Genomic DNA, 223,234 nt, shown 5'->3' with positions numbered 1-223,234 from the left:
GCCGCGCCGGATCTCGGCGCCGAGTTCGAGCGCGCGCTCGCCCAGCAGCCGTTCGGTGACCGGCTGGGGCGTGGCGAGGCCGTACGGGTGAGCCGTGTCCAACCGGTCCGGCCACGGCTTCATGATGCCGCCGAAGAGGCCACCGACCTGGAACTTCTCACTCACCGCGAGGAACCGGTCCAGCAGGCCGCGCTGGTCCATCACCTCGACGCTGCGCGCGTGCAGGCCCTGCCCGCGCGATTCCCGCGTCGGCTCGGTCAGCCTCTCCAGCACGACCACGCCCACACCGTGCAGCCGCAGCTCGGCGGCCAGCATCAGTCCGGTCGGTCCACCGCCGGCAATGATCACGTCAATCATCACAACAAACCCCGTATAAGTGCGCAGTCCTCGCTTCGAATGGCGATTCTGCGGCACGACCGGGGCCTTGCGGCAAGCCCCCCGGCGCGCTATACCTTGAGAGTGGCAAGGAGTGCGTAACTCCTTGCCTTTCCTTTTTTCGGTCGGGCGCGGGCTTCCAGGCGCGGCCTCCGGGCGCCGGCCTCCGGGCGGGGCCGCCGATAATCGCGTGCCGTGCCGTCGGTGGAGATGCAGACTCGCTCCATGGCGGACATGCGAGCGTTCCAGGACGAGATCAAGCACCGGGCGGCCGCCGGGCCCGGCGGGCCCATCGGGCCGATGAGCGACCTGGCCGAGCGGCTGGGGGTGCGGACGGCGGTACTGCTGGAAGGGCCCAGCGACTTCGCGGCCGTTGAGGCGCTGGCCGCCCGGCGCGGCCGGGACCTGGCCGCCGAGGGGGTGTGCGTGGTGCCGATGGGCGGGGCGATGAGCATCGCCCGCTACGCCGGCCTCCTCGGTCCCCCCGGCCTCGGCCTGCGCCTGGTGGGGCTGTGCGACGAGGGCGAGCGGCCCTTCTTCGACCGCGGTCTGGAGCGGGCGGGGGCGCCGCTCCGGGATGTCTTCGTGTGCGTGTCGGATCTGGAGGACGAGCTCATCCGCGCGCTGGGCACGGCGCGGGTGGAAGAGATCATCCGGACCGAGGGCGACCACCGTGCCTGGCAGACCTTCGTACGTCAGCCCGCACAGCACGGCCGCCCACGGCACCGGCAGTTGCGGCGCTTCCTCGGCACGAAGAAGGGCCGCAAGATCCGCTACGGCCACCTCCTCGTCGAGGCCCTCGACGGCGAGCAGGCTCCGGCCCCCCTCGACGACCTCTTCGCGAGCCTGTGACCTGTGACCGACGCGCCGCCGGGTCTTCGGGGCTTCGGCGGCGGTCAGGCGCCGGTCAGGCGGCGCTCCAGCCGCCGTCCAGGGGGATCGATGCGCCCGTGACGTAGCCGGTGTGCGGGCCGCACAGCCACAGGACGGCGGCGGCGACCTCTTGCGGCTCTATCAGCCGCTTGACCGCGGAGCGGGTGAGCAGGACGTCGGCGACCACCTGATCGGCCGCGATCCCGTGCGCGGCCGCCTGGGCCGAGATCTGCCGTTCCACGAGCGGTGTGCGGACGTAGCCGGGATTGACGCAGTTGCTGGTGACGCCGTGCGGGGCGCCTTCGATGGCCGCGACCTTGCTCAGGCCTTCGAGGGCGTGCTTCGCGGTCACATAGCCGGCCTTGAACGCGCTCGCGCGCCGGCCGTGCACGCTGGAGATGTTGACGATGCGGCCCCAGCCCTGTGCGCACATGTACGGCAGGGTCTGGCGGAGCAGGAGGAAGGGGGCGTGGACCATGACCCGCTGGAGGAGTTCGAACCGCTCCGGCGGGAACTCGGCCAGCGGGGCGACGTGCTGGAGTCCGGCGTTGTTGACGAGGATGTCGATGGCGGTGGGGAGCTCCCCGATGGGCTCCGCCTGCGCCAGGTCCACCACGTGGGCGCGGCCGCCGATCGCCTCGGCGACGGACCGGACCGCGGCGCCGTCCACGTCCACCACGTGTACGTGCGCCCCGGCGGCGGCGAGCGCGACGGCGCAGGCCCGCCCGATGCCGCTGCCGGCGCCGGTCACCAGGGCGGTACGGCCCGCCAGGTCGGTGCCGGTGCCCGCGGCGGCTGCTGTCCCGTGGGACGAGGAAGGGAATCCGCTTGTCATGGCGGGAAGCATGCGGGACGCCCACGGCCCATTCCCATGTGCGTACCCGCCATAGTCACACCGGGGGTTGTGTGGCCCCGCCCAGGGCCGGGCCGACGTGGACGGCGGCCGACGCCGGTCGGGCCGGACTCCGCGCCGGCCAGCGTATGCCGGTGGTCCGTCAGGTGATCGGGTGGAGACGGGACGGGACGGCCGGTGAGGTCTCCGGGGCCGCGTCGACGGCGTTCAGGGCACTGCCCGCCAGCCAGCTCCGCCAGTCCACGTTCCAGTCGCCGAAGCCGTTGGTGAAGGGGTCCATCCTGGCCCCTCCGCTGTTGACCACCTCCACGATGTCGCCTTCGCGGACCGTGTCGAAGAACCAGGCCGCGTCCTCGGTGCTCATGCCGGTACAGCCGTGGCTGACGTTCTCCTCGCCCTGCGCCTCGACCGACCAGGGCGCGGCGTGGATGTACTCGCCGCTCCAGGTCACGCGGGTCGCGTAGAGCACCGGCAGGTCGTAGAACTCCTTGGTGCCGCGCTTGATGCCGACGGAGTCCCCCCGCATCCGGACCTTGGGCTCCTTGCGCAGGACGACCTTGATGCCGCTGCGGGTCCTGAACCCCGCCTTGCCGGTGGTGACGGGGATCGTCCTGATGACCCGTCCGTTGCGGCGTACGGTCATCAGGTGGGCGGCGGAGTCCGTGACGGCCTCGATCCGGTCCCCGATGGTGAACTGCAGGTCGTCGGAGGGGCCGCCGTAGTCGTGGTCCCCGAGCTCCACCCCGTCGAGACCGCTGCGGACGCGGACCACGGTGTGGGCGGGCCAGTACGTGCGCGGCCTGAAGTGCAGGGTGGAGTCGTCGACCCAGTGCCAGGCGCCTTCGACGTGGGGCTCGGAGGTCACCTGGAGTGCCTGCTCCAGCCGGGCGCGGGCCGGGAGGTCGTCGGCGGGCACCGGCCGGCTGAGGGCGGCCGTCACGATCTCCCCCGCACCGTACGTACCGGGGCCGGGCCCGAACTCGACCGTCAGCCTGCCCCCGTCCGCGGGCGGCGCGGTCCGGAACGCCATCGTCACACCGACCGGCGTCCCTGCCGCGTCCTGGGCGCCGACCTGCACGGTGTACGTCTCCCCCGCCCGCAGGGGCTCGGTGTTCAGCCAGCGTTCGCTGTGCGCGGCCAGTTCACCGGACAGGTGGCGCCCGTGCGCGTCGCGTACGGTCACGTCGGTCAGGCGCCCCGGCTCCCCGAGGGTGATCTGCAACGGCCCGTCCGCGTCCGTGGGACGCTCCTCCTCCCGCGCCGCGTCCGCCGCGTCGCCGAGGGACGGCTCCTTCAGTACGGATCCCACGCCGCGCGCGGTGGCCCGTACGCGCTGCTCATGCCAGGCGCTGCACAGGCCGGGCCGGAACATGCGCGTCGCGCACCTCCCGCCGACCCCCTCGTGGCGCCCGCCGCCCTCGGCGTCCTGGTCCAGCATTCTCCCGACCAGGAGGGTGACCGCCGCCTCCCGCGGCGGGCCTCCCGGGGTCCGCTCGAAGGCGTCCGCATCGGGCACCCGGCCCGGCGCCGCGGCGACGACCAGCATGGCCCCCGTCACCGCGGCCACGGCACCCCACGCCTTGGTCGGTCGTGTCCGTCGCTTGTGTGGCATAGCGGCATTAAAACGATGGGGGGCCAACATGATGATCATGTACGCGGCACTGCGGCCGAAAGGGCGGCCCAAGTGAACTCGGACGGAGCAGAGGACCGCCCGTTCAAGGCGAGTCGGTACCCGCCCTCCTTCGCCGAACGCGAACCGCCTGGCTCCGTGCGCCACCCCTGTGTTGGGGTGGGGAGATGAACCTTCTGATATTGGGCGGGACCGCCTGGCTGGGCCGGGAGATCGCGCGTCAGGCGCGGGCGCGCGGGCACGAGGTGACCTGTCTGGCGCGCGGCGAGAGCGGTGACGTCGCCCCCGGCGCACGCCTGGTGGCCGCGGACCGGGCGGAGGAGTCCGCCTACGCCGGCCTTCTGGACCGCGACTGGGATGCCGTCGTGGAGGTGTCGTGGCAGCCCGCCTTCGTCCGCGGGGCGCTCGCCGCCCTGGCGGGACGGGCCCGGCACTGGACTTACGTCTCGTCCGTCAGCGCCTACGCCGACCACGCGGCGGTCGGCGCCGACGAGTCGGCCGCACTGCTGCCGGCGACCGACCGGCCGTACGTGGAGCGCGACGCGTACGGCGAGGCCAAGGCCGCCTGCGAAGCGGCCGCGCGCGCGGCGGTGGGAGACCGGCTGCTCGTCGCCCGCGCCGGCCTGATCGGCGGGCCGGGCGACCACAGCGGGCGTTCGGGGTACTGGGTGGCGCGCGCCGCCCGTGAGGTCGACCAGCCCATGCTGGTGCCGCGCTCGCCCGGCCTGCCGACTCAGGTGGTCGACGTACGGGACCTCGCGGGCTGGCTGCTGGACCTCGCGGGGCGGCGCACCACCGGGACCTTCGACGCCGTGGGGCCCGTCGTCCCCTTCGAGGAGTGGGTGGACCTGTCACGGCGGGTGGGCGGCCACACCGGACGGGTCGCGACCGCCGAACCGCAGTGGCTCCTCGATCAGGGCGTCGGCCCGTTCATGGGTCCCGAGTCGATGGCGATGTGGATGCCGGACCCCCGGTACGCGGGCTTCTCCGCGCGCGACGGAGCCGCGGCGCTCGCGGCCGGGCTGCGTCATCGCCCCCGCGCGCAGCTGCTGGAGGACACCCTGCGGTGGGAGCGCGCCGAGGGGCTGGAGCGCCCCCGCCGGGCCGGCCTGAGCACCGCGCGCGAGCGGGAGCTGCTCACGGCGCTCGGCGGCTGACCGGGTCAGGTGCGGGGCCTGGTCGCGAGGGCGGCCCGTACGGGAACGGTCCGGGCGTAGCTGCCCCGCGGGTCGTGGTCCAGCAGGGCTCGGCGCAGCTCGGAGACGAAGGCGTCCTTCCGGTCACCGAGCCGGGCCGGGCTGGAGCGGGGGAAGGAGAACTGGAGGCCGACGAGCTGGTCCACGGTGTAGCGGACGGGCTGCTCCCACGCGATGGTCTCGACGCGGGAGAACGGCGACTTCGCGAGGTGGTCGTACATGTCGTCCGCGTCCCCTTCGTCGTCGACATCGTCCACGTCGTCCACGTCGTCCGCGTCCTCCGGCGCTCCGCCCGCGCCCGGTGCGGACCGCGCACCGTGCCCCGGCCCGAGGAAGCGCGCGCGCACCTCCTCGACGAGGGCGCACCAGAGCGGGCGCGGGCCGTCCTCGCCGGCCGGGGACGTGATGACGACGAGCCCTCCCCGCGGCGCCAGCGCCGTGTCCAGGTCGGCCAGTACCCGGGCCCGGTCCATCCGGTGGAAGGCCCTGCCGATCACGCACAGGTCGATCCGCGGGAGGCACAGCCGGGGGATGCACGCGGCGTCGCCGGTCAGCCAGGAGATGTTACGACGGCCGCGCTCCCCGGCGAGCCTGCACCCCTCGGCGAGCATGGCCGGTTCCGTGTCGACCGCGTACACCTGGTCGACCAGCGGTGCCAGGGCCAGCGCGAGCGTGCCCGGCCCGGCACCGAGGTCCAGTACGGTCTGGGAGCCGTCGAGCGCGAAGCGGTCCGCGAGCAGCTCGTAGAGCTCCGCCGGGTACGGCGGCCGGTAGCGGGCGTAGTACGGGGCGGTGGACGCGATCGGCGTGCTCATGGGGTCCTCCCTGGCCGGGGTTGCATCCGCCGATCCTGGATCACGGCCCGCCGCGCCGGGGCGACTGGCACACCGAATCCCCCGTTCGGATGGCCGCCACGCGCGTCCGTCACGTGGCCGGGGTCAGCCGCTCCCACAGGAAGCTGTGGACCAGCGCCTCGTTGAAGGCGGTCTGCCCGTGGTCGGTGGCGCCCGCGTGACCGCCGCCCAGGTGCTCGTGGAAGAGCACCGGATGCCCGAACTCGCGCAGTCGGGCGGCCATCTTGCGGGCGTGGCCCGGGTGGACCCGGTCGTCACGGGTCGAGGTGAGCAGGAGCAGGGGCGGATACGGGGGCCCGTCCGCCCGGATCCGGTGGTAGGGGGAGATCTCCTCCAGGTGGGGCCGGTCGGCGGGGTCGTCGGGATCCCCGTACTCGGCGATCCAGCTGGCGCCGGCCAGCAGTTTGTGGAAGCGGAGCATGTCCAGCAGCGGCACGTGGGCGACGACCGCGCCGAACAGTTCCGGTTCCCGGGTGAGCATCGCACCCATCAGGAGGCCGCCGTTGCTGCCGCCCTCGATGCCCAGCTGGGCGGGGGTGGTGATGTCCCGGGCCACGAGGTCGCGGGCGACGGCGGCGAAGTCCTCGTAGGCGCGGACCCGGTTCGCGCCGAGGGCCGCCTTGTGCCAGCCCGGCCCGTACTCGTGCCCGCCCCGGATGCCCGCGACGACGTAGGTGCCGCCGCGCGCGAGCCACGCGCGGCCGGTGACCGCGCTGTAGTGCGGCACCATGGAGATCTCGAAGCCGCCGTACCCGTACAGGAGGGTGGGTCCGGGGCCCGGACGGTCCTCGGGCCCGACGACGAAGTACGGGACCTTCGTGCCGTCCGCGGAGGTCGCGAAGTGCTGGCGGACGGCGAGACCGGCGGTGTCGAACAGGGCCGGGCTCTGCTTGACGCTCTCGCCCTCGCCGTCCCCGCCGGCCGTCCCCCGGTAGAGGGTGGACGGCTGGAGGAAGCCGGAGACGTGGTGGAAGTACTCGTCGCTCACGTCCGGGTCGGTGCAGGTGACCGAGGCGGTGGACAGGGGCGGCACCCCCGGCAGCGGTGCGCGGCGCCAGCCGTCCGGGCCGGGGGTGAGGAGCTCCATGCGGGAGGAGACGTCGGCGTTGGTGCTGAGGATGAGGTGGTTGCGGGTCCAGCTGTAGCCGGCGAGCGCGGTGCGCTCGTCCGGGGCGAACAGCACCTCGGCCGTCCGGTCCCCCGCCAGGAAGGCGTCGAAGTCGAAGGCGAGGAGGGTGCCCGAGGGGTGGCCCAGCCACGGAGACTTGGTGGTGACGGTCAGCCAGTTGCGAAAGACGTGGGCGCTCGCGTCGCCCGGCACGTCGATCTTCAGCGGCGGGGCGGCTTCGCCGGTTTCGCCTTGCCGGAGGAGGAAGAGTTCCTGGTTCCAGAAGTCGATCTGCCGGTGGACGAAGTCCCGCTCGAAGCCGGGGGTGTCGTCGTGCCAGCCGGAGGCGGACAGGTCCGTCGGCCGGGCCTCGTAGACCAGCTCCGCGTCCCCGACCGGCGTGCCGCGCCGCCAGCGGCGCACCTGGAGCGGGTAGCCCGACCCGGACATCGAGCCGGCGCCGAAGTCCGTACCGATCCAGACGCGGTCGGCGTCGATCCATCCGATCCGGGTCTTGGCCTCCGCGACCGTGAACCCGTCCGCCACGAACTCCAGGGTCTCCAGGTCGAATTCGCGCACCACGCAGGCGTCCGCGCCGTCCCGCGACAGCAGGACCAGGGCGCGGCGGTGCTCGGGGGCCAGGACGCGGCTGCCCGCCCAGGCCCACTTCTCCCCCTCGGCCTCCGCCAGCGCGTCGAGGTCCAGGAGCACCTCCCAGGCCGGCCGGTCCGTGCGGTACTCGTCGAGCGTGGTCCTGCGCCACACCCCGCGCACGCGGTCGGCGTCCTGCCAGAAGTTGTAGAGGTGGCGTCCCCGGCGGGTGACGTACGGGACCCTGCCGTCGTCGTCCAGGACCTCGCGCACCTCCTGCTCGATCGCCTTGAACCGGGGCGCACCGGTCAGCGCGGCCACGGTCTCGGCATTGCGCTCCCGGACCCAGGTGAGGGCGCTCTCGCCGGTGACGTCTTCCAGCCAGAGGTAGGGGTCTTCATCGCTCATCCGAAGATTGTGCAGGATGGCGGGCCCCTCGCAGGGCCGTGTGGACCGACCAGGTCACCGAGACGAGGGGGACCGCGACCACCGCGCCGACCATTCCGGCGGCGATGGCGCCCGCGACCACCGAGATCGCCACCACCAGAGGGTGCAGGCGAACCGCCCGGCTCATCACCAGCGGATGCAGCAGATGGCCCTCGATCTGGCCGATGACCACGATCAGCGCGACCACCACGGCCGCGACGAACGGCCCCTTCCCGGCGAGCGCGACCACGGCGGCGACGCCCAGCGCGACCGGCGATCCGATGAGCGGGACGAAGGCCGCGCAGAACTCCAGCAGCGCCAGGGGCACGGCCAGCGGGACCCCCAGGAGGTACAGCGCCACCCCCACGAGGACCGCGTTCGTCGCCGCGACCAGGACGATCCCGTGGGTGTAGCCGGTGAAGGTGCGCCAGGCCGCCCGCCCGCCGATCGCCACCCGGGCGCGTGCCGTTTCGGGCAGCTGCGCGCAGAACCACGCCCACTGCCGGTCGCCGCCGTGTAGGAAGAGGACGGAGCAGAACAGCGCGAGCGCCAGGACGGTGAGCACGTGGACCAGGCGCCCGGCCCCGCTGACCGCCTCGCTGAGCAGGGTGGAGCGGTGGCTGGACAGGTACGCGCCGACCCGGGACTGGACGTCGGAGAGTGCCTGCGGGTTCAGCCGGAAGGGCGGCCGTTCCAGCCACGCCTCGATGCTGTCCAGCCCCCGGCGGAACTCCCGCACCAAGGTGGTGCTCTCCCCGGCCACCGCCTCGCCGACCAGCGTCAGCACGCCCAGCAGCAGCGCCGCGCTGCCGATGAGGCACACGGCGACCGCGAGCGTCCGGGGCAGTACGCGCGCCAGCCGCCGGGTGGGCGGGCCCAGCAGCGCCGCGACGACGAGGCCGAGGAAGAGTGCCACGGCGATCTCGTGGAAGCGGCCGAGCAGGGCGAAGACCGCGTAGACGGCGGCGGCGACGACCAGCAGGCGCCAGGCGTACGACGCGGCCGTACGCAAGGACGGGGACACCGGCGGCATGACCCATGACTGCCACTGCGGGGCCGGGCTTCCACGCCCCGGGCCGCGGATTCGTCCGTCCGGGGCGGCGTCGGGTGCGTGCCGGTGGACGGGGCCGGCGGGCGGGGCGCGACGCCGGTGGCAGCGAAAATCCGTTGCCGAGGCGGGGGTGAGAACCGAGGATGGCCCCTCGTGAGCACCTCCCGATGGGCCGCCGTCCTGCCCGATCTCGCCCCCTGGCGGTCCAGCCGCGACTTCCGGCTGCTGTTCTACCAGGGGACGGTGACGTACTTCGGCTCGTTCATGGCGATGATCGCGCTGCCGCTCCAGATCAAGCACCTGACCGACTCGCCCCTCGCCGTCGGCGCGATGGGCGCCGTGGAGCTGGTCCCGCTGGTGGTCTTCGGCCTGTACGGAGGTGCGCTGGCCGATGCGGTCGACCGGCGGCGCATGATCCTGCTGACCGAAGCCGGGCTCGGGGTGCTCGCCCTCGTCCTGCTGGTGAACGCCCTGCTGCCGAGCCCGCTGCTGTGGCCGCTGTACGTGGTGGCCGCCGGGGTGTCCGCGCTGTCCGGGCTCCAGCGGCCGGCGCTGGACTCGCTGATGGCGCGGATCGTGCCGCACGACCAGCTGACCGCGGCCGCCGCGCTCAACGGGCTGCGCTACCAGGCCGGAGCGATCGCGGGTCCCGCGCTGGCCGGTCTGGTCGTGGCGTTCGCCGGCCACGCATCGGCCTACTCCGTCACGGTCGTCGGCTTCCTCGTCTCCGTGCTGCTGTGCCTGCGGCTCAGTCCGGCGCCGCCCGTGAAGGGCGCGGAGCGCCCGTCGCTGCGCGGGATCGCCGAGGGCGCGCGCTACGCGTGGAGCCGCCCGGTGCTGCTCGGTACGTACGCCGTCGACCTGGCGGCGATGCTCTTCGCCTTCCCGAACGCGATCTTCCCCTTCCTCGCGGACGAGCTGGACGCGGTGTGGGCACTGGGATTGATGTACGCGGCGGGCGCGGTGGGCTCACTGGTGCTGGGGCTGACCAGCGGCTGGGTGTCCCGGGTACGGCGGCACGGGCTGCTCGTGGTGTCCGGGGCCGCGGTGTGGGGCCTGGCGATCGCGGGCGCCGGCGCGACCACGGGCATCTGGCTCGTGCTGCTGTGCCTCGCGGTGGCGGGAGCGGGTGACATGCTGAGCGGGCTGGGCCGCGCCACGATCTGGAACCAGACGATCCCCGAGGAGCTGCGCGGCCGGCTCGCGGGCATCGAGGTGCTCTCGTACAGCGTCGGCCCGCAGCTCGGCCAGGTCCGTGCGGGCACCATGGCCGGCTGGACCGGTACCCGGCCGGCGTTCTGGAGCGGCGGTCTCGCCTGTGTGGCCTCGGTCGCGGTGCTGGCGGCGCTCCTGCCGAAGCTGATCTCCTACGACGCGGACACCGACGAGGACGCACGGCGCCGCCGGGCCGCCCGGGAGGCGGAGCCGAGCCCGGCCTGACGAGGGGACGGCCGCTCAGGTGTCGTTCTCGGCGAGGATGCGGTCGGCGGCGTAGTGCGGGCAGGTGGGGATGTGCCAGGTCACCGAGAGGGAGCGGGTACCGGTCCGCAGGGTGCGCACTGTGCCGTCCGCCGCGCTGGCTTTGCAGAAGGGACACACGACCGTCTCGGGGCGCAGTAGATCGAACATGCCGTGTCCTTCCCGCAGCATTCTCACACCGGACCAGTCCAGAACTATCAAATCCGGCGCCATTCGGCCGCAGTACCCGCAAGTACGGGTAGTTATTCACGACCGCGGCGGGGCGGGACGGCCGGGAAGGGGGGACCGGGCGACACCCTGGGGCGGCGGCCGCGCCGCCCAGAACCCGGGCGGTGGCCGCGATCCGGCGCCGGTGCGGGCGGAGGCGGTCCGGTCCCGCCGTCACTGCGGGGAGGACGCTACGTCGTACGGGTTGCGCGCGGCCGCCGCGATGACGGGTCGCCCGGGGGCGCCGTTTTCGCCGGTGCGCCGGGTCGGGCCCACGGTTACTCGCGAGGAAACCCGGCCTTTGGCTAAGGTGAGCGCCCTCGGTCGAGTTTCCCTTCGGATCCCAAGATCAAAGACGGATCCGCTGCGGCGATCGAAGGACGTCCCGCCACTCCGGGACAGGAACATGTAGCGCGGAGCAACGTGTGTCGGCAACACCGCCCGACGTCGGCTCGGCATGAGCCGGCCTGCCCCCGTCCTGTCATCCAGGACCGGAGGGCGGCGGCCCTCTCACTCACCTACCTCGCGAAGGCAAGGCAGAGATGGCACGCGATCCCCGTCAGTCCACCCGTCACTCCTCCCCCCAGGCTTCCCCCCTGGCTTCCCCCCGGTCCTCCCGCCGTTCATCCCACCGGGAGACGCACCCGGTCGACGAACTGCTCCCGCTCCCGCGGCTCGCCCTCTACGGCTTCCAGCACGTCCTCGCGTTCTACGCGGCGGCGGTCATCGTCCCGGTCCTGCTCGGCAACGCGCTCGGCCTGTCCCGCCAGGAGCTCGTCCACCTCATCAACGCGGACCTCCTGACCTGCGGCGTCGCCTCGATCATCCAGGCCCTCGGCGTCTGGAAGGTCGGCGCCCGGCTGCCCCTGGTCCAAGGCGTCACCTTCACCGCCGTCTCGCCCATGATCGCCATAGGCACCGGGGCGGGCGGCGGCACCGCCGGCCTCCTCGTCGTCTACGGGGCCGTGATCACGGCGGGCATCGCCACGTTCCTCTTCGCCCCGCTCTTCAGCAGACTGGTGAAGTACTTCCCGCCGGTGGTCATCGGCACGATCCTCACGATCATCGGCATCACGCTGATCCCGGTGGCCCTCCAGGACGCCGCGGGCGGTGCGCACCTGCTCGGCACCCCCGCGTACGGGGATCCCCGGAACCTCGCCTACGCGCTGGGCACCCTGCTCTTCATCCTGACCCTGGCGCGGATCGGCAAGCCGTTCCTCAGCAGCCTCGCCGTCCTGCTCGGGCTCGTCGTCGGCACGGCGGTCGCCTGGCTCCTCGGCGACGCCGATTTCACCGCCGTGCGGGAGACCGGCTGGTTCGGGATCACCACGCCGTTCCACTTCGGCACGCCGCGCTTCGAGCTGCTGCCGATCCTCGCCATGCTCGTCGTCATCCTGATCAACATGGTGGAGACCACTGGCGACGTCTACGCGATCGGCGAGATCACCCGCAAGGAGGTCGACGCCGACACGGTCGCCAGGGCTCTGCGCGCCGACGGGGTGGCGACGGTACTCGGCGGCGTCCTCAACTCCTTCCCGTACGTGGCCTTCGCCGAGAACATCGGGCTCGTGCGCATGTCCAAGGTGATGAGCCGGTACGTGGTCGTCGCGGCCGGCGTGTTCATGGTCGTGCTGGGCCTGCTGCCGAAGGCGGGCAGCCTCGTCGCCTCGGTCCCGCACCCGGTGCTGGGCGGGGCGGCGATCGCCATGTTCGGGATCGTCGCCGCGGTCGGCATCCAGATCCTGGGGAAGGCCGATCTGCGCGAGGAACGCAACACCCTGATCCTGGCGGTCAGTCTGGGCGCCGCCCTGCTGCCGAGCACGGTCGCCCCGTTCTTCGACCGGATGCCGGACGACCTGCGGGCGGTGCTCGACAGCGGGATCACGCTGGGCGCCGTCACGGCGATCACGCTGAACCTGCTCTTCAACGTGTTCACCAGCCGCACCACTATGGAGATCGACTGGGACGAGATGGGAGAAGACGGCCCGGGAGAACCCCAGTTCGGAGAGGTCCCCCGCTGAGGCGGACGGCGGCGGGGTGGGTCGTCAGCGTCCGCCCAGGGGGAAGGGCGAGGCCTCCCCCTCCTCCCCGATCAACTCCCAGAAGTGGTCGACGAGTCGGCGCAGATACGCGGCCCGCTCCGCCGCGACCTCCTTGAGCCGGGCGTCGTCGTTGCGTGCGACCAGGTGTCCCATGTACCGCTGCGAGAACTGCGAGAACTCCCCGTGCATCGTGCGCAGCGCGTCACCCACGCTGGTCGCGTCCACCACGACGATCTCCGCGACCGGGCCCACGAACGCCTTCCACCGCCCGTCCACGGCCGATCGCAGGTGGTCCGCCAGCTCGTCCACGCGGCCCATGATGCCGATGAGTTCGCGCAGGGACAGCCCCAGCGCCTCCACGAGCGCCCTGGTCTGCCAGGAGTCCCCGTGCCATTGCCGCGTCGCTTCGGCCTCGCGGTACTCGGTCGGGTCCATGCCGATGCGGTACGAGAGCCGCTCCACGGTGAGCTTGCGGGCCAGCCTGTGCTCGGCGAGGGTCCGCGGTGCGATGCCCATCAGAGCCGTCGCCTCGCACCACAGGACGTCGGCCAGGGCGAACAGCTCCCGGTCGCAGGGCGCCTGGGCGCCCTGCTCCCAGGCCAGGACCAGGTGGGGAGGCACGGGGGTGCCGCAGGCGGCCATGGAGTGCGCCACCTGGTCCGCGCTCAAGCCCATACGGGCTCGCGCGGATCTGGCCTCGGCGGGGGAGAACGGAGTGCTGTGCACGTACGGGACACCTCGCAGCCCCCTCGGGCGCAGGGCGTTGCGAGGGGAGGACGGATTGATGGAGGAACACCAAGCGCGGGCACAGTAACAGATGTTCACCGGGGTGTAACCGCCTATATCCCTACGATTCAAAGGCCCTGGAGGCCAGACCACCCCCTAGTTCGGGCAGCCCGAGTCCTGCGCGGGACGACTGCCCGTGGTCAGGAACTCGGTGACGGCGCGGTTGCCGCACGCGTTCCCGTTGCCGACGTACATCCCGTGACCGCCCTGCTCGACGGTGACCAGGCGGGCGCGGTCCCCCAGCGCCTCGCGCATCTTCAGGCCCCCGAACAGCGGGGTCGCCGGATCCCGCCGGCTCTGGATCATGAGGATGTTGGACGGCCCGTCGTCGGTGATGCGGGTCGGCTTCTGCGTCGGCCCGCTCTTCCAGAAGGCACAGGGCAGGACGTTCACCGGCATGCCGGCCGTGAGGGGGTAGCGGGCCCGGTCCGCCTCGACGGCGCGCTCGTACGAGGCCGTGGGCGTGCGCGGCCACGCCACGTCGTTGCAGATGACCGCGACCATGAGCGCGGCGTCCTCGTCGCGGATGGGCTGCGCGAGCTCCGGCGGGAGTACGGGGGTCGCCGCCGGGTCCTGGACCGCCCGCAGCAGCCGGGCGAAGGAGGGGAAGGCGAGGTCGCTGGTGAGGGCGTTCTGCAGGGCCTGGCGCAGACCGTTGCCGGTCAGCGCCGTGCCCGGGGTCGTCGACTGCCTCGGCGCGCGGTCCAGTTGCGCGGCGAGGGAGAGGACGAGCGGCCGTACCTCCTCCGCGCGCCCGGCCACGCGCAGGCCGTCCCGGTCCCGGTCGGGGTGGGACGCCCACTGCGCGAAGTCGGGGAAGCGTTCCTCCACGCCCGGCGCCATGTTCGCCAGCCAGCCGCGGGCCACGCGCCGCGGGTCGGGGTCGCCGCTGCTGTCCAGCACCCAGCGGTCGGTGCGCTGGGGGTACTTCTGCGCGTACAGGGCCCCCACGTACGTCCCGTAGGAGATGCCCCAGGCGGAGATCTTCGTCTCGCCGAGCGCCTCGCGGAAGCGGTCCATGTCGCGGACCTGGTTGGCGGTGGTGAAACTGCGCAGCTCGGGTCCGCCGTTGCGGGCGCACGCCTCGGCGATGCGCCGGGAGCGGGCCACGTTCTCGGTGATCTCGCCGTCCGGGCCCGGCCAGGACCGCAGGCTGGTCAGGTAACGGTCCTGCGGATCGAGGGCGCAGCGGGCCGTGGTGCTGGCGCCCACTCCGCGCGGATCGAGGGCGACGAGGTCGTACGCGCCGGCCAGTTCCCGCTGCAGGGCCGCGCCCTTCTGGCTCAGGCGCTGCACTCCGGAGCCGCCCGGGCCGCCCGGGATCACGACGAGCGTGCCGCGCCGGGCCTCGGGGCGGTCGCTGCGGATGCGGGAGACGGCCACGGTGAGCTGGCGGCCGTCGGGGTGCTCGTAGTCCAGCGGTACGGGCAGCTCGGCGCACTCCTGGGCGGCGGGCCCGTCCGGCTTGGCGCAGGGATGCCACGTGAGCTGCGGCGCGGACCTCGTCGGCCCGGCGAACGCCGGTGCGGCCGCCGCGGTCAGGCCGGTGGCCACGGTGGCCGTGGCGAGAGCGAGGAGGAGGGCCTTCTTCGAGTAAGTCGTCATGGCGCAAGCCTCGTTGACCGCGCCCCGGGCCCCCATCCAGCGGGCCGGTCAGCCCGCGGTGGGGATAACCCCCGCCCTCCCAAGGCCGGCGGTCAGGGCAGCGGGACTCCCCGGGCCGTGATCCACAGCTGGTACCACTCCTCGTGCGTGAGGTCGGGTTCGCGCAGGGCGGCGTCACGGCAGGCGCGGATCCGGTCGGGGCGGGCCGTGCCGATGACCGGCGCGATGGCGGCGGGGTGGCGCATCAGCCACCACAGCAGGACCGTCTCGGGGGTCGTGTCCTTGCTCCGGGCGAGCCGTACCAGCAGTTCCGCGGTGGCCTGTTCGGCCGGGGTCTGCTGGCGCCCGGTGAACCGGCCCTGCGCCAGCGCGCCCCAGGCCTGGAGCCGGATCCCGTGGTCGCGGCAGTGTTCCAGCGTGCCGAAGGGGAACCCGCCCCGCCCGAATTCGGGCGTGTTGACCAGCACCCCCGCCTCGACCCAGTCGCGGCTGTACAGGCTCATCTCCAGCTGGTTCGCCACCAGCGGTACGTCGAGCCGGGCCTGGAGGTGGGCGATCTGCGGCGCGCCCATGTTGGACACGCCGAAGCTCCGTACGAGCCCTTCGCGGTGCAGGGAGGTCAGCGCCGACGCGATGGAATCCACGTCGGCGAGGGGATCGGGACGGTGCAGCAGGAGCACGTCGATGACATCGGTCCGCAGCCGGGTCAGGCTCTCCTCCACGCGCCGCCTGATGCTCGGCCCCCGCAGGTCGTACATCCCCGGGAGGGTCCCGTCGCCCAGCCGGATCCCGCACTTGGTCTGGAGCGTGATGCGCGTGCGCAGTCCCGGGGTCCGGGCCAGCACCTCTCCGAACACCGCCTCGGCCTTGCCGTGCCGGTAGATGTCGGCGTGGTCGAAGGCGGTGATCCCGCTGTCGAGGGCGGCGCTGACGGCCGCCTCGGCGGCGTCGATGTCGGCGGTCCCGTACGGCTCGGGCCCCCAGCTCCCGCCCAGCCCCATGCACCCGTACAGCACTCGCTCACCCGTACCCGCGTTCGTCGTCACGGCCCCACCCTAGTTGCGCTCGTCTCCAGCAAGAACCCTCCTCGGGGCGGCCCTGAGTGGCCCCGGGGAGGCCCTCGGGGAGGGCTGGGACGGCCGTCCACCGCGGGCGCGGGGAAGGTGGGCCACCGCCCGGCTCCCGCGCCCGCAAAGGGCTTCCCAGACCTACCAGACACCGGCCCTGACCTGGGCTTTTATGGTGCACGGCCATAGAATTGGAGCCTCGGGAAAGGGGACTTGATGCAGCAGAACGTGGACCGGAGCATCCGTACGACGGAGGACGTACTGAGCCTCCTGGACGGCCTGTTCGCGCCGCAGGCCGACCGCTGGACGGCCGGTGGGGCCGACTGGTGGGACGGCTTCTACGCCGACCGGTCGAAGCCGGTGCCCTTCTTCGTGGCGAAGCCGGACGAGTCCCTGGACTCCTACCTCGAACGGGGCCTGATCTCCCCGGGCCGCGCCCTCGACCTCGGTTGCGGACCGGGCCGCAACGCCCTGCACCTGGCCTCCCTGGGCTTCGAGGTGGACGCCGTGGACCTGTCACCGGCGGCGATCGCGTGGGCCGGTGAACGCGCGCGGGAGGCGGGGGCCGACGTCCGCTTCCACTGCGGGGACGTCTTCGCCCTCACCTCGACCGCGCTGAGCGGTCCGTACGACCTGGTCCTCGACTCGGGCTGCTTCCACCATCTCCCGCCGCACCGCCGCGTCAGCTACCTCGCGCTCCTCGACCGGGTCCTCGCGCCGGGCGGCCATCTGGCCCTCACCTGCTTCGCGGCCGGCGCGATGGGCTCCGAGCTGCCCGACGCGGACTTCTACCGCGAGTCGGGCCTCCAGGGCGGTCTGGCCTACACCCCGGAGTCGTTGCGCCACGTCTTCTCCGACCTCACGGAGGTCGAGCTGCGCCGGATGCGCGACGAGCCGTCGGACTCCCCGCTGTTCGGCGAGCCCTTCCTCTGGGCGGCCCTGTTCCGCCGCCCCACGGAGTGAGGCCTACGGCGCGATCGGCAGCTGCCGCTTGTGCTCCGTGAGCCGGTAGCGGCGGGCGATGATCTCGAAGGCGCGCTCGTCCACCGGCTTGCCCTCCAGGAAGTCGTCGATGTCGTCGTACGTGACGCCGAGCGCGTCCTCGTCGGCCTTGCCCGGGTCGAGGGTCTCCAGGTCGGCGGTCGGGGTCTTCCACACCAGTTCGGCGGGGGCTCCCAGGGCGTCCGCGACCGCCCGCACCCGGCGCTTGGTCAGGCCGGTCAGCGGGACGAGGTCGGCGGCGCCGTCGCCGAACTTGGTGAAGAAGCCGGAGACCGCCTCGGCGGCGTGGTCGGTGCCGACGACCAGGCCGTCGTGCGCGCCGGCGACCGCGTACTGCGCGATCATGCGCTGGCGGGCCTTGATGTTGCCCTGGACGAAGTCCTGGTGGTGTGCGTCGCGGAAGGCCACGCCGGCGGCGACGGCGGCAGCGAGGGCGGCGTCGCTCGCCGGCTTCACGTCGACGGTCAGGACGTGGTCGGCGCGGATGAAGGACAGGGCGAGCTGGGCGTCGTGCTCGTCGGCCTGGACGCCGTAGGGCAGGCGCATGGCGTAGAAGACGGCCTCGTGCCCCGCGGCACGGGCCCGTTCTACGGCGAGCTGGCACAGGCGTCCGGCGGTGGTGGAGTCGACGCCGCCGCTGATGCCGAGGACCAGGGAGCGCAGGCCGGTCGAGGTGAGCCGCTCGGTGAGGAAGGCCACCCGGCGCTCGATCTCGCGCTCCGCGTCGAAGGTCTCGCTCACCAGGAGGTCCCGGGCGATCTCCTGCTGCAGTGCGGTGGGCGCCGGCTCGGTCACGGCTTCTCCTCGGGGTCGCGCGTACGGTACGCGGGGTGCTGTCACGAAGACCCTAGTCGACGCCGCGCGGGGCCCGCGCGGGAGCCCTCGGGCGGGCCCGGGTGGAGCCGTGACCGGTCCCGATTGCCGTTCTGACCGGCGCATACTCAATGATGTCGGGATGCAGAAGCACACAGGGGCCGGGCGCAGGTCGCTCCGTCGCCGGTTCGGCCGCACGGCGGCGACGCTGAGTCTGTTGACCTCGGTGGCGTGTACGTCGACGCAGGCGCCCGCCACGCTCTCGGACGCCGCGAACCCGGACGAGGTCACCGTCGCGACCTGGAACATGTGCGGGGTCCGGCAGTGGAGCTGCGAGGGAACCGGTAGCCCGAAGGACAAGTTCGAGCAGCTGCGCACCCTGGCCGGGGAGTTCGGCGTACGCGTCCTGCTCCTCCAGGAGGTGTGCTCGGACGACCTGCTGTCCTCGGCCCGGCGCCTGGGCACGGAGTGGCACAGCGTCTTCGAGCCGTACGCCGACGTGGACGCGGCAGGGCGCGGCACGCCCGTCGACTGCACGGGGCAGGGAAAGGGCCGGGCCGGCTACGGCCTGCTGGCCGCCTCCCGGCTCACCGACGTGGAGCTGGTCCCGACCGAGCAGCCGACGGTGGGCCTGCACCGCGGGATCCTGTGCGCCCGGGTCCCGGCCCAGGGGCTGCGGGTGTGCAACGCGCACATCTCGCTGCGGGAGAGCGACGACAAGCACCCCGAGTGGGACTTCCGGGACGACCAGCTGAGCTCGCTGGTCGCCTCGGCGGCGACGGACGCCCGTACGGTCTTCGGCGGCGACTTCAACGCGCCGCCGCCGGTGGGCACCGGGAACACGTCCGCGTGGATCTGGCCGGCGGAGGCGTACACGACGTACCGCGAGTGCGACCAGAAGGGCGATTCCCGGGTGGGGCACCCCACCCACCAGGACGGCTCGAAGATCGACTACCTGTTCACGCTGCTGCCCCGCACCGCCTGCAAGGTGGTGGACACCAAGGCGTCCGACCACCGGCCGCTGGTGATGCGGGTGAACCGTCCCGCGGCCGGGCCGACGGCCCCTGCGCCCGGCGTCAGTACCTCTGGTTGAGATAACCGCCCTGCGTGGGCACGTGGTAGGCGTTCACCAGGGTGAAGGGGACGGCCACCCACGGGGACGCGTTGCCGACCGCGTCCACGGCGATGGCCTCGACGAAGTGGTCGCCCTCGTTCCAGGCCCAGCCCGGCTCCCACACCCAGGCGCCGTCGGCCCGCACCTCGCACGTCCCCAGGCTCACGCCGCCCTCCTGGAAGTCCACGCGGGCGGCGCCGGGCGCGTAGCCCGCGAAGCCCACGCCGGGGCCCGGCACCTGCTGGTGGGCGGCGGGAGCGGTCACCGAGAGCACGATGCGCGGGGCCGGTGCCGGCACCGGGGCCGGAATCAGCGGCTGCACCGGCTGCGCGGCGAGCCCGGCCACGGATTCCTCGTCCACGGCGGTGAAGACCACTTCGGTGCGCTCGGACTGGTAGTTGTGGGCGTCCGCCGCGAACAGCCTGATGACGTGCCGCCCCTTGCCCCAGGGCCGTTCGCGGTCCCAGACCCAGCTGCCGTCGGGGGCCACGGGCGCGGCGCCCTGGTACTTGCCGTCCTCCCAGAAGCTGACGCGCACCGCGTTCACGGGTGCGGTCCCGGTGAAACGGACGGCGTTGCCCGGTATCCGATCGCCCGAAGTCGGCGTCAGGACCGCCGGCCTGGGGAACGAGTCGCCCCTCACCTGCGAGGTCTCCTGCAGGTAGCCGTCAATGCCCGACGTGTCGCGGCTCGGCTGTTCATAGCCGAAACGGACTGCGCCCATCCGCGGAACGACTCCCTCGACGAGGATGTTGAGCAATCCCATGATAGTGGGGAGATTGCGCGGCACCACGTTGCTGTGTGTGGTGACGAGGGAAGAGTCGTTGAACAGGAAGTTGAAATTCTCGTACCCCTGGAACAGCCCCAGGAACGGCTCGACTTGGGTGGGGTACTGGTCATCTTGAGGCGATGAGATCAAATAGATGTTGGCCGAGCGATTCGCCCCGCTGCGCACCAGATCGGGGAGGACCGCATCGAGGATGCGTACCTTTTGCTCCGTCACTTCGCCCATCATCAGATGGGCGGCACCCGGGATGCCGTCCGTTACGTACGATCCGATGAGGAACTGCGGCACGCTGGTCACGATGTTCCTGCAGCCGTACTTCAACCCGAAGAAAAGGGCCGCGCTCCCACCCTTGGAACTGCCGATCATGGTGCAGTCGTCCGGTGTGAGGGACAGAGCGTTCAGAACTCGCGCGATCAGTCCCGCTACGGACCTTTCGATGGAGAAGTCCATCCCCTTGCACAGGTAGTAGCTGTTCGCACCGTCAAAGAGATCGCGGATCCACAGGATGTTCGACCGGACCTTGTCCAGGACTCCGTTGGACATCCCGTATTCGCCCGGCGCGGTGAAATTGGCGAAGACCACGACGAGATGCCGGTTCCCGTTCTTGGCGTGAGCGAACCGGTACTCAATGGGCACCTCCCCCGAAGAGTCGACGCCCGTGAAGATGCGGCGCGCGCCCTGCGCAGCCTTAGACATGTTCGGAATCCATTCGTCTCACCGGCTGTCGCGGCATCTGATCAAGGGTGTGTCCGTGCCAGGAGCCATCCTGGCTCACGGCACGGCGACCGGCCGCGCCGACGGACGGTGCCTGCGCCCGCGCGGGGTCGAGGTCTCCTCCGGCGATCAGGATGCGGTCGGCCAGCCGGGCCGCGGCGTAACCGTCGTCGAGATCGCAGAACTCCTGCTGGAACCAGCGGTAGCGCGCCGCGTAGGCCTGCTGGATCCCGTCGATGGTGCGGATCGCCGCGATCAGCTCGGGAGAGTTGGACAGCAGCGGGCCCGGCGCGGACCGCTCGAAGTCGAAGTAGAAGCCGCGCAGGGTGTCGCGGTAGTGGTCCAGGTCGTACGTGAAGAAGAGGATCGGCCGTCCGGTGTTGACGAAGTCGAACATCAGGGAGGAGTAATCCGTGATCATCACATCGGTGATCAGCGCGAGGTCCGCCATGTCCGGGTAGTCGGACACGTCGAAGACGAAGCCGTCGCCGGCGCCGGGCACGGGGTCCACCACGTTGGGGTGGCGCCGCACGAGCAGGACGTGGTCGTGCCGCAGCTGCGCCCGGGCGTCGTCGAGGTCGATGCGGAAGTCGAGCTTGTACTTGCCGGGTGCGTAGAACTGGTCGTCGCGCCAGGTCGGCGCGTACAGGATGACCTTCTTGCCCTGCGGGAGGCCGATGCGGCGGCGTACTTCCGCCGCCCGCCGCCCGTCCGCCCGGCGCAGGACGTCGTTGCGCGGGTAGCCGCTCTCGACCATCTCGCCGGGGAAACGGAAGGCCCGCTTGAGGATCGGGGTGCTGAAGCTGTTCGGAGACACCAGCATGTCCCAGTTCTGCACCTCCTTGTCCACGCGCTCCAGGTACCGCTTGTCCGCGAAGTGCACGGCTTCGATGTCGTGGCCGATCTTCTTGAGCGGGGTGCCGTGCCAGGTCTGCACGACGACCTGCCCGTCCCGCTTCTCGAACCAGTCGGGCAGGTGGTTGTTGGCGACGACGTACCGGGCCCGGGCCAGGGACTCGTACCAGTCGGGCGACCACATGCGGACCGGGCGGGCCGTGGGCGGCACCGCGACCTGGTCGTCGCGCACCACCCACAGGTGTTCGAGGTCCACGCCCCGGCGGACCATCTCCTCATGCAGGGCGCGCGGGCTGTCGGAGTACTGGGTGCCCTTGAAGGCGTCGAACAGCACCGCCGGCTTCAGCGACTTGCGACGGGCGGCCGGGTAGGTCTTCGTCCGCATCAGCTTCTGCCGGTACGGGCCGCGGGCCTCGTCCGGCATCGCCGAGTGGACCAGCAGCGACAGCCGGTCGTACGCCTCCGACTGGAGCTCGTAGCGCCGCTCATGGGCGGTCATGTCCCTGGGGAGCGTGGGGATCAGGTCCTGCGTCATCTTGACCATGAGGTCGTTGGGCCGGTCTTCAGCGGCGACGGCGGACGGATCGTAGCGGCGCAGGAAGAAGTCCCAGCGGCCGGCCGCCAGCGGTATGTCTCCGGCCAGGGTGCGCACCGCCGCGGGAGTGAGGACGAAGCGGAACTGCTCTCCTTGCCAGGTGATCGGGACGACACGTTCCGCGCCGTGGGCGCGGGAGCGTACGACGATGTGCGCCGCGGCGAAGGCGGCCGCGTCGAGCAAGTCCTGCGCCGCGTAGGCGACGGACACTTCCAGGGAGCCGTCCTCGCGCCATGTGGCGGAGGTGGCCATGGGCAGGGTGTCCCGCTCGAACAGCACGACGTAGCCGGAACCGTTGCGGTGCACGAAGACCTCACGGTCCCTGGTCGCGGTCTGCAGCCCCGCCGGAACCCGGTAGTGGCCGTCGGCGGCGTCCTCGGCCATGACCGGGTAGATGGCTGCCTTGCGGCCCTCGACGTGGAGGGTGGTCTTCCAGCCGTTGGCGCCGGTGTTCCAGATCTGTGGCACGCCGTCCGGGGAGTTGGTGCGATGCCCGGGCACCAGCGCCTTGACCGGGATGCGGGTGACGAAGGTGAACCACCCCTCGCCGCCCGGCTTGAAGTGGACCCAGGAGTCGTGGCGGCCGGCACCCGTCATGCTGGTCACCCGGAACTTCCCCCATTCGGGCAGCCGGGGGCCCAGGTAGATACCACCGAGTTCGAGGTGATCATCTACGATCCGGTGCCGGGTGATGCGGCACCGCACCCTCTCGACCCGGAGTTTGAGGACTCCGTGGCTGAAGAGCGGCACGACGCGCGTGTTCTTCTCCACGTACCGGTAGGGCGGATTCGCCGCGCTGCCCGCACCGCCCCGGGCTATGCCCTTGTAGCGGAACAGCCCGCGGCTGAGGACCCCGGCCGCCACGTCCCAGGTGCCCTCGACCCACTCCCCCTTGCGCATGAGACGGGCGGGGTCGAAGCGGACCTGGAATCCGGACCAGTCGTAGCAGTAGCGGTTCTGCTGGGAGTATTCGGTGGCCTGCGGGTAGTAGGTGGTCTTCGCCTTGGCGACGACCACCCGGCCCTGCTTCTTGTTCCGCAGCGCGATCGCCTTCATCGACATGTGCCGTTTGTGCACATTGATGAAGCGGACGTACGCGGACCCTTCGAGGGTCAGTTGACCGGAGTCGTCCCAGCGTGCGCCGGACAGCGAGCCGTGCAGCGAGAGTTCCTTGTCCAGCCGGTAGGCGCTCTTGTCGAGCCCGATGGAACGGTCGCCAAGATAGGGGTAGTTGAGGTAGCGGTGGAAACGCCGCTGGACGGGCATGGGCCCGCCCTTGCGCTCGAACTCGACGACGTCGAGGAGCTCCTTCAGCCGGCCCTCGCGCACCAGCAGCCATTTGACGCGGGCGTCGGCCGGCAGCTCCTGGATGATGTCCTCGTCGGCCTCGTCCAGGAACTCGTTCGCCCACCGCATGAAGGCCTCGCGGTATTCCTCGTCGGCGTCCGGGAGCACCTTCAGGTGCAGCATCAGGTCCGACTTCAGGCAGGCGAGGTCGTACTTGCGCTTGTGGTCGGAGTAGGACCTGGCGCGGTGTCCGGCGAGGAACCGGCTGACCGACTGGACGGCGGCCACCCGGTCCCGGAGGTTGCTGAACTCGGTGTGCCGCTGGGTGATGGAGGGCGCGGCGCCGCCCTCGCGCCGACGCCAGAAGTAGACGATGTCCGTGAGGATGTCGACCTTGGCGGCGCGGAAGTGGGCGAACATGTTGACCCAGGAGTCCTCGTACATGACCCCCTCGGGGAACGCGATGTAGTGGTAGTCCCAGAAGGACCGCCGGAACACCTTGTTCCACACCGTTCGGTCATAGATGAGGTCGGGCAGCTTGGTGATGTGGGTGCCGCGCTTGCTGCTGCGCATGGGGGCCTTGTGCAGCGGGGACTGCCACCTCTTGGTGGAGTTCATCATCTGCACGTTGCCGGACACGAAGTCGGAACCGGAGGCTTCGAGGGTCTGTACGAGCAACTCGTAGGCGTACTCGGGGATGACGTCGTCGCCGTCGACGAACGCGAGGAACTCAGCCTGGGGATGAGCCGCGCGGATGCCGACGTTCCTGGCGTGGCCCGGCCCCATCGGCTCCTGGCGCAGGAGCCGGAAACGCGGGTCCCGGTGGGCGAAGTCCGCGGCGATGGCGGTCGAGGAGTCGGTCGAGCCGTCGTCGACCATGATGACTTCGAGGTCCCGGAACGTCTGCCTGGCGATGGACTCCAGGCACTCCTGGAGGTACATCTCGACGTCCTGGAAAGGCACCACAACGCTCAGGCGGGGCATACCTGCCACTCAGAAAACTCCTCGATCGTCACATTTCTGCCGGAGCGCGGGGAATTGCCACAGCACGCCGCCGGACCCGCCCCCTGTTCCGGACACCTGCCGCACCCCGCCCACTCGTTCAGCCCCGCCCACCCACGACCCTGCACACTTATGCGACCTTCACAGGATCTGCGCAGCGTAGGCCAAATGCTCGACGGCGAGCAACTATTCACAGCCCCTTCACGCCCTCAAAGCTTCACGTATGCGAATGAATGGGGACGCCCGCAACGGGCCGGTCGCGCCAACTCCCCGACCATGCGGGGTGCCCTGCGCGGCGGCGGACCTTCACCCGCCGGAACACCCGCGAGTCCAGTGACCTACGTCACCCCACATGACGCCAGGGCTCGAAGGCGAGGCCCGCGTCCATGAGGTCCTGACGGGCGATCCGCAGCCCGCCGTCCGTGTCGAGCATCGCGATCGTGACCGAGCCGCGGGCGTCGAGGGCGATGGCCGGCAGCCCGGCGCACCGTTCGCCGACGGGGGCCCACCAGGCGCCGTACTGCTCACCGTGCGTGGGGTAGGCGGCGATTTCCGGATGCCCCTCGGCGCCCCGCTGCAACAGGACGGTGCAGTCGTAGCCGTTGATGCGCGTACGGGCCACGCCCACCGGGCCGACGCCACCCGCCCCGCCCAACGGCATGAGGGCGGGCGGCGCCCCGGCGGGGGCCTGCGGGCGGTAGGCGATGACACCGCCGTCCGCCGGATGGCGCCAGAAGTAGGTACCGGTGCCGGGGCCCGTCTCGTAGGAGCTGTACGACCCTTCGACGGCGTCGGCCTCCATGCGCCCGAGCCACCTGAAGCCGCCTCCCGGCCCGTCCTGGCTCCAGTACGAGGCCCCGCCCCGGAAGGGGGCGAGGAACTCGGCCCGGCCGTGGGCCGTCACCAGGGGGACGACGGCGCCGCGCACCCATTGGCCCTGGTAGTCCGTCCAGCCGCCCCACACGCCCTTCGCGTCCCGGGTCCGGCCGCGGACGCCCGCCCCGAACCGGGTGGCGACGACGTGGAGCGCACCCGCGCCGTCGGGGAGCACCACGGGGTCTCCCTCCGGAGCCGGGGAGGGGGCCGCCCCGGCCTCCCGGGCGGGCTCCGGGAAGGGCTGGCCCACCGCACGCCAGTCGCCGAGCGGGCGGCCGGTCTGGTACTGGGCGGCGACGATCAGCTCGCGGCCGCCGGGAGCCCCCTCCCGGTGCCGGGTTCCGGCGAACCAGACGAACCCGTCGGCATCCTGGGTCAGCGTGAACCGGCCCGCCCATCCCTGCACCGGGAACAGGTCCGGTCCCCGCCATACGTCCGAGCCGGGCGCCGACTCCGTCCAGCGCACCAGCCCTTCGGCGCAGGACGCGTAGGCGGTCAGCCGGCCGTCCCGGCCCAGGCGGAGCCAACCGGGGGCCGCGTGACCGGCGTCGGCCGCCGCGGCTATCTCGCAGGCCGGGACCGCGGGCGCGGCGGAGGTGTCGTCCCGACCCGCTTCCGCCCGTCCGCGTCGCGCCATGTCCTGCCCACTCCTGTCCGCATCCGCCCTTTTTGCCCGCCCGGCCCGGCGGGTCGTGGGCCAATGTACGGCAGTGCGGCGATCGGCCGCCGACGGGGGCGGAGTCCTTCTCTCCGCTCCCTCGCGGGCCCCCTCAGGCCCCTTGGACCCAGACTCCTCGGACCTCAGGCTCCTCGGACCTCAGGCGGCGCCGCGCCCGAAGTCGGCCGCCAGGCGGGCGAGGGTGGTGCGCATGCCGGCCCGGTTCACCTCGATGCGGCGCTCCGGCTTGGTACCGGTGAACACCGAGCCGAGGAGGCCGGCCAGGCGGGCGCTGCGGCCGGTGCGCAGGTCGCGCCAGCCCTCCGTGACACGGGTGCCCTCGCCGGCCGGCTCGAAGCGGTATCCCCAGCGGGCGATGGGGAGCCCGAACACGGCGACGTCGAAGGTGAACTCACCGGACCCGTCGGGCGAAGCGGCCGGGGCGCGCAGGGCCGTGACCCGGCACACCGTGAACCAGACGAAGAGTCCGCTGCGGTTGAACCCGACGAAGCGGCTTCCCGTGCGGACCGGCGGCCGGGGCACCCAGACCCGTCGGCACTCCGGACTCCAGCGGCCCATGTTCCGCACGTCCGACACCACCCGGTGGACCTCCTCGGGCGCGGCGTCCACCTCTATGTGCTCTTCCAGGCTCCACTGGGACTCGCTCACTTCGCTCCCCCTCCAGGCGACCGTTCGCACGGGGAAGTCTAGTCAGGGCGTCCGCGGGCCCGGGCCCCCGGGCTCAGGGGAGGTCGTCGGTGGGCGGGTCCGCCTCGTAGACGTGCGAGGGGTCCGAGTCCCACTCCACCAGCCCGGCGCCGCCGAGGACCACGTCGTCGGGGTCCGGCATGCCGGCCCGCCGCAGGAACTCGATCACGTCCTCGTCCGAGCGGGCCAGGCCGAGGGACTCCTCCGTGTTGGCGGTCCGCAGGGTGACCTGGCGGCCCCCCGACGGGAGGATCCGATGCACGACAACCGGGGCATGATGCATGCCTCCAGCCTCGCCCGGCCGGCCCGGCCCGGCACCCCGGGGGGTCAGGGCGTACGGCCGACGGTGGCGGCACCCTCGGCCGTCGCCGGGACGCGGAACGTGGCGGGGTCGGGGTACGTCGCCCGCTCGGCCCGTACGACGTCCTCGATCTCGGCCCTGAAGCCGGGCTCGAAGAGGTCGACGGCCAGCAGCAGCCGCAGCCCCCGCAGGGTCGGGTCGAGCAGCGGGCGGCCCATCCGGGCCCCGCCGCCGGTGATGCCGGTGAAACCGGCCCGGGCCGCCGCCCACCGCGCGGCCACGCGGTCCTCGAAGCCGGCGCTCGCGTAGCCGACGATCAGCGCCAGTTCGGCGAGGAACTTGCGGGTCCCGAGGGCCATCTCCTCCGCGCCCTGCAAGGTCTGGACGGGGCCGCCGGCCACCTTGAAGTCGTCGCTGCTCCGCCTGGGGCCGCGCGCCTCGTACACGGCGAGCGCCTCCTCGAAGAGCCGCCCCGCCCCCTCGACCGCGTGCATCGCCTTCACCAGTCGGTCGATGTCGATGTCGGTCTCGCGCTTCACTCTGCCTCCTGGGCCGCAACGGTGCTGGACAGACCGTAGGAGGCGGAGCCCGCGCTGCGGAACACCCGTGCGGGGGTCAGATCTTCGAGTCTTCGGCGCCGCCCGGGGCCCCTCCCCGGGTGACGGCCCCAACCGGGCAGGCCCTCTTGTGACTTGGGGCTCGGGTCCCAACAATGCTCATGACAACCGGAGGATCTTCGGTTGCATGGTCATCAGAGGGGAACCCCCACATGAACAAGCCTCTCGTCGGCGCCTTACTCTCCCTGCTCCTCACGGGAGCGGCCGTCACCCCCGCCCTCGCCGCACCCACGGCGCCCACCGGGTCCACCACGCCCACGGCCTCCACCCCGTCCACGGCACCCGCCGCATCCGACGCCACGGCCACCACCGCCACCCCCGCCACCACCGCCGCGGTCAACTTCGCGGGCACCGTCGCCCTCAGCAACTGCTCCGGCTCGGTGGTCCGCGCGCCCGGCTCCCAGCCGGACGACCTCGCCCTCGTCCTGTCCAACGGGCACTGCCTGGAGTCGGGCTTCCCTGCGCCCGGAGAGGTCGTCAAGGACCAGCGGTCCAGCCGCTCGTTCTCCCTGCTCAACTCGGCCGGCTCCAAGGTCGCGACGCTGCGGGCCAGCAAAATCTCGTACGCGACGATGACCGACACCGACATCTCGATCTACCAGCTGACGAAGACCTACGCCCAGATCCAGAGCCAGTACGGCATCAACCCGCTGACCCTGAACGACGTGCGCCCGACGCAGGGTTCGGCGATCAGCGTGGTCTCCGGATACTGGAAGCGGATCTACAACTGCAACATCGACGGGTTCGCCTACCTCCTCAAGGAGGGCGACTGGACCTGGAAGGACTCGGTCCGCTACACCTCGTCCTGCAACACCATCGGCGGCACCTCCGGCTCGCCGGTCGTCGACGCGGTCACCGGCAAGGTCGTCGCCGTCAACAACACCGGCAACGAGGACGGCGCGCGCTGCACCGTGAACAACCCGTGCGAGGTCGACCAGAGCGGCAACGTGACGGTCCGCCAGGGCATCAACTACGCCCAGGAGACGTACATCATCGTCCCCTGCATAGGCCCCAAGAACGTGATCGACCTGAACCGCCCCGGCTGCACCCTGCCCAAGCCGTAGGACTCCCGCTGTCCCCGCCCGACCCGAAAAGCCACACGGCCGGGCCTCGGGCGGGGATACTCGGACGCGTGGAACTGCACATCGATCACCGCTGGCTGCTGGAGCGGCAGGAGGCGCTGTTCAAGGACGTGGAGGTGACCGACCACTCCGCCCTGGTCGCCGCCGTCGCCCGGCACCGGGTGAACACGCCCAGCCTCGAAGTGGACACCCCCGACGCCTACTGGCGTGCGGCCGCGCTGCTCGACGCCATCGTCCTGCTCCGGCCGCTCCCCGAGTCGAACGAATACTTCGCCTACGGGGTGGCCGTGGCCTACATCGAGGCCTCGGGCCAGGCGGTGGACGGCTCCTACGAGCAGTGGCGCGACCTCATCACCGACATCCGCATGCTCCGCGTCACGGTCTACGACGTGGCCGCGCGGCTCCGCTCCTGGCAGCCCGCCTGAGAGGCGCCCGGGGCGGGGAGGGCCTGAGGGTCGAGGGTCAGCGCCTGCGCTGGGCGGGAGTGCCCACGAGGAGCGCGTCCGAGACGAGCCGCGCACCGCGCGACAGGCGCCCCAGCTGCTCCAGCTCCACGGCGTACATCCGGATCGAGTTCTCGATCACCGACTCCGCTATGCCCATCATGGGCAGCTCGGCCCGGCTGGTCTGCAGGGCCGCCCGTACGGCGCGCATCTCGTGCTGGAGCTGGAGCTGTACGTGCCGGGCCAGGAGCGCGTGGTGGCGGGTCAGCGTCAGGTAGCCGCCGTAGCGGGCCGGGAGCAGGTCGCGCAGCCAGCGGGTGGCCGTGCGCTCCCAGTCGTGAGTCCCGGGGGCCTTGACCTGCATGGGCCAGTCCGGGCTGCGCGTGATGGTGGCCGTCTGGGGCATTCTCGTCACTTCCGAGGGTGTCGAAGCTCTGATCGAGACGTTCCTGGGGGGCGGCCTCGGCCCAGGGGTTGACCGAGGCCGCCATGGGCGCTCTGCGGGATCCGAGGGCCTGGACTCGGCACCCGGTCGCGGCGTGAGGAGGTTCGCCGTACCGGGCGTCCGTTCAGGAAGACGTGGGGTCCTCCTTGGCATCTGGTGGATCCGGAGCGCCGTCGCCAGTAAACATATATACCGTCGAGTACGCAAGAGTATGAAAAATTTCATGCACCTCGATGGCTGAATATCCCCTGGTGGAGGCGGGCGCCGCGCGCCTACAAGAAGAAGCCGTGTTGGTCGGCGACGTGCTCGTAATCCTCCAGGCGGGCCTGGGTCCGCTCCGGGTCCGCGTCGGCCATCGCCTGGAGCAGGGCCGCGGACAGCATCCCGGGCGCCGCGTACGAGTCGAACACCAACCGGGACCCGGTCCCCGCCGTCAGCGCCACGTCCGCCTCGTCCACCAGCGGCCCCAGGGTGGGATCGGTGATCAGGACCACGCGCAGCCCCGTACTGCGGGCGGCCCGAATGGCCGAAAGCGTCTCCTTGGCGTGCCGCGGCATGGCGAAGGCCAGCACCCAGGTCCCGCCGGCGGCCCGGGACTGGAGCAGGGCGTCGAAGGCCACGCTGCCGCCGCGGGTCACCAGGCGCACGTCGGGGTGGATCCGCCGGGCCGCGTACGCGAAGTACTCCGCCAGGGAGACCGAGATGCGCAGTCCGAGCACGGTCAACGGCACCGAGGCGGCCAGCTCGCGGCCGATGTCCAGCACCTGGTTGGTGTCGGCGAGCAGCCGGCGTACGTTCTCCAGGTTCTGGATCTCCGCGTCGACGGCGGCCTGGAGCTCGTTGCGGCGGATCTGCTCGCGGGTGTCCGTGGCGCCGGCCACGGCGCTCAGCGCGATCGGCTGGAGCACGTCGCGCAGGGCGGGGTAGCCGCTGAATCCGAGGGAGGCGGCGAAGCGGGTCACGGAGGGCTGGCTCACGCCGACCCGTTCGGCGAGCTCGGTGATCGAGAGGAACGCGGCCTCGGTGAGGTGGTCGATCAGGTACTGGGCGATCCGGCGCTGACCCGGTGACAGGCGGCGGCCGTCGAAGAGCGCGAGGAGCCGGTCGGCCGGAGGACGGACCTCCTGGGGCGACTGGCCGCTCGGCTTGATCGCAGCCGCCTGCGCGCGTGCCTGCTGGCCCGATGACACCGGTGTCTCCTTACTCATGTCACTCGCGCTCAAACATAGCTCACGCATAGCTCACGCCCTGTGGCCGATGATGATCAGTCCTGGGCCCGCGCGGTCACCGGCGCATCGGTGCGGTCGCCCAGGAACTCGTACCAGCGGCGCTGCAGGCACAGGTAGCGGGTGTCCGCCTCGGCGAGGTCGAGGAAGGAGCCGATCGTCGAGCCCAGCCGCTCGGACAGGCCCCGGTCGGCGAGGGTGCCGTCGTCGGCGAAGGCGTGGTGGGCGCCCGCCAGGCTGAACATGTCGGGGTAGACGCGGGCACCGAGGTGTTCCAGCGGGACGCGCAGGGCCCAGAGCCCGCGGTTGCCGCCCACCATCGAGGGCGAGGCCGAGAGCAGCAGGCTCTGCTTGTCCTTGAAGGGCTGGGGCCGGTAGCGGGAGACCCAGTCGATGGCGTTCTTCAGTACGCCCGGCACGGAGGCGTTGTACTCGGGCGAGGCGATGACCAGCGCCTGCGCGGCCCCGATCCGCTCGCACAGGGCGAGGGCCCCCTTCGGCAGGCCGTCGTCGGCCTCCGCGTCGCCGTCGTACGGGGGCATGGGGAAGTCGGCGATCGTCGCGGCGTCCGCGACGGCGCCGGCCCGGGACACCAGGGCGGCGGCCAGGGACGCGAGCCGGGCGTTGACCGAGCCGGTGCGGGAGGACCCGGACAGGACGAGGACGCGCAGGGAGCTCCGGGCGTGGGGGACGTCGTGCGGGCGGGCCGGATCAGCCGGGAAGAGGTCGGTGTCGCTCGGGTTCATGGGTCTCCTGCTCTCTGCGTCTCTCGGGGCTGGGCGGCCACGTGCGGCGGGACCCGCACACGCCGGTGTGCGGGTCCCGTCCGGGCCGCCGGGTCACTTCGCGCCGGGGTGCTCCCAGCGGTAGAACTCGTGGGCCATCGCGTCCTTCGGGCTGCGCCAGGTGTCCGGGTTGTGCGGGCTGATGTAGGCGGTGAGCCGGTCGCTGAGGTCGCGGAACTCCGGGTGGTCGGTGACCTGTGCGATGGCGGGGCCGGGTGGCCGGTCCGACTCGATCAGGTGCATGTAGACGTCGCCGAACTGGAACAGGCTGCGGCTCGTGACCCCGACCAGCTGCGGCAGTTCACCCGCGTCCGAGCTCGCGAAGAGCTCGGCGATGTCGGGAGCCGATCCCGGCGCCATGCGGGCCACGATGAGAGCGCGGTGCATCCTTTGCTGCCTTTCGTTTCAGAGACGGCTGACGGCGGGAGTGCGGCTCTCGCGCTCGCGCTGCTCGATCTTGTCCCGGATGAGGGCCATCTGGATCGGGGAGTTGCGGTTGATGTTGTCGGTCATCCACGCGTCGTCCACGGGCGCGTCCGGCTTCATCGCGAAGTCCTGGGTCCACTTCATCCGGGTGCCACCGGGCACCTTGAAGTACTGCCAGTGGATGTCCATGTGCGCGAACGGGCCCGTCTCCACCCGCCGGGCGCGGACCGAGAGACCCGCGCGGTCGACGGTGCGCTCCGAGACCCAGCTCCACACCTTGCCGTTCTCGTCGGGGTGCATGGTCAGGCGGAACCGGGTGGTGTCGCCCTTCTGTTCGAGGATCTCCAGCGACGCGTACTCGCTGAAGAGGTCCGGCCAGCTCGGGAGGTCGTTGGTCATCTCCCACACGAGGTCCACGGGCGCGTTGACGGTGATCTCGTTCTCGGTGTGTCCAGGCATGTCAGGCTCCGGTCATCAGGCTGTCGTTGACGAGGTCGAGGAATTCTGCGGGGGTCTTGCAGCGGTCGGCGTCGGCGGGCAGGGCCCGTCCGTGCGTTCGCTCCAGCTCACCGACGATGCCGAGCAGGCCCAGCGAATCGAGGCCGTACTCGTCGAAGGCGCGGTCCGGGCGCTGCGCCAGTTCGGTGGGGTCGACGGTGATGCCGGCGGTCTTCATCAGTACCGCCAGCTCCTCCAAGGTCAGTCGGTCGGACACGACGGTTTCTCCCTTCCTGTCGGTTCCTGCGAAGGGACCGCACGGTCCCGTCGCACCACGGCCCTACGCGGTCCTCGCCGAGGAGCCCTTGCGCAGGACCAGCGCGGAGTTCGATCCCATCCGGCCGCGGCTCAGTACGAGCGCGGTGCGCAGCTCCGCGGGGCGGGCGCCGCCGGTCACGACGTCGAGGTCGTGGCACACCTCGAAGACGTTCGGGGTCGGCGGGATGACGCCGTGCTCCAGCGCCAGTACCGCGGCCGCGGTGTCGAGCGCCGACGCCGCGCAGTAGGCCCTGCCGGTACCGGACTTGGGCGCCGTGACCGGCACCTTGCGTGCGTGGTCGCCGAGGGCGTCGGCGAGGGCGGCCGCCTCGGCGGCGTCCGCCTGCACGGTCCCGAGGGCGTCGGCGAAGACCACGTCGATCTCCTCGGGGGCGCAGCCGGCTTCCCGCAGCGCCCCGCGGATGGCGTGGGCCAGGCCTTCGCCGGACTCGTCGGGGCGCCGGGTGCCGGTGAAGGTCGCGGCGTGGCCGGCGAGTACGGCGCGTACGGTGGCGCCGCGGCGGCCGGCCTGGGCCTCGTCCTCCACGACGAACATCGCGCCGCCCTCGGCGGGGACGTACCCGCAGGCCTTGTCGGTGAAGGGCCGGTAGGCGCGCTCCGGGTCCTCACTGGTGCTCAGTCCCTCGTACTCCAGCTGGCAGACGATGGAGTACGGCGCGAGGGGTGCCTCCGTGGCCCCGGCCAGCATCGCCCGGCTGCCCTGGCGGATCGCCCGGGCGGCGTGGGCGAAGGCGTCCAGCCCGCCCGCCTCGTCACTGGCCACCACCCCGCAGGGGCCCTTCAGCCCCCGCCGGATGGAGATCTGGCCGGTGCTCGCGGCGTAGAACCAGGCGATCGACTGGTAGGGGCCCACGAAGCGGGGGCCCTGCTCCCAGAGGTGCTGGAGCTCGCGCTGGCCGAACTCGCCGCCGCCGGAGCCGGCCGCGGTGACGACGCCCACGGAGAAGGGATCGCCCTCGTAGTCGGCCCGGCCGAGCCGGGCGTCCTCCAGGGCGAGGTCGGCCGCGGCGAGGGCGTGGTGGGTGAAGCGGTCGGTCTGGACGAGGAAGCGGTCCTCGACCCTGGCGCCCGGGTCGAAGCCCCGGACCTCCCCGGCGACGCGCAGCGGCAGATGCTCGCACCCCGCTCGGGTGACGCGGTCCAGCACGCTGAGGCCGGACTGGGTCGCCTTCCAGAAGGCGTCGGCGCCGACGCCGTTGGGCGCGACGACCCCGATGCCCGTGATGACCGGACGGCTGGTCACGCGACCGCCTCCTTCGGCATGGTCATGACGACGGCGGACTGGAAGCCGCCGAACCCGCTGCCCACCGAGAGCACGCTGCGCAGCTTGCGGGGCCGGGCTACGCGCGGGACGTAGTCCAGGTCGCACTCGGGGTCCGGCGTCTCGTAGTTCGCGGTCGGCGGGACCACCTGGTGCGTCATGGCGAGTACGCAGGCCGCCAGTTCGATCGCCCCGATGGCGCCGAGGGAGTGCCCCACCATGGATTTGATGGAGGTCATCGGCGTCTTGTAGGCGTGGTCGCCCAGGACCCGCTTGACCGCCGCTGTCTCGTGGCGGTCGTTCTGCTTGGTGCCGGAGCCGTGCGCGTTGACGTAGTCGATCTCGTCGGCGGCGATCCCGGCCTGGGCGAGCGCGGTTTCGATCGCGCGGGCCATCTCCAGGCCCTCGGCGGTCAGCCCGGTCATGTGGTGGGCGTTGCCGAAGGTGGCGTAGCCGCCGATCTCGCAGTAGACGGTCGCACCGCGGGCGCGGGCGTGTTCCAGCTCTTCGAGCACGAGGACGGCGCCGCCCTCGCCAAGGACGAAACCGTCCCGGTCGGCGTCGAACGGCCGGGAGGCGTGGGCCGGGTCGTCGTTGTTGGGCGAGGTCGCCTTGATGGCGTCGAAGCAGGCCACCGTGATCGGCGATATGGGTGAGTCGGAGGCGCCCGCGATGCACACGTCCATCCGGCCCTCCGCGATGGAGTGGACGGCGTACCCGATGGCGTCGAGTCCCGAGGTGCAGCCGGTGGAGACGGTCTGGACCGGTCCGCGCGCTCCCGTCTGCTCCGCGACGGCGGAGGCGAGGGTGGCGGGCGTGAACGCCCGGTGCAGGTGCGGGCCCGCAAGTTTGTGGTCCACGTCCCACCAGGCGCCGGACTGGCTCACGGCCACGTAGTCGTGCTCCAGACGGGTGGTGCCGCCGACGGCCGTGCCGAGGGAGACGCCGGTCCGCCAGGCCTCGTCCGTGGTGAGGTCGAGTCCGGAGTCGCGCACGGCTTCGCGGGCGGCGACCAGGGCGAACTGGATGTACCGGTCCGCCCGGGCCACCTCGTCCTCGCCGAGGCCGTGCGCGGCGGGGTCGAAGTCGACCTCCGCGGCTATCCGGGAGCGGAATCCCGCCGGGTCGAACAGGCTGATGCCGCGTGTCGCCGTACGGCCGTTGGAGAGCAGGTCCCAGAAGTCGCGGACGCCGATCCCGCCGGGCGCGACGACGCCGACTCCGGTGACGGCCACCCGCCGGGGGGTCACGAGACCGCTCCGGTTCGGTCCGGGGGCTGCTCCCAGGCGGTGCTCTCCGGGTGCGGGGCCTGCTCGGTGTCGACGTGGCCGAGCTCGGGTCGCGGGGCGAGCGGGCCGAGGTGGAAGACCATGCGGGCTTCGGTGTCGCCGACGTTGCGGAACCGGTGGCGCGTGTTGAGCGGGACCAGGAGGCCCTGGTCCGTGCGCAGCGGGTGGGCCTCACCGTCGAGATCGACCTCCAGCCGGCCGGCGACCACGTACACGAACTCCTCGGAGTACGGGTGGTAGTGCTCGGCGATCGACTCCCCCGGGGCCATGATCGCCAGGCCCATGAAACCGCTGGTGGAACCCACCGAGGTCGGGGTGAGGACGGCCCTCAGGTCGCCGCCGCGCCGGCGGTTGGGCGGCGTCTCGCTGAGGTCCACGATGCGTGGGCGCTGTCTGGTCATGGCGGGTTCCTCCTGGCGTGTGGGGAGCCTGGACGTGGATGGGGCCCAGGGTGGAGCTCGGGGTGGACCGGGGAGGATCAGGACTGCGCGGGGGCCCGGCGGTCGGTGATCAGGGTCATGGTGTGGTGTGCGGCGCGGGCCTGCCCGCCGGGACCGGCCGTCAGCCGGGCGAGCACCGCCGCCGCGCGGGGGCCGAAGGCGCCGGAGCTGATCTCGGGCTCGGCGTCCAGCGGGCCCCGCACGTCGATGAGGCGGACGACGATGTCGTCCCGCTGGAAGATGCTGCTGCTGCGGACGGGGTTCTCCCCGCGGTGTGCGGCGGCCGCCTCGTCCCGGCGGGCCAGGAACCTCGCGAGGGCCGGGCCGCAGCCGGCCTTGGCCGGGTAGAACAGCGCGTGGCGCTGCACGTCGGCGGACTCCGGCTCCGGTGCGGCGATGTGGTGGACCGCCGGGAGCGCGGCCCGCATGAAGAACATCCGGGCCGACTCGGGGTCGTTCAGGTTCCGGTCCTGTTCGAGGTAGGGGTTGATCGCCTCCTCCACCGCGCGTACTTCGGGCTGCTCCGAGACGTGGCGCAGGGCCGTCACCAGGTCGCCTTGGACCTCCACCGTCCGTACGACCCGGTTGCCGTGCATGAAGAGCGAGGTGCGGCACAGGCGGGTGCGGGCGTCGACCCGGGCGGCCGGGGAGGCGTAGCTGGACAGGATGGCCGCCACGTCGCGCTCGCTGCCCGGCTTGACCGTGAAGGTGAGGGCGTGGCGCACGATGCCCGCGCCCAGCCGGGGGGTGGTCTGCAGGCGCGCCGTGGTCGGACGGGCCGCCTGGTCGTAGCCGCGGCCGGTCTCCCGCAGGACGGTGAACTTGAGCGGGCGCATGTTGCGCGCGCACCTGCCCAGCGGTTTGACCTGTTCGGCGTGGTGCTCGCTGTTGACCCATGCGAGGTACTGCGGCGCGCTCTCCCACTCACTGGTGATGAGCCATTGCGAGGGGTCCTCGAAGGACTGGCACAGCTGGTCGCTGATGTGGCCCGGGACCGACGCGATGTCGTGGCGGAGCTGTTCGTACGCCTCGAAGAACTGCTGCTGGGTCCCCTCGTGGAGGTCCATCAGAAGGACGACCCGGAGCATGGAGCCGTCGAAGGCTGACTGCGACACCCGTTCGGACAGGGTGGTTGTCATCTACTCACTCCTTCATGAGGGGGTGGAGATCCATCGCGTACGGACCCCTCGTCCGTCACCGGTGGCGTCCGCCCGGGCCGGCGGCCGCCTCGCTCGGAACGGCAGGCCGGCGCGTCTGACGGAGGCGCCGCTGTCGCTCATCGTCATCCGGGTGGAGACGTACCGCTACATGTCCGGATCAAGCGGGTGACAACCGGCGAATCAACTGGGCCTGATCTCCGATCGCGGGCATAAAGAGTCCACTCCCCCACACAGAAATCAGGAGCCCGCAGCTGATGGAAGACAACGCCGATGTTCGCGTACCGGTTCTCGTCGTGGGCGGCTCCCTCGTGGGTCTGTCCACCTCGCTTTTCCTGAGCCGCCACGGAGTGAGGCACCTGTTGGTCGAGAAGCACTCCGGTACTTCCGCGCACCCGCGCGGCCGCGGCATCAACGCCCGGACGATGGAGCTGTTCCGCACCGCAGGGGCGGAGCGCGCGATCCGCCGGGCGGCTTCCGTGCTGGAGGGCAACCAGGGCATTCTGCAGGCCAGGTCATTGACCGACGGCGATCACAACTGGCTGATCAAGTCGGTCGACCCGTCCGGGGCGCTGGCCCGTTTCAGCCCGACCGGCTGGTGTCTGTGCAGCCAGAACAACATCGAGCCGGTCCTGGCCGAGCAGAGCCGCGCGCAGGGCGCCGATGTCCGGTTCTCCACCGAGCTGATGAGCTTCGACCAGGACGCGACCGGGGTGAGCGCCGTGGTGAAGGACCGGGAGAGCGGCGAGCACTCCACGGTGCGCGCCGACTTCCTGATCGCGGCGGACGGACCGCGCAGCCCCGTCAGGGAGCAGCTGCGGATCCCCCAGTCGGGTAACGGGGAGCTGTTCCACAACGTGAGCATCACCTTCCGCTCGCAGCGGCTGGTCCAGGTGCTGGGCGACCTGCGGTTCATCGTCTGCTACCTGATGCGCCCGGGCGCGGACGGGGCGCTGCTGCCGGTGGACAACGAGACGCAGTGGGTCTTCCACGCCCCCTGGCACCCGGACCGGGGCGAGACCCTGGAGGACTTCACCGACGAGCGGTGCGTGGACCAGATCCGCGAGGCGATCGGCGTACCCGACCTGGACGTGGAGGTCGGCGGCAAAGCTCCGTGGCATGCCGCCGAACGGGTGGCGCAGCGGTACGGGTCAGGCCGGGTGTTCCTCGCGGGGGACGCGGCCCACGAGATGTCCCCCACCGGGGCCTTCGGCTCGAACACGGGCATCCAGGACGCGCACAACCTGGCGTGGAAGATCGCCGCGGTACTGGACGGGTCGGCCGGCATCGGACTGCTCGACACCTACGAGGCGGAGCGGCTGCCGGTGGCCAGGGCCACGAGCGAGCGGGCTTCGGCCCGTTCGGCCGAGCACAGCCACCCGGGGTACGCGCCGCCGCCCACCCTGGGCGGCGGACCGGGCAGCGGGGTCCTCACCACGGCCATGGGCTACTGCTACCCGCAGGGTGCGCTGGTGGGCGGCGACCCGCAGCGGCCCGTCATCCCCCAGACGCTGCGGCTGACGGGCGACACCGGCACCCGGGCCCCGCACATGTGGCTGACCAGGGCCGGCGAGCGGATCTCGACCCTGGACCTCTACGAGCGCTCCTTCGTGCTGCTCAGCGGCGCGGGGACACCGTGGCGGGCGGCCGCCCAGCGGGCGGCGGAGCGGCTGTCGGTACGGCTGGACGCCTACGTCATCGGATCGGGCCCGGGCGCGGACCTGATCCAGACCGGCGGCCCCGACTGGAGCGAGGTGCACGCGATGAGCCCCGAAGGCGCCGTCCTCGTACGGCCGGACGGGTTCGTGGCCTGGCGCTCGGAGGGCGCCGTGGCGGATCCCGCCTCGGCCCTCCACGAGGTCCTCTCGACGGTGCTGCGCCGCGGATGACCACGTCTCCGCCCCTTCCGCCGGCCGCGTGCGCGGCCGGCGGAAGGGGTTCAGCGGCAGGCCCAGCAGCCCGCCCAGCATCCGGCGTCCGGCCGGACGGCACGGCGCCGGCCGGCCCCGGCTCCGGCCCGCGCGTCGGCGCCGCGTTCGCCCTCGCGGTCTCCGGACGTCCGGTGCGCCGCGTAACACGCGATGACGACCGCGAGCGCGGCCAGTTCCTCGGGGGCGGCATGGCCCCTCTCTACACGCAGCAGGCTCGCTATCGGGGCATCGTTCGACATCGGCACGGCCTCTCTCACGGGGGCTGCGCGTGCGCCCGGTCGCCTCGCGAGGGGCGCACCGGCTCGGCGTCGGCGCGGGCGGCACACGTGCGGCTCGGCGCGCTGGCGGGACGTTTTCCGCATCCGCGAACCGGCCTGCGAAGTCCTGTCGGGTCACCAGGACTCCTGACGTCAATGACGCTACAAGCGCGCGGCGTACCCGCCACTCGGACGAAGACCGGTGCGCGCCGCGGCCCCCTCGCCGCGGATCCGTCGGCGGGGCGGCCGTGAGCGCCCACCGGGCCCTGCTCTGCCGGGGCTGCGCGGGCAATCTGTACGTCGTCTGCACCATCGGCCGGGGCCCCGGCGGGGAGGCGGTCGGCGAGTGGGAGGTCGACCACGAGATCCCCGTACCGTGCCCGCTCTCGGGGCTGCTGCCCTTGACCGGGAAGGCGGCGTCCGTCCACGACCTGCCCGGCGCGCGGGAGGTCCTCGGTCCGCCCGATGGGGCTCCGCGCGATTGAGCTCCGCGCGTTGGGCCCAACGGGTGAGGTGCGGCCTGCCCCTCGGTGCGGCCTCAGGCCGCGTCGAGCGTTCAACGAATGAACCTCCTTGACCCGCAAGCACCTTGCCGGTTCGAAGTCTTGACGCCCGTGGGGCCGGGGAGCACAGTGTCCAGCGCAGCCGCTTGAGAGCGCTCTCAAGCGGTGAGTTCCGCCAGCTCTTCCCCCCGCAACGCGCCTCACGGCGCCTCAGAGAGGGCACCCATGCGTCAGACATCCGGTAGGAAACGACCGTCCGTCCGGCAGGCCGTCCTGGCCGCCTTCAGCACCGTCGCCCTGGTCGCGGCCGCCTCGGCGGCCGTCACCCTGCCCGCGGGCGCCACGGCTCCCCCTACCCCGGCCGGCTGGTCCCAGGTGTTCCTGGACGAGTTCAACGGCCCAGCGGGCTCCGGCGTGAACACCGCCGACTGGCAGTACACGACCGGTACGAGCTATCCCGGCGGACCGGACCGTTTCGGCACCGGCGAGATCGAGACGATGACCGCCGACCCCGCCAACGTCTCCCTCGACGGGTCGGGCAACCTGCGCATCACCCCGCGCCGGGACGCGGCCGGCCAGTGGACCTCGGGCCGCGTGGAAACCCGGCGGTCGGACTTCCAGCCGGCGCCGGGCGGGAAGCTGCGCACCGAGGCCCGTATCCAGATGCCGAACGTCACGGGCCCCGCGGCCAAGGGCTACTGGCCGGCGTTCTGGATGCTCGGGGCCCCCTACCGGGGCAACTGGTGGAACTGGCCCGGTATCGGTGAGCTCGACATCCTGGAGAACGTCCAGGGCATCAACAACGTCTGGGCGACGATGCACTGCGGCACGACTCCGGGTGGCCCCTGCAACGAGACCTCCGGCATAGGCGGCCAGCAGGTCTGCCCCGGCACCAGCTGCCAGGGCGGCTTCCACACCTACGCCGTGGAGTGGGACAGGTCGACCGCCGTCGAGCAGATGCGCTTCTACGTCGACGGGATCAACTTCCATACGGTACGGGCCGATCAGGTGGACGCCACCACCTGGACCAACGCGACGAACCACGGCTACTTCATCATCCTGAACGTCGCCATGGGCGGCGGCTTCCCGGACGCCTTCGGCGGCGGGCCTGACGCGGGGACCGAGCCCGGCCATCCCATGGTGGTCGACTACGTGTCCGTCCTGACGGCTGGCGGCACGACCCCGCCGCCCACCACGCCCCCGCCCACCACGCCGCCGGCGGGCCACCGCGACGCGTACGCGGCGATCCAGGCGGAGTCGTACGACTCCCAGGCCGGGGTGACGAAGGAGACCACCGCGGACACCGGCGGCGGCCAGGACCTCACCGCGCTCGGTAACGGCGACTGGGCCCTGTTCCGGGGCGTCGACTTCGGCGGGACGGCCGCCAGGCAGTTCTACGGGCGCGTCGCCTCCGGGGCCGCGGGCGGGGTGAGCGGTCTGGTCGAGGTACGCCTCGACAGCCGGACCTCCGCGCCGGTCGGCAGCTTCTCCGTGGCGAACACGGGGGGCTGGCAGAGCTGGCGGACGGTACCGGCCAACATCACCCCCGTGACCGGAACCCATGACGTGTACCTCACCTTCACCAGCGGCCAGGGCGCCGACTTCGTGAACGTCAACTGGTTCGACTTCGGTCACTGACCAGTCCTGGCCGGCGCCGCGGACCCGAAACCGGGCGCCGGCCGTACGGGGGCCCTGCCGCCGGCCGGACGGGTGCCCGTGCCGCCGGGAGCGCCCTCGTGCTCCCGGCGGCACGCGTTACCCTGCTGACCGGCGCGGCGCCAGCCGCCCGCCCCGGACACCCAGGAGGAGCAGCCGTGCCCGAACAGCGCCCCGGGGACCGCCCCACGCTGGAAGCGGTGGCGGCGCGAGCCGGCGTTTCGCGGGCCACCGCCTCCCGCGTGGTCAACGGCGGCGACGGGGTGCGCCCGCACCTGGTGGACAAGGTGCGCACGGCCGTCAGGGAGCTGGCCTACGTGCCCAATCCCGCGGCCCGGGCGCTGGTCACCCGGCGCACCGGCGCCGTCGCGGTGATCATCGCCGAGCCGGAGACCCGGATCTTCTCCGACCCCTTCTTCTCCCGGCAGGTGCGCGGCATCAGCAAGGAACTGACCGCTCACGACATGCAGTTGGTGCTCCTGCTGGTCGAGGACCGGGGCGACTACGAGCGGATCGAGCGGTATCTGGCGGGCGGCCACGTCGACGGGGCGCTCGCCTTCTCCCTGCACACCGACGATCCGCTGCCGGCCATCACCCGCCGGATCGGCCTGCCCACGGTCTACGGCGGCCGGCCGGGCTGGACCACCGGGCCCGGCGGGGAGCCGGACGAGACGGTGGCGTACGTGGACGCCGACAACCGCGGCGGCGCACGCGAGGCCGTACGGTACCTGCTGGCCCAGGGGCGCGCACGGATCGCACACATCGCCGGGCCGCTCGACCAGACCTCCGCCGCCGACCGGCTGAGCGGGTACCGGGACGCACTGGCGGACACCCATCCCGCGCTCGTCGCCCTGGGTGACTTCACCGTGGCGGGCGGGGCCCGTGCGATGGCCGAACTGCTGGACCGGCACGGCGGGAGCGGCGGCCGGACGCGCGGCGGGGCCGGCTCCGGGATCGACGCCGTCTTCGCGGCGAACGACCTGATGGCGACGGGCGCGCTGCGGGTGCTGCGCGAGCGCGGCCACTCGGTTCCCGCAGAGGTGGCCGTGGTCGGCTTCGACGACGCCGACCCGGTCGCGCAGGCCGCTGACCCGCCGCTGACGACGGTGCGCCAGGACATCGAGGGCATGGGGCGGTTGATGGCGCGGCTGCTGCTGGCCACCCTGGACGGGGGTGGCGGGGCACAGCGGAAGCGCGCCGCTCCGGACCCGGTGATCACCACCACGTCCTTGGTGCGGCGCGCCTCGGCCTGATGCCGGATCGGCCGGGAACGGCTGCGATCAGCGGCCCGGGCACTGCTTCCAGGAGAAGTGGTACACGCTGTTGATGCTGCCGTCGGTCGAGTCCAGCGCCATGAAGCTGGTTTGGGACGGGTCGGAGGTTCCGACCTCGGCGCGCAGCTCGGTGTTGATGTTGAAGTAGCGCTGCTCGCCGCAGGGCGCCCAGGCCAGGGCCTCGACGCCCGTGGTGTCGGTGGCCTGCCAGTTGTCTTCGAGCGCACCGTTGAACTTGTGGGTGCGGTACGCGGTCTGGCTCATGCCCTGGAAGTAGTAGCTGGCCTTCTGCGTGCCGATCGCGCCCTCCTGCAAGCTGCCGAAGCCGCGGTAGTCGACCTTGGCGACGGCGTAGGTGTAGCCCTGCGGGACGTGGACGTTGAGGGAGAGCTGACAGTTCTTGCGGCCTTCGACGGCGGGGGCTCCGCCGCCGGCCTGGGCCAGGTACTCGCTGTAGGTGACGGTGAAGGCCGAGTTGTCCGGTGCGACGGCGACGGCGGCGCTGCCCGGACGGCAGCCCGATCCGTTGACGGAGGCGACGTCCACGGTCACCTGGTCGTTGGGGGCCTTGGCTGCGGGGGCCGGGGCGAAGGCCACGGCCGAGGGGGTGAGCGCGACGAGAGCCGCGGTCACGGCGGCTGCGGTGAATCCGGTACGGAGCGACTTGATCACGTCGACAGGGATAGCGCCCAGTGGCGGCTGCAGGCGGGCGGCGCGCGGGTGGAGGTGGCGCGCTCTCACCTCTATGGCCGCAGCGATTCACCCGAGAAAAGGTCCGCTTTCTCATAATATCGGCGGAAATTGCCCCGCCCTTCAGCCGAGGAGTTCCATGTCCCGCGCCCGCCGGTCCGCCGCAGTGTCGGCATGGGTGATCACCTCCGTCCTCGCCCTCACGGCGGCGGCGCCCGCACCGCAGCCGCGGCCCGACGAGGCCGCCGTGCTGGGCGAGGAGCACGCCCGGGCGCACGCGCGGCTGCGGCAGGCGGCCCAGGGCACCCAGGGGTATCCGCAGGCGAAGCGCACGGCGGGCCTGGCCTCGCTGGAGCAGTCCCAGCGCACGGCCAACTCCCGTTTGGACGCAGCAGAGTTCGGCAGGTTCACGCAGTTCTTCCCCTCGCCGGACTTCGGTGTCCACGTGGCCCTGCTGCCCACGGGCAAGGTGCTGCTCTTCTCCTTCGAGCGCGTGCAGGCCGATCCCACCAAGGAGACCGGTCCCACGAACACGGTCGGCCGGACGAACGCGGGCCGCGCCTCCCTCTGGGACCCGGCCCGGGGGACCGGGGCGGCGGCCTTCAAGAACGTGCCGCCGCCGGTGGTGCTGATGCCCGACGGAACCTACGCGCCGCGCCCGGCGCCGTTCTTCTGCGCCGGGCACTCCTACCTCCCCAACGGCATGGTGGGGGTGTTCGGCGGCAATGTCGGCGGGAAGGGCGGAAGCGGCGCCAAGCTGTCGTTCGTGTTCGACCCGTGGACCGAGACCTGGTTCCGCAACCGTGACATGTCCGTGGGCCGCTGGTACCCCTCGGTCGTGACCGGGGCGGACGGCCGCCAGATCATCATGTCCGGCCAGTCCGAGCGCGGGACGGGCACGCCCACCCCGGTGGTGGAGCGCTTCCCCGCGCTCGGACGACCCGTGCCCTGGCGGCCGTACGACATCCCGCTGGACGTCGCCCCGGAGCGGCTCCGGTCGCAGGCCCCCTTCCGCAACGACTATCCGCACCTGTTCTCGCTGCGGGACGGGAAGATCTACGGGCTGGGCCGCGACGCCGACCAGCAGTGGCTGTTCGACCCCGTCAAGGACGTGCGCACCGATCTGCCCCGGCGGCCCGCCGACTTCCGGGGGTACGGTTCGGCCGTGCCGCTCCCGGCCGGCCTCCGCGGCCCGGACTCCGTCCTGGTGCTCGGCGGCGATCCGCGCGACCCGCTCACCTACCGGCTGTCCGGTGGCCGCTGGAGCATCGAGGAGCCCAGGGCCTTCGGCCGCACCCAGGACGACACCCTGATCCTGCCGGACGGCACGCTGCTCACCGTGAACGGCGCCCTGGACACCCGGGACTACGGCCACGGGCCGTTCAACCCGAAGGCCGACCTGAAGTACCGGCAGATCGAGCTGCGCGACGCGCGCGGTCACTGGAAGCTGGGGCCGGCCCAGCGGCTGCCCCGCGGCTACCACTCGAACGCCCTGGTCCTGCCCGACGGCCGGATGATGGTCACCGGCGACGAGCTCCAGCAGATCGCCAACGACCCCGACATCGGCGACGGGATGGACGGCAGCATCGAGCTCTACGAGCCCGCCTACCTGCACCGGGGCGCCCGGCCGGCGCTCGACCGGGCGCCGGCGGGCGAGCTGCGCTACGACGCGGACTTCGAGGTGGCGAGCTCGACGCCGGCTGACGTGAAGCGCGCCGTGCTGTTGGCGCCGACGACCGTCACGCATTCGGTGAACACCACCCAGCGCCATCTGGAGCTCCGGCTGACGGGGATCCACGGCTCCGCGATCGGGCTGCGCACTCCCCCGGGCGCGGCCGACGCCCCGCCCGGGTACTACATGCTCTTCCTGCTCAACGCGAAGGGCGTGCCCAGCGCGGCGAAGTGGGTGAAGCTGGGCGTCCGCTGACCCCTACACCAGGCGTACGACGGCCGCGCGCCCGTCGGTCCGGACCAGACCCGCGAAGGGGCCCGTCGCCAGGACCGCGTCGTAGGCGTCCAGGGCGAGGGGCGGGCCGTGCGGCGGTTCGAGCACGGCCGGTCCGTCGAGGGCGACGACCAGCAAGGTCTCGCCGGGCGGTGCGGTGAGGCCGACCCGGCCCCGTACGACGGCGGTCTGCGCCGTAGCGGCGCCCCGGCGGTACATGACGTTGAAGTTCACGACGGGACCCGAGAGGAGCCGGCAGTCGGTCGGCTCGTCACCCGGGAAGTCCTGGGGTGCGAACCGCTCGTCGACCAGGCGCCGTACGCCGCCCACCGTGAGCTCCATGCCCGCGCCTTCCGCGAGGGTGAGGGTGCGGTCGATGCCCGGGAAGGCGGAGAACGGCCCGTCGGCCGCCACCTCGGCGAGGCTCACCCGCCAGTGGAACGCGTCCGGGCCGGCGCCCTCGGGGTGGGCCGCGATCTCCCGGGTCACTCCCCCGCCGTTCTTCCAGGCGGCGGCGCGGCGCTCGGCCGCCCGCAGGATCCGGATCCCGCCGCTCACGCCCTCACCCCTCACGCCTTCGCCCCGGTCAGCCGCTCGCGCAGCTCCTCGTCATCGGCGAGGAACCAGGTCTGGCGTCCGCGGTTGCACTCGCGGACGAAGTCCCGCAGCGCCGGACTGTCCGCCGTGTGCCGGGAGACGTCCCCGAGGACGACGAGGCCCACCCGGTACTGGGCGAACTTCTGGATGATTTCGCCGGCCACCCGGCTGCTCAGACGGAAGAACCCCTCGTCGAAGCGCGCGACGGGGATGACGACCCAGTGGGCGCCCTGGTAGGAGGCGTCGCCGATGCAGTCCAGGGCCTCGCGTTCGCCCGCGATCACCTCGCCCTCGGCCTCGCACATCAGCACGGGTATGTCATTGATCGTCTGAAGGGTGCTCATGCAGCCCGAGGCTAGTGCTTCTCCATCGAAGGGCGCAGCCGGGCCAGCAGGGCGTAGAGCGTGGCGCTCTCGGTCTCGTCGAGCGTGTCCAGTGCGCCCTGCATCGCCTGCATCTCCTGCCGTACGCGGCGGATGACCTCACGGCCGGCGTCCGTGGCCACGACGTTCTTGACGCGGCGGTCGGCGGGGGCGGGCTCGCGTCGCACCAGTTCCCTGGCCTCCAGGCGGTCGACGATGCCGGTCACGTTCGAGGCGTCGCAGACGAGCAGGGTGGCGAGGCCGCGCATGGGCACGGGGCCGTCGAGCTGGGCCAGGACCCTGGCCTGGGTGGAGGTGAGCCCGTACTGGGCGGCGGCCGCCGCGAACTCGCGCCATTGGGCGGTGCCGATGGCGGCGAGGAGCTCCAGGAGCTGGAGTTTGGTGGGGGCGGGCGTGGCGGTGTCGCTCATACCGGGAGCGTACTCAGCTTGCTTCATATTATCAATTGTTTACTTGACCATCTTAACTATTGAGGTCTACCGTCGACGGAGTTACTTGATGACTTCAAACATCTGCGTTAGGTCCCGCCACCCATGAGCACCCCCTCCTCCGCCGCAGCCCCGGCCTCCGGGCACAGGAACGAGACGGTCATCGTCTTCGCCCTGAGCCTGGCCGCCATGGTCGTGTCGATGATGCAGACCCTCCCGGTCCCGATCCTCGGCCTCATCCGCGACGACCTCGGCACCTCGACCGCGAATGTGAGCTGGGTGACCACCGCCACGCTCCTGTCGGCGGCCGTCTTCACCCCGCTCCTCGGCCGCTTCGGTGACCAGCACGGCAAGAAGCCCACCCTGGTCGCCGTCCTCGGCGTGATGGTCGCCGGCTCGGTCATCGCCGCGCTGGCCTCGTCGCTTCCGCTGCTGATCCTGGGCCGGGTGCTCCAGGGAGCCGCCACGGCGATCTTCCCGCTGGCCCTCTCGGTCCTGCGCGAAGAGGTCCGGCCGCAGAAGCTTCCGGGCGCGATGGCGCTGGTCAGCGGCACGCTCGCATTCGGCAGCGGCCTCGCGCTGGTCGCGACCGGGCTGCTCACCTCCGGGTCCGGCGCGGACTACCGCAACGCGTTCTGGATGGCGACCGGCTTCGCGGCCCTCGCCCTGCTCGCCGTGGTCTTCCTGGTCCCCGCGACCCGCCACAAGACGGGCGGCCGCACCGACTTCCTCGGCGCGCTGACCCTCGGCATCGCCCTGCTGCTGCTCCTGCTGCCGATCTCCCAGGGCCACGAGTGGGGCTGGACCTCCGGCCGCACCCTGGGCAGCTTCGCCGGCGCCGCCGTCATGACCGCCGTCTGGGTGCTGACCGAGCTCAAGGTCCGCGAGCCCCTCGTCGACATGCGGATGTTCGTCCACCGGCCGGTGCTCATGGCCAACCTGGCCGGCATCCTCGTCGGCTTCGGCATGTTCGCGAACTTCCTGGGCGTCTCGTACCTCGTCCAGATGCCCGAGGCGCTCACCGGCTACGGCTTCGACGCGTCGATCCTGCGCGCCTCCGTGCAGTTCCTGCTGCCCGGCGCCATCGTCTCGCTGCTCGCCTCCCCCATCGGCGGCCAGATCGTGCGTCACCGCGGTCCGCGCGTCGCACTGGGCCTGGCCGCCGCGCTCGGCGCGGTCGGCTTCGGCTGGCTCGTCCTGGACCACCAGCACAGCATCTCGGTGATCGGCGCGGGGCTGGTCGTCGGCGCGGCCGTCAGCTTCGGCTACGCCGCCATGCCGGCCGTCATCATGGCCAGCGTCCCGCACCACCAGAGCGGCATCGCCAACGGCATCAACTCGATCTCCCGCTCGACGGGCAGTGCGATCGGCAGCGCCATCGTCACCACGATCCTCGCCTCCCGGACCATCGAGCACCTGCCGGCGGGAGTCCCCCCGCTGCCTGCGGAGTCCGGGTTCACCCTCACCTTCGGGATCGGGGCCGTGGCCTTCGCGCTGGTCGCGGTGATCAGCTGGATCGGGCTGCGGGGCGGACACGGCACCGTGACGGCGGCGTCCGCTCCCGCCGGGGCCGCGCACGGAGCCACACAGGCCGAGAAAGCGGACGAGGCCGAGAAGGCGGACGAGGCCCCCAAGGCCGACACGACCGTGACGGCCGACGCCGGCCGCTGAGCCGCCCGGCTCCCCCGGCACCGCTCCCCGCCACCGCTTCCTCCGCCCGCCCGCCGCGTGTCTCGCGGCGGGCGGGGCGCCCGGCCTTGCATGGTGGGTGCATGAAGGCTACGGACGTCATCTCCGACGGGTTCGGACGCATCGCGGAGGCCGTGCACGAGGTCGTGGACGGCCTCCCGGCGGATCGGCTGAACGCGCGCACCGATCCGGGCGCGAATTCGATCACCTGGCTGATCTGGCACCTGACCCGGATCCAGGACGACCACATCGCCGACGCGGGCGGCCTCGAACAGGTGTGGCGGTCCGGGGGCTGGGCGGACCGGTTCGCCCTGCCGCTGCCGGCCGAGGCCACCGGGTACGGGCACTCGGCGCGGGAAGTCGCCGCCGTCCGCGTCGACTCGGGCGAGCTGCTGCTGGGGTACTTCGACGCCGTGCACGAACAGACCATGGGGTTCGTCCGGTCGCTGGCCGCCGCCGACCTGGACCGGGTGGTCGACGAGCGCTGGGACCCGCCCGTCACCCTCGGCGTACGGCTCGTCAGCGTGCTGGCCGACGACCTCCAGCACGCCGGACAGGCGGCTTTCCTGCGCGGTGTGCTGGAGCGGGGCCAGGGCTCCTGAGCCCCAGCCCCGCTCCCCCAAGCTTCGTACGCGGGCCCGAGCCCTACGCGCCGCTCGCCTCCAGCATGTCCTCGCGCTCGACGATCTTCACGCGCTCGCGGCCCTGGGGCTCGCCCAGGGCCTTCTCGGCCGCGTCCAGCCGGTGCCAGCCCTCCCACGTCGTGTAACGGACGCCGCGCTCGCCGAGGAAGGCCTCGACCGCCTCGGGCGCCGGAGCGTCGGGCGTGCTCAGGCGGCCGTCCGCGTGGTCGGCCAGCAGGTTCGCGACGGTCTCGTTCGCGTCACCCTTGGTGTGGCCGATCAGGCCGACCGGTCCGCGCCGGATCCAGCCGGTCACGTACGTCGACTGCAGGTGGGCACCGGCTTCCATCACGCGGCCGCCCTCGTCCGGAACCGTGCCCGAGGCCACGTCCCAGGGGAGCTTCGGCAGCTCGTCCGAGAGGTAACCCACCGCCCGGTAGACGGACTGAACGTCCCAGTCGGTGAACTGGCCGGTGCCCTTGACGTTGCCGGTGCCGTCGAGCTCGGTGCGCTCGGTGCGCAGACCGACCACCTTGCCGTCCTCGCCGAGCACCTCGACGGGCGACTCGAAGAAGTGCAGGAACAGCTTGTGCGGCCGCTCGCCGATGTCCCGGATCGCCCAGTTCTCCAGGGTCTTGGCGACCATGTCGGCCTGCTTGTTGGAGCGGCGCGTGGCTATGGAACCCTCGTCGTAGTCGATGTCCTCGGGGTTGACGATGACCTCGATGTTGGGCGAGTGGTCCAGTTCGCGCAGCTCCATGGGGCTGAACTTGGCCTGGGCCGGACCGCGGCGCCCGAAGACGTGCACCTCCAGGGCCTTGTTGGCCTTGAGACCCTCGTAGACGTTCGGCGGGATCTCGGTCGTCAGCAGCTCGTCGGCCGTCTTCGCGAGGATGCGGGCGACGTCGAGCGCCACGTTGCCGACGCCGAGCACGGCGACCTTCTCGGCCTCCAGCGGCCAGGTGCGCGGGACGTCCGGGTGCCCGTCGTACCAGGACACGAAGTCGGCGGCGCCGTAGGATCCGTCCAGCTCGACGCCGGGGATGGTGAGCGCGCGGTCGGCCGTGGCCCCCGTGGAGAAGATCACGGCGTCGTAGAAGGAGTGCAGCTCGTCGAGGCTGATGTCGTTCGGGTAGTCGACGTTGCCGAAGAGGCGGACCTGCGGCTTGTCGAGCACCTGGTGCAGGGCGGTGATGATGCCCTTGATCCGCGGGTGGTCGGGGGCGACGCCGTACCGGATCAGCCCGAAGGGTGCGGGCATCCGCTCGAAGAGGTCGATGGAGACACCGGGCTCGGCGGCGGCCTCGGACTTCAGCAGCGCGTCGGCGGCATAGATACCGGCGGGGCCGGCACCGACGATTGCTACCCGGAGAGGGCGAGGCATGGCAGGGTTTCCCTTCGAGCGACGGCAGGACGGATCAAGGGAACCCTAAACGAAGGTAAGCCTAACCCGGCACCCGGTTTCACCTTATGACGTCATAATCAAAGCTTATGACCTCTCAAAGCCCTCCTTGGGACGCCCGGGAACGCGCTGGTCAGCAGCGACGTCACCTGACAGACTGAAACGGCTTGATCACCCCAGGAGGACAAATGGCTGACGAAACAGACACCCCGCAGGACGAATCCCCGGCCGACGCGGCCAAGCGCAAGTTCCGGGAGGCGCTCGAGCGCAACGCCGCGAACGCGCAGTCCCAGCAGTCGCACCAGAGCCGGGCGAAGGTCCAGGGCTCCAGCAGCGGCCCCGGCGGCAAGAACAAGAAGGTCCGCCGCAAGACCGGCTGACCCACGGGACTTCCGGCACACCGCGAGAGCGCTTCGCAGTACGAGCAGACTCGGTCTCGCCGCCGCGGCGGCGGGACCGCGGCATTGAGCCACCCGGGTGACGGAGGATAACCCCTCGCACTGTCAGCAGTTGATCAGCGCGTCCCGCCGAGGGCAGCCATCCCATGCGACAGTGCGACAGAAGGATCCTCCACATGTTCAAGAAGTTCATGGCCACCGCCGCCGTCACCGCCTCCATGCTCGGTGCCGGCGCCGCAGTTGCCACCCCGGCGATGGCGATCGGCAACGACAACGGCGTCAACACCGTCAACGGGAACGGCGCCGCGCAGATCTACGGCAACCAGGAGACCGAGGGCAACATGAGCCCTCAGCTCAGCGCCGTCCAGGGCTCCCTCAACAAGCTCTGCATCGGCCTGCCGGCCAAGGTGAACGCCCAGTCGCTGTTCGCGGTCATCGCCAACATCGGCGTCCAGGACGTCAACGTGCTGGCCAACCCGCAGAACCAGCAGTGCGCCGAGAACTCCACCCAGGCGAAGGGCGACGACTCCCTCTCGCACATCGCCAGCAACATCCCGATCCTCTCGGGCAACCTCTCCCAGGGCAGCTGACCGGCTCGACTGCGCCCCGGTGCCACGCGTCAGGCGTGGCACGGGGGCTTTTCCTTTGGTCTAGACCTTGACAGGTCCAGACCATTTTCGCTTCAGTGGGCAGCGTTGCCCCCACGGCAACTCCCCCCACTGAAGGAGTAGTTACGTGATACGTGCACTTCGCCGCCGCGCCCTCCCCCTGGTGGCCGCCGCGGCCCTCACGGCCGGCCTCGCCATCGCCCTCCCCTCCTCCCCCGCCGCGGCGGCCGCCTGCGCGGGCCCCTGGGCCTCGTCGGCCGTCTACACGAACGGCATGAACGCCTCGTACGGCGGACACAACTGGCAGGCCAAGTGGTGGACCCAGGGCGAGACGCCCGGCACCACGGGGCAGTGGGGCGTCTGGTCGGACCAGGGCGCCTGCGGGGGCGGGGGCCAGGAACCGGACCCCGGCCCCGTCGACCCCTCCGGTTTTGTGGTCTCCGAAGCCCAGTTCGACCGGATGTTCCCGAACCGGAACCCCTTCTACACCTACAACGGCCTGGTGTCGGCGCTGTCCGCCTACCCCGCCTTCGCCAAGACCGGCGACGACACCGTGCGGCGGCGCGAGGCCGCCGCCTTCCTCGCGAACGTCTCCCACGAGACGGGCGGCCTCGTGCACATCGTCGAGCAGAACACCGCCAACTACCCGCACTACTGCGACGCGGCCCAGCCCTACGGCTGCCCCGCGGGCCAGGCCGCGTACTACGGGCGCGGCCCCATCCAGCTGAGCTGGAACTTCAACTACAAGGCGGCCGGTGACGCCCTCGGCATCAACCTCCTCGCCGACCCCTACCTGGTCGAGCGGGATCCGGCCGTCGCCATGAAGACGGCCCTGTGGTACTGGAACACCCAGAACGGCCCGGGCACCATGACCGCCCACGCCGCCATGGTGAACGGCGCGGGCTTCGGCGAGACCATCCGCTCCATCAACGGGGCCCTGGAGTGCAACGGCGGGAACCCCGCCCAGGTCCAGAGCCGGATCTCGGCCTATCAGAGCTTCACGCAGCTGCTGGGCGTGACCCCGGGGAACAACCTCGGCTGCTGAACCGGCGGACGGCGGGCGGAGGTTCAGCGGCCGGACAGCCGGTGTCAGCCGGCGTCAGCGGGCGTTGAGCGCGGCGGCCAGCTGGGCCCGTGAGCGTACGTCCAGCTTCTGGTAGATCCGGGTCAGCCGCGCCTCCACCGTCTTGACGCTGAGGAACAGCTTCGCCGCGGCCTCCTGGTTGCTGGCGCCCCGGCTGACCAGCAGCGCCAGGCGGGTCTCGGCCTCGGTCAGGGTCGAGGCCGCGGACACCTGAGGTCCGCCCGTGGCGACGCCCGCCTCTCCCTGAGCCGGTTCCCTGGCGAGCTCCGCCCAGGGGACGGCTCCGGCCCGGCCGAACACCTCGGCCGCCGCTCGGAGCGCGTCGCGGGCGGGTGCGCGGCGCCGGCGGCGGCGCTCCACCCGGGCGAGGGCGAGCAGCGTACGGCCGCGTTCCAGCGGCAGCTGGAGGGCGTCGAAACGCTGCGCCGTGGTCTCGAGCAGGTGGACGGCCGCGTCGGCGTCGCCCCGCGCGGACAGGCACAGTCCGCGGGCCCGGTCGAGCGCCGCGACCACCCCGGTGCGGCCGAGGCCGACGGCCACCCGACGGACGGAGTCGATCAGTTCGCTGGCTTCGCCCGGTTCGTCCGCGGCGACCAGGGCCTCGGCGAGCTCCCCGTGCCAGCGCAGGATCGAGGGGTCCACCACCTTCTGGGCGGCCTCCAGCTCGGCGACGCGGCGCAGGGTGGCGACGGCCTTCGTCGCCTCTCCCGTAGCCAGTTCCACGAGGCCGAGGGCGTGCAGGCTACGGGACAGGAAGACCTGGTCGTGTTCTTCCTGCGAGGCCTGGATCCCGCGCCGGGCGTAGCCGGCGGCGCGCGCGAAGCTGCCGCCCATGGCCTCCGCCATCGCGGCGACGTACCAGGCGGGGCCCGGTGAGAGGCCCGCCTCGATCGTCAGCTCCAGGGCGCGGCGGGCGCGGGCGGAGGCCGCCTCGCAGCGGCCGCTGCGCAGTTCCACCTCGGTGAGGCTGCGCAGGACCTCGAAGACGTCCTCGGCGGAGCCGGTGCTCTGGACGGCGGGCAGCAGGACCATCAGCTGCCGGCGGGCGTCCTCCAGGCTGTCGTCGAAGAGGGCGTGCCGGACCGCGAGGTACTGGGGCGCGTTGCGCATGCCGAGCGGCACCTCGGGGGCGGGCAGGGCGAGGGCCTCGGCGAGGATGGCCTCGGCGCCGGGGTCACCGAGGATGCGGCCCATGCGGGCCCGTACCGTCAGGGCCATGGCCTCGGCGACCTGGTCGCCTCCGAGGGCGGCGAGGGCCCCCGCCCGGGCCGCGGCGTCCCGGGAGCGGACGGGGTCGCCGTCGCTGAGGTTGTGCTTGGTGGCGATCCGCAGCTGGACGGCGGCCTGGAGCGCGGGGTCCCCGGCGGCCTCGGCCATGGCGCAGGCGAAGGTCTCGTCGAGCGCGCCGAGGGCCTGTCCGGCCGCGTCGATCACGGCGAGACGGACCCGCACCCGGTCGGCGGGCGAGGCGTCGCGGGCCAGTACGGCGCTGGCGGCGCGGCGCGCGAGGTCGGCGCGGCCGGCCCAGCCGGCGTCCTCGGCGGCCGTGACCAGGCGGGCGAGTTCCTCGCCGGCCAGCCAGGACGGCGTACGTTCGGCGGCGAGCAGCCCCAGTTCGGCGGCCAGCGCCCGCTGGCCGCGGCGGCGGCAGACCTCGGCGGCCTCGGTGATCTCCGCGGCGAGCCACTGGTCGGGGGTGTCCACGGCGAGCGCGCGGTGGCGTACGGCCTGGACCTGGTCGTCGACGGCTTCGGCCAGGGCCGCGTGCCCGGCGGCGCGTTCCGGCCAGCCGGCGTCGGCGGCCAGCGCCGTGGGCAGGGCGCCCGCGGTGAACTCCACCCGGCCGTCCTCCCCGACCCTGACCAGCGCCGCTCGTTCCGCCTCGGCCAGCTCCGCCTCGGCGTCGGGGCGGCCGGCCCGGCGCAGCAGGGAGATGGTGGGGCGGGCCGCGAGGGCGGCGAGCAGCAGGGTGCGGCGGCACGGCGCGGAGGCCCCGGCGAGGAGCCGGCGGGCGACCTCGCGGGCCTGGCCGGAGACGGGCAGGGGGTCGGCGTGGTGGGCGCTGCAGTCACGGGCCTCGGCGGCTTCGGCCAGGGAGTGGCCGAGCGCCAGGGCGAGGCGCGGATTGCCGCCGCTGGCTTGGTGGATGCGGCCGGCGAGGCGGGCGGGCAGGCCGTGGCGGACGAGGAGTTCGGCGACCTCGTCGGCGCCGAGCGGGGGCACTCGTACGACCGGGACGCCGGGGCCGCAGAGGGGCTCGCCCACCGGGCCTCCGCCCTGGACGCATTCGGCGACCAGGACCCGTACGTGGGGCGGGGTCAGACGCAGGGCGAAGCGGAGCAGGTCGGTGCTCTCGGCGTCGAGCCACTGGGCGTTGTCCAGGACGAGCAGGACGGGCTGGCGGGCGGCGAGCGACCGCAGTACCTCGACGACGGCGAGGCGCAGCGCGATGTGGTCGCGGCCGGCGCGGGGGGCGTCGGCCTCGCGGCGCAGCAGGGCGATGGCGGTGCGCTGGGGGCCGGAGAGCTCCTCCAGGGCGGCGCTGGGCACGGAGGCGAGGAGGGCCGCGGCGGAGGCCTCGGGTATCCACTGGTCGGCCGCCTCCGGGGCGAGGCGCAGCACGGCCTCGCGGCGGGATTCGGCCGCTGCCGCGACGGCTCGGACCACCTCGGTCTTGCCCGCTCCGGCGGGTCCGGTGAGCAGGGCCCGGCCGTGCGCGGTCAGCGCGCGGTCGACCGCCTTGATGAGTTCACCGTGTCCGACACTTGCGACACTTGTGTCAGCGTGCCCCGTCGCCGCCACCACGCACAGCCACCAGCCTCTCGGTCCCCAGCTCCTGTGCCTTTCCTGTGAGAGGCGACAATACGAGGTCGGATGGCGGGCGGACCCTGATTGTGACGCAGAAATCAGTCACGTGACCGGAAAACCCGCCGGGCCTGCCGATACGCGGTGTATCGGCAGGTCCGACGGGCTGGTTGGTCCGTACTATCGCCCCGTCAGGCCGGCGTGGCGGCCGGACCGGGGGCCGGCTCCCGAGCGCTGACTAGAAGGTCAGGTTCCAGGAGTCGATCTTGCCGGTGTCGCCGCCGGCGTTGTCGTTCACGCGCAGCTTCCAGGTGCCGTTGGCGACCTCGGTGGAGGCGTCGACGGTGTAGACCTGGCTGATGTTGTCGGCGCTGCCGCCCGAGCGGTTGTGCACGGTGTAGACGGTGCCGTCCGGGGCGACCAGGTCGACCTTGAGGTCACCGATGTAGGTGTGCACGATGTTCACGCCCACCTTGAGGGTGGCCGGGGCGTTGCCGGTCACCCCGCTGACGGTGATCGGGCTCTCCACGGTGGTGTTGTCACCGATGGCGAAGTCCGTGGTGTTCTCGAAACCCGCGGTGGGCGGGGTGGAGGTCACCGCGGCGACGGTCGCGGCGGCGTCGGCGAGACCGGTGCCGCAGCCGCCGGTGCAGGTGCCGGCCAGCGGGCGGGCGTTGTCCTTGATCGCGGACTCGATCTGCGCCGGGGTCAGCGCGGAGTTCGCCGACTTCAGCAGGGCGGCGAGGCCCGCGACGTGCGGGGCGGCCATGCTGGTGCCCTGGTAGGGCTTGTAGAGCTCGGCGCCCGGGGTGGTGGTGCCGGCGTTCAGCGTGGAGAGGATCGCGTTCTCGGGGGTGGTGACGGTGCCGGGCGTGTCGGTGGCGCGGCGGGTCTCACCGCCCGGGGCGGCGACGTCGATGATCGCGCCGTAGTTGGAGTAGTACGAGCGGTCGCCGGCGCGGTTGCTGGCGGCGACGTTGATCACGTTGTTGCAGCTGGCGGGCGAGAAGCCGGCCGCGTCGGAGTTGCTGTTGCCGGCGGCGACCACGACGGTCGTCCCGCGGGCCACGGCGGCGTTGATGGCGTTCTGGTAGGTCGCGGTGCAGGCACCCGCGCCGCCGAGGCTCATGTTGATGACCTTGGCCGGGGTGGCGTTGGCCGGGACGCCGGTGACGGTGCCGCCCGAGGCCCAGGTGATGGCGTCGACGATGTCCGAGGTGGCACCGCCGCACTTGCCGAGCACGCGGACGGGCTGGATCTTCGCGCCGTACGCGATGCCGGCGACGCCCTTGGCGTTGTTGGTGGCGGCGGCGATGGTGCCGGCCACGTGGGTGCCGTGCCAGGAGGAGTTGCTGGCGGTGGAGCCGGTGCCGCACTCGCCGGCGGCGCTCCAGTCGCCCTGGTCGGCGGGGTTGTTGTCGCGGCCGTTGCCGTCACGGGCGGCGGTGGAGCTGGCGATGAAGTCGTAGCCCGCGACGATGTTCGCGGCGAGGTCCGAGTGGGCGACGTAGCCGGTGTCGATCACGGCGACGGTGACGCCGGAGCCGGTGGTCTTGTCCCAGGCGGCGGGGACGTTCATGCCGGCGGTGGGCTCGAAGAGGTCCCACTGCTTGGCGTACTCGGTGTCGTTCGGGGTGATGGCCGTGGGGTAGGCGCGGGAGTCCGGCTCGACGTAGGCGACGTCCGGGTCGGCACGGAACTGGGCCATCACGTCGGCCGCGTCGGCGGGGGCGACGGTGCCGCCGAGGCTGACCAGGGCGGCTCCGGTGCCGAGGCGGCGGTCGAACTTCGCCTTCTTGCCGGCCTTCTTGCCCTTGGCGCTGGCGTCGTCGGCGGCCGCGCTGTTGGAGCTCGCCTCGGAGGCCGAGGACTTGTATCCGACGATGAGGTTCTCGACCGGGGCGGTGGGGGCGACCGTGGCGGCGGGGGCCGCGGCGGGGGTCTCGGTGGCCAGGGCCACGGAGGCGGTCGCGGAACCGGCGAGCAGGGTGACCGACATGGCCACCACGGATATGAGCCTACGTCTGGATGCGTGCACGGTGTTCCCTTTCGCGGGCCGTTTCCGGGCAGGCCGGAGCGGCCGGTCGGTGCAGTGTGGGAGGTACCGGCGGCTGCGGGGCCGGGAGCGAGCTGGTCGAACTCGTCCCGGCCGCCGCCGCGCGCCACGTTGCCCCGGCCTCGACGGCGGGGCAGGGCAACGGCGGTCCCGGCGGTCCTCCGGGCGGTTCGGCACTCACGCCATGTGGGGTTGGCGTGTGGTCCGTTCAGCCGGGGAAAGATCGCCGGTGGGCAGACAGTAGGCAACACGCGGATGAACTGGATACGGGGAAAACCCTTGTCGGCCCCCTGCGGCTCCCCCGGGGGTCCTGCGGCGCCCGGGCACCGTGGCCGGCGCGGGCCGGGCGACGCAGTCGCCCACACGGCCGGCGACGACACCGGTGTCCGGGCCAGCTGGGGCTGTTCGGGGTCCCCCGGCCGGTCCACCACGCGCTGCCCGCGGCCGCCACTGCCGGACCTGAGCCCCGTGTGACCCAGGTCACATGAACCGTTCCCGGCCCGTGGGCGTGTTCCGACCGCACCACGTAAGCGTGGAAGACGGAGAGGGACGGAGAGGGTGAGATGGCCGGACCACTGTGGCCCCGCGCTCGGCGGGGCTCGACCGATGAGGCGCTGATCAAGTCGGTCCACGAGGAGCACGGTCACGCCCTGCTCGCGTACGCCACCCGGCTGACCGGGGACCGGGCCGCCGCCGAGGACGTCGTCCAGGAGACCCTCATCCGGGCCTGGCGGCATTCGGAGGTCCTGGTCAACGGGAAGGGCTCGGTGCGCGGCTGGCTGCTCACCGTGGCCCGCAACATCATCACCGACCGGTACCGGGCCAGGGCCGCCCGGCCGCCGGAGGTCTCCGGGGCCTCGGCCCCGCCGCCGGTGGAGGAGGACCACGCCGACTCCGTGGTGGACACCATGACGGTCCTGGGCGCCCTCGACCGGCTGTCCCAGGAACACCGTGACGTCCTCAAGGAGTTGTACTACCGCCAGCTCAGCGTCGCGGAAGCGGCCGACAGCCTCGGCATTCCCGCGGGTACCGTCAAATCGCGTTCGCACTACGCGCTCAAGGCCCTGCGGGACGTTTTCAAGGACGACGGTTTCAGGGACAGCCTGTCCAGAGAAGGCAAACGACCGGGCAGGCCGCCCCAGCAGCCCGCCGGACTGCGCGAGGTGGTGGCATGAACCGGCAGCGGCACGAGGAGGAACTGCTCGGCCCGTACGTGCTCGGCGTCCTGACCGACGAGGAGGTCCGCCGGGTCGAGGAGCACGTGAACGGATGCGTGCGGTGCCGGGAGGAGCTGGGCGCGTTGCGCGAGATGGAAGCGGCGTTGGGCGAGGTGCCCGAGGAGGCGTTCCTCGACGGACCGCCGCCGGGCGGCGACCTGATGCTCCAGCGGACCCTGCGGCAGATGCGCGGGGAGCTGGCCGGTGCCAGGCGCCGGCGCGCGGGGCTCGCGGGGCTGGCCATCGCGGCCTCGCTCGCGGCGGTGTTCTGGGCGGGCACGCGGCTGGGCACGGATGACGCGGGGGCCGTCGCCCTGCCGCCGCCGTCCCCGACGGCTTCGGCGCAGCCTTCGCCGCCGGCCGAGGGGACCAAGCTGCTCTCCGCCGCCGATGTGGCCACGGGCACGCGGATGACCGTACAGATGACGCCGGCGACGAAGTGGGTGCGGCTCCACGCGGCGGTCACCGGCCTGCCGGCCGGCGAGCGGTGCCGGCTGGTCGTCCTGTCCAAGGACGGTACGCGCACCACCGCGGGCAGCTGGGTCGTCGGCCAGGAGAACGGCAAGGGCAAGGGCGCGGCGCTGGACGGTTCGGCGGCCGTGGACCAGGCGGACGTCAAGGCGATCCTCGTCGAGAACGAGGCGGGCAGGACGTTCGTGTCCGTACCGGTCTGACCGCAGGCCGCGGCTGTGACCTGAGGCCGCGGCGCCGGGCGAGACGGGAGCGGCACGTGACGGAGCCCGGGAGCATATCCAGCTCCCGGGCTCCTGTGTGCCACCCAATTGCGCACACCGGCACGTTGAAGAGTCGCGGATCATTCTGAGATCGACGTGTTCTACCTTTGAACTACCGCGCCACGAGAAGAGGCGCAGAGGGGACTTGAACCCCCATCCATCGATGATCGTCCACGCTCGGTCGATCCGGTGTTCGGCGGCGAATACTGAGACTGGAGCGAGAATCTGAGATTGAGGGGCCGCCTCTACCGGCTTGGGCCACCCCGGCACGCTGTGCCGGGGGAGGGATTCGAACCCCCAACTGACACCCCTGTTCAGCTTCAACATCAGTTTCAGCTTGCGCTCTCGCGCACCCCCTGCAGACATACAGGGGGAGTCGTCGGGGCTACCTGAACAGGTAGCCGAACACCGCGTCGCCGACCCGCTGGTCGGTGACCTCGGTGCTGTTGGCCTCCTCGCGGGCGAACTTGACGGCCTGCTGGAGCTTCTCCACGCGGTCGAGGAGCTCGTTGACCCGCCGGGCGGGCAGCGCGCCGGAGAACTTCACGGTGGTCCAGTAGCCGACCGGAACGTCCTCGTAGTAGACCTCGACCTGCGCCGGGTGCTTGTCGGTGGCCTCGGCCTTGACGTGGTTGCGCGGCACCTTCTTGGTGCGGATCGTGCGCACCGGGTCCGTCTTCCAGGAGTCCGTGGACGGGTCCAGGTTCCAGGATTCGGAGGCGTCGAGCACCGGCAGCTTCCGGACGAAGGTGTGCATGTCCGTGAGCTGCTTCTCCAGGAAGAGGAGGTAGGGCACGGGCACCTGCGCCAGCAGGACCGTTCCCTCCACCACGACGTCGGCGGCCGCGGTGCGGTTCGCCCAGTCCTTGGTGGCCGTCACGTCGAACAGTCGCGTCAGCGTCCCCGCCGTCGCCCGCAGCACGTCCTCGGCCTTGATCTGCACCCGCGTGGACTCGGGCGGCAGTTGCTCGCCCTCCTCGTCCTTGGGCTGGTAGGTCCGGGAGATACCGGCCAGCAGGGCGGGCTTCTGGACGTCGTGGTGAGCCTGCGTGAGCTCCTGGAGGGACTTGGACTTGACGCCCTTTTCCACTGCGATGATCTGATTCAGCTTCGGCACGGGCTGAACCTAGCAGCCCCCACCCCCGTTCACATCCGGGTTTCTTCGGACGCGATCCGAACAGGCGGACCGATCATCACATTGCGGTCCATGCCATCCTGTGACGTCACAACTCGCCGGACGGAATCGGCGGACGTCCGGGGAATATGGGGAAGGTCCATGAAGCTCTGCTTCCTGGTGGAGGAGCACTACCGCCACGACGGCATGCCGAACGAGGTGATCGGGCAGCTGACCGCGTGGGGACACCAGGTGGACGTGGTGCACCCGGGCGGTTCGTTGCTGCGCATGACCGAGGCCGTCGACGCGGGCGCGCACGACGCATGGGTGCTCAAGACGGTCTCCGGCGGTCCGGGCCTGACCCTGCTCGAGGCCGCGGCCTCGGCCGGGATGACCACGGTCAACGACGCCCGGTCCATCCGCGGCGTACGGGACAAGGCGCTGGCCGCCGCCATCGGCCGCAGCCGGGGGCTGCCCCTGCCGCCGACGTACGCGGTGGCCCGCCCCGAGTTGCTCAGGGAGATACCGGCGGCGCAGTACCCGCTCGTCGTCAAGCCCGCCGACGGCAGCTCGGGACGGGCCGTGCACCTGGTGCCCGCGCCGGAGCGGCTGGAGGCGCTGCTCCCCGTGCTCGCCGGCGAGGGCATGCTCATCGCCCAGCCCTACGTGCCCAACTCGGGCACCGACATCAAGGTGTACGCGGTCGGCGGGGAGCTGTTCGCCACCGAGCGCTGCTCCCCCCTGCACCCGGACCCCTCGGTACGGGAGCGCCGCGTACCGCTGTCGGCCGAGGTGGCGGCGATCGCCGCGCAGGTCGGGGCGGTGTACGGGCTGGACCTGTACGGGGTGGACGTACTGCTGGGCCCCGACGGGCCGGTGGTCGTCGACGTGAACGACTTCCCGAGCTTCCGTCAGGTACCGGACGCGGCGGCGCGGGTGGCCCGGGCGGTGCTGGGGCTGGCGAAGGCGGGGGCGGGGGCCGGCCCGGCCGCGCCACCGGTGCCCGCGGCGCGCCCGTTCGCGCTGCCCGTGTCGATCCCGGCGCAGGCCTCGGCTCCGGCGCAGGCCTCGGCTCCGGCGCAGGCTTCGGCCGGGACGGGTGAGAGCGCATGAGGATCGGCCTGATCACCCCGGAGCCCGGTCATCCGGTGCTGGCGGCCACCACCGCGCTGCTGGCCGCGGAGCACGTCGTCGAAGCGGTCGACCCGGCCGCGCCCGGGGACGCCTGCCTACGGCCGGCCGATGTGTACCTGCTGAAGGCCCGGACCCCGCAGGCGCTGGACCTCGCGCGGGAACTGGAGCGGCGGGGCGTGCCCGTGGTGAACTCCGCGGCGGCCACCGCACTGTGCCAGGACCGCACCGAGATGGCCGCGCTCGCCCTGCGGGCCGGGCTGCCCTTCGCCGCCACGCGGACGTACGCCTCGCTCTCGGCCTACGCCCGCGGGGCCTCGGTCCCCTCCCCCGTCGTCGTCAAGAGCCGGCGCAGCCACCGCGGCGACCTGGTCGCCCGCGCCGACGACGCACAGGCGGTGCGGGAGCTGGCGCTGGCCTGGCCGCAGGAGCCGGTGGTGGTGCAGGAGTACGCGCCGAACAGCGGCTGGGACCACAAGCTGTGGGCGATCGGCGACCGGGTCTTCTCGGCACTGCGCCGCTCCGAGCTGGCGCCCGAGGGGTGCGGCCCCACCCGGCCGCCGGCCCTCGGTGAACTGCCCTCCGGCTGGGCCGCTCTGGTGCGCGAGGTGGGCGTGGTGTTCGCGCTGGACGTCTACGGCGTGGACGTCATCGACACCGTCGGCGGCACCCCCCTGATCGTGGACATCAACGCCTTCCCCGGCATCCGCGGCCAGAGCGGTGCCCCCGAGGCCCTGGCGGAGCTCGCCCTGCGCCGGGCCGCGGGACGGACGCGGGCCGCGTCCTGAGGGGGGCGCAGGGGGTCGGGCAGGCCCGGTACGCCCCTCCGCGCGGCCGGACGGGGGAATGCGGCGGGTGCGACGGCCGCGGCCCGGTGTCGTGGCGCGGACGGGCGGCGGGCACGGTGAGGATCGCGGCATGGGCGTCGCCTTGCCGGTCCTCTTCGCACTGTTCGCCGCGTTCAGCAACGCGCTCGCCACCGTGCTCCAGCGGCGGGCCGCCCTCACCGTGCCGCAGAGCGGCGGATTCCGCTTCAGCCTGGTCCTCGACCTGCTGCGGCGGCCGCTGTGGCTGGGCGGGATCCTGGCCGTGATCGCGGCCGGGGCGGGACAGGCCGCGGCGCTGGCCACGGGCGCGCTGGCCCTCGTACAGCCGCTGTTCGTACTGGAGCTGCCGCTCGCCCTGCTCATCGCCTCGCTGCTGGCGCGGCAGCGGCTGCCGGGGGCGTTGTGGCTCGCCGTGGCCGCGGTGGTGGCGGGGCTCGGGATCGCGCTGGTGGCCGCCTCGCCCGTGGGCAACCGTACGGACGTGCCGCCCGCCCGGTGGGGGGTGGCCCTGGCCGCGTGTGCGGTGGCCGTCGCCGCCTTGGCCGCGGCCGGGCTGCGCCGTCCCCCCGGCCGCTCGCGGGCCGGCTGCCTCGGCGCCGCCACCGCCGTCTGCTACGCGCTCACCGCCGCCCTGATGAAGTCCGCCGTGCACGTCCTCGACGACGAGGGCCTCGGCGGCTTCCTGACGACGTGGGAGACGTACGCCTTCGGCGCGAGCGGCATCTGCGCCCTGCTGCTGCTCGAACACGCCATGCAGGGCGGCCCCTTGGTCGCCTCGCAGCCCGCGCTGACCCTCGGCGACGCCGGTGTCAGCATCGCGCTGGGCGTGATCCTCTACGAGGAACACCTGCGCTCGGACTGGTGGTTGCTGCCCCAGCTGCTGGGCGTCGCCCTGATCTGCGCGGGGGTGCTGGCCCTCGCCCGGGCAGGGGAGGGCGCACCGTAGAGAGGGTCGGGCACCGCCCCTACGGGGTGGGCGAGAGGCCCGTGACGTCCTGGACGTGGCGCAGGCTGGGCTCCAGCAGGACGGCGTGGAGCTGCTGGAAGACCTGGCGGGCCGCGACCGCGTTCCAGTCCGCCGGGAGCAGTTCGGTCGGCAGGCCCGGGTCCAGGTACGGCAGGCGGCGCCACTGGGTGAGCATCGGCACGTAGTGGCGGAACGCCTCCGCCGGGTCGAGGGCCGACTGCGCCGCCATGCGGGCCGCGACGGGCGCGTAGGCGTCGGTGAAGACCGCGTACTGCGCCTGGATCGCCGGGAAGTCCCACCACGAGCTCACCGTCTCGGGCAGGTCGCTGAACGCGGCGTAGTCGGCGGCGAACAGGTGGACGTAGTCGCTGAGCCCGAGCCGGACCAGCATGCCGCGCGCGTCGTCGAGCAACCGGCCCGGGGCGAGCCACACGCCGGGGGCGATGTTGCCGAAGCCGAGCCAGGTCAGGCGGGTACGCAGCTGGTAGCGGTGGGAACGCTCGGACTCCGGCACGGAGAAGACCGCCATGGCCCAGCCGTCCGCGAGGTCGGCGGGCTCCAGGCTGGCGAAGATGCGCCGGTCGCCCTCGTCGAAGACGGGGTGGACGGCGGGGCTGAGCCGGTAGCCGGTGGCGCCGCGGCGCTCCGGTTCGAGGACGCCGCGCTTCTTGAGGCGTGAGATCGCCGAGCGCACCGCCGGGCCGTCGACGTCCAGCTCCCCCATCAGCGTGATCAGGTCCGCGATGGAGATCCAGCCTCCGACACGGCGGAGGAACGCCCCGTAGACCGTGTTGATCAACGAGCTGGGCCTGAGGGGGCTGTCGGACATGATCGCCTTCCGTTGTACGCGGTCGCGATCATATCGAGCCCCCTCCCGGGCGGTTCAGGGCCGGTCCGCTCCCCGTGCGGGCGCTCGGCGGTCCTCTTCAGGCCTCGGGGATGCACACCCGGACCGACGTGCCGGACGCGTGGGCGACGACCGAGAGTTCGCCGCCCAGCTCGGCCGCCAGCAGCTGCACGAGCAGCAGTCCGCGCCCCGCCTCGGAGTCCGGGTCCACCTCCGCGCGGGGACGGGGCGGCCGCGGTGGGCCGGCGCCCCGGTCTGCGACCTCCAGCCGGAGCCAGCCGCCGCCGGCGGCCACGCCGACGCGCATCCGGCCGCCGCCCGCGTGCCGCACGACGTTGCCGACGAGCTCGCTGACGGCCAGCAGGAGGACGTCCGCCGCGTCGACGGGGACTCCCCACGCGTCGAGCGTGCGGCGCACACGGGCCCTGACCTGGGGAACGCTCGCGGCGATGGGGTCGGCGACCCAGTGGACGAAGCTGCGGACCGCGGGAATCGCGGGACTGCCGGTGGTAGTGAGCATGACGTGCTCCCGGAGAGGGAAGGCGGCGCGACCGCTGGGGTGGCTCGTGTAGCCGATGCGAAAGCCGAACCGATCCTGGGGTTGTGGTCAGCGGAAATGCATCGCTAGAGTCGTGATTACACGTGTAACACGCTACGCCGCCGCCTCAGGCGACTCGCGCAAGCATTCCGGACAAACGACCCGAAGCCCGCCCCAAGCCGACCCCGTGCCCCCTGGACCCCATCCGCCCACCCGCAGAATTGGAAGGGCCGCAATGACGCAATCTCCTCCGGCCGCATTCGACATCGCCGACATGACGTGGCCGCCCCCGCCGTACCAGTCCCCCGTACCCCCCGTGACGGACACCGACGGCGTGCGCCGCTTCGACGGCGTCACCTACGCCACCACGCCCGGCTACCGCCCCCGCCTGCTCGACGTCCGGACACCGGCGGGCGACGGGCCCTTCCCCGCGGTCGTCTGGATCCACGGCGGCGGCTGGCTGGAGGGCGACCGCCGCTACCCGCCGCCGACCGTGCCCGCCGCGCTGCTCCACGGGGCGGTACTGGCCGCCGGGCTCGCCCTCGTCTCCATCGACTACCGGCACAGTCTCGAAGCGCCCTTCCCCGCCCAGCTGCACGACGTCAAGGCCGCGATCCGCTACGTCCGCAGGTTCGCCGACGTGTTCGGCGTCGACCCCGACCGGATCGGCGTCTGGGGCGAGTCCGCGGGCGGGCACCTGGCCGCGCTCGCCGGGCTCGTCGGCCCCGGCAGCCGGGACGGCGCGGCCCTGGAGGGCACGCAGGGGGTCGGCTCCGGCGACACCGGGGTCCTGGCGGTCGTCGACTGGTACGGCATCTCCGACGTGGTCGCCGCCGCCGAGCACCCCATGCCGCAGATGCCCGGCGGCGCGGACTTCCCCAACCCGTACGAGGCCCTGCTCGGCGCCGACGCGGCCGAACGCCCGGACCTGGCGCGGGCCGCGAGCCCGGTGACCTACACGGAAGGCTCGAATCCGCCGCCGTTCCTGCTGGTCCACGGCACCCGGGACGGCCTCGTCCCGTACAGCCAGAGCGAGATCCTGGCCACGGCCCTGAGCGGCGCCGGGGGCGAGGTCACCCTGCGGCCCGTGGTGGACGCGGACCACATCTTCCTCGGCGCCCCGGAGATCGTGCCGATCGTCGAGGAGAGCGTCGCCTTCCTGGCCCGGCACCTCGGCGCGCAGGCCTGACCTCCCGTCCCCCGGTGCTCGTTCCGTCCCGGGGGCGCGGCCAGGCCGCGCCCCCGCGTTCCCTTCTCAGCACACGGCTGCGGGCAGTGAACGGGAAGGGCCGAGAGGCCCGGCCGTCAGGTGGTCTCGCGCTCGACCAGGACCGGTTCCACCGACGGCACCGGCGCGGCCTTGCCGGTCTCGATCAGCTCGTGCAGGGCCTGCGCGATCTGCGCGGCCGACGGCATGTCCAGCCGGACCGTGGTGAGCGGGGGCTGCTGGAGAGCGGCGAGGACGAGGTCGTCGCAGCCGACGAGGGCGACCTCGTCCGGTACGGCGATACCCTCCGCCTGGAGCGCGTGGAGCAGGAGAGCGGCGTACTCGTCGTTGTAGGTGAAGACGGCGTCCAGGCCGAGGCTCCGCCAGCGCCGCGCGAGAGCGGTCGCGGACTCGCGCGTATAGGCCAGTTCCACGGGGGTGACGGTCGCCATGTGCCGGGCCGCGACCGACTCGGCGCCGGCGAGGCGGGGCCGGGCGAGGGTACCGAGGCCCCGCTCCTGCGGGATGACCACGCCGATGCGGGTCCGGCCGCGTGCGATGAGGTGCTCGGCCGCGGTGGCGCCGATCCGGGCGTGGTCGAAGCCGACCGTGTACACGCCCTCGACCGGGTGCGCCGCGAAGGCGAGCAGGCCGCGCACCCCGGCGCGGCCCAGCACGTCGGCCGCCTGGGCGGTGAAGCGGTCGCCGTCCAGGGCGATGACGGCCACGGGGCGCAGTTCGGCCCAGGCCCGGGCGGCGTCGAGGGGGTCTGCGAAGCGGCCCGCGTGGAGTACGGCCGTGTAGCCGAGCTGGTCGAGCTCGCTGTGCAGGTCGTCCGTCCAGTCGCTGACGAGGCGGCCGATCGCGGAGACCGACGCGGGCATCAGGACGAGGTTGCTGCGGCCGGCGCGCAGGGACCGGGCCGCGGCGTGCGGTACGTAACCGAGCTGTTTGGCCGCGTCGAGCACCCGGGCCCGGGTGCCCGCACTGACCCGGTGGCCCTGCGTGTCGTTCAGGACGAAGGACACCGTGGCGCGCGAAACCCCGGCGAGGCGGGCCACGTCGGCGCTGGTGACGGATGCGGGGACGTGTGTGTCTTTGGCCATGACGTCCCTCGACGCTCCTTCTGGTGGGGCTTGCTCCTTCCTGTCAGGTTACACGAGTTAGATCAAGGGAGCGGAGGGCTGCACGGACGTGGGGGCGGCCCCGTGCAGGATCCGGGAGGCGCCCGCGAGGTCACCGAGGGCGCTCACGACCGCGTCGAAGCGCATCGTGGTGCGCTCCTGCGGGTCGTACGGCCGCCAGTGCGGCATCTGCGGGTGGTTCGGGTCGCCGGTGCGGACGAAGGCGATCCACGCCTGGTGCATGGTGTGCGCGAGGCCGTCGCGGACGGCGGGATCGAGCCCGGCCAGGAAGGGCGCGTGTGACCACTGGTCGAAGTTGTCGAAGACGAAGGGCAGCTCAAGGCAGTGCGCCGCGGCGAGCCTGCCCTCGTACGCGGGGGTGGGCAGGTCGAACTGGTAGGCCCACACGGGGCGACCCGACTCGGCCCTGGCCTCGGCCAGCCGGACGGCGGGGACGCGGAAGAGCTCGTCCGTGATGAGGTCCATGAGCACGTCCGCGGGACGGGCGCCGGGCCGGGCGTGCTCGTAGGCCGCATACACGTCCGCGGCGGCCTCGGCCCCGAAGGTCTCCGCGATCCGGTCGGTCACCTGCTCCCGGGTGGCAGAGGCGTATCCCTCATCGAGGGCGAAGCCGAAATTGGCCTCTTCGCGCGTCCAGCCGATCATGACGTCGATGCCCTTCGCCGCTCCGTGCAGCAGGGCCTGCGCCGGATGCCGCTCCAGGGTGACGCCGTCGATCACCGGCAGGAAGGGCGTCGGCCAGTACCCCCACCGCATGGTCCGCGCGAACAGCCCGGCGCCCGCCCCGATCAGCTGCTGCCAGGGCAGGGCGCGCAGGTGCGCCGCGTCCTTGGCGCCGGCCAGTTCCAGGTAGGCGGCGGTGCGCTCCCGGCAGGCGTCGGGGCCGGGAAGGTCCAGGCCGAAGGGCGGGCTCTGCAGGATCACGCGCCGGATCAGGCCCTGGGCCCGCGGATGTCCGGCGAGGGCGGCCGTGGACACCGCGCCGCCCGACTGCCCGGCGACGGTGATGCACTCCGGGTCGCCGCCGAAGGAGGCGATGTTCTCCTTGACCCAGTGCAGGGCGGTGAGCTGGTCGGTGAGCCAGAAGTTGCCCCCGGGGGCGGCGGGCGCGCCTTCGCCTTGACGCTGACCCGCGCCCTTGCCGTCACCGTCTTCCTCTTCCTCGCCCAGGTAGAGGTAACCCAGCGGCCCGATGCGGTAGTTGACGCTCACGACGACGAGGTCGCCGTTACGCGCGAAGGTCTCGCCCGAGTAGCCGGGCAGGGAGCCGGAGCCCGAGACGAAGCCGCCGCCGTGGATCCAGACGAGGACCGGGCGGCGGGCGTCGTCGGTGGCGGGCGTCCAGACGTTGAGGGTCAGGCAGTCCTCGTCGAAGGGGGGCGAGCCGTGTCCGCCCAGCACCGGGTCGCCGCCTTCCTGGTACATCTGCGGGGCGCTGAGGCCGTCGGCGGTGGCGTCCCGCGTGCCGCCCCAGCCGGCGTGGGGCCGTGCGGGCCTCCAGCGCAGGTCGCCGACGGGCGGCGCGGCGTAGGGCACGGCCCGGAAGACGGCGACTCCCCCCTCGATCGCGCCGCGCAGGCGCCCTGCGGGCAGTTCCACGACTGGCTGTTCCCGGCCTGGAGTGTGGGGCATGAGCCGTTCCTTCCTGCCTGTCGCGCACGGGATGCACGCCGACAGCGAGATTATTGCGCGATTTTAGCGATCGTCAATCACCAGCGATATTTTGGCAGCCGCGGATGGGTTACACGTCCTGGCAGCCCACCACACCGCAATCGGTCACGATCTGCACAACGACCCGCTCCAGCCCTTGGCGGCGGCTGGAAATGGATGCTACACAGTCTCCAACGCACTTGGTGACACGTGTAACAGCGTGATGTACACCGCGTCCGTCTGCCGCGTCCTCCGGTGATTTCGCCGCCCCGCGCCCGCTTTCGGGGCGCCCCTCTCCCCTACGCACGCCACCTCCCCGCTCCGTCCCCCGAGGAGTCGTCATGGCCACGCACGAAGCCGTCGATACCCCCGTCCCCACACCAGCGGGAACGCCCCGCCAGCGCGGGCTCCTGCCCCTGCTGCTGGTGGCCAACTCCGCCATGATGGCGCTCTACATGGGCGTCGGCTCGGTTCTGCTGCCCACGCAGATCGCCGCCGTCGCTCCCGACGACAAGGTCGCCGTCCTGGGCCTGATCGGTGGAATCAGCGCGATCTTCGCCACCGCCTTCAACCCCATCGCCGGCGCCCTCTCCGACCGCAGCGGTCGCCGCAACCCCTGGATCCTGGGCGGAGCCCTCGCCTCGCTCGCCTGCCTCGCCTTTCTCGGCAGCGTCAGCACCGCGCTGCTCGTCGGCATCGGGTGGTGTCTGATTCAGGCCACCATGAACGTCTACCAGGCAGCGGTCACCGCGATCGTGCCCGACCGGATACCCGTGGTCCGCCGCGGCACCGCGTCGGCGCTGGTCGGGCTCGGGCTGCCCATCGGCGGCACCGTAGGGGTACTCGTCGCCTCGCAGACCGTGGCGCACCTGCGCACCGGCTACCTCGTCTTCGGCGCGATCGTCGCCGGGGCGGCCCTCCTGCTCACCGGCTTCTGCCGCGACGTCCCGCGCACCGGGCCCGCGGCCGACGCGCCGGCCAGACCCACGCGCGCCCAGCTGGCCGTCTTCCTCTCGGCCCTGGCCCACCACGACTTCCGGTGGGCCTTCATCGGCCGGGCGCTGATGGTCCTCGGCTACTTCTCCGTCGTCGGCTACCAGCTGTACATCCTCGACGACCACATCGCGCTGCCGGCCGGCCTCGCCCCGCCCGCCGCGATGGCGGTCCTCACTCCGGTGTCCATGGTCGCGATGGCCCTCTCCACCGTGCTGGGCGGCCTGCTGTCCGACCGCTGGAACCGCCGCAAGGTGTTCGTCGGCGTGTCGGCCGCCCTGGCCGGGCTCGTCATGGTGGTTCCGGTGGTCAGCCCGACCTGGACCGGCATGCTCGTCTTCAGCGCGCTGAACGGACTCGCCTTCGGCTGTTTCATGGCCGTGGACACCGCGCTCGTCACCCTGGTCCTCCCCCGGGCCGAGGACGCCGCCCGGGACATGGGCGTCCTCAACATCGCCAACGCGGGCCCGCAGATCATCGCCCCCTTCGTCGCCTCGGCCGTCGTCACCGCCCTGGGCGGCTACACCCCGCTCTTCCTGGTGGGCGGCGCCCTCTCCCTGATCGGCGCGCTCGCCATCCTCCCGATCCGCAGCGTGCGCTGATCCCTTCGCCGGGGCCGTCGCCCGGGCCCGGGCCCCGCCCCGGCCTGAACTCCGGCGGGCGCGCGCCGAGGGTCGCGCGCCCGCCGGTCACCACCCCGGCTCACCCTCGCCACCCCCGCTCAGCGCCACCGCCCCACCGCCCCACCGCCCCGTCCCTCCCTCCGAAGGAGTCCCCCGTGAGACGCAAGCGAGTTCTGCCGCTGGCCGCCCTGATGCTGTGTACCCCGGCCCTGGCCGGCACGGCGCCCGCCCTCGCCGCCGCCCCGCAGACCGCGCCCGCTCCGGCCCCCGCGCCGGACGGCCCGTTGCGGATCCTGCTCACCAACGACGACGGCTACAACGCGCCGGGCATCCGCAAGGCGTTCGAGCGCCTGACCGCCGCCGGACACGACGTCACGATCGTCGCCCCGCTCACCAACCAGAGCGGCACGGGTACGAAGATGATGAGCGCCCCCACGATCACGGTGAAGCACCCCGAGCCGAAGGTCTGGGCCGTCGACGGCACTCCGGGCGACTCCGTCGCCTTCGGCCTGGCCGAGGTCTTCGCCGGCCGCGCCCCCGACCTGGTCGTCTCCGGCACCAACTTCGGCCCGAACATCGCCGGGCTCGCCACCCACTCCGGTACGGTCGGCGGCGCCGTCGCCGCGCTGGAGCACGGCGTGCCCGCCATCGCGCTGAGCACCGGGGGCGTCGCCGCACCCGACCCGGTCACGACGGTCAACGCCATGGGCCCCACCCTCGACTTCGCGGTCAAGCTGATCGACCGGCTGCGCGTGCGGGCCCGGTCGGGTCCGCTGCTGCCTCAGGGCGTCGGCCTGAACGTCAACCACCCCGTCGTCGGCGCCGACGGCAAGGGCACGGCCGCCGGGGTGGCCGCGACGTTCCAGGACCCGCAGACCCTCCTCGAACCGGACTTCACCGACGCGGGCGACGGCACCTGGAAGGTCGCCGTGAAGGTGGACCTGCGGCCCGCGGCCAAGGGCGGCGACGTGGAGGCCGTGAGCGCCGGCCGGATCGCCGTCAGCCCGATGAACGCCGACTGGAACACCGGCCCGGCCGACCACGCCGTGACCTCTGCCCTGATCTCCGGGCTCCGCCCATGAACCGCCGGCCGGGCGTCCTGCTCGGCGCGGCCCTCGTGCTGGCGGCCCTGCTCACCTCGGCCCTACCGGCGGCGGCGTCACCGTCCGGCGGATCACCGCGCCCGGTGGTCACCGTCGCCCAGGGCGCCCTGCGCGGGCAGTCGCGGGACGGGGCGCAGGAGTTCCTCGGCATCCCCTACGCCGCTCCCCCGGTCGGGGAGGCCCGGCTACGGGCGCCTCAGCGGCCGCCCCGGTGGCACGGGACGCGGGAGGCCTCCCGGCAGGCGCCCGCGTGCCTGCAGTTCTCGCCGTTCGGCCTGAGCGATCCGGGGGCCGTCAGCGAGGACTGTCTGTACCTCGACGTGTACCGGCCCCGCGGCGTCCGCCCCGGAGCCCGGCTCCCGGTGATCTTCTGGATGCACGGGGGCGCGTACAGCCAGGGAACGGGCACCCAGTTCGGCGGGCGCACCATGGCCGATCTCACCGGGAGCGTCGTGGTGAGCATCAACTACCGTCTGGGGCAGCTGGGTTATCTGGACCTGCCGGAGCTGCGCCGACAGGGTGAGGGGGACTCCGGGTCCTTCGGGCTGATGGACCAGCTGGCGGCGCTGCGGTGGGCCCGGGAGAACATCGACGCCTTCGGCGGGGATCCGGGCAGCGTCACGGTGTCCGGGCAGTCGGCGGGCAGCGGTTCGGTCTGCGCGCTGCTGGCCGCCCCTTCGGCCGCGGGTCTGTTCCACCGGGCCGTGCTGCAGAGCGGCCCGTGCACCTTGCTGCGTACGCCGGACAGCGCGGCGGCCGAGGCGCAGGCCCGCGCCTTCGCCTCGGGGGCGGGGTGCAGCGCGCCCGCCGAGGTCGCCGGCTGTCTGCGCGCCGCCTCGGGAGCGGCGCTGGTCGAGGCGGCCCGTACGCTGCCCACCTCGGGCCCGGCGTCCGGTGACGGGCTGCTGCCGGTCGAGCCCGCGCGGGCCATCGGGAGCGGCGCGTGGAACAAGGTGCCGGTCCTGATCGGGAGCACCCGTGCGGAGGCCCGGTTCTTCGTCGCCCTGACGCAGCCTCACCTGACGGCGGAGCAGTACGCGGCGCAGGTCCTGGCCGGGTACGGGGCGGCGGGACCGGAGGTGCTCGCCCGCTATCCGGTCGTGGACCACGGCTCGCCGTATCTGGCGCTGTCGGCCGTGCTGACGGACTCGACCTTCGCCTGCCACACGGCGTGGACGGCGCAGCTCTTCGCGTCCCAAGTGCCGACGTACGTCTACGAGTTCGACGACCCGCAGTCGCCCACGCTGGCGGGGGCGCAGGTGCCGGGCCTGGACGAGTCGAACGCGCACAGTGCCGAGCTGGCCTATCTGCACGACTTCACCATGGGCGATCGCCCGCTGACCCCGGTGCAGGTGGCGCTGGGGAACCGGATGAAGCGCTACTGGGCCGCCTTCGCACGCTTCGGCGTCCCCGCCGTCGCGGGTCAGACCCCGTGGCCGGCGGCCGGCGCCGACGCCGACGCCGGTACGGTCCTCACCCTCGATCCGGTGGCGACCCGTACGGTCACCTCGTTCGGGGCGGACCACCAGTGCGCGTTCTGGCGGACCCAGCCGCCCGCCCGCCTCTGAGCGGGCGGACCTGCGGGCCCCGGCCCTCGGGCCGGGGCCCGCACGGCTCAGGCCGTGCCGGTGCGGGCGGCGGCCCGCAGACGACGGCTGCGCAGCAGCGCGAACGCCGACGCCGCCAGGCCCACCAGGACGGCCGCCACCGTCAGGAGCCAGACCGGGACGCCGCCCGCGACGGTGAGCAGTTCATTGCGGTAGACCGCCCGGCGGTAGGGGGTGTCCTTGGCGGTGGCGCGCAGTTCGTGGTCGCCGTCGATGCGGCCGGGCTCCGGGAACTCCTGGTCGATGGCCGTGAGGAACACCGGTGCGCCGCCCGCCAGGTCGGCGAGCGGGCCGTGGTCCGGGGCGATGGTGCCGGCGAAGGTCACCCTCGGCGCGGAACCGCCGATCCGGGTGGCGGGCTCCATGCGGTGGTCGGCCAGCACGTACAGGCCGAGCGACTGCGGGGTCTTCGCCATCCGGGAGAGCCGCATCGGGTAGACGAGCCGGTCGCTCTCGAAGCGGATCTTCAGCGGGTCCAGTTCGCCGCGCAGCACCTTGCCCTCCTGTCGGGGGGCGAGGCGTACCGCCACGTACTCCCACTTCTGGTCCACGTACGGCTTGACCTCGGTGGCGAGCCGGTCGGACAGCGTGAATCCGTTGCTCTCCAGCCAGCCCTTCAGGGCGTCCGGGTCGGTGGCGGTCAGGCGTGCCACGTCGAAGTCGCCGAGCTGTTCGCGGCCGACGACCCCGACGGCCGGTGCGCCGGGGGCCAGGGGGGCGGCGCCGGCGCCGTCGCTCATGCTGGACGAGAAGGGCCAGTCGCCGTCGCGCGGCCAGAAGTAGTGGCGCGTCCTGCGCTCGGGCCGGGTCAGGTCCCGCAGCTCGCCGAACATGCGGCCGTCACCCAGCTCGACGGTCGCGCGCCCCGGCACGGGCATGATCCAGGCGGCCCGTGGCGCGTCCCCGCCGACGGTGAACCGCATGACGATCTGTTCGATGCGGCCGTCCCAGCGCACGACGGACGTCTCGCGGTCGACGCCGATCCGGGACCGGGCGTCGGTGACCATGGCCCCGCACCCGCAGGCGTAGGCGGGGTTGGCCAGGGCGCCCACCTGGGTCGCGAGCAGGGCGAACAGGATCGTCAGGATTCTTCGTTTCATCCACACGGGGTCTCAGACGGTGGCTCCCTTGATCCGGTTCCTCGCTGATCTCCAGGACCTGGTCGTGGTCCGCGCCCGCCCGCCCCACGTCGGCTCCGGTCACTGCCGCTGTATCGTCCCCGTCGGTACGGTGAGCCGCTGAACGGGCATGAGGGAAGACCGATGATCGATGTGCAACGGCTGCGCGTCCTGCGGGCGGTCGCCGAGCACGGCAGCTTCAACAAGGCGGCCGGGGCGCTGCTCCTGACCCCTTCGGCCGTGTCCCAGCACGTCGCGGCGCTGGAGCGCACGCTCGGCCACCCGGTGGCGGTGCGCAGTACGCGCGGGGTCACGCTCACCGAGCCGGGCCGGCTGCTGGTGGAGGCGGCGGAGGCGATATCCGCCGAGCTGGACCAGGTGCGCCACGCCATCGACCGGCTCACGGCGGAGCGCCCGCGCCTCACGCTCGCCACGTTCACCAGTGGCGGCCGGCACCTGCTGCCCGCGGCGCTGGCGCGGTTCGTGGGCGCGCATCCGGAGGTGGAGCTGACGGTGCGGGAGTGCGAGCCGGAGGACGCCGTGCCGATGGTGCGCGGCGGCGCGGCCGACCTCGCGCTGGCCTACCACTTCGACGGGCCGCCGCCCGTGCGTCCGGGCGAGCGGCCGGGGCTCGACTGGGTGTCGCTGATGGAGGATCCGCTGTGGCTGGCCCTGCCGCGCGGCCACCGCCTCGCCGACCGCCCCTCGATCGCCCTGGCCGAGCTCTCCGACGACCGGTGGGTGCTGGGCTGCCTCAAGACGGAGGCCTTCCTACGCCGCTACGCGCGGCTGGCCGGCTTCGACCTGCGGGTGGCCGCCTCCACCACCGACTACTTCTTCGCCCAGACGCTGGTCGCGGCGGGCGTGGGCGTCTCCCTGGTTCCGCACGTCTCGCTGTCCCCGGCCCCGGGCTTGGCCGTCATCCCCGTCGAACCCCCGCGCCCGGCCCGTCACATCGGCCTGGTCCTGCCCCGGCGCCACCATGCGACGCCCCTGGCCACGGCCATGGCCGAGGCCCTGACCACGGCCGCCGCCGCGACGCGGACCGAAGCCCGGCCGTGACAGCGGGGGTGATCCGGTCACCCCGCGGGCTCCTGGCGTACCGAACGGGACGAGGACGTGACCGCGCCCGGGGTCACCAGGCCCGTCTCGTAGGCGAGGACCACGGCCTGGGCCCGGTCGCGCAACGACAACTTGGCGAAGATGCGGGCCACATGTGTCTTCACGGTGGCCTCGCTGAGCGTCAGCTCCCGCGCCAGTTCGGCGTTGGAGCGGCCGTGCCCCATCAGGGTCAGCACCTCACGTTCGCGCGGGGTCAGCGCCGCCAGCTCCTGGTGGGCGGCCGCCGTCGTGCTGCGGTCCGGCCCGGACGCCGCCGGGGCGCAGCGTTCCACCAGGCGGCGGGTGATCGAGGGGGAGAGCAGCGCGTCGCCCGTACTGACAAGGCGCACCGCGGCCGCGAGGTGTTCGGGGGTGACGTCCTTGAGCAGGAAGCCGCTGGCGCCGGCCGCGAGGGCGGCGTACACGTACTGGTCGAGGTCGAAGGTGGTCAGCATGATCACCCGGCAGCCGGGGACTTCGGCGAGGATGCGCCGGGCGGCTTGCAGGCCGTCCATGTTCGGCATGCGGATGTCGAGCAGGACGACGTCGGGGCGCAGCCGGCGCACCGCCGCGACGGCCTCCACCCCGTCGGCGGCCACGCCGACCACGTCGATCCCGCGCGCCGTCAGGATCAGCCGGAAGCCGGTGCGGACGAGGTCCTGGTCGTCGGCGATCACCACGCGGGGCGCCGGCACGGGGGGCGCCGGGTCCGGGGGCGTGCTCACGGCCGGTCCAGGGGGAGGCGGGCGCGCACCCGGTAGCCGCCGCCGAGGCGGCGGCGCGCGTCGAGGTCCCCGCCGTAGACGGCGACGCGCTCGCGCAGGCCGAGCAGGCCGCGCCCGGTGCCGTCCGCCTTCGGCGAGGGCCGGTCCGGTCGCCGCTCCCCCGGCGGACCCAGCACGCTGGGGCCGCCGTTGAGCACCTCCACCCGCAACGCGTGTTCCGCGTACCGCACGGTCACCTGGGTCCTGCCTCCGTCTCCGTGTTTGAGCGCGTTCGTCAGCGCCTCCTGGATGATCCGGTACGCCGTGACGTCGATCCCGGCCGGGAGCGGGCGCGGGTCCCCGGATATCCGCACCTCCACCGGCAGCCCGGCGAAGGCGAATCTGTCGATCAGCGGGCTCAGCCTGCCGAGGCCCGGCTGCGGTGACAGCTGAGCTGCCGGCTGCGGTGACGACCGGGCGGACGACGTCGCTGCCCCCGGGCCGGCCCCGTCCCCGGCCCCACCCCCGGCCCCGCCGCCGTACGGCTCGTCCTCGCCGTCCTGGGCGGGCGCGAGCAGGCCCAGCAGGTGCCGCAGCTCGGTCATCGTGTTGCGCCCGGCCGTCTCCACGGCGCCCATCGCCGCCGCGGCCTCCTCGGGCAGGGTGGTGAGCACCTCACGGGCGGCCCCGGCCTGGACCACCATCAGGCTCACGTTGTGGCTGACGATGTCGTGGAGCTCTGCCGCGATCCTGGCCCGTTCGGCGTCCACGGCGGTACGGGCCGCGCTCTCCCGCTCCCGTTCCAGGAGCCAGCCGCGCTCCCCGATCGCCGCCCGGTGGCCGCGCCGGGCGCGCAGCAGCGCCACGCCCAGCCCGCCGGCCACGGCCGCGGACACACAGGCCGCGACCACGGCGATGATCAACGCCATCCTGACTCCCCATCCCCCGCGACCTGGTGTCATTCTGCCGGACGGGTCGCGTACATCCCCAGGATGACCTGCCCGGCCGGTTACATCCGGGGGCTGACGCCCCGTACGCGGACGCCGCCTTAGGTTCGGGTCATGACAATCCCTCACGACAGTACGCGGCAGGTCGTCGTACGGCTGGACGGCGTGTACAAGGAGTACGGCGACGCGCGGGCCCTCGACGGCCTGTCGCTGGAGATCCGGGCCGGCGACGCGGTGGCCGTGATGGGCCCCTCCGGCTGCGGCAAGTCCACCCTGCTCAACATGGTGGCCGGCCTGGACCGGCCGACCTCGGGCACCGTCGAGGTGCGGGGCCAGGACCTGGGGAAGCTCGGCGAGACCGGCCTGGCGCTGTTCCGGCGCCGCAACATCGGCATGATCTTCCAGTTCTTCAACCTCATCGACGATCTGCCGGCCCTGGACAACGTGGCCTTGGCCGCCCAGCTGACCGGCACCTCGGCCCGGCAGGCGCGCCGCCGCGCCCTGGAGCTCCTCGACGAACTCGGCGTCGCCGACCGCCGGAACAGCTATCCGGCGACGCTCAGCGGCGGAGAACGCCAACGGGTGGCGGTGGCAAGGGCGTTGATGAACCGTCCGGCCCTGCTGCTGGCCGACGAGCCGACCGGAGCCCTCGACAGCCGTTCCGGTGAGCAGGTGATGGACCTGCTCATCGACCTCAACCAGATCGGCCAGACCCTGCTGATCGTCACGCACGACCCGCAGTTGGCCACGCGGTGCGCCAGCCGCCTGGTCGAGGTCGCCGACGGCCGGGTCGCCCGCGAGAGCGCCCTGGAGGCGACGGCATGAGCGCCGTGTGGCGGGCCTCGCGCGCGGCGGTCAAGCGCCGCCGTCTCCAGACCGTCGTCATCGGGCTCGTCGTGCTCTGCTCCACCACGACCGTCCTGCTCGCACTGGCCCTGCTCGCCGCGACCTCGGGTCCCTTCGACACCGCGTACGCCGCCCAGCGCGGCGCGCACACCGTGGCGGTCTTCGACACCGCGAAGGTCTCGACGCAGCAGCTGGCGGAAACCGCCGGGCGGCCCGGTGTGGAGGCCGCCGCGGGGCCGTTCGCCCGGACGGTCGTGGAGGTGCCCGACGGCTGGCTCGGGAACCCGGCCGGCGCACTCACCGTGGTGGGCCGCGCCGACCCGGCGGGCCCGGTGGACCGCGTCGAGATCCTGCACGGGCGGTGGGCCACGGCTCCCGGCGAGATCGTCGTCAACTGGTCCTACAACGGCTCGCCCTACCCGGAGCTGCTGGGCACGAAGCTGGCCTCCCCCGGCGGACCGGAGCTGACCGTCGTCGGGTTCGCCGCCAGCATGAGCCAGTCCGCCGGCGCCTGGGTCTCACCCGAACAGATGGCCGCACTGCATCCGTCCAGCGCCCAGATGCTCTACCGGTTCACGGACCCGTCCACGAAAGCCCGGCTGAGCTCGGCACTGGCCGCGGCCACGGCCGGCCTGCCCGAGGGATCCCTGACCAGCACGCAGACCCACCTGACCCTGAAGCAGGCCTTCTCAGCCCTGGCGGACGCCTACCTCCCCTTCATGACGCTCTTCGGCGTCCTCGGCCTCCTCGTGTCCGTCCTGATCGTCGGGAACGTGGTCAGCGGAGCGGTCGTCTCCGGCTACCGGCACATCGGCGTGCTCAAGTCCCTCGGCTTCACCCCGAACCAGGTGGTCGCGGTCTACCTGACGATGATGTCCGTACCCGCCGTCGTCGGCTCCGCCCTCGGCACCCTGCTCGGCAGCGCGCTGGCCGAGCCCATCCTGAAGGTCGCCTTCTCCGGCATCGAAACGGGCCGGGCGTCCCTCGGCGTAGCCCCGTGGGTGCCCGCCGTCTGCCTGCTGGGGATGCCCGCCCTCGTCCTGCTCGCGGCGCTGGTCCCCGCGCTGCGGGCGCACCGGATGTCGGCGGCCCGGGCGATCAGCGCGGGCGGGGCCCCCCGCACCGGGCGCGGACTGCGCGTCCAGCGCATGCTGGCGTCCGTCCCGCTGCCGCGCCCGGTCAGCCTGGGCCTGGGCCAGCCGTTCGCCCGCCCCGGCCGCACCCTGCTGACCATGGCGGCCATCGTCCTCGGGGTCACCACCGTGACCCTCGCGACCGGGCTGACCACTACGATGCTCGCGCTCGGCAACGCCGGCCGAGGTGACGGCGGCCCCGCGGTGAGCGTGCAGGCGGACCACCGCCGGCCCGGTCCCCGGCTCAGCGACGCCCAGATCGAGGAACGGCTGCGGTCCCTGCCCGGCGTGAAGAGCGTACGGGCCCGTGGGCTGGCCCAGGTCAGCCTGGGCGGGCAGACCCAGCCCGCCTTCGCCGACTTCTACCGGGGGGACGGCCCCGCCTACGCCTTCACCCTCGCCAAGGGCCGCATGCCGGACGGGGCCGGGGAGATCGCGGCCGGACCCGCGTTCCTGACCGAGCGCGGACTGGGGCTCGGCGACCGGGTCACCCTGCAACTGAACGGTGCCCAGGTCCCCGTGACCGTCGTGGGGCAACTCGTCTCGGGCGACGCCCGCGCCCTGCAGGCCGGCTGGCCGACCTACGAGGAGCTCGTGCCGGACGCCCGAGCCGTCGAGTACGCGGTACGGCTGGCTCCCGGCACCGACGCCCGGGCCTACGCGGCGGCGGTCGAGGCGGCCGATCCCGGGCTCAGCGCGACGGTGGGGACCTCCCAGAACGCGGCCACCACCACGGTCGTCGGATTCTCGACCGTGTTCACGGTCCTGCTGACGGTCGTCGCCGCGCTCGGCGTCTTCAACACCGTGCTCCTCAACACCCGCGAGCGCCGCCGGGACCTCGGCATGCTCAAGTCCATCGGGATGACACCCCGGCAGGTGGTGGCCATGACGGTGACCTCGGTCGCCGGGCTCGGCGTGGCCGGGGGTCTGCTGGGCATCCCCCTCGGCGTCGCGGCCCACCGGCTGGTCGTCGACAACGTCGGCGTGGTCGACTTCCCCGAGTCGATGAAGGACGTGTGGCACGCGCCGCAGCTGGCCGCGATGCTGCTGGCGGGAGTCGCGATCGCCGTCCTGGGCGCCCTGGTCCCGGCCCGGTCGGCGGCCCGGATGACCATCGCGGCGGCCCTGCACACCGAGTAGCGTCCTCGCCCCCGGCTCACCGCTCGCCACACGAGGGCCCGGACCCCGGCGGCGATGGCCCCGGAGCTCCCGCCTCCCCTCTCCCGCCCCCGGTCTCCCGCCCCCCGTCTCCCGCCCCCGGTCTTCCGACCCCGACTGATTCCGTCACTTCCCCGGGCCGGGGGTCGTTAGGCGCCTGGGGGTTGACTCGGGGGCGAAGGGATGACGGAATGCGGCAGTTTCCTCTGGAGATGCACCACGTGGCTCCCGGCCGGGTGGTCGAGTGGCGGCTCAGGTCCACGGCGGCGGCGGAGGCCGGTGGCGCGGGTGACCCGGCGAGCAGGAAGGCGTCCTTCAACCAGGACAAGCACTTCACCGTCGCCGAGGAGAGCCGGGCCGCCGACGACCCCGTCGCGTCCTGGGTGGCGGTCACCTTCGAAGTGACCGGCCCGCTGGACGAACGGGCTCTGGCGCAGGCGCTGTTGTCCTTCGTGCAGCGGCACGAGGTCCTGCGGTGCGCGTTCCGCCGGCTGGCCGGGGAGCTGGCGTGCGAGCCCTTCGACCCCGCCGAACTCGCCCTCGACCCCGAGCAGGTGGGCACCTTCGAGACGGCCGACCTGCTGCGCGAGTTCCTCGTCGATCGGTTCAAGCGGAGCATCGACACGCTCTCCTGGCCGCTGTTCATCATGGGCGCGGTGGTCCGCGAGGACTCGGCGACGGTCTACCTCGCCTTCGACCACATCGTGTGCGACGGCATGTCGATGCCGATCGTCGCCCGCGACGTCCTGACCGCGTACGAGGGCCTGTGCGGCGGTGAGGGCGTCGAACTGCCGCCCGCCCCCAGCTACCTGGACTTCGCCGACGAGCAGCGGCGCCGCTACCTCTCCATCGACGCGGAGGACGAACGTCTGGGCTACTGGAAGGAGTTCATCGCGCGGGGCGGCGATTTCTTCCCCAAGTTCCCGCTCGACCTCGGTGTCGAGCCGGACCGGATGTACCCGATCGTCAACGAGGGCTCGATGCTGCTGGACGCGGCCGAGGCCGAGGTGTTCGAGAAGACCTGCGTGGCGGTCGGCGGCAAGCCGTTCATGGGGGTGCTCGGGTCCGTCGCCGTGTGCCTGCGCGAGGCCGGCGGGCCCGGCGTCTACCGGGGCCTCATGCCGGTCAGCGAGCGCGGCCGGGGAGCCTGGGCGCATTCGGTGGGATGGTTCGTCAACACCATGCCCATCGAGTTCGACGCCTCGCCCGGCCGGGACTTCGCCCAGGTGATGGCGGGGATCCGGGCCGGCTTCACCGAGATGATCTCCCACGTCGACGTGCCGTTCGTCCGGGCCTGGGAGCTGCTGGCGCCCGAGGAGTTCGCCGCCCGCTCCTGGCCGTACCCGGTGAACTTCTTCTCGTACATCGACATGCGCAGGTGCCCCGGCGCCGAACGCCACGACGAGTGGCAGCCCGCCACCCACGTGTGGTCGGCGCGCGCGAACGGTGCCTGTTCGTGGTTCCACCGGGACGCGGAGGGGCTGCACATGAACTCCCTCTACGTCGACACCCCGGCGGCCCGCGGGACGATGACCGACTTCCAGGAGGCGCTGCGCCGGACGGTCCAGAACGTCGCCCGCTCCGGCGGCTTCGGCGGGCCCGTCGCCCTGCCCCCGCCGCGGCGGCCCGAGGGGACCCCGCTGGACGTGGCCGCGTACGCCCGCCGGTGCTGACCGGGCCGGGTTCAGAGGCGGGCCGCGCGGCGCAGGAGGAGGGTGCGCTCCTGCGCGTTGCGGGTGAGGGAGGCCGCCCGCTCGAACTCCGCGCGGGCCTCCTGCGGCCGGCCGAGGCGCTCCAGCAGGTCCCCCCGCACACTGGGCAGCAAGTGGTAGGCGCGCAGAGCCGGTTCGTCGGCGAGCGCGTCGACCAGCGGCAGCGCCGCCTGCGGTCCCTCGGCCATGGAGACGGCGACCGCCCGGTTGAGCTCGACCACCGGTGACGGGACCAGCAGGACGAGCCGCCCGTACAGTGCGGCGATCCTCGGCCAGTCCGTGTCCTCGTAGCGGACGGCGGCGGCGTGGCAGCCGGCGATCGCGGCCTGGAGGGAGTAGGGGCCGCTGCCGGCGCGGGCCATGGCGCGGGCGCCGCGGGCGATGAGCATGCGGTTCCACCGGGCCCGGTTCTGGTCGGCCAGCAGCACCGGCTCCCCGTCGGGTCCGGTGCGGGTGGCCGTCCGGGACGCCTGGAACTCCAGGAGCGCGGCGAGGCCGTGCACCTCGGGCTCCTCGGGCATCAGGCCGGTGAGGACGCGGGCGAGGCGCAGGGCGTCCTCGCACAGGGCGGGGCGGACGAGATCGTCGCCGGTGGTGGCTGCGTAGCCCTCGTTGAAGACGAGGTAGATGACCTCCAGGACCGAGGAGAGCCGGGCCTCGCGGTCGGCGCCGTACGGGACTTCGAAGGGCACCCCGGCCTTGGCCAGGGTGCGCTTCGCCCGGACGATGCGCTGGGCGACGGTCGCCTCGGAGGTGAGGAAGGCGCGGGCGATCTCCTGGGTGGTGAGCCCGCCCATCAGGCGCAGGGTGAGCGCGATGCGGGCCTCGGTGGCCAGCACCGGGTGGCAGGAGGTGAAGATCAGGCGCAGCAGGTCGTCGTCGATGTCCTCGGGGTCCGCCGGTTCGGGCGGCGGCGGGGCGTCCTCCAGGCTCCGGCCGACTTCCGCCAGTTTGCGCGCGTACGTCTCCTTGCGGCGGACGAGGTCGATCGCGCGGTGCTTGGCGGTGGCCATGAGCCAGGCGCCGGGCCGGTCGGGCACACCGGTCTGCGGCCACTGTTCGAGAGCGGCGACGAGGGCGTCCTGGGCGAGCTCCTCGGCGATGCCGACGTCCCGCACGATCCGGGCGACACCGGCGATGATCCGCGCGGACTCGATCCTGAACACCGCTTCGACCGCTTGGGCCGCATTGACTGCCGTCACGGCCACCCATCAGAGCAGCCGTGACGGGGCAGGGCAAACGCGGCGCGGTGGGCGCGTGGGCCCGGGCCCGCGTGGGGGCCCGGGGCCGGCGTCACATCTCCTGGATCTCCCGGACCTCGGCGCTGACGTTCCACTCCGCCGGGTGGATCTCAAGGAACCGCCGGGTCCACTCCAGGGCCTCGGCCTTGTCCTTGCACTGGGTCAGGGAGTATCCGCCGACGACCTCCCTGGTCTCGGTGAAGGGGCCGTCGGTGTAGCTGATCTTCCCGCCGGACCAGCTGACCCTGGTCCCCTCGGAGGTGGGCAGGAGCCCGGCCGTGTCGAGCATGACGCCGGCCTTGGTGATCTCCTCCATGAGAGCGCCCATGCGCTGCTCGAACTCGGGCGGGAAGGCGGTGTCGGCGGGGAGGTCCTGCTCGTTGATGCGGATCATCGTCAGGAAGCGCGGCATGGTGACTCCTCGGTCGGAGGGCGGGGACTCTCCCCGCCTCTCACCCCTGCGTCGAACGGGAGACGCCCGGATCGACAGCTCCCCGGAAGATTCTTCGAAGAATCCTGCGGGGCGGCCAGCCGACGCTCCGGCTCCGGACCCACCGTGCGGTCAGAGACTGCGCCCGGGCGGTCAGCGACTGTCGCCGGTCCAGTCCCAGCGGTCCGGGTCCTGCGCACGGCGCCGGTAGTGGGCCCGGCCCCCCGCCCCGTAGCGGCCTATCTCCGTGGGGAGCCTGGCCTCTTCGGCGAGCTGGGGCGCGCTCCATCCGGTGATGTCCAGGAGGAGCCCGTCGAGCGGTCCCCCGACCAGCTCGCCGTAGACATGGCCGGGGCGCGGGCCGGGGTCGGGGTCCTCGTGGTCGGCGCCGTAGACCCGGCGCCGGAGCATCCTGTCGTCCATGCGGCTCAGGTTCGCAGGCCCCACTGACATTGCGGCGATGATGGGGGCCGCCCTCGCCACCGCGGGGGCGCACGAGCGAGGAGGGACGCGCATGGCACGTCGGGTGCACCAGCCACTGGAGGACCAGGAGTTCGACTTCATCCTGTCGATGACGACCGGGCCCGTGCTCGCCTACTTCTGCGGCAGCTGGCCGAAGGCCGTGGAGGCGTGCCGCGCCATGGACTCGGTCGTCGGCGAGCTGGCGCAGGAGTACGGGACGCGGTTCACCGCCGTCCGCACCGACATGACCCGGTGTCCCGGGACGACCAGGCGCTACGGGGTGACGAGCGCGCCGACCGCGGTGCTCGTCAAGGACGGCGAGGCGGTCGCGAGCCAGGCCGGTCCGATGACGCGCGAGGAGTTCCGGGCCTTCCTGGACGCCCACCTCTGAGCCGGGCCGCGCGCGACTTCCCGTACAGTTGTCCAGGAACTTCCCGGACAGCTGTCCAGGAAGTGCCGTCCGGCAGCCCCGCGCGAAGGAGACGTCCATGCACACGGTCGCTCAGATCCTCATCGGCCTGGTGGCCGTGCTCCACGTGTACATCCTGGTCCTGGAGATGTTCCTGTGGCAGCGGCCGCCCGGCCGCGCCCTGTCCGGCTTCGACGCCGACACCGCCCGCCGCACCGCGCCCCTCGCCGCGAACCAGGGCCTCTACAACGGCTTCCTCGCCGCCGGCCTGGTCTGGGGGCTGGTCATCGACTCGCTCGCCACGCAGCTCTTCTTCCTGATCTGCGTGGTCGTCGCCGGGGTGTACGGGGCCGCGACCGCGAACCGCCGGATCCTGGTCGCCCAAGCCCTGCCCGGCGCCCTCGCCCTCGGCGCGGCCCTGCTGGCCGCGTGAGCGCGCAGGATCCCCGTACGGCCCGGACGAAGGAGCGGCTGCGCCGGAGCCTGCTCGCCGAGTGCACCGGCCGGCCGCTCACCGCCGTCAGCGTCTCGGCGGTGGTCCGCCGCGCCGGCGTCGGCCGCGCCACGTTCTACCTGCACTACGAGGACCTCACGGCCCTCGCCGTGGACGCCTGCGCCGATGTGGTGCACGCGGCGATCGACGCCCTGCACGCCTGGCAGACCGGCCCCGCGGCGCGCGCCCCGGACCGGCCCCCCGCCGCACTGGCCGAGTTCCTGGCGGGCGCCGCCGACCGGGCCCCGCTCTACCGCGCCCTGCTCCTCGCGGGCGGCGGCGGCCCGCTCGGCGACCGCCTCCACCGGGAGCTGCGCGCCCGCGCGCGCGCCGAACGCGAGGCGGTGGGCGCCCCGCACGCCGAGGTGGTCGCCTCGGCGGTGGCCGCCACCTTCACCGGTGTCCTCGCGGACTGGCTGCACGGGGAGGCCCCGGGGGATCCGGTCGCGCTGGCGGAACTGCTGTGGCCGCTGATCCTGGCCCTCCACCGCGCCATCGGGCGGGCTTAGAGCCCTCTTGCCGGTCGCCACAACGCGCGAAACCCCGCCGGGCGGACCGGCGGGGGTTCGGGGTTCGGTTCACGGACCCAGGCCGTGAAGCGGTCCTACCCGAGGGTGACCACCCGCTCGGCCTGGGGACCCTTGGGGCCTTGGGTGACCTGGTACTCGACCTTCGCGCCCTCTTCCAGGGACTTGAAGCCGCTGGACTCGATCGCGGAGAAGTGCACGAACACGTCAGGGCCGCCGCCGTCCTGCTGGATGAAGCCGAACCCCTTCTCCGAGTTGAACCACTTCACGGTGCCTGTTGCCATCTGGCTGATCCTTCTCAACGTTCCACTGCGGGCCGCACACGCGGCCGTCTCGATCCTGCCCGACGCTCCCTCACAGCACACGCTGGACGCGGCCAACCGGGGCGCGGCGCGCCATCGAACTTCTGGACGCCTTGTCCGCGAAAAGGGGGAGCGACCGTGGCGTCAGGGCCTTCACACGCCGCTGTCCGCCACGGGCAGCGGGGCGACGGGCCGGGGCCGGGGGGCCGCCGCGGCGGCTCGGCGCGGTCCGCCGGCCCGGCAGCCCAGGCAGCCGGCGTGGCCGGTGTGGGCGACGGTGTCGCGAACGCGCCAGTCCCAGTCGGCCTGCGGCCGGGGCCCGCTCGGCTTCCCCCAGCCGGCGAGGTGGAGCAGCCAGGTGGTGATCCCGGCCAGGGCGACGACGCCGAGGCCGATCCAGACGCCGGGCAGCCAGGCCGCGCAGACGGCCACGCCCGCTCCGGCGAAGCCCAGCAGGGCCAGGGTGGTGCCGGTCCAGCCGGCCACCGTGTGGCCGAGGTCGACGTGGCCGTGGGCGCTCATGGGTTCTCCCTGTTCGGACGGACGGCAGTCGGCAGTAGGCTCGGAGAAGGAGTTCGTTTATCTCACGAGCTAAGTAACTTAGATGCTAAGGAGTATGTCCGTGGAGGGCAAGCCCCGCCCCCCGGCCACCGCCGCGGAGGCCATGTCGCGCATGGACCAGTACGTCGCCCTGGGCATCGTCGGCCAGCAGGAGGTGGCGCAGCGGCTCGGGCTCAACGTCACCGACCTGACCTGCCTGGGCCACATCCTGGGCGCCGGTGACACCCCCCTGGCCGCCGGCGACCTCGCCGAACTGGTCGACCTGACCACCGGCGCCGTCACCGGGGTCCTCAACCGCCTCGAACGCGCCGGGTACGCCCGGCGCCGGCCGGACCCCGCCGACCGGCGGCGCGTACGGGTGGTGGCCGAGCCCGAGGCCGCCGCCCGGGTCGTCGCGGTCTACCAGCCGTTCTACGACCGGCTCGGCGCCCTGTTCGCCGATTACACCCCCGATGAGATCGCCGTGATCGCCGACTGGTTCGAGCGCGCCGCGGTCGAGGTCCGCGCCCATTGCGCGCAGGTGCGCTCAGGGGCTGTGCCCGAAACGGGAGCCGGGGAGGCGTAGCCCCCGCTGGTACCATGGGCGGTTGACCATCTTCTTTTCCGTCTCGCGTTTTCCGTCTCGCGTTTTCCATCTCGAAAGGTCCTGCATGAGGAACCCGTCAGCTCATGGCCGCTTCGGTGTGAAGGGCGGTGCCAAGGCCGGAGCCAAGTCCGGCGGCAAGACCCCCCGGACGCTGGGCCCGCAGGGTGAGTTCACGATGCACCAGCCGAAGGTGCCGGCGCTGGCGCCGGTGCAGTCGTTCTCGGAGCTGGACCTGCCCCATGAGCTGGTGACCACGATGGCCGAGCTGGCGGTGACGGAGCCGTTCCCCATCCAGGCCGCGACCCTGCCGAACGCCCTGGCCGGGCGGGACGTCCTGGGCCGCGCCCAGACCGGCTCCGGCAAGACCCTCGCCTTCGGCCTGGCCCTGCTGGCGCGTACCGCGGGGCAGCAGGCGGACCCGAAGCGCCCGCTGGCGCTGATCCTCGTACCGACGCGCGAGCTGGCGCAGCAGGTCACCGAGGCGCTGGACCCGTACGCGGCGGCCCTGAAGCTGCGGATGGTCACCGTGGTCGGCGGACTGTCCATCGGTCGGCAGGTCAGCACGCTGCGCACCGGCGCCGAGGTCGTCGTGGCCACCCCCGGGCGGCTCAGCGACCTGGTCGGGCGCCGGGACGTCCACCTGGAGCGCGTGAAGATCACCGTGCTCGACGAGGCCGACCAGATGTGCGACATGGGCTTCATGCCGCAGGTCACGGAGATCCTCGACCAGGTGCACCACGCCGGGCAGCGGATGCTGTTCTCGGCGACGCTGGACCGCAACGTGGACCAGCTGGTCCGGACGTACCTCAAGGACCCGGTCTCGCACTCCGTCGACCCGCAGGCGGGCGCGGTGACCACGATGGACCACCACGTGCTGCACATCCACGCGGCCGACAAGATCTCGGCGGCGACCGAGATCGCGGCCCGCGACAACCGGGTGCTGATGTTCCTCGACACCAAGCACGGGGTCGACCAGTTCGTGAAGCACCTGCGCGCCATGGGCGTACGGGCGGAGGGCCTGCACAGCGGCAAGTCGCAGCCGCAGCGCACCCGCACCCTGGCCCAGTTCAAGACCGGGGCGGTCACCGTCCTGGTCGCCACGAACGTCGCGGCGCGCGGCATCCACATCGACGACCTCGACCTCGTGGTCAACGTGGACCCGCCCGCCGACCACAAGGACTACCTGCACCGGGGCGGGCGTACCGCCCGGGCCGGCGAGGCCGGCCGGGTCGTCACCCTCGTGACCCCGAACCAGCGCCGGGACATCGTCCGCCTGATGGCGGACGCCCGGATCCGTCCGACGATCACGCAGGTCCGCTCCGGCGAGGCGGCGCTGAGCCGGATCACCGGAGCCAAGGCCGCCCCGGGGGTGCCGCTGGCGGGCTCCGCGCCCACCGACGCCAAGGGCCGGCCCTCGGGGTCGGACCTCGGGTTCCGCGGCATCGGCACCCGGCCCGGCCGGCCGGGGAAGGCCAAGGAGTCCCGCAAGACGACCGAGGCCCGGGCACTCGCCGAGGCCCGCCGCGCTGCCCGGGTGCGCAAGGGCCACTGACGCACGCTGCACCCGCCCCGGCCACGGGGCGGCCTCGGCGGGGCGGGCCCGGACGGCCCCGGCCTCAGACCGTGGTCCGCCTGCGCAGGCGCACGGCCGCGGCATTGCGCACGCGGCGGGTACGGGCGTCGCTCGCGAGCAGCCCGAGGGCCTCGTACGAGGTCAGGGACTGGGCGGCGGTGCGCTGGCACCAGTCCGAGGCGGCGACGAGCTCCTCGCGGGACCAGGGCTCGCCGTGGGTGAGGGCCTTGAGCAGGATCCACTCCCGCAGCCGGCGCTCGGGGAAGGCCCGGCCGGTGAGCACGCCGGTCATGGCCCGGGCCCACGCCGGGAACCCGTCGTCGGCCAGCAGGCGCGCCGCCCGGCGGTCGAGGTGGGTGACCACCGCGCTCTCCGCCATCACCGGGTCCGGGTCGCGCAGCACGGCGGCGACGGCCGCGGCCTCCGCCCCGGCGCCCCCGCCCGGCGCGAGGGCCAGGGACTCCAGGTGCCGCCCGTAGCGCCAGTGCTCGGGGCGCGCGGCGGCGTCGGAACGGCTCGTCTGGACCGGCACGCCCCCGGCGGCGCCGGTGGCGGCCCGCTGCCTCTCGTTCACTCTGCCCGTGACACGCATGACACCCATTGCACACGATCTCCGTGCGGGACCGGTGGCCAGGGTGCCGTCGGCGCGCTCCTCGGCCGGCGGGAGCCGGCACCAGGGACTTCGCGCGGGCCGGCCGGCCGGTATCCGGCGGCCGGCCCGGATCAGTCCTCGCGCGGCTCGCGCGGCTCCCGGGTCTCGCGCGTCCGGTGCGCCTCGTAGCCGCCGACCCCCTGGCCGGTGTCGTGTTCCGGTTCCGGCAGCGGCGCCCCGGTCTCCAGCAGGGTCTTGAGGCTCGACGCCAGCATCGGCCAGGCGCGCCCGCACATGCCGATCAGGGTGCCGCCGGGTTCGAAGCCCTCGTGCAGGATGGTCAGCCGCGCGAGGGTGTCGCCGACCGGCTCGATCTCGTACGTCACCTTCGTGCGCCGCTCCTTCGCCAGTTCGGCCCGCAGCTCCTCCCCGATCCCGGCCGCGGCCGCCCACTGCGGGCTGAAGGTGTGCCACGTGTAGGAGAGCAGGCGGTCGGGGACGCAGTCCAGGACCACCTGCTCGGGGTCACTGGTGCGGGCGCCGCGCTCGACCCAGTCCATCACCGAGCCCACCGCCCAGTCGGTCTCGAAGCTCAGGCCCCAGTACCGGCGGGTGAAGGCGGGCTCGGTGAGTGCCTGCCAGACCCGGGCCGGATCGGCCTGGATGTACACGGTGTAGGTGATCGCACTGTCGCTCATGGCCCCATGCTGCGGGACCGCGGACCGCGGGCGCAGGATTTCCCGGTCACGGGTCCTCGTGGCAGAGGTCGACCGGCTGGGTCGGGGCCGGGCCGGGGCCGGGTCACCAGCGCGCGCCCTCCTCGGGAAGTTCCGTGGCCGGGGTGCGAGGGGCGGCGGGCAGACCCAGGCGGAGGCGGGCGGTGTGGACCGCCGCGAGTTCGTGGCCGCCGGCCGGGCCCCAGTCGCTCAGTTCCCGGACCTGTTCGGGCGTGGCCAGCAGCCGGGCGTACGCCGGGTCCGCCGCCGGGGGCAGAGCGGTGAGGCGGGCCGCGGTGCGGGCGTGGGCGCCCTGCCCGCCGTACCGGTAGCCGAGTGGCGCGGCCGCCGTGACGGCTGCGGCCGTCGGCGGCGGGAGGTGGGCGGCGCCGGTGGCGCGGGCGATCAGGAGCAGGACCCGGCCGTCGGGGGCGAACAGCCAGGCCGAGCGGTCGCGTACGGGCAGCTGCGCGGGGACCGGCCCCGGGTGCCAGGGCTCGCGCTCGGGAATCCTGCGGGTGCGCAGGACGCCGAGCCGGTCGAGAGCCGTCGGCATGGTGGGCCGGCCGTCCTCCAGCAGGGCCGTGCCGGAGCCGTTGATGCGGGCGCGCAGGGCGGACAGGGCGCGGCGGGCGTCGCCCGGCTCCATCAGGGCGGGCAGCTCCGCCGGTTCCGCGAAGTGGATACCGGTGATCTCCTGGGCCGGCAGCCGGACGGCATCGATCCGTTCGGGGGTCCAGGTGCCGCCGTCGTAGACGTGCAGGATCTCGCCGGGGAACCGCATCTCGGGCGGGAAGCCCGGGGTGTCGGCCGGGATCCAGTCCACGGCGAGGCCGCGCGGGTAGCGGTCGTCGACGCCGAGCTCCTCGCGCAGCTCGCGGGCGGCGGCCGCGGACGGTGCCTCGCCCGCGTCCACGGCGCCGCCGGGGAGCAGCCGGTCGGTGCGGTAGTCGACGCTCTGGACGAGGATCCGGCCGTCGGTGTCGGTGACGAGGACGACGGCCGCGCTCCAGACGGCGGCCCGCGAGGCGCCGTACTCCTGCGGGGTCATCCAGGTCCCGTCCCGCTCGTGAGCACCGGTCTCGGCTGGGGCGGTCGCGGCCCGGGCGGTCACGCCCTGGTCCGTCGCGACCTGGTCGATCGCGCCCTGGTCGATCGCGCCCTGGTCGGTCAGCTGCGGCATGGGACTCCGTTCACCGTGGGTGGACCCGCCGCCTGTGCAACAGCGGGCGCGGCTCCCGGGTTACGGCGGCGCGGGCACCGGGGCCGGCCGACAGCGCTTTGCCGTCCCTATACCTCCTTATTACCTGGTTATGCGGGCCCTGCTACCTTCCCAGGGCGGACTGGCGGCCTGAAAACCGCCGGTCCGACCACGTAACCGGACCGCGGCGCCGGCCCCTGCTCCCGGGCCGGCCGCGGGATCCGGGCCCCAGGTCACCCGTCCGTGTGACGGGTGCGGCTCTCGCGGCGCCGGTACGGCAGGGTGGGCGGATGCAGCTGCGCCGGGCCCTGCCCCTGACCCTCACCACGCTCGTCCTCACCACCGGATGCGTCACCGTGCATCCCGCCGCCACCCCGCAGGGGCCGCGCCCGGCACCCGCGGCGGCCCGCGCCGAACCCCCGCAACCGCCGCCCGGGGCGCAGCCGTTGGGCCCGCTTCCCATGTCGGCGGAGCAGGCGCTCGCAGCGCCCGGCGCCGAACCGGACACCGAGCCGGACGGAGCGCCCGACGCGGTCCCGGCCTCCGCCCACCGGCGGCCGGCCGCCGCCCAGCAGCCCCACCAGCCGCATGGGCCCCGTCGCACCAAGCCCGTGCGGGCAGCCCAGCCCGCCGCCCCTGCCGCTCAGCGCGCCGCGGCGGCGAAGCCCCGGCCCGCGCCGCAGCGCCCGTACGACATGGCCTCGCTGTGCGCGGCGGCCCGGGGCACGGTGTCCCCGTCGATCGCGGCGCTGTGCCGCTGATGGGCGGATGTGCCCGCCGTTAATGGGTGGATGTGCCCGCTCCGGCTCCCTACATTGACGAGGCCACCACGTCGTCGAGCAGGAGCGGATCATGCGCACCCACTATCCCCGCACGCCGCATCTGCCCTGGTCCCCCGGGGCGACCGCGGACGACGTCCGGGCGGCCGGGCTGACGGGGCTGGCCGGGCGCGAGGTCGTGGTGACCGAGAAGCTCGACGGGGAGAACACGACCCTGTACGCGGACGGCCTGCACGCGCGGTCGCCGGACTCGGCGCACCACCCCTCGCGAGCCTGGGTCAAGGGGCTCCAGGGCCGCATCGGTGCGCGGATACCGGCCGGCTGGCGGGTGTGCGGGGAGAACCTGTACGCCCGGCACTCGATCCCCTACGAGGACCTGGACAGCTGGTTCTACGGGTTCTCGGTGTGGGACGGCGAGCACTGCCTGGACTGGGACACGACCGTCCGTTTTCTGCGCGGCCTGGGGGTGCCCAGCCCGCGCGTGCTGTGGCGGGGCACCTTCGACGAACGCGCGCTGCGCAAGCTGAAGCTCGACACGGCGCGGCAGGAGGGGTACGTCGTACGGACGGTGGACGGGTTCGCCCGCCAGGACTTCGGGCGCTGCGTGGCCAAGTGGGTGCGGGGCGGCCACGTACAGACCGATACGCACTGGATGTTCGCCGCGGTCGTGGCGAACGGGCTCGGGCCGGGCGCTCCGTTGTGGGCGGTCCGGTCGGGGGCCGAGGCCGATGTGGGCGGGCTGTGCGCCGCGGTCGGGATGAGCGCGGACGATGCGGCCGCGGCAGCCGGTGCGGGAGAGGTCGCCGAGGTCGTCGCCCGGATGGCGGCGTGGGAGGGGACGGGGCGGACCGGGGAGGACCGGCTGGCCGGTGTGCTGGCCGCCGTGCTGCACCGCGCGCCGCGGGCCCGGATCACGGCCCGGCTCGCGGCGGGGCCGCTCGGGATGGAACTCGCGCGGCGGGTCGGCGACCTGGTGGGGCTCTACCCGTGCCTCCAGCGGCCGTTCCCCGACGAGGACCGGCGGGCCGGGCTGGTCCGCATGGCCGCCGCGGCCGATCTCGGGCTGCTGCACGCGCTCGCCGGAGCACTGGCCGACGGGCCGGGGGCGCGGGAGTGCGTGGAGTGGTCCGCGCTGTGGGCCGAGGAGGCGGGGCTGATCGGCGGCCCCGATCCGCTGGAGTCCCTGCGCGCCGCGCTGCGCGAGCCCCTCGCCGGGCTGGCGCCGGACGCGGCCGACCGGTGCTGGGCGGAGGCCCGGCGCGCGTTCGCGCAGGGCAGGATCGGGGGCGCGCTTCCCGGCCTGGGTCCCGGCGTCGGCTGCGGCGCCGCCGAGGAGGCGGTGGCGGCGACATGGCAGTGGCGTGAGGGAACGTTTCCCCGGCTGGTGCAGCTCAGCGGCCCCTCGGGCAGCGGGAAGAGCACCTTCGGACGCGGCCTGCCCGGCGTGGACGCGTACATCGCCCTTGACGACCTGCGCGCCGCCCGGGGTTCGCGCGCGGACCAGGGGGCCAACGCGGAGGTGCTGAGCGAGGGCCTGGACCGCCTCGACGCCGCCCTGGCCCGCGGTGGCACCGTGGTATGGGACGCCACCTCGCTGACCGACCAGCAGCGCGGCCTGGCCGGCGCGGTCGCGCGGCGCCGCGACGCGCTGGTCACGCACGCCGTACTGCTCGTCGACGAGGAGGAACTGCTGCGGCGCAACGCCGTGCGACCGCATCCGGTACCGCAGCAGGTGCTGGCCTCGCAGCTGCGCCGGTTCAGCCCTCCGTACGCCGGCCAGGCGCACCGGACGTGGTACATCGGTGCGGGCGGGACCGTCGAGGACACGGCGGGCGGCCTTGCGGGCGTCCACGCGGGCCGCCTCGCGGGCGGCCCGGCCACGGCACACGGGGAGCGTTGATGCGCACGAGTGAGGAGCTCTACCACCAGGTCCGCTGGGACCCGCGGTTCGATCCGGCCCGGTTCGTGCTCGGGCTGCTGCAGCGCGGGGCCGCACCCAAGCGGATCCCGCTCGCGTCCTTCGTCCCCGGCGGTGACATCCCCTGGCACCGGGTCCTGTTCGTCGAGGCGGACGGCGAGGTGGTGTGGGACCGGGCCACGGGCGTGGACCGGATCGATGTCAGCACCGCGGGCCGGGTCCGCGACCCGCGGCTGCTGCGGGCCCCGTTCTTCACCGCACGGACCCCGTACGCGTGGGACCCGGCGGGCGGCGGCGCCTGGCGGCCCGCTCAGGCCGCGCCCGGGAGCGCGGCGGCGGCCCCCGCCGAGGTCAGGCTGCTGACGTGGAACACGCTCTGGGACCGGTACGACGCCCCCCGCATCGCCACCGCCCGGCGCAGGCCGCTGCTGCTGGCCGAGCTGGCGGCCGCCGACGCCGATGTCATCGCGCTCCAGGAGGTCGAGCACGAGTTGCTCGGCATGCTGCTGGCGGCGCGGTGGGTGCGGGACGGGTACGCCCTCGGCACGGATCCGGAGGGCGGGGACGTCGCCGCGTGCGGGCTGCTGGTGCTGAGCCGGCTGCCGGTGCGCGAGGCGGGGATACACCTGCTCGGCCGCCACAAGGCGGTCACCGCCGTGACGGTGGACACCGCGGCCGGCCCCCTGGTCGTGGCCACCACCCACCTGACCAGCGACCACACCGAGAACGGGCACGCGCGCCGCGACACCGAACTGGCCCGGCTCGCGGAGGGGCTGGGCGCCGTCCAGGCCCAGGTGGCCCTGCTCGGCGACTTCAACGACGGCCGCCACGGGGCCGACGGGGACCAGGGGCCGGCGCACGCGCTGGGCATGCGGGACGCCTGGAGCGACGTACACGGGGCGGCGGACGACACGCCGACCTTCGATCCGGGGGCCAACCCGCTGGCCGCGGTGGGCTCGCTGTCGGGCCGGGCCGCCCGGCTGGACCGGATCCTGCTGGGGTCCACGGCGGCGCGCGTGACACGGGCGGCGCTGCGCGGCGACACTCCCGCCCCCGACGGGCTGTTCGCCTCCGACCACTACGGGGTGGAGGCGACGCTGGACTTCGGGGCGCGGGACGACGGGCCGGCGCGGCTCGACGTACCTGCCACGGCGCGCACGGCGGTGGCGTGGCTGCCCCCGCGGCTCCCGGCGGGAGCACGGGAGCTGCGGGAGGAACACGACCCGCAGGCCGGCCGGTGGCCCGCGCACGTGAACCTGCTCTTCGGCTTCGTGCCGGAGTCCTCCTTCGCCGAGGCCGTGCCGCTGCTCGCGGAAGCGGCCGCGGGGACACGGCCGTTCGACACCCGGCTGGAAGGGGTGCACAGCTTCGGGCACCGCGAGGAGGCCACCGTCTGGCTGGACCCGGCGGCTTCCGGCGACGCGCCGTGGCAGGAGCTCCGGCGCGCGCTGGTGGAGCGTTTCCCGGGGTGCGGCGGGCGCGCCGGGGACGCCGGCGGCGCCGGGGGCTACACCCCCCATCTGACGCTGGGGCGCAGCCGGGACCCGCAGCGCGCGGTGTACGCCTTCACCGCCCGGCTCGGCGGCGCGGTGTCCGCCCGGGTCGGGGAACTGGCCGTGCTCTCGCGGCGCGGGGACGGCCCGATGCGGGTCCGGGCGACGGTCGCGCTGGGGACGGGCGAGGTTCGCTGGGCTACGGAGGAGACCGCGCGGGTTCGCTGGGCTACGGAGGAGACCGCGCGGCCGGGCACCGGGCCCGGCATGGACCGGCTCGCAGCGTCGGTGGCCGATCGGGTGGCCCGGGCGCTGGGCGACGGGCTGGTGGAGGTCGCCGGATCGCGCCGCATGGGCTGCGCCCTGCCGGATGCGGACCTGGACCTGGTGGCGGCGCTGCCGGGCACGGCCGACCTCGCGGAGGTCCGGCAGCGGGTGGCGGCGGCGCTCCCGGAGGCCGAGCGGATCCGGGAGGTGACCGGCGCACGCGTGCCCGGGCTGCGGTTCCGGGTCGGGGCGTTGGACGTGGACCTGGTGGTGGTCGGCTGCGCGGCCCTGCAGCCGGGGCGGGCGCTCGCGCGGCGCTCCGAGCTGGGCGAGGCCGCGGCGGTCGCGCTGAGCGCGGTGAGCGACGCCGAGGCGGTACGGGATCACCTGCGCGGTGGCGTCGCATCGCATCCCGCGGGGGATTCCGTGGGGGATGCGGTGGGCGGCGGACATGCCGCGTTCGCCGGGCTGGCGCGGCAGGTGAAGGCCTGGGCGCGGGCCCGGGGGCTGGATTCGGCGCCGTTCGGCGGGCTGCCGGGGCTGGCCTGGGCGGTCCTCGCGGCGCGGACGGTCCAGGAGGCCGGCCCGCTGCCGCCCGACGCCCTGCTGCGGGAGTTCTTCGGCAGGTGGGCGGCCTGGGACTGGCGGGAGCCGGTCACGCTGGCCCCGGCGGCCCCCGCGGCACCGGGTACGGCGGCCGAGCCGGCTCCGGTCACGGTCCTCACCCCCTCCGAGCCGGTGCGCAGCTGCACGGCCCAGGTCGGCCCCGCCCTGCGCGACCTGCTGGTCCGGGAGCTGTACGGGGCGTGGGAGCTGCTGGAGGCCGGCCCGGGGAAAGGCGACTGGGCCCCGGCCGCGCCGCCGCTCCACCGGCGGCACGCCGCCTGGGCCGTGGTGACCGTAAGGGCCTCCACGCAGCAGGAGTTCGAGGAGGTCCTGGGACGGGTCCGGGGGCGGCTGCGAGCACTGCTCGGCCTCTTGGAGGAAGCCGGGGTCAAGGACGTGCACGCCTGGCCGCGCCCCTTCGAGTCCGGCCCCACCCTCGCCCGCTACGCCATCGGACTCGGCGCCGCCCCACCCGACCGCACCCACCTGGCCACCCTGGCCGCCCCCTGGCGGACGGGCCTCCCGGGCGCGGAGGTCACCTGGGCGGCATGCGGCGACGTGCCCGACCTACCGGGATGAGCCCGCGGGGACGGTGCAAGGCCGGGCCCCGGCGCGAGGCCCGGCCCGGAGGTCAGACCTCGATGATGATTTTGCCGGCCGTGTGGCCGCCCTGGCTCAGCTCGAAGGCTGCCGCGAGCTCCTCCAGGGGGAAGGTCCGGGCGACCGGGACCTTCAGCACCCCGCTGTCGGCGAGGCGGGCCAGGGCGGCCAGATCGGCGGCGACCGGGCGGACCCACATCCACTGGCCACCCGAGCCGAGCACGCTGGGATCCGCGATCGAGGCGTGCCGTCCGTCGTCGTGGAGCACTTCCCGGGTGACGCCCCCGACGCCGCCGACGAAGTCCGCGACGACGGTGGGCCCGTCGGGTACGAGGGCGCGGATGCGGTCGGCGAGTCCGTCGCCGTACTCGACGGGCTCGCCGCCCAGTTCGCGCACCCGCTCGTGGTTGCGCGCGGAGGCGGTGCCGATGACGCGGGCTCCCAGTGCGCTGGCGATCTGTACGCCCAGGGAGCCGACCCCGCCCGCGGCGCCGTGGATGAGGACGGTGTCCTCCTTGCCGGTTCCCAGGCGGGTCAGCAACTGGTAGGCGGTGAGTCCGACCAGCGGGAGTCCGGCGGCTTCGCCCCAGCTCAGGGAGGCGGGCTTGTGCGCGAGGGCGCGTACGGGCACGGTGACGAACTCGGCGAAGGTCCCGCCGTGCACGTAGTCCTTGCGGGCGTAGGCCATGACCTCGTCGCCCTCGGCGTACTCGGGGACGTCGAGGCCGCACCGCTCGACGGTGCCGGACACGTCCCAGCCCGGGACGACCGGGAAGACGACGTCCATCATGGAGTCGAGCCCGCCCGCCATGATCTTCCAGTCGACGGGGTTGACGGCGGCGCACTTCACCCGGACGAGGACCTCCCCGGGGCCGACCTTGGGCATCGGCAGCCGGATCGGGGAGAGCACCTCCGTCCCGCCGTACGTGTCGTACGCCATCGACCGCATGGTTTCCTGGCTGCTCCGGCCCGACTGGGACATGTACCCGACCTCTCCGCGTGCTGGTGGACCCCCGCCCCCACCCATCCCACCACGCATGCCGCGCCCGCCCCCCGAAGCGGGCCGGGCGCGTCGCGGTGTGGCGTGGCGTGGCACGGCGTGGCCGTGGTGGTCCTGGGCCGTGGGATCACTCGTACTCGGTGCCGCCCTTGCGGGTCAGGTACGCGGGGCTGACCGCCTTGGCTATGGCGCGGCCGCCCACGACCGGGCTGTAGCGCTCCGTCGCGGGGCGGATGACGACTCCCTCGCGCAGGTGCAGGCCCCGCCCCGACACGCTCTCGCGGCCGCTCGCCAGCTCCAGCACCGTGTCGAGCGCGTAGGGGCCCTCGTACAGCCGTGGCACCAGCGGGAGTTCGCCGTCCAGCAGCACGGCGGCCGGGTCCAGCCAGCGCACCTGACCGTCGATCTCGGCGGAGACGTCGAAGACGGCGTATCCGGGCGGGGTGTCGGCGGTGCGGACGTTCGTCCCGTACGTCAGGTCCTGGACGCCGGCGCCGTACACCTCGCCGAAGATCCCGACCCTGCTCGCACCGAGCCGGGCGGCCAGGGCCGCCGCGACGGTCGGCAGACCGTGGCCCCGTACCGCCCGCCAGTAGACGTTGCGCTCGTCCTCCTTGAGGGCCAGCCCCTTCGAACCGAATCCCTTGGAGGAGACGATGGCCCGCTCGCCGTGGACCACGTAGGTGAACAGGCAGGCCGTGCCGTGCAGTTTCTCGGTGAGGACGACCGGCTCGCCGGGCTCGAACAGGTGCGGGTAGCGCTGGAGGTTCTCGATGTCGACCCACGGCATCAAGTCGGCTGCGGCTTCGACCTCGCCGTTCATGGTCGTTGGGACGGGCGGGGACCATTTGGTGATGCCGAGCGACTCGGCGAAGTCCCTGCCCTCCTCGGCCGCCTGCACCAGGTCGACGTCGGCGAGGGCGCGCGGCCTGCACACCAGCCCCTGCGAGAGCTCGCCGCGCAGCCGGACCGCCTTGACCCGGTCGGCGGAGCCGCCCGCGAGCCGCCCGGTCAGACCCAGCTCCTCGATCAGCTCGGGTGGCAGCACGGCCTGTTCGGGTATGTAGAGCGCGAAGTCACCGGTGCGGTAGGCGCCCTTGGCGATCACGGCGCGGTAGAGGCCCACTTGCGCGAGCTCCAAGGCGTTGGCGTTGGGATGCTCGTGGACGGTCAGCTCTTCGACGGTGACGCGGAGGGTGGACATGTGACGGCTCCTCGGATCGGGCGGACATGACGGCCGCTGCCACCTTCCGTCCTCCCATTTCCGCTGGTCCAGCGGATTTCACGGTGTTAGCCTGCCGCGCCGCACAGTTCACGCACCACCCACCGCGCACCACCCACCACACACCACCCACCGCGCACGACCCACCACACACCCCGCCCAGGAGGCTGCCATGTCACGTCGTCCGGTCACCGTCGTCACCGGCGGCAGCAGGGGCATCGGTGCGGCCACCTGTCTGCGCCTGGCCGCCGACGGGCACGATCTGGCACTGAACTACGCCCGCGACGCGGCGGCCGCCGAGGCCGTGGCCGAGCGCGTACGGGCGACCGGGGCCAGCTGTGTGACCGTACGCGGGGACACCTCCGAGGAGTCCGCCGTCGAGCACCTCTTCGACGTCGCCGGCGCCGAGCTCGGCACGGTGACCGGCCTGGTGAACAACGCCGGGGTGACGGGGCCGCTGGGCCGGCTCGCCGACGCCCGGACCGAGGATCTGCGACGGGTGGTCGAGGTGAACCTCCTCGGGTACCTGCTGTGCTGCCGCCGCGGCGCCCGGGACATGGCGCGGGCCGGCGGCGGGGCGATCGTCAACGTCTCCTCCGCGGCTGCGACCCTCGGCAGCCCCGGGGACTACGTGCACTACGCGGCGACCAAGGCGGCCGCCGACGCCCTGACCGTCGGGCTCTCCAAGGAGCTCGGCCCGGACGGCATCCGGGTCAACGCCGTGGCGCCCGGCATCATCGAGACCGACATGCACGCGACGATGGGCGACCCGGGCCGCCCGGCCCGGGCCGCGGCCGGGATCCCGCTCGGGCGGCCCGGCCGGCCGGAGGAGATCGCCGGCGCGATCGCCTGGCTGCTGTCCCCGGACGCCTCGTACACGACGGGCACCGTGCTGCGGGTCTCCGGCGGCCGCTGATCGCCCCCGCCCAGCTGCCCGTCCGTCTATTCCAGGGCCGCCTGCGTGGCCGGGCCGTAGACGCCAGGGGGGTCGCCCTTGATGGACCGGTCGCGCTGGAGCTGGCTGACACCGCGCTTGGTCTGGCTGTCGAAGACGCCGGTGACGGAGACGTACGTGAACCCCTGCCCGTAGAGCATCTCCTGCAGGGCGCGCACCTCGGGGCCGCGGTCCCCCATCCGCAGGGTCGTGAAGGCGGCCGACGGCCGCGCGGCCGGCGTGCTCGGTTTGGGGGACGGGGTCGCGGGCGTGCCCGACGGCGCCGAGGGCGAGGCCGACGGCGTGCCGGACCGTACGGTCGCCCGGGGAGTGGGCTCCTCGCCGGCGCCCGGGCTGCGGGCGGGGAGCGCGGGCACGGACAGCCCGGTCGCCCGTTCGGGCCGGTCGGGCTCGGGCTCGGGGTCGCTCAGCACGGGCACCAGGACGCCGACCGCGGCCAGGCCGAGCAGGGTGAGCACGGTCAGCGGCAGCCGGCTGCCGCCGCGACGGCCGCGGCCGCCTTCCGCGTCCACGCCGTCGCGAGCGGTGGCGCGGGCCGGAGCCGGAGCCGAAGCCGGGGCCGGGGCAGCCCTCCAGGCCGGCGCGGGGCCGGGGAAGGCGGAGGGCCCGCTCTGCGGCCAGTCGGGCTCCGCCGCGGCAGACGGTGGGCCCGAATGGGCGAAGTACGGGCGTACGAGCAGGCGGTCGTCGGGGACGATCCCGCTCTCATCAGGGTCCTGGGACATGGGGTCTCCCGGCGGGGACGGGAGCCGGCGCGCCGGTGTGGCGCCTGCTCCCACCGGGCCGGTCAGGCTCTGCGTCGCCGGGCGAGCGACGAGGGGACGGATATCAACATCTGGTGCATCTCCGGAGTGCGGCTCAAGCAGTGATTCTTGATCGGCGCACTCTTGCCCTCCGGAACGGGCCAGGTCAAGCCTGCCATCCGATCTATCCCCGTACGTCCGGTCTGTCGAGGACGTCGGGGCGGCGGCGGACCGAGGCGGCCCGGACCGTGCAGGCCGCCAGGAGCATCAGGACGGCGCCTCCGAGCGGGGCGGCGGCCACGGAGATGCCGTCGACCGCCAGACCGCCGCTCAGGGCGCCCGCCGCTATGGCGAGGTTGAACAGGGCCACCATCAGCGAGGAGGCGGCCTCGGAGGCGGCCGGAGCCGCCTTGATCATCCAACTCTGGAGGCTCACCGACACCCCGCCGTAGGCGAGCCCCCAGGCGAGCAGCAGGGTGGTCCCGGCGACCGCTCCCGGTAGGACGGCGATGAGCGCGAGGATCACGGTGAGGGTGGCGCTGACCGCGAACAGGGTCCGCTGGGCGTCACGCGCCCCGGCGAGGAAGTTGCCCGCGACGCCGGCCGCTCCGTAGCCCAGCAGGAGCGTGCTGACGTACCGGGCGTCGATGCCCGAGACGTCGTGGAGGATCGGCCGGACGAAGGTGTAGGCGGCGAACTGACCGGTCACCACGAGGAAGGTGACGATCACGCCCGCGCGGACCACGCCGTTCTCGCGGAGCAGGGCGGGCAGTTCGGGAAAGGTGATGTGCCGGGTCGGCGGCAGCGGGGGCAGCAGCAGGAGCAGGGCCGTCAGCGTGACGAGACCGAGGGCGCCGACCGCCGCGAAGGCGGTGCGCCAGCTGCCGAGCTCGCCGAGCAGGGTCCCCGTGGGGACGCCGAGCACGGAGGCCGTGGGGACGCCGCCGAAGACCAGCGCGGTGGCCCGGCCGACGTGGTGCTCGGGCACGAGGCGTACGGCGAGCCCGCCGGCGATGGCCCAGAACCCGCCGACGGCGACTCCCACGAGCAGGCGGGCCGCGAGGAGGAGGGCGAAGTGCGGGGCGAGGGCGGCGGCGAGGTTGGCGACGGCCATCAGGGCGATCAGCACGCACAGGACGTGCCGGCGGTCGAGCCGGCCGGCACCGACGGTGACGAGCGGCGCGCAGACACCGGCGACCAGCCCGGGCACGGTGACCATCAGCCCCGCGGTCCCGTCGGAGACCCCCAGCTCGGCGCCCACGGCGGTGAGCAGACCGACGGGCAGCAGCTCGGAGGTGATCAGGCAGAAGATCCCGAGCGCGACGGCGCAGACGGCAGCCCAGCCCTTCCACGCCGCCGGTGCTCGGCCGGGTGCGGATGCGGGGGGCGGCCCGGATGCGGTGGGCGTCCCGGATTCGGAGGGCGGCGTGGGGTTGCCGGGCGCGGCGGCCGAGGTCATGGAACGGCACTCCGTACGAACGGTGTCGACAGGGGGACACGGGGACAGGACAGAGGACAGGACAGGACGCAGTTCGGGGCCGGAGGTCGCGCCTCCCCCGGCACCCGCACTGCCGTGCCAATTTCCCACACGCCCCGTACGCGCCCCGGCCCGGGCCGGTGTCACCCGGACGCGTGAGGGGCGGACCGGACCGCCCGGCCCGTAGGGCAAGGTGGTCGGATGCAGTTACGCCGGGCCGTGCCCCTGTCCCTCGTCGTGCTCCTCGCGAGCGCCGGCTGCGTCCGCGTCGGCCCGCAGGACCCGGCCCCGGAGCCCGTACGGGGTCCGCTACCGCCCGTCGGCGCTCCCGAGGTCCCCTCTCCCCCGGCGCTGCCGCTGGGGAAGCTGCCCGCGCCCGCCGGGCCCGGTCCCGAGTCGGCTCCGGAGGCGGACCAGGAGCCGGACAGCGACCCCCTCCGCGACGCGTCTCGCGACCGGGCCCGCGCCAAGCCGGTGGCGCCGCCGCGGCGTGCGCGCGTACCGGGTCACGCCTCCGGGCGGCCGCACCGGCGGGCGGCCCCGACACCCCCCATGGACGAACTGTGCGCGGCCGCGGACGGAGTCGTCCCGCCCTCGATCGTCGACCTGTGCCTGCGGCAGTACGGCCGCTGACCCGCAGCCTCTCTCCGGTCGCCCGGTGCGAAGCTTGACCCTCCCCCTGTGTCAGACCTTGTAGTGGAGAGCGTCATGTTCACCATCGGAGACTTCGCCAGACACGGCCGGGTGTCGGTCCGCATGCTGCGTCACTACGACGCCCTCGGACTACTGCGGCCGGCCCGTGTCGACCCGTTCACCGGCTACCGCTTCTACGAGGCCGGGCAACTCGCCCGCCTCAACCGTGTCATCGCGCTCAAGGAACTCGGCTTCAGCCTCGACCAGGTGGCCACGATCCTCGACGAGCGGCTCGGCGCGCAGGAGTTGCGCGGCATGCTGCGGCTGCGCCGGGCGGAACTGGAAACCGCCCTGGCCGCCGCGGCGGCCCGGCTGGTTCAGGTCGAGGCGAGGCTCCGGACCATCGAGAACGAGGGAACCATGCCTGCCGACGACATCGTGCTGAAGAGCCTTCCGCCCGTCCGTCTCGCCGAGCTGACCGGGACGGCCGGAAGTTACGAGCCCCGGGACGTCAGCCCGGTCATCGGTCCGCTCTACGACGAGCTGTGCCGCCGCATCGAGGAGGCCGGGGTGGTCCCGACCGGCCCCGGCATCGCCTCCTACGAGGACGCACCCGGCGCGGAGCCCGGCGCGGCGGTACTCGTGCGCGCCGGGCTGCCGGTGGCGGCCTCGGTCCGCGCCGAGGACCTCGGCGGCGCTGTACGCATCGTCACGCTGCCCGCGGTGGAGCGGGCCGCGACCGTGGTGCACCGCGGCTCCATGGACGGCGTACTGCCCACGGCGCAGGCCCTCGCTCGGTGGATCGACGCTCACGGTCACCGCTCGGTCGGCTACGTGCGCGAGCTGACCCTGGCCTGCCCGGAGGACCCGGACCAGTGGGTCACCGAGCTCCAGCAGCCCCTCTCCGTCGACTGAGGCTCGACTGGGGCACGGACGGGAGGGGACGGCGCGAGGGGCGCGGCACCTGGGGGCCGAGACGGGCCGAGACCCTAAGCGCCGCGCCCGCACACCGCGGCGCACCGCCGGGCCGAGTCACGGCGGGCGGCGCGCAGTCGGCGCACCGTGCTGTGGCCGCGCCGCTTCCACTCGCCCCGCGGCAGCGCGGCCCGCTGGCCGCCGCCCGCGATCAGCGCGTTGACCGGGGTCATCGGGTCGGCGGCCAGCGCCTTGGCGAGCAGGACGCCGACCACGAGCGGGACCAGAGCCACGGCCAGGGCCGAACCGGCGGTGGTCACGTGCTGCATGCGCGGGCGCGGTGTCGCGCTGCGGGGGGCGTCGGAAGTCATGGCCCCATTCGACCAGGGGCGGCGCCGCGGGGAATCGGGGCGGATACTCAGGCCGTTGGGCGCAAGGTACCCAGACGGGCACACGAGGTACGGGGTGGTGGTGCGTGGTGACGGAACCCGGGCAGGGCTTCGAGGCGGCGACCGGCGACGGCCCGGCCGCGCCGTCCGGCCACCGGGAGGCGGAGCTGCGCACGGCGTACGAGGGGCTGTTGCAGATCCGCCGCCTGGTCAACGGCCGGGCGGGTACGGCAGTTCCCGCGCCGTGGGAAGTGCGGCAGCTGCCGCGCGCGGTGGCCCTCGTACTGGAGGCGGCGGGGTTCACGCCGTCGGCTGTGGACGCGCAGGGGCGGCGTACGCGGACGGGGTACCGGGTGGCTGCCGGTCCGGAGCCCGGGCGCGTGCAGGTCACGTGGGTCGGGCCCGCGGGCGGCGGCGCGGCCGGGGAGGAGCAGGAGCGGCTGACGGCCTGCGCGGCCGTGCTGGAGGGGCTGGGGTGGGTGTGCCTTGTGTACCGGGGGCCGCGCCGGCGCCGCTTCCTGGAGGTGGAACCCCCGCCGCCCGGCGGTGCGGACCGGCCGTAGCCGCCGAGGCGGGGAGACCCGCCGTACGCGCCATCGGCTCGCCGTCGCGCGCCTCAGCCGTACCGCCGGGCCAGCGCGGTCACCGTCTCGGCGAGCGCGCGGCGCAGTGCGGGCGGTCCGAGCACCTCGGCTTCCGCTCCCAGCCGGAGCAGGTCGCCGACCGCCACGGCCTCGGTCTCGACGGGGAGCCGCAGCCGTACCCAGCCGTCCGCGTCGGGCGGGCCGGCTTCGGCGAGGGCGCGGGTGCCCGCCGCCCCGAACTGCATCGGCAGCAGCCGCTGTCCGCGCGGTGACAGGCGCAGCTCGGCGGTGTGCTGGAGGAGGGCGGCGTCCAGGCGGGCGGTGGACTCCTGCCAGTGGGCGGCGAGTTGGAATCCGGCGGGCCGCTCGAAACCGTGCTCCGCGGTGTCCACGGCCAGGAACCGGGAGACGCGGTAGGTGCGTACGGAGTCCTCGGCGCCGGCCACGAGGTACCAGATGCCGCCCTTGAGGACGAGCCCGAGCGGATGCAGTTCCCGCCGCACCTCGCCGCGCCAGCGGCGGTAGTGGACGTGCAGGACGCGCTGGTCCCAGACGGCCTGGGCGATGCGCGCGAGGTGCGGGACGGGGTCGGCGTCCCGGAACCAGGCGGGTGCGTCGAGGTGGAAGCGGTCCTGGATCTGCCGGGCCCGTCCGGCGAGTGCGGCGGGGAGCGCGGCCTGGAGCTTCAGCTGGGCGGCGGCCAGGTCCGCGCCGAGGCCGAGCTCCTGCGCGGGTCCGGGGGCGCCGGCCAGGAAGAGGGAGCCGGCCTGGGTGTCGGTGAGACCGGTGAGGCGGGTGCGGTAGCCGTCGGCCAGCCGGTAGCCGCCCGCCGGGCCCCGGTCGGCGAGGACGGGGACTCCGCTGGCGCCGAGGGCGTCGAGGTCCCGGTAGACCGTGCGGACGGAGACCTCCAGCTCGGCGGCGAGCTCGGGCGCGGTCATCCGGCCCCGGTTCTGCAGCAGGAGGAGCAGGGAGAGGAGGCGGTCGGCGCGCATGGCGTCCATTGTCCCCGCATACCTGACAGAAGGTGTCAGGTACGGCTGACAGTCTGAGGGCACGCCGGGGGGAACAGCCCGTCCCGGCGGACCGAAAGGACCCTGCATGCCCACGCCGACGCCCACGCCGCCCGCCCTGGACACGCCCACGGCCACGCCCACCCCCGCTCCCGTGGAGACCCGCGGCTCCTTCACCTTCACCGACTGGCAGGAGCAGCCCGTCGGGCCGGCGGACGTCCGCCCTCGGCTCGCCCACGCCTGCGTCACCAACGCCTTCACCGGAGGGATCGTGGCGGCCGCGACCTCCTGCGACTACACGCTGGCCTACACCGCGCAGAGCGCCGGCACCTACACCGGCATGGAGCTGCTGTCCGGCAGCGTCGACGGCCGCGAGGGCACCTTCGTCCTGGAGGAACGGGGCAGCTTCGACGCGGACGGCACCCGCTGCCGCTTCGAGGTGGTCCCCGGCTCCGCCACCGGTGAGCTGGCCGGGCTGACGGGCTCCGGGGGGTTCACCTTCCGCCACGGGGACACGGAGGTCGCTTACACCTTCACCTACGCACTGGGCGCGGGCCAGGCCTGAGGGATCACGCACGAGGGGCGCGGACCGGACGGCCGCGCCCCCGTACTCGGGTCGCTCCCTGGTGAGGGTCGCCCGTCAGGTCACGGGGTGCCGAAGGTCAGCGTCAGCTGCGGCGTCCCCTCGTTGGCCTGCGCCTCGGAGGACCAGAGCCACAGGGCGTCCGTACCGGTGCTGCTGAGCGCCAGGCTGTAGCTGCCGCCCAGCGCCGCCGCGACGGTCGCGGTGGTCAGCCCGGTGGTGTGCACCGCCGAACCGTCCGGGATCCCCGCGAAGGCGCCGAGCGCCGGACCTCCCAGCGCGGGGCGGTTGTCGTAGGTGGTACCGCCCTCGCTCCACGGTCCGGTGACGGGGACGACGGAGACGGTGTCCGTCGTACCGGCGCCGCTCATCGTGCTCGTCTTGACGCCGAGCACGGCCGACTTCAGCACCGTGCCCGCGGGCGCGGCGGGCAGGTCGAAGCGCAGGTAGCTCGCGTAGAACGAGGTGCCGCGCACCGCGAGGGAGCCCGAGGTGCCGTAATTGGTGCCGGGGGCGCCCGCGTTGGCGTAGGTGTCCTCGGCCGCGGTCACCTGGACCACCGAGTCGGCCGGGGCGGTGGCGAGCGCGTAGTGGTTCTGTACCTGCGCCGCGCTCAGGACGGTCGGGTAGACGGCGCTCTCGTCGAGCCGGCCCGCCCAGTACTCGCTCGTGGGGCGGTCGGGCCAGCCGCCGAGGCTGTCGCCGCCGGCGTGCCAGTAGCCGGAGAAGTTCTCGTGCGTGGTGACGTTCAGGGTGCCCTTCTGGGCGCCGTCCACGTAGAGGGTCATACCGCCGGGTCCCTGCGTGGCGACGGCGTGGTGCCACTGGTTGTCGTTGTAGGCGCCGCTGGTGGTGAGGGTGCGCGTGGCTCCGGTGTAGACGCCGTAGACCAGTCGGCCGTCGTTGGTCATGTAGAGGTGTTTGTCGTACTGATTGCTGCCGCGCGCCTGGTTGCTTCCGAAGCCGAAGAGTTTGCCGCCGCGGGTGGTGTCCGTCCTGAACCAGGTCTCGATGCTGTAGGCGCTGCCCACCGTCTGGCGCGTGTCCCCGTACACCTGGATGTCCGTGCCGTTGAAGCCGATGGCCGTGCTCGCGCCGGAGACGGCGCCGGGGCTCTGGCGCAGGGCGGGGGCGCCCAGGTGCACGCCGCTCCGGTTGCCGCCGGCCGAGGAGTCGGCGACGAAGGGCAGGGCCGACTCGTCGTAGCGCCAGTACTGCTGGGCTCCGTCGGCGCGCACCTGGTTCGGGTAGGCGTCGACCTTCGTCGGGACCGTGACGCTCGCCGTCGCGGACAGGGCGCTGGTGTTGCCGGCCGCGTCGGTGGCCGTGACCCGGTAGGTGTAGGTCTGGCCCGCCGTGACCGTGGTGTCGGTCCACGAGGCCTGCGGGCGCTTGAAGAACAGCGAGTCGGCGCTGACGGTGGCGAGGGGGGTGGCCGCGCCGCCCCGGTAGATCCTGTAGGTCAGCGTGCTGTCGTCCGGGTCGAGGCTGGTGCGCCAGCGCACCTGGACCTCGCCGGGCCTGAAGCTGACCGCGCTCGCCACGGGAACGGTCGGCGCGCCGGTGTCCCCGGTGGAGGCGAACCGCGTCAGGCTCTGCTGGGCCCCGCCGTTGACTGTGGTGAACTCGCCGCCGACCCAGAGGTACTGGACGCCGCCCTTGGAGCCTACGGTCATCACGCGCGGGCCGATGCCCTCGCCGATGCCGTCGTTGGTGTCGGGCGTCCAGCCGAGCTTGCCGGTGCCGCTGGTCGGCTGGGCGAGCAGGTGGTGGCGCTGGCCGTCGGGGAACTCGCCGACGCTGGAGCAGTCGTGTGCGTGCGAGGCGCTGTAGAGCACGCTCTGGTACGGCAGTACGGCCTGGGTGGCGCCGAGGCAGGTGTCGCGCCAGCGCTGCCCGAAGTCGTCGAGGTCGAGCGCGATCCGGCCGTCGAAGACACCGCCGCCCGTCCCCTCGTTGGCGGTGTAGAAGCCGGTCGCGTCGGTCGCGATGTCCTTGACGACGGAGTTGGTCTCGATGAAGCCGGGGTAGGACCGGGTGAGCGCACCGCTCGTCGCGTTCACGACGGCCAGCGCGTGCGTGTGCGTACCGTTGACGGTGAAGAAGTCGCCGCCGAGGACCACGCTGTTGCCGTCGGGGGTGACCTCGACGGCGCGCCCGGGCTCGTCGGCGTTGGCGGTGAAGGGCTTGAGCGCGCCGTCGGTCGCGTCGACGGCGGCGAAGCGTTCGCGCGGCTGGCCGGCGACGCTGAGGAAGTCGCCGCCCGCGTAGACGGTGTCGCCGGTGACGGCCAGGGCGCGGACGGTGGCGGCGAAGGCCGGGCGGAAGGCCGTCTTGACCGTGCAGCTCGCCACGTCGACGGCGGCCAGGCTGGAGACGGCGGTGCCGTTGACGGCGCCGAAGTAGCCGCCGGCGTACAGGGTCGTCTTGTCCGGGGAGAGGGCGAGCGCGCGGACGGTGGCGGTGCCGGAGGCGACGGTGAAGGAGAGCTTGCAGGAGGTCGGGGCGCCGGTCGCGGCGTCCAGCGCCACGAAGTTCACGGCCGGCTGCTCGCCGCCGGCGCCGCCCTCGGGCGGGCGCACGGTGGAGAAGGTGCCGCCGGCGAAGATCTGGCCGCCCGCCTCGGCGAGGGCCCAGACGACGCCGTTGGGCTGCCAGGTGGGCAGCGGATCCGCGGTGAAGGCGACGGGCGGCGTGACGGCCGCCGCGTCCGGGACGGGACCGAGGCCGATCATGGCGCCGGTTCCGGCCAGGGACAGGGCGAGAGCGGCCGCCGGTCCTCTGGTTCTACGCATGGACCCCCCAGTTCGGTGTGCGGTGCGGCCGCACGCGCGGCCGGCCGAGTCATGGCCGGAAACCGCCGAACAGCCGTCCGCGGCCATGCGTACGGGCGCACACTAGGACGGATCACCGGTCGTTTCATGCCACTTGACGCATCGGATGCCAAATCGAGCCCGGCCCGCGCGGACCCGCTGGCGCCGCGTGGGGCCCCGGCAGGGCGGCGCGTTCTGTTGTCACCGCCCGGTTTTCACCCCCGGTTTTCACCGCCCGGTTTTCACCCCCTCACCGGGGCCACCCTGGCGAAACGGCCCCGCGCGGGGCCGCGCCCCTCTACCGTGCCCTGAGGTGATGGGCACGAGGGGCACGGCACCGGAGGGCGGGGCGGATGAACGAAGAGGAAGACGTGCGGCTGGCGGGGATGACCCCGGAGATCTCACGCCGCACCCTCACCATGCTGCGCGGCCTCACGGGCCTCGAACCGCCCGAGCAGGTCCCCGAGGAGGCCATGCTCGTCGCCGACGCGATCCTCGCGGAGCACGGCACGGACGGGCTGCGGGTGCTGGTGATGACCCTCGCCTCCTGGGCGACGGCCCAGATCGAGAACGTCGCCGAGCTGAGCGGGCGCAGCCACGAGGCGGTGCTGGACGCGATGGAGCTGGCCTGCCTGGAGGCGAACGCCGAGGAGTAGACCGGGTCCGGCTGCCGCCGGACCCGCCCCGGGACAGGGCCGCGGAAGAATCACGGCCCGGCCCGGCCGGGATCCGGCGGGCGTCAGCGACACTGGGGAGAGCAGGAGCGTCGCGGGGGGTCATGATCGGAGGCCGTCGTGAGCACACCTTCCCCCATCCGGATCGCCGCCGTCCTGTCCGCGGAGCACCGTGGACGGCTGATGGCGCAGGCCCGCGAGGTGAATTTCCCCGAGAACGCGCGGATCTTCGAAGAGGGCAAGCGGGCGGTGTCCTTCTGGATCGTGCGCTCCGGCACGGTGACCCTTGAGGTCCCCGTGGCAGGCCGCAGGCCCGCGACCGTGGAGAACCTCGGCCCCGGAGAGCTGGTGGGCTGGTCCTGGCTGTTCCCGCCGTACGTGTGGCAGCTCAGCGCGGAGGCGATGACGCCGGTGCGCGCCTACGAGTTCGACGCCGGGGCCGTACGGATGCTCATGGACGCCGATCCCGCCTTCGGGTCCGCGGTCGGACACTGGGTCGGGCGCGTCCTCGCCCTGCGGCTCCAGCAGACCCGCACCCGGTTGCTGGAGCTGTACGCCCCGCGCCTGAGCGCGGCGGGTTAGGCGGCCGCACGAGCTGTGGCCCGCTCCCCCCGGTAAGGGGGCGGGCCCCGCAGGCGTGCTCCGGGCGTGGCGGTACGGCAGCCGTCACGCAGGTTTCGGGGAGGTCTCCCGGTCGGTGTTCGGCCGATTCGGCTGCCCGCTCCCCCACAGGTCAGCCCCACGCCCATCGCTGCTGTCTGCACTCATTCGTACACGATCCGTGACGAGAAATCGCGGTGCGAACGGGCGTTCGCGCTCCGCTTGGGCAAGACTCTGTCCGCTATCCGAAACGACAACCCAAGGGAGTGTTCGCAATGCGGTCCATCACCAGGGGTCTCGGGCTCGGTACCGCCGCCATGGCGCTCACCGCGCTCACCGCGCTGACCTGGCCCGGCACGGCCGGCGCCGCCCCGGCCGGTACGGCGAGCCTGTACACGCCGTCCTCGCTCGTGCTCGGCGTGACGGCCGGGCCGGACGCGGCCACCGGTAGGGTGCTGCGCGCGGTGACGCTCGTCTGCGCGCCGAAGCCCGGCGGAACGCACCCGAACCCGGCCGCGGCCTGCGCCGAATTACGCGCCAGCGGCTCCCAGTTGGACGAGCTCGCCCAGCCGACCTCCGACGCCGTGTGCACCAGGGAGTGGAACCCGATGACGGTGACGGCCGACGGAGTGTGGCAGGGCCGACGGCTCAGCTACACGTACACCTTCGCCAACCCGTGCGGCCTGTGGAACAGCACGGGCGTGCTGTTCGACTTCTGACCCCACGCGCTCCGGCGGGCCGGGCGGCGCCGTGCGGCCGCCGTCCGGCTCACGGGGTCGCCGGCACCGGGCGTGAGGGCGCGCCGGGCCGGCGGACCCTCTTCAGCCGATTCAGCCGATTCAGCCGAGTTCGAGACTGGTCACCCCGAAGAGCTCGCGGAGCGCGAGCCGGGGGGCCGGGCCGGTGTACATCCGGGCGGTCTCGAAGGTCGGGACCAGGCCCAGGCCCTCGCACAGTGCCGTGGCTTCCGGGTTCGCGTCCGGTACGTCCAGGGCCACCAGGCCGCCGGGCGCGTGCTGCGCGAGGCGGCGCAGCAGGGCGGCCGCCACCTGCGGGGTGGCCGCGTACAGCGGGCCGATCCGGTGGGCGGCGCTGGACGGGCGGACCACCCCGAGGCCCTCGACCCGGCCGTCGCGGACGGCGGCCAGCGCCGTGCGGCCCGGCAGCCCGGTCCAGGCGGCCAGGAAGGCGTCCCGCGACTCGGGGAAGAACTGCCGGTCGTAGGCGGCGAGCACGCCGAAGGGCAGGAAGGTCGCGTCCACGATCTCGGCCTCACCGTCGCACTCCCCCTGCGGGGCGCCCTCGTAACGGATGTTGTTCCAGGCTGGCAGGAATCCGGACTTGCGGTAGTTGTTCTGCTGGGCGACGACCCCGTCCAGGCCGACGAGGCGCCCGTCGAGCCGCTGCATCGCGGCACGCCAGAGCTGCATGCCGTACCCCTGTCCGCGCACGTCCGGCCGGGCGATGTAGAAGCCGATGAACCCGAAACCGTCGCCGTAGCGCACGGCGGAGATGCACGCCACGGGTTCGCCGCCCCGCCGGCCGACGAGGAAGCCCTCCGGGTCGGCGACCACGAAGGCGAAGCGGTCCGAGTCGCCCGGGTTCCAGCCCTCCTCCTCGGCCCAGGAGCGGATCAGGCCCATGTCGGCTGCGCTCGCACCGGTGATCTCGAAGGTTGCCATGACCGGTGTTGTATCAGACGACCGGAAGCCGGAGGGGGGCCGGCAACGAACGTGACGGACCGTCATATCAGGCGTCAGCGAGACGGGATGGGGCCGGGCGTGTGTTTACGGTCAGCCCGCGCAGATCACGTCGTCCAGCCGGATGGGGTGCGAGTCGAGGCGTACGTACGCGGTGAAGGTGTCGGTCTCACCCGAGGCCCAGTGCGTGGTCACGGTCGCCCAGCCGACCGCGGCGGTCTGCGCGACCGTGACCGGGCCGACGCCGATGCGCTGCGGTTCGTTCTGGGCGCAGAGCAGGACGTCGGTGTCCGCGTTCTCCCGCTGTCTGTCCTTGAGGACGTCGGAGACGAAGTGCTGCCGGGCGTGCGGGGAGGGGCCGTGGTCACCGTAGAAGTGGGTGAGGAAACGGCTGATCTGGTCGGCGCTGTGGCCGCCCGCCGCGAGGGCGGGGGCGGGCGACATGACCGGCAGCGCGAGCACGGTCAGCAGGAGGGCGCCGAGGCTGTGCAGCTTGAGCATCATGCCGGACTTGTACCCGCCTGGCCCGTTCCTCGGGAGGGCCCGGCCCGGATCTCACTCCTGTGGGGGGCGCGATTCATCACTGAAACGGCCCTCCCGCGCCCCCCGCGGCGGGGGCGCTGAAATACGGTCGCGGGCGCGCGCCGCCCGTACGTAGGGTCGATGCATGGGAAAACCGCTTGTCGCCGTGTTCACCGGGGCCGGGATGTCCACCGACTCCGGCATTCCGGACTACCGGGGACCGCAGGGCCTGTGGCGCCGGGATCCCGACGCCGAGAAGCTCGTGACGTACGAGTACTACATGGCCGATCCGGAGATCCGGCGCCGGTCCTGGCTGATGCGGGCCGAGCTCGGCGCGCTGGACCCGCGCCCGAACGCCGCGCACCTGGCCGTGGCCGAGTTGGAGCGCGGCGGCACCCCGGTACGGGTCATCACCCAGAACGTGGACGGGCTGCACCAGCTCGCCGGGATGCCCGCCCGCAAGGTGTTCGAGCTGCACGGCAGCGCCCGGTCCGTGGTGTGCACCGCCTGTCACGCCCGGTCCGGCATGGACGAGGCGCTGGCCCGGGTCGCCGCCGGGGAGCCGGATCCCGCCTGCCTGGAATGCGGCGGGATCCTCAAGTCGGCGACCGTCATGTTCGGCCAGCGGCTCGACCCCGGCGTACTGGGACAGGCGATGGCCGTGGCCAAGGCGTGCCAGGTCTTCATCGCCGTGGGATCGACCTTGCAGGTCCAGCCCGCCGCCTCCCTGGCCGGGATGGCGGCGGAGGCCGGGGCCAGGCTGATCATCGTGAACGATCAGGAGACCCCGTACGACCCGCTCGCCGACGAGGTCGTCCGCGAGCCGATCGGGACGGCCCTTCCGGCGCTCCTGGCCAGGATCGCGGCCGATCCGCGCGACTAGGTGGTAGGGGCTGTCGGGGGGCGAGCCGTCAGGCCGCGTCGGCCGCCCGGCGCATTTGTGCCACGTCCAGCTTCTTCATCTTCATCATCGCGGCCGTGGCCCGTGCGGCCCGCCCCGGGTCCGGGTCGCTGAGCAGGTCGATGGCGCCGGGAGGGATGACCTGCCAGGACACCCCGAACTTGTCCTTGACCCAGCCACAGGCCGACTCCTCGCCTCCGTCCTTGGTCAGCGCGTCGTAGTAGTAGTCCGCCTCGGACTCGTCCGCGCAGTGGATCTGGAAGGAGATCGCCTCGGTGAAGCGGAACTGCGGTCCGCCGTTGAGGCCGACGAACTTCTGCCCGTTGATCTCGAACTCGACGACCATCACCGAGCCCACCGGCCCGGGGCCTGCGTCCGTGTAGCGGCCGATCCGGCCGAGCTTGCCGTCCTTGAACACCGACAGGTAGTGGTCGGCCGCCTCTTCCGCATTGCCGTCGAACCACAGACACGTGGTGAATCCGTTGCCGCTCATCTCTGCCTCCGGGCCGGGTGTGGGGACGGCGGTTGCCGTTCCTCACATACAGACCGGCCCCGGGCCCGAAATTCATCGGTGGGCCCGGGGCCGGTTCGTGTTCCGCCCGTGATTCGCTCGTACGGCCTACTTCGCGGGCTCGGCGCCCATGGCGAGCATGCGGTCGACGACGCGCGCGGTGGCGCCGCCGTCGTCCAGGTCGCAGAACTCGGCGCGGAACGCCGCCCGCGCCTCGGCGTACCGCGCACCGACCTCGTCCACGTCGCGCACGGCCTCGATCAGGGCGGCCGAGTCCGCGATCAGCGGTCCGGGCGCCTTCTCCTCCAGGTCGAAGTTGAAGCCGCGCAGCGTGCCGCGGTAGTGCTCCAGGTCGTACGTGAAGAGCAGGATCGGCCGGTCGGTCAGCGCGAAGTCGAAGATCGCGGAGGAGTAGTCCGAGATCAGCACGTCGGCGACGAGCAGCAGGTCGGCGGCGTCGGGCCAGCGGGACACGTCGACGACGAAGCCGTCGCGGACCCCGTCGCGGACCTGCTCGGTCACGTGGTGGTGGCCGCGGATCAGCAGGACGTGGTCCTCGCCCAGCTCGCGGCGGGCCCGGTCCAGGTCGATCCGCAGGTCGAGCTTGTAGCCGCCCGACCAGCCCTCGCAGTTCTCGCGCCAGGTGGGCATGTAGAGGACGACCTTCTTGCCCTCGGGCAGGCCGAGCCGCCGCCGGACCTCCGCGATCCGCTGCGCGTCGGGCCGTACGAGCGCGTCCGTACGCGGGCTGCCGGCCTCGATGACCTCGCCGTCGTAGCCGAGGGCGCGCTTGAGGAGGGGCGTGGCGTAGGAGCTCGGGGAGGCCAGCAGGGACCACTGGGCGCTGTCGTGCGCCAGCCCCTCCAGGATCTCCGGGCTCGTGTAGTAGTCGTGCACGAAGTCGTGGCCGATCTGCTTGATCGGCGTGCCGTGCCACGTCTGGACGACGACCTGGCCGCTGCGGCGCTCGAAGCGCTGCGGCACGTTGTCGTTGGTGACGTAGTAGCGGGCGCGGGCCAGCACCTCCCAGGACTCCACGCTGCCGTACTGCACGGCGCGCGCCGTCGACGGGACCTCGGTGCGTCCGTCGCGGACCAGCCAGATGTGCTCCAGCTTCTCGCCGCGGCGCACCAGCTCCTCGTGGATGGCGCGGGGCGAGTCGCCGGCGCCGTGTCCCTGGAAGGTGTCGTAGACGACCATGTCCTTGACCGGCAGGGCGCGCTGCGCCGGGTAGGTCTCGAAGCGGGCGACGCGCTGGGCGTAGTGGGAGCGGTCGTGCGGGCTGATCATCGGGTCGGCGACCAGCACCATGCGGTCGTGGAAGCGGGTCTCGACCCGCATCCGGCGGCCCAGCGTGGTGAAGGCGTGCGGTCCCGCGAAGAGCAGGCCGGGGCTCATCTGCACGGGGGCGCCGCGGTCGACGCCGAGCAGGCCCGCGGTGGTCCCGCCCTGGGCGACCGGGCGCAGCGTGGGCCACCAGCGGCCCTCGGGGAGCGTGGTGCGGCCGGCGTACGCCTCGGGCAGCACCGGCGCGAAGGTGGACTCGAAGCGGTCGCCGTCGCGGGTGACGGGGTAGCTGAACTCCGCGCCGTGCGCGTTGTGCAGGACCAGCTCGTACGGCTCGTCGGTCGGCGCGACGAAGCGGCCCCGCAGGCTCAGGGTGCCGTCCTGCGCGGAGACCTCGTCGATCAGCGGCGGCGAGGGCTGGACGGAGAGGGTGAGGTGTCCGGTGGTGCCGCGCTTGGCGAAGAGGGCGCGGTCCGCGTCGTCACCGGGCAGGCGCAGGACCAGGCCGTCGAAGCCGCCGCGCTCGTCGTGGGCCAGGCGGTGCTCGGTGCCGTCGGCGCCGAGCACGGACAGGCTCCACGGTTCGGGGGTCCACTCGCCGGGCTCGCACGGGGCGTCCGGTACGGCGGCCAGCTCGGCCAGCGGTACGCGGGCGCTGAACGGGATCCTGCCGGCCTCGGCCGCGCCGGTCTCCAGCGGGAAGGCGAGGGTGGTGCCGGTGGTGACGTGCACGGCCCGCAGTGCGGTGGCGGCGCCGACCTCGGCGGAGAGTTCGCCGGTGATCTCGACGGCGTCGTCACCGGCGGGGCGGGCGTCCAGCGCGCGGGCGCGGGCGATCTCCACCTGGATGGTGAGGGCGCCGGCCACGGCCGGGATGATCCGGACGTCGGGGGCCACCCAGTGGGGGGGCGGGTTCTGGCCGGTGTCGTGCTCGCCGCCCCTGAGGCGGGCGCGGTGCAGGCCGCCGGCTCCGGTGACGGCGATGGACGTGGTCCATATGCCCTCGTGCCACTTGCCGCCCGACTGGAAGATCGAGGGGTCGACGACGGCGGTGAAGCCGGCCCAGTCGGCGTGCCGCAGGGCGAGGTGCGGGGACTTCACGGTGGCCATGGGGGAGGCGACGGTGCGCGCGCTGACCACGGAGCGGCGGCGCTTGCCGCCCTCGCGGAAGACCAGCATCTTGCGCGAGCCGAGGCGGCTCTCCGCACCGAGGTGCCCGGGGAGGGCGTAGCCGCGCAGCAGCAGCTTGCCGTCGGCCCAGGCCGCCTGCTCCAGGCGGCTGACGACCCGGCGCTCGCGCGGGCCGAGGGTGAGGATCTTGGCGGGGACCGGCGGGCGGCCGTGCAGGAAGGGGTAGTCCGCCTGCGGGCGGGCGAGGCCCTTGACCGGCACGCTGTAGTGGTAGTCGCGCTGGTGGTTCTGGAGCGCGATGAAGTCCTCGACGCGGCCTTCGCCGGCCAGGTACGCCTTGAGGCGGTCGGCGACGGTCAGGTCGGGCCAGGGGCCGGTGCCGATCTCCCGGATGAGGCCGCCGACCTCCTTGACGAACGCGGCGCGGAACTCCGGGCCGCCCTCACCGACGTACTTGTAGATGAGCGGGAGTTCTTCGCTCAGCACGTTGTAGTCGTAGTCGCGCAGGTAGCGGGCGTACTTGGTGCCCTGCTTGGCCTTGAGGGACTCGCGCACCAGGCGCACGGAGGTGACCCGGTCGATGAGGGAGACCGGGTCGGTGGAGCGCTGGGTGATCGAGCGCTCGCCGGTCTCGCGGACACGCCAGTGGTAGACGCAGTCGCTGATGATGTCGACGCTGGAGGCGAAGTAGTGCGCGGGGATGCTGACCGGGGCGTCCTCGTAGAGGATGCCCTCCGGGTACTGGAAGCCGTGCTCGTCCCAGAAGGTGCGCCGGTAGACCTTGTTCCAGGCGGTGCGGTCGGTGACCAGCGCGGGGAACTCGGAGATGTGGGTCTTCAGCCGGGTCTTGGCGAAGGCCGCCCGGTGACCCCACGACTGCTGCATGCCGACGGAGCGGAAACGCTTCACGTTGCCGCCGGCGAAGTCCGAGCCCGTCTCGTCGAGCGCTTCGATGAGCCGCTGGTAGGCGTAGTCCGGCATGGTGTCGTCACTGTCGACGAACGCGAGGTACTCGCTGTCCTTGTCGGCGTGACGGGCGCCCACGTTGCGGGCGGCGCCGAGACCGGCGTTGTCCTGCATGACGACGCGGAACCGCTTGTCCCGGGCGGCGAAGGCCTTGGCGAGGACGGCGCTGTTGTCCGTGGACCCGTCGTCCACGAGGATGACCTCGAAGTCCTCGAAGGTCTGAGCGGCGATGGATTCCAGGCACTCGTCGAGGTAGAGCTCGACGTTGTAGACGGGGACGACGATGCTCAGGCGCGGGGGCATGGGTGGCGGTATCTCCAGCGTTTTATGCTTTATCGATGATCAGCTGCTCACAGCATCTTACTCTGTAACAGAGTCATAAAGTCCGCCCATATGGGGCATACGTAGCTGATCGCCGGGGCGGACGGCAAAGAATTCAGCCGCCCGCCACCTCGACGATGCGGTTCGACGCGGTTCGACGCGGTTCGACCGCCGGCCGGACCCCGCAGGCCGGCCGGTGGTCTCTCAGATTTCCAGCTCGGCTTCGATCTTCTTCAGCTGATGACGGGCCATCGCGAGGTTGGACCGCTTCTTGTCGAGGGCGAGGTAGAGGAAGAAGCCCGCCGATCCGCGCCCCTTGAGCAGGCGGATCAGGTGGTACTGGCCACCGAGGGTGATCAGGATGTCCTCGATCTCGTCCTTGATCCCGAGCATTTCCATCGTGCGGACCTTGGCGCGCACCACGTCCGTGTTGCCCGCGGCGGCGACCGCGAGGTCGAGGTCCTTGCCTCCGCCCACGGTGCCGAGGGCCATGCCACTGCCGTAGTCCACCAGGGCCGCGCCGAGCGCGCCCTCGATGGTGGTGGTGGCTTCCTTGAGTGCGGTCTCCACATTGACCATGAGTTGTTCCTCTTTCTCGTTTCGCTGGAGCTGGCTGTGCCTGGCGGTGGACGGAGGGGGAGCAGGAGCCGGTACGCGGCTCACGCGGGCGCGGCTTCGCCGCCGCGCCGCCCGAGGGTGTGGTCGATCAGTTCGGCGATGCGCAGGCTGGAGCGCCGGGCCTCCAGGTGGAGGCGGCCGACGTTGACGCGCGACTCCGCCGTCAGGGTGAGGACGGCCACCAGACCGGCCGCGTAGGTGGCGACGTAACCGTCCTCACCGCGTACGAGCAGCTCGCGGAACGCGCCTTGACCGGTGCAGTCGCTCAGGCGCTGGGCCACGCCGAGTGCGGCCGCGGTCAGTGCCGCGACGGACTCGGCCTCGGTGGCGGCGCTGTCCTGGGCGAGGACGAAGCCGTCGGTGCTCGCGGCGAGCGCGCCGGTGAGCTGGGGTACCCGCGCCCGCAGCCTGCGGAGCTCGGCGAGTATCTCGGCCTCCGCCTCGGGGGGCACCGTACTCATGTCTGGCTTCCTCCTTTCGGGCTGCCTCCGCTCGGAGCGGTCGGCGCGCAGGGCGGGTCGCAGCGGGAGCCTCACAGGCTTGCCTCCAGTGCGTCGCGTAACCGGCGGAGCAGCGCCACGTCCGGGGACTGGGTCTGGGTGATCCAGTCGGGCAGGGCATCCACGACGGGCGGCGGGGCCGGCGCGTGCGGCGTCTCGACCAGTCCGGCCGCGGCGAGGCGCCGTACGTCGAGCAGCGTGTGGAAGGCGGGCCGGCCCAGCACCCATGCGAGGTCGGCCGGGGTGCGCACGCCGTCGGCCTGGCGCAGCAGCAGCCGCTGCCGGACGGTGACCGTCTGGCCGGGCGCTGCGGCCCGGGGCACCACGGGGGCGGTGTCCAGCAGCGGGTAGGGCCAGACCGCGTCGAGCAGTTCCCGGCGGCGGCAGGTCTCCCGCTCGACGGCGGCGGCCGCGACCGAGCGCACGGAGCCGATCCAGTGCGTGGCCCCGCGGCGGAAGCGGGAGGGGCCGCTGCCCGGGGAGAGGGCGAAGAAGGCGGCGTCGAAGATCGCGGCGAGATGGCATATCTCCAGCTCGCCGCCGGCCAGACCGCCGCTGTCCACGAGGAAGCGGGCGACCTGGCGGCGGGCGCCGGCCCGGTCCACGGCCTCGCGCCAGCGCTCGGGGGCGAGGCCGCCGCCGGTGGTGAGCAGGACGTCGAGGCCGGGGGTGGCCGGGCTCTCGGCGTGCACGATGCGGCCGTCCTCCAGGAAGAGGGTGCCTCGGTCGCGCAGCAGGGCGCCGGTGGCGCGCTCGGCGGCGAGCCGGGTCAGGAGGGGGGAGACGGCGGCGGGGCCCGGCGCCGTGGCCTGGGCGGTCATCTGAGCACCAGCCCCTCGGCCAGGACGCGGAGTCTGTGACGGGCGAGCGCGAGGTTTCCCTCGGCGCGGTCGAGCCACAGGTGCAGGAAGACGCTGCTGTCGAAGCTCGTCTCCACGAAGCGCAGCACGTGGTAGCCCGTGCGGGTGGTGACGATGAGGTCCTCGACGGGCGGGCCGGTCACCTCGGCGCCCGAGGGTGAGGGCGCCGCTCCTGCCGGGGCGAAGGACTCGTACTCGGCGGCCGCGCGGGCCAGCTCGGCGGTCTCGGCGGCGGTGGTCTCGTGGTCGCCCACGGGCGACTCCCCCGCGGTGCCGAGGGCCAGTCCGCTGCTCCAGTCGACCAGCGCGGCCCCCCGCGCACCAGGCAGGGCCATGGCTTCGAGCAGGCATTCGTCGATCCCGGGCACGCGGGCTCCCCTCCCGGCCGGACGTGCGGTGTGCACGGTCTACGGCGCGACAGGAGGGAACTTACTCAACTTCCGCAGTGCGAAAAGGCGTTCTGGCATTTTCCGCTGGAACATGCCATGAAGCGTGCGAGAGCTTGGCCGGAACGCGTCGGAAAGTGATTACGAAGCGAGCGGAAGATCGTCCGCGAGGCGGAACGAGCCGCCCTCGCGCTGGACGTAACCCTCGTGGCTGAGGGTGCGCAGCAGGTGGTAGACGGTGGGCAGGGGGATCCCGGTGAGCCGGGAGAGCCGCTTGGCCGTGGCTCCTCCTTCGGCGTGCATCGCCTCCACGAGGCGCAGCGCGCGCTGAACGGAACCGATCAGGGTGGGCGTGGTGTCCTTTTGACTGTGGGCTGTTCCCATGAGTGGTCCCCCTGCTCCGGTACGACGCCTGGCCGATCCATCAAAGTCGTTCACACGCCGCAAAACCAGCAGACTCGCGTAAACCTGAGCATAAGATCACCGCCTCCCGGCCCGGGACGGGAGCCGTCAGTCAACGGGGCGCTCCGGGAGGAGCCGTTCGACCATCGTCTCGATGAGCCCTTCCACCGTGTGGGACTCCAGCACGGCCGGCGCCGTCAGGTCGTCCACGATCAGGCCCAGCATCGCGAGGTACAGCACGGCCACGCCCTGCCGGTCCCCCGGCAGTCCCGCCCTCAGGTGCCAGGCGATGTTCGCCTCGAGCTCGGCGTCCTGGAAGCCCGCCAGTGCCGCCTGGAGTTCGGGGCGCCGGGTGCCCTCCAGCCGCAGTTCCAGCATCGCGATGTGCACACTGCGCTCGCGCCGCATCCGTTCCACGAGCTGGCCGAGCAACACCGTGGTGTCCAGCGGGCCGGTCAGGTCGGCCTCGTCCGGGACCAGCCGCTCCCGGGTGCGGTGCAGGATCTGCACGAGCAGCTGGGCCCGGTTGGCGAAGTAGTTCGAGGCGGTGCCGGTGGGCACGCCCGCCTCCGCGTCCACGGCGCGCAGCGTCAGGCCGCGCGATCCCTCGCGCGCCAGGACTTCGATGGCGGCGTCGAGCAGCGCGGCGCGGCGCTGCGGGTTCTGGCGCATGGCGGTCCCTCGGAGTGGTGCGGCACCTCACGGTGAGCACTTCAAGTGCAGTGCTCACCTCACGGTAGCGGACGCGCCCGTTCCCGGCCCTTGCCCCGCACCCTCCGCCCCGCCGCCCCCTCCCCAGCGGCCCCCGACCCGTGTCAGGCTGCCCGCCATGGAGCGGATCGTCGAGGAGATACGCGAGGACCTGTCACGCCGGATCGCCGTGGCGGCGGACCGGCTCGCCGACCGGACGCTGACCGAGGACCCCGCGTACGCCGCCCTGCTCGGCCGGGCCGAGCTGCGCGAGCGGATCCACCACCACCTCCACCAGGCCGTCGAGGGCCTGGTCCGCAGTGCGCGCGGCCTGCCGCCGGAGCTCGCCGACGCCCGGGCCGCCGGCACGCTGGGGGCCGAGCGGGGGTTGCCGCTCGCCTCCCTCCTCGGGCCCTACCGCCGCGGCGGCCGGCTGCTCTGGCAGAGCGTCACCGAGGCCGTGGCGGCGCACGACCGGGCCGAGCTGCCCGGGCTGCTGGCGGGTGCGGCCGCCCTGTGGGACGTACTGGACCAGATGACGGACGCCATGGCCGAGGCGTACCACCGGACGCGGGCCGCGCGCACCGAGGGGGAGGGCGAGCGCCGGGCGGCCCTGCTGGACGTGCTGCTGGACGGTACGGGCACCACGGACGGGCCGACGGCCGCCGAGGCCGCGTCGCGGCTGGGCCTGCCGGAGCGGGGCCGGTTCGCGGTGGTCGTGGTGGCCGACGGCGGCGGGGGCGCGAGCGCGCGGACGACGACCGGGAGGGCCGGCGACGGCGCCCCGCGCGTGCTGTGGCGGATCCGCGCCGGCGCGCGGAGCGGCCTCGTGGAGCTGGGCCACCATCCGCTGGAGTCCGTACGGGACCTGCTCGCGCCCCTCGGCGTACGCGCCGGGGTCGGCCCGGTCGTCGGGGCGGCGGCCGAGCTGGCCGGGGCGCACCGGCTGGCCGTCCTCGCCCTGCGGACCGCTCCCGAGTCCGGCGGCCCGCGCACCGCGCTGCTGGACGAGGGGCTGCCGGCGGCACTGGTCGCCGCTCAGGACGAACTCGCGGGCCGGCTGCGGCAGGTGGTGCTGGGGCCGGTGCTCGCGCTGGCGGCGGAGGACCGCCGGGTGCTCCTCACCACCCTGGGCGTCTGGCTGACCTGCCAGGGCTCGACGACGTACGCCGCGCAGCGGCTGTACTGCCACCGCAACACCGTCTCCAACCGCCTGCGCCGCCTGGAACGGCTCACCGGCCGCTCGCTCTCCGACCCGCGGCACGTGGTGGAACTGGCCCTGGCGCACTCGGCGGTGACCCAGCGGGGCACCGGGGAACCGGCGCCTCCTGCGCGTGTGCGGTGACGGTGTCACCCGGTGAGGTACCCGGCGGGATCACCCGGATCACCCGGTGAGGTCATCCCGCGAGTTCCTCCGCCCGGTGGGCCAGCCACAGGTCGTGGCGGGCGCTCGGCGACTGGAGCAGGGAGCGTTCGAGGAGCGCCTCGATCCGGGTCAGCCGTTTGCGGGCGCCCGGCACGGAGATGCCCAGGGCGGCGGCGGTCGGGGCCAGTTGGGCATCGTGGTCCAGCCAGGCGCGGACCGTGGTGCGGGCGTCCGGCGGGGCCTCGGGGCCGCTGAGCGGGCGCAGGTGGCTCCGAGCCCAGTCGGTCAGGCGCGGATCGCGCAGCACCTCGTCCAGGTCCGCTTCCGTAGCCGCGGCGGGCCCCGGGACGTACGGGTCGCCCGCGCCCCGGGTCAGGCGCAGCGCGAGCGAGAGGGCGGCCTGGTCCGCGAGGCGCGCGAGGTCCAGCCCGAGGACCGCCTCGATCAGCCGGAGCCGGGTGGCCAGGGTGTTGCGGTGGATCTTCAGCAGCCGCGTGGCGTGCGAGGTGAACTCCAGCCAAGCGTGAGCGGTGGCGCGCAGCTCCTGCGGGCCGGGGTCCTGGGCGCGCCGGGGCTCGTACGCGTCCAGGGGCGCGAGCAGGGCCGCGGCCCAGCCGGCCCCGGCATCGTGGGCGGCGAGCGCCAGCTCGGGTCCCGGCCCGAACCGGGCGTGCCGTTCGCCCCGGCCCCGCGCGACGGCCAGGGCGTGGAAGGCCTGGCCGTAGGCGGCCGGTGCCTCGCGCAGGGCCGCTTCCCCGCTGACCCCGACCGCGCAGTGCCGCGCCACGTCCACCAGCGCCCCGGCCAGGGGGTCGTGGTCGGCGCCGGCTCCCGCCGGGCCGGCGGGGACGAGCACGATGAGGTGGCGCACGTAGACCGGGCAGTGCACGATCCAGGCCCGGCCCCCCGTCAACTCCGAGCACCGGCGGGCCACTTCACCGCGCTGCCCGGCCGGGCATTCGACGACGTACATCCGCATCGGGTCGGGCAGGGAGGGACCGAGCGCCTCGGCGACCTGGTGGGCGGTGGAGATCCGGCCGTTCATCAGCAGGTGCAGCACCGCCTCGCGGGCCCGCGAGGCGGCGAGTTCGGCCCGTTCCTCACGCCGTGCGGCCTCCTCGGCGCGCAGCACCAGCGCCAGCGGTACGGCGGCGTCCGCGAGCAGGGTGGCGGCGTCCGGGTGGTGGGGCCGCGACCGTACGCAGGCCAGCGCCCGCCCGTCGTGGAGCGCGAACAGCAGCGCGGCGCCCTCACCGCTCTGCACCACGGCCGACCGCGCGCCGCGTGCGCTCATCTCGGCGGCGCCGAGCACGGCGGCTTCGGGCACGGCGGGTTCGGGCCCCAGGGCCCGGTGTGTGTCCACCACTCCGGTCCAGCCGTCCAGGCGGGCCGCGAGCCACTCCAGCAGGACGGCCGAGCCACCGGTGTGGGCGAGCCGGTGGATCTTGAGAATGTCGTCGGACCTGGACACGGCCGCATTCAACCACCCCGGCTCACTGTGCGCCGTGATACCGGTCTCGCCCCGTCACCGTGCGCAGCGAACCCTGCGTCCGGGGCCGCCCCCGCCTAGATTGGGCGACGAGCGGTCGGTCCCCGGCGCTGTCCGGTGATTCGCTGTCGATGATTCGGGGACGGGGGAAACGCCGGGGTCCGTCGCTGCTCACATCTTGCGCGCCGCGCTGCGGATGGCCTCGCGGATACGGAAGTACGTGCCGCAGCGGCAGATGTTGGCGATGGCGTCGATGTCCTCGTCCGTGGGCTCGCTGGTGCGCCGCAGGAGGGCGACGGCCGCCATGATCTGGCCCGGCTGGCAGAAACCGCACTGGGCGACGTCCTGTTCGAGCCAGGCCTCCTGCACCGGGTGCAGCTCGTCCCCGTCGGCCAGCCCCTCGATGGTGGTCACCGCCCTGCCCGCGCACGCGGAGACGGGCACCACGCACGGGCGGACGTCGGCGCCGTCGAGATGGCTGGTGCAGGCCTTGCAGACGTCCACCCCGCAGCCGTACTTGGGGCCGTGGACGCCCAGCATGTCGCGGAGCACCCACAGCAGGGGCAGGTCGTCGGGGGCGTCCACGGTGACGCTCCGCCCGTTGACGGTGAAGGTGTGCGAGGGCACGGCGTACTCCTGGCTCCGGCGGACTAGCGCGGGTAGGGGGTGAAGTCGACGTCGAAGTCGAGGGGGAAGCTGCGCGGCTTGGATCCGGTGGCCCGGGCCCAGGCGTTGGCGATCGCGCCGACCGCGGCGGGGACCCCGAGCTCGCCCGCGCCGCCCGGATCCTCGCCGGTGGCCGGCAGCACGAAGACCCGTACGTCGCGCGGGGAGTCACGCTGCTGCGCCCAGTGGAACTGGCTGTAACTTCCCTCCAGCGGCAGCCCCTTGTCCAGGTGCAGCCCGGCGCGCAGGGTGGTGGAGATGGCGTCGGTGAGGCCGCCGATCATCTGGGCCTCCAGTCCGCGCGGGTTGACGGGCAGGCCCACGTCCACGGCGATGACCGCCTTGGTGACGCGGACGTGTTCCGGGTCGCGGGTGTCGATCTCGACGAGACACGCGGTGCGGGACTTGTACTCCTCGTGGAAGGCGATGCCCTGCGCGCAGCCCGCCTCCATAGGCCGCCCCCACCGCCCTTCCGCCGCCACCTTGTCGAGTACGGCGCGCTGGGCGGCCGTCTTGAGGAAGGTACGCCGGAACGCGTACGGGTCGCGTCCCGTGCGCGCGGCCAGTTCGTCGACGACGATCTCCTCCGCTCCGCGCGTGTTGGCGGAGTACACCGAGCGCCAGGAAGCGGTGGGGATGCCGGTCGGCACCTCGGTGAGCGCCTGGGTGGTGAGGCCGAAGTGGTACGGGGACTTCACCGTGGTCAGGAAGAGGGTCTGCGCGAGGGTGGCGTTGCCGATGCCGAGCGGCAGGCTCGCGGCGGTGGCGCTGATGATCTCGCCGAGCCCGTGGCGGAAGTCGGTCTCGGCGGCGGCGACGCGGTGCTCGAAGCTGAGCACCTCGCCCAGCAGGTGGGTGGCCCGGATCTTGTGGTGGGTGGCGGGGCGCATCCGGCCGTGCCGGGTGTCGTCCACGCGGGTCCACATCAGCTTGACGGGGCGCCGGCAGGCCTTGGAGATCCGCGCGGCCTCCAGGGCCGCGTCGAAGAAGAGCCGTCGGCCGAAGGAGCCGCCGGCCTGGACCACGTGCACCGTGACCTTGTCCAGGGGCAGGCCGAGGTCGGCGGCGATGGTCTCGCGGGCCACGATCGGGGACTTGAGCCCGGACCAGATCTCGGCCCGGTCCTCCCGGACGTCGGCGATGGCGCAGTTCGTCTCCATCGGGGCGTGGCTGACGAAGGCGAAGTCGAACTCGGCGTCCACGTACGGGGTCAGCAGCGGCGGCACCAGCAGCGGCGGGGTCGCGGCGCGGAGCTTGCGGCGGATCTCGGCGTCGGACAGCTGGTCGGCGGGGCCGGGTCCCCAGGTGACCTGGAGGGCGGACTTGGCCGTGATGGCCTGACCGAAGGTCTCGGCGACGACGGCGACCCCGGTGGGGACGCTCACCACGTCCAGCACGCCGGGCATGGCCCGGACCGCGGCGAGGTTGCCGACGGCGCGGACGGAGCCGCCGAGGGTGGGCGGGCGGCGCACCACGCAGGGCTTGGCTCCGGGCACGTCGAGGTCGAGGGTGTACCGCTGGGCGCCCGTGACCATGGCGCGGGCGTCGACGCGGCTGATGGGCCGGCCCACGAGGGTGTGCTGCGCCGTACAGGTCGCCGAGGTCGATGACGTCGGCGATGGCGGGCAGGGACGGGACCACGGCGCGGGCGGGCTGCGGGGCCAGGGCGTCGACGCCGGCGCGGGTGACGAGGGCGAGCGTCGGGGCCGCCACGAGCAGGGTGAGGAAGGAGCGGCGGCTCTGCCCGGCGGCGCGGTCCTGCCCGGTCATGTCGTCGTTCCCCACCCACGCTGCGCGGGTCCGCCCGCGCGGACCTCCCCGGTGCATTACCGACACGTAGAGTAGCGATCGGGGCCTGGGGTGGGAAGCCTCGGGACCGGAAGCGGGCTCACCCTTTCGGGGGGATCGGGATGGGCGGAACGATCCGCGCACCCATGCGATCACCTTCGCGCGAGGGCCTCGTACACCTCGGCCGTTTGATCGAGCCGCACGGGCCTGAACGCCGCATTCCAGCCACCTCTGCCAGGGCGGACTCGACGGGGTCGGCTGGTGCCGGCCGCCCGCCGCTCCCCCTGGCCGGAGCGCGCCTGACCTGATTCGTTCGCACGCGGAGCAACGGCCGCAAGGCCTACGGCATATACCAGAAGCAAGAACGTTGCGGATGTTGCCAAACGTCTTACACGCCGTCGCGGCCTGTGCAACAGTCGTTACCGGTCCTTCCTTCAGACTTGGCCGTGCCGCGCCTGTATCGGAGTTCTCATGCCGTCCCACCTGTTCGCGGACCGTCCCGCGCAACCGCCCGAGCCGGGGTCGGTGGACGCGCTGATCTCCCAGACCCGGCGGCTGCGGGGAGAAGTGGACGCGGTCCGCCGCGACACCGTCGTCGACGACGACGACGCCCAGGCCCGCTGGCAGCGCGCCCTGTGCGATCTCGCGGTCCACCACCTCGACGACCTCCGTGAGCACCTCGGTCAGCTCAAGGAGGGCCTGCCGCCCGTCCCCGAGACCATCGAGCTCCCGCAGGCGCCCCCCGAGACCGGGCTGGAGGCCCAGACCCGCGTCGGCAGCGCCGAGTGGAACCTGCTGACCGACGAGGTCAGTTGGTCCGACGAGCTGTTCCAGATCTTCGGACGCTCCCCCGAGGCCGGCGCGCTCCCCCTGGACGAGCTGGGCTCCACCCTGTTCTCCGAGGACCAGCCGCTGCTCACCGCGTGGGTCACCGCCTGCCTGGTGGACGGCAAGCCGATCGACGGCGAGTTCCGCATCGTCCGCGCCGACGGGCGGGTCCGGACCCTGCACATGAGGGGTGAACCGGTACTCGACTCCGACGGCTGCACGGCCTCCATGTGGGCCGTCATGCGGGACGTGAGCGAACTGCGCCGCAGCCAGCGGGCGGTGCGCGAGTCCCGTGACTCCCTCCAGCGCCAGCGGGAGATCGCGCAGACCGAGCACCGGCTGGCGGTCGAGCTCCAGGAGACCGTGCTCCCCCCGTGGCGCGGCTCCCTGCGGTTCCCGTACAGCAGCGCGGGATCGCTGGACGTGGCCGCGCACTACCTGCCGTCCGCGACCAGCGCGCTCATCGGCGGCGACTGGTACGACGCCCTCGAACTGCCCGGCGGGCACTCGATGCTGACGGTCGGTGACCTGACGGGGCACGGCGTGAGCGCCACCTCCGGGATGGCGATGATGCTGGGGGCGCTGCGCGGCATGGCCATGGCGGGAATCGAGCCGGGTCCGCTGATGGGCTGGCTCAACCAGCTGTTGGAGACCTCCGTACAGCCCGCGCTCGGCTCGGCCGTGTGCTGCCGCTACGATCCCGCCCGCCGGGTGCTGTCCTGGGCGCAGGCCGGACATCCGGCCCCCCTGCTGTTCCGCCGCGGGTCGGGCCGTTCCCTGCTGCCGCCGGAGGGCGTCCTGCTGGGCGCCACCTCCGGAGCCTCGTACGAACAGGCCGAGGAACGGCTCGAAGTGGGTGACCTGCTCGTCCTGCACACGGACGGACTCACCCCGCGCAGCATCGAGTTCAGCCGGGCGGACGGCACGGAGCGGCTGCTGGCCCTCGCGCCGCGGTTCGCGGCGGCGCGGTCGGCGCAGGACTGCGTACGGATCGTGATCGAGGAGTTCGGCGAGAGCGAGCGGGAGGACGACGCCTGCGTGCTCGTCGCCCGGGTGGGCGGGTAACACCCCGGACGTCCGGGCTCCGGGGCCGCGCCGCACGGCGCGGCCTCTCTCGTCTCCGTATCCGTCTTCCTCTCAGACCCCTTTTTCCTCCTAGACCCCTTTGGCGCGCGGGCGCGGGGGCACCGGCATGTCGGGGAGGGCCAGCTTGATCTCCTGGCGGAGCTCCTCGATCCGCGCGTAACCCGAGTACTGGGTGGTGAGCCGGTACATTTCGCGCAGCCGGTCCCAGGTCCGGTGCGAGGAGGTCTCGTTCATGGAGACCAGCGCGAGGCGGGCGTAGCGGTCGGCCTGTTCCGGTTCGTCGGCGATGAAGCAGGCGGAGGCCATCGAGATGTAGTCGAAGATCTGCGAGCGCTGGTAGCCCTCGCCGCGCAGGCGCAGGGCCTCCTTGGCGTGGCGCGCGGCGATCGGCGCCGCCGTGGCGTCGTGGTCGGCGAGGGTCCGGTACGCCAGGGCCTGCATGCCGTGCAGGTCCGCCTCGTCGAAGTGCTGCATCCAGCTCGGCGGCGGCACGTCGCCCTTGTCCGAGACGAACAGGTCCTCCGCCTCGCCCAGGGTGCGGCGCATCGCCTGGCCCTTGCCCAGGGCGGCCTGCGCCCAGGCCTCGACGGTGTGCAGCATGGCGCGGGTGCGCGGCAGGGTCTGTTCGCCGGAGCCGGACTGGGCCAGCCTCATCAGGTCCAGGGCCTCGTTCGGCTTGCCGAGGTGGACCATCTGGCGGGCGGCCCGGGACAGCGCCTCGCCCGCGCGGGGGCGGTCACCGCCCTCGCGGGCCGCGTGCGCGGCGATGACGAAGTACTTCTGCGCCGTGGGTTCGAGACCCACGTCGTGGGACATCCAGCCGGCGAGCACCGCCAGGTTGGCCGCCACCCCCCAGAGCCTGCGCTGGAGGTGGTCCGGGTGGCGGTAGGCCAGCATTCCGCCGACCTCGTTCAACTGGCCGACGACGGCCTTGCGCTGGAGTCCGCCCCCCCGGGAGGCGTCCCAGGCGCGGAACACGTCGACCGAGCGTTCCAGCGCCTCGATCTCCTGGGAGCCGATCGGGGCGGCCTCGTAGCGGTCGTAGCCCGCCTGGTCCGCCGGGAAGGCGTCCCCGAAGGGCCGGGCCTCCTTCGCGGTGGCGGGGTCGGTGTGGAGCCAGTCGTACATGGCATTGCTGAGGACGGAGCCGGCGGTGAGCACGGCGCCCGCGCCCATCAGACCGCGACGGTTGAGCATGAGGTCCATTCCCGTGAATTCGGTGAGGACCGCGGCTGTGCGTTCGGGCGCCCACGGCATTCCTTCGGGGTTCTCACGAGCCCCGTCCGGCTGCCGTCTGGTGGTGCGCCGCTGCCGTACGAACCCGAGGTCCTCGATGGTCACGACACGACCGAGCCGCTCGGTGAACAGTGCTGCCAGTACCGTGGGCACCGGCTCGCGGGGGGCCTCCCCCATGTCGATCCAGCGCCGCACCCGCGAGGTGTCGGTGGCCAGTTGGGGGTGGCCCATGGCCGCCGCCTGCCTGTTGACCATCCTCGCCAGTTCGCCCTTCGACCAGCCGGCCAGGCCGAACAGGTCGTTCAAGCGGGTGTTTGGACCTTTGCTCACGTCAAGCCCCCAGGTTCTCGGCTGGGTTGACAGTAGCCCGCCGTCAGATGCCCAGCGACTATTCGCCAGGCTTCGCCAGGGCACGCCCGATGGTTCGCCACGGTGCGCCGGGTGTCAGGTAGGAATGCGCCTCCCCGCCCCGGTTCACCGGCGGAACTCCCCAGGGTGAAGCACGGGATCCGGCGGGGCGGCGTACGTCACTCGTCGGCGCACGAAGGGATCCGTATCACCATGTACGCAGCAACCTCCTCCGTGTCCGCACCGGTCCGGTCGCACCGCACGCTCCCGGCGGGCGGCGGGCCCTACCTCGACCCCGGCCGGCAGCCCGCCTCGGCGCAGGGCGCCGTCCGGGCGCGGCGGACGGCCAGTACCGGATCACAGCCCGTCAGCGGCAGAATCGACCTCTCGGGGCCGCAGGGGGCGCAACTGCGCACGGCGCTCGCCTCGGTGCAGCGGATCTGTCCCGAGTTCACGCCCGTGCAGGTGTTGCGGCGCAGCGGCCGCTCGGTGCTCCTGGTCGGCACCACCGGACGGATGACCGCCGTCGCGAAGGTTTTACTGGATCATTCGCCGGAGTGGCGCGAGCGCTACCGGCACGAAATAGCTGCGTACCGGGCCTTCGTCCGGCACCGCCCGCCGGTACGGGTACCCCGGCTGATCGCCGCCGACCCGGAGAACTGCACCCTGGTGGTCGAGCGGATGGCGGGCCGGGTGGCAGCGCTCCAGCGGCACCCGGTGGAGCCGCCGCCGCGGGTGGACCTGCGGGCGGCCCTGGGCGCGGTGTGCCGGGTCAACCAGTGGCAGCCGCCGGCCGAGCTGTTCGGGACTCCGATGAACTACGCCCGGCGGATCGCACGTGACTACGAGCTCGGGCTGCTGACCGACCGGGACCTCGGCGACCTGCAGAAGCTGCTGCACGGGGTGAAACTGTCGGGCACCGCCCTGCAGTTCAACCACGGTGACGCGCTGCTGTCCAACCTGCTGCTCTCCCCGGCCGGGCCGGTGCTGCTCGACTGGGAGCACGCCGGCTGGTACCTGCCGGGCTACGACCTGGCCACCCTGTGGACGGTGCTGGGCGACGCCCCGGCGGCCCGCGCCCAGATCAGCCGGCTCGCCCAGTCGGCGGGTCCGGCCGCGCGGGACGCGTTCCTGATCAATCTGATGCTGGTGCTGACCCGGGAGATCCGGATGTCCGAGACGGCGGTGCAGCGCTCGATGCTGGCCACCGCCCCGGCCCAGTCGCTGCCGACGGGCGCCCTGTCCTCGGGGGAGGAGCAGCGGCTGCTGCTCCGCCGTCTGCACGACGATGCGGGGATGGCGCGCAGAGCGGTCCGCGCGGCGGTCGGCACGCGCTGACCCGTCCCCCCTCCCTCGCGAAGTCCCGTGGCCCCCCACCGCCACGGGACTTCGCTCATGTGCGTCCGCGGGTCGGCGGGCGAGGCGGCGGGTGGGCGGGCGGCGACGCCGGATGCCTTGACATCACATGATCCCGCGAAGACCTTTTCTGACTCAGCATCAGACATGCTGGGATCACTTCCCGCCTCCCCACCCGCTGGAGCCTGCCCATGTCCGCAAGCGCTTCACGCACGTCGCCCGACGCCCTCCCGACCAGACGTACGGTCCTCGCCGGGACGGGGGCCGGGGTGCTCGCCGCCACGGTGCTGCCGTCGGGCGCCGCGCGGGCGGGCGGCGCCCCGGACGGCCCGCAGCTCGGCGAGTACGACGTCGTCGTGGCCGGTTCCGGGGCGGCCGGGATGACCGCGGCGCTCACCGCCGCCCGGCGGGGGCTGAGCGTGCTGGTGGTCGAGAAGGCACCCACCTTCGGCGGATCGGCCGCACGCTCCGGGGCCGGTATCTGGCTGCCCAACAACTCGGTGATCCTGGGGGCGGGCGTGCCGGACACCCCGCAGAAGGCGGCGGCGTACCTCGCGGCGGTCGTCGGGAGCGAGGTGCCGGCCGACCGGCAGGCGGCCTTCCTCGCCTACGGCCCCCGGATGCTGGACTTCGTGATGGCGAACAGTCCGCTCAGGTTCCGCTTCATGGAGGGGTACAGCGACTACTACCCCCACCTGCCGGGCGGGCTGGCGAACGGCCGCTCCATCGAGCCCGACCAGATCGACGGCCGTCTCCTGGGCGCCGAACTGGCCCGGCTCAACCCGGCCTACATGCCGGTCCCGGCCGGGATGGTGGTCTTCAGCCAGGACTACAAGTGGCTGAACCTCGCGGCGGTGAGCGCCAAGGGCCTCGCCGTCTCCACGGAGTGCCTGGCGCGCGGTACCGAGGCGGCGCTGCTCGGGGAGAAACCGCTGACCATGGGCCAGGCCCTGGCGGCCGGGCTGCGGGCCGGGCTGCTGCGGGCGGGGGTGCCGGTGTGGCTGAACAGCCCGCTGGTGGACCTGGTCCTGGAGGGGGGTGCGGTCACCGGCGTGGTGGTCGAGAAGGAGGGCGTACGGGGGACCGTACGGGCCCGGCGCGGGGTGATCATCGGCTCGGGCGGCTTCGAGCACAACGCGCAGATGCGGGCGCAGTACCAGCAGCAGCCGGTCGGCACCCAGTGGTCGGTGGGCGCGAAGGAGAACACCGGCGACGGGATCCGGGCGGGGCAGCGGGCCGGCGCCGAGCTGGCCCTGATGGACGACGCGTGGTGGGGCCCGTCGATCCCGCTGCCCGGGGAGCCGTACTTCTGTCTCGCCGAACGGACCCTGCCGGGCGGGCTGATCGTGAACGCGAACGGCGCGCGGTTCGTCAACGAGGCCGCCCCGTACAGCGATGTGGTGCACGTGATGTACGAGAAGGACCGGCGGGCGACCGGCTCGCACATCCCGGCCTGGCTGATCGTGGACCAGAACTACCGCAACAAGTACCTGTTCAAGGACATCCTGCCGACCCTGGTCTTTCCCGACGCATGGTACGAGGCGGGCGCGGCGAAGAAGGCGTGGACGTGGGACGCGCTGGCCGGCCAGATCGGGGTCCCGGCGGCGGCGCTGCGGGCGACGCTGGGCCGGTTCAACGCGCAGGCGTGGCAGGGGGCCGATCCTGACTTCCACCGGGGCGACTCGGCATACGACCACTACTACACGGACCCCCAGGTGCAGCCGAACTCGTGCCTGGCGCCGGTCTGGGCTCCGCCGTTCTACGCCTTCAAGATCGTGCCGGGGGACCTCGGTACGAAGGGCGGCATCGTGACGGACGCGCGGGCGCGGGCGCTGCGGGCGGACGGCTCGGTGATCCGGGGCCTGTACGCGGCGGGCAATGCCAGCGCGGCCGTCATGGGGCGCAGCTACGCGGGGGCCGGATCGACGATCGGCCCCGCGATGACGTTCGGCTACGTGGCGGCCAACGACATCGCGGACGCGTGACCGGGAGGCGTCAGCCCTGCTGGAAGAGCTCGGCGGGGAGCGGCTTCAGGAGGGCGTAGAGGTCGTCGGTGATCGGGCGGTCCCAGCTGGCGATGGTGACCAGCACGTTGTCACTGCGGTCGAACTGGACGCAGGAGATGCGGGACTCCGACAGCTTGACCTTCCGGACGATGAGGAGGTTGTCGCCCTGCATGACGGGGCAGTCCTCGACACCGACGACGTCGACGTCCTCTTCGTTCTCCAGCGCGTCGAGGAGCTGGGCCACCTCGAAGGGGACCTCGCCGTCGGAGAGCTCCCGGGCGGGGGAACCCTCGGGGAGGTTTCCGATGATCATCGCGGGGCCGCGTCCGCCGAACAGGTCGTAGCGGAGGAAGACGCCCTGGCAGCTTCCGTCGGGCGCGGGCAGCAGCCCGGCCCCGAGATTGCCCGGCCAGTCCCCCGGGTCCATGGCCAGGACGTCGAAGTCCGGGCCGGCGGGTGTGGCGGCGCGGTGGCGGCGGAGGAAGGACATGCCGCCATGGTACGTGGCCGCGGGAGATTTCCGGCCCCGGGCCCCCATCCGGGCGGCGGCCCGGCTGGCGCGTGCCAGGCGTACACACGTTCGGGGGCTTGGGGCCCGGTCCCGGACGGTCACGGCCTCGAACCTGATGAACGAGTTCAACAACGCCGCTCGTAGGCCTCCAGGGCCGCCTGGAGACCCGACAGGTCGGTGCCGAGCTTGCGGCAGGCCGCCGACCGCAGCCAGTCCGGCTCGCGGTCCGGGGCGGCGGCCGCACCGCCGAGCGCCGTCCGCGCCGCCCGCAGCTCCTGCTCCGTGAGCGCGTCCGCCGGGGGCGAGGGGGACGGAAGGACGCCTCCGAGGCCCAGAAGGGCCTCGGCCACCGTCGCCTCCAGGCCGTCGGCGCCGCATTCCCGGGCCGTCACCAGGGCCCGGGCGAGCACGTCGGGGTCGCCCAGCTCCGTTCCGAGCGCGGCCAGTGCGCAGGCCAGTTCGTACCCCGCCGGGGAGGCCGCCAGCAGCGCCACGGCCTCCCGCAGCAGCTCTGCCCGGTCCTCGGGCGCCGCGACCTCGGCCGCGACGCGCAGGGCCTGGCCGAGGCCCGAGGGGGCGCCGAAGACGCGGGCCCGCCGGACGGCGTCGGCGGCCAGGGCCCGCGCCCGGTGCGGGTCGTCGGCCGCCACCGCCCGGGCCAGGTGCAGCTGCCACGGGCACCACGAGGGGTTCTGGATGCCGCGCGGGGTCAGCCGCCGGTCCACCTCCTCCAGTTCGGCGGCGGCCGCCTTCGTGTCGCCCCGGGCGAGGAGCAGTTCCGCGTAGACGGTCTGGGAGTCGGGGAAGACCACGGCCGCCGGGAAGGGCCTGCCGTACTCGTGTTCCCGTGCGAGCTCCCAGGCCTCGTCGGCCCGCCCCCGCGCGAGCAGGGTCGTGAGGAGGATGGCTATGGCGTACCAGTGCACGGGCGTGCGCCGCCCCACGCGTTCGGCGAGCCGCAGCCCGGCCCGCGCCAGCTCCTCGGCTTCCGCGAGCCGCCCGCGCCGGAAGCGGGTGTAGGCCCGCACGTTGTACGCGAAGGACAGGTGCGCCCCGTGCCAGCCCTGCCGCTCGAACGCGGCGGTGCCCGCCTCGGACAGTTCCTCCGCCCGTCCCGGCCGGTCGGCGTACACGTGCGCCATGGCCACGAGCACGGGCACCTCGAAGCCGCGGTCCTCCTGGGCCCAGCTGAGCTCCCGCTCCAGCGCCCGTCCGGCGTGGTGCAGGACCACGTCCACGGGCTCTCCGCGCAGGCAGGCGTCCCAGGCCCGCAGCCCGATGATGTACCGCTCGGTGAGATCGCGGCCGGTCAGCCGGTCGGCGAGCCGCGCCAGGCGCCGGGAGCGGGCCGGGGAGTCGGTCTCGGCAGCGTCGAAGGCGTCCCACATGAACTGCTCGGACTGCAGGCGCAGCCGGGCGCGGACGTCCTGGGTGTACGGGATCTCCTGCGCGAGCGCCCGCGAGGCGTCGGCGAGGCGGTCGCTGTGCGCGAGGACCTGGGCGAGGCGGATGACGATGCCCTGGCGCAGGGCCGGGTCGTCGAAGGGCTCGGCGAGGGCGGCCCGCAGGTGGTTGACGGTGTTCGCGGGCTCGGTGAGCAGGGAGGCGCAGCCGAGTTCGTACAGCACGGCCGCGCGCTCGTCGAAGCCGGGCGGTTCGCGCAGGGCGCGGGCGAGCTGGCGGCGGGCCGCCTCCGGGGCGCCGGCCCGCAGGTTCTCGGCGGCGGCCTCGCGCAGGGTGCGCACCACCCAGGGGTCGTTCTCGGGATGGGTCTCCAGCAGGTGGCGGGCCGCCGCGGAGGAGCCGAGTCCGGCGTCCACGACGGCCGCCGCGGCCCGCCCGTGGAGGGCCACGCGCAGCGCGTCCGGGATGGACCGGTACAGGGCGGTGGCGATGAGGGGGTGGACGAACTCCAGCCCGGAGCCCGGTTCGTGCGCCGGTGTGGCCTCGGCGGCCGACAGGATGCGGGCGTCGCGCAGCCGTGCGGTGGCGTCCACGGCCTCCTCGGCGCCGAGGGCGGCGACACGGGCGGCGAGGTCCTGCGGGATGGCGGTGCCGAGGACGGCGCAGGCCCAGGCGAAGCGGACGGTGGACGGGCCGAGGCGTTCGAGGCGTTCGACCAGGCCGCTGCCGCGCTGGGCGGCGGCGAGGTCGCGCAGCAGCGGCGCGTTCGCCGCGACCGGGGGCACGCCCTTGTCGCGGACCCTGGCGGTGAGTTCGACGGCCTCGAAGGGGTTGCCGGTGGTGACGGCCCAGGCCTCCCGGCAGAAGGCGTCGTCGGCGTGGTCGCCGACGGCCTCGCGGACCAGGGCGGCGACGGCGTGCTCGGTGAGCGGCGCCAGGGGCAGCGGGCGCTGTCCGGCCCGGCCGGGCAGCGTACGGAAGGCGTCGGCGTGCACGGGCAGTTCGTCGGGGCGGTAGGCGACGGCGAGGAGCAGCGGGAGGTGTTCGGCGCGCGGAGCGTAGGCGGCGAGCCAGCCGAGGGACTCGGGGTCGGCCCAGTGCGCGTCGTCGAGGACGAGGACGACGGGGGCCCGCTGGACGACGAGGTGGGTCAGCACCCAGTCGAGTCCGTCGCGCAGGCCCTGGGGGTCGGGCGGCGCGCCCTGTTCCGGCGCGCAGAGCCCGAGGGCGGGGCCGACGATCGCGTACCAGCTCCCGAGAACGGCGCGCAGCTCCTGCTCGGAGGATCCGGCCAGCAGGGGCTGGATGAGCTGGCGGGCCACGTGGAAGGGCTGGCCCTGCTCCTGTTCTCCCCCGCGGGCGGCGAGCACGGTGCAGGAGCGGGCGAGCGCGCGCCGGCGCAGTTCGGCGAGGAGGGTGGTCTTGCCGAGGCCGGCGGGACCGGAGAAGGCGAGCAGCGCGCCACCGGCGTCCGGCCCGGGACCGGTGAGCTGGTCCAGGGCCTCGTCGACGAGCGCGAGTTCGGTCTCGCGTTCGACCATCGTGCGCCGCAAACGGGTCCGGCGGTCCGTCATGGCTGGTACCCCCCAGGCCTGTTCGGAAGATCAGCGTACGCCCGCGCACACAGCGTGTGATCCCACTGCCGGGAAAAGAGGCCGATCTTCTTTCCGGCCTCGTCCTCCCGGCTCGTCTTGCGGCTTCTCTCCCGGCTCGTCTTGCGGCGTATCGTCCGGGTGGTTCAGGTCCGCGCGGAACGGGCCGCGAGGTCCTCCAGGACCGCCACGGCCTCGGCGGCCCGCTCCGCGGCCACGAAGAGGTGGTCGTGGTGGTAGCCGGCGATGACGTTGCAGCTCAGCCCGTGTGCGCCGAGCTCGGTGGCGAAGGCCGCCGTGAGGCCGACGGCGTCGAGGGCGGAGTGGACCCGCAGGGTGATCCAGCCGGCGGTGTAGTCGTAGGCGAGACCGGCCGCGTCGGCGTCCTCCTGGCGCAGGACCAGGGTGAGGCCCTCGGGTTCCAGGATCGTGGCCACGGGCGCGGTCCCCGCCGGGACGGTGGGGCCGGGGACGGTGCAGAACACGTACACGCCCTCGTTCAGCTCGGGCCGCATACCGCTCAGCAATGTGCGCAGGTCGCTCTCTCCGCTCATGGCGCCACCCTAGGCGCTGTCGTCAAAGTAGCGTCGGTCAGGCCCGCGGTGTCCGGTGCCGTGCATCGCAAGGCGGAGGGGCGCCCGTGTACGGGACGTACTCGGGCGCCCCGACAACGCGGCGAGGTGCGGCGCCGGGCGCCGCGGGCCAGGCGGGACTTTGACGACAGCGCCTAGGGGCGCCCGGCGGCCCGCCGACCCCGCCGGGAGGACCCGGCGGCCACCGGGGGGCGGTGGGGCCGCCCGGTGGTACGCCGTGTGCCGCCGGTCGGGCAGGTCAGGTGAGGCGGGATCAGGTGAGGTCGAATTCCCCGCCCCGGGCGTTCAGCACGAACTTGTGCCACTCGTCCGGCGTGAAGATCAGCGAGGGGCTCTCGGGGCGCTCGCTGTTGCGCATCGCGATGAAGCCCTCGACGAAGGCGATCTGAACGTCACCCGCTCCCCGGCTGCTCGACTGCCAGTCGGCCCCGGTGAGATCGAGGTCCGGCTTGCCCCAGCCAGCGAGGGGCTGTGAAGTCATGCTCTCGGCCACGTGCGTGCTCCTCCCGGTACGTCGTCCGGGGGCCAGGTTAGCCACCGCGGCGGGTGGCGCACAGGGCACGGTGAGTCACCCGTGGCCGGTGTGCCGCCCCCGTCACCGCGGTGCGGTCCGCTCAGCTGGTCGGTTCCTGCGCCCCCACCAGCCACATCGAGAAGAACTGCGCGCCGCCGCCGTACGCGTGCCCCACGGCCCGCCGGGCGTCCGGAACTTGGTGTTCTCCGGCCTGGCCGCGGACCTGGAGGGCCGCCTCCGCGAAGCGGATCATGCCGGAGGCGCCGATCGGGTTCGTGGACAGGACGCCGCCGGACGGGTTGACCGGGAGGTCCCCGTCGAGCTCCGTCACCCCGGCCTCGGTGAGCTTCCAGCCCTCGCCCTCCGCCGCGAAACCGAGGTTCTCCAGCCACATCGGCTCGTACCAGGAGAACGGCACGTACATCTCGACCGCGTCGACCTCCCGGCGGGGGTCGGTGATTCCCGCCTGCCGGTAGACGTCGGCCGCGCAGTCCTTGCCGGCCTGCGGGGAGACGAAGTCCTTGCCCGCGAAGAGGGTCGGCTCGCTGCGCATCGCCCCGCCGTGCACCCAGGCGGCCGGCTTCGGCGCACGGGCCGCGCCCGCCCGGTCGGTGAGGATCATCGCGCACGCACCGTCGGAGGAGGGGCAGGTCTCGGAGTACCGGATCGGGTCCCACAGCATCGGCGAGGCCTGGACCTTCTCCAGGGTGATGTCGTGCTCGTGCAGGTGCGCGTACGGGTTCTTCAGCGCGTTGCGCCGGTCCTTGTACGCCACCAGCGAGCCGACCGTGTCCGGCGCGCCGGTCCGCCGCATGTACGCGCGCACGTGCGGGGCGAAGAACCCGCCGGCCCCGGCGAGCAGCGGCTGCTGGAAGGGGACGGGCAGGGACAGGCCCCACATGGCGTTGGATTCGGACTGTTTCTCGAAGGCGAGGGTGAGCACCGTCCGGTGGACGCGCGCCGCGACCAGCTGGGAGGCGACCAGGGCCGTGGAGCCGCCGACCGAGCCGGCCGTGTGCACGCGCAGCATGGGTTTGCCGACCGCGCCGAGCGCGTCCGCCAGGTACAGCTCGGGCATCATCACCCCCTCGAAGAAGTCGGGGGCCTTGCCGATGACCACCGCGTCGATGTCCGCCCAGGTCAGTTCGGCGTCCGCGAGGGCGCGCGCCGCCGCCTCCCGGACCAGTCCGGCGATGGACACGTCGTGGCGGGCGGCGACGTGCTTGGTCTGGCCGATCCCGACGACCGCGACCGGCTCTTTACCCGTAGTGCTCACCGAACGTCCCCTTCCAGGACGGCGACCAGGTTCTGCTGGAGGCAGGGGCCGGACGTCGCGTGGGCGACGGCCCGGTCGGATTCGCCGCGGTGGATGCGGGCGGCCGCCTCGCCGATGCGGATGAGACCGGCGGCCATCATCGGGTTGGCGGCGAGGGCGCCGCCGGACGGGTTGACGGTGACCCCGTCCCCGTCCCCGTCCCCGAGCCCGAGCCCGAGCCCGAGCGCCTTGCGCAGCACGACCTCCTGGGAGGAGAACGGCGCGTGCAGTTCGGCCGTGTCCACCGGGGCGTCGAAGACGCCCGCGCGCTGCGCGGCGAGCCGGGTGGACGGCGAGTCGGTGAGGTCGCGCAGGCCGAGGCCGTGGGCTTCGATGCGGTGGTCGATGCCCGTGATCCAGGCGGGACGTTCGCACAGCCGCCGCGCGGTGTCGCCGGCGGCGAGGACGACGGCGGCGGCGCCGTCCCCGATGGGCGGGCAGTCCCCCGTGCGCAGGGGTGCGACCTGGTAGTCGCCCTGCGGAACGTCACCGGCCAGCTGGGCATGCGGATTGGACCGTGCACAGGCCCGGCTGCGGGCGCCGATGGCGGCCAGGGCCGGCTCGTCGGTCTCGCCGGCGTCGATGAGCGCCTGGGCCTGGAGCGCGGCCAGGGCCACGGAGTCGGGCCAGAGCGGAGCCACGTAGTACGGGTCGAGCTGGCGGGTCAGGACGTCCCGTACGGATCCCGGCGAGGACTTCCCGTACGCGTAGACGAGCGCGGTGTCGGCCTCGCCGGTCTGGATCTTGACCCAGGCCTCGTAGAGGGCCCAGGCGCCGTCCATCTCGACGTGGGACTCGGAGATGGGCGGCCAGGCGCCGACCCCGTCGAGGGTCATGGTGAAGGAGAAGGCCCGGCCTGCCAGGTAGTCGCTGGAGCCGGAGCAGGTGAAGCCGATCTCGCCGGCCTTCAGTCCGGTGGCGGCCAGCACCTGGTGGAGGACCGGCATGACCATCTCCACTTCGCTGAGCTCGTCGGTGCGGCGCAGGTGGTCGCTCTGCGCGAAGGCGACGACGGCCACGTCGCGGGCGTACCTCGGCGGCGTCTTCGGCATCAGATGAGCTCCTTGTACGCGTCGTAGTCCACGTCCGGCTCGCCGGTGGGGCGGTAGTGGTCGGGGTAGCGGCCGCCCTCGGTCCAGACCGGCTCGACGCGCAGGCCCATGCGGACCTGGTCGTACGGGATGCCGCCGATCCGGCCGTGGAGGGCGAGGCCGGCGCCGTCGAGGGCGATGTGGGCGTAGACGTACGGGACCTCGATGTCGAGGTTCCTGGCCTTGATGTTGACGATGCAGTAGGTGGTGACCGTGCCCGCCGGGCCGACCTCCACCTGGTCGGTGGTGGCCACCCCGCAGGTGGGGCAGGCGCCGCGCGGCGGGACGTACACCTTGTGGCAGGAGGGGCAGCGCTCGCCGACGGTCCGCCGCTCGGAGAGGGCGTTGATGTAGGCGGTCTGGGCGCGGCCGGGACTGTAGACGTAGTCCAGGCGGGCCTCGGCGACGATGCCGGTGACGGCGTCGGCGAAGGCGCCGTCGTGCGGGGCCGCGTCGTCTTGGGCGGCCGGGCCGTCGTACGGCTCGAAGCAGGCGACGTCGGTGATGGCTCCGACGCGGTCGGCGGCCCAGCGGACGCGGACGCGCATCCCGGTGCGCACGGCGTCGGGGCCGGGCACGTCGAGGGCGTGCAGGAGGGCGGTGTCCGCGCCGTCGAGCGTGACGAGCACCCAGGCGAAGGGAGTCTCCAGCGGCTGGTGGGGGCGGGGCCGGCCGTTCCACGCCCAGGTGGTGACGGTGCCGGTGGCCGCGACCTCGACGAGCTCGCGGATCTCTTCGGCGGTGACGGGGTCGTACTCGACGGGCGGGACCATCACCTTCCCGCCAGTGGTCTTCACCCCGAGGACGACGCCTTCGCGCAGCCCGGTGAGAAAGGCGCTCTGCACGGGCCCGAGGGACCGGGTGAAGGGAAACTCGACGACGAGCGGCGCGCGGAGCACCTCCGGTGGGGAGGCAGCTGTCATGGTGGCTCTCCGATGCGGTCGATTCGATTACGAGAGGTCGCTACGCGGTCCGACACGAACCCGCGCTCTTACAGCCCGCCGGGCCCATCCAGCCCTGCCGGGCACGCCCAGCCCTGACGGGCACATCCAGCCCCGCCGGGCACACCCAGCCCCGCTGGCACATCCAGCCCCGTCGGCGCTTGAGGCGCGGGGCCCGGGGGCAGAGCCCGCTCTTTCAGCCCCACCGGGGCACATCCAGCCCCGCCGGCACACCCAGCCCCGCCGGCGCTTGAGGCGCGGGGCCCGGGGGCACATCCAGCCTCGCCGGCGCTTGAGGCGCGGGGTCCGGGGCGGAGCCCCGCTCTTTCAGCCTCGCCAGCACATCCAGCCTCGCCGGCGTTTGAGGCGCGGGGTCCGGGGCGGAGCCCCGGCAGCGGCGCCGCACCCCGCGTCCGGCCCGGCACGGCAAGCACCGCACCGCACGGCACCGCACCGGCCCCGGCCCGCAGCCGGGAAAACTACTCGCGCCGATACACCGCCGGCCTCTTCTCCGCGAACGCCCGCGCCCCCTCCTTCGCGTCCGCCGTGTCGAAGACCGGCCACCCCCGCAGCAGCTCGGCCGCCAGCCCCTCCCCCTCCGTCAGCTCCGCCGCCTCGTAGACCGAGGCCTTGACCGCCTCCACCGCCAGCGGCCCGCACGCGTTGATCCGCTCCGCGATCACCAGGGCCTCCTCCAGAGCCCTGCCCTCCGGCACCACCCGCCCGACGAGTCCGATCCACGCCGCCTCCTCGGCGGTGTACGGGCGCCCGGTCAGCAGCATCTCCAAGGCGTGCGTACGCGGGATCTGCCGCGGCAGCCGGACCGTGGAGCCGCCGATCGGGAACAGCCCCCGCTTGACTTCGAAGAGCCCGAAGGTGGCCCCCTCCCCCGCCACCCGGATGTCCGTACCCTGCAAGATCTCGGTCCCGCCGGCCACGCAGTACCCCTCCACCGCCGCGATCACCGGCTTGCGCGGCCGGTGGTGGCGGAGCATCGCCTTCCAGTGCAGGTCGGGGTCGGACTTGAGGCGGTCCCGGTACTGGTCCCCCGCCATGCCCTTGCCGGCCAGCGCCTTGAGGTCCATGCCGGCGCAGAAGTCCCCGCCGGCGCCCGTCAGCACGATCGAGCGGATCTCGTCGTCGGCGTCCGCCTCCAGCCAGCCGTCGTACAGCCCCACCAGCAGCGGCAGCGAGAGCGCATTCTTCGCCTCGGGCCTGTTCATGGTGAGCACCAGCGTGGCGCCGTGCCGTTCCACGGTCAGGTGTTCCGTCCCACCCATTGCCGTCCTCCCGTCTCAAGACCTAGAACAGGTTGCAGTAGGGGAGGGTGCAGTTCAATAGTTTTCTGACACTCAGTCAGATTTCTTGAGCGGCTCCCTTCCCAGTTGCCGTCTCCGGCGCTCTAATGACCGCCGGGCAGACCAGCCACGGGGCCAGTCAGGAACCAACGGCGTCCAGAACCAACGGGGTCAGGAGGAACGGTGGAGTACAACCTTGCCGACCTGTTCGAGTCGGTCGTGGACGTGGTCCCGGACCGCGAGGCCCTCGTCTACGTGGACCACCCCGGGACCGGCGCCGAGCGCCGCCTCACGTACGCGGAGCTGGACGCGGCGGCGAACCGGATCGCGCACCACCTGCTGGACAGCGGGCTGGAGCCCGGGGAGCACCTGGGCCTGCACCTCTACAACGGCGTCGAGTACCTCCAGACCGTGCTGGCGTGCCTGAAGGCCCGGCTGGTCCCGGTGAACGTCAACTACCGGTACGTGGAGGAAGAGCTGGTCTACCTCTACAACGACGCCGATCTCGCCGCGCTCGTCTTCGAGGGCGAGTTCACCGAGCGGGTCGCGGCCGCGCTGCCGCAGACCACGCGGCTGCGGCACCTGATCCGGGTCGGGCAGCCCCCCGCCGGGGCCCCGGAGCCCTCGATCGCCCCCGTCGCGTACGCCGACGCCGAGGCGGCCGGCTCGCCCGGACGCGGCTTCCCGCCCCGCAGCCCCGACGACCTCTTCATCATCTATACGGGCGGCACGACCGGCATGCCCAAGGGCGTCATGTGGCGGGCGGAGGACCTCTTCTTCGCGGGGCTGTTCGGCGGCGAGCCGTCGGGCGAGCCGGTGAAGAGGCCGCAGGAGCTGGCCGAACGGGTCGCGTCCAAGGGCGCCGGGCTCACCTTCTTCCCTGCTCCCCCGCTGATGCACGGCACCTCGACGCTGACCTCGTTCATCGCCTTCAACTACGGGCAGCGGGTGGTCATCCACCGCAAGTACGCGCCCGAGGAGGTCCTGCGGACGATCGAGAAGGAGAAGGTCTCCAGCGTGTCGCTGGTCGGTGACGCGATGCTGAGGCCGCTCATCGACGCCCTGAACGGCCCGCTCAAGGGCACGGACCTGTCGTCGCTGTTCAGCGTCTCCTCGTCCGGGGCGATCATGTCGGAGACGGTGCGCGCCGAGTTCCAGCGGCTGGTGCCGCACGTGCTGCTCCTGAACAACTTCGGGTCGTCCGAGTCCGGGTCCAACGGCCGGGCGACGGACGACTCCGGCCCGGACAAGGGTTTCCGCCTGACGGTCAACGACCGTACGCAGGTGGTGGACCCGGTGACGCACGAGCCCGTGGCGGTGGGCGTGCCGGGGCGCCTCGCGCAGCGCGGACACGTCCCGCTCGGCTACTACAACGACCCGGCGAAGACCGCCGAGACCTTCTTCCAGAAGGGCTCGGAGCGCTGGGTGCTGCTCGGTGACATGGCGACCGTCGACGAGCAGGGCATCGTCACGGTGCTCGGCCGCGGCTCGCAGTGCATCAACACCGGGGGCGAGAAGGTCTACCCGGAGGAGGTCGAGCAGGCGCTCAAGTCTCACCCGGACGTGTACGACGCCCTGGTCGCGGGCGTCCCGGACCCGACCTGGGGCAGCCACGTGGCGGCGGTGGTGCAGGTCCGGCCGGGGGCCCCGGAGCCGACCCTGGACGAGATCCAGAGCCACTGCCGGACCCGGCTGGCGGGCTACAAGATCCCGCGCCAGCTGGTCATCGCGCCGGCCATCCAGCGCTCCCCGAGCGGCAAGGCGGACTACCGCTGGGCGAAGTCGGTGGCGTCGCAGGCGGACGCGGCCGGCTGATCCGCACCCACGGCACCCGCCGCGCCCTCGGGCCTCACTGCACCCTCCACCCCCGCGGCACCCTCCGAGTGGCCCGGCGACCCGCCCCCGTCAGGCGCCCGTCAGGCGCCCGTCGCCAGGAAGCGTTCCACCCTCGCCGCGAACCAGTCGGCGTCGTCCAGCCACGGGAAGTGCCCGGCCCCGGCCTGGACGTCGAGCGAGCCTTGCGGGAACAGGGCGGCGAGCCGGGCCGCCAGCGCCGGCCGGGGGTTGCCGTCCAGTTCCGCGGCCAGCACCAGGACCTCGCCCGTCACCCGGCGCAGCCCCTCCCGGGTGGCGGGCGGGTCGAAGGCGCCGGGGCCGGCGAAGGCGTCGGCGGCCTTCTCGTTCTGCTGCCGCGGACTCGCCGCGAAGTGGGCCCGGGCCGTCTCGTCCCAGCGCCCGTAGAAGAGCGGCGCGGCGAGCTCCCAGTCCGCGTCACTGCCACCGGCGCCGGCCAGGATCCGCTCGTAGGCCTCGATGGCCGTGTCGTACGGCTCGGTCCCCGCCCGAAGCCGGGCCCCTTCCAGGCGGTGCTCCGGGGTCACCGGGAGGTCCACGGCCCACGCGGTCGGGGTGACCAGGACGGTGCGGCGCAGCCGCTGCGGGTGGGCGGCCGCGTAGAGCTGGACGAGGTTGCCGCCGGCGGAGTGCGCGAGGAGGTCCATGCGTTCCAGGCCGAGGTGCGCCCGGAGCGCCTCGACGTCGGCGACCTGGTGGTCGACGCGGTAGGTCGACTCGTCCGCCGGCACCGCGGAGTCCCCCGTCCCGCGCAGGTCCAGCAGGACGAGGCGGCGGCCGGCGGCCAGTCCGCCGAGGTCGCCCAGGTACGCGGAGGCGCGCATGGCGCCGCCGGGGAGGCAGATCAGCGGTTCGCCGTCGCCCTGGACGTGGTAGGCGAGTTCGGTTCCGTCGTGCGCGGTGAAGGAAGGCATGGGGCCCATCACAACAGACGATCACTCGTTCGAGTCATTGATTTAACCTCCCGGAGCCTGGCAATCTACCGAATGATCGGTCGGTTGACTCAGGATGAGGTGACGGCATGGCGGTGTACGCGGATCTCCACGACGAAGGCGAGCGGCTCAGCCGCGACGAGCTGGCGGCCCTCCAGCTGACGCGGCTGCGTGCGACCCTGCGGCGCGCCTACGACCACGTGCCGTTCTACCGGCAGGCCTTCGACAAGGCCGGGGTGCGTCCCGACGACTGCCGTTCCCTCGCCGACCTCGCCCTGTTCCCCTTCACCACCAAGGCCGATCTGCGTGACCAGTACCCCTTCGGCATGTTCGCCGTGCCGCGCCCCGAGGTCCGCCGCATCCACGCCTCCAGCGGCACCACCGGGCGCCCCACCGTCGTCGGGTACACCGACGGGGACCTCTCGACCTGGTCCGACGTCGTCGCCCGGTCGATACGCGCGGCGGGCGGGCGACCCGGCCAGATCGTCCACGTCGCCTACGGCTACGGGCTCTTCACGGGCGGCCTCGGCGCGCACTACGGCGCCGAGCGCCTGGGCTGTACGGTCGTGCCCGCCTCGGGCGGGATGACGGACCGCCAGGTCCGGCTCATCGAGGACTTCCGGCCGGAGGTCATCATGGTGACCCCCTCGTACATGCTGACCTTGCTGGACGAGATGGAGCGCCAGGGCATCGACCCGCGCGCCACCTCGCTGCGGACGGGGATATTCGGCGCGGAGCCGTGGACCGAGGAGATGCGCCGGGAGATCGAGGACCGGCTCGACATCGACGCGGTGGACATCTACGGCCTGTCGGAGGTCATCGGTCCGGGCGTGGCCATGGAATGCGTGGAGACCAAGGACGGCCTCCATATTTGGGAGGACCACTTCTATCCCGAGGTGGTCGACCCGCTGACGGGTGCGGTGCTTCCCGAGGGGGAGCCCGGCGAGCTGGTGTTCACCTCCCTCACGAAGGAGGCCATGCCCGTCATCCGCTACCGCACCCGGGACCTGACGCGGCTGCTGCCCGGCACGGCGCGGCCCGCCTTCCGGCGCATGGAGAAGGTCACGGGCCGCAGCGACGACATGATCATCCTGCGCGGGGTCAACCTCTACCCGACCCAGATCGAGGAGGTCCTGCTGCGCACGGCCGGCCTGGCTCCCCACTTCCAGCTGCGGCTGACCCGGGAGGGCCGCATGGACGCCCTGACGGTACGGGTGGAGGCGCGGCGGGAGACGGACGCCGGCCGGCGGGATGCCGCGGCCGCCGAGGTGGTGCGGGCCGTGAAGGAGGGGATCGGGGTCTCGGTGCGGGTGGAGGTGGTCGATCCGCAGACGCTGGAGCGTTCGGTGGGGAAGATCAAGCGGCTGGTGGACCTGCGCGACGCCGGGGAGGGCCGAGACCTGCGACCGGGCGTCTGAAACCACCTCTTCGGGCCTATTGGGAGTAGCCCCCGGGAGCGTGGCCGCGCCCGCGGGTAGTGCATGGTGTGACCTCGATCCTCCGGCGGCTGTACAACCGGCTCCAGGGCTCCCATGCCGGGCTGGCGTGGAGCCGTGGCCGGGAGATGGAGCTCATGCACCGGGCGATGGGCTTCGCGGCCCTCGGGTTCCTCACCCTGGTGCCGCTGCTGATCGTCGTGGCCGCCGCCTCACCGGGCAGCGGTTCGGGCTTCGGCCGCTGGCTCGGCCAGGCCCTCGGGGTGACGCAGGCCTCGCGGGACAAGGTCGAGGTGCTGTTCAGCGCGGCGGACCTGGCGCTGGAGCGGACCACCGCGTTCGGACTCGCCGCCCTCGCCGTGTTCGGCCTGACCTTCGGCTCGGCGGTGCAGACCGGCTACGAGAAGGTCTGGGACCTGCCGACCGCCCGCTGGCACACCATGTGGCGGCACGTCGTCTGGCTCGCCCTGCTGGTCTGCTACCTCGCCCTGCTCGTGGAGACCCCCGCCCCCTCGAACGGCGCCTTCGGCACCACCCTCGGCTTCCTGGGCGACCTGTTCGGCACCTGCCTGTTCTTCGTCGGCTCGCAGCGCCTGCTGCTCGGCGGCCGGGTCCGCTGGCGGGCCCTGGTGCCGGGTGCGGTGGCGACCAGTCTCGGCCTGCTGGGTCTGCGGATCTTCTCGCAGCTGGTGTTCTCCCCGCTCATCGCGTCGAACGCCGTGACCTACGGCCCGTTCGGGACCCTGCTGGTCGTCCAGTCCTGGCTGGTCGGCGTCGGTTTCGTCGTCTACGGCGGCGCCCTCGTCGGCCGCCTCCTACACGAGCACTTCACCCTGCGTCGCCTGCGGCGCAGCGGACTCCTGCCGCCCGAGCAGTTCCCGCCCCGCCACCCGGAGCCGGGCTGACCCCACCGCGGGCGCCGGCCGTCAGGGGGACGGTTCGGTGAAGCGCTCGCGCAGTTCCCGCTTGAGGATCTTGCCGCTGGCGTTGCGCGGGAGGGCGTCCACGAAGTGCACCCGCTTCGGGGCCTTGAAGTGGGCGAGCCTGTCCCGCGCGTACTGCATCAGCTCCGCCTCCGTCACCTCCCCGCGCGGCACCACGACCGCCGTGACCGCCTCGATCCACCGCTCGTCGGGCAGGGCGACCACCGCCGCCTCGGCCACGCCCGGGTGGGTGTAGAGCACGTCCTCCACCTGCCGTGAGGCGACCAGTACCCCGCCCGAGTTGATGACGTCCTTCACCCGGTCCACCACCGTGAAGTAGCCCTGCGCATCGCGCACCGCGAGGTCGCCCGAGCGGAACCAGCCGTCGCGGAAGGCCTTCTCGGTGGCCGCCGGGTCGTTCCAATAGCCGAGGCAGAGCTGCGGCGAGCGGTAGACCACCTCACCCGCCGTGCCGGCGGGGACGTCCTCGCCGTCCTCGTCGACGACCTTCGCCTCGACGTGGCGCACCGGCCTCCCGCAGGAGTCCATGCGCCCCTCGTGCTCGTCCGGCCCCAGCACCGTGGCCAGCGGGCCGATCTCGCTCTGGCCGAAGCAGTTGTAGAAGCCGAGCCCGGGCAGCTGCTCGCGCAGCCGTTCCAGCACCGGGACCGGCATGATCGAGGCCCCGTAGTACGCCTTGCGCAGCGCGCCCAGCTCGCGCTCCGCGAACTGGGGGTGGTTGGCCATGCCGATCCACACCGTCGGCGGGGCGAAGAGGCTGTCGGCCTCCCCCGCCTCGACCAGGTCGAAGACCTGCTCCGCGACCGGTGCGTCCAGGATGGTGTTCCGCGCCCCGACCGCGAGGTACGGCATCAGGAAGACGTGCATCTGCGCCGAGTGGTACAGCGGCAGCGAGTGCACCGGCCGGTCCTCCTCGGACAGGTCCAGCGCGTCGACGGCGCTCTCGTATTCGTGGGCGAGGGCCCGGTGGGTCATCATGGCGCCCTTGGGCAGGGCGGTGGTCCCCGAGGTGTAGAGCAGCTGCACCAGCCGCGACGCGTCCGGGCCGGCGGCCTCGTAGGGCAGCGGTTCGGCCAGGTCCGCGAGGAAGGACCCGGGCGCGTCGCGCAGCGCCCGTACGGGGTGGCCGTCGGGGATCCGCCCGGCCAGGTCGGGATCGGCGAGGACCAGGGCGCTCCCGCAGTCGCCCAGGATGTGGGCGAGGTCCTCGCCGGTGAGGTTCTGGTTGACGGGGACGTGGGTGAGGCCGGCCCGGGCGCAGGCCAGGAAGGCGATGAGGTAGGCGTCGCAGTTGTGGGCGAAGGTCGCGACCCTGTCCCCCTCGGCGAGCCCGTACCGCTCCCTCAGCACGGCGGCGCCGGTGGTGACGGCCGCGTCGAGTTCCGCGTACGTCCAGGTCCGTTCGCGGTAGCGGACGGCCACCCGCTCGGGGACCCTGCGGGCGGTGTCCCGTACGAGTCCGTCGACCGTCTGGTGGCGCACTTCCCGCTCTGCCGTCATGGCGCGATCCTCGTCGCCCGTACGGCCGAGGTCAATGACCTCGATACCAAACGGGATGTTGACAGATCATCCGACCGCCTGCATGAGTGTGGGGGCACGGACGGGCCGCCCCCCACAGGGCAACCACGCCCGCCCGCAGGCTACTTGGGAGGTACGTTGCACCTCAGCACCCGCCCGGCACTGCGCCGCGCCGCGCTCACCGGCGCCGCGCTGCTCGCCGTCACGGCCGCGGCACCACAGGCTTCGGCGGCGACCGGGGACCGGATACCCTCCGGCGGCGGCCTGTCCGCCGTCATCCGGTACACCGAGAACGGCATCCCCCACATCCTCGCCCGGGACTACGCGCACCTCGGCTTCGGGACCGGCTGGGCGCAGGCCGCCGACCAGGTCTGCGTCCTGGCCGACGGTTTCGCGACCGTCGCCGGTGAGCGCTCGCGCTGGTTCGGCCCCGAGGCCGCACCCGACGGCTCGCTGTCCTCCGCGACCCGCAACCTCCCCAGCGACCTGTACTTCAAGGGCGTCCGGGAGTCCGGCGCCGTGGACAAGCTCCTCGCCGCGCCCGCTCCGGCCGGTCCCGGCAAGGACGTCAAGGAGCTGATGCGCGGCTGGGCGGCCGGCTACAACGCCTGGCTCGCCCAGAACGAGATCGGCGATCCCGCCTGCAAGGGCGCCGGCTGGGTCCGCCCGGTCACCACCACCGACGTCGCCGCCCGCGCCTTCGCGGTCTCGGTCCTCGGCGGGCAGGGGCGCGCCGTCGACGCCATCACGGCCGCCCAGCCCCCGGCACCGGCCCCGGCGGCCCCCACGACGGCGCCCGCCCCCACGACCACCGACGCCCCGACGACCGCTCCGGCCCCCGCGGTCGATCCGCAGGCCGCCGCGCAGGCCGCCCGGGAGTTCTTCGACACGAGCCGCTACGACATGGGCTCCAACGCGGTGGCCTTCGCCGGCTCGACCACCGCCGGCGGCCGCGGACTCCTGCTCGGGAACCCGCACTACCCCTGGCAGGGCGGGCGCCGCTTCTGGCAGTCGCAGCAGACGATCCCGGGCGAGCTGAACGTCTCGGGCGGCTCCCTGATCGGCGCCCCCGTGGTCGGCATCGGCTTCAACGAGAAGGTGGCCTGGAGCCACACGGTGGCGACCGGCACGCCCGTCAACCTGCACCAGCTCACGCTCGACCCGGCCGATCCCACCGTCTACCTGGTCGACGGGAAGCCGGAGGCGATGACCCGGCGGACCGTCACCGTCCCGGTGGCGGGCGGCGAACCGGTGACCCGCTCCCAGTGGTGGACCCGCTTCGGCCCCGTGATCACGGGCATGGGCGCCGGCCTGCCGCTGCCCTGGACGGCGCAGACGGCCTACGCGCTGGCCGACCCCAACGCGGCGAACCTGCGGGGCTCCGACTCCGCCCTGGCCATGGGCAAGGCCCGCTCGGTCGCCGGCATCCAAGAAGCCCTGGCGCGCACCCAGGGCCTGCCCTGGGTCAACACGGTGGCCGCCGACTCCGCGGGCGGCACCCTCTTCACCCAGACGCAGGTGCTCCCCCGGATCACCGACGAGCTCGCCGCGCGCTGCTCCACGCCGCTGGGCCGGGCCACGTACCCGGCCTCGGGACTGGCCGTACTGGACGGTGCGCGCGGCGAGTGCGCGCTCGGCGCGGACCCGGACGCGGTGCAGCCGGGCGTGTTCGGCCCGGGCAAGGCACCGACGCTGCGGGACGCCCCGTACGCCGAGAACTCCAACGACAGTGCCTGGCTGGCCAATGCCGACCGGCCGCTGACCGGGTACGAGCGGATCTGGGGCAATGTCGGCGCCCCCCGGTCGATGCGGACGCGCGGCGCGGTCGAGGACGTGTCGGCGATGGCCGCGCGCGGCGGGCTGACGGTGGGTGACCTGCAGAAGCAGCAGTTCGCCAACCGGGTTCCGGCCGGTGACCTGGCGGCGGCCGACGCGGCGGCGGCCTGCGCCGCGCTGCCCGGCGGTACGGCGACGGCGAGCGACGGCTCCGCCGTGGACGTCTCGGCGGCCTGCCCGGTCCTGGCGGGCTGGGACCACAGCGCCGACGGCACCAGCCGGGGAGCGCTCCTCTTCGACCGGTTCTGGCGCAAGCTGACGGCGTCGACGGCGGCCAAGGACCTGTGGCTGGTGCCGTTCTCGGCGGCCGATCCGGTGCGCACGCCCCGTACGCTCAACCGGACGGCGCCCGGCGTCGGCCGGGCGCTCGCGGACGCGGTGGCGGAGCTGAGGGCGGCCGGGATCGCGCTGGACGCCCCGCTGGGCGAGCACCAGTTCGTGGTCCGCGGCGGCCAGAGGCTGCCGGTCGGCGGCGGCACGGAGTCGCTCGGCGTCTGGAACAAGATCGAGGCGCCGTGGAACGCGGCGGCCGGGGGCTATCCGGAGATCGTGCACGGCTCCAGCCACATCCAGGCGGTCGGCTGGGACGGCGGCCGCTGCCCGGTGGCGCGCACCCTGCTGACGTACAGCCAGTCGGCGAACCCGAACTCGCCCTTCTACGCGGACCAGACCCGGCTCTTCTCCCAGGAGCGCTGGGTCACCTCGCGCTTCTGTGAGCGGGACATCCTCACCTCGCCGCGGCTGAAGGTGGTGTGGCCCCGCGAGCGCCGCTGACCGAGGCCCTTGCCGCCTCCTGCCGCCGGCTCACGGGCTGACGGCCAGGAGGAGGTAGGCGGCCAGCAGGACGAGGTGCACACCGCCCTGGAGCAGGGTGGCCCGGCCCGGCGCGATGGTAAGGGCGCTGACCACGACGGTCAGGGCGAGCAGCACCATGTGGATGGGGCCGAGGCCCAGCAGCAGCGGGCCGGACAGCCAGACCGAGGCCAGGGCGATGGCCGGGATGGTGAGGCCGATGCTGGCGATGGCGGAGCCGTAGGCCAGGTTGAGGCTGGTCTGGACGCGGTCGCGGCGGGCGGCCCGGACCGCGGCCAGGGTCTCGGGCAGCAGGACGAGCAGGGCGATGATCACACCGACGACGGCGTGCGGCAGGCCGGCGTCGGCCACGCCCTTCTCGATGGTCGGGGACACGGCCTTGGCGTTTCCGACCACCGCGGCGAGCGCGACCAGCAGCAGGCCGACGCTGATCAGTGCGGCGCGGGCGGTGGGCGGCGCGGCGTGGGCGTCCGGGTCCTCCGGGGCGCCGGGGCGCGGCTGGGTGGCCACGGGCAGGAAGTAGTCCCGGTGGCGGACCGTCTGGACGGCGATGAACAGGCCGTACAGGGCGAGCGAGGCGACGGCCGCGAAGGTGAGCTGGGCGGTGGAGAACTCCGGGCCGGGCCTGCTCGTGGTGAAGGTCGGCAGGACCAGGCTGAGGACGGCGAGGGTCGCGACGGTGGCGAGGGCCGCTCCGGAGCCCTCGGCGTTGAAGACGGCCACCCGGTTGCGCAGGGCGCCGACGAGCAGGGACAGGCCGACGATCCCGTTGCAGGTGATCATGACGGCGGCGAAGACGGTGTCCCGGGCGAGCGAGGAGGTCTCGTCGCCGCCGTCGGCCATCAGGGTGACGATGAGGGCCACTTCGATGACGGTGACGGCGACGGCCAGGACGAGGGATCCGAAGGGCTCGCCGACCCGGTGGGCGACGACCTCGGCATGGTGGACGGCCGCCAGCACCGCGCCCGCGAGGCAGAGCGCGACGAGCGCCACCGCGAACGGGGGCAACGCGCGTCCCCAGCTGAAGGCGAGCGCGACGAGCGCCCCCACGGGGACCAAGACCGTCCAGTCGGTCAGGGGTGATCTGCGCGTTTCCGTCCTCATATCAGCCAACGTGCCAGAACTGTCCCTCCGGTGCGGCGCACCACGCGCCTCCGGGCAGCTGACGTGGCCTTCCTCACGGACGCCCCGGGCGCGGCGGCCGGGCCCGTACGCCCGTACCCCCGTACGCCGTCACATCGCGCGCTCGCGGCCCTCCCAGTACGGGTCGCGCAGCCGGCGCTTGTACAGCTTGCCGTTCGGGTCGCGCGGCATCGTCTCGATGAAGTCGACCGTGCGCGGGCGCTTGTAGGCGGCGAGCCGCCGCTCGCAGTGGTGCAGGATCTCCGCGGCCAGGGCGTCGCCCGCGGCGAAGCCCTCGGCCGGTTCGATGACGGCCTTGACCTCCTCGCCCCAGTCGGCGTGCGGGATCCCGAAGGCGGCGGCGTCCGCGACCGCCGGATGGGTGAGCAGGGCCGACTCGATCTCGGCGGGGTAGATGTTGACCCCGCCCGAAATGATCATGTCGATCTTGCGGTCGCGCAGGAAGAGGTAGCCCTCTTCGTCCATCAGTCCGAGGTCGCCGACGGTGAAGAAGTCGCCGATGCGGTTCTTCCTCGTCTTGTCCTCGTCCTTGTGGTAGCTGAAACCGCCGGTCCTCATCTTCATGTACACCGTGCCCAGTTCGCCCGCGGGCAGCCGGTTCCCGTCGTCGTCAAAGACGGCGAGTTCGCTGATCGGCCAGGCCTTGCCGACGGTTCCCGGCTTCTTCAGCCAGTCCTCCGCCGTCGCGAAGGCGCCGCCGCCCTCACTCGCCGCGTAGTACTCCTCCACACAGCCGCCCCACCAGTCGATCATCGCCCGCTTCACGTGGTCGGGGCAGGGCGCGGCGCCGTGGATGGCGTGCCGCATCGAGGAGACGTCGTACGCGTCCTTCGTCTCCTGCGGGAGCGCGAGGAGCCGGTGGAACTGGGTGGGCACCATGTGGGTGTGCGTGCAGGCGTGCTCGTCGATCAGGCGCAGCATCTCCTGCGGCGTCCACTTGTCCATCAGGACCAGCGGATGCCCGATGTGCAGGGCGGCGCCCGCGAACTGGAGGACGGCCGTGTGGTAGAGCGGCGAGCACACCAGGTGGACGTTGCCGTCGAAGGGCCGGATGCCGAAGATGCCGAGGAAGCCGCCGAGGTACGTCTCCTCCGGGGGCTTGCCGGGCAGCGGGCGGCGGATCCCGCGCGGGCGGCCGGTGGTGCCGGAGGTGTAGTTCATGACCCAGCCCAGGGTGCGGTCCTCGGGCGGCGTGCCGGGCCGGCCGTCGAGGAGTTCCCCGTACGGGCGGAAGCCCGGGACCGCTCCGACGGCGTAGCGGTGGCTCGCGGGCAGGTCCGCCTCGTCGGCCGCGGCGGTGGCGGCGTCGGCGAAGCGCTCGTGGGCGATGAGGACCTTGGCGCCGGAGTCGGAGACGATCCAGGCGATCTCGGGGCCGACGAGGTGGTGGTTGACGGGCACCAGGTAGAAGCCGGCCTGGGAGGCGGCGAGGTAGGCGGTGAGGAACGGGACGCCGTTGGGGAGGACCACGGCGAAGACGTCGCCCTTCGTCATCCCGGCCGCGCGCAGGCCGTGGACGAGGCGGTTGACTTCGGCGTGCAGCCGGCCCGCGCTCCACTCCTCGCCCTCGGGGGTGACCAGGACGGTCCGGTCGGGGTCGGCGGCGGCCTGGGCCCAGAATCCGTTCGGCCGCTGGTCCTCGGTCATGGCGCTCACGCCTCCTCCCGGGCTCGGCCGGCGATGCGGTTGATGCGGTCGACGGCGCGCTCGAACCCGGTGGTGAGCTCGTCGAAGACGGCCTGGACGCTGCGTTCGGAGGTCATCTTGCCGACGATCTGGCCGACGGGGGTGCCGAGCAGCGGCTGGACCTCGTACTTCTGGATCCGGGAGACGGCCTCGGCGACGAGCAGCCCTTGCAGGGGCATGGGGAGCGCGCCGGGGCCCGCCGGGTCGTCCCAGGCGTCGGTCCACTCGGTGCGCAGCTGGCGGGCGGGTTTGCCGGTGAGGGCGCGGGAGCGGACGGTGTCGCCGGAGCCCGCGGCGAGCAGCTTCTCGGTGAGGGCGCGGGAGTGCAGGTCCGCCTCGGTGGTCGTGAGCCAGAGGGAGCCGAGCCAGGCGCCCTGGGCGCCGAGGGCGAGCGCGGCGGCGACCTGCTCGCCGCTGCCGATCCCGCCCGCGGCGAGGACCGGCAGCGGGGCGACGGCTTCGACGATCTCGGGGACCAGGACCATGGTGGCGATGTCGCCGGTGTGGCCGCCGGCCTCGTAGCCCTGGGCGACGACGATGTCGATGCCTGCTTCGGCGTGCCGGCGGGCGTGTTTGGCGCTGCCGGCGAGGGCGGCGACGAGCACACCGTGGTCGTGGGCGCGCGCGATGACGTCGGCGGGCGGGGAACCGAGGGCGTTCGCGAGGAGTTTGACGGGGTAGTCGAAGGCGACGTCGAGCTGATTGCGGGCGACCTGCTCCATCCAGCCGGTGATCCGCCAGCCGGAGGCCTCGCCCTCGGCGAGCTCGGGCACGTGGTGCTTGGCGAGGGTGTCGCGGACGAAGGCGCGGTGTCCGGCCGGGATCATCGCCTCGATGTCGGCTTCGCTGATGCCGTCGACGGCCTTCTTGGCGGGCATGACGACGTCGAGGCCGTAGGGCTTGCCGTCGGTGTGCGCCTGCATCCAGTCGAGGTCGCGCCTGAGGTCGTCGGGGGCGGTGTAGCGGACGGCGCCGAGGACGCCGAATCCGCCCGCGCGGGTGAGGGCGGCGGCGACCGCCGGGAAGGGCGTGAAGCCGAAGATGGCGTGCTCGACTCCCAGTTTCTTGCTCAGCTCCGTCTCCATGGGCGGCAGGATGCCGCAGCCCGGCGGCCGAGGGAAGAGATTTTCTGATGCAGTGTCAGATTGTTTACGGGCCGGGCGGGGAGGACGGCGCCGCCGGACGGGCAGATACCCACTAGCGTGCGCGAGACCAGCCTCGCCGGCGCACCTTCCACTGGTGGCCGCGGGGTTCGAAGCGCCGGTTCCGGGGCGACGCCAGCCCGGGAAACGGCGCGGCGAGCACATTCAGCCTCGCCGGCGCTTGAGGCGCGGGGTCCGGGCGGAGCCCCGGGAACGGCGCCGCAGGCCGGCTCGGACAGGAGACAGGAGGGCCGGACATGGCAGCAGGCACGGGGGCCGAGGGCCAGGCGGATGAAGGAGCGGCAGCCGCGCACGGGCACGGGCCGAGCCGCCGCAGGCTCGGCGCGCGGCTGCTCGCGCTCGGCGGGGTGCTCGTCCTGCACGCCGCACTGCCCGGCGCCGGCGCCGGAGCGGCGGGCCACACCCCGGCCGAGCGGCGCGCGCTCCAGGGACTGCGCCTGCGGTACGGGTCCGCACGCCAGGCCGGGCTGCTGGAGGAACACCTGGAGGGCGTCGCGCAGGAGGCCCGGCGGTTCCTGGGCCCCTCCCCCGAACACCCTTACTTCGCCGGGGCGGTGGTCCTCGCCGGGCGCGGCAGCACCGTCGCACTGCACCGCGCCATGGGTGACGCCGTACGGTACGCGGACTACGACGGGCGCACCGACCGGGTCCGGGAGTTCCCGGCGGCCGAGCGGATCGCCATGGCCGAGGACACGGTCTTCGACCTGGCCTCGCTGACCAAGCTGTTCACCTCCATCCTGGCCGTCCAGCAGATGGAGCGGGGGCGCCTGGAGCTGGAGGCTCCGGTGACCCGGTACCTTCCATCCTTCACCGGGGGCGGCAAAGAGCTGATCACGGTCCGTCAGCTGCTCACCCACACCTCGGGGCTGCGCTCGTGGGCGCCCTTCTATCAGGAGTCCACACGCGAGGGGCAGTTGAGGCTGTTGTGGTCGGTGCGGCCGCAGGAGACTCCCGGAACCGTCTACCGCTACTCCGACCTGAACCTGATCGCGCTCCAGCTGCTCCTGGAACAGATCACCGGCCGCACGCTCGACGTCCTGCTCCACGACGAGATCACCGCTCCGCTCGGGATGCACCGCACACGGTACAACCCACCGCTCTCCTGGCGCCGGGTCACCGCCGCCACGGAGGTGCAGCGCCCGCCCTGGTCGGGCCTGGACCGCGGGCTGGTGTGGGGCGAGGTCCACGACGAGAACGCGTACGCCCTCGGCGGGGTGGCGGGGCACGCCGGAGTCTTCGGCACCGCCTGGGACCTGGCCGTCCTGGCCCGCACCCTGCTGGACGGCGGGGCGTACGCGGGCCGCCGCATCCTGCGCCCCGCCTCCGTCGAACTGCTCTTCACGGACTACAACACGGCCTTCCCCGGCGATGACCACGGCCTCGGCTTCGAGCTCTACCAGCACTGGTACATGGGCGCCATGGCCACCCCGCACTCCGCCGGCCACACCGGCTTCACCGGCACCTCCCTCGTCCTGGACCCCTCCACCGACTCCTTCCTCGTCCTCCTCGGCAACTCCGTGCACCCCGTACGCACCTGGCGGGCCGGCAGCGCGCCGCGCGTCGCCGTCGGCAACCGCTTCGCCCGCGCCGTCCCCGTCCGCACGAAGCACGGTGGGTCGGCCTGGTTCTCGGGGATCCGGCCGGGCGGTTCGGGCACCCTCACCCTGCCGCCGCTCACCCCGGCCACGGCCGCCGCCCGCCTGCGGTGCGCCGTGTGGTGGGACACCGTGCCCGGCGAGGGCGCCCTGCACCTGGAGGTCTCGCCCGACGGGGAACACTGGGAGCCGCTGCCCTTCAGCACCGTGCGCTCCACCGGCGGCGCCGCCGAGGCGTGGCCGCGGGGCTCGGTGGGCGGCTGGTCGGGGCGCGTCTGGCACCGCCTCGAAGCCCCTCTCACGGCCGCGTGGGCAGGCCGCGAGGTACGGCTGCGGCTGCGCCACACCGCGAGCGGCCGTTACGTCGGGCGGGGGATCTACGTCGACGTCGTCCGGGTGGCGGAACCGGCCCGCCTCCTCTTCGCGGAGGACCGCCCCGCCGACGCCGCCCGCATCGAGGCCATCGGCTGGACCCGGTCCTCGGACTGAGGGCCGGGCGGGCGGCGTGACTGGGGCGGCCGGGGCGGCCGGGGTGGCCCGGGCGGCCGGCGTTGCCCGGGTGGCCGGCGTTGCCCGGGTGGCTGGGGCGGCCCGGGTGGCCCGGGACGGCTCAGTGGCGGACGAGGCAGAAGGGATGTCCCGCCGGGTCCGCGTAGATCCGCCAGCCGCGGTCGTCCGGGCCCGCGTCGAGCAGGGTCGCGCCCGCCTCCAGCACCTGCTCCTGCGCGCGGTCCAGATCCGGGACGCCGAAGTCCAGGTGGAACTGCTGCGGCCGGGCCGGATCGGGCCAGCGCGGGGGCTGGTGGTCCGGTGCACGCTGGAAGGCGAGGACCAGGCCCGACGGGGTGTGGAGCGTCGCCCAGTCCTCGTCGACGGACCAGCGCCGGTCGGGCCGATCGAGGGCCCCGCCCAGCAGGGACGCGTAGAACTCGGCGAGCGACCGCGGCTGGGGGCAGTCCAGGACCACGCACTGCAATTCAGCGATCATGAGCGGATCCTAGTGCTGTGGCCGGGAAGGTTCGCCGGGTCGTGTTGTCCGGTGCGGTGCATCGCAAGGCGGAGGCCCGCGGCTCGTACTGGACGTACATGCGCGGTCCGACAACGCAGCGAGGTGCCGTGCCGGGCGGCGCGACCCGGTGGACCTTTCCGGTCACAGCACTAGATCGGGTGCGAGGGCCGCGTCGATCATCCGGCGGGCTACGGAGGTCAGTTCGGCCGGATCGGGGGCCGGACGGGAGCGGGCGAGGGCCCCGGCCAGCCGGTCGTAGAGGAGCCCGTCCGTCCAGGCGACCAGCAGTTCGGCGGCCTCCCGCGGCCGCTCGGCCCCGAGCGCGGCGAGGATTCCCGCGGCCCGGATCCGGGCCTCCTGCCCCGCGCGGTGCAGCTGGGGCTGCAACGCCGGGTTGCGGGCGGCCTCCAGGCTGAGTTCGTAGCGTGCCAGTTGGCGCTCGCGCCCCACCGTCAGCCAGCGGTGCAGCAGTGCGGCGAGCGCGGCCGCGGCCGCCTCCCGGTCCAACGTCGCGAACGCGGGCGGACCGTCGCCGTCGCGGTCGAGGGCACCGCCTCCACCACCGTCCCCACCACCGAGGCCGACGCCGATGTCGTCGAGATCCCGCTCCGCCAGCCGCTGGTAGCAGGCGCTGATCAGGGCCTCTCTCGTACGGAAGTAGTACGAGGTGCTACCCGTCGGCAGCCCCGCCGCCCCGTCGACCGCACGGTGGGTCAGGCCCCGGAGCCCGGCGGCGGCCACGAGGTCGATCGCGGTGTCGGCGATCAGCGTTCTGCGGTCGGTTCCGCGGTCAGGGGTGGACATGGCCTCACTCTACCGCTGTAGAGTGAAGCCATGTCCTCTACAGGCGTAGAGGGTCGTGTCGGGCAGGGAGGGCGTGTCATGTCTCAACGTCATGCGGTCGTGGCGGGCGCGGGGATCGGCGGGCTCTCGGCGGCCGTGGCCCTGCACCGCCGGGGCTGGCGGGTCACCGTCTGCGAGCGGGCGCCCGGGCCGACCGCCGCCGGCGCCGGGATCGTCCTCGCCCCCAACGGCCTGCGCGCCCTGGACGCCATCGGCTTCGACGTCACCGGCGCCGCGCGCCGCGCCGTCCCGGCCGCGATGGGCCTGCGCCGCTCGGACGGCCGCTGGCTGAACCGCGCCGACCCCGCCGCGCTGGCCTCCCGTTACGGCCGTCCGCCGCTCGGCGTGCACCGCGCGGACCTCGCCGCAGCGCTGGCCGCCGCGCTCCCCGACGGCACGATCCGGTACGGCGCCCCGGTCACGGCCGTGGACGACGCCGAGGGCTCCCCGGTGGTCCGTACCCCGGCCGGTGACCTCGGCGGCGCCGATCTCGTACTGGCCGCCGACGGGCTCAACAGCCCCCTGCGCCGCCGGTACTTCCCGGACCACCCGGGCCTGCGCTACAGCGGGGAGACCGCCTGGCGGGCGGTCCTGCCCGCCGGCGACGGCCGCGCCGCGGCGCAGGCCGCTGAGACCTGGGGCCGGGGCGAGCGCTTCGGCGTCGTCCCGCTCGCCGACGGCCGTGTCTACCTCTACGCCACCGCCGTCGTCCCCGAGGGCTACCGCCCCGCCGACGTCCGCGCCGAACTCCTGCGCCGCTACGGCACCTGGCACGACCCGATCCCGGCCCTGCTGGAGCGGATCGACCCGGCGGCCGTGCTCCAGCACGACCTGTACGACCTGGCCGCCCCGCTTCCCCGCTTCCACCACGGGCGCCTCGCCTGGCTCGGCGACGCGGCCCACGCCATGACCCCCAACCTGGGCCAGGGCGGCTGCCAGGCCATCGAGGACGCCGCCGTCCTGGCCCACGTGCTGGAGGCAGGGGGCGCCGAGGACGTCCCGGCCGCCCTCGCCGCCTACAGCGCGGCCCGCCGGGGCCGCACCGAGGCCCTTCGCGTCCGGTCCCGCCGGGCGGGCCGGATCGCCGCCCTCACCCACCCGCTCGCGGTGGCCGTCCGCGACCTCGCCGTCCGCGCCACCCCGGCCCGGGTCTCCCTGCGGGCGCTGGACGGCCTCTTCGAGGGATTCACGCTCCCGGGCGGAATGGGAACGGCGTCCGCCGGTGTTGGCACCCACGCGTGAGTCGTTGACCGTTCCACACGAAGGCGGCAGAGCCCCATGACGACCGACATCGACTGGGACAACCCGAAGGACCCCAGGGCGGGAAGCTGGCAGCGGGACCACGTCCGGCAGTACGTGGCCTCCGACGGCGCCGAGGGCCAGTTCTGGAACGGCACCCAGACGCTCCTGCTCACCACCGTGGGCCGGGTCTCCGGCGCCCCCGTGCGCACCCCCCTCATCTACGGTGAGGACGACGGCCGTTACCTCCTCGTCGCCTCAAACGGCGGCGACGGCGCCCACCCGCTCTGGTACCGGAACCTCACCGAACACCCCGAGGTCCGCATCCAGGTCGGCGCCGAGACCCTCCACGGCACGGCCCGCACGGCAACCCCCGGCGAACGCGCCGCGTACTGGCCGGTGATGCTGCGCCACTGGCCCGCGTACGACGACTACCAGGCCAAGACCGACCGCGAGATCCCGATCGTGGTCATCGACCCCGTCGGATAGCCCCCGCCTTGACGACAGCGCCTAGTGCCCCAGCACCGCCATCGCCGCGTTGTGGCCGGGGACCCCGCTGACGCCGCCGCCGCGGACCGCCCCCGCTCCGCACAGCAGGACGTTGCGGTGGGCGGTCTCCACGCCCCACCGGCCGCCGCCCGATTCGGCGTAGGGCCAGGACAGGTCGCGGTGGAAGATGTGGCCGCCGGGGAGCCGCAGGTCGCGTTCCAGGTCCAGCGGGGTCTTCGCCTCGATGCACGGGCGGCCGTCCGCGTCGAAGGCCAGGCAGTCCGTGAGCGGTTCGGTCAGGTGCGCGTCGAGCTGCGCGAGGGTGGCGGTGAGCAGGACCTCGCGAGCCTGCCGGTTGTCCTTCTCGAAGAGCCGGGCCGGGGTGTGCAGGCCGAAGAGCGTGAGCGTCTGGTAGCCCTGTTCCACCAGCTCCGGCCCCAGGATCGTGGGGTCGGTCAGCGAGTGGCAGTAGATCTCCGAGGGCGGTACGGAGGGCAGTTCACCGGTGGCTGCCTCCGCGTAGGCCCGGGCCAGCTCGGCGTACCCCTCGGCGATGTGGAAGGTGCCGCCGAAGGCCTCACGCGGGTCCACGGCGGTGTCCCGCAGCCGCGGCAGCCGGCGCAGCAGCATGTTGACCTTGAGCTGGGCCCCTTCGGGGGCCCGCTGCGGCGGTGCCTCGCCGAGGAGTTCGGCCAGGGCCCGCGGTGAGGCGTTGACCAGGACCGTGCGGCCGACGACCCGTCCCTCCCCGGTCGCCGTACGGAACACCACCTCCGCGGGGGCGATCCCGTCCGTGTCGATCCGCAGCACCTCGTGCCCGGTGGCGATCTGCGCCCCGGCCGCCCGCGCGGCCGCCGCGAGGGCGTCGGTCAGGGCTCCCATGCCGCCGACCGGCACGTCCCAGTCCCCGGTCCCGCCGCCGATGACGTGGTAGAGGAAGCAGCGGTTCTGCGCGAGCGAGGGGTCGTGCGCGTCCGCGAAGGTGCCGATCAGCCCGTCGGTGAGGACCACTCCGCGGACCAGGTCGTCGTCGAAGTGCCGCTCCACCGCGCGCCCCAGCGGCTCCTCGAAGAGCATCCGCCACGCGTCCGCGTCGTCGATCCGGGCCCGCAGTTCGTCCCGGGTGGGCAACGGCTCGGTCAGGGTCGGGAACACCTTCCGGGCGACCTGCCCGGTGGTCGCGTAGAAGGCGCGCCAGCTCTCGTACTCCCGGTCCGAGCCGGTCAGCCGTGCGAAGGACTCCCGGGTGCGCTGCTCGCCGCCGCCGACCAGCAGCCCGCCCGGGCGCCCGTCGCGCTCGACGGGCGTGTACGAGGAGACGGTGCGCCTGCGGACCGCGAACCGCAGGTCCAGGTCGCGCACGATCTTCGACGGGAGCAGGGAGACGAGGTAGGAGTAGCGCGAGAGGCGGGCGTCGAGGCCCACGAAGGGGCGGCTGGAGATCGCCGCCCCGCCTGTGTTCCCGAGCCGCTCCAGCACCAGGACGGAGCGGCCCGCCCGGGCGAGGTACGCGGCGGCCACCAGGCCGTTGTGCCCACCGCCCACGATCACGTCGTCGTACACGTCCCGCCCGAAGGTCGTCATGGCTCTTGGTAGCACACCTGGCCGAGCCGCTCCAGACAGTAGGCCTCGTCGGCGTGGGCCCGCGCCGTGTCGGGATGGTCGTCGCCCAGGGACCGCTCGCGGATGCCGGAGAGGTCGCGGTAGAGGGGCAGCGCCTCCTCCCAGCGGCCCAGCCGGCCGAGCCCGACGGCGAGCTCGCGGCGGCTGACCAGGGTGTCCGGGTGCTCCGCGCCGAGCACCTCGGCGCGCACCGCGGCCAACTGTCGGGCCTCCGCCACGGCCTCCTCCCAGCGCTCCAGGCGGCCGAGGTTGACGCCGAGGACGTGCCGGGCGCGCAGCGTCTCCGGGTCGGTGGCCCCGTAGGCGCGGGTCCGGTCGCGGACCAGGGCCCGGAACAGGTCGAGGGCCTGGGCGCTGCGCCCGGTGCGGCCGAGGGCGATGCCCACCTCGTAGCGCGCCGCCAGGGTGTCGGGGTGGTCGCGCCCCAGGACCCGTTCCCGTACGGCGGCGACCTCGTGGAAGGCGGCCAGGGCCTCCTCCCAGCGCTCCAGCCGGCCGAGCGCGTACGCCGCCTCGTACCGGGTCAGCAGCGTGTCCGGGTGCTCGGCTCCGAGGACGGCCGCGCGGTCGGCGGCAACCTCGGCGGCGGTGGTGTGGGCGTCGGCGAACCGGCCGAGCGCGCCCAGGGCGCAGGCCAGGTTGTGACGGCAGCGCAGGGTGTCGGGGTGGCGCGGCCCGACGGTCCGCTCGCGGGCGACGAGCACGGCGCGGTAGACGTCGTGCGCCTCCTGGTGGCGTCCGAGGCGGCCCATCTCGTACGCCGCCTCCTGGCGGGCCGCGAGGGTGTCGGCGTGGTCCGGTCCGAGGACGCGGGCGCGCCCCTCGGCCACGGCGGTGTACACGGCGAGCGCGTCCGCGGGCCGGCCCGCGCGGCTGAGGGCGTAGGCGCGCGCGTGGTCGGCGGCGAGCGCCTCGGGGCCGCCGGGGGCGGGCGCGGCCGCGGGGCGCGGCAAGCCGTACGCCGCGGTGAGCCGCGGGTCCTCGGTGGGTTCGGGCCGGACGATCGCGGGGACCACGGCGTGCTCGCCGCTGGCACGCGCGGCCGTCCACGAGCCGGTGAGCACGGCCCACGCGCCGCTCGCCGGGCGGGCGTCGATCCCGGCCTTGCGCCCGGCGGTCATACCGCGGGCCCATGCCGGCAGCGGGGCCTGGGCGCCCGGCAGCCCGCCCGGTCCCAGGCGTGCCTCGACGAGCCGGTGGTGGACGTGGCGGGCGTCGCCGGGGCGGTCCTCCGGACGCTTGGCGAGCAGGTCCAGGACCACCTCCTCGAAGTAGCCGGGCAGTTCGGGCCGGTGCTCGCGCGGGGGCACGGGGGCGGTGTCGCGGTGGCCCACCAGCACCGACCACGAGTCGCCGAGGTCGAAGGGCGGGGCGCCGGTGGCGATCTCGTACAGGACGCAGCCGAGGGAGTAGAGGTCGCTGCGGTGGTCGACCTCGCCGCCCGCGATCTGCTCGGGCGACATGTAGTGCGGGGTGCCCATCGCCATGCCGCCGCCGGTGAGTTTTGCGGTGAAGCCGATGTCGTGGGCGAGCCGGGCGATGCCGAAGTCGCAGATCTTCACGGTGCCGTCGGTGAGCCGCATGATGTTGGCGGGCTTCAGGTCGCGGTGGACCACGCCCTGGTCGTGGGTGTAGCCGAGGGCGGCGGCCATCTGCTCCGCGATGTCGACCACCACGTCCACGGGGAGCGGGCGGGTGTCGTTGTCCTCCAGGAGCTGACTGAGGTTGCGGCCTTCGAGGAGCTCCATCACCAGGTACAGGCAGCCGCCCGAGGCGCTGTCGTCGCCGAAGTCGTGGACGACGGTGACCCCGCGGTGCTGGAGGGACGCGGCCACGCGCGCCTCCCGCCGGAACCGCTCGCGCAGCACCTGGGTGAAGTGGGCGTCCTGCTCGGCGCCGATCGGCTTGAGGCACTTCACGGCGACCTGCCGGCCCAGCGATTCGTCGCGGGCGCGCCACACTTCGCCCATGCCGCCGCGCCCGATCAGATCGAGCGACCGGTACCGGCCCTGGATCAGTCTGGACTCCGCCATGTCTTAAAGCCGCCCCCGTCGTCGTGCTATGCCCTCCCCGGCCGGTCCAGTATGGCCGCTCATGTGCGCAGTGTGTACGGCGAGGGGCGGCTCCCGGGGCCCAGGTGACGCATCGCTTTCAAGATGTGACCTGGCGGGCGCTTCCAGCGTAGACCTGCGGGAATGCTGCGCCGCACGCGTCCGGTGAGGCGCAGGCGCCGGGTGACGCCGCGCGGTGCCGGTGCGGGCCGCCCGTACGGCTGGTGCGTCCAGCCGGGGAGGGAACCGTACGCGAGCGCGGCGCGGCGGCGCCACAGCGGATTCCGGCCAGGCACCGGGCGGGCCCAGGGTGTCGGCCTAGCGGCGGACGCGGGGCATGCCCAGGCCGATCCAGGAGATGATCTCCCGCTGGATCTCGTTGTTGCCGCCGCCGAAGGTGAAGATCACGGCGCTGCGGTAGCCGCGTTCCAGTTCGCCGTGCAGGACCGCCCCCGCCGAGCCGTCCTTGAGGGAGCCGGCCGCGCCGACGACCTCCATGAGCCAGGCGTACGCGTCCCGGCGAGCCTCGGAGCCGTACACCTTGACCGCCGAGGCGTCCTGCGGGGTGAGGGTGCCCTCCTGGACCGCGCCCACCATCTGCCAGTTGAGCAGCTTCATCGCGTCGAGCCGGGCGTGGGTGCGGGCGAGGCGGGTGCGGACCCAGGAGAGGTCGATGACCCGGCGGCCGTCGGCGAGCTTCGTCCCGGCGGCCCAGCGCTGGACGTCGTGCAGGGCGCGGATGGCCATGGTGCCGTGCGCGGCGAGGGTGACGCGTTCGTGGTTGAGCTGGTTGGTGATCAGCCGCCAGCCCTTGTTCTCCTGGCCGACGCGGCGGTTCGCCGGGACGCGGATGTTCTCGTAGTAGCTGGCGGTGGTGTCGTGCGAGGCGAGGGTGTTGATGAGGGTGCAGGAGTAGCCGGGATCCGAGGTCGGCACCAGGAGCATGGTGATGCCCTTGTGCGCGGGGGCGTCCGGGTCGGTGCGGACGGCGAGCCAGACCCAGTCGGCGGTGTCTCCGTTGGTGGTCCAGATCTTCTGCCCGTTGACGACGTAGGTGCCGCTCTCCTCGTCGCCCTCGCGCACGGCCTTGCACTTGAGCGCGGCGAGGTCGGTGCCGGCGTCGGGCTCGCTGTAGCCGATGGCGAAGTCGATCTCCCCCGCGAGGATCTTGGGCAGGAAGTACGCCTTCTGCTCGTCGGTGCCGAACTGCATGAGGGTCGGCCCCACCGTGTTGAGCGCCATCAGGGGCAGCGGTACGACGGCCTGCGCGGCCTCGTCGAAGAAGATGAACTGGTCCATCGGGGACATCCCGCGGCCCCCGTACTCCTCGGGCCAGCCGACCCCCAGCCAGCCGTCGGCGCCGAGCCGGCGGATGGTCTGCCGGTAGTACCGCTTCTGCGCGGCCGGGTCCCGGTAGCGGTCGTGGACGTCGTCCGGCACCAGCTCGGCGAAGTAGGCGCGCAGCTCGGTGCGCAACTGCTGCTGCTCAGGCGTGTATTCGAGGTGCACGGGCCCCTCCGGGAGTCTCGCGGTCCAGCCGGTCGGCGTGGCGGCGGCGGACACACTAGAACCTGTTACAAAAATTGGGAAGGGGTCGCATCGACGGGCGGCCGCCGTCACGTGAGGAGCGGGCGCCCGCCGTCAGACATGGAGGTAGAGCAGGTCGAAGCAGACGAGGTCGCGCGCCGTGTCGAAGAGGTACGTGCCCGACGGGCGCGGGCCGGGCGTCTCGCGGTTCGCGTACGCGTCGAACTCCGGGCTGCCCCGCCAGGCCGCGGCGGCGGGCAGGTACGGCTCCAGCGCGTGCGGCAGCGCGGACGGCGCGGCCGAGGTGAAGGTGCGGCCGGGGGCGCCGACGGTCGCGGCCGCTCCCCCGGGCGCCAGGCGGGCGACGCCGACGAGCCGGATCCGGGAGTCCGGGCTCGGCAGGCTCCGCCCGCCGCCCGCCTCCTCGTCGATGTCGTAGCCCATCCAGTGCGCGGCGGTGAGTTCGCCCAGATGCGGCCGAAACCGCTCGTCGAGAGGTTCCAGGTCGGTGCGGACCGGGATGCGGTGGGGCTGCGGCCACAGCAGGTACGTCATGCCGCCGCCCAGGGTCAGCAGCGGGAGGCCGGCGATCAGCAGGAACCGCCGCCGGTCCGTACGTCCGCGCCGCGTGTCCACGATCGCCCCCCCGGTGCCGCTCAGTTCAGGGCGCTGATCATAGCGGCGGCCGTAGCCGTCATCGCCGTACGGGCGGCCGTCAGGTACGGCCGGGGATCGGCCCGGGTGAGGTGGGTGCGGATGGCCTCGGTCATGGCCAGGTTCAGGGCGGTGCCGATGTTGACCTTGCGGATGCCGCCCGCGACGGCCGCCGCGAGCTCGGCGTCGGGCAGCCCGGAGGAGCCGTGGAGGACGAGCGGTACGTCCACCGTCTTGGCCAGCCGGGCCAGCAGCGCGTGGTCCAGGGCCGCGGTCCGGCTGGTCATCGCGTGGCTGCTGCCGATGGCGACGGCCAGCGCGTCCACCCCGGAGTCGGTGACGAACCGCCGTGCCTCGTCGGGGTCGGTACGGGCGCCGGGTGCGTGCGGATCCAGGGGGGCGGCCCCGTTCTTGCCGCCCACCTCGCCCAGCTCGGCTTCGATCCAGAGCCCGTTGGCATGGGCCCAGTCGGCGGCCGAGCGGGTGGCCTCCAGGTTCTCGGCGTACGGGAGCTGCGCGGCGTCGTACATCACCGAGCTGTATCCCGCGTCGCAGGCCTGGCGCAGCAGCTCGGGGCTCTTGACGTGGTCCAGGTGCAGGCCGACGGGGACCGCGGCGGCCTCCGCGCAGGCGGCGGCGGCCCGGGAGATGGGCAGCAGCCGGCCACCGCGGAACTTCACGGCGTTCTCGCTCAGTTGCAGGATGACCGGCACCCCGGCCGCCTCGGCGCCGGCGACGACGGCTTCGGCGTGCTCCAGGGTGATGATGTTGAAGGCGGCGACGGCGCGGCCCGCGCGGGCCGCTTCCAGGACGAGCGGACCGGCGGGTACCAGGCTCATCGGACCGCCTCCTCGCCGGTGGCGAGGATCACCGAGCGGGTGAGGTGGCGCGGCGCGTCCGGATCCAGCTGCCGGTGGGCGGCGACGGCGAGGGCGAGGCGGTGCACGCGGACCAGTTCGGCGAGCGGGTCGAGCCCTCCGGCCACCCAGTGGGAGCCGGTGTCGCGGACCTGTCCGGCGAGCCCGTCGGGGGCCTCGCCGAGGCACCAGGTGACGGTGCCGGGCCCGGAGACGCTGATCGGCCCGTGCCGGTACTCCATCGCCGGGTAGGACTCGGCCCAGGACAACGACGCCTCGCGCATCTTCAGCGCGGCCTCGTGGGCGAGTCCGACGCTCCAGCCGCGGCCGAGGAAGGTGAACTGCCCCCGGATCTCCAGGTCTGCGGGGAGCGGCTCGGCCAGGGCGGTGCGGGCGTCGTCCACCACGGCGGCGGTGTGGAGCCCGAGGTGGGCGCGCAGGAGGGTGAGGGCGGTGGTCGCGAAGCGGGTCTGCACGACGGACCGTTCGTCGGCGAAGTCGAGGACGACGAGCTCGTCCGCGACGGTCATCACCGGGGTCGCGGGATCGCCGACGACGGCGGTGGTGGGCACCCCGGCGTCCCGCAGTGCGGCCAGCAGGTCCAGCACCTCGGTGGTGGTGCCGGAGCGGGTCAGGGCGACGACCCGGTCGTAGCGGCGGTGGCGCGGGAACTCCGAGGCGGGGAAGGCGTCCGTCTCGCCCTGCCCGGCCTCCTCGCGCAGCACGGCGGCCGCCTGGGCCATGTAGTAGGAGGTCCCGCAGCCGACGATCGCGGTCCGCTCCCCCGGCTGCGGCAGCACCGCCCGGCGGGCCGGGGCCAGTTCGGCGGCCCGCTCCCAGCATGCGGGCTGTGTGCCCAACTCGTACGCGACGTGACTCATACAGGCTCCCTCGTGCGGCAGGCTGATCTGAATGCGCTGAACGCGTTCCTGAATACGTTTCCCTGAATGCGTTTTCCTGCAAGATAGCTGGCATTTTCAAGCAACTTCAAGCATCCAAAGGGATGACCACCTGCGTTACTGTCGCCGGGTAGGCCAAGGGATCACCGAAGGGGGCGTCCGATGACCCGCAAGGAACGCTGGCAGGCACTGCTGGACCTGCTGGTGGAGCGGGGCGAGCTGGAGGTGGAACCGGCGGCGCACACCCTCGGCGTGTCCGCGGCGACCATCCGCCGCGACCTCGACCAGCTCGCCGAGCAGCAGCTGCTGGTGCGCACGCGCGGCGGGGCCGTCCTGCACGGGGTCTCGTACGAACTCCCCCTGCGCTACCGCACGTCCCGGCGCGCCGCCGAGAAGCGCCGCATCAGCGAGGCGGTGGCCGCCCTGATCACCCCGGGCGAGGTGATCGGCCTGACGGGCGGCACCACGACCACCGAAGTGGCGCGGGCCCTGGCCGGACGCCCGGACCTGGGCTCGGGTTCTCCGGCGCTGACGGTGGTGACCAACGCCCTCAACATCGCGGGCGAGCTGGTCATCCGGCCGCAGTTCAAGATCGTGCTGACGGGTGGCGTGGCCCGCCCGCAGTCGTACGAACTGACCGGCCCGCTCGCCGAGCAGGTGCTTGGGCAGCTCGCGGTGGACACCGCGGTGGTCGGCGTGGACGGCTTCGACCCGGCGGACGGCGCGGCGACCCGGCACGAGGACGAGGCGTCGATCAACCGCCTGCTGTGCGAGCGGGCCCGCCGCGTGGTGATCGCCGCGGACTCCAGCAAACTCGGCGTGCGCGCCTTCGCCCGTATCTGCGCGACCTCGTCGGTGGACGTCCTGGTCACGGACACGGGCCTGGCGGCGGGTGTGGCGCAGTCCTTCGCCGCGGCGGGGGTTGAGGTGCTGAGGGTGTGACGGGCGGTGGGTGGCCGGCGGCCCCGGCCACCCACCCGTCGGCGCTACAGGGGCTGCGTGCGGCTGGCGACCAGCTCGCCCCGGGCGAATCCGTCCACGCGCACCGCCCGGGCTGCGGTGGCGCCGGACACCGTGACCTCCGCCTGACCGTCGGGGACGTCCACGGAGGTGCGCGGACGCCGGTCGAGGTAGACGTCCAGGCGGTCGACGTTGGCGGTCCTCAGCTTGAGGCGCAGCGAGCCGTCGGCGCGCGTGGCGTCGGTGATGGTCAACTCCCGCACCGGCTGCTCCTTGAGGAGCTCACCGGCCCGCGCCAGCAGGTCCACGTTGCCCTCCAGGAGGTCCCGGCGGGTCATCCGGTGCCGTTGGTCCGGTACGACGCCGAGGTCCTCCAGGGGCGTACCGGCCCGGTCGCCGACCCTCAGGGACCTGCGGATCGACACCCGCATGCCCGCCCCGTTCGGCAGGGGGACGTAGGGCGAGGCCGGGATGGGGAAGAACGTCATGATCTCGCCCTGCGTCACGACGTTGGCGCCGCCGGCCCCGGTGTTGTCGTCGGTCCCCAGCACCGTACCGATCCGGTGGTCCTGGAAGCCGGCGGCGAACATGTCGGTCGCCGAGTAGCAGCGGGCGTTGGTGATGAGGACGACCGGGCCGAAGTACTGCTGTCCGATGGCGTTGGCGCGGGCCTCCGGGGTGAGCGGGACGCCGGCGGAGAAGGTCGAACCGGTCTCGACCGCCTGCTCCATCGACTCCACCCAGGGTCTGAGGCTGGGGCTGTTGCGGCAGATGCGCAGGTTCAGCGGGGTGTTGATGAACTGGAACGGTTCCGGTGTGATCCGACGCGGCGTCAGGGTCTGGAGGGTGAGCTCCGACGCCCAGACCAGGCCGCCGCCGTTGTCGCGCACGTCGACGATCAGCCCGTTCTGGGGCAGCCGGCCGATGAGCCGGACGAACTCCTTGACGAAGGCGTCGGCGCTTTCCACGTTGAAGGTGTGGATGCGGACGTGACCGAAGGTGCCGGAGGGGGTCTGGACGGTGCGGGCCGTGAACACCTGCGGCATCGTGCTGGCGATCTCGTCCGCCGCGGAGTCGGGGGTCTCTCCCGAGTCGACCGCCCTTTGCTGCTCGACCACGTGGGGGACGAAGAGCATGACGTTCGCGCGGCCGATCTCGTCGGCCTCGTAGTCCACCCCCATGACGAGGGCGGCCTCACCGACCGGGCCGGGCATCGGGGGGAGGTTCTCCACGATCTGCCAGTTCTCGCGCAGCTCGCGGGCGACGCCGTCGGTGCCCGTGTAGCTGACGGTCACCCATTCCTCGAAGGGAGGGAGGTGGGCCGTGAGCGAACGCACCGTCAGCGACTGGATGCCCCGGCTGCGGCGCGCCGCCGCGTTGCTGCCGGCGAACCGGGCGGCGAAGAGCTCGACGGCCTTCTCGATGGGAACGCCGCTCCAGTGGGTGACCTCGACGCCGGGCGCGAAGCCCGGCGCGGAGAACCCCTGGGTGATGCGCGTGACCAGGAAGCGGGGCTGGGGTCCGTCGGTGCACTCCTCGACCCGGAAGGGGAGGAAGGCGATCTTCCCGGCGAACGGCGCGGGCAGCTGGTAGTTGGTGTGCAGGTCCCGGATCGAGTGGAAGACCTTGGACATCTCCGAGTGGAACATCCACTCCGGCGGCATGGTGGCCGGCGTCTGCTGCTCCAGCTGCCGGCGGATGAGCCGCAGCCGCTGTACGGGGTTGACCGCGTGCATCGCGATCTTCAGGGGCAGGTGTACGTAGTTGCCCTCCATGAGCACCAGGGCCTGATCGACGAGCAGCATGCGCTGTTCCAGGGTGAGGGCGCCGGCGCCCGCCAGGAAGGTTTCCAGCTGTGTCGCGGCGGACAGGTGCTCACGGACCGGTTCGGCCGTCTGCTTGAGGTACTCGGGAGCGGTATCGGCGGTGACTCGGGCCATGATGCCTCCGTGGTCGGTGTACGGCTCACCCCACTCTTCGGCCGGTCAGGCTCTCCTCCCCAGGGTGCGCCCGCCAGTTCACCCGTACGGCCCGCGCGACGCCGTCCCCCGGCGCGGCGGACGCGCCCCTCAGTGCGCCGGAAGCCGCTCCGACTCGCGGACCAGGGCCGCCAGGACGGGCGCGATCAGCGGGTGGCTCTCCGCGCCGCGGCGGGTCGCGGCGAAGACGCGCCGGGTGGCGGCCGGACCGGCGACCGGGCGGACCTGGACCTCCTTGAGGTCGATGCCCCGCAGCGCGGAACGCGGTACGAGGGCCACTCCGGCCCCGGCGCCCACCAGCGCCGTCACCGCGCGGAAGTCGTCGGAGGAGTGGACGAACCGCGGCTGGAAGCCGGCCAGTTCGCAGGCGAGCAGCGTCACGTCGTGGCACGGGTTGCCGGGATACTGGCCCACCCAGTCCGAGTCGGACAGGTCGGCCAGTGAGACCGCGGGCAGATCGGCCAGCGGGTGCCCGGAGGGCAGGACCGCGTCGAAGGGTTCCGCGTACAGCGGGAGGACGGAGAGCCGTCCGTCGTCGGCGCCGGGCCCGCCCCGGTACTCGACGGCCAGCGCGAGGTCGGCCTCGCCGTCCAGCAGCAGGGGCAGGCTCTGGTCGCCCTCGGCGTCCCGTACCCGCAGCCGGATCCCGGGATGCTCCAGCGCGAGCCGGGTGATCGCCGGGGCCAGCACCTCCGCGATGCCGGTGGCGAAGGCGGCCACCGTGACCTCGCCGGCCGAGCCGCCCGCGTACGCCGCGAGTTCGGCCTCCGCCCGCTCCAGCTGGGCCAGCACCTCGTGGGCGTGGCCGAGCAGGATCTCACCGGCCGCGGTGAGCCGTACGCCCCGGCCGCTGCGGGTCAGCAGGGCGTGGCCCGTCTCCTGCTCCAGCGCGGCGAGCTGCTGGGAGACGGCCGAGGGGGTCAGGTACAGGGCTGCGGCCGCGGCGGTCACCGTACGGTGGTCCGCCACGGCCCGCAGGATGCGCAGCCGGCGGGGGTCGATCACCCCTCCATGATGTCAGCCCTGAGCAGCGGAAAGAGCCGCGCGGGCGTCGATGAAGGCCGCGACCGCGCGCTCCACGTCGGCCGTCGAGTGGGCCGCCGAGAGCTGGACGCGGATCCGGGCCGCGCCCATCGGCACCACCGGGTAGGAGAAGCCGATCACGTACACGCCGCGCTCCAGGAGCAGCTCCGCCATGCGGGCCGCCTCCGCCGCGTCGCCGATCATCACGGGGGCGATGGCGTGGTCGCCGGGCAGGATCTCGAAACCGGCCTCGGTCATCTTCGTGCGGAAGAGCTCGGTGTTGGCGGCGAGGTGTTCGCGCAGGTCACCGGCCGACTCCAGCAGGTCGAGGACCTTGAGGGAGGCCGCCGCGATGACCGGGGCCAGGGAGTTGGAGAAGAGGTACGGGCGCGAGCGCTGGCGCAGCAGCTCCACGATCTCGGCGCGGGCGGCGACGTAGCCTCCGGAGGCGCCGCCCAGCGCCTTGCCGAGGGTGCCGGTGATGATGTCGACGCGGTCCATGACCCCGTGCAGTTCCGGGGTGCCGCGGCCGCCGGGGCCGACGAAGCCGACGGCGTGCGAGTCGTCGACCATGACCATGGCGTCGTAGCGCTCGGCGAGGTCGCAGATCTCCTGGAGGGGGGCCACGTAGCCGTCCATGGAGAAGACGCCGTCGGTGACGATCAGCTTGCGGTGGGCGCCGCCCTCGGTGGCTTCCTTCAGGCGGGCTTCCAGCTCGGCCATGTCGCGGTTGGCGTAGCGCAGACGACGGGCCTTGGAGAGGCGGATGCCGTCGATGATCGAGGCGTGGTTGAGGGCGTCGGAGATGACCGCGTCCTCGGCGCCGAGCAGGGTCTCGAAGACACCGCCGTTGGCGTCGAAGCAGGAGGAGTAGAGGATCGTGTCCTCCTGGCCGAGGAAGGCCGACAGCCGGGCCTCCAGCTCCTTGTGCACCTCCTGGGTACCGCAGATGAAGCGGACGGAGGCCATGCCGTAGCCCCAGCGGTCCAGCGCGTCCTTCGCGGCGGCGACGACCTCGGGGTGGTCGGCCAGACCGAGGTAGTTGTTGGCGCAGAAGTTGAGCACCTCACCGGCGGCGCCGCCGGAGGTGACGGCGACGGCCGCGTTCTGCGGGGTGCCGATGACGCGCTCGGGCTTGTGCAGGCCGGCGGCGCGGATCTCGTCGAGGGTGGTGCGCAGGTCCTCGCGGACGGACTCGAACATGCTGCGTTCTCCTAGTGCGGCGGAGGGGGGCCGGGCCCCGCGGAGGGGGGAGGGTGAGCGGGGCCCGGCCGGAGGGAAATGGTTCGGGGGGACCGGGGCGGGGCGGGTGCCTACGCGGTCCAGTCCAGGATGATCTTGCCGCTGCGGGCGGTCGACGCCTCGTCGAAGGCGGCCTCGAAGTCGCGGTGCGAGTAGCGGCCGGTGATGACCGGGCTGAGGTCGAGCCCGCCTTCCAGCAGCACGGTCATCGCGTACCAGGTCTCGAACATCTCGCGGCCGTAGATGCCCTTGATGGTGATCATCGAGGTGACGACCTTCGCCCAGTCCACCGGGAACTCCTGCGCGGGCAGACCCAGCATGGCGATCCGGCCGCCGTGCGTCATGTTGTCGATCATGTCGCGCATGGCCTCGGCGCGGCCGGACATCTCCAGGCCGATGTCGAAGCCCTCGCGCAGGCCCAGCTGCCGCTGGGCGTCGGCGATGGAGGACTCGGCGACGTTCACCGCGAGCGTGGCGCCGGCCTTGCGGGCGATCTCCAGCCGCTCGGGGCTGACGTCGGTGATGACCACGCTGCGCGCGCCGGCGTGCCGGGCCACGGCGGCCGCCATGATCCCGATCGGGCCGGCGCCGGTGATCAGCACGTCCTCGCCGACCAGCGGGAAGGACAGCGCCGTGTGCACGGCGTTGCCGAACGGGTCGAAGATGGCCGCGACGTCCAGGTCCACCGCGGTGCGGTGCACCCACACGTTCTGCGCGGGCAGCACCACGTACTCGGCGAAGGCGCCGTCGCGGCCGACCCCGAGCCCGATCGTGCTGCGGCACAGGTGGCGGCGGCCCGCCAGGCAGTTGCGGCACTTGCCGCACACCAGGTGGCCCTCGCCGCTGACCAGCGCGCCGATCTCGATGTCGCGGACGTCCGCTCCGAGCGCCGCCACCTCGCCCACGAACTCGTGGCCGAGGACGAGCGGGGTCTTGACCGCGCCCTGCGCCCAGCCGTCCCAGGCACGGATGTGCAGGTCGGTCCCGCAGATGCCGGTGCGCAGCACCTTGATCAGCACGTCGCCGGGGCCGTACTCGGGCTCGGGGACGTCCATGAGCCACAGTCCGGGCTCGGCCTTGTGCTTGACGAGTGCCTTCATGAGGGTGGCTCCAGGCATGCGGAAGGGGGCGCCGGGGGCGTGCGGGCCCGGACGGCGTCGGTGACGGGCACCAATCTGCCGATCGGCATCGTGATCAGTCCATCGAGACTTTCTTAAGCGGGTCGACAGTGCAGCTTCACGCCTATGCTCCTCCGTTGACGGGCCAGGGGGCGACTTCCCGGTGGCGGGGCGGGGAAAGGGGAGGTGAGGGGCGTGCCGAGTCTGCGCAGCAGGGCGCTGTCGGTGGCGCTGTCCGCAGCGGGACGGCGAAGACGGTTCGCGAGCGCCGATGCGGTCGGGGCTCGGGTGGCGCGGTCGGCCCGCCGGCCCGCGTCCCATCTGCCGCCGCGTTCGCTGGGCCGGGTCGCGGACGTCTCGCGGACCTTCGTCGGAGCCTGGCCGGTGTACGAGGTGGCCCCGCTCGGGGCCGAGCCCGCGGCCCAGGTGCTCTACCTGCACGGCGGCGGTTACGTCGACGAACTGGTCCGCCCGCACTGGGCGCTGGTCCGGACCCTGGTCACGCGGGCACGGGCACGGGTCGTGGTGCCCGCCTACATCCTCGCCCCGCGCGGTACCGCCGACAGGACGGTCCCGGTCGCCACGGACCTGTTGAGCGGCCTGATCGCGAGCGGCGGAGCCGGCGGGACGGTGCTGCTGGGGGACGCGGCCGGAGCGGGGCTGGCGCTGGCGGCGGCGCAGCGGCTGCGCGACCGCACCGGGGAGCAGCCCTCCCGGATCGTGCTGATCTCGCCCTGGCTGGACGTGACCATGAGCCATCCGGACCAGGCTGCCATCGAGGCGATCGACCCGGTGCAGGCGCGCCCGGGGCTGCGGGAGGCCGGGCGGCTGTACGCCGGGACGCTGGCCACCGACGATCCGCGGGTGAGTCCGCTGCACGGCACCTTCGCGGGGCTGGCGCCGCTGACGGTGTTCGCCGGGACCCGGGACGTGCTGGCGACGGACAGCAGGGAGCTGCTGCGCCGGGCCCGCGCCGAAGGGGCCGAGGTGGACCTCCACGAGGAGGCGGGCATGCCGCACGGGTACCCGCTGCTGCCGGTGCCGGAGGGGCGGGCGGCGCGCGAGCGGATCGTGGAGCTGGTCCGCTCGGCCGCGGAGTTGTGACGGGCCGGGCGCGCTACGCCGTGCAGGTCATCAGTGAGCTGATCGGCCAGGCGCGGTACGCCGTCCAGTAGGCCTCGTCGCGTTCGGAGTCGGCGGGCGGCGTCCGGTTCGGCTGCCAGCCGACGGTGGCGAACCCCGCCTCGACGGCCGCCTCGGCGAGGTCGCTGTGCGCCCACTCGCGGAACTCGAAGGGCACCGGCGGCTCGGTCAGGAAGTGCGCCTTCAGCAGCGGCGCGTCCCCGTCCGGGACCCGGTCGAGGATGCGGACCCCGTACGGCGACCAGTCCACGCGCGGGAACGCCCCCGCGTTGGGCACGATGGCGAGCAGCCGCCCGCCGGACCGCAGACTGGCGCGCACGGAGCGGAACATCGCGTGCAGGGACCTGCGGTCGGGCGCGTAGCTGAAGACGTACGCGGCGGTGGCGAGGTCGAAGGGACCGAGGCTCGGCAGCCCGGCGGCGTCGGCGACGAGGTACTCGACGTCCGGCCGGTCCCTCGTCGCCTCGTGCTCGCGGGCCAGCCTGATCATCTCCTCGGAGACGTCCACGCCGACGGTCCGCCGGGCCCCGCCGCGGGCCAGGAGCCGGGTGTTGTAGCCGTATCCGCAGGCCAGGTCGAGGGCGTCGAGCCCGCGCACCCCGCCGAGCGCGTCGAGGGCTCCGTGCAGGGTGTAGGTGTCGGCCGCCGAGAAGCCCGCCGTGTTCCGGGACTCCGCGTACCGCTCGCCGATGGTGTCGTACTGGAACCGCATGCTCTGCCTTCCGGTGGCCTGCCGGGGGGTGGGACGCGTGCGTATCGTGCCCCGCGGCGCGTCCGGGGGTGGTCCGTACACCCGTCCGTCCCCCGGATGAGGGAATCGATCGGCCCATCCCCGTCGCCCGGTCGGAGGCGTCAGGGCGCCCGGTGCGGCTGCGGCTCATCGGGGACGCCGCGGCCGGCCCGCCGTACGGGCAGCAGTTCGCGCGCGCAGGCGCGCAGCCAGGCGTGCCCCGGATCGGCGTCGTGGCGCGGGTGCCACGCCATGCCGAAGGGCAGCGTCGGCAGGTCGAGCGGGATCTCGAAGACCTCCAGCCCCAGGGCGGCGGCGAGGGGCACGGCCTGGGTGGTGAGGAGCCCCACGAGGTCGCTCTCGCGGAGCACGAACAGGGAGGCGGGGTAGGTCCCCACGGCGCCCACCACCCGCCGGGACAGTCCCCGTTCGGCGAGGGCGGTGTCCACCGGGCCCTCCAGGCGGCCGCGCCGGGAGGCGATCAGGTGTTCGGCCGCGGCGAACCGGCGCGCGGTGACGCGGCCGCGGAGCAGCGGATGGCCGGGGCGTACGACGGCCATCATCCGCTCGTCGGTGAGCTGCTCGACGCGCACCTCGGGGGAACGGTCGTCGATGACGCCCAGTTCCAGATCGGCGACGCCCTCCCGCAGGGCCGGGACGTCCACGTGGCTCTCCGACAGGAAGCGCAGCCGGACCCCGGGCGCCTCCCCGCTCACGCGGGTGAAGAGGGTGGCTCCGTGGACCGCGGTGAAGGCGTCGTTGGCGAGCACGGTGAAGGTGCGCACGAGGCTGGGCAGGTCGACCTGGCCGCCGCTGAGGAAGAGGGCGCGGGCCCGTTCCACCACGGCGCGGACCTCGCCCTGGACGGCGAGGGCGTGCGGGGTGGGCACCATGCTCCGGCCCGCCCGGACCAGGACGGGGTCGCCGAGGGCCTTGCGGATACGGCCGAGCGTGCGGCTCATGGCCGGCTCGGACAGGTGCAGGCGGGCGGCTGCCCGGGACACGCTCGACTCCTCCAGGAGGACGTCGAGGGCGACGAGGAGGTTGAGGTCGAGGCCCTGGCCCGATGCGGATTGCGTCACACGCATTCATCCCTTGCAGAACATGCACTGGAAAGCAGGTCGCCCCAACTCTACGGTGGGGAACGCGGGATGGCCCCGGCGCCTGCCCGGCCCCGCACACGCGTCCCCCCTCACCCTTCCCCGCCGACTCCTAGGAGGAGCCGTGCTCCGCCCTGCCCTGAGCCCGTCCGCCCCGAACCCCTGCGCCCCCGCTCCGCCCGTCCTGACCCGGGCCGCCCTGCTCGCGCTGTGCGCCTGCGTGCTGGTCGCGCAGGCCATGGTCGCCGCCGTCAACCTGCTGATCCCGCAGCTCGCCGCGTCCGCCCTGCGGCCCTCCCCCGGCCAGCTGCTGTGGGCGGTCGACGCGTACGTCATCGTCTTCGCCGCCCTGCTGATCCCGGCCGGGGCCCTCGGCGACCGGTACGGCCGCAAGGGCGCCCTCCTGGCCGGGCTCGCGCTGTTCGCCGCGGGCGGGGCGGTCAGCGCGCTCGCCCGGGACCCGGCCGTACTGATCGCCGGGCGCGGCCTGTGCGGGGCCGGCGCGGCCCTGATCATGCCCGCGACCATGTCCGTCCTGGTCCACCTGAGCCCGCCCGAGCGCCGGGGGCAGGCCCTGGCCACCTGGACGCTGTCCGCGGGCCTCGGGGGCCTGGCGGGCAACGTCGGCGGCGGCCTGGCCGGGGAGTTCCTGACGTGGCGGGCGCTGTTCTGGGCCGTCGTGCCGCTCGGCGCGGTCCTCGCCGTCGCGGTCGCCCGTACGGTGCCCCGTACGCCGTCCCGGCCCGACGCCGCCGTCGACCCCGCCGGCGCGGTCCTGCTCGCGGGAGCGCTGCTCGCCGTGGTCTACGGGATCATCGAGGGCCCGGCGTTCGGCTGGACCTCGGCGCGGGTGCTGGCCGCGTTCGGAGCCGGCGCCGGGCTGCTCGCCACCTTCACCGGCCATGCCCTGCGCACCGCCCGCCCGCTGCTGGACCCGCGGATCTTCGCCTCCCGCAAGCTGCGGGCCGGGACGCTCGGCATCGGCAGCGCCTTCTTCGGGCTCTTCGCCCTGTTCTTCGTCAACGCCCAGTACCTCCAGTACGCGAAGGGCTTCTCCCCGGCGCTGACGGGCGCCGCGATCGTCCCGCTGACCGTCGGCATGGCTCTGGTGCCCCGGTTCGGCGCCCGGCTCCAGGAGCACACCGGTCCCCGGCTCCCGGTCGGCGCCGGGCTCGGTCTGATCGCGGCGGGACTGCTCCTGGTCTCCACCGCCGACGCGGGCACTCCGTACGCCGTGTACGCGCTCTACCTGCTCGTGCTGTCCGTCGGCACCGGGCTGTGCGCGCCCTCGCTGACCCTGACGGTGGTCGCGGAGCTGCCCGCGCACCAGGCCGGGCTCGGCTCCGGGCTGAACACGGCGGCCCGCGAGATCGGCGCGGCCCTCGGCGTGGCGGTGGTCGGCACGGTGCTGGCCTCCCGCTTCCACGGGGACCCGACGGATCCGGCCCAGGCCGACGCCTTCACCGACGCCATGGGGTCCGCGCTGCGCGCGGTGGCCCTGGTGCTGCTGCTGGCGTCGGCGGCGGTGGTGGCCGGCTACCGCGGCTCCGGCCGCGGCCGGGGAGCGCCGCCGCGGTCCCCGTGACCGGGCCGGGATGCCGGGCCGGGCGCCGGGGGCGCATCCTGACGGTGTGACGGCGAGAGGGGAGAGCCCAGGCCCGGGCCCCGATGCGACGGCCCGGGTGCTCGCGCGTGCCGCGGCGAGCGCCGTGGAGGCCGTCGGCGGGTACGCGGGCGGGATCTACCTGCGCTCGCCCACCGAGGAACTCCTTCTGGCCGCGCTCCTGGGCCTGCCGGCGCCGTTGTTCCGGCCGTGGTGGCGGATCCAGACGAACCGCCCCTACCCGGTGGCCGAGGCGTACCGCTCCGGGCAGTCCGTGCACCTGCCGGACGCGGAGGCGGCCATGCGGCGCTTCCCGCAGTTGATGGCCGGGCTGCCCTTCCCCTTCGGCTCCCTGTACGAGCCGGTCACCGCCGGCCCCGAGCGGTTCGGGGTGCTGATGGTGCTGCGCCCGGCCACCCCCGGGGTCCCGGTCGGCGCCGCGGAGCGGGCGCGGATGCGCGAGGCTGCGGCCGCCCTGGCCCGCGAGCTCTCGATGCTGGCGGCGGCCGGAGCGCCGGTGGTCTGGGAAGGGGACCCGGTGGACGTGCCGGGGCCACCGGCGCCCGACGGGGCCGGGGGCGCCGGCCCGGCCGTGGACCGGCTCGCGCAGGCGGTGCTCTCCCTGGACCGTCAGGGCCGGATCCGCTTCGCGAACACCGCCGCCGAGACCCTGCTCGGCCTCAGCGGGGCGCGACTGCTGGGGCAGGTGCTGTGGGAGGCGGCTCCCTGGCTCGCCCACCGCGCCTACGAGGACCACTTCCGGGCCGTGTTCCTGTCCACCGAGGCGGTGCACTTCCCGGTGCGGCGCGGCCGGCACCACGCCCGGGACTGGCTCTCGGTGGACCTGTACCCCGGCTCCGACGGGCTGACCGTGATGATCGGCGCCGCCGAGCAGCCCGACTACGCTCCCGAGTCCGTCGCCCAGCCGGGCGGAGGCCTCGGCTCGGTGGCCGACCGGGCCTCGGCGCTGTACCGCCCGGTGGCCCTCGCGATCGCGCTGACGGAGGCGGTCACGGCGCGCCAGGTGTCGGCGGTGGTCACCGAGGAGCTGCTGCCCGCCTTCGGCGGCCGCCAGCTGGCGATCTACCTGCTCGACGAACGGCATCTGTACCTGGCCTGGGAGACGGGCTTCCCCCAGGGCTTCCTCGACCGCTTCGACGGCGTCTCGCTCGACACGCAGCTGCCGGGCGTGGAGACGCTGACCACGGGCCGGCCGCTGTTCTTCGAGTCGATGGAGAAACTGGCCGCCGCCTACCCGGGGATCCCGCTGGACGCGCACCTCGGCGCCCGCGCCTTCCTGCCCCTGATCGCCTCCGGCAGGCCGGTCGGCTCCTGCATCCTCGGCTTCGACACGCCGCGCGGCTTCAGCCCGGAGGAGCGTACGGTGCTGACCGCGCTCGCCGGTCTGATCGCGCAGGCCCTGGAACGGGCCAAGCGCTACGACAACGAGGCGGCGCGCGCCCGGGGGCTCCAGTCGGCCCTGCTGCCGCACCGGCTGCCGGTGTGCGCGCACGTGGACACGGTCGCCCGGTACCTGCCGGGCACGGTCGGCATGGACATCGGCGGTGACTGGTACGACGTCGTCGAGACCGACGACGGCCGGCTGGCGCTGGTCATCGGGGACGTCCAGGGCCATGGGGTGGCGGCCGCCGCGACGATGGGCCAACTGCGCAGCGCGGTACGGGCCTTCGCGCTCAGCGGCAGTACTCCGCAGGAGGTGATGAGCGGCACGAACCGGCTGCTCATCGACCTGGATCCGGGCCAGTTCGCCAGCTGCTGCTACGTGTCGCTCGACCCGGCGACCGGCTTCGTGCGGGCCGTGCGGGCCGGCCATCCGCAGCCGCTGCTGCGCCACCCCGACGGCCGCACCGAGGTGCTCGACCTGGCGGGCGGGGTGGTGCTCGGCATCGACCCGCAGGCCTCGTACCCGGTCACGGAACTGCGGCTGGCCCGGGGCTCGGTGCTCGCCCTCTACACGGACGGGCTGGTGGAGAAGCCGGGCATCGACATCGACGTCGGGGTGGAGCGGCTGCGCACGGCCCTGGCCGCGGCCCGGCCGAGCCCGCTGACCGAGACCGCCGACCGGCTGATCGGTGAGGCGGGCGGCAGCACCGACCGGCCGGACGACATCGCCCTGCTGCTGGCGTTGCGCACGGGCGGGGCGGCGTAGCCCCGGACGCGCCGCGGGCCGCTCCTCAGTCCGCGCCGGCGGTCCCCTCCTCGTCGAACCCCAGGGTGATCGCCGTGTTCACCAGGCCGATGTGGCTGAACGCCTGGGGGAAGTTGCCGAGTTGACGTCCGGCGACGGGGTCGTACTCCTCCGCGAGCAGTCCCACGTCGTTGCGCACCGCGAGCAGCCGTTCGAACAGTGCGCGGGCCTCCTTGCCCCGGCCCGTCAGGTGCAGGGCGTCGACCAGCCAGAACGAGCAGGCGAGGAAGGCCCCTTCGTCGCCGGGCAGGCCGTCGACGGAGGGGCCTTCGGTGCTGTAGCGGCGGACCAGCCCGTTGCTGCCGAGCTCCGCGCGCACGGCGTCGACCGTCCCGATGACGCGCGGGTCGTCGGCCGGCAGGAAGCCGACCCTGGGGATGAGCAGGGTCGCCGCGTCGAGTTCGCGGGAGCCGTAGTACTGCGTGAAGGTGCCCCGCTCGGGGTCGAAGCCCTTCTCGCACACGTCGCGGTGCACCTCGTCGCGCATGGTCCGCCAGCGCTCCACGTCGCCGGGCAGGGACGGGTGTTCCTCCAGGGTGCGCACGGCCCGGTCGGCGGCGACCCAGGCCATCACCTTGGAGTGCACGAAGTGGCGGCGCGGACCGCGGACCTCCCACAGGCCCTCGTCCGGCCGCCGCCAGTTGTGGCTCAGGAAGTCGAGGAGCGCGAGCTGGATGTTCCAGGCGTGCCGCTCGACGGGGATCCCCGCGGCCCTGGCCAGGTGGAGGGCGTCGAGGACCTCCCCGTACACGTCCAGCTGGAGCTGGTCGACGGCCGCGTTGCCGATCCGGACCGGGGCGGAGGAGGCGTAGCCGCGCAGCCAGGGCAGCTCGACCTCGGGGATCCGCCGCTCGCCGCTGATCCCGTACATGATCTGGAGGTCGGCGGGGTCGCCGGCGACCGCGCGCAGCAGCCAGGTGCGCCAGGCGCGGGCCTCGTCGAGGAAGCCGGTGGCGAGGAGCGAGCCGAGGGTGAGGGTGGCGTCGCGCAGCCAGCAGTAGCGGTAGTCCCAGTTGCGGACGCCGCCGATCTCCTCGGGCAGGGAGGTGGTGGCCGCGGCGACGATACCGCCGGTGGGGGCGTAGGTGAGGGCCTTGAGGGTGATCAGGGAGCGGGTGACGGCCTCCCGGTAGGGGCCCTCGTAGAGGCACTTGGAGGTCCACGCGTGCCAGTCGGCGAGGCCGTGCTCCAGGGCGGAGTACGGGTCCACGGGCTCGGGGCGCGGTTCGTGCGAGGGGTGCCAGGTGAGGACGAAGGCGACGCGCTGGCCGGCGGAGACGGTGAACTCGGAGCGGGTGCTGTTGGCCTCGCCCCAGGTGGGGACGGGCGGTTCGCTGCGGAACCAGGCCGAGTCGGGACCGGCGACGGCGACGCGGTGGCCGTCGGAGCGGCGGACCCAGGGCACGACGTGGCCGTAGTCGAAGCGCAGCCGCAGGGTGCTGAGGACGGTGACCTCGCCGGCGACCCCTTCGACGATGCGCATCACGTCGGGTGCGCTGTCCCGCTGCGGCATGAAGTCGGTGACCTTGATCGTGCCGGTCTCGGTCTCCCAGTAGGACTCCAGGATCAGCGAGCCGTCGACGTAGGCGCGGCGGGTGCACTGCTCGGAGGGGGCGGCGCCGGCCGGCGCGATGCGCCAGTGGCCGTTCTCCTCGTCGCCGAGGAGCTTGGCGAAGCAGGCGGCGGAGTCGAAGTGCGGCAGGCACAGCCAGTCGATGGACCCGTCGCGGCCGACCAGCGCGCTGGTCATGAGATCGCCGATGAGTGCGTAGTCTTCGATGGGTTGTGTCATTTGTCCGCTCTTCCCGCGAATACCCGGGGTCAATCAGCTCGGACCCCGGGCATCTTCGTGCGGACGGCCCGTGACGTCAGTCCCGGACGAGGAGCAGTGCGGCCGCGAGGACGACGCCGAGGGCGACGGCGAGGGCTCCGTGCGCCAGACGGTGGCCGCGCAGGACGGGCAGGAAGCGGTCGACGGCGTACCGTCCGGGGCCGGTCAGGGCGAGGGCCGCGGCGCCCGCGGTCAGCAGGAGTTCGTACTCGATGCCCTTCGGGGCGAAGAAGGCGCCGGTGCCGTGGACGGCGATCGCGTTGATGAGCGTGCCGACGACGGCGGCGCCGGCGAGCGGGGTGAGCAGGCCGAGGGCGAGGCCGAGGCCGCCCAGGGTCTCGGTGAGGCCGGCGAGGACCGCCATGGCGTCCCCGGCGGGGTAGCCGCTCGCGGTGAAGAACCGGCCGGTGCCGCTGACGCCGCCGCCGCCGAACCAGCCGAAGAGCTTCTGCGTGCCGTGCGCGGCCATGGTCAGGCCGAGTACGAGGCGCAGGAGCAGCAGACCGGTGTCGTGACCGGGGGTGGAGAGGCCGGCGGGGCCGGACCACCGGGGGGCGGCGGTCGCTGCTGCCTGCGACTGCGTCGGGGTCACGGAGGGGCTGGTCATGGGGGGTCCTTCCGGTCGGGCGGGTGGCCCGGTGGGGGCAGGGAGGGTTGTTCACATTCGAACCACCGGTCAGCACCCTAGCCATTGATTCAAATTCGAACAACCCGTGTAATCTGGACCCATGGCTGAACCGAGATGGCTGGACGACCGCGAAATGCGCGCCTGGAGCGGCTTCCTGGCCGCCTCCGCCCTGGTGAACCGCCGCCTCGACCAACAGCTCAAGGACGAGGCCGGACTGTCGCACCCCCAGTACGAGATCCTCGTGCGGCTCGCCGCGGCGCCGGGGCGCGAACTGCGGATGACCGAGCTCGCCAACGGCCTGATCAACTCCAAGAGCGGGCTGACCTACCAGGTCACCCAGATGGAGAAGGCGGGGCTGGTCCGCCGGCGCAGCTGCCCCTCCGACGTGCGCGGCGTCTTCGCGGTCCTCACCGACGCCGGCAGCGCCAAGCTGGAGGAGGCCGCGCCGGGACACGTGGCCACCGTCCGGGAGATCCTCGTCGACGTGCTGACCCCTGAACAGCTCGACGCGCTCGCCGACGGGCTCGGCGAGGTCGGTCGGCGGCTGCGCGCACAGGGCACCTGAGTGGATCCGGGCCGCGCACCGGATCGTGCGGCCCGCGCCGGGGCATAAGGGCGCCATGGACGCAAAGGTCTGGCTCACCCTGGCCGCGGTCATCGCCGCCGGGCTCGCGATCGCCGCGGCCGTGCTGCTCGTACGGGTGCTCTCGGCGCGACGGATGCTGCGCGACGCGGGCATCCCGCTGCGCGACAAGGCCCTGTTCTGGGTCGCCGTGCTCTACACCGTCTCGCCGGTGGACCTCATCCCCGACCCGGTGTACCTGGACGACATCGGGGTCCTGCTGCTGGCCCTGCGGTCCTTGCGCGCGGCGGCCGCCACCGCGGTCAACGCACGCCCCGGGGACGGAACTGGACGCTGATGCGGGGACCCACGGCCCGCACCGACTTGGGCACGGCGTGCTCCATGGTGCGCTGACAGGAGCCGCCCATGACGACCAGGTCACCGTGGCCCAGGGGCAGCCGGAGCAGGGTGGGCCCGCCGCCGCGCGGCCGGAAGGCCAGGTCGCGCGGGTCGCCGACGGAGACGATCGCGACCATGGTGTCCTCGGTCGAGGAACGGCCGGTGCGGTCCCCGTGCCAGGCGACGCTGTCACGGCCGTCGCGGTACAGGCACAGGCCGGCGGTGACGAAGGGCTCCCCGAGCTCGGCGGCGTAGTGGCGGCTCAGGACGGAGCGCGCCTCGGTGAGCGAGGGGTGCGGAAGGGCCTCGCCCTCGGCGTAGAAGGCCAGCAGGCGGGGCACCTCCACCTCGCGCTCGTACATCTGGCGCCGTTCGGCGCGCCAGGGCACCTCGGCCGCCAGCCGCTCGAAGAGGGCGTCGGCGCCCGTCAGCCAGCCGGGCAGGTGGTCGACCCAGGCCCCGGCGCCGAGCACCGCCCGTCGCAGGCCCGCGAGGGGACCCAGCCGGATCTCCTCGTCCTGGTCGAAGAGTGAACCCTGCAGACCCTGAAGGCCCTGGACTGCGCTCATGACCCCAGCCTAACCCCTCAACCGAACACCTGCACGAATACGAGGGGCCGGCTCAGGCGTCCCGGGTGGGTCCCGGCTCAGCCGGTGCGGGCGGTCCGGGCGGTGCGGGCCACGGCCGGCCCGGCGAGGACCGTGACGGCGACGGAGACCGCGGCGACGAGGGCGATCGCGGAGCCGGGGGCGAGGTACTGGGCCAGGCCGCCGGCGATCGCGGCGCCGAGGCCCTGCCAGGTCATCCGCCCGGCGGACTCGACCCCCTGGACCTGGCCGCGTACCGCGTCGGGGGTCAGCGCGAGCAGCTGCTCCTGGAGCGGCAGGGTGGCCGCGAATCCGGCGCCGGCGAGGAACACCGCGGCCGCCGCGACCAGGGTGGGCGGATGGAACCCGAACACCAGGAAGGGCACGGCGAGCAGCAGCCGCAGGGCGAACGCGCTGCGGCGGCGCCGGTCGGCGCTGAGCAGCCTGCCGACGGCCAGGTCGCCGAGGAGCATGCCCGCCGACCCGGCGGCCAGCAGGGTTCCGGCGCCGCGCGGGTCGTAGGAGATGAACAGGGCCTCGCAGCCGACGATCAGGCCGTTGGGGACCCACAGGTTCAGCAGCAGCGCCCGCCGCCCGGGGTGGGCGAAGAGCTCCTTGTTCGTCGCCCAGGTCTGCCGCAGGCCGGGGCGGCGGGTGAGCCGGATCGAGTGCTCCCGGACGGTGGCCGCCACCACGGCCAGCCCGACGGCGGTCAGGGCCGCGGCGACGGTGAAGACGCCGTAGGGGCTGAGGTGGCGCAGCAGTACCGCGCCGACGGCGTAGCCGAGGATCGCCATGCCGCCGGAGGTGATGTTCATCAGCGAACGCGCCGTCGCGTAGGCGGAGGTGGGCACGATCTCGGCGAGCAGGCCCAGGCGCGTACCGGTCCCCAGGGACTGGAAGAAGCCGAGCATCAGCAGCAGGCCGAACCGGACGGCCAGCGGCAACCCGGGGACCGCCTGGGCGGCGACGCCCAGCAGCGAGGCGAACTGGAGGGCGACGAGGGTCCGTCGGGGACGCTCCCCGTCCGCGACCGACATCAGCGTCAGCGCGCCGAGGACCGTCGCGAACGTGGCGCCGTACATGCTCACGGCCGTCAGGAACGGGGAACCGGTGCGGTCGTTGACCAGGGATCCCAGCGCGAAGCCGGACAGGGTGCCCGCGGCCGCCGTGAGGGTGAAACCGGCATAGAGGCCGGTGAACTCGACGTTGCGCAGCAGGTCGCGATAGCCGGTGGTGGAGTGGCGGTCGGAGGCGATGGAGACGGGCGCGGTGGCGGCGACGGGGGCCGCTTGGGGGTCGGAAGGCATGAAAAAAGCCTCCGGACACGTCTGTTGGGGACGCGCACCGAAGGCCAGCGTGATCATTCTAGCAGCCGGACGGCGCTGTCCGTTGTAAATGTGTGATCAGAGACTCACGCTCTTGGCCGAAAGGCCCGGGCGCGGTAGCGTCACGGGGACATTTCCACATAGCGACGACGGCGAGACGGAAGTCCGGTGAGAATCCGGCATGGTCGCGCCACTGTGTGCTGTGGCGGTACCCCCCGGGGTGGCGCCGCGGCGAGTCAGACCCGAGGACCGTCGTCCTGCACCACCGTATGGGACGCGTGTTCCCCGAGGAGGTTCCACCATGGCCGAGGCTGTCGCATCCGCCGCCATCCCCACCACCGCCGGTTCCCTGTCCGCTCCGCTGCCCGTCCGCGCGGTACTGCCCTGGGCGCTCTTCGTCGGTCTCCTGATGCTCGTCGCCCTGTACTTCGTCGGTGCCGAGCAGGGTGCCACCGCCCTGTTCGCCGGTGAGGGCGTGCACGAGTGGGTCCACGACGGCCGTCACCTGCTCGGCTTCCCCTGCCACTGAGAGGCCGTGCACATGTACGCCTCGACAGTCAGAGGTCTGCTGGTCCGCGGCATGCTCGCCGGCCTGATCGCCGGTCTGTTCGCCTTCGCCGTCGCCTACGTGGTCGGTGAGCCTCCGGTACGGGACTCCATCGCCGTGGAGGAGGCCCAGGCCGCTCAGGACGCGGCGGGCGCCTCGGGTGCTCACGCCGGGCACGCGGGGCACGGCGGTGACGCCGCGTCGGCCGGGGCCGCCGAAGAGGAAGAGGAGCTGGTCAGCCGACCGGTGCAGTCGACCCTCGGGCTGGCCACCGGCGTCCTGGTGTACGGGGTCGCGCTGGGCGGCATCGCCTCGCTCGCGTTCTCGTTCGCCCTGGGCCGCGTCGGCCGGTTCAGCCCGCGGGCCACGGCGGCGCTGACCGCCGCGGCCGCCTTCGCCACCGTCTATCTGGTGCCGTTCCTGAAGTACCCGGCCACCCCGCCGGCGGTGGGCAACCCGGACACCATCGGCAAGCGCACCACGCTGTTCTTCCTGATGATCCTGCTCAGCGTGCTGCTGGGCGTGGGCGCGATCATCATCGGACGACGGCTGGCACCGCGTCTGGGCAACTGGAACGCGACGCTGGCCGCGGGCGGCGGCTTCGTCGCCGCCGCCGCCCTCGCGTTCGTGTTCCTGCCGGCGAACGACGACGCGGTCAAGCCCGGTTTCCCCGCCGCCGTGCTGTGGGAGTTCCGGATCGCCTCGCTGGCCGTCCAGCTCGTCCTGTGGGCGGTGTTCGCCATCGTCTTCGGCGTGCTGGCCCAGCGGCTCCTGGCCGTGCGCGCCGATGGCTCGGAGGCGACGGCTCAGCGGAACGCGCCCGCGCTCGGCTGACCGCAGGCGCACGCCCGTACAGGGGCCCCGTCACTCCCTTCGGGGGGCGGCGGGGCCTTCGTACGTGTGCGTGAGCATGCACGCTCGCGGGGGTGGCCGCCCTACGATGGGGCCATGAGCGCAGGCGAACACCTGACAGGTGCGCGGATCGCGCAGGAGCAGGAGCAGGAGCAGCCGCGCGGCCGCGAGCAGCGGCCCGGCCGGGGGACGGTGCGGGACGACCGGCTCGACGCCGCCGCGTCCGTCCTGGCGCTGCTCGCGGACCGCACCCGCCTCGCGCTGATGGAGCGGCTCGGCCGGGGCGAGGCCGACGTCACCACCCTCACGGAGTCGTGCGGGGCGGCCCGGCCCTCGGTCAGCCAGCACCTCGCCAAGCTCCGCCTGGCCGGGCTGGTCACCCCGCGCAAGGACGGGCGCCGGGTCGTCTACGCCCTGAGCCACGGTCATCTGCGGCGGCTGGTGGACGAGGCGCTGAACGTCGCCGATCACCAGCTCGGGTCTCTTCCGCCGCACGACTGAGCACCTGGCGGACCGCACGGCTCGGACAGCTCGGACAGCTCGGATCGAATAGGTGCACAGGTGCGCACATGTTGGCTAGCATGGCTCCCTGAGCGATCCGCCGACCGGGACGGGGGCCGCCCGTGCTGTCCGTACTGCGCAACGGCACCTACCGCCGTCTGTTCGCCGCCCAGGTCATCGCCCTGGTGGGCACCGGGCTCGCCACCGTGGCGCTGAGCCTGCTCGCCTACAACCTCGCGGGCGCCCGTGCCCCGGTGGTGCTCGGCACCGCGCTGGCGATCAAGATGATCGCCTACGTCGCCATCGGCCCCGTGATCGGAGCGCTCGCGGACCGGATCCCCCGCCGCGCCCTCATGGTGACGATGGACCTCACCCGCGCCGGGGTCGCGGCGGCCCTTCCCTTCGTCACCGAGATCTGGCAGATCCACGTCCTGATCTTCGCGCTCCAAGCGGCGTCGGCGGCCTTCACGCCCACCTTCCAGGCCACCGTGCCCGAGCTCCTGCCCGCCGAACGCGACTACACCCGGGCCCTGTCGATGGCCCGGCTCGCCTACGACATGGAGAGCCTGTTCAGTCCGGCACTGGCCGCCGCCCTGCTGACCCTGGTCTCCTACGACTGGCTGTTCGCGGGCACGACCGTCGGCTTCCTCGCGTCCGCCGCGCTCATCGTCGCCACCGTGCTGCCCCGGCCCGCCCCCGTCGAGCGGACCGGCGGCCTCTACGCCAAAGCCGCCTTCGGCACCCGCCTGTTCTGGGCCACCCCCCGGCTGCGGGCCCTGCTCGCCCTCGACCTGGCGGTGGCCGCCGCGGGAGCCATCGTCTTCGTCGACACCGTCACGCTCGTCCGCGACCACTTCGAGCGCCCGGCGGGCGCCGTCTCCCTCGCCCTCGGCGCGTACGGCGCCGGATCGATGCTGACCGCGCTCCTCCTGCCCCGCCTCCTGCGCCGCGCCACCGACCGCGCGGTGATGCTGTGCGCCGCTTTCGCCCTTCCGGTGGTCCTGGCCTGCGTCGCCGCACTGACCGCGACCGCCCCGGGCGCCCGGTCCTGGCCCGCGTTCCTGGCCGCCTGGGCCGCGATCGGCGCCGCCTGCTCGGCCGTGCTGACTCCGGCGGGCCGCGTGATCCGCCGCTCCACCGCCGACGCCGACCTGCCCGCCGCCTTCGCCGCGCAGTTCTCCCTCTCCCACAGCTGCTGGCTGCTCACCTACCCGCTGGCCGGCTGGCTCGCGGCGGGGGCGGGCATGCCGCTGACCTCGCTGGTCCTGGGCGCCGTCGCCCTCGGCGCCACCGCGGCCGCGGCCGTGATCTGGCCCGCGCGTGACCCGATCCGGCTCGAACACGTCCATCCGGACCTGCCGGCGGGCCACCCGCACCTCGCGGACGCCCGCCCCGCGACGGACGGCTGGCGGCACGGGCACCACTACGTCATCGACCGGCACCACCCCCGCTGGCCGCAGCGGGTCGGCTGAGCACAGGCGGCGCGCAGCGCCCCGGTGACACGCCCCGGGCGCGGGCGGCCGGCTCGTAGACTGACGGCGCGTCACCGAAGTCAGACCTGCGGAGACCGCGCCCCGCCCGTCACCTGTCAGCCTCGCCGGGAGATACGCATGAGGATGCTGATCAACAGTCCGCAGACCGTGGTCGCCGACGCCCTGCGGGGCATGGCCGCCGCCCATCCCGAGCTCGACGTCGACGTGGAGCGGCGGGTCGTCGTACGGCGCGGCGCGCGGGACGGCGGGCGGGTCGGGGTGGTGTCCGGGGGCGGGTCGGGCCACGAGCCGCTGCACGCCGGGTTCGTGGGGTACGGGATGCTGTCGGCCGCCTGTCCCGGCGAGGTGTTCACCTCGCCGGTGCCCGACCAGATGCTGCGGGCGGCCGCGGCGGTGGACGGCGGGCAGGGCGTGCTGTTCGTCGTCAAGAACTACACCGGGGACGTGCTGAACTTCGAGATGGCCGCCGAGCTCGCCGAGGAGGACGGCCTGCGGGTGGAGCGCGTCCTCGTCGACGACGACGTCGCGGTCACCGACAGCCTGTTCACCGCCGGACGGCGCGGCACCGGGGCCACCCTCTTCGTCGAGAAGATCGCCGGGGCGGCGGCCGAGGAGGGGGCTCCGCTGGAGCAGGTCGCGGCGACCGCCCGGCGGGTCAACGCGGCCTCACGGAGCTTCGGGGTGGCGCTGAGCGCCTGCACCACGCCCGCGAAGGGCAGCCCGACCTTCGAACTTCCCGAGGGCGAACTGGAGTTGGGCATCGGAATCCACGGCGAACCGGGCCGGGAGCGGCGCGCGATGATGTCGGCGCGGGAGGTCGCGGAGGTCGCGGTGGGCGCCGTACTGGAAGAGCTGGCGCACGTGGGTCCGGCCGACGGGCCGGTGCTGGCGCTGGTCAACGGGATGGGGGCGACGCCCCTGCTCGAACTGTACGGGTTCCACGCCGAGGTGGCGCGGATCCTGGGCGAGCGCGGAGTACCGGTTGCGCGGGCGCTGGTGGGGAACTACGTCACGTCGCTGGACATGGCAGGGTGTTCGGTGACGCTGTGCCGGGCCGACGAGGAGCTGCTGCGGCTGTGGGACGCGCCCGTCCGGACGGCGGCGCTGCGTTGGGGGTGCTGACCGTAGGGTGGTGGTGGGACGGCCAGAACCGATGCGAGGCGAGGAGATCCGGTGCGTGACGCAGAGTTTTTCCGGCGCTGGATGACCGCGGCCGCGGCCGCGGTGGAGCGCGAGGCGGACCATCTGACCGAGCTCGACTCCCCGATCGGGGACGCCGACCACGGGAGCAATCTGCTACGGGGTTTCACGGCGGTGCTCGCGGCCCTGGACGCCGAGGCTCCGGCAGCGCCGGGCGAGGTGCTCCAGCTGGCCGGCAGGACGCTGATCTCGACCGTCGGCGGCGCGTCGGGGCCGCTGTACGGGACGCTGCTGCGGCGCACCGGCAAGGCCCTCGGCGAGGCGTCCGAGGTTTCCGACGCGGAGCTGCGCGAGGCCCTGTACGCGGGCGTGGCCGCGGTGGCGCAGCTGGGCGGGGCGGCGCCGGGCGACAAGACGATGCTGGACGCGCTGGTGCCGGGCGTGGCCGCGCTGGGCACCTCGTACGGGGCGGCCGGGGACGCGGCGGAGCAGGGGGCTGTGGCTACGGCGCCGATGCAGGCGCGCAAGGGCCGGGCCAGTTACCTGGGCGAGCGGAGCATCGGGCACCAGGATCCGGGCGCGACCTCGTCGGCGCTGCTGCTACGGGCGCTCGCGGACGTGGCGGTGTCGGACGGGGCGCTCTCGGACGGGGGCGCGGCGTGACGGGCGCCGGGTCCGGCCCGGCCATGGTCGGCATCGTGCTGGTGTCGCACAGCGCCCAGGTCGCCCAGTCGGTGGCGGAGCTCGCACGGGGCCTGGCGGCCGGCGGGCCCCTCGCCCCGGTCGCCGCGGCGGGCGGGACGGCCGCCGGCGGGCTCGGCACGAGCGCGGAGCGGATCGTAGCGGCGGCCCGTGAGGTGGACGCGGGCGCCGGTGTCGCGCTGCTGGCGGACCTGGGCAGCTCCGTACTCACGGTGAAGGCCCTGCTGCTGGAGGAGGAACTGCCGCCCGGGTCCCAGCTGGTCGACGCCCCCTTCGTCGAGGGCGCGGTGGCGGCGGTGGTGGCCGCATCGGCCGGAGCCCCCCTGGCGGCGGTCGCCTCGGCCGCCGCCGAGGCCTACGCGTACCGGAAGGCCTGAGCCGCGGGGCCGGCGGGGAAGCGCACGGCGGCCCCGCCGCATCGGCTACGAACGTCCGCGCAGGGTCTCGATCTCGCGGCGCTCACGCTTCGTCGGTCGGCCCGCGCCCCGGTCGCGGATGCCGACCACGGCCGCCTCCACGGGGGTCGGCGGCGGCGGGCTGTTGTCGATCAGGCACTCCGCGGCGACCGGCGCGCCCACCCGCTTGGACACGGGCCGCTTGACGACCACGATCCGCTCCCGCCCGGCGTGGAAGAGCCGTACCTCGTCACCGGCGCGCACCGGCTGCGCCGGCTTGGCGCGTTCCCCGTTGACCTTCACGTGGCCCGCCCGGCAGGCCGTCGCCGCGGTCGAGCGGGTCTTCGTCAGACGCACGGACCAGATCCACGCGTCGACCCGCACCGTGCCCGTGTCCGCTACCTCATCAGCCATACCCCGACTCTAACCATCCGGGCGCGGCGCAAGGCAACGACTTTTTGGCGGATACGACAACACCCACCGCACCTACCAGGGTGATCCTCAGAACAAGATTGCACATGCGTCAGATCTGGCCCTACCGTGTCGCACATGCAGTCCTACACCATCGGACAGGCGGCGCGCCTGCTGGGCGTCAGCCCGGACACGGCGCGCCGCTGGGCCGACGCCGGCCGGGTCGCGACCCATCGCGACGAAGCCGGCCGGCGCCTGATCGACGGCCGCGACCTGGCGGCGTTCTCCTTGGAGGTCGGCCAGGGCGCCCAGGGCGAGGACGCGGAGCCGTACACCTCGGCGCGCAACGCCTTTCCCGGCATCGTCACGGCCGTCACGCTGGGTGACGTCGCCGCGCAGGTCGAGATCCAGGCAGGTCCCCACCGCCTGGTCTCCCTGCTCACCCGCGAGGCCGTCGAGGAGCTCGGGCTGGAGGTCGGCATGCGGGCCACCGCCCGCGTGAAATCCACCAGCGTCCACATCGACCGCACCTGAACCCGAGGACACCTGCCCCATGACCCCGAGCCCGATCCCCACCCCGGCCCGCCGCCGCGCCGCGACCGCCGCGCTGAGCGCCGCCCTGCTCGTGCCGCTGGCCGCCTGCGGCGACGGCGAAGCGAAGCCCGCCGCCGGGGCCCGGGGCGCGCACCTCACCGTCCTCGCCGCCTCCTCCCTCACTGATGCCTTCAAGGCCGCGGGCGCCGCGTACGAGAAGGCACACCCCGGTACGAGGATCACCTTCTCCTTCGCCGGTTCGCAGGAGCTCGCGGCCCAGGTCAAGCAAGGTGCACCGGCCGACGCGCTGGTCACCGCCGACACCAGGACCATGGACGGCCTGAGGGCCGAGACCGGCGACGCCACGGTCATCGCCAAGAACCGTCTGGTCATCGCCGCCGGCAAGGGCAACCCGTTCCGGATCGATGAGCTCGGCGACCTCGCCGACCCGGGGATCAAGGTGGTGCTCGCCGCCCCCGAGGTCCCGGTCGGCCGCTACGGCAGGCAGATCCTCGACGCCCAGAAGATCGAGGTGAAGCCGGTCTCCCAGGAGCCCAACGTCCGCGCCGTCCTCGCGAAGGTGGAGCTCGGTGAGGCCGACGCCGGTCTCGTCTACAAGACCGACTCCGCCAAGTCCGGTGACAAGGTCGCCACGGTGGAGATCCCGGACGCCCAGAACGCCGTGGCCTCCTACCCGGCCGCCGCGCTGAGGCAGTCCCGGCACGGCGAGGCCGCGGCCGCGTTCGTGGCCTGGCTGAGCGGGCCCGAAGCGCAGAAGATCCTCCAGGACGCGGGCTTCCAGAAGGCGTAGGCGCCCTCGACGTCCGCCACCACCGCCCCAGGCCAGGAACCCCCATGAGCAGACCCCGCACCCGCAACCGGCCCCCCGTGGCCCTGGCCCTGCCCGCCCTGCTCGCCGTCGCGTTCCTGCTGCTGCCGCTCATCGGCATCCTCGTGCGCACCCAGTGGGGCGAGTTCGGCTCCCACCTCGCGAGCCCCGGGGTGGTCCAGGCCCTGAAGCTCTCGCTCGTGGTCTCCCTGTGGGCCCTCGGCCTCTCCCTGCTGCTCGGCGTGCCGCTCGCCTGGCTGCTGGCACGCGTGGAGTTCAGGGGGAAGGCCCTGGTCCGCTCGCTCGTGCTGCTCCCGATGGTGCTGCCGCCGACCGTCGGCGGTGTCGCCCTGCTGCTCGGCTTCGGGCGGCGCGGGCTGCTCGGACCCTGGCTGGAGGGCACCTTCGGGATCACCCTGCCCTTCCACACCTCGGGCGCCGTGCTCGCGGCCACGTTCGTCGCCATGCCGTTCCTGGTCATCAGCCTGGAAGGCGCCATCGGCGGCCTCAAGCACAGCTACGAGGAGACCGCCGCCTCGCTGGGCGCCTCGCCGGTCCGCGTGTTCTTCACCGTCACCCTGCCCATGGTCGCCCCCGGCCTGATCGCGGGCGCCGCGCTCACCTGGGCCCGGGCGCTCGGCGAGTTCGGCGCGACCATCACCTTCGCCGGGAACCTGCCCGGCACCACCCAGACCCTGCCGCTCCAGGTGTACCTGCTGCTCCAGGACCAGCCCGAGGCCGCCACCTCCGTCTCCCTGCTGCTCCTCGCGATCGCCATGACCGTACTGATCGCCCTGCGCGGCCGCTGGACGGGCGCTCCGGCCGCCCGCGAGGCCCGGGGGCCGCAGGTCCCCGAGGACACGGACGCCCCGGCCGCCGAGACCCGGTCCACACCGCCGCAGGCCGGCTCCTGGCCCCTGCACGCCACGGTCACCGGCTTCAACCGGCTCACCCTCGACGCCGAACCGGGCACCACCATCGCCGTCGTCGGCGAGAACGGCTCCGGCAAGACGACTCTGCTGCGCGCGCTCCTCGGCCTGACCCCGCGGTCCCACGCCGACCTGCGGCTCGGCGACACCGACGTCACCACTCTGCCCCCGCACCAGCGGCAGGTGGCCTGGGTGCCGCAGGACGGCGCCCTGTTCCCGCACCTGAACGCCCTGGCCAACACCGCGTACGGGCTCCGCTCCCGCCGGGTACCGCGCGCCGAGGCCCGCCGGGAGGCGCAGTCCTGGCTGGACCGGCTCGGCGTCGGGCACCTCGCCCACCGCAAGCCGGCCCAGCTGTCCGGCGGCCAGGCCCAGCGCGTCGCCCTCGCCCGCGCGCTGGCCGCCCGGCCCCGCCTCCTCCTGCTCGACGAGCCGCTCGCGGCCCTCGACCAGACCACGCGCGCCCACGTCCGGCACACCCTGCGCACGCATCTGGCCGGCTTCGGCGGGGTCTGCCTGATCGTGACGCACGACCCGGTCGAGGCGGTGTCGCTGGCCGACCGGGTCCTCGTACTGGCCGACGGCGAGGCCCTCCAGGACGCGCCGCCCGCCGAGGTGACCCGGCACCCGCGCTCCCCCTGGGTGGCCCGCATGCTGGGACGCAACGCCTGGCCGGGCACCGCGTCGCCGGACGGGCTCGCGCTGGCGGGCGGCGGCCGCCTGGTGGTCGCCGAGGCGCTGCCCGAGGGGGCGCAGGCCTTGGCGATCATCGCCCCAGAAGCAGTATCGGTCCACCGCGACCGCCCGGGCGGCAGCCCCCGCAACGTCTGGCCGGGCACCGTACGCGAGATCACCGCGGTCGGCAGCCGCCTGCGCCTCCTGATCACCTCACCCGCCGCCCCCGACCTCGTAGCGGAAATCACCCCGACCGCCGCCGCCGAACTCGGCCTCACCGAAGCCACCGAGGTATGGACCAGCGTCAAGGCCACAGAAATCACGCTCGTACGCCTCTAGAGGCCGAAAAAGCCAGCGTCGTCGGGGCCGAATGTGTGCGCCACCCGGCCGGTGTCGGCGGGGACGGGTGTGTGCCGGGGTGTCCCCGCAGGGCGTCGAACGCACCACCGCCGCACCCCCCGACCCCCGAACCGTTCGGCGCCCGAGGAGACACCCCGGCGCGCGCCCGGCCCCGCCGGCACCGGCCCCCACCCCGCCCCCGCCGCATGCCCGCAAACCGCCCACCAGCCGCGCCCGGCCCGCCGACACCGGCCAGGTGGCCCCACACCGGCCCCGCCGCACGCCCGCAAACCGCACACCGCCCCGACCGGCCCCTCACCGCCCCGCCCCCACCTCCGCCTCCCCCACCGCCACGGCGAACTCGCACCACACGCACTTCCCCCCGCCCCGCGCCTCCACGCCCCACTCGTCCGCGAGCCGCTCCACCAGCAGCAGCCCCCGCCCCGAGACCGCCCAGTCCCCCGCCTCCCGCCGCCGCGGCAGCGCACTGCTCGCGTCCTCGACCTCGATCCGGATCCGCCCCTGCCCCGTGAGCCGCAGACTGACGTCGCCGCCGCTCTCCGTGTGCACCAGCGCGTTGGTCATCAGTTCATCGGCCGCGAGTTCGATCTCGTCGGCCCGGTCCGACGCCCCCCACGCGTCCGCCGCCGCCCGGATCAGGTGCCGCGCCAACGCCGGCGCCTCCGGGTCGCCGGGCTCCAGCCGCTGGCGCAGCGGGCCGCCGCCCCGCGCGAGGGGCGTACCGCGGCGGCGCAGGACGAGCAGGGCCATGTCGTCCCCGCCACCCGAGTCGCCGACCAGGTCGCACAGCACGTCGGCCAGCTCCTCCACGTCCGCCGGCCCGCTGCGGACCGCCGCCATGAGCTCCCGCATCCCGGTGTCCTGGTCCGCGCCGGGGCGTTCGATCAGGCCGTCCGTGCACAGCACCAGCGTGTCCCCGGGGTGCAGTTCGAGGCTGGTGACCGGGTAGCCGGAGCCGGTTCCGGACTGCTCGCGCGCCGGAAGACCGAGCGGCAGCCCGCCCGCCACCTGGATCCGGTGGCAGCTGCCGTCGCCGCGCCGCACGACCGGGTCGAGGTGACCGGCGCGGACCATCCTCAGCATCCCGGTGCTGAGGTCGACCTCGGCGTACGTGCACGTGGCGAACCGTTCCGTCTCCAGTTCGCGCAGGAAGGCCGAGGCCCGGGCCATCGCCGCACCGGGGGTGTGCCCCTCGACGATGTACGCGCGCATCACGATGCGCAGCTGCCCCATGACGGCGGCCGCGTCGGTGTCGTGCCCCTCCACGTCTCCGATCATCACCCCCACCCGGCCCTCGCCGAGCGGGATCACGTCGTACCAGTCGCCGCCGATGTCCCGCCCCATCCGGGCGGAGCGGTACCGTACGGCGATCCGCGCGCCCGGCACCTCCGGGATCCGGCGGGGCAGCATGGCCCGCTGGAGCCCTTCGGCCAGGTCGTGCTCCTGCTCGAAGAGGATGGCCCGCTGGAGGCTCTGCGCGATGCCGCTGCCGAGCGCCATCAGCACATTGCGCTCCTCGGCGGTGAAATCGCCGTCCCGGCGGTAGAGCAGCCCGAGTGCCCCGACGGGCCGTCCCTGGGCGATCAGAGGCAGGTACACCCCGCTGCGTACCTCCAGCGGCTCGATGTACGGCCACAGCTGCGGGTAGCGCGTCTGGAAATCCTGGCGCGAGGCGATGAAGACCGGCTGCATGGTGCGCACGGCCTCGCTCATGGGGAACTGCGCGTCGATCCGCGTGTACTCGATCTCGGGCACGTACGAGCCGAGCTGGCCCTCCGCGACCAGGTGGATGCGTCCGCCGTCGACGACGCCCAGCATCACGCTGACCGCACCGAGGTGCCCGAGGGCCTCCGGGTCCTTGAGGACGTCGGTCACGTCGTTGACGGTGCGGGCGTGGGCGAGGATGGCGGTGGTCCGCTCGACGACGCCGGTCATGCGCCGCCGGCCCTCGGCGTGTTCCCCGTCGGCACCGGGGTCGTCGGCGTCGTGGGCGGCGTCGCGCAGGATCCCGATGACGCGGTACGGCCGCCCGTCCGGTTCCCGCAGGATGTGGCCCTGGATGTGGGTCCAGGCCGAGGACCCGTCCCGGCGGCGGCTGCGCACGTAGGCCCCGTAGTGGCTGCGGCCGTCCTTGATCGCCTGCGCGACGCGGGCGTCGAGCCGGGCCTCCTCGGCGGGGGCGAGGCGGGGCCGGAGCCCGGCGAGGGTTCCGTCGTACTCGTCCGGGCGCAGGTCGAGGACCTCGAGCGCGGTGGGATCCAGATGCATCCGCCCGCTGTCGAGGTCCCAGTCGAAGGTGCCCATGCGGTTGAGCGCAAGGCTCGTATCCGGCCGGGCGGGCCAGTCGACCTCGGGGCTGCTTCCCCTACGGGCCATGCAGCCAGGGTCTCACTCTCCCTGGCCGGTGTCCCCGTGGGGCCACGAGAGAGGTGGGGCGGGCCCCACCCCCACGGGGGCGGCGGACCCCAGTGACCGGGTGGGCCCCGGTACGCGAGGGTGGCCGGAAGGCCGCCGGCGGCCGCCACACGCCCGCTCGAACCGGAGGTACCCCTTTGCGCTCTCCCGCAGCACCGTCGCGCTCCGCAGGTATCCGCGGCCGGGCGCTCGCCGTGCTCGCCGCCCTCGCGGCGGCCCTCCTCGCCGCCTTCCTCCTCGCCCCGCGCACGCTGGCGGCCGCGGGCGGCTCCGGCGACGGCATCGTCGACCGGCGCAGCCTCGTCGAGGCCTTCCGCGAGGCGTTCGCCGCGTACGGGATGTCCCGCGAACGGGACTTCTCCCCGGGCGTGGAGAGGGTGGTCGACTACTGGTTCCGCTACCACGTGGCCAAGGCCATGATCGCTGCGGTCCTGCTGGTCGTGCTCGTCGCACTCGGCGTTCTTCTCTGGAAGGCGTTCCTGACGGCCGGCCCGCTGAGGACGGGAGCAAGGACCGCCCTCGCGTCGGCCGGTGGGCTCGTCACGGCGCTCGCGCTGTTCTCGCTGGCGGTCGTGATGGCCAACGTCCAGGGCGCCGTGGCGCCGTTCTCCTCGCTGTTGCCGCTGCTGGAGGTCGGCGCGGCCGAGGGAGCGCTCGGCGACACGCTCGGTCAGCTCCGGCGGCAACTGGCCGACTCCCTGCACGGCGGTGACCTGACCTCGCCCGCCCTTGAGGTGATGGTCAGCGACTTCGCGCGCTACCACGCGGCGATGGCGGTGATCGCCGGGGTCGTCGCGGTCACCCTCGTCGGCGCGAGCGTGGTGCTGTGGAGGAGGCGGGCGCGGGCGGCCTCGTCCGACAGGCGAACGAGGCGCCTGCTGGGGGCGCTCGGGGTCGTCTCGGCCCTGTCGTCGCTGGCCGTGCTCGTCGTCGCGGTGGCCAACACCACCACCGCCGTGGACCCGGCGCCCGCCCTCGCGGCCTTCTTCGACGGCGGCTGGTGACGCCGCCCCCCCAGATGCTCAACATCTCCTTGACTCCTCAAGCATCTTCTCGGATACTTGAGGAGTCAAGGAGGTAGCAATGAGTGATGCGCTGGACGTATGCCTGCACTTGGTGAAGGCGGAGACCACCCTGGTGAGGCGGTTCGACAACCGCCTCGGGGCGTTGTTCGGGGTGAGCCTGGCCGATTTTCTGACCCTGCTGCACTTGGGGCGGGCCGAAGGCGGGCGGATGCGGCGGGTGGATCTCGCCGAGGCGCTCGGGATGACAGCGTCGGGCGTGACGCGGGGGCTGGCGCCGTTGGAGCGGATCGGCCTCGTGGTGCGGGAGGCGGACGCCCGCGACGCCCGCGTGGCGTACGCCGCGTTGACGGACGCCGGGCGCGAGCGCCTGGGCGAGCTGCTGAAGGCGGCCGAGCAGGTGGCTGCGGAGACCTTCGCCGCCCCGCAGTGGGCTCCGCAGGAGGTGGACTCGTTGGGCGCTCTGCTCACACGACTGGGCGGGACGGGCCTGCCCCAGGACCACAGCCGCGCCCAGGACACCCTTTAGCTCCTAGGCCGTCTCTTCCGGATCTTGGCGGGCCCGCAAGATCCGGAAGAGCCGACCTAGCTCCGGCTAGGACTGGGCCGGCGGAGTCGGCGAAGGCTCCTGGGGCTGGGGAGCCGGCGTGGTCGGCGGGGGCGGCGGCTGCTGGGGGCCGGTGACCGTGAAGCTCGGTTCCGGCGCGGCCGAGGTCCGCGGAGCCGGGGGCTCCGGCGCCGCCGGGCTCTGCGTCGTCGGAGGCGGCGCGGACTGCGGCTCGGGCTCCTGCTTCGCTGAGACCGACGGCGACGGCGTGGGCGACGGCGGCGTCGACGTCGGGGCCAGCGTCGGCAGGCAGGAGGCGTTCGGCGTGTCCGTCGGAGGGCACAGGCTCGGGGACGCGGGCGACTTCGACGGGGACTCCGAGCCCGACTTCGCCGATGCGGACGGCGACAGGGACGGCTGGCAGGAGGCGTTCGGCGTGTCCGTCGGAGGGCACGCACTCGGGGTCCCGGGGGACTCGGACGCCGACTTCGAGGGAGACTGCGAGGGGGACTCCGACGAGGACTTCGACGGAGACTGCGAGGGGGACTCCGACGGAGACTGCGACCGGGACTCCGACGCCGTGGGCGAGGACGGTGACACGGACGGGGTCGGCGACGTCGGCGTGATCCACGGGGTCGGCGTCGGCGGCGGCGGCACCGGCCTGTCGTGCTTGCCCGAGTGGTCGTGCCGGTCGCGCTCGTACCAGCGCCGGTCCTGGTGGTCGTAGATCACGAACTTCTTCACGACCGTCACCGACGGAGCGATGACCACCACCTGCGACGGCCGGTACGAGTTCCACACCTGCCCGTAGCGCTTCGGGTTGGCCTGGAGCGCCACCGGCGGACCGAGCGGGTTCCCGCACGCGCAGCGCACCCGGGGCACGCCCCGGTCGTCCACCATCACGGCCGTCCCGGCCTGGAGCACGGCCTGATAGCCGGTGGCCTGGCCGTCGCGGTAGCCGTGGTTCGTCACCCGGGTGTCCGTCCGCAGCTGCACCGGGGTGAGCGAGCGGACGTAGCCGGGGACGGCCGCCGGCTGGATGCCTTGGGCGGAGGCGAAGGCGGCGTTCCTGGCAGGATCCGCCGACAGTGCCTTCACCTGCTTCTCGACGTCACAGCTGGCGGTGGACCTGGTGCCCCCGTACACGCCCGGCGCGGCGCCGCTGACGCTCCTCGTGGCCGTCGTGGTCCCAGCGGTGGCCGTGGCGGCCGTGTCGCCGCTGGAGGGCGGGGGGCTCTCCGGCAGCGGTGCGGCCTCCTTCGCGGCGGTGGACTCGGTGAACGGGTCCGGGCCCGATGCGGAGACCGGCTGGAGGAACACCTCGCGGCCCGCGTTGTCGGGGGTACCGCCGGGCCGGGTCAGCACGAGGGCCAGGGCCACGGCGGCCGCCACCGCGACGAGCGCGGTGGCGAGCCGGGGTACGGATCGCCACCAGGGTCCCTTGGCGGGGCCTCCCCCGCCGCCGGCGTCTCCCGGCCCACCGGGCGTTCCACCGCCCGGCCCGCCGGGCGGCGCCGGGGGTGGCGGCGGTGGCGGCCCCTGCTGCCCGCCCGAGAGCGGGCCGGAGGGCGGCCCCGTGGGGCGCTCTGATGACGGCACCTGGCCGGAAGGTTGCGTGGTCACGGGCTCTTCTTCCCATGAGGAGTGAGTTCCCTGGGGACCATTGTGTGCGCCGTCCGGGTGGTACCCGCAAGCCGAGGGCGTGTGCCCCGTCCGGGTGGTGTCCGGGGGCTGCGGGTGTCACGGTGGCAGGATGAGCCAGACGCCGAGATCGACAGGGCCGGGGGGCTTCGTGAGGGCATGGCGGGACGCCCTCGTCGCGGTCATCGTGGGGTTCGCGGTGATGACGGCCGTCGCCGCGGCCGGGCTGGCGTGCGCCGGAGCGGACGATCTGCCGGGCGGCGCCTTCCCCCACGTCGTCGCCGCGGTCGTGGTGATGGCGGCCGGCGGCTCCGTCGAGGTGTCGGGCGGGGCCGGATTCCTCGGGGGAGCGGACGCCGGCCTGTCAGTGCTCCCGCTCTCGGTGAGCCTGGCCGGCGCCCTCACGGCCGGCTACTGCTTCCTGCGCCCGCTGCACAACCGGGCGGTGGCCCGCCCCCGCGAACTCCTCGGCCGGGCCGTGCCCTTGGCCCTGCTGTGGCTGCTCGCACTCACCGGCGCCGCGCTCTTCGCCCGGCAGACCTTCGGGATCTCCACCGGCGATTCCCCCTTGGGGGAGATCGCCGAACTCCTCGACTCCGCACCGACCGTGGGATTCCGGGCCGACCTGCCGGTCACGCTCCTCTTCGGACTGCTCTGGATCCTGGGCCTGTTGCTCATCGCCCTGCTGGTCTCGCGCCGCGCGCCGCTCCCGGCCCGGCTGGTCCGCTTCCACGCGGCGCTGCGCCCGGCCGCCTTCGCCACCGTCGTACTGCTCCTCGCGTACGTCGTCATCGGCGTCGGTGTCGGCCTGGTGGTGGCCGCGACCCAGGGCCACACCGCGCGGACCCTGGCCGTGATCCTGCTGGGTGCGCCCAACCTCGCCTGGCTGGCGCTCACCCTGGGCTTCGGCGGGGCCTGGGAGGGCAAGGTCGAGGGGCCCTTCGGGTTGCCGATGCCGCAGTTGCTGGACCAGGTCCTGCGCGGGCCCGACCTGTCCTCGGTCGACGTGGCCTCGCTCGCGGAGCGGGACTCCCGGGCGTGGTGGCTGGTGGCGGTGGCCGCCGTCCTACTGCTCGGTACGGGCGTCCTGGCGGCCGTACGGTCCCCCGCCCACGTCCGCCCCTGGCAGCACGCGCTGCACCTGGGCGTGGCCCTGGCCCTCGCCACCCTGGCCGTCTGTCTGCTGGCGCGGATCCAGGCCCAGTTCGGCCTCTCCCTCCTGGGCCTCGGCGAGGGGGACGGCCTCGGCGGCAAGGTGGAGCTGCTCCCGGTCCTGTGGCGTACGGTCGGCCTCGCCCTCCTCTGGGGCGCGGTGGCGGGCTTCCTGGGCGCCTTCCTCGCGCGCCCCCTGCACCGTCGCGGCCGTGTCGACGAGCCCGCCGCGACACGGGCGTAGACCGCGACACAGGCGTAGACCTGGAGCGGTGACCGCCTATCCCGGGCCCGGGGGCTATCCCGGGCCCGCGGGCCCGCGGAACACGGGCAGCGCCCACCGCGGTACGGGAGGCGGCGCGGGGGGCACCGTCCCGCCCCCGGACCCACCGGAGCCCGATGCCCCGGCCCCCGTAGAGGACCTCTTGCGCCGGGCGCTCGCCCCCGCCCGCCGCAGCGCCCCGGTGAACTCCAGGCAGGTGCTCCAGCGGTCCTCCGGGGACTTGGCCAGGGCCTTCGCCAGTACGTCGTCCACCGCCGCGGGCAGCCCCTCCCGTCGGGAGGTCAGCGGCGGCGGGACGGCGTACTGGTGGGCCCACAGCAGGGCCATGTCGTCGTCCCGCTCGAACGGCGGGCCGCCGGCGAGGGTCTCGTAGACGACGCACCCGAGGCTGTAGACGTCGCACCGGCCGTCCACCGGCTTCCCCGAGATCTGCTCCGGCGCCACGTAGTCCAGGGTTCCGACGAACTCCCCCACGCTCGTGAACCCGGTCAGCGACAGCGACTTCTTCGTCAGTCCGAAGTCCGTGAGGTACACGTGCTCCGGATGGTCGGCGTCCGTGCCCTCGGCGACCAGGATGTTGCCCGGCTTCACGTCGCGGTGCACCAGGTCGTGGTCGTGGGCCGCGTCCAGCGCCGAGGCCACCTGGCCGGCGATCCGCGCGGCCGTGTCGACCGGCAGCGGACCCGTCCGGTCCAGCATCGCCCGCAGGTCCTGCCCGGCGACGTACCGCATGGCGATGTAGAGGAGCCCGTCGGTCTCCCCCGCCTCGAACACGGGCACGATGTGCGGGTGGTCGATGGCCGCGGCCACCTTCGACTCGTGGGCGAACCGCTTCCTGAAGGTGTCGTTCCGGGCCAGCTCGGGGGCCAGCAGTTTCAGTGCCACCGTCCGGTCGAGCCGCAGGTCCCGCGCCCGGTAGACGACCGCCATGCCGCCGCGTCCGATCTCGCTCTCCACCAGGTACCCGGCGATCTGCTTCCCGCGCAGGTCGGAGGGGCGGCCGCGGACCGGTTCCTCACTCATCACGCGCCTCCCGCGTCACGCGTGTCCACGATCCGGGTGGGGTCGTGCGGCGAGGGCCGGTCGGGCGGTCCGCCGGGGGGCGCGCCGTGCCCGGCCCCGGCCGGGCCGGCCGGTGGTGCACCCCGCTGTACGTCGGCCCCCACGCCGGGAGCCGTCGGCGGCGGTGACGGGGGCCCGGGCGCGACCCCGGGCCCGGTGGCGACCGCGTACGTCGCCAGGCGGGTCCCGTCGCCGTACAGCCATCGTCCCGCCGCCTCGTCGTAGAGCCACACCGACTCCCCGTCGACCACGATGCCGACCCGCACCCCCCGTACGGAGCGCCGGAAGACCTCGCTGGTCACCCTCCCCGAGGCGAACTCCTCGAAGGCCCGCCGGTAGCCGTCCAGGACTTCGGCGCTGCGCGCGAGCAGCGGCCTCGGGTCGTCGGCACGCTCCGGTGGCCGCCCTCCGGTGGTGGGCGGCGGTTGCGGTACGGCGACCAGCAGCCTCCCGTCCACCCAGGCGGACCAGCCGTTGGAGCACAGGACCTCCCCCCACTCGCCCTGCCGGGTCAGCAGCCGGACGGGCAGGAAGGGGTCCAGCGGGGTGGTGGGCCGGGAGACGTCCGGCGACTCCCACGCGGGAAGTCCGTCCTGCGGCACGACGTGGGTGGGCCGGAAGCCCGCGGCCCCGCCCCCCGGATCGCCCATCGGGCTGCTCATGAGGCCTACTTCCTCATGATGGCCGGCTCGTGGCGGCGCAGCAGCCGCGAGACCAGCACACCGAAGAGCACGGACAGGGCCACCAGGCAGGCCATGCAGAGCAGCCACACCCCCTTCTCGTGGGCGAAGAGCGGGTCCTGGGTGAGCTTGCCGGGGACGATCGCGCCGAGGTCGATCGTGCCGGCCATCGCGCCCATCGCCCACCTGGCCGGTTCGAACCACGCCAGCTGCTCGATGACGGGGACGCCGGTGATCTTCAAAAGGGTGCCGCAGAAGACGACCTGGACGATGGCGAGGAGGACCAGCAGCGGCATGGTGACCTCCTCCTTGCGCACCACGGCGGAGATCAGCAGGCCGAGCATCATGGCGCAGAAGGACAGCAGGGCCACGGCGAGGGTGATCTCGATCAGCGGAGGCATGAAGATGCCCTTGCCGTCCGGGGCGTTGAGTTTCACCCCGACGAGGGCGACGAGGGTCAGCGCCGCGGCCTGGCCGACCGTGATCGTGCCGAGCACCACCACCTTCGACATCAGGTAGGCGGAGCGGGACAGTCCGACAGCGCGTTCCCGCTGGTAGATCACGCGCTCCTTGATGAGTTCGCGGACCGCGTTGGCGGCGCCGGTGAGCACGCCGCCGATGCACAGGATGAGCAGCGCGTTCAGCGCCGTCTCGGCGGTGAGGGTCCTCCCGGCGAGAGCGCGGGCCATGGCCCCCATCATGAACGGCAAGGCGATCATGATGACGATGAAGGTGCGGTCGGCGCTGAGCACGGCGGCGTACCGGCGGACCAGGGAGGACAGCTGGGAGCCCCAGCTCTGCGCCTTCGGCGGTGGCAGGGGCGCGGCCCCGCCGGAACGTCCGGCTTCACCGGCTGTCCCGGCGAGCTGGGGCTGACGGGCGGCGACGTCGATGTGGCGGCGGTGGACGGGCGAGGCGCGGTACTGCCCCGCCCAGTCCCGGTCCCGCTGGTCCTCGAACGCCTCGAACGCCTCTGGCCACTCCTCGAACCCGAAGAAGCCGAGGGCCTCCTGGGGCGGTCCGAAGTACGCGATGCGCCCGCCCGGTGCGAGGACCAGCAGCAGGTCGCACACGTCCAGGCTGAGGACGCTGTGGGTGACGACGATGACGGTGCGGCCGTCGTCGGCGAGGCCGCGCAGCATGTGCATGACGGAGCGGTCCATGCCGGGGTCGAGGCCGGAGGTGGGTTCGTCGAGGAAGAGCAGCGAGGGTTTGGTGAGCAGTTCCAGGGCGACCGAGACGCGTTTGCGCTGGCCGCCGGAGAGGCTGTGGATGGGCTGGTCGGCGCGCTGCTGGAGGCCGAGTTCGCCGATCACCTCGTCCACGCGGGCCCGGCGTTCGGCCTTGGCGGTGTCCTGCGGGAAGCGCAGCTCGGCGGCGTAGGTGAGGGCGCGGCGAACGGTGAGCTGGGCGTGCAGGATGTCGTCCTGCGGGACGAGCCCGATGCGGCTGCGCAGTTCCGCGTAGTCGCGGTAGAGGTCGCGTCCGTCGTAGAGGACGGTGCCCTGGTCGGCGGGGCGCAGACCGGTGAGCGCGCCGAGCAGGGTGGACTTGCCGGCGCCGCTGGGGCCGACGACGGCGAGCAGGCATTTGGCGCCGACGGGAAAGGAGACGTGGTCGAGGAGGGTTTTGCGACCGCGGTCGACGGCGACGGTCAGGTCCTGGACGTCGAGGGAGACCTCGCCCGTGTCCACGTACTCCTGGAGCTGGTCGCCGACGAGGCAGAAGGCCGAGTGGCCGATGCCGACGATGTCGCCCTCGATGAGGAACGCGGACCGCTCCACCCGGGAGCCGTTGAGGTAGGTGCCGTTGTGGCTGCCGAGGTCGGCGATCTCGTACGTGCCGTCGGCCAGGGCGCGCAGTTCGGCATGGCGGCGGGAGACGGTCAGGTCGTCGATGACGAGGTCGTTGTCGGGGGCGCGGCCGATGCGGACGACGGTACGGGCGGGCAGCGGACGCACGGTCGTCGGCTGGCGGAAGGTGCCGGTCGCCGCCGGGTTCGAGACCCGGGAGGGCCGGCCGGCCGGCGGCGCGGGGGCGGAGGCCGGCGCGGACGCGGCTGCGGACGCGGCGGCAGACGCGGCGGCGGACGCGGCGGCGGGGTCGCCCGCCGGGACCAGGACGGCGCGCGGGCCGTCGTCCAGGCTGCCGAAGCGCAGTTCGCTGCCGACCCCGACGCTCCACTCCTGGACGCGGTGGCCGTCGGCGTAGGTGCCGTTGGTGCTGCCCTCGTCCGCGACCGTCCAGTGGTCGCCCTCGGAGCGCAGTACGGCGTGGTGCCAGGAGACGCGGGCGTCGTCGAGGCAGATCTCGCAGAGGGGGTCCCTGCCCACGTGATAGGTCCGGCCGGGGCTCATCGGAGTGGAGCCCAGGTCGGTCTGCAGGACTAGCTCGGGCGCGGTCGGCACACCGGGGCGCTGGACCATGAGCAAATTTTCCCACGAACCCGCCGCCCCGGCATCGGCCGGACATCGTCGCAGGTCAGAGGCCTCTTATGGGGAATGACAACGGTCCCCGTTGCAGCCTTTGCCGATCGCGTCCGGGTGCGCTTCACTTCACGCGACGGAACCGAACACACGGGTGACGCGACGAGACGGGGGCGCCATGACCGGGCAGGACCACACGCGCGACGACCACGATCACGACCACGGGCCGGGCCGAGGGCGAGGCCACGGGCACGGGCACGGACACGGGCACGACGCCGCGCACGGGGGTCACAGCCACGGGGTGTCCGCCGACCCCGACCGGCGCTGGCTGGCGATCGCGCTCGGCCTGATCGGCTCGTTCATGGCCGTCGAGGTGTTCATCGGCGTCATGGCCCACTCGCTGGCCCTGATCTCCGACGCGGCCCACATGCTCACCGACGCCGTCTCGATCGTCCTCGCGCTGATCGCGATGCGGCTGGCCGCCCGCCCCGCCCGCGGCGGCTACACCTACGGCCTCAAGCGCGCGGAGATACTCTCCGCCCAGGCCAACGGCCTCACGCTGCTCCTGCTGGCGCTCTGGCTGGCGTACGAGGCGGTGCGGCGGGTGATCGACCCGCCGCCGGTCGAGGGCGGGCTCGTCCTCGTCACGGCGCTCGCGGGCATCGCCGTCAACGTGGCCGCGGCCTGGTGCATCTCCCGGGCGAACCGGTCCTCGCTCGCCGTCGAGGGCGCCTACCAGCACATCCTGAACGACCTGTTCGCCTTCATCGGGACCGCCGTCGCCGGTCTGATCGTGCTCACCACAGGATTCCGGCAGGCCGACGCGATCGCCACGCTCGTGGTGGTGGTGCTGATGGTCAAGGCAGGCTACGGCCTGGTCCGCGAGTCCGGCCGGATCTTCCTGGAGGCCGCCCCGGCCCATGTGGACCCGGACGCGGTCGGTGACCTCCTCGTCAGGCAGCCGCCCGTCACCGAGGTGCACGACCTGCACATCTGGACCATCACCTCCGGGCAGGCGGCGCTGTCCGCGCACGTGCTCGTGGAGCCGGCGGGCGACTGTCACGCCGTACGCCGGGATCTGGAGCGGCTCCTGGCCGAGGACTACGGGATCACGCACACCACGCTCCAGGTGGACCACGAGCAGGATTCCCTCCTCACGGTCGGCCGGGCGGGCGAGGACCCGTACGACTCCCACTGCGCGGACGCGCACGGGCCGGTCCACCGGCACGGCCCGCACGACCACTGACACCGGTCGCCGGTCACCGGTCACAGGACCCCGGCCGCCGCCCCGGTCATTGGCGCGCGTCCGCACGGGGCATGCATGCACCCATGACGCACAAGCGCAGTGCCGGACTGCTCCTCTTCCGGCGGACCGGGCGGGAACCGGACACCGGTGTCGAGGTCCTGCTCGGCCACATGGGCGGCCCGCTCTGGGCCGGGCGGGAGGCCGGCGGCTGGGCCATCCCGAAGGGCGAGTACGGGCCGGACGAGACGCCACGGGACGCGGCGCGCCGGGAGTTCACCGAGGAGATCGGGCTGCCGCCGCCGGAGGGCGAGTACCTGCCGCTGGGCGAGGTACGGCTGACCAGCGGCAAGCTGGTGACGATCTGGGCGGTGGAGGCGGACCTCGACCCCGCGCTGATGGTGCCCGGGACCTTCACCATGGAGTGGCCGCCGCGCTCCGGAAACGTACAGGAGTTCCCGGAGCTGGACCGGGTCGCCTGGTTCGCTCCCCCACTGGCCGCAAGCATGCTGATTCCCTCTCAAGTTCCCTTTCTAGAACGCCTGTTGGAACTACTGAAGGGTTAGCGGAACGCACGCTTGCCAACATCGCCACCCGCGTGGACATTGCACACATGACGAACGTCGTGCTGGTGGGAACCTTGGACACCAAGGGTGTGGAGTACGGCTGGCTGCGCGAGAAACTGCTGCGCGCCGGCGTCGAAGTGGTCCTCGTGGACACAGGAATCATGGGCGAACCCCGGGTGCCCGCCGATGTGCCGCGTGACGCGGTGGCCCGGGCGGCGGGAGCGGAACTGTCACACCTGCGCACGGCCGCCGACCGGGGCGCGGCCGTGACCATGATGGCCCGGGGCGCGGAGGCGACCCTGTTACGCCTGCACGCCGAAGGCAGACTGCACGGCGTGCTGGCAATCGGCGGCAGCGGCGGCACCTCCATCGCCACGCGGGCGATGCGCGCCCTGCCACTGGGCGTGCCGAAGCTGATGGTGTCGTCCATGGCGTCCGGGGACGTCGCCCCGTACGTCGGCTCCTCGGACATCACGATGATGTACAGCGTGGTGGACGTCGCGGGGATCAACAGCGTCTCCGGACCGGTCCTGACCAACGCCGTCGAGGCGATCGCCGGGATGGCCGGGGCCTTCGCCCGCGCCTGCCTCGAACCCCGCCCGCCCCGGCTCGGCGCGGGCGCCCGCCCGCTCGTCGCGGCGAGCATGGCGGGCGTGACCACGGCCGGCGTGGACGCGGCGCGCGAGCGGCTGACGGAACTGGGCTACGAGGTGCTGGTCTTCCACGTCAGCGGAACCGGCGGGCGCACCCTGGAGACCCTGGCCGGTCAGGGGGTCTTCGCGGGCGTTCTCGACCTCACCCTCAGCGAGCTCGCCGACGACCTGTGCGGGGGCATCCTCACGGCCGGGCCCGACCGGCTCAGCGCGGCCGGGAGGGCGGGAATACCTCAGGTGGTCAGCCTGGGGGCGCTGGACATGGTGAAGTTCGGCCCGCTGGAGAGCCTGCCGCAGAGGGTCCGCGACCGGGGTGTCCACGTCCACAACCCCTCCATAACGGTGACCCGTACGACCCCGGCCGAGTGCGCCGAGCTCGGCCGCAGGGTCGCCGCCAAACTGCGCGCGGCGACCGGGCCCACGGCCGTGTGCCTGCCGCTGCGCGGACTGTCCACGCTCGGCGCGCCGGGCGGCCCCTACCACGACCCCGGCGCGGACGGGGCCCTGTTCACGGCGCTGCGCGACGGACTGCGGGGCAGCGCCGCCCGGCTGTACGACTACGAAACGCACATCAACGACCCGGCCTTCGGCCGTGCGGCGGCCGACCGGCTGCACGCGATGATCGGCGCGGTGTCCGCCGCGGCCTGAGCGGGAACCGGCCGTGGCACACATCACGTCCCACGGGACGTCCGGTCCTAGGACTCGGCGACGCCACGGCACGGCTCAGCAGGGCACGGCTCTGCACGGCTCAGCACGACATGCAACAGGCAGGGGCGGGACGATGAGGAACGCGTGGACGGTGCCCGGCTACACGGAGGTCCGGGAACTCGGATCGGGCGGCAGCGGCCGCGTGGTGCTCGCCGTCCACGACGCCACGGGCACGGCGGTCGCGGTGAAGTACCTCGGCGACCGGCTGCGCCAGGACCCCGCGTTCGTCGGCGGGTTCCGGGCCGAGGCCCGCCTCCTGGGCGGGCTGGGGTCCCCGTACGTGGTGCGGCTGTACGAGTACGTGGAGGCGCCGGGCGGCGCGGCCATCGTGATGGAGCTGGTGGACGGCGTCTCCCTGCGCGCGCTGCTGGCGCGCTCGGGGCGGGCCGAGCCGGAGGCCGCGCTGGTCGTGCTGAAGGGCTCCCTGCTCGGACTGGCCGCTGCGCACCGGGCGGGCGTCGTCCACCGGGACTACAAGCCGGAGAACGTACTGGTCGCGGCGGACGGATCCTCCAAGCTGGTGGACTTCGGGATCGCGGCGAACCGCGGCACCACGCCCGGCGTGGCCGGGACCCCCGCCTACATGGCCCCCGAGCAGTGGCGGGGCCGGCCGGCCTCACCCGCGGCGGACGTGTACGCGGCGACCGCGACCTTCTTCGAGTGCCTCACCGGGCGCAAGCCCTACGACGGGGAGAACTTCGCGGAGCTCGCCGTCCAGCACACCGAGGCTCCGGTGCCGGAGACCGAGGCCCCGGAGCCGGTACGGCCGCTGATCCGGCGCGGCCTGGCCAAGGAGCCCGAACAGAGGCCGGAGAACGCCGAGGCGTTCGTGGCGGAGCTGGAGGGCGTGGCCCGGGCCGCGTACGGGCCCCGGTGGGAGGAGCGCGGGCAGCGCAGACTGGCGGCGCTGGCCGCGCTGTTGCCGCTGCTGTTCCCCTCCGCGGGCGCGTCGGCGGCGGGTACCACGGCGCAGGCCACGACCGCGCTGAGCGGCGGTTCGGGCTGGGCTCCGGGCCGCAGCGGCTGGTCCGCGGCGGGGGTGGCGCTGGTCCTCGGGGCGGTGTTGCTGTTCACGACCGACGCGGTCGGTGCGGCCCCGGGCGGGACCTCGGCGTTGAGCGCGTTCGCCACGACGAGCGCGGCGCCGCCCGGATCGGCCTCCCCCGCCCCGGACGGATCCGCGTCCCCCTCACCGTCGCCGAGTGCGAGCCCTTCGGCGTCGGCGAGCCCCTCTCCGTCCACGTGGGCGTCGCCGTCTGCGAGTCCCCCACCGACCCACACGCCCACGGTGACCTGGTCACCCACCCACGCCCCCACGCCCACGCCCACGCACCCGGCCACGCCGAGACCGACGCCCACGGCGCCCGTCACGGTCACGCACGTCGACGTCTCGCTCAGGACCGGTGTCTACCGGGGCGAGGCGACCATCACGCTCGCCACCACGGGCACCGGTCCGGTCACCGTCGTGGTGGAGTGGTTCCTGGGTGGCCGGCAGGGCGCCTACTCCGTTTCCGACGGCACCGATGCGTACGTGGTCCAGTCCGGATCGGGCTCGACGCCCCCGGTGGTCGCCTCCCACACCTTCAGCCGCGACCGCGGCTGCTACGGCGGCGTCCGGGTCACCACCAAGCCCGCCGCCGGGAACACCTCCGCGTCCGCCTCGGAGTACCTGCTGCGCTGTCAGGACGTGCCCCGGTGAACGATCCCCACGCCCCTCAGGGCGACGACTACAGCGCCACCGTTCTCGGCAGTCACTGGTTCTACGGTCCGCCGCCGACTGCGGACGCGGCGCCGTACGCGGCCCCGGAGACCGCGTACGAGGCTGCGTACGAGGCCGCTCCCCCCGAGGCCGCTCCCGAAGTCGCTCCCGAGGTCGTCCCCGACCGGGTCGAGGGGTCCGTGCTCCGGTTCGGGCCCGGGGTCACGGCGGCCATGCCCGCCCCGTTCCCCGTGGTCACGGCCGTCGCCGCGGCGCCCGGCCGGCGCCGGGGGGCCGGCCTGCGCCGCTACGCCCTCGCCGCGGTCGTGCTGCTCGCGGTCCTCGCGTACCTCGGGTGGCAGCGGTTCGGACCCGCCCTCGAGGTCCGGGACGTGGCCGTGACCACCGGTCCCGGAGGCCCGGCCTGCGACGCGGCGGCCGACGTGGTGGCCACCGTACGGACCAACGGGCGCCCGGGGACCCTCACCTACCGCTGGGTCCGCAGCGACGGCACCCGCTCCGAGCCGTTGACCGAGCGGGTGCCGCGCGGGCAGCGCGAGGCCCGGCTGCACCTGCTGTGGACCTTCCAGGGCGTGGGGAGCTACCCGGCGAGGGCCGAGCTCCAGCTGCTGTCGCCCGAACGGCGCACGGCCGCCGTGGAGTTCACCTACCGCTGCCGACCGTGACGGGCCCCGCAGGCCGGGGGACGCGCTTCAGAAGCGGGCGTGGGCCGTGATGTCGGCCTCGAACTCGCCCGTCATCGCCGGGGTCACCGTGGGCCGGCACTGGCGGGCCGCCGCGAGGTAGTCCGCCGTGGTGGCGCCCAGCTGCGCCGCCACCGCGCCCCGCGCACCGACCGCCTCCAGGTCCCGCTCGAAGGAGACCTGCGCCGCGATCCGCGCCGCGTGCTCGATGTCGGCCGGAGTGAACAGCTCGGTCGCCGCCACCAGGGCGCTGACGTCGACGTCCGGGCGCCCCGCCGTGTAGCGGGACCAGATCGCGGCGCGCGCCCCGGGGTCGGGGGTGCCGATCGGGATCAGGTAGTCGAAGCGCCCGGGCCGCAGGAAGGCCGGGTCGAGGGAGCGGATGGAGTTGGTGGCGCACACCAGCAGCCGTTCGTCGCCCTCCCGGAAGCCCGGTATCAGCTTGAGCAGTTCGTTCGTCACCCCGTGGATCCCGCCGGGGTGCGCGGGCTCGCTGCGTACGGGCGCGATCTCCTCGACCTCGTCGATGAAGACGAGGACGCGCTCCAGCTCGGCGATCCTGGCGAAGGCGTCGCGCAGGGCCGCCGCCAGATTGCCCTCGTCGGCGAGACGGGAGGGCAGCAGTTCGACGAAGGGCCAGCCGAGCCGGGAGGCGATGGCGCGGGCGAAGGTGGTCTTGCCGGTGCCGGGCGGGCCGAAGAGGGTGATGGCGCGCGGTGGCCGTACGCCGTGCGAGGCGGCCCGCTCGGGCTCGGCGAGCGGCAGGACCACGCGCCGTTCGATGAGGTCCTTCTCCTTCTCCATGCCGGCGACCTTGGCCCACAGGTCGTTCGGCAGGAAGCGGCCGCCGAGGTCGTCGAGGAGGCCGGCGGCCGGACCGTGCAGCGGCTCGGTCTTCTCGAAGTAGGCGACGGCCGGCTGCCGGGTGTAACCGGCGTTGAGCAGGCCCTCGCCGAGCAGGTCCTCCTCGGGCAGGACGTACGCGATCCGCCCCACCCGGGCGGCGATGAGCCTTCGCTCCAGCTCGACGAGCAGAGCGCTGGCCAGGCCGCGGCCGCGCCACCCGGCGGCGATCGCGATGCGCATGACCCAGGCCCGCTCGCCGGTGACGCAGGCGAGGGCCGCGCCGATCGGGACGCCCTGGTGGACGGCGACCACGCAGGGCTGCCGGTCGGTCAGGGCGCTGATGCACTCGGCGAGCGAGAAGACCGACTCCTGGCCGAGTTCGGCCGTGGTGTCGATCAGGTGGACCACCGCTGCGAGATCGCTCTCGCGGTAGTCGTGGATCAGCCAGTTCACCGGGTACCGCCCCTCGTTCGTGCTCCTGCGGCGAGGCTAGGGCGGCGGGGCCGGGCGATCACGCTCCGTCGTGCACAACAGGCGGTCCGGAAACTCTCCGTGGCGTCCATAGACGGGTGTCGTGGGCCCGAAGGCCGGCCACCCGTACGCCGACCGCCGTCGCGGGGCCTGCACAGCGGCTTCACGGCATTCACAGGATTCACAGGGGATTCATACGGAATCCCGGGCTCCGGACACAGATTCGGCGGGCAGGGTGGGGTGATGATCCACCGCACGCTCCACCGACCGGCCCGGCGCCCCCGTGCGCGGCGGGCGTCACGGATTCTGCTCACGCTGACGGCGATGGCCGCGCTGACCGGCGTGGACCTGCCCGAGGTGGCGGCCGGACCGCCGCTCGGCGTCACCGCGCGGGCGCCGGCCGATGCCACGGCGGACCGGGTGGGCGCGCTCTTCACCGACGGGCTCGACGGCGGGCACTTCTGCACCGCCGCCGTGGTGCACAGCGAGGGCGGCGACGTGATAGCCACCGCCGCGCACTGCCTGGACAGCCCGTACACCACCGTCTTCGCGCCGGGCTACCGGGACGGGCGGGCCCCGTACGGCGTGTGGAGGATCACTGGTGTGCACATCGCCGCGGGCTGGACGGACGGCGGGGACCCGGACGCCGACATCGCGTTCGCGACGGTGGCCCCCGCCGGTGACGGCCGCGGCACGAGCGTCGAGGACCTGGTGGGCGGCTTCCCGGTCGCCGCCGGGCAGCCGGACGACGCCGCGGTGACGGTCATCGGGTACCCGCGGACCGCGCAGGCGCCGTTGCGCTGCGCCAACACCGCGACGCTCTGGTCCGAGACCCAGCGCCGGATCGACTGCCCCGACCTCAGCGGCGGCACCAGTGGCAGCCCCTGGCTGGTGGACGGCGCCCTGACCGGGGTGCTGGGCGGTTACGAGGGCGGCGGGAGCGTGCCGGAGGTCTCGTACAGCGCGGTGCTGGGCGACCAGGCCGTGGAGCTGTACCGGGAGGCCGCCGACGCGGGCTGACGGTCACGGGCCGGGAAGGCGCACGCGGGACGTCAGCGGCGGGCCGGGACCCGTTCCGCGGCGGACGCGGACGGCTGGGCGGGAAGCAGGCCGAGCGAGGGCCGGCGCGGGCTCTGCGCGCGGACGTCCTCCACGCCGCGCCGCAGGCCCGCGCGCAGTGCCCGGCCCAGCGGGCGTTCGACGAACCGGTGGATGATCCAGGCGAGCGTCACCATGGCGCCGGTCACACCGATGACCAGGGGCACGGGCGCCACCCGGGCGCGGAAGTGATGGATGACCGTCAGCCCGGCCATCATGTGGATCAGGTAGAGCGGGTAGGTGACCGCTCCGACGTGCGGGAGCCATCTCCACCGGACGCCGTCGAGGGCGCCGAGCGCTATGGCCGCCATGAGCAGGAAGCCGAGCGCGATGATCACGTGGGCGGGCCAGGCGGGCGTCTGCCCGGCCGCACCGCGGCCCAGGCTGGCGATCATGCGTGCGTGCACGTGGTGCTGCGCGAGGAGGAACTGGGTGCCGGCCACGCCCCACAGGACGGCGTTCGGCCGGAAACGGCGCATCAGGTAGAACGCGATCCCGGCGATGAAGTACGGGGAGGAGGACGGGACCGCGAAGAAGGACAGCACACCGTTGTCCACGCCGGGGGCCACGACGCCGGCGAGGGTCCAGAGCCCGCAGAAGAGGACGCAGTTGCGGTAGGTCACGCCGCGCATGACGACGACCGCGAACAGGACGTAGAACTTGAGCTCGACGAAGAGGGTCCAGTACGTGTCGTCCATGTGGGGCACCCCGATGCCGCCCTGGAGCATGGACAGGTTCACCACGACGTCGCTCAGCGACGTGACCCGCCGCACCTCCGGCCAGGCGAACAGCACGAGGGAGGTGAAGGCCACGCCCGCCCAGTAGGCGGGGAAGAGCCGCGAGAGCCGGGACACCGCGAAATCGCCCACGGTGCGGCCCCAGGCGCTCATGCAGATGACGAAGCCGCTGACCAGGAAGAAGATCTCGACGCCGAGCCAGCCGTAGACGGCGAACCGGTGGGCGTTCGGGAAGAGCGCCTCGGGCGGTTCGCCCCAGGCGCTCGCGAGGACCACGTAGTGGTAGAAGAGCACGGCCAGTGCGGCGAGGACGCGCACGCCGTCGAGGACCGCCAGGCGCGCTCCGGGTGCTCCGGCCGGCGTACGGCCGCCCGGCTGCGAGGCCCCGGCCGAACTGCGCGCGCCCATCACTCGACCGTCCCTTCGAAAGAACGGCTGTCCGAATACAGCCGTCAGATCTGCGGAACTGTAGCGCGCTGCCGGTCGGTGATCTCGGCGGGGACTTCGAACCAGGTGGGCTCGTCCGTAAGGGCCCGGTGGATCCGGTCCAGGGCGAAGGACTCCAGCGGAGGCAGCGCGTCCAGCTCGAACCAGGCGACCTCCAGGGACTCGTGGTCGTTGGCCCGGGCCTCACCACCGGTCGCGCGGCAGCGGAAGGTGATGTCCTGGAACTGGCAGACGTCCCCGTTGGGATAGGTGATCGGTTCCAGCATCTGGACGAGGACCACCCGCTCCGGGACGCAGTGCACCGCCGTCTCCTCGTACACCTCGCGCACGGCGGTCGCGGCGGGCTGCTCCCCCGGTTCCGCGATGCCGCCCACCACGGACCACTGCCCGGTGTCCGAACGCCGGCCGAGCAGGACCCGGCCCCGGTCGTCGAAGACGATCGCCGTGACCCCCGGCAGCAGGAGCAGCCGGTGGCCGGCGGTGGCACGGATCTCGCGGATGAAATGGGGAGTGGTCATCCCCCGACCCTACGAGGCCGGGGCGCCGGCCCCCGCCTCAGGCCGCCCGGCGGGTGCGGATCCGGCGGGTCAGGACCCAGCCGAGGCCGCCCGCGGCGAGGGCGAGCAGCGCGTACTCCGGCAGCGGTCCGACCACGGTGGCGGGGGTGCGGCTGGAACGCAGCGGGATCTCGGCGACCAGCGCGTCCGCGGTGAACATCTTGGTCTGCGCGGTGATCCTGCCGTCGGGGCGGATCACCGCGCTGACGCCGCTGGTGACGGGGACGAGGACGGTCCGGCTGTGCTCGACGGCGCGGACGCGGTCCATGGCGAGCTGCTGGTAGGTCATCTGGGTCCGCCCGAAGGTGGCGTTGTTGCTGGGTACGGCGATCACCTGGGCGCCGTCCCGAACGGTGGAGCGGACGGCGTCGTCGAAGGCCGCCTCGAAGCAGGTGACCATGCCGATGCCACTGCCGGCCATGTCGAAGACGCCGGGCTCCTTGCCGGGCCCGAAGTCGCGGCGTACCCGGTCGACGTCGGAACTGAAGAGCCGGACGAAGGAGCGCATCGGGATGCGCTCGCCGAAGGGCTGGATCTTGCGCTTGTCGTAGGTCTCGGTCGGGCCCGCGACCGGGTCCCAGAGGATCATCGTGTTGCGCAGCGGACCGGTCTCCGGGGACACCACGGCGCCGATCGCGACGGGCACCCCGATGGCCTTGACTGCGCGGTCGATGGCCTCGTAGGCGTCGGGCTGGGCGTACGGGTCGAGGTCGGAGGAGTTCTCCGGCCAGACGACGAAGTCGGGCTTCGGGGCCCGGCCCGCCCGGACGTCCTCGGCGAGCTGGACGGTCCGGTCGACGTGGTTGTCCAGGACCTGGCGGCGCTGGGCGTTGAAGTCGAGGCCGAGGCGGGGCACGTTGCCCTGGATGACGGCGGCGACGACGGTGCCGTCCTCGGCCGCGTCGGAGACCAGCGGGCGGGCGGCGAGGCCGGCGCCGATCGGCGCGGCGATGGTGAGCGCGGCCAGCGCGGCGGCGGTGCGGCCGGGGTGGCTGCGGGCGATGCGCACGGCTTCGTAGAGGCCGAATCCGCAGAGCGCCACGCCGAAGGAGAGCAGCGGGGTGCCGCCGAGGGCGGCGAGAGGGGTGAAGACACCGTCGGCCTGTCCGAAGGCGAGCTTGCCCCACGGGAATCCGCCGAAGGGGGCCCGGGCGCGCAGGCCCTCGCCCGCGACCCACACGGCGGCGGCGAACAGCGGCCAGGCCGGGAGTCGGCTGACGAGGGCGATCCCCAGGCCGCTCAGGCCGATGAGCAGAGCTTCGAGCGCGGCCAGCGCCAGCCAGGGCACCGGACCGACCTCCTCACCGGTCCAGACGAGCAGCGGCAGGAGGTAGCCGAGCCCGGCGAGGAACCCGATGCCGAGACCGGCCCGGGCCCGGCGGCCGTACAGGCAGCCGGCGAGCAGCGCGAGGGCGAAGGGGGCCAGCCACCACAGGGGCCGGGGCGGGAAGCTGAGGTAGAGCAGCACGCCGCCGAGGGCGGCGAGCGGTGCGCGCCCCAGCCAGAATCCCTTCCGCGTCCCCCACCAGGGGACGGCGGCACCTTCGGTCCCGGGGGCGGCCTCGGCGCGCTGGACGGGCTCGGCGGCCTCGACGGGCTCCAGGGGCTCGTTCCCGGCCGCGCGGGTGACACTGCTGCTCATCTGGCGGAGTGTACGTCCCCTCGGACAAAGCGCTGGTAAGCACGGGCGGGGAGGGGACCTGCGGCTCGCCCTAGCGGGCGAGGGCTCGCAGGTGGGTGCGGATGACCCGGACGGCGTTCTCGGCGTCGTCGACGGTGACCGTGAACAGCTTCCCGTCACCGAGCTTCAGTTCCACGCCCTCGCCGCGCCGGACGATCACTGCGGTGCCCTTCTCGGGGCGCCACCGGTAGCCCCAGCCGCCCCACTGCTGCGGGGTGATGCGCGGGACGAACTGGGCGGAGGACACCTCGGCGAGCCGGATCTTGCGCCGGGGCAGCCCGATGTGGCCGCAGCGCACTTCCAGGGCCTCGGAGTCGACGGTGACGGCGACGTGCACGAACGCGAGCGTGCCGTAGAGGATGAGCAGCCCGGCGGCGAGGCAGCCGGTGACGGCCATCAGGAGGGGGACGAAGCCGGAGGTCCAGGCGTTGTCGACGGCGAGCTCGATGCCGAGCGCCATACAGGCCGCACCGGCCGCTGCGAGCAGCCACTGCGCACGATTGGAGGCCCGGCCCGTCCAGAGCGGACCCGGTGGGTGACCCGTCATGTGTAGCAGCGTACTCACGTTCCCCCCGCCCGCCACGTCCCCCGCCCACTCGCTTCAGCGCGCCAACCCTCCGGGAGCAGCCCGGGGGGCCGCAGTCGGCCCCTTAGGCTGACGGCGTGCATCCGACCCCCGGCGACACCGTGACCACCCGCCTCGACCGGACCGTGGGGGCCGTAGTGGGTTCGGCGGTGGGCGACGCGCTCGGAGCGCCCTACGAGTTCGGCCCGCCCGGGCAGCTGACCGCCCGCGGCCAGGAGATGTGCGGGGGCGGCGGCTGGGATCCGGGGGAGGCGACCGACGATACGCAGATGGCCGTCCTGGTCGGTGAGTCCCTGCTGGAGCGGGGCGGGCTCGACCTCCCGGACGTCTTCGCCCGGTTCCAGCGATGGGCGGCCGGTGACCCCAAGGACATCGGCCTCCAGACCGAGGACGTACTGACGAGCGGCGAGCCGTGGGACCGCGCCGCCGCCCGGCACTTCCGGATCAACGCGCGGGCCGCGGGCAACGGATCCCTGATGCGGGCGGCGACCTCGGCGGTGTACTTCGCCGCCGCCGGGCAGGCGGGGACCATGGACGCCGCCCGGCGGATCGCGGCGCTGACCCATGGCGACCGGGCCGCGTGGGAGGGGACGGCGGTCCTCCACGAGCTGGTGCGCGCCGCCCTGTGCGGAGCCGATCCGCTGGCCGCCCTCCCCTCGGCCCTCGCCGCCGTGCACCCCGACCACCGCGAGCGGTACGGCCGCGTGCTCGCCCCCGGCTGGCACCCCGGCCTGGCCACCGAATTCAACGGGGCCGTCTGGCCCTGCCTCGGCTCCGCGGTGTGGGCGCTGCGGACGACCACCGGGTTCGCGGACGCGGTACGGGCCGCCGTGGACCTGGGCGGGGACACGGACACGGTGGCCGCGGTGACGGGGACCTTGGCGGGGGCCCGGTACGGCCGACGGGCGGTGCCCGAGCGGTGGACGGCCGTGCTCCATGTGCCGCTGCCGGGGTTCGGCGACCGGGTCCTGGACGCGGCGGACCTGCGGGGGCTGGCTCAGCGGCTCGCCGGGCGCTCCCCGGCGGCGGGCGACGGGTGCGGCTGAAGCTCCAGGCGGCGGCCGGGGAAGGCCGCACGCAGCCGCCGGTCGTGCGTGACCAGGACCAGCGTGCCGGCGAAGTGGGCCAGGGCCGCCTCCAGTTCCTCCACGACCGCGGGGGCCAGGTGGTTCGTCGGCTCGTCCAGCAGCAGCAGGTCGAGCGGCCGCGCCACCAGCCGGGCCAGTTCCAGCTTGCGGCGCTGCCCGGCTGAGAGCGCGCGTACCGGACGGGTGAGGTCGTGCGGGGTGAGCAGTCCGTGGGCGGCGACCTGCTCCGCGTACTCCTGGCCGAACACCTCCACCGTGGAACGCAGTTCGCGCCCCCACGGATCGTCCTGCCGGAGCAGCCCCACCCACGGGGGTGTGCGTACGAGGCCTCGCGCGGGCTCCAGTTCACCGGCGAGCAGGTGCAACAGGGTGGACTTACCCGCCCCGTTGGGCCCGGTCACCAGGAGCCGTTCCCCCGGTTCGAGGGTCAGCGAGAGCGGTTCGAGCCGTCCCGGCACGGCCGCACCCGCCAGCTCCACCACCCCGGCGGAGCCCGTGGTGAACCGGCCGGTGAAGCGGAGCGGCTGCGGAGGCGGCGCGACCGGGTTCTCGGTCAGCCGGTGCAGCCGTTCGCGGGCGGCGCGGATGCGACTCGCGGCGCCGTGGGTCCGCGACCGGGCCCGGAAGGCCCCGGCGCCGCTGAAACCGCGGGGAAGCTTGCGCGGGATCGCGGCGATCCGCCCGACGTGGGTGTCGGCGAGCTCCTCGGCCCTGCGCACCTCTTCGCGCCACCCCTCGTACTCCCGCTGCCGGCGGGCCCGATCGGCGGCCCGGGCCGTCAGGAACCCGGCGTAACCGTTTCCGTAGCGGCGTACCGTGCGGCGGTCCTGGTCCACTTCCAGGACGGCGGTCGTGACGCGGTCGAGGAAGAGCCGGTCGTGGGTGACGGCGACGACGGTCCCGCGGTGGCCGCGCAGGCGCTGCTCCAGCCACGCGACCGCCTCGTCGTCGAGGTCGTTGGTCGGTTCGTCGAGCAGCAGGAGTTCCGGCTCGGCGGCGAGCGCGGCGGCGAGCGCGAGCCGGGAGCGCTGGCCGCCGGACAGGGTGGCGAGCCGGCGATCGGGGTCGAGCGGGGTGCGTTCGCCGAGGTGGCGCAGGGTCGTCGCGACGCGCCGTTCGGCATCGCGGCCGCCGCGCGCCTCGTGGACGGCGAGCAGTTCCGCGTACGCGCTGAGCTCCTCGGGACCGGCCCGGTGCAGGAGGGATTCGGCGGCGCGGATCCTGCGCTCCAGGGCGCGCAGGTCGGCGAGCGCGAGGTCGACGGCGTCGCCGACGCGGGCGGTCGGCGGGAGGTCGAGGGTCTGCGCGAGGTGCCCGACACCGCCGGGTGCGGTGACGGCGACCTCCCCGTGGTCGGGCTTCTCCCGTCCGGCCAGGAGCCGGAGCAGTGTGGACTTGCCGGAGCCGTTGTCACCGACGACGCCGACCCGCTCGCCGGGCCGGACCGTGCAGCTGACGCGGTGCAGGACGACGTGGGCGCCGTAGCTCTTGCCGACCTCGGACAGGACGATCTGGGTGGAGGCGAGTGAAGCACGCAAGAGCGATCCCCTTCGACGAGACAAGAAGACGATACGCACCGTCTCGCCACGAGCATAAAGAACAACCCCCGACTCTCGCAAGACGTTTCGTCTCGCGAGAGCGGGGGCTATCCGACCGGCGCGCCGTGTCCCGCGAGGAGCCGGCCTTCGGCGTACCCCAGCGCGGCGGCGGGAAGTGTGCCCTCGCGCCCGCTGCGCAGGACCGTGAGGGCGCCCGTGGAGGGCAGAGCGGGCTCGGGCCGGGCACCGAGGCGGCGCAGGGCCTGCACGGCGACGGCCTCGGCGGAGCCGTGGAAGACGAACGCGCCTCCCCGGGTCCGTACGGCGAGGGCCGCCCGGATCGCAGTCTCGACCAGCTCGTAGTGGGTGCAGCCGAGCACCACGTCGGTGACGTCGGCCGGAGTCAGCGCCGCGGCCGCGGCGACGGCGGCCGTCACCGCGGCGTCGTCGGCGGCCTCCACGGCGTCGGCGAGTCCCGGGCACGGCACCTCGGTGACCCGGGCCCCGGCGGCGAAGTCGCGGATCAGCCCGCGCTGGTAGGGGCTGCCGGTGGTGGCCGGCGTGGCCCAGATCGCCACGCGGCCGCCGGCCGCCGCGGCGGGCTTGATCGCCGGCACGGTCCCGATGACCGGGACACCGGGCTCCAGTTCCGCCCGCATCGTGGCCAGGGCGTGCACGGAAGCGGTGTTGCAGGCCACGATCAGCGCGTCCGGGCGGTGCCCGGCGGCGGCCCGGGCGACGGCGAGCGCCCGCTCGGTGAGATCGGCCGGTGTCCGCGGCCCCCAGGGCATCCCGTCAGGGTCGGAGGACAGGATCAGGTCCGCGTCCGGCCGCAGCCGCCGCACCGCCGCGGCCGCCGCGAGGAGGCCGATTCCGGAGTCCATGAGCGCGATCTTCACCCAGCCACCTTAATCGACCCCACTCCGCCCCGGGCCCCCGCCTCGCACCAGGGCGGTGACCCGGGAACCCCACGCGGCCCCACCCCGCCTCCCCACGCGGCCGCACGCGGCCGCACGGCGGAGCCTATGCGGGCTCCCAGCCCCGCCTCCCCCCCACGGCCGCGGGCCGAAAACCCTGCGGGAACTCCCCACCCCACACCGGCCCACACCGGCCGCGGGCCGGGGATCCAGCGGGGCTCCCCGCAGGCGCCCCCACGGGGGCTCCCAACCCCCGCCTCACACCAGGCCGCAGGCCGGGAACCACCCTGCCGAGGCCCGGAGGCACCTCCCCCCAGAGCCATGGGCCGGGATCCTGCGGGGCCCCGGAAGCACCTCCCACCAGGGCCGCAGGCCGGGGACTCCGCCAAGCTCCCCGAAGGCACCTCGAACC

Annotated in this window: 200 protein-coding genes and 1 pseudogene (1 of these 201 running past the window's edge); 85 read left to right on the top strand and 116 right to left on the bottom strand. The window is 73.5% G+C overall.

Annotation, left to right across the window (positions count from 1 at the left end):
* Positions 1-357: the start of a rifampin monooxygenase gene (gene rox / locus AC07DU_RS02720; RefSeq protein ID WP_479109257.1), read on the bottom strand. The gene continues 1,074 nt to the left of window position 1, outside the view; only the first 357 of its 1,431 coding nucleotides appear in the window; it begins with the start codon at positions 355-357; its stop codon lies off the left edge, out of view.
* 243 nt (positions 358-600) lie between these two features.
* Between rox and AC07DU_RS02715 the strand changes: the two genes are divergently transcribed.
* A complete protein-coding gene (locus AC07DU_RS02715) occupies positions 601-1,227 on the top strand; it encodes a TOPRIM nucleotidyl transferase/hydrolase domain-containing protein (RefSeq protein WP_360889909.1) in 627 nt (208 codons plus the stop codon).
* 55 nt (positions 1,228-1,282) lie between these two features.
* On the opposite strand, the gene AC07DU_RS02710 is transcribed toward AC07DU_RS02715, so the two are convergent.
* Both AC07DU_RS02710 and AC07DU_RS02705 read right to left on the bottom strand, forming a co-directional pair.
* A complete protein-coding gene (locus AC07DU_RS02710) occupies positions 1,283-2,083 on the bottom strand; it encodes a 3-hydroxybutyrate dehydrogenase (protein ID WP_479109255.1) in 801 nt (266 codons plus the stop codon).
* Positions 2,084-2,243: 160 nt separating this feature from the next.
* Complete coding sequence (locus AC07DU_RS02705; protein WP_479109253.1) at positions 2,244-3,713, bottom strand: L,D-transpeptidase; 1,470 nt, start codon at positions 3,711-3,713, stop codon at positions 2,244-2,246.
* Between the two features lie 185 nt (positions 3,714-3,898).
* Here AC07DU_RS02705 and AC07DU_RS02700 point away from each other — a divergent pair, with 185 nt between their 5' ends.
* The gene (locus AC07DU_RS02700; RefSeq protein ID WP_479109251.1) at positions 3,899-4,888 is read left to right on the top strand and encodes an NAD-dependent epimerase/dehydratase family protein; all 990 of its coding nucleotides are present in this window, start codon (positions 3,899-3,901) and stop codon (positions 4,886-4,888) included.
* Between the two features lie 5 nt (positions 4,889-4,893).
* On the opposite strand, the gene AC07DU_RS02695 is transcribed toward AC07DU_RS02700, so the two are convergent.
* From AC07DU_RS02695 to AC07DU_RS02685, 3 genes are all read right to left on the bottom strand, one after another.
* Positions 4,894-5,742 (bottom strand): class I SAM-dependent methyltransferase, encoded by an 849-nt coding sequence (locus AC07DU_RS02695; RefSeq protein ID WP_479109249.1) that lies wholly within the window; start codon positions 5,740-5,742, stop codon positions 4,894-4,896.
* A 109-nt stretch (positions 5,743-5,851) separates the two neighbouring features.
* Positions 5,852-7,888: a prolyl oligopeptidase family serine peptidase gene (locus AC07DU_RS02690; protein ID WP_479109247.1), complete on the bottom strand. Its 2,037-nt coding sequence runs from the start codon at positions 7,886-7,888 to the stop codon at positions 5,852-5,854.
* Positions 7,878-8,939, bottom strand: a complete 1,062-nt coding sequence (locus tag AC07DU_RS02685; protein ID WP_479109245.1) for an AI-2E family transporter — start codon at positions 8,937-8,939, stop codon at positions 7,878-7,880. The genes AC07DU_RS02690 and AC07DU_RS02685 overlap by 11 nt, the downstream gene beginning before the upstream one ends.
* Positions 8,940-9,110: 171 nt before the next feature.
* Between AC07DU_RS02685 and AC07DU_RS02680 the strand changes: the two genes are divergently transcribed.
* Complete coding sequence (locus AC07DU_RS02680; protein ID WP_479030254.1) at positions 9,111-10,397, top strand: MFS transporter; 1,287 nt, start codon at positions 9,111-9,113, stop codon at positions 10,395-10,397.
* A 15-nt stretch (positions 10,398-10,412) separates the two neighbouring features.
* Here the strand turns inward: AC07DU_RS02680 and AC07DU_RS02675 are convergent, their stop codons facing one another.
* Positions 10,413-10,586 (bottom strand): hypothetical protein, encoded by a 174-nt coding sequence (locus tag AC07DU_RS02675; RefSeq protein WP_360889885.1) that lies wholly within the window; start codon positions 10,584-10,586, stop codon positions 10,413-10,415.
* 599 nt (positions 10,587-11,185) lie between these two features.
* Between AC07DU_RS02675 and AC07DU_RS02670 the strand changes: the two genes are divergently transcribed.
* On the top strand, positions 11,186-12,664 hold the full coding sequence (locus AC07DU_RS02670) for a nucleobase:cation symporter-2 family protein (RefSeq protein WP_479109243.1): 1,479 nt from the start codon (positions 11,186-11,188) through the stop codon (positions 12,662-12,664).
* 24 nt (positions 12,665-12,688) lie between these two features.
* Here the strand turns inward: AC07DU_RS02670 and AC07DU_RS02665 are convergent, their stop codons facing one another.
* From AC07DU_RS02665 to AC07DU_RS02655, 3 genes are all read right to left on the bottom strand, one after another.
* Positions 12,689-13,411, bottom strand: a complete 723-nt coding sequence (locus AC07DU_RS02665) for a transcriptional regulator (RefSeq protein ID WP_479109241.1) — start codon at positions 13,409-13,411, stop codon at positions 12,689-12,691.
* Between the two features lie 156 nt (positions 13,412-13,567).
* Positions 13,568-15,076, bottom strand: coding sequence for an alpha/beta hydrolase (locus AC07DU_RS02660; RefSeq protein WP_479109239.1), 1,509 nt, complete (start codon positions 15,074-15,076; stop codon positions 13,568-13,570).
* A 92-nt stretch (positions 15,077-15,168) separates the two neighbouring features.
* Positions 15,169-16,122 carry an aldo/keto reductase gene (locus tag AC07DU_RS02655; RefSeq protein WP_479030263.1) on the bottom strand — a complete coding sequence of 318 codons (954 nt, stop codon included), beginning with the start codon at positions 16,120-16,122 and terminating at the stop codon, positions 15,169-15,171.
* 249 nt (positions 16,123-16,371) lie between these two features.
* On the opposite strand from AC07DU_RS02655, the gene AC07DU_RS02650 reads away from it, so the two are divergent.
* On the top strand, positions 16,372-17,106 hold the full coding sequence (locus AC07DU_RS02650) for a class I SAM-dependent methyltransferase (RefSeq protein WP_479030548.1): 735 nt from the start codon (positions 16,372-16,374) through the stop codon (positions 17,104-17,106).
* Between the two features lie 3 nt (positions 17,107-17,109).
* On the opposite strand, the gene nadE is transcribed toward AC07DU_RS02650, so the two are convergent.
* Entirely contained in the window at positions 17,110-17,940 is an 831-nt protein-coding gene (gene nadE, locus AC07DU_RS02645; RefSeq protein WP_360889870.1) for an ammonia-dependent NAD(+) synthetase, read from the bottom strand.
* A 160-nt stretch (positions 17,941-18,100) separates the two neighbouring features.
* On the opposite strand from nadE, the gene AC07DU_RS02640 reads away from it, so the two are divergent.
* Complete coding sequence (locus tag AC07DU_RS02640) at positions 18,101-19,051, top strand: endonuclease/exonuclease/phosphatase family protein (RefSeq protein WP_479109237.1); 951 nt, start codon at positions 18,101-18,103, stop codon at positions 19,049-19,051.
* On the opposite strand, the gene AC07DU_RS02635 is transcribed toward AC07DU_RS02640, so the two are convergent.
* The 6 genes from AC07DU_RS02635 to AC07DU_RS02610 all read right to left on the bottom strand — a co-directional run bounded on the left by AC07DU_RS02635 (position 19,035) and on the right by AC07DU_RS02610 (position 27,394).
* Positions 19,035-20,555, bottom strand: a complete 1,521-nt coding sequence (locus AC07DU_RS02635) for a hypothetical protein (RefSeq protein ID WP_479030269.1) — start codon at positions 20,553-20,555, stop codon at positions 19,035-19,037. The genes AC07DU_RS02640 and AC07DU_RS02635 overlap by 17 nt on opposite strands.
* Positions 20,548-24,294 carry a bifunctional glycosyltransferase/CDP-glycerol:glycerophosphate glycerophosphotransferase gene (locus tag AC07DU_RS02630; protein WP_479109366.1) on the bottom strand — a complete coding sequence of 1,249 codons (3,747 nt, stop codon included), beginning with the start codon at positions 24,292-24,294 and terminating at the stop codon, positions 20,548-20,550. The genes AC07DU_RS02635 and AC07DU_RS02630 overlap by 8 nt, the downstream gene beginning before the upstream one ends.
* A 361-nt stretch (positions 24,295-24,655) precedes the next feature.
* Positions 24,656-25,825 carry a hypothetical protein gene (locus AC07DU_RS02625; protein ID WP_479109235.1) on the bottom strand — a complete coding sequence of 390 codons (1,170 nt, stop codon included), beginning with the start codon at positions 25,823-25,825 and terminating at the stop codon, positions 24,656-24,658.
* A gap of 180 nt (positions 25,826-26,005) precedes the next feature.
* Complete coding sequence (locus tag AC07DU_RS02620; protein WP_479030272.1) at positions 26,006-26,515, bottom strand: SRPBCC family protein; 510 nt, start codon at positions 26,513-26,515, stop codon at positions 26,006-26,008.
* A 73-nt stretch (positions 26,516-26,588) separates the two neighbouring features.
* Positions 26,589-26,837 carry a hypothetical protein gene (locus AC07DU_RS02615; RefSeq protein WP_360889855.1) on the bottom strand — a complete coding sequence of 83 codons (249 nt, stop codon included), beginning with the start codon at positions 26,835-26,837 and terminating at the stop codon, positions 26,589-26,591.
* 44 nt (positions 26,838-26,881) lie between these two features.
* A complete protein-coding gene (locus AC07DU_RS02610) occupies positions 26,882-27,394 on the bottom strand; it encodes a hypothetical protein (protein ID WP_479109233.1) in 513 nt (170 codons plus the stop codon).
* A gap of 230 nt (positions 27,395-27,624) precedes the next feature.
* Here AC07DU_RS02610 and AC07DU_RS02605 point away from each other — a divergent pair, with 230 nt between their 5' ends.
* Together AC07DU_RS02605 and AC07DU_RS02600 are read left to right on the top strand one after the other, a co-directional pair.
* On the top strand, positions 27,625-28,536 hold the full coding sequence (locus AC07DU_RS02605; RefSeq protein WP_479109231.1) for a S1 family peptidase: 912 nt from the start codon (positions 27,625-27,627) through the stop codon (positions 28,534-28,536).
* Between the two features lie 68 nt (positions 28,537-28,604).
* Entirely contained in the window at positions 28,605-28,979 is a 375-nt protein-coding gene (locus AC07DU_RS02600; RefSeq protein ID WP_479030281.1) for a toxin Doc, read from the top strand.
* 37 nt (positions 28,980-29,016) lie between these two features.
* On the opposite strand, the gene AC07DU_RS02595 is transcribed toward AC07DU_RS02600, so the two are convergent.
* The 10 genes from AC07DU_RS02595 to AC07DU_RS02550 form a co-directional block, all read right to left on the bottom strand.
* Entirely contained in the window at positions 29,017-29,403 is a 387-nt protein-coding gene (locus AC07DU_RS02595; RefSeq protein WP_360890157.1) for a hypothetical protein, read from the bottom strand.
* Positions 29,404-29,714: 311 nt separating this feature from the next.
* Entirely contained in the window at positions 29,715-30,632 is a 918-nt protein-coding gene (locus AC07DU_RS02590; RefSeq protein WP_392051815.1) for a MurR/RpiR family transcriptional regulator, read from the bottom strand.
* Between the two features lie 74 nt (positions 30,633-30,706).
* Positions 30,707-31,339 carry an NADPH-dependent FMN reductase gene (locus AC07DU_RS02585; RefSeq protein ID WP_360890154.1) on the bottom strand — a complete coding sequence of 211 codons (633 nt, stop codon included), beginning with the start codon at positions 31,337-31,339 and terminating at the stop codon, positions 30,707-30,709.
* A 168-nt stretch (positions 31,340-31,507) separates the two neighbouring features.
* Positions 31,508-31,840 (bottom strand): TcmI family type II polyketide cyclase, encoded by a 333-nt coding sequence (locus AC07DU_RS02580; protein ID WP_360889841.1) that lies wholly within the window; start codon positions 31,838-31,840, stop codon positions 31,508-31,510.
* An 18-nt stretch (positions 31,841-31,858) separates the two neighbouring features.
* Positions 31,859-32,338, bottom strand: a complete 480-nt coding sequence (locus tag AC07DU_RS02575) for an SRPBCC family protein (protein WP_361949000.1) — start codon at positions 32,336-32,338, stop codon at positions 31,859-31,861.
* A 1-nt stretch (position 32,339) separates the two neighbouring features.
* Positions 32,340-32,594 (bottom strand): acyl carrier protein, encoded by a 255-nt coding sequence (locus tag AC07DU_RS02570; protein WP_479030285.1) that lies wholly within the window; start codon positions 32,592-32,594, stop codon positions 32,340-32,342.
* A 63-nt stretch (positions 32,595-32,657) separates the two neighbouring features.
* Positions 32,658-33,899 carry a beta-ketoacyl synthase N-terminal-like domain-containing protein gene (locus AC07DU_RS02565; protein WP_479109228.1) on the bottom strand — a complete coding sequence of 414 codons (1,242 nt, stop codon included), beginning with the start codon at positions 33,897-33,899 and terminating at the stop codon, positions 32,658-32,660.
* A complete protein-coding gene (locus AC07DU_RS02560; protein WP_453372196.1) occupies positions 33,896-35,167 on the bottom strand; it encodes a beta-ketoacyl-[acyl-carrier-protein] synthase family protein in 1,272 nt (423 codons plus the stop codon). Before AC07DU_RS02560 ends, AC07DU_RS02565 begins: the two co-directional genes overlap by 4 nt.
* Positions 35,164-35,607 (bottom strand): cupin domain-containing protein, encoded by a 444-nt coding sequence (locus tag AC07DU_RS02555; protein WP_360889827.1) that lies wholly within the window; start codon positions 35,605-35,607, stop codon positions 35,164-35,166. Before AC07DU_RS02555 ends, AC07DU_RS02560 begins: the two co-directional genes overlap by 4 nt.
* 77 nt (positions 35,608-35,684) lie before the next feature.
* Positions 35,685-36,785 (bottom strand): SchA/CurD-like domain-containing protein, encoded by a 1,101-nt coding sequence (locus AC07DU_RS02550; RefSeq protein WP_479109226.1) that lies wholly within the window; start codon positions 36,783-36,785, stop codon positions 35,685-35,687.
* Positions 36,786-37,060: 275 nt separating this feature from the next.
* On the opposite strand from AC07DU_RS02550, the gene AC07DU_RS02545 reads away from it, so the two are divergent.
* On the top strand, positions 37,061-38,692 hold the full coding sequence (locus tag AC07DU_RS02545; RefSeq protein ID WP_479030294.1) for an FAD-dependent oxidoreductase: 1,632 nt from the start codon (positions 37,061-37,063) through the stop codon (positions 38,690-38,692).
* 50 nt (positions 38,693-38,742) lie between these two features.
* Here AC07DU_RS02545 and AC07DU_RS02540 read toward each other — a convergent pair whose 3' ends face one another.
* The gene (locus AC07DU_RS02540; RefSeq protein WP_453371033.1) at positions 38,743-38,973 is read right to left on the bottom strand and encodes an acyl-CoA carboxylase epsilon subunit; all 231 of its coding nucleotides are present in this window, start codon (positions 38,971-38,973) and stop codon (positions 38,743-38,745) included.
* 266 nt (positions 38,974-39,239) lie between these two features.
* On the opposite strand from AC07DU_RS02540, the gene AC07DU_RS02535 reads away from it, so the two are divergent.
* The 3 genes from AC07DU_RS02535 to AC07DU_RS02525 all read left to right on the top strand — a co-directional run bounded on the left by AC07DU_RS02535 (position 39,240) and on the right by AC07DU_RS02525 (position 42,403).
* Positions 39,240-39,476 (top strand): hypothetical protein, encoded by a 237-nt coding sequence (locus tag AC07DU_RS02535; RefSeq protein ID WP_360889815.1) that lies wholly within the window; start codon positions 39,240-39,242, stop codon positions 39,474-39,476.
* A gap of 243 nt (positions 39,477-39,719) precedes the next feature.
* A complete protein-coding gene (locus tag AC07DU_RS02530; protein WP_479109224.1) occupies positions 39,720-41,132 on the top strand; it encodes a glycoside hydrolase family 16 protein in 1,413 nt (470 codons plus the stop codon).
* A gap of 176 nt (positions 41,133-41,308) precedes the next feature.
* A complete protein-coding gene (locus AC07DU_RS02525) occupies positions 41,309-42,403 on the top strand; it encodes a LacI family DNA-binding transcriptional regulator (protein ID WP_479109222.1) in 1,095 nt (364 codons plus the stop codon).
* A gap of 27 nt (positions 42,404-42,430) precedes the next feature.
* Here AC07DU_RS02525 and AC07DU_RS02520 read toward each other — a convergent pair whose 3' ends face one another.
* Positions 42,431-43,096, bottom strand: coding sequence for a DUF4360 domain-containing protein (locus tag AC07DU_RS02520; RefSeq protein ID WP_360889806.1), 666 nt, complete (start codon positions 43,094-43,096; stop codon positions 42,431-42,433).
* Between the two features lie 157 nt (positions 43,097-43,253).
* Here AC07DU_RS02520 and AC07DU_RS02515 point away from each other — a divergent pair, with 157 nt between their 5' ends.
* The gene (locus tag AC07DU_RS02515; RefSeq protein ID WP_479109220.1) at positions 43,254-45,041 is read left to right on the top strand and encodes a glyoxal oxidase; all 1,788 of its coding nucleotides are present in this window, start codon (positions 43,254-43,256) and stop codon (positions 45,039-45,041) included.
* Between the two features lie 3 nt (positions 45,042-45,044).
* On the opposite strand, the gene AC07DU_RS02510 is transcribed toward AC07DU_RS02515, so the two are convergent.
* From AC07DU_RS02510 to AC07DU_RS02500, 3 genes are read right to left on the bottom strand one after another with little or no spacing between them, the layout of a single operon-like run.
* Positions 45,045-45,617 (bottom strand): HutD/Ves family protein, encoded by a 573-nt coding sequence (locus tag AC07DU_RS02510; RefSeq protein WP_479109218.1) that lies wholly within the window; start codon positions 45,615-45,617, stop codon positions 45,045-45,047.
* 11 nt (positions 45,618-45,628) lie between these two features.
* Positions 45,629-46,000 (bottom strand): DUF4180 domain-containing protein, encoded by a 372-nt coding sequence (locus tag AC07DU_RS02505; RefSeq protein ID WP_360889797.1) that lies wholly within the window; start codon positions 45,998-46,000, stop codon positions 45,629-45,631.
* A gap of 11 nt (positions 46,001-46,011) precedes the next feature.
* The gene (locus AC07DU_RS02500; RefSeq protein ID WP_479109216.1) at positions 46,012-46,449 is read right to left on the bottom strand and encodes a MarR family winged helix-turn-helix transcriptional regulator; all 438 of its coding nucleotides are present in this window, start codon (positions 46,447-46,449) and stop codon (positions 46,012-46,014) included.
* Positions 46,450-46,572: 123 nt separating this feature from the next.
* Between AC07DU_RS02500 and AC07DU_RS02495 the strand changes: the two genes are divergently transcribed.
* Positions 46,573-48,138, top strand: a complete 1,566-nt coding sequence (locus tag AC07DU_RS02495; RefSeq protein ID WP_479109214.1) for an MFS transporter — start codon at positions 46,573-46,575, stop codon at positions 48,136-48,138.
* A gap of 101 nt (positions 48,139-48,239) precedes the next feature.
* Complete coding sequence (locus AC07DU_RS02490) at positions 48,240-48,758, top strand: mycothiol transferase (protein ID WP_360889788.1); 519 nt, start codon at positions 48,240-48,242, stop codon at positions 48,756-48,758.
* Positions 48,759-48,801: 43 nt separating this feature from the next.
* Here the strand turns inward: AC07DU_RS02490 and AC07DU_RS02485 are convergent, their stop codons facing one another.
* Complete coding sequence (locus AC07DU_RS02485; RefSeq protein WP_360889785.1) at positions 48,802-50,163, bottom strand: FAD-dependent oxidoreductase; 1,362 nt, start codon at positions 50,161-50,163, stop codon at positions 48,802-48,804.
* Positions 50,164-50,369: 206 nt separating this feature from the next.
* Between AC07DU_RS02485 and AC07DU_RS02480 the strand changes: the two genes are divergently transcribed.
* From AC07DU_RS02480 to AC07DU_RS02470, 3 genes are all read left to right on the top strand, one after another.
* Positions 50,370-50,561 (top strand): DUF5302 domain-containing protein, encoded by a 192-nt coding sequence (locus tag AC07DU_RS02480; protein WP_360889782.1) that lies wholly within the window; start codon positions 50,370-50,372, stop codon positions 50,559-50,561.
* A 194-nt stretch (positions 50,562-50,755) separates the two neighbouring features.
* Entirely contained in the window at positions 50,756-51,169 is a 414-nt protein-coding gene (locus AC07DU_RS02475) for a rodlin (RefSeq protein WP_479109212.1), read from the top strand.
* A 145-nt stretch (positions 51,170-51,314) separates the two neighbouring features.
* Complete coding sequence (locus AC07DU_RS02470; protein WP_479109210.1) at positions 51,315-52,232, top strand: glycoside hydrolase family 19 protein; 918 nt, start codon at positions 51,315-51,317, stop codon at positions 52,230-52,232.
* 54 nt (positions 52,233-52,286) lie between these two features.
* Here the strand turns inward: AC07DU_RS02470 and AC07DU_RS02465 are convergent, their stop codons facing one another.
* Together AC07DU_RS02465 and AC07DU_RS02460 are read right to left on the bottom strand one after the other, a co-directional pair.
* Positions 52,287-55,076: a helix-turn-helix transcriptional regulator gene (locus tag AC07DU_RS02465; RefSeq protein ID WP_479109208.1), complete on the bottom strand. Its 2,790-nt coding sequence runs from the start codon at positions 55,074-55,076 to the stop codon at positions 52,287-52,289.
* A gap of 238 nt (positions 55,077-55,314) precedes the next feature.
* Positions 55,315-57,075 (bottom strand): S8 family serine peptidase, encoded by a 1,761-nt coding sequence (locus tag AC07DU_RS02460; RefSeq protein ID WP_479109364.1) that lies wholly within the window; start codon positions 57,073-57,075, stop codon positions 55,315-55,317.
* Between the two features lie 620 nt (positions 57,076-57,695).
* Here AC07DU_RS02460 and AC07DU_RS02455 point away from each other — a divergent pair.
* Both AC07DU_RS02455 and AC07DU_RS02450 read left to right on the top strand, forming a co-directional pair.
* Complete coding sequence (locus AC07DU_RS02455; protein WP_479030328.1) at positions 57,696-58,307, top strand: sigma-70 family RNA polymerase sigma factor; 612 nt, start codon at positions 57,696-57,698, stop codon at positions 58,305-58,307.
* Positions 58,304-59,023, top strand: a complete 720-nt coding sequence (locus AC07DU_RS02450; protein ID WP_360889766.1) for an anti-sigma factor — start codon at positions 58,304-58,306, stop codon at positions 59,021-59,023. Before AC07DU_RS02455 ends, AC07DU_RS02450 begins: the two co-directional genes overlap by 4 nt.
* Positions 59,024-59,468: 445 nt before the next feature.
* Here the strand turns inward: AC07DU_RS02450 and AC07DU_RS02445 are convergent, their stop codons facing one another.
* Positions 59,469-60,200 carry a DUF7873 family protein gene (locus tag AC07DU_RS02445; protein ID WP_366869235.1) on the bottom strand — a complete coding sequence of 244 codons (732 nt, stop codon included), beginning with the start codon at positions 60,198-60,200 and terminating at the stop codon, positions 59,469-59,471.
* A gap of 159 nt (positions 60,201-60,359) precedes the next feature.
* Between AC07DU_RS02445 and AC07DU_RS02440 the strand changes: the two genes are divergently transcribed.
* The 3 genes from AC07DU_RS02440 to AC07DU_RS02430 all read left to right on the top strand — a co-directional run bounded on the left by AC07DU_RS02440 (position 60,360) and on the right by AC07DU_RS02430 (position 63,101).
* Entirely contained in the window at positions 60,360-61,310 is a 951-nt protein-coding gene (locus tag AC07DU_RS02440; RefSeq protein WP_479109206.1) for an ATP-grasp domain-containing protein, read from the top strand.
* Positions 61,307-62,116 (top strand): ATP-grasp domain-containing protein, encoded by an 810-nt coding sequence (locus AC07DU_RS02435; RefSeq protein WP_479109204.1) that lies wholly within the window; start codon positions 61,307-61,309, stop codon positions 62,114-62,116. Before AC07DU_RS02440 ends, AC07DU_RS02435 begins: the two co-directional genes overlap by 4 nt.
* 130 nt (positions 62,117-62,246) lie before the next feature.
* On the top strand, positions 62,247-63,101 hold the full coding sequence (locus AC07DU_RS02430; RefSeq protein ID WP_479109202.1) for a DMT family transporter: 855 nt from the start codon (positions 62,247-62,249) through the stop codon (positions 63,099-63,101).
* Between the two features lie 19 nt (positions 63,102-63,120).
* Here AC07DU_RS02430 and AC07DU_RS02425 read toward each other — a convergent pair whose 3' ends face one another.
* A complete protein-coding gene (locus AC07DU_RS02425; protein WP_479030339.1) occupies positions 63,121-63,951 on the bottom strand; it encodes a PaaX family transcriptional regulator in 831 nt (276 codons plus the stop codon).
* Positions 63,952-64,048: 97 nt separating this feature from the next.
* Positions 64,049-64,489 carry an ATP-binding protein gene (locus AC07DU_RS02420; protein WP_479030341.1) on the bottom strand — a complete coding sequence of 147 codons (441 nt, stop codon included), beginning with the start codon at positions 64,487-64,489 and terminating at the stop codon, positions 64,049-64,051.
* Positions 64,490-64,742: 253 nt separating this feature from the next.
* Between AC07DU_RS02420 and AC07DU_RS02415 the strand changes: the two genes are divergently transcribed.
* Positions 64,743-65,696, top strand: a complete 954-nt coding sequence (locus tag AC07DU_RS02415; RefSeq protein WP_479030344.1) for an alpha/beta hydrolase fold domain-containing protein — start codon at positions 64,743-64,745, stop codon at positions 65,694-65,696.
* 116 nt (positions 65,697-65,812) lie between these two features.
* Here the strand turns inward: AC07DU_RS02415 and AC07DU_RS02410 are convergent, their stop codons facing one another.
* Entirely contained in the window at positions 65,813-66,820 is a 1,008-nt protein-coding gene (locus AC07DU_RS02410; RefSeq protein ID WP_453371050.1) for a LacI family DNA-binding transcriptional regulator, read from the bottom strand.
* A 57-nt stretch (positions 66,821-66,877) separates the two neighbouring features.
* The gene (locus tag AC07DU_RS02405) at positions 66,878-68,491 is read right to left on the bottom strand and encodes a carboxylesterase/lipase family protein (protein WP_479109200.1); all 1,614 of its coding nucleotides are present in this window, start codon (positions 68,489-68,491) and stop codon (positions 66,878-66,880) included.
* A 359-nt stretch (positions 68,492-68,850) separates the two neighbouring features.
* Here AC07DU_RS02405 and AC07DU_RS02400 point away from each other — a divergent pair, with 359 nt between their 5' ends.
* From AC07DU_RS02400 to AC07DU_RS02390, 3 genes are all read left to right on the top strand, one after another.
* On the top strand, positions 68,851-70,104 hold the full coding sequence (locus AC07DU_RS02400) for an MFS transporter (protein ID WP_479109198.1): 1,254 nt from the start codon (positions 68,851-68,853) through the stop codon (positions 70,102-70,104).
* Positions 70,105-70,280: 176 nt separating this feature from the next.
* The gene (surE, locus tag AC07DU_RS02395) at positions 70,281-71,207 is read left to right on the top strand and encodes a 5'/3'-nucleotidase SurE (RefSeq protein WP_479109196.1); all 927 of its coding nucleotides are present in this window, start codon (positions 70,281-70,283) and stop codon (positions 71,205-71,207) included.
* Entirely contained in the window at positions 71,204-72,796 is a 1,593-nt protein-coding gene (locus tag AC07DU_RS02390; RefSeq protein WP_479109194.1) for a carboxylesterase/lipase family protein, read from the top strand. The genes surE and AC07DU_RS02390 overlap by 4 nt, the downstream gene beginning before the upstream one ends.
* A 47-nt stretch (positions 72,797-72,843) precedes the next feature.
* Here the strand turns inward: AC07DU_RS02390 and AC07DU_RS02385 are convergent, their stop codons facing one another.
* Entirely contained in the window at positions 72,844-73,935 is a 1,092-nt protein-coding gene (locus tag AC07DU_RS02385; RefSeq protein ID WP_479109192.1) for a DUF2330 domain-containing protein, read from the bottom strand.
* Positions 73,936-74,097: 162 nt separating this feature from the next.
* Between AC07DU_RS02385 and AC07DU_RS02380 the strand changes: the two genes are divergently transcribed.
* The gene (locus AC07DU_RS02380) at positions 74,098-75,015 is read left to right on the top strand and encodes a LysR family transcriptional regulator (protein ID WP_479109190.1); all 918 of its coding nucleotides are present in this window, start codon (positions 74,098-74,100) and stop codon (positions 75,013-75,015) included.
* A 17-nt stretch (positions 75,016-75,032) separates the two neighbouring features.
* On the opposite strand, the gene AC07DU_RS02375 is transcribed toward AC07DU_RS02380, so the two are convergent.
* Positions 75,033-75,779, bottom strand: coding sequence for a response regulator (locus AC07DU_RS02375; RefSeq protein ID WP_479030359.1), 747 nt, complete (start codon positions 75,777-75,779; stop codon positions 75,033-75,035).
* Positions 75,776-76,687: a sensor histidine kinase gene (locus tag AC07DU_RS02370; protein ID WP_479109188.1), complete on the bottom strand. Its 912-nt coding sequence runs from the start codon at positions 76,685-76,687 to the stop codon at positions 75,776-75,778. The genes AC07DU_RS02375 and AC07DU_RS02370 overlap by 4 nt, the downstream gene beginning before the upstream one ends.
* 132 nt (positions 76,688-76,819) lie before the next feature.
* Between AC07DU_RS02370 and AC07DU_RS02365 the strand changes: the two genes are divergently transcribed.
* The 3 genes from AC07DU_RS02365 to AC07DU_RS02355 all read left to right on the top strand — a co-directional run bounded on the left by AC07DU_RS02365 (position 76,820) and on the right by AC07DU_RS02355 (position 81,515).
* Entirely contained in the window at positions 76,820-77,530 is a 711-nt protein-coding gene (locus AC07DU_RS02365) for an ABC transporter ATP-binding protein (protein WP_453371059.1), read from the top strand.
* Positions 77,527-79,824, top strand: coding sequence for an FtsX-like permease family protein (locus tag AC07DU_RS02360; RefSeq protein WP_479109186.1), 2,298 nt, complete (start codon positions 77,527-77,529; stop codon positions 79,822-79,824). Before AC07DU_RS02365 ends, AC07DU_RS02360 begins: the two co-directional genes overlap by 4 nt.
* 209 nt (positions 79,825-80,033) lie before the next feature.
* Positions 80,034-81,515, top strand: coding sequence for a condensation domain-containing protein (locus AC07DU_RS02355; protein WP_479109184.1), 1,482 nt, complete (start codon positions 80,034-80,036; stop codon positions 81,513-81,515).
* Positions 81,516-81,526: 11 nt separating this feature from the next.
* Here the strand turns inward: AC07DU_RS02355 and AC07DU_RS02350 are convergent, their stop codons facing one another.
* The 3 genes from AC07DU_RS02350 to AC07DU_RS02340 all read right to left on the bottom strand — a co-directional run bounded on the left by AC07DU_RS02350 (position 81,527) and on the right by AC07DU_RS02340 (position 83,648).
* Complete coding sequence (locus AC07DU_RS02350; RefSeq protein WP_360889721.1) at positions 81,527-82,762, bottom strand: RNA polymerase sigma factor; 1,236 nt, start codon at positions 82,760-82,762, stop codon at positions 81,527-81,529.
* An 85-nt stretch (positions 82,763-82,847) separates the two neighbouring features.
* Positions 82,848-83,207, bottom strand: a complete 360-nt coding sequence (locus AC07DU_RS02345) for a YciI family protein (protein WP_360889719.1) — start codon at positions 83,205-83,207, stop codon at positions 82,848-82,850.
* 171 nt (positions 83,208-83,378) lie between these two features.
* Entirely contained in the window at positions 83,379-83,648 is a 270-nt protein-coding gene (locus AC07DU_RS02340; RefSeq protein WP_360889716.1) for a hypothetical protein, read from the bottom strand.
* 91 nt (positions 83,649-83,739) lie between these two features.
* On the opposite strand from AC07DU_RS02340, the gene AC07DU_RS02335 reads away from it, so the two are divergent.
* The 3 genes from AC07DU_RS02335 (at position 83,740) to AC07DU_RS02325 (ending at position 85,098) form a co-directional block, all read left to right on the top strand.
* A complete protein-coding gene (locus AC07DU_RS02335; RefSeq protein ID WP_360889713.1) occupies positions 83,740-84,078 on the top strand; it encodes a thioredoxin family protein in 339 nt (112 codons plus the stop codon).
* A gap of 97 nt (positions 84,079-84,175) precedes the next feature.
* Positions 84,176-84,529 carry a DUF1304 domain-containing protein gene (locus tag AC07DU_RS02330; protein ID WP_360889710.1) on the top strand — a complete coding sequence of 118 codons (354 nt, stop codon included), beginning with the start codon at positions 84,176-84,178 and terminating at the stop codon, positions 84,527-84,529.
* On the top strand, positions 84,526-85,098 hold the full coding sequence (locus tag AC07DU_RS02325; protein ID WP_479109182.1) for a TetR/AcrR family transcriptional regulator: 573 nt from the start codon (positions 84,526-84,528) through the stop codon (positions 85,096-85,098). The genes AC07DU_RS02330 and AC07DU_RS02325 overlap by 4 nt, the downstream gene beginning before the upstream one ends.
* A 95-nt stretch (positions 85,099-85,193) precedes the next feature.
* Here AC07DU_RS02325 and AC07DU_RS02320 read toward each other — a convergent pair whose 3' ends face one another.
* Both AC07DU_RS02320 and AC07DU_RS02315 read right to left on the bottom strand, forming a co-directional pair.
* A complete protein-coding gene (locus AC07DU_RS02320; RefSeq protein ID WP_360889704.1) occupies positions 85,194-85,400 on the bottom strand; it encodes a cold-shock protein in 207 nt (68 codons plus the stop codon).
* A 171-nt stretch (positions 85,401-85,571) separates the two neighbouring features.
* Entirely contained in the window at positions 85,572-85,940 is a 369-nt protein-coding gene (locus AC07DU_RS02315) for an HGxxPAAW family protein (protein WP_479109180.1), read from the bottom strand.
* 100 nt (positions 85,941-86,040) lie between these two features.
* Here AC07DU_RS02315 and AC07DU_RS02310 point away from each other — a divergent pair, with 100 nt between their 5' ends.
* Positions 86,041-86,544 (top strand): MarR family winged helix-turn-helix transcriptional regulator, encoded by a 504-nt coding sequence (locus tag AC07DU_RS02310; RefSeq protein WP_360889698.1) that lies wholly within the window; start codon positions 86,041-86,043, stop codon positions 86,542-86,544.
* A gap of 85 nt (positions 86,545-86,629) precedes the next feature.
* Positions 86,630-88,117, top strand: coding sequence for a DEAD/DEAH box helicase (locus AC07DU_RS02305; protein ID WP_392051955.1), 1,488 nt, complete (start codon positions 86,630-86,632; stop codon positions 88,115-88,117).
* Positions 88,118-88,181: 64 nt separating this feature from the next.
* Here the strand turns inward: AC07DU_RS02305 and AC07DU_RS02300 are convergent, their stop codons facing one another.
* From AC07DU_RS02300 to AC07DU_RS02290, 3 genes are all read right to left on the bottom strand, one after another.
* Positions 88,182-88,730, bottom strand: coding sequence for a hypothetical protein (locus AC07DU_RS02300; protein ID WP_479109178.1), 549 nt, complete (start codon positions 88,728-88,730; stop codon positions 88,182-88,184).
* Between the two features lie 131 nt (positions 88,731-88,861).
* Positions 88,862-89,428 (bottom strand): SRPBCC domain-containing protein, encoded by a 567-nt coding sequence (locus tag AC07DU_RS02295; RefSeq protein ID WP_453371068.1) that lies wholly within the window; start codon positions 89,426-89,428, stop codon positions 88,862-88,864.
* Positions 89,429-89,531: 103 nt separating this feature from the next.
* Positions 89,532-90,629 carry an NUDIX domain-containing protein gene (locus tag AC07DU_RS02290; protein ID WP_479109176.1) on the bottom strand — a complete coding sequence of 366 codons (1,098 nt, stop codon included), beginning with the start codon at positions 90,627-90,629 and terminating at the stop codon, positions 89,532-89,534.
* A 308-nt stretch (positions 90,630-90,937) separates the two neighbouring features.
* On the opposite strand from AC07DU_RS02290, the gene AC07DU_RS02285 reads away from it, so the two are divergent.
* The 3 genes from AC07DU_RS02285 to AC07DU_RS02275 all read left to right on the top strand — a co-directional run bounded on the left by AC07DU_RS02285 (position 90,938) and on the right by AC07DU_RS02275 (position 96,289).
* Positions 90,938-91,408, top strand: coding sequence for a hypothetical protein (locus AC07DU_RS02285; protein WP_479109174.1), 471 nt, complete (start codon positions 90,938-90,940; stop codon positions 91,406-91,408).
* 91 nt (positions 91,409-91,499) lie between these two features.
* Positions 91,500-93,326 (top strand): RNA ligase family protein, encoded by a 1,827-nt coding sequence (locus AC07DU_RS02280; RefSeq protein WP_479109172.1) that lies wholly within the window; start codon positions 91,500-91,502, stop codon positions 93,324-93,326.
* Positions 93,326-96,289 (top strand): poly(A) polymerase, encoded by a 2,964-nt coding sequence (locus AC07DU_RS02275; RefSeq protein ID WP_479109170.1) that lies wholly within the window; start codon positions 93,326-93,328, stop codon positions 96,287-96,289. The genes AC07DU_RS02280 and AC07DU_RS02275 overlap by 1 nt, the downstream gene beginning before the upstream one ends.
* 52 nt (positions 96,290-96,341) lie before the next feature.
* On the opposite strand, the gene AC07DU_RS02270 is transcribed toward AC07DU_RS02275, so the two are convergent.
* Both AC07DU_RS02270 and AC07DU_RS02265 read right to left on the bottom strand, forming a co-directional pair.
* The gene (locus tag AC07DU_RS02270) at positions 96,342-97,259 is read right to left on the bottom strand and encodes an NADP-dependent oxidoreductase (RefSeq protein WP_479030565.1); all 918 of its coding nucleotides are present in this window, start codon (positions 97,257-97,259) and stop codon (positions 96,342-96,344) included.
* 178 nt (positions 97,260-97,437) lie between these two features.
* Positions 97,438-98,514: an RNA ligase (ATP) gene (locus AC07DU_RS02265; protein ID WP_479109168.1), complete on the bottom strand. Its 1,077-nt coding sequence runs from the start codon at positions 98,512-98,514 to the stop codon at positions 97,438-97,440.
* A gap of 190 nt (positions 98,515-98,704) precedes the next feature.
* Here AC07DU_RS02265 and AC07DU_RS02260 point away from each other — a divergent pair, with 190 nt between their 5' ends.
* Positions 98,705-99,448: an SDR family oxidoreductase gene (locus AC07DU_RS02260; RefSeq protein ID WP_479109166.1), complete on the top strand. Its 744-nt coding sequence runs from the start codon at positions 98,705-98,707 to the stop codon at positions 99,446-99,448.
* Positions 99,449-99,474: 26 nt separating this feature from the next.
* Here the strand turns inward: AC07DU_RS02260 and AC07DU_RS02255 are convergent, their stop codons facing one another.
* Both AC07DU_RS02255 and AC07DU_RS02250 read right to left on the bottom strand, forming a co-directional pair.
* A complete protein-coding gene (locus AC07DU_RS02255) occupies positions 99,475-100,212 on the bottom strand; it encodes a peptidoglycan-binding domain-containing protein (RefSeq protein ID WP_479109164.1) in 738 nt (245 codons plus the stop codon).
* A 202-nt stretch (positions 100,213-100,414) separates the two neighbouring features.
* Complete coding sequence (locus AC07DU_RS02250; RefSeq protein WP_479109162.1) at positions 100,415-101,689, bottom strand: MFS transporter; 1,275 nt, start codon at positions 101,687-101,689, stop codon at positions 100,415-100,417.
* A gap of 219 nt (positions 101,690-101,908) precedes the next feature.
* Between AC07DU_RS02250 and AC07DU_RS02245 the strand changes: the two genes are divergently transcribed.
* The gene (locus tag AC07DU_RS02245) at positions 101,909-102,340 is read left to right on the top strand and encodes a hypothetical protein (RefSeq protein WP_479030406.1); all 432 of its coding nucleotides are present in this window, start codon (positions 101,909-101,911) and stop codon (positions 102,338-102,340) included.
* Between the two features lie 75 nt (positions 102,341-102,415).
* Positions 102,416-103,255 carry a MerR family transcriptional regulator gene (locus AC07DU_RS02240; RefSeq protein WP_479030567.1) on the top strand — a complete coding sequence of 280 codons (840 nt, stop codon included), beginning with the start codon at positions 102,416-102,418 and terminating at the stop codon, positions 103,253-103,255.
* A gap of 74 nt (positions 103,256-103,329) precedes the next feature.
* On the opposite strand, the gene AC07DU_RS02235 is transcribed toward AC07DU_RS02240, so the two are convergent.
* Positions 103,330-103,626 carry a hypothetical protein gene (locus tag AC07DU_RS02235; RefSeq protein ID WP_360889662.1) on the bottom strand — a complete coding sequence of 99 codons (297 nt, stop codon included), beginning with the start codon at positions 103,624-103,626 and terminating at the stop codon, positions 103,330-103,332.
* A 104-nt stretch (positions 103,627-103,730) separates the two neighbouring features.
* Between AC07DU_RS02235 and AC07DU_RS02230 the strand changes: the two genes are divergently transcribed.
* On the top strand, positions 103,731-104,207 hold the full coding sequence (locus AC07DU_RS02230) for a hypothetical protein (RefSeq protein WP_479030409.1): 477 nt from the start codon (positions 103,731-103,733) through the stop codon (positions 104,205-104,207).
* 53 nt (positions 104,208-104,260) lie between these two features.
* On the opposite strand, the gene AC07DU_RS02225 is transcribed toward AC07DU_RS02230, so the two are convergent.
* Positions 104,261-105,223, bottom strand: a complete 963-nt coding sequence (locus AC07DU_RS02225; RefSeq protein WP_360889659.1) for a helix-turn-helix transcriptional regulator — start codon at positions 105,221-105,223, stop codon at positions 104,261-104,263.
* A gap of 106 nt (positions 105,224-105,329) precedes the next feature.
* Between AC07DU_RS02225 and AC07DU_RS02220 the strand changes: the two genes are divergently transcribed.
* Positions 105,330-105,806, top strand: coding sequence for a DUF3224 domain-containing protein (locus tag AC07DU_RS02220; protein WP_479109159.1), 477 nt, complete (start codon positions 105,330-105,332; stop codon positions 105,804-105,806).
* An 80-nt stretch (positions 105,807-105,886) separates the two neighbouring features.
* Here the strand turns inward: AC07DU_RS02220 and AC07DU_RS02215 are convergent, their stop codons facing one another.
* On the bottom strand, positions 105,887-108,619 hold the full coding sequence (locus AC07DU_RS02215; protein ID WP_479109157.1) for a DNRLRE domain-containing protein: 2,733 nt from the start codon (positions 108,617-108,619) through the stop codon (positions 105,887-105,889).
* 371 nt (positions 108,620-108,990) lie between these two features.
* On the opposite strand from AC07DU_RS02215, the gene AC07DU_RS02210 reads away from it, so the two are divergent.
* The 3 genes from AC07DU_RS02210 to AC07DU_RS02200 all read left to right on the top strand — a co-directional run bounded on the left by AC07DU_RS02210 (position 108,991) and on the right by AC07DU_RS02200 (position 110,630).
* Entirely contained in the window at positions 108,991-109,293 is a 303-nt protein-coding gene (locus AC07DU_RS02210) for a hypothetical protein (RefSeq protein WP_360889650.1), read from the top strand.
* A 138-nt stretch (positions 109,294-109,431) separates the two neighbouring features.
* A complete protein-coding gene (locus AC07DU_RS02205; protein ID WP_360889647.1) occupies positions 109,432-109,893 on the top strand; it encodes a Crp/Fnr family transcriptional regulator in 462 nt (153 codons plus the stop codon).
* Positions 109,894-110,186: 293 nt separating this feature from the next.
* Entirely contained in the window at positions 110,187-110,630 is a 444-nt protein-coding gene (locus AC07DU_RS02200) for a subtilase-type protease inhibitor (RefSeq protein WP_479109155.1), read from the top strand.
* A gap of 120 nt (positions 110,631-110,750) precedes the next feature.
* Here AC07DU_RS02200 and AC07DU_RS02195 read toward each other — a convergent pair whose 3' ends face one another.
* Complete coding sequence (locus AC07DU_RS02195; protein WP_479109153.1) at positions 110,751-111,593, bottom strand: GNAT family N-acetyltransferase; 843 nt, start codon at positions 111,591-111,593, stop codon at positions 110,751-110,753.
* A gap of 111 nt (positions 111,594-111,704) precedes the next feature.
* Entirely contained in the window at positions 111,705-112,115 is a 411-nt protein-coding gene (locus AC07DU_RS02190; RefSeq protein ID WP_360889638.1) for a hypothetical protein, read from the bottom strand.
* 163 nt (positions 112,116-112,278) lie between these two features.
* On the opposite strand from AC07DU_RS02190, the gene AC07DU_RS02185 reads away from it, so the two are divergent.
* Positions 112,279-113,016 (top strand): SIR2 family NAD-dependent protein deacylase, encoded by a 738-nt coding sequence (locus AC07DU_RS02185; RefSeq protein ID WP_479030427.1) that lies wholly within the window; start codon positions 112,279-112,281, stop codon positions 113,014-113,016.
* Between the two features lie 28 nt (positions 113,017-113,044).
* Here the strand turns inward: AC07DU_RS02185 and AC07DU_RS02180 are convergent, their stop codons facing one another.
* The 8 genes from AC07DU_RS02180 to AC07DU_RS02145 form a co-directional block, all read right to left on the bottom strand.
* A complete protein-coding gene (locus tag AC07DU_RS02180; protein ID WP_479109151.1) occupies positions 113,045-113,527 on the bottom strand; it encodes a VOC family protein in 483 nt (160 codons plus the stop codon).
* A gap of 126 nt (positions 113,528-113,653) precedes the next feature.
* Entirely contained in the window at positions 113,654-117,232 is a 3,579-nt protein-coding gene (locus tag AC07DU_RS02175) for a bifunctional glycosyltransferase/CDP-glycerol:glycerophosphate glycerophosphotransferase (protein WP_479109149.1), read from the bottom strand.
* 222 nt (positions 117,233-117,454) lie between these two features.
* Entirely contained in the window at positions 117,455-117,829 is a 375-nt protein-coding gene (locus AC07DU_RS02170; RefSeq protein WP_360889628.1) for a hypothetical protein, read from the bottom strand.
* A gap of 80 nt (positions 117,830-117,909) precedes the next feature.
* Positions 117,910-118,320, bottom strand: a complete 411-nt coding sequence (locus tag AC07DU_RS02165; protein ID WP_360890136.1) for a roadblock/LC7 domain-containing protein — start codon at positions 118,318-118,320, stop codon at positions 117,910-117,912.
* A gap of 80 nt (positions 118,321-118,400) precedes the next feature.
* Positions 118,401-119,189, bottom strand: a complete 789-nt coding sequence (locus tag AC07DU_RS02160) for a transcriptional regulator (protein ID WP_479109147.1) — start codon at positions 119,187-119,189, stop codon at positions 118,401-118,403.
* Complete coding sequence (locus AC07DU_RS02155) at positions 119,186-119,596, bottom strand: hypothetical protein (RefSeq protein ID WP_453371088.1); 411 nt, start codon at positions 119,594-119,596, stop codon at positions 119,186-119,188. The genes AC07DU_RS02160 and AC07DU_RS02155 overlap by 4 nt, the downstream gene beginning before the upstream one ends.
* A gap of 159 nt (positions 119,597-119,755) precedes the next feature.
* Positions 119,756-119,998 (bottom strand): helix-turn-helix domain-containing protein, encoded by a 243-nt coding sequence (locus AC07DU_RS02150; protein ID WP_453371089.1) that lies wholly within the window; start codon positions 119,996-119,998, stop codon positions 119,756-119,758.
* A 126-nt stretch (positions 119,999-120,124) separates the two neighbouring features.
* Positions 120,125-120,688: a TetR/AcrR family transcriptional regulator gene (locus tag AC07DU_RS02145; RefSeq protein ID WP_479109145.1), complete on the bottom strand. Its 564-nt coding sequence runs from the start codon at positions 120,686-120,688 to the stop codon at positions 120,125-120,127.
* Positions 120,689-120,845: 157 nt separating this feature from the next.
* Here AC07DU_RS02145 and AC07DU_RS02140 point away from each other — a divergent pair, with 157 nt between their 5' ends.
* Positions 120,846-122,051, top strand: a complete 1,206-nt coding sequence (locus AC07DU_RS02140) for a PucR family transcriptional regulator (RefSeq protein WP_479109143.1) — start codon at positions 120,846-120,848, stop codon at positions 122,049-122,051.
* Positions 122,052-122,103: 52 nt separating this feature from the next.
* Here the strand turns inward: AC07DU_RS02140 and AC07DU_RS02135 are convergent, their stop codons facing one another.
* From AC07DU_RS02135 to AC07DU_RS02125, 3 genes are all read right to left on the bottom strand, one after another.
* Complete coding sequence (locus AC07DU_RS02135) at positions 122,104-123,543, bottom strand: helix-turn-helix domain-containing protein (protein WP_479109141.1); 1,440 nt, start codon at positions 123,541-123,543, stop codon at positions 122,104-122,106.
* Between the two features lie 189 nt (positions 123,544-123,732).
* Positions 123,733-124,188 carry a (2Fe-2S)-binding protein gene (locus tag AC07DU_RS02130; RefSeq protein ID WP_453371092.1) on the bottom strand — a complete coding sequence of 152 codons (456 nt, stop codon included), beginning with the start codon at positions 124,186-124,188 and terminating at the stop codon, positions 123,733-123,735.
* Between the two features lie 23 nt (positions 124,189-124,211).
* Positions 124,212-125,798: a xanthine dehydrogenase family protein molybdopterin-binding subunit gene (locus AC07DU_RS02125; RefSeq protein ID WP_479109139.1), complete on the bottom strand. Its 1,587-nt coding sequence runs from the start codon at positions 125,796-125,798 to the stop codon at positions 124,212-124,214.
* Between the two features lie 688 nt (positions 125,799-126,486).
* Here AC07DU_RS02125 and AC07DU_RS02120 point away from each other — a divergent pair.
* Positions 126,487-127,908, top strand: a complete 1,422-nt coding sequence (locus AC07DU_RS02120; RefSeq protein ID WP_479109137.1) for a PP2C family protein-serine/threonine phosphatase — start codon at positions 126,487-126,489, stop codon at positions 127,906-127,908.
* A 90-nt stretch (positions 127,909-127,998) separates the two neighbouring features.
* Here the strand turns inward: AC07DU_RS02120 and AC07DU_RS02115 are convergent, their stop codons facing one another.
* A complete protein-coding gene (locus tag AC07DU_RS02115) occupies positions 127,999-129,495 on the bottom strand; it encodes a DNA-binding protein NsdB (RefSeq protein ID WP_453371095.1) in 1,497 nt (498 codons plus the stop codon).
* Between the two features lie 231 nt (positions 129,496-129,726).
* On the opposite strand from AC07DU_RS02115, the gene AC07DU_RS02110 reads away from it, so the two are divergent.
* Both AC07DU_RS02110 and kstD read left to right on the top strand, forming a co-directional pair.
* Positions 129,727-130,851 (top strand): aminoglycoside phosphotransferase family protein, encoded by a 1,125-nt coding sequence (locus AC07DU_RS02110; RefSeq protein ID WP_360889601.1) that lies wholly within the window; start codon positions 129,727-129,729, stop codon positions 130,849-130,851.
* A gap of 209 nt (positions 130,852-131,060) precedes the next feature.
* The gene (kstD, locus tag AC07DU_RS02105) at positions 131,061-132,854 is read left to right on the top strand and encodes a 3-oxosteroid 1-dehydrogenase (protein ID WP_479109135.1); all 1,794 of its coding nucleotides are present in this window, start codon (positions 131,061-131,063) and stop codon (positions 132,852-132,854) included.
* Between the two features lie 10 nt (positions 132,855-132,864).
* On the opposite strand, the gene AC07DU_RS02100 is transcribed toward kstD, so the two are convergent.
* From AC07DU_RS02100 to AC07DU_RS02065, 8 genes are all read right to left on the bottom strand, one after another.
* Positions 132,865-133,365, bottom strand: a complete 501-nt coding sequence (locus AC07DU_RS02100; protein ID WP_360889595.1) for a hypothetical protein — start codon at positions 133,363-133,365, stop codon at positions 132,865-132,867.
* Positions 133,366-133,511: 146 nt separating this feature from the next.
* Positions 133,512-136,364: an ATP-binding protein gene (locus AC07DU_RS02095; RefSeq protein WP_479109133.1), complete on the bottom strand. Its 2,853-nt coding sequence runs from the start codon at positions 136,362-136,364 to the stop codon at positions 133,512-133,514.
* Positions 136,365-136,528: 164 nt separating this feature from the next.
* Complete coding sequence (locus tag AC07DU_RS02090) at positions 136,529-136,936, bottom strand: ACT domain-containing protein (protein WP_360889589.1); 408 nt, start codon at positions 136,934-136,936, stop codon at positions 136,529-136,531.
* A 292-nt stretch (positions 136,937-137,228) separates the two neighbouring features.
* Entirely contained in the window at positions 137,229-137,456 is a 228-nt protein-coding gene (locus AC07DU_RS02085) for a DUF397 domain-containing protein (RefSeq protein WP_453371164.1), read from the bottom strand.
* A 133-nt stretch (positions 137,457-137,589) separates the two neighbouring features.
* Positions 137,590-138,765 carry a thiolase domain-containing protein gene (locus AC07DU_RS02080; RefSeq protein ID WP_479109131.1) on the bottom strand — a complete coding sequence of 392 codons (1,176 nt, stop codon included), beginning with the start codon at positions 138,763-138,765 and terminating at the stop codon, positions 137,590-137,592.
* Positions 138,762-139,856, bottom strand: coding sequence for a thiolase domain-containing protein (locus AC07DU_RS02075; RefSeq protein ID WP_479109129.1), 1,095 nt, complete (start codon positions 139,854-139,856; stop codon positions 138,762-138,764). Before AC07DU_RS02075 ends, AC07DU_RS02080 begins: the two co-directional genes overlap by 4 nt.
* Positions 139,856-140,818 carry a Zn-ribbon domain-containing OB-fold protein gene (locus AC07DU_RS02070; protein ID WP_479109127.1) on the bottom strand — a complete coding sequence of 321 codons (963 nt, stop codon included), beginning with the start codon at positions 140,816-140,818 and terminating at the stop codon, positions 139,856-139,858. The genes AC07DU_RS02075 and AC07DU_RS02070 overlap by 1 nt, the downstream gene beginning before the upstream one ends.
* 497 nt (positions 140,819-141,315) lie before the next feature.
* On the bottom strand, positions 141,316-142,116 hold the full coding sequence (locus tag AC07DU_RS02065; protein WP_479109125.1) for a crotonase/enoyl-CoA hydratase family protein: 801 nt from the start codon (positions 142,114-142,116) through the stop codon (positions 141,316-141,318).
* 201 nt (positions 142,117-142,317) lie between these two features.
* Between AC07DU_RS02065 and AC07DU_RS02060 the strand changes: the two genes are divergently transcribed.
* Positions 142,318-143,949, top strand: a complete 1,632-nt coding sequence (locus tag AC07DU_RS02060) for an acyl-CoA synthetase (RefSeq protein ID WP_479109123.1) — start codon at positions 142,318-142,320, stop codon at positions 143,947-143,949.
* A gap of 101 nt (positions 143,950-144,050) precedes the next feature.
* Here AC07DU_RS02060 and AC07DU_RS02055 read toward each other — a convergent pair whose 3' ends face one another.
* Positions 144,051-144,902, bottom strand: coding sequence for an alpha/beta fold hydrolase (locus AC07DU_RS02055; protein WP_360900404.1), 852 nt, complete (start codon positions 144,900-144,902; stop codon positions 144,051-144,053).
* A gap of 107 nt (positions 144,903-145,009) precedes the next feature.
* On the opposite strand from AC07DU_RS02055, the gene paaK reads away from it, so the two are divergent.
* Both paaK and AC07DU_RS02045 read left to right on the top strand, forming a co-directional pair.
* Complete coding sequence (paaK, locus tag AC07DU_RS02050) at positions 145,010-146,338, top strand: phenylacetate--CoA ligase PaaK (protein WP_479030480.1); 1,329 nt, start codon at positions 145,010-145,012, stop codon at positions 146,336-146,338.
* A 68-nt stretch (positions 146,339-146,406) separates the two neighbouring features.
* Complete coding sequence (locus tag AC07DU_RS02045; RefSeq protein ID WP_479109121.1) at positions 146,407-147,261, top strand: YhjD/YihY/BrkB family envelope integrity protein; 855 nt, start codon at positions 146,407-146,409, stop codon at positions 147,259-147,261.
* 21 nt (positions 147,262-147,282) lie between these two features.
* On the opposite strand, the gene AC07DU_RS02040 is transcribed toward AC07DU_RS02045, so the two are convergent.
* The gene (locus AC07DU_RS02040; protein ID WP_479109119.1) at positions 147,283-148,800 is read right to left on the bottom strand and encodes a fatty acyl-CoA synthetase; all 1,518 of its coding nucleotides are present in this window, start codon (positions 148,798-148,800) and stop codon (positions 147,283-147,285) included.
* A 156-nt stretch (positions 148,801-148,956) separates the two neighbouring features.
* Between AC07DU_RS02040 and AC07DU_RS02035 the strand changes: the two genes are divergently transcribed.
* Positions 148,957-151,428, top strand: coding sequence for a penicillin acylase family protein (locus AC07DU_RS02035; RefSeq protein ID WP_479109117.1), 2,472 nt, complete (start codon positions 148,957-148,959; stop codon positions 151,426-151,428).
* A gap of 30 nt (positions 151,429-151,458) precedes the next feature.
* Here the strand turns inward: AC07DU_RS02035 and AC07DU_RS02030 are convergent, their stop codons facing one another.
* The 3 genes from AC07DU_RS02030 to AC07DU_RS02020 all read right to left on the bottom strand — a co-directional run bounded on the left by AC07DU_RS02030 (position 151,459) and on the right by AC07DU_RS02020 (position 155,381).
* Complete coding sequence (locus tag AC07DU_RS02030) at positions 151,459-152,571, bottom strand: calcium:cation antiporter (RefSeq protein ID WP_479109115.1); 1,113 nt, start codon at positions 152,569-152,571, stop codon at positions 151,459-151,461.
* Between the two features lie 129 nt (positions 152,572-152,700).
* On the bottom strand, positions 152,701-154,257 hold the full coding sequence (locus AC07DU_RS02025) for an acyl-CoA synthetase (RefSeq protein ID WP_360900386.1): 1,557 nt from the start codon (positions 154,255-154,257) through the stop codon (positions 152,701-152,703).
* A gap of 5 nt (positions 154,258-154,262) precedes the next feature.
* Positions 154,263-155,381 carry a nitronate monooxygenase gene (locus AC07DU_RS02020; RefSeq protein WP_479030496.1) on the bottom strand — a complete coding sequence of 373 codons (1,119 nt, stop codon included), beginning with the start codon at positions 155,379-155,381 and terminating at the stop codon, positions 154,263-154,265.
* A 314-nt stretch (positions 155,382-155,695) separates the two neighbouring features.
* Here AC07DU_RS02020 and AC07DU_RS02015 point away from each other — a divergent pair, with 314 nt between their 5' ends.
* Positions 155,696-157,543: a serine hydrolase domain-containing protein gene (locus AC07DU_RS02015; protein WP_479109113.1), complete on the top strand. Its 1,848-nt coding sequence runs from the start codon at positions 155,696-155,698 to the stop codon at positions 157,541-157,543.
* Positions 157,544-157,664: 121 nt separating this feature from the next.
* Here the strand turns inward: AC07DU_RS02015 and AC07DU_RS02010 are convergent, their stop codons facing one another.
* Positions 157,665-158,042 carry a VOC family protein gene (locus AC07DU_RS02010; protein WP_479109111.1) on the bottom strand — a complete coding sequence of 126 codons (378 nt, stop codon included), beginning with the start codon at positions 158,040-158,042 and terminating at the stop codon, positions 157,665-157,667.
* A 162-nt stretch (positions 158,043-158,204) separates the two neighbouring features.
* Positions 158,205-158,867, bottom strand: a complete 663-nt coding sequence (locus AC07DU_RS02005; protein WP_479109109.1) for a TetR/AcrR family transcriptional regulator — start codon at positions 158,865-158,867, stop codon at positions 158,205-158,207.
* 78 nt (positions 158,868-158,945) lie between these two features.
* Here AC07DU_RS02005 and AC07DU_RS02000 point away from each other — a divergent pair, with 78 nt between their 5' ends.
* Both AC07DU_RS02000 and AC07DU_RS01995 read left to right on the top strand, forming a co-directional pair.
* Positions 158,946-160,148 (top strand): FAD-dependent monooxygenase, encoded by a 1,203-nt coding sequence (locus AC07DU_RS02000; RefSeq protein WP_479109107.1) that lies wholly within the window; start codon positions 158,946-158,948, stop codon positions 160,146-160,148.
* 36 nt (positions 160,149-160,184) lie between these two features.
* Entirely contained in the window at positions 160,185-160,634 is a 450-nt protein-coding gene (locus tag AC07DU_RS01995) for a nitroreductase family deazaflavin-dependent oxidoreductase (protein ID WP_453371114.1), read from the top strand.
* A gap of 21 nt (positions 160,635-160,655) precedes the next feature.
* Here AC07DU_RS01995 and AC07DU_RS01990 read toward each other — a convergent pair whose 3' ends face one another.
* From AC07DU_RS01990 to AC07DU_RS01965, 6 genes are all read right to left on the bottom strand, one after another.
* Positions 160,656-162,218: a phytoene desaturase family protein gene (locus AC07DU_RS01990; RefSeq protein WP_453371115.1), complete on the bottom strand. Its 1,563-nt coding sequence runs from the start codon at positions 162,216-162,218 to the stop codon at positions 160,656-160,658.
* Positions 162,215-164,290, bottom strand: coding sequence for a serine/threonine-protein kinase (locus AC07DU_RS01985; protein WP_479109105.1), 2,076 nt, complete (start codon positions 164,288-164,290; stop codon positions 162,215-162,217). Before AC07DU_RS01985 ends, AC07DU_RS01990 begins: the two co-directional genes overlap by 4 nt.
* A 336-nt stretch (positions 164,291-164,626) precedes the next feature.
* On the bottom strand, positions 164,627-165,817 hold the full coding sequence (locus tag AC07DU_RS01980) for an acyl-CoA dehydrogenase family protein (RefSeq protein WP_360900358.1): 1,191 nt from the start codon (positions 165,815-165,817) through the stop codon (positions 164,627-164,629).
* A gap of 132 nt (positions 165,818-165,949) precedes the next feature.
* Entirely contained in the window at positions 165,950-166,471 is a 522-nt protein-coding gene (locus AC07DU_RS01975) for a hypothetical protein (protein WP_479109103.1), read from the bottom strand.
* 20 nt (positions 166,472-166,491) lie between these two features.
* Entirely contained in the window at positions 166,492-167,328 is an 837-nt protein-coding gene (locus AC07DU_RS01970) for a class II fructose-bisphosphate aldolase (RefSeq protein WP_479109101.1), read from the bottom strand.
* Entirely contained in the window at positions 167,325-168,227 is a 903-nt protein-coding gene (locus AC07DU_RS01965; protein ID WP_479109099.1) for an SIS domain-containing protein, read from the bottom strand. Before AC07DU_RS01965 ends, AC07DU_RS01970 begins: the two co-directional genes overlap by 4 nt.
* Before the next feature lie 180 nt (positions 168,228-168,407).
* Here AC07DU_RS01965 and AC07DU_RS01960 point away from each other — a divergent pair, with 180 nt between their 5' ends.
* The gene (locus tag AC07DU_RS01960) at positions 168,408-169,187 is read left to right on the top strand and encodes a DeoR/GlpR family DNA-binding transcription regulator (RefSeq protein ID WP_479109097.1); all 780 of its coding nucleotides are present in this window, start codon (positions 168,408-168,410) and stop codon (positions 169,185-169,187) included.
* Between the two features lie 44 nt (positions 169,188-169,231).
* On the opposite strand, the gene AC07DU_RS01955 is transcribed toward AC07DU_RS01960, so the two are convergent.
* From AC07DU_RS01955 to tdh, 4 genes are all read right to left on the bottom strand, one after another.
* Complete coding sequence (locus AC07DU_RS01955; protein ID WP_479109095.1) at positions 169,232-171,145, bottom strand: S41 family peptidase; 1,914 nt, start codon at positions 171,143-171,145, stop codon at positions 169,232-169,234.
* Between the two features lie 129 nt (positions 171,146-171,274).
* Entirely contained in the window at positions 171,275-172,189 is a 915-nt protein-coding gene (locus tag AC07DU_RS01950) for a LysR family transcriptional regulator (RefSeq protein WP_360900340.1), read from the bottom strand.
* 12 nt (positions 172,190-172,201) lie between these two features.
* Positions 172,202-173,410, bottom strand: coding sequence for a glycine C-acetyltransferase (locus AC07DU_RS01945; protein WP_479109093.1), 1,209 nt, complete (start codon positions 173,408-173,410; stop codon positions 172,202-172,204).
* Positions 173,411-173,520: 110 nt separating this feature from the next.
* Positions 173,521-174,549 (bottom strand): L-threonine 3-dehydrogenase, encoded by a 1,029-nt coding sequence (gene tdh, locus AC07DU_RS01940; protein ID WP_360900334.1) that lies wholly within the window; start codon positions 174,547-174,549, stop codon positions 173,521-173,523.
* Positions 174,550-174,762: 213 nt separating this feature from the next.
* On the opposite strand from tdh, the gene AC07DU_RS01935 reads away from it, so the two are divergent.
* Positions 174,763-175,671 (top strand): alpha/beta hydrolase fold domain-containing protein, encoded by a 909-nt coding sequence (locus AC07DU_RS01935; protein WP_479038727.1) that lies wholly within the window; start codon positions 174,763-174,765, stop codon positions 175,669-175,671.
* A gap of 13 nt (positions 175,672-175,684) precedes the next feature.
* Here AC07DU_RS01935 and AC07DU_RS01930 read toward each other — a convergent pair whose 3' ends face one another.
* Both AC07DU_RS01930 and AC07DU_RS01925 read right to left on the bottom strand, forming a co-directional pair.
* Positions 175,685-176,422 carry a class I SAM-dependent methyltransferase gene (locus AC07DU_RS01930; RefSeq protein WP_360900328.1) on the bottom strand — a complete coding sequence of 246 codons (738 nt, stop codon included), beginning with the start codon at positions 176,420-176,422 and terminating at the stop codon, positions 175,685-175,687.
* A 140-nt stretch (positions 176,423-176,562) separates the two neighbouring features.
* Positions 176,563-177,528, bottom strand: a complete 966-nt coding sequence (locus AC07DU_RS01925; protein ID WP_479038730.1) for a LysR family transcriptional regulator — start codon at positions 177,526-177,528, stop codon at positions 176,563-176,565.
* A 136-nt stretch (positions 177,529-177,664) separates the two neighbouring features.
* On the opposite strand from AC07DU_RS01925, the gene AC07DU_RS01920 reads away from it, so the two are divergent.
* Together AC07DU_RS01920 and AC07DU_RS01915 are read left to right on the top strand one after the other, a co-directional pair.
* Positions 177,665-179,125, top strand: a complete 1,461-nt coding sequence (locus AC07DU_RS01920; protein WP_479109090.1) for an MFS transporter — start codon at positions 177,665-177,667, stop codon at positions 179,123-179,125.
* Positions 179,126-179,171: 46 nt separating this feature from the next.
* Positions 179,172-181,313, top strand: a complete 2,142-nt coding sequence (locus AC07DU_RS01915; protein WP_479038737.1) for a PP2C family protein-serine/threonine phosphatase — start codon at positions 179,172-179,174, stop codon at positions 181,311-181,313.
* A gap of 25 nt (positions 181,314-181,338) precedes the next feature.
* Here AC07DU_RS01915 and AC07DU_RS01910 read toward each other — a convergent pair whose 3' ends face one another.
* Positions 181,339-183,144 carry a glycoside hydrolase family 15 protein gene (locus AC07DU_RS01910; protein WP_479109088.1) on the bottom strand — a complete coding sequence of 602 codons (1,806 nt, stop codon included), beginning with the start codon at positions 183,142-183,144 and terminating at the stop codon, positions 181,339-181,341.
* A 76-nt stretch (positions 183,145-183,220) separates the two neighbouring features.
* Complete coding sequence (locus AC07DU_RS01905) at positions 183,221-183,790, bottom strand: DoxX family membrane protein (protein WP_479109086.1); 570 nt, start codon at positions 183,788-183,790, stop codon at positions 183,221-183,223.
* A gap of 121 nt (positions 183,791-183,911) precedes the next feature.
* Here AC07DU_RS01905 and AC07DU_RS01900 point away from each other — a divergent pair, with 121 nt between their 5' ends.
* Both AC07DU_RS01900 and AC07DU_RS01895 read left to right on the top strand, forming a co-directional pair.
* Positions 183,912-184,376 carry a MarR family winged helix-turn-helix transcriptional regulator gene (locus AC07DU_RS01900; RefSeq protein WP_479038743.1) on the top strand — a complete coding sequence of 155 codons (465 nt, stop codon included), beginning with the start codon at positions 183,912-183,914 and terminating at the stop codon, positions 184,374-184,376.
* 55 nt (positions 184,377-184,431) lie between these two features.
* Positions 184,432-184,731 (top strand): YkvA family protein, encoded by a 300-nt coding sequence (locus tag AC07DU_RS01895; protein WP_479038744.1) that lies wholly within the window; start codon positions 184,432-184,434, stop codon positions 184,729-184,731.
* Here AC07DU_RS01895 and AC07DU_RS01890 read toward each other — a convergent pair.
* Both AC07DU_RS01890 and AC07DU_RS01885 read right to left on the bottom strand, forming a co-directional pair.
* Positions 184,697-185,341: an alpha-ketoglutarate-dependent dioxygenase AlkB gene (locus AC07DU_RS01890; protein ID WP_360900303.1), complete on the bottom strand. Its 645-nt coding sequence runs from the start codon at positions 185,339-185,341 to the stop codon at positions 184,697-184,699. The genes AC07DU_RS01895 and AC07DU_RS01890 overlap by 35 nt on opposite strands.
* Before the next feature lie 77 nt (positions 185,342-185,418).
* A complete protein-coding gene (locus tag AC07DU_RS01885; RefSeq protein WP_479109084.1) occupies positions 185,419-186,669 on the bottom strand; it encodes an MFS transporter in 1,251 nt (416 codons plus the stop codon).
* A gap of 319 nt (positions 186,670-186,988) precedes the next feature.
* Here AC07DU_RS01885 and AC07DU_RS01880 point away from each other — a divergent pair, with 319 nt between their 5' ends.
* The 7 genes from AC07DU_RS01880 (at position 186,989) to AC07DU_RS01850 (ending at position 192,299) form a co-directional block, all read left to right on the top strand.
* Complete coding sequence (locus tag AC07DU_RS01880; protein WP_360900297.1) at positions 186,989-187,216, top strand: CbtB domain-containing protein; 228 nt, start codon at positions 186,989-186,991, stop codon at positions 187,214-187,216.
* 12 nt (positions 187,217-187,228) lie between these two features.
* Positions 187,229-188,068 carry a CbtA family protein gene (locus tag AC07DU_RS01875; protein ID WP_479109082.1) on the top strand — a complete coding sequence of 280 codons (840 nt, stop codon included), beginning with the start codon at positions 187,229-187,231 and terminating at the stop codon, positions 188,066-188,068.
* A 114-nt stretch (positions 188,069-188,182) separates the two neighbouring features.
* The gene (locus AC07DU_RS01870) at positions 188,183-188,587 is read left to right on the top strand and encodes an ArsR/SmtB family transcription factor (protein ID WP_479038752.1); all 405 of its coding nucleotides are present in this window, start codon (positions 188,183-188,185) and stop codon (positions 188,585-188,587) included.
* Positions 188,588-188,709: 122 nt separating this feature from the next.
* Positions 188,710-190,059 (top strand): MFS transporter, encoded by a 1,350-nt coding sequence (locus AC07DU_RS01865; protein WP_479109080.1) that lies wholly within the window; start codon positions 188,710-188,712, stop codon positions 190,057-190,059.
* A gap of 138 nt (positions 190,060-190,197) precedes the next feature.
* Positions 190,198-191,202 carry a dihydroxyacetone kinase subunit DhaK gene (gene dhaK, locus AC07DU_RS01860; RefSeq protein WP_479109078.1) on the top strand — a complete coding sequence of 335 codons (1,005 nt, stop codon included), beginning with the start codon at positions 190,198-190,200 and terminating at the stop codon, positions 191,200-191,202.
* Positions 191,203-191,253: 51 nt separating this feature from the next.
* A complete protein-coding gene (gene dhaL / locus AC07DU_RS01855; RefSeq protein ID WP_479109076.1) occupies positions 191,254-191,883 on the top strand; it encodes a dihydroxyacetone kinase subunit DhaL in 630 nt (209 codons plus the stop codon).
* A 23-nt stretch (positions 191,884-191,906) separates the two neighbouring features.
* Positions 191,907-192,299: a PTS-dependent dihydroxyacetone kinase phosphotransferase subunit DhaM gene (locus tag AC07DU_RS01850; RefSeq protein WP_453371166.1), complete on the top strand. Its 393-nt coding sequence runs from the start codon at positions 191,907-191,909 to the stop codon at positions 192,297-192,299.
* Positions 192,300-192,344: 45 nt separating this feature from the next.
* On the opposite strand, the gene AC07DU_RS01845 is transcribed toward AC07DU_RS01850, so the two are convergent.
* Complete coding sequence (locus tag AC07DU_RS01845; RefSeq protein ID WP_360900280.1) at positions 192,345-192,731, bottom strand: RNA-binding S4 domain-containing protein; 387 nt, start codon at positions 192,729-192,731, stop codon at positions 192,345-192,347.
* 135 nt (positions 192,732-192,866) lie between these two features.
* Here AC07DU_RS01845 and AC07DU_RS01840 point away from each other — a divergent pair, with 135 nt between their 5' ends.
* The 3 genes from AC07DU_RS01840 to AC07DU_RS01830 are packed head-to-tail and all read left to right on the top strand — an operon-like array spanning position 192,867 to position 196,034.
* The gene (locus tag AC07DU_RS01840) at positions 192,867-193,262 is read left to right on the top strand and encodes a TOBE domain-containing protein (protein WP_479038763.1); all 396 of its coding nucleotides are present in this window, start codon (positions 192,867-192,869) and stop codon (positions 193,260-193,262) included.
* 19 nt (positions 193,263-193,281) lie between these two features.
* Positions 193,282-194,073 (top strand): molybdate ABC transporter substrate-binding protein, encoded by a 792-nt coding sequence (gene modA, locus AC07DU_RS01835; RefSeq protein WP_479109074.1) that lies wholly within the window; start codon positions 193,282-193,284, stop codon positions 194,071-194,073.
* A 44-nt stretch (positions 194,074-194,117) separates the two neighbouring features.
* The gene (locus AC07DU_RS01830) at positions 194,118-196,034 is read left to right on the top strand and encodes an ABC transporter permease (RefSeq protein ID WP_479109072.1); all 1,917 of its coding nucleotides are present in this window, start codon (positions 194,118-194,120) and stop codon (positions 196,032-196,034) included.
* A 315-nt stretch (positions 196,035-196,349) separates the two neighbouring features.
* Here AC07DU_RS01830 and AC07DU_RS01825 read toward each other — a convergent pair whose 3' ends face one another.
* Positions 196,350-198,431 (bottom strand): SpoIIE family protein phosphatase, encoded by a 2,082-nt coding sequence (locus tag AC07DU_RS01825; protein ID WP_453371136.1) that lies wholly within the window; start codon positions 198,429-198,431, stop codon positions 196,350-196,352.
* A 176-nt stretch (positions 198,432-198,607) separates the two neighbouring features.
* On the opposite strand from AC07DU_RS01825, the gene AC07DU_RS01820 reads away from it, so the two are divergent.
* Positions 198,608-199,474: a hypothetical protein gene (locus AC07DU_RS01820; RefSeq protein ID WP_479109069.1), complete on the top strand. Its 867-nt coding sequence runs from the start codon at positions 198,608-198,610 to the stop codon at positions 199,472-199,474.
* A gap of 79 nt (positions 199,475-199,553) precedes the next feature.
* A complete protein-coding gene (locus tag AC07DU_RS01815) occupies positions 199,554-200,021 on the top strand; it encodes a MarR family winged helix-turn-helix transcriptional regulator (protein ID WP_479109067.1) in 468 nt (155 codons plus the stop codon).
* A 366-nt stretch (positions 200,022-200,387) separates the two neighbouring features.
* Here the strand turns inward: AC07DU_RS01815 and AC07DU_RS01810 are convergent.
* Positions 200,388-201,662, bottom strand: a pseudogene (locus tag AC07DU_RS01810) (DUF6777 domain-containing protein); the annotation flags it as partial.
* Between the two features lie 130 nt (positions 201,663-201,792).
* Here AC07DU_RS01810 and AC07DU_RS01805 point away from each other — a divergent pair.
* Positions 201,793-203,076, top strand: coding sequence for a streptophobe family protein (locus tag AC07DU_RS01805; RefSeq protein WP_479109065.1), 1,284 nt, complete (start codon positions 201,793-201,795; stop codon positions 203,074-203,076).
* Positions 203,077-203,130: 54 nt separating this feature from the next.
* Here AC07DU_RS01805 and AC07DU_RS01800 read toward each other — a convergent pair whose 3' ends face one another.
* The 3 genes from AC07DU_RS01800 to AC07DU_RS01790 are packed head-to-tail and all read right to left on the bottom strand — an operon-like array spanning position 203,131 to position 207,283.
* Positions 203,131-204,138: a serine/threonine-protein kinase gene (locus tag AC07DU_RS01800; RefSeq protein ID WP_479034691.1), complete on the bottom strand. Its 1,008-nt coding sequence runs from the start codon at positions 204,136-204,138 to the stop codon at positions 203,131-203,133.
* A complete protein-coding gene (locus AC07DU_RS01795; protein ID WP_360899286.1) occupies positions 204,138-204,839 on the bottom strand; it encodes a hypothetical protein in 702 nt (233 codons plus the stop codon). Before AC07DU_RS01795 ends, AC07DU_RS01800 begins: the two co-directional genes overlap by 1 nt.
* A gap of 5 nt (positions 204,840-204,844) precedes the next feature.
* On the bottom strand, positions 204,845-207,283 hold the full coding sequence (locus tag AC07DU_RS01790; RefSeq protein ID WP_479109063.1) for an FHA domain-containing protein: 2,439 nt from the start codon (positions 207,281-207,283) through the stop codon (positions 204,845-204,847).
* A 178-nt stretch (positions 207,284-207,461) separates the two neighbouring features.
* On the opposite strand from AC07DU_RS01790, the gene AC07DU_RS01785 reads away from it, so the two are divergent.
* From AC07DU_RS01785 to AC07DU_RS01765, 5 genes are all read left to right on the top strand, one after another.
* A complete protein-coding gene (locus AC07DU_RS01785) occupies positions 207,462-208,529 on the top strand; it encodes a cation diffusion facilitator family transporter (protein ID WP_479109061.1) in 1,068 nt (355 codons plus the stop codon).
* A gap of 83 nt (positions 208,530-208,612) precedes the next feature.
* Positions 208,613-209,092: an NUDIX hydrolase gene (locus AC07DU_RS01780; RefSeq protein ID WP_360899295.1), complete on the top strand. Its 480-nt coding sequence runs from the start codon at positions 208,613-208,615 to the stop codon at positions 209,090-209,092.
* A gap of 47 nt (positions 209,093-209,139) precedes the next feature.
* Positions 209,140-210,393, top strand: coding sequence for a Tm-1-like ATP-binding domain-containing protein (locus AC07DU_RS01775; protein ID WP_479109059.1), 1,254 nt, complete (start codon positions 209,140-209,142; stop codon positions 210,391-210,393).
* Positions 210,394-210,526: 133 nt separating this feature from the next.
* Positions 210,527-212,152 carry a serine/threonine-protein kinase gene (locus AC07DU_RS01770; protein ID WP_479109057.1) on the top strand — a complete coding sequence of 542 codons (1,626 nt, stop codon included), beginning with the start codon at positions 210,527-210,529 and terminating at the stop codon, positions 212,150-212,152.
* The gene (locus tag AC07DU_RS01765) at positions 212,149-212,838 is read left to right on the top strand and encodes a hypothetical protein (RefSeq protein ID WP_479109055.1); all 690 of its coding nucleotides are present in this window, start codon (positions 212,149-212,151) and stop codon (positions 212,836-212,838) included. Before AC07DU_RS01770 ends, AC07DU_RS01765 begins: the two co-directional genes overlap by 4 nt.
* A gap of 27 nt (positions 212,839-212,865) precedes the next feature.
* Here AC07DU_RS01765 and AC07DU_RS01760 read toward each other — a convergent pair whose 3' ends face one another.
* A complete protein-coding gene (locus tag AC07DU_RS01760) occupies positions 212,866-214,155 on the bottom strand; it encodes an ATP-binding protein (RefSeq protein WP_479109053.1) in 1,290 nt (429 codons plus the stop codon).
* Positions 214,156-214,497: 342 nt separating this feature from the next.
* Here AC07DU_RS01760 and AC07DU_RS01755 point away from each other — a divergent pair, with 342 nt between their 5' ends.
* Positions 214,498-215,193, top strand: coding sequence for a trypsin-like serine peptidase (locus tag AC07DU_RS01755; protein ID WP_479109051.1), 696 nt, complete (start codon positions 214,498-214,500; stop codon positions 215,191-215,193).
* A 32-nt stretch (positions 215,194-215,225) separates the two neighbouring features.
* Here AC07DU_RS01755 and AC07DU_RS01750 read toward each other — a convergent pair whose 3' ends face one another.
* The 4 genes from AC07DU_RS01750 to AC07DU_RS01735 form a co-directional block, all read right to left on the bottom strand.
* Complete coding sequence (locus AC07DU_RS01750; RefSeq protein ID WP_479109049.1) at positions 215,226-216,416, bottom strand: acyltransferase family protein; 1,191 nt, start codon at positions 216,414-216,416, stop codon at positions 215,226-215,228.
* Between the two features lie 44 nt (positions 216,417-216,460).
* Positions 216,461-216,973 (bottom strand): NUDIX hydrolase, encoded by a 513-nt coding sequence (locus AC07DU_RS01745; protein WP_479109047.1) that lies wholly within the window; start codon positions 216,971-216,973, stop codon positions 216,461-216,463.
* Between the two features lie 37 nt (positions 216,974-217,010).
* On the bottom strand, positions 217,011-218,654 hold the full coding sequence (gene lnt / locus AC07DU_RS01740) for an apolipoprotein N-acyltransferase (protein ID WP_360899319.1): 1,644 nt from the start codon (positions 218,652-218,654) through the stop codon (positions 217,011-217,013).
* Between the two features lie 70 nt (positions 218,655-218,724).
* Complete coding sequence (locus AC07DU_RS01735) at positions 218,725-219,240, bottom strand: hypothetical protein (protein ID WP_479109045.1); 516 nt, start codon at positions 219,238-219,240, stop codon at positions 218,725-218,727.
* Positions 219,241-219,356: 116 nt separating this feature from the next.
* On the opposite strand from AC07DU_RS01735, the gene AC07DU_RS01730 reads away from it, so the two are divergent.
* A complete protein-coding gene (locus tag AC07DU_RS01730) occupies positions 219,357-220,325 on the top strand; it encodes an ADP-ribosylglycohydrolase family protein (RefSeq protein WP_479109043.1) in 969 nt (322 codons plus the stop codon).
* On the opposite strand, the gene AC07DU_RS01725 is transcribed toward AC07DU_RS01730, so the two are convergent.
* Complete coding sequence (locus tag AC07DU_RS01725) at positions 220,277-221,905, bottom strand: ABC-F family ATP-binding cassette domain-containing protein (protein ID WP_479109041.1); 1,629 nt, start codon at positions 221,903-221,905, stop codon at positions 220,277-220,279. The two genes, AC07DU_RS01730 and AC07DU_RS01725, sit on opposite strands and share 49 nt — an antisense overlap.
* Before the next feature lie 107 nt (positions 221,906-222,012).
* Positions 222,013-222,804: a glutamate racemase gene (locus AC07DU_RS01720; RefSeq protein ID WP_479034724.1), complete on the bottom strand. Its 792-nt coding sequence runs from the start codon at positions 222,802-222,804 to the stop codon at positions 222,013-222,015.
* Positions 222,805-223,234 lie beyond the last annotated feature (430 nt).

It is taken from the genome of Streptomyces sp. NPDC045695, assembly GCF_056432025.1.
The sequence above is the reverse complement of the archived record's forward strand: the minus strand, read 5'-3'. Positions and strand labels throughout refer to the sequence as shown.

What these genes read in the sequence shown, in the direction of transcription:
- AC07DU_RS02020 (WP_479030496.1), bottom strand. Translation starts at nt 155,381, where the DNA reads ATGGAGACGGAGCTGAGCAAGAAACTGGGAGTCGAGCACGCCATCTTC.
- AC07DU_RS02385 (WP_479109192.1), bottom strand. Translation starts at nt 73,935, where the DNA reads ATGAAACGAAGAATCCTGACGATCCTGTTCGCCCTGCTCGCGACCCAG.
- AC07DU_RS01745 (WP_479109047.1), bottom strand. Translation starts at nt 216,973, where the DNA reads ATGACCACTCCCCATTTCATCCGCGAGATCCGTGCCACCGCCGGCCAC.
- AC07DU_RS01775 (WP_479109059.1), top strand. Translation starts at nt 209,140, where the DNA reads ATGACGAACGTCGTGCTGGTGGGAACCTTGGACACCAAGGGTGTGGAG.
- AC07DU_RS02295 (WP_453371068.1), bottom strand. Translation starts at nt 89,428, where the DNA reads ATGAGCGACAGTGCGATCACCTACACCGTGTACATCCAGGCCGATCCG.
- AC07DU_RS02430 (WP_479109202.1), top strand. Translation starts at nt 62,247, where the DNA reads ATGGGCGTCGCCTTGCCGGTCCTCTTCGCACTGTTCGCCGCGTTCAGC.
- AC07DU_RS02215 (WP_479109157.1), bottom strand. Translation starts at nt 108,619, where the DNA reads ATGCGTAGAACCAGAGGACCGGCGGCCGCTCTCGCCCTGTCCCTGGCC.
- AC07DU_RS02455 (WP_479030328.1), top strand. Translation starts at nt 57,696, where the DNA reads ATGGCCGGACCACTGTGGCCCCGCGCTCGGCGGGGCTCGACCGATGAG.
- AC07DU_RS02625 (WP_479109235.1), bottom strand. Translation starts at nt 25,825, where the DNA reads ATGGCGCGACGCGGACGGGCGGAAGCGGGTCGGGACGACACCTCCGCC.
- AC07DU_RS01985 (WP_479109105.1), bottom strand. Translation starts at nt 164,290, where the DNA reads ATGGCGGAGTCCAGACTGATCCAGGGCCGGTACCGGTCGCTCGATCTG.
- AC07DU_RS02290 (WP_479109176.1), bottom strand. Translation starts at nt 90,629, where the DNA reads ATGCCGCAGCTGACCGACCAGGGCGCGATCGACCAGGGCGCGATCGAC.
- AC07DU_RS02280 (WP_479109172.1), top strand. Translation starts at nt 91,500, where the DNA reads ATGCGCACCCACTATCCCCGCACGCCGCATCTGCCCTGGTCCCCCGGG.
- AC07DU_RS01850 (WP_453371166.1), top strand. Translation starts at nt 191,907, where the DNA reads ATGGTCGGCATCGTGCTGGTGTCGCACAGCGCCCAGGTCGCCCAGTCG.
- AC07DU_RS02345 (WP_360889719.1), bottom strand. Translation starts at nt 83,207, where the DNA reads ATGCCGCGCTTCCTGACGATGATCCGCATCAACGAGCAGGACCTCCCC.
- AC07DU_RS02440 (WP_479109206.1), top strand. Translation starts at nt 60,360, where the DNA reads ATGAAGCTCTGCTTCCTGGTGGAGGAGCACTACCGCCACGACGGCATG.
- AC07DU_RS02245 (WP_479030406.1), top strand. Translation starts at nt 101,909, where the DNA reads ATGCAGTTACGCCGGGCCGTGCCCCTGTCCCTCGTCGTGCTCCTCGCG.
- AC07DU_RS01995 (WP_453371114.1), top strand. Translation starts at nt 160,185, where the DNA reads ATGACGACCGACATCGACTGGGACAACCCGAAGGACCCCAGGGCGGGA.
- AC07DU_RS02700 (WP_479109251.1), top strand. Translation starts at nt 3,899, where the DNA reads ATGAACCTTCTGATATTGGGCGGGACCGCCTGGCTGGGCCGGGAGATC.
- AC07DU_RS02540 (WP_453371033.1), bottom strand. Translation starts at nt 38,973, where the DNA reads ATGTCGAACGATGCCCCGATAGCGAGCCTGCTGCGTGTAGAGAGGGGC.
- AC07DU_RS01955 (WP_479109095.1), bottom strand. Translation starts at nt 171,145, where the DNA reads ATGGCCCGAGTCACCGCCGATACCGCTCCCGAGTACCTCAAGCAGACG.
- AC07DU_RS02415 (WP_479030344.1), top strand. Translation starts at nt 64,743, where the DNA reads ATGACGCAATCTCCTCCGGCCGCATTCGACATCGCCGACATGACGTGG.
- AC07DU_RS02180 (WP_479109151.1), bottom strand. Translation starts at nt 113,527, where the DNA reads ATGAGCGGCAACGGATTCACCACGTGTCTGTGGTTCGACGGCAATGCG.
- AC07DU_RS02150 (WP_453371089.1), bottom strand. Translation starts at nt 119,998, where the DNA reads ATGGGAACAGCCCACAGTCAAAAGGACACCACGCCCACCCTGATCGGT.
- modA (WP_479109074.1), top strand. Translation starts at nt 193,282, where the DNA reads ATGACCCCGAGCCCGATCCCCACCCCGGCCCGCCGCCGCGCCGCGACC.
- AC07DU_RS01880 (WP_360900297.1), top strand. Translation starts at nt 186,989, where the DNA reads ATGGCCGAGGCTGTCGCATCCGCCGCCATCCCCACCACCGCCGGTTCC.
- AC07DU_RS02210 (WP_360889650.1), top strand. Translation starts at nt 108,991, where the DNA reads ATGAACGAAGAGGAAGACGTGCGGCTGGCGGGGATGACCCCGGAGATC.
- AC07DU_RS02040 (WP_479109119.1), bottom strand. Translation starts at nt 148,800, where the DNA reads ATGACGGCAGAGCGGGAAGTGCGCCACCAGACGGTCGACGGACTCGTA.
- AC07DU_RS02095 (WP_479109133.1), bottom strand. Translation starts at nt 136,364, where the DNA reads ATGACGGACCGCCGGACCCGTTTGCGGCGCACGATGGTCGAACGCGAG.
- AC07DU_RS02255 (WP_479109164.1), bottom strand. Translation starts at nt 100,212, where the DNA reads ATGTCCCAGGACCCTGATGAGAGCGGGATCGTCCCCGACGACCGCCTG.
- AC07DU_RS02270 (WP_479030565.1), bottom strand. Translation starts at nt 97,259, where the DNA reads ATGCGGTCGATGGCGTACGACACGTACGGCGGGACGGAGGTGCTCTCC.
- AC07DU_RS02055 (WP_360900404.1), bottom strand. Translation starts at nt 144,902, where the DNA reads ATGCCTTCCTTCACCGCGCACGACGGAACCGAACTCGCCTACCACGTC.
- AC07DU_RS02175 (WP_479109149.1), bottom strand. Translation starts at nt 117,232, where the DNA reads ATGCCCCCGCGCCTGAGCATCGTCGTCCCCGTCTACAACGTCGAGCTC.
- AC07DU_RS02025 (WP_360900386.1), bottom strand. Translation starts at nt 154,257, where the DNA reads ATGACCGAGGACCAGCGGCCGAACGGATTCTGGGCCCAGGCCGCCGCC.
- AC07DU_RS01875 (WP_479109082.1), top strand. Translation starts at nt 187,229, where the DNA reads ATGTACGCCTCGACAGTCAGAGGTCTGCTGGTCCGCGGCATGCTCGCC.
- AC07DU_RS02015 (WP_479109113.1), top strand. Translation starts at nt 155,696, where the DNA reads ATGGCAGCAGGCACGGGGGCCGAGGGCCAGGCGGATGAAGGAGCGGCA.
- AC07DU_RS02090 (WP_360889589.1), bottom strand. Translation starts at nt 136,936, where the DNA reads ATGAGCGGAGAGAGCGACCTGCGCACATTGCTGAGCGGTATGCGGCCC.
- AC07DU_RS02120 (WP_479109137.1), top strand. Translation starts at nt 126,487, where the DNA reads ATGCCGTCCCACCTGTTCGCGGACCGTCCCGCGCAACCGCCCGAGCCG.
- AC07DU_RS01960 (WP_479109097.1), top strand. Translation starts at nt 168,408, where the DNA reads ATGACCCGCAAGGAACGCTGGCAGGCACTGCTGGACCTGCTGGTGGAG.
- AC07DU_RS02320 (WP_360889704.1), bottom strand. Translation starts at nt 85,400, where the DNA reads ATGGCAACAGGCACCGTGAAGTGGTTCAACTCGGAGAAGGGGTTCGGC.
- AC07DU_RS02450 (WP_360889766.1), top strand. Translation starts at nt 58,304, where the DNA reads ATGAACCGGCAGCGGCACGAGGAGGAACTGCTCGGCCCGTACGTGCTC.
- AC07DU_RS02235 (WP_360889662.1), bottom strand. Translation starts at nt 103,626, where the DNA reads ATGACTTCCGACGCCCCCCGCAGCGCGACACCGCGCCCGCGCATGCAG.
- AC07DU_RS02340 (WP_360889716.1), bottom strand. Translation starts at nt 83,648, where the DNA reads ATGGACGACAGGATGCTCCGGCGCCGGGTCTACGGCGCCGACCACGAG.
- tdh (WP_360900334.1), bottom strand. Translation starts at nt 174,549, where the DNA reads ATGAAGGCACTCGTCAAGCACAAGGCCGAGCCCGGACTGTGGCTCATG.
- AC07DU_RS02200 (WP_479109155.1), top strand. Translation starts at nt 110,187, where the DNA reads ATGCGGTCCATCACCAGGGGTCTCGGGCTCGGTACCGCCGCCATGGCG.
- AC07DU_RS01735 (WP_479109045.1), bottom strand. Translation starts at nt 219,240, where the DNA reads ATGACGGGTCACCCACCGGGTCCGCTCTGGACGGGCCGGGCCTCCAAT.
- AC07DU_RS02605 (WP_479109231.1), top strand. Translation starts at nt 27,625, where the DNA reads ATGAACAAGCCTCTCGTCGGCGCCTTACTCTCCCTGCTCCTCACGGGA.
- AC07DU_RS02355 (WP_479109184.1), top strand. Translation starts at nt 80,034, where the DNA reads ATGCGGCAGTTTCCTCTGGAGATGCACCACGTGGCTCCCGGCCGGGTG.
- AC07DU_RS02305 (WP_392051955.1), top strand. Translation starts at nt 86,630, where the DNA reads ATGAGGAACCCGTCAGCTCATGGCCGCTTCGGTGTGAAGGGCGGTGCC.
- AC07DU_RS02515 (WP_479109220.1), top strand. Translation starts at nt 43,254, where the DNA reads ATGTCCCGCGCCCGCCGGTCCGCCGCAGTGTCGGCATGGGTGATCACC.
- AC07DU_RS02580 (WP_360889841.1), bottom strand. Translation starts at nt 31,840, where the DNA reads ATGCACCGCGCTCTCATCGTGGCCCGCATGGCGCCGGGATCGGCTCCC.
- AC07DU_RS02365 (WP_453371059.1), top strand. Translation starts at nt 76,820, where the DNA reads ATGACAATCCCTCACGACAGTACGCGGCAGGTCGTCGTACGGCTGGAC.
- AC07DU_RS02265 (WP_479109168.1), bottom strand. Translation starts at nt 98,514, where the DNA reads ATGTCCACCCTCCGCGTCACCGTCGAAGAGCTGACCGTCCACGAGCAT.
- AC07DU_RS02530 (WP_479109224.1), top strand. Translation starts at nt 39,720, where the DNA reads ATGCGTCAGACATCCGGTAGGAAACGACCGTCCGTCCGGCAGGCCGTC.
- AC07DU_RS01795 (WP_360899286.1), bottom strand. Translation starts at nt 204,839, where the DNA reads ATGAGCAGCCCGATGGGCGATCCGGGGGGCGGGGCCGCGGGCTTCCGG.
- AC07DU_RS02360 (WP_479109186.1), top strand. Translation starts at nt 77,527, where the DNA reads ATGAGCGCCGTGTGGCGGGCCTCGCGCGCGGCGGTCAAGCGCCGCCGT.
- kstD (WP_479109135.1), top strand. Translation starts at nt 131,061, where the DNA reads ATGTCCGCAAGCGCTTCACGCACGTCGCCCGACGCCCTCCCGACCAGA.
- AC07DU_RS02315 (WP_479109180.1), bottom strand. Translation starts at nt 85,940, where the DNA reads ATGAGCGCCCACGGCCACGTCGACCTCGGCCACACGGTGGCCGGCTGG.
- AC07DU_RS02390 (WP_479109194.1), top strand. Translation starts at nt 71,204, where the DNA reads ATGAACCGCCGGCCGGGCGTCCTGCTCGGCGCGGCCCTCGTGCTGGCG.
- AC07DU_RS02075 (WP_479109129.1), bottom strand. Translation starts at nt 139,856, where the DNA reads ATGCCGAAGACGCCGCCGAGGTACGCCCGCGACGTGGCCGTCGTCGCC.
- AC07DU_RS02500 (WP_479109216.1), bottom strand. Translation starts at nt 46,449, where the DNA reads ATGAGCGACACCGCCACGCCCGCCCCCACCAAACTCCAGCTCCTGGAG.
- AC07DU_RS01885 (WP_479109084.1), bottom strand. Translation starts at nt 186,669, where the DNA reads ATGCCTTCCGACCCCCAAGCGGCCCCCGTCGCCGCCACCGCGCCCGTC.
- AC07DU_RS02635 (WP_479030269.1), bottom strand. Translation starts at nt 20,555, where the DNA reads ATGTCTAAGGCTGCGCAGGGCGCGCGCCGCATCTTCACGGGCGTCGAC.
- AC07DU_RS01755 (WP_479109051.1), top strand. Translation starts at nt 214,498, where the DNA reads ATGGCCGCGCTGACCGGCGTGGACCTGCCCGAGGTGGCGGCCGGACCG.
- AC07DU_RS02435 (WP_479109204.1), top strand. Translation starts at nt 61,307, where the DNA reads ATGAGGATCGGCCTGATCACCCCGGAGCCCGGTCATCCGGTGCTGGCG.
- AC07DU_RS02225 (WP_360889659.1), bottom strand. Translation starts at nt 105,223, where the DNA reads ATGCGCGCCGACCGCCTCCTCTCCCTGCTCCTCCTGCTGCAGAACCGG.
- AC07DU_RS01770 (WP_479109057.1), top strand. Translation starts at nt 210,527, where the DNA reads ATGAGGAACGCGTGGACGGTGCCCGGCTACACGGAGGTCCGGGAACTC.
- lnt (WP_360899319.1), bottom strand. Translation starts at nt 218,654, where the DNA reads ATGAGCAGCAGTGTCACCCGCGCGGCCGGGAACGAGCCCCTGGAGCCC.
- AC07DU_RS01845 (WP_360900280.1), bottom strand. Translation starts at nt 192,731, where the DNA reads ATGGCTGATGAGGTAGCGGACACGGGCACGGTGCGGGTCGACGCGTGG.
- AC07DU_RS02300 (WP_479109178.1), bottom strand. Translation starts at nt 88,730, where the DNA reads ATGCGTGTCACGGGCAGAGTGAACGAGAGGCAGCGGGCCGCCACCGGC.
- AC07DU_RS01780 (WP_360899295.1), top strand. Translation starts at nt 208,613, where the DNA reads ATGACGCACAAGCGCAGTGCCGGACTGCTCCTCTTCCGGCGGACCGGG.
- AC07DU_RS01785 (WP_479109061.1), top strand. Translation starts at nt 207,462, where the DNA reads ATGACCGGGCAGGACCACACGCGCGACGACCACGATCACGACCACGGG.
- AC07DU_RS02220 (WP_479109159.1), top strand. Translation starts at nt 105,330, where the DNA reads ATGCCCACGCCGACGCCCACGCCGCCCGCCCTGGACACGCCCACGGCC.
- AC07DU_RS02705 (WP_479109253.1), bottom strand. Translation starts at nt 3,713, where the DNA reads ATGCCACACAAGCGACGGACACGACCGACCAAGGCGTGGGGTGCCGTG.
- AC07DU_RS02190 (WP_360889638.1), bottom strand. Translation starts at nt 112,115, where the DNA reads ATGATGCTCAAGCTGCACAGCCTCGGCGCCCTCCTGCTGACCGTGCTC.
- AC07DU_RS02275 (WP_479109170.1), top strand. Translation starts at nt 93,326, where the DNA reads ATGCGCACGAGTGAGGAGCTCTACCACCAGGTCCGCTGGGACCCGCGG.
- paaK (WP_479030480.1), top strand. Translation starts at nt 145,010, where the DNA reads ATGGCGGTGTACGCGGATCTCCACGACGAAGGCGAGCGGCTCAGCCGC.
- AC07DU_RS02100 (WP_360889595.1), bottom strand. Translation starts at nt 133,365, where the DNA reads ATGTCCTTCCTCCGCCGCCACCGCGCCGCCACACCCGCCGGCCCGGAC.
- AC07DU_RS02490 (WP_360889788.1), top strand. Translation starts at nt 48,240, where the DNA reads ATGAAGGCTACGGACGTCATCTCCGACGGGTTCGGACGCATCGCGGAG.
- AC07DU_RS02405 (WP_479109200.1), bottom strand. Translation starts at nt 68,491, where the DNA reads ATGCCCCACACTCCAGGCCGGGAACAGCCAGTCGTGGAACTGCCCGCA.
- AC07DU_RS02710 (WP_479109255.1), bottom strand. Translation starts at nt 2,083, where the DNA reads ATGACAAGCGGATTCCCTTCCTCGTCCCACGGGACAGCAGCCGCCGCG.
- AC07DU_RS02370 (WP_479109188.1), bottom strand. Translation starts at nt 76,687, where the DNA reads ATGGCGTTGATCATCGCCGTGGTCGCGGCCTGTGTGTCCGCGGCCGTG.
- AC07DU_RS01930 (WP_360900328.1), bottom strand. Translation starts at nt 176,422, where the DNA reads ATGCGGTTCCAGTACGACACCATCGGCGAGCGGTACGCGGAGTCCCGG.
- AC07DU_RS02640 (WP_479109237.1), top strand. Translation starts at nt 18,101, where the DNA reads ATGCAGAAGCACACAGGGGCCGGGCGCAGGTCGCTCCGTCGCCGGTTC.
- AC07DU_RS02170 (WP_360889628.1), bottom strand. Translation starts at nt 117,829, where the DNA reads ATGGTCAATGTGGAGACCGCACTCAAGGAAGCCACCACCACCATCGAG.
- dhaK (WP_479109078.1), top strand. Translation starts at nt 190,198, where the DNA reads ATGAGGATGCTGATCAACAGTCCGCAGACCGTGGTCGCCGACGCCCTG.
- AC07DU_RS02475 (WP_479109212.1), top strand. Translation starts at nt 50,756, where the DNA reads ATGTTCAAGAAGTTCATGGCCACCGCCGCCGTCACCGCCTCCATGCTC.
- AC07DU_RS02545 (WP_479030294.1), top strand. Translation starts at nt 37,061, where the DNA reads ATGGAAGACAACGCCGATGTTCGCGTACCGGTTCTCGTCGTGGGCGGC.
- AC07DU_RS01945 (WP_479109093.1), bottom strand. Translation starts at nt 173,410, where the DNA reads ATGTTCGAGTCCGTCCGCGAGGACCTGCGCACCACCCTCGACGAGATC.
- AC07DU_RS02330 (WP_360889710.1), top strand. Translation starts at nt 84,176, where the DNA reads ATGCACACGGTCGCTCAGATCCTCATCGGCCTGGTGGCCGTGCTCCAC.
- AC07DU_RS02420 (WP_479030341.1), bottom strand. Translation starts at nt 64,489, where the DNA reads ATGCTCACTACCACCGGCAGTCCCGCGATTCCCGCGGTCCGCAGCTTC.
- AC07DU_RS01970 (WP_479109101.1), bottom strand. Translation starts at nt 167,328, where the DNA reads ATGAGCCTGGTACCCGCCGGTCCGCTCGTCCTGGAAGCGGCCCGCGCG.
- AC07DU_RS02630 (WP_479109366.1), bottom strand. Translation starts at nt 24,294, where the DNA reads ATGCCCCGCCTGAGCGTTGTGGTGCCTTTCCAGGACGTCGAGATGTAC.
- AC07DU_RS02575 (WP_361949000.1), bottom strand. Translation starts at nt 32,338, where the DNA reads ATGCCTGGACACACCGAGAACGAGATCACCGTCAACGCGCCCGTGGAC.
- AC07DU_RS02550 (WP_479109226.1), bottom strand. Translation starts at nt 36,785, where the DNA reads ATGACAACCACCCTGTCCGAACGGGTGTCGCAGTCAGCCTTCGACGGC.
- AC07DU_RS02335 (WP_360889713.1), top strand. Translation starts at nt 83,740, where the DNA reads ATGGCACGTCGGGTGCACCAGCCACTGGAGGACCAGGAGTTCGACTTC.
- AC07DU_RS02000 (WP_479109107.1), top strand. Translation starts at nt 158,946, where the DNA reads ATGTCTCAACGTCATGCGGTCGTGGCGGGCGCGGGGATCGGCGGGCTC.
- AC07DU_RS02145 (WP_479109145.1), bottom strand. Translation starts at nt 120,688, where the DNA reads ATGCGCCAGAACCCGCAGCGCCGCGCCGCGCTGCTCGACGCCGCCATC.
- AC07DU_RS02085 (WP_453371164.1), bottom strand. Translation starts at nt 137,456, where the DNA reads ATGACTTCACAGCCCCTCGCTGGCTGGGGCAAGCCGGACCTCGATCTC.
- AC07DU_RS01800 (WP_479034691.1), bottom strand. Translation starts at nt 204,138, where the DNA reads ATGAGTGAGGAACCGGTCCGCGGCCGCCCCTCCGACCTGCGCGGGAAG.
- AC07DU_RS02690 (WP_479109247.1), bottom strand. Translation starts at nt 7,888, where the DNA reads ATGAGCGATGAAGACCCCTACCTCTGGCTGGAAGACGTCACCGGCGAG.
- AC07DU_RS02070 (WP_479109127.1), bottom strand. Translation starts at nt 140,818, where the DNA reads ATGACAGCTGCCTCCCCACCGGAGGTGCTCCGCGCGCCGCTCGTCGTC.
- AC07DU_RS02380 (WP_479109190.1), top strand. Translation starts at nt 74,098, where the DNA reads ATGATCGATGTGCAACGGCTGCGCGTCCTGCGGGCGGTCGCCGAGCAC.
- AC07DU_RS02675 (WP_360889885.1), bottom strand. Translation starts at nt 10,586, where the DNA reads ATGTTCGATCTACTGCGCCCCGAGACGGTCGTGTGTCCCTTCTGCAAA.
- AC07DU_RS02480 (WP_360889782.1), top strand. Translation starts at nt 50,370, where the DNA reads ATGGCTGACGAAACAGACACCCCGCAGGACGAATCCCCGGCCGACGCG.
- AC07DU_RS02715 (WP_360889909.1), top strand. Translation starts at nt 601, where the DNA reads ATGGCGGACATGCGAGCGTTCCAGGACGAGATCAAGCACCGGGCGGCC.
- AC07DU_RS02240 (WP_479030567.1), top strand. Translation starts at nt 102,416, where the DNA reads ATGTTCACCATCGGAGACTTCGCCAGACACGGCCGGGTGTCGGTCCGC.
- AC07DU_RS01750 (WP_479109049.1), bottom strand. Translation starts at nt 216,416, where the DNA reads ATGGGCGCGCGCAGTTCGGCCGGGGCCTCGCAGCCGGGCGGCCGTACG.
- AC07DU_RS02285 (WP_479109174.1), top strand. Translation starts at nt 90,938, where the DNA reads ATGCAGCTGCGCCGGGCCCTGCCCCTGACCCTCACCACGCTCGTCCTC.
- AC07DU_RS02195 (WP_479109153.1), bottom strand. Translation starts at nt 111,593, where the DNA reads ATGGCAACCTTCGAGATCACCGGTGCGAGCGCAGCCGACATGGGCCTG.
- AC07DU_RS01870 (WP_479038752.1), top strand. Translation starts at nt 188,183, where the DNA reads ATGAGCGCAGGCGAACACCTGACAGGTGCGCGGATCGCGCAGGAGCAG.
- AC07DU_RS01815 (WP_479109067.1), top strand. Translation starts at nt 199,554, where the DNA reads ATGAGTGATGCGCTGGACGTATGCCTGCACTTGGTGAAGGCGGAGACC.
- AC07DU_RS01965 (WP_479109099.1), bottom strand. Translation starts at nt 168,227, where the DNA reads ATGAGTCACGTCGCGTACGAGTTGGGCACACAGCCCGCATGCTGGGAG.
- AC07DU_RS01905 (WP_479109086.1), bottom strand. Translation starts at nt 183,790, where the DNA reads ATGACCAGCCCCTCCGTGACCCCGACGCAGTCGCAGGCAGCAGCGACC.
- AC07DU_RS02425 (WP_479030339.1), bottom strand. Translation starts at nt 63,951, where the DNA reads ATGTCCGACAGCCCCCTCAGGCCCAGCTCGTTGATCAACACGGTCTAC.
- AC07DU_RS02010 (WP_479109111.1), bottom strand. Translation starts at nt 158,042, where the DNA reads ATGATCGCTGAATTGCAGTGCGTGGTCCTGGACTGCCCCCAGCCGCGG.
- AC07DU_RS01890 (WP_360900303.1), bottom strand. Translation starts at nt 185,341, where the DNA reads ATGAGCGCAGTCCAGGGCCTTCAGGGTCTGCAGGGTTCACTCTTCGAC.
- AC07DU_RS02695 (WP_479109249.1), bottom strand. Translation starts at nt 5,742, where the DNA reads ATGAGCACGCCGATCGCGTCCACCGCCCCGTACTACGCCCGCTACCGG.
- AC07DU_RS01910 (WP_479109088.1), bottom strand. Translation starts at nt 183,144, where the DNA reads ATGACACAACCCATCGAAGACTACGCACTCATCGGCGATCTCATGACC.
- AC07DU_RS02660 (WP_479109239.1), bottom strand. Translation starts at nt 15,076, where the DNA reads ATGACGACTTACTCGAAGAAGGCCCTCCTCCTCGCTCTCGCCACGGCC.
- AC07DU_RS01805 (WP_479109065.1), top strand. Translation starts at nt 201,793, where the DNA reads ATGAGCCAGACGCCGAGATCGACAGGGCCGGGGGGCTTCGTGAGGGCA.
- AC07DU_RS02495 (WP_479109214.1), top strand. Translation starts at nt 46,573, where the DNA reads ATGAGCACCCCCTCCTCCGCCGCAGCCCCGGCCTCCGGGCACAGGAAC.
- AC07DU_RS02400 (WP_479109198.1), top strand. Translation starts at nt 68,851, where the DNA reads ATGGCCACGCACGAAGCCGTCGATACCCCCGTCCCCACACCAGCGGGA.
- AC07DU_RS02505 (WP_360889797.1), bottom strand. Translation starts at nt 46,000, where the DNA reads ATGAGCACCCTTCAGACGATCAATGACATACCCGTGCTGATGTGCGAG.
- AC07DU_RS01790 (WP_479109063.1), bottom strand. Translation starts at nt 207,283, where the DNA reads ATGGTCCAGCGCCCCGGTGTGCCGACCGCGCCCGAGCTAGTCCTGCAG.
- AC07DU_RS02670 (WP_479109243.1), top strand. Translation starts at nt 11,186, where the DNA reads ATGGCACGCGATCCCCGTCAGTCCACCCGTCACTCCTCCCCCCAGGCT.
- AC07DU_RS02615 (WP_360889855.1), bottom strand. Translation starts at nt 26,837, where the DNA reads ATGCATCATGCCCCGGTTGTCGTGCATCGGATCCTCCCGTCGGGGGGC.
- AC07DU_RS02460 (WP_479109364.1), bottom strand. Translation starts at nt 57,075, where the DNA reads ATGTCGGTCACCCTGCTCGCCGGTTCCGCGACCGCCTCCGTGGCCCTG.
- AC07DU_RS01840 (WP_479038763.1), top strand. Translation starts at nt 192,867, where the DNA reads ATGCAGTCCTACACCATCGGACAGGCGGCGCGCCTGCTGGGCGTCAGC.
- AC07DU_RS02595 (WP_360890157.1), bottom strand. Translation starts at nt 29,403, where the DNA reads ATGCCCCAGACGGCCACCATCACGCGCAGCCCGGACTGGCCCATGCAG.
- AC07DU_RS02485 (WP_360889785.1), bottom strand. Translation starts at nt 50,163, where the DNA reads ATGCCTCGCCCTCTCCGGGTAGCAATCGTCGGTGCCGGCCCCGCCGGT.
- AC07DU_RS01895 (WP_479038744.1), top strand. Translation starts at nt 184,432, where the DNA reads ATGGACGCAAAGGTCTGGCTCACCCTGGCCGCGGTCATCGCCGCCGGG.
- AC07DU_RS02065 (WP_479109125.1), bottom strand. Translation starts at nt 142,116, where the DNA reads ATGGGTGGGACGGAACACCTGACCGTGGAACGGCACGGCGCCACGCTG.
- AC07DU_RS02185 (WP_479030427.1), top strand. Translation starts at nt 112,279, where the DNA reads ATGGGAAAACCGCTTGTCGCCGTGTTCACCGGGGCCGGGATGTCCACC.
- AC07DU_RS02555 (WP_360889827.1), bottom strand. Translation starts at nt 35,607, where the DNA reads ATGACCAGACAGCGCCCACGCATCGTGGACCTCAGCGAGACGCCGCCC.
- AC07DU_RS01925 (WP_479038730.1), bottom strand. Translation starts at nt 177,528, where the DNA reads ATGCGTGTGACGCAATCCGCATCGGGCCAGGGCCTCGACCTCAACCTC.
- AC07DU_RS02160 (WP_479109147.1), bottom strand. Translation starts at nt 119,189, where the DNA reads ATGACCGCCCAGGCCACGGCGCCGGGCCCCGCCGCCGTCTCCCCCCTC.
- AC07DU_RS02005 (WP_479109109.1), bottom strand. Translation starts at nt 158,867, where the DNA reads ATGTCCACCCCTGACCGCGGAACCGACCGCAGAACGCTGATCGCCGAC.
- AC07DU_RS01990 (WP_453371115.1), bottom strand. Translation starts at nt 162,218, where the DNA reads ATGACGACCTTCGGGCGGGACGTGTACGACGACGTGATCGTGGGCGGT.
- AC07DU_RS02260 (WP_479109166.1), top strand. Translation starts at nt 98,705, where the DNA reads ATGTCACGTCGTCCGGTCACCGTCGTCACCGGCGGCAGCAGGGGCATC.
- AC07DU_RS02030 (WP_479109115.1), bottom strand. Translation starts at nt 152,571, where the DNA reads ATGAGGACGGAAACGCGCAGATCACCCCTGACCGACTGGACGGTCTTG.
- AC07DU_RS01900 (WP_479038743.1), top strand. Translation starts at nt 183,912, where the DNA reads ATGGCTGAACCGAGATGGCTGGACGACCGCGAAATGCGCGCCTGGAGC.
- AC07DU_RS02410 (WP_453371050.1), bottom strand. Translation starts at nt 66,820, where the DNA reads ATGGCCAAAGACACACACGTCCCCGCATCCGTCACCAGCGCCGACGTG.
- AC07DU_RS02110 (WP_360889601.1), top strand. Translation starts at nt 129,727, where the DNA reads ATGTACGCAGCAACCTCCTCCGTGTCCGCACCGGTCCGGTCGCACCGC.
- AC07DU_RS02250 (WP_479109162.1), bottom strand. Translation starts at nt 101,689, where the DNA reads ATGACCTCGGCCGCCGCGCCCGGCAACCCCACGCCGCCCTCCGAATCC.
- AC07DU_RS01830 (WP_479109072.1), top strand. Translation starts at nt 194,118, where the DNA reads ATGAGCAGACCCCGCACCCGCAACCGGCCCCCCGTGGCCCTGGCCCTG.
- AC07DU_RS02685 (WP_479109245.1), bottom strand. Translation starts at nt 8,939, where the DNA reads ATGCCGCCGGTGTCCCCGTCCTTGCGTACGGCCGCGTCGTACGCCTGG.
- AC07DU_RS02140 (WP_479109143.1), top strand. Translation starts at nt 120,846, where the DNA reads ATGGAGCGGATCGTCGAGGAGATACGCGAGGACCTGTCACGCCGGATC.
- AC07DU_RS01825 (WP_453371136.1), bottom strand. Translation starts at nt 198,431, where the DNA reads ATGGCCCGTAGGGGAAGCAGCCCCGAGGTCGACTGGCCCGCCCGGCCG.